Here is a 227,383-nt window from a genome sequence, read left to right as displayed (position 1 = left end):
GTGGCCGTGCAGGTGAGCGCGGCGCCGGTGCCGAGTCGCCGGCCGAGGAAGGAGGCGATGCCCGCGCCGAGCAGACCGCCGGTGGCCTCCGCCGTGAGGAGCAGGCCGAAGCCGAAGGCGTCGATGCCGAGGCGGTCGTGCGCGAAGAGGGCGAGTACGGTCTCCACGGCGAGGAAGGCGATGTTCCCGACCGCCGGGCGCAGCGCGAGCCCGAGCAGCAGCCGTTCCCGGAACACGTACGAGGCGCCGGCCCGCGCCTGCCGCAGCAGCGATTCCCGCGCCTCCGGTACGGGGGGCCGGGGTGCCGCGGGCAGCGACCGTACGAGCAGTGCTGAGACCGCGAACGACACCGCGTCGGCGAGCAGCGGAACCGCCCGCCCGAGTGTGAGCAGGGCGCTGCCCGCGGGCGGCCCCGCGAAGCCGGACGCGGCGGTCTGGGCGCCGCGCAGACGGGAGTTGGCGCGCTCGAGGAGCGAGGGGTCGCGGCCGAGCAGGTCCGGCAGGTAGGCCGTGGCGGCCGTGTCGAAGAAGAGCCCGCCGATGCCGAGCAGGAAGGCGACGGCTGCGAGCAGCGGAATGCTCAGCACGTCGAGCACGGCCGCTGCCGCCGGTATCGCCAGCAGCACGGCGCGCGCCGTGTCCGCGATCCACATCGTGCTCCGCCGGTCCCAGCGGTCCACCAGTGCACCGCCGAGCACTCCGAAGAGCAGCCACGGCAGTGTTCCGGCGGCCGAGACGACGGCGAGCGCCATCGGGTCCCGCGTCAGCGTCAGTGCGAGCAGCGGCAGCGCGGCATGGGTCACGCCGTCACCGAGCGAGGACACCGTCTGGGCGGTCCACAGCCGTCCGAACCCGGTCGGCAACTTCCTTATGTCTGAGGTCACTTGGCGTCCCCTTCGGACTGCTCGCGCGATGCCGGGTGGAACAGTGCGAAGACGAGCGACGCGTCCGGCAGCGACGGATCGGACAGCGCCCGGTACTCGTCCGCCAGGGCCTCCAACCGGGCCCCCAGCTCTGCGAACTGCGCGTCGGTGAGCCGCAGATGCGCCATCCGTACGTGCCGCTCGGCATCCGCCGGCGCGGCCTCCAGGTCCGCGACCGCGTGCCGCATCAGCACGTCCGGCCCTCCTTCGCCCGGATCCGGCAGCACGATCGACCGCGCGGCCATCGCGTAGTACCGCTCGTTGACTCCCCGAACCTTCCGCGTCCGCACCACCTTCACCAGGCCGGCCCGTTCGAGCAGCCGTACGTGATAGCTGGAGCTCCCCTTCGCGAGGCCCACTCGCGCGGCGATCTGCGTGATGGTGGCGGGCTCGAAGCGGAGCACGGCCATGATCCGGTGGCGCGTGAGATTGGAGACGGCGCGCAGCTGCTCGTCAGTGGTGACGTGGAACGTCTCGGGAAGATCGTCGGTCGGCATGCCTCAAATGGTCAACGTTTCTTGACCATTGGGCAAGGGGTTTTCGTCCGGGAGTTCGGAATCGGCTGTCCGGGCGCGCACGCCCTTCGCTCCGGAGGGTGTCCCTGGAGCTGTGGGGGCTGCCCGCGGTGCAGCCATCCGTCGAGGCATTCGGAGCCGACTGAGAGGGTCCGTCCATCAAGCGGCGGCGAAGCCGACGGAACCCGGCGAGCCGGGAAGGCCGCGGGTGATCGTCGGCTCAGTCCTCCCCGACCTGGATCAGGACCGCAAAGTGCTCGCCGCCGCTTCCGGCGACCACGCCGTCGAACGTGCAGGCGGTCACGGGATCCCAGGACCTGCCGTCCCGGTTGGTCCACCAACTCGCCTCGGGCCCGAACCATGTGACGATGCGCGTCACGGTGTCGTGGGCGATCTCCCGGTTCATCAGCTTCGAGCCGGGCCCGTGACCAGAGGTCGGGCCCTCCGGGAACCGGCCGTACCGCACGGAGACGACCGGCCTGTTGGACAGCGATGCCGGCAGCCCGCCGGGCTCGGACAGGTTCGCCGTGCCTTCACTTCCCTCCATCTCGGCATCGTGCCAGGCCATGGACGGGGCGAACACGGCGGTCCCCTTCCGCGCCATGCCCGCGCACACCCTGAGAGACGAGGGCGTCGGTGAACTCGCTGCTCCCGTCGTCGCCGAAGACCAGTTGGCCGCCCGCCTTGCTTCGCACGCGCGGGTCCTCGTCCGTGGCGAGCCTCAGCAGGGCGTCCTCGGCGGGGCCCGGGGGAAGGTGAAAGGCGCGCCAGTCGAACACGAGGTCGGGGACCCTGACCCGGACGTCCGGGCTCGGGTGACCGGCGTGCCGTAGTCCCACGGACTCCAGCTCAGGGTGTTTCAGCCGGCCCAGGGCCTGGAGCACCTCGACCAGGATGGGCGGGTCCTCCTCATCGGCGTCCATGGCCCAGGCCACGAGGACGTCCGCGGTCTCCTTCCCGAACGGGATGCGCTGCCGCAGCCAGATGTTCCGGTAGGGCTGCATCAGGTAGGAAACGGAAGACGTCGAGGACGAACCAGCGAAGGCGTGGGTCCGGATCGTGCCGGTGGGCGGTCACCGCGAGGAACGTCTCGATGTCACGGCGATGGGCGAGGGCCGCCACGGCGAACTCCCACCCGACGTGGCCGTCCTCGTGCGCCATGGCTCTGTCGACCAGCTCATCCACGGGTGTCAGGATGCCGAAGGCACACTCCAGTTCCGTGAGGATCGCCCCGTGCCCGGCACGGACCGTGAGGCCGCCGAGCGTCAGCTGGGCCACCTCGTCGTCCCTGTCGTCGTCGACAGCCTCCTCGCGCACGGGGCCGAACTCCGCTGTCCTGCCACGGAGGACAGGTCCGGGTCCGCACCCCCCTTGACCAACGCTCCCGCGACGGCAGCGTGATGCGCACCGACCGCCAGGCACAGAACGGGCAGCCCGTCGTCCGTGAGCGTGTCCGGATCCGCTCCCGCCTCCAGCAGTGCGCTCACGCCCTCCGCATCCCCCCCGCCGGACCGCCGCCACGAGTTCCCGCCCGGACTCCATCGCAGAACCCCCCGCCCTTGGCGACGCCGGCTGCCGAGACTGATGCCGCATCATCAGCGCCTGGGCGGAAATCAGGAAGACCCGTACCGAACAGACCCGTACCGAAGCCCAGGGTGTCCGACCGGCCGACGACAGTCGTGGGGGAGGACCTGCGGGCCCGCGCTCAGTCCCGCCGTCTGACCGGTTCTCCGAGCAGGTCGGTCAGCCCTCCTTCGACGGCGTTGAGGAGTGCCGGTCCCCACACGGTGAGGGTTTGCTCCCAGGGGTGGCCGAAGGTGCCCAGGCGCAGGTCATGGGTGAGGTGGAGGTAGTAGTCGCCGTCGGGGTACGTGCCGAGGCCGGGGACCGCGGGACGGCCGGGCACGCCGACGCGGCGGGGGTCGTAGCGGTAGCCGTCGTGCTGCCAGTCCAGCCAGTACACGAACTCCCCGGGCTCGGTGGCGGCGAGCAGTCCGCGCTGGACGATCGCATCGAGCTCCGCGGGGAGGTCCGGGACGATCCGGTGGTGGGAGTGCAGGTTCCAGACTGCCGAGGGGGACGGCTCCGTGATGGCGGGCCGATAGGTGGTGCTCGGCTTGAAGTCGAAGTCTGCGTAGAAGCGGTCCCACAGAGGACCGTCGTCGTGGAGCCAGTCGAGGAACTGTGCGGGCCGGGCGGGCTCGGGCGCGCGCGGCGGGCTCCAGTGGTAGGAGCGGACCGAGGTGGCCTCGGTGAAGCCGGCCTTCAGCAGTGACGCGCGCAGGGGGCCGTCCGCCTCGGCGAGGAGCGGGCACCGGAGCCAGTTCAGGCGGCGCCAGCGGTCGGTGCAGGCCCGGACGAAGTCTTCGTCGTCGCTGGTCAGGCCGCCGACGACGGTGAAGGGCTGCTCGTCGCCGTGGGCCCAGGCCACTGCGGTGACCAGTCCGTCCTCGAGCAGGACCTCGATGAACACGTCCCCCTCGTTCGAGGCGCCGTCCGCGGTCATCTCGGCGTACGGCATCGCGTGGGGTCCGGGGGACTCGACGGCGACCTGCCAGGCCCGCTCGGCCTGCTCACGCACGCCGTACAGGCTGTGCACGCCCTGCCGGTGGGGCTCCGGCGCGCGTTCGGGCACCTCGGAGGGCAGCGTCTCGCGTTCCTCGGGGCGCAGGCCTCCGACGATCAGTACGGAACGCTCCGGGCCCCGCGCGAACCCCGCCGCGGTCAGCGCCGGGCCCAGGTCCGGCGAGTCGTGCCCGTACACCTTCCACTCCACCGGCTCGCCGCGCTCCGCGAACGCCTCCTGCTGCCGCCGCACCATCGCGGCGAGATCGGTACCGGGGGCGAGCGGGGCGTGCTCGACGGTGCCGTGCGTCCCGTAGTGACGGCGTACGACCGGCGCGTCGGCCTCGACGACCACACCGACCGGATGCCACGCGGGGACCTTCCCCCGGAGTCCGTTCCATTGCGCCCACTGCTCACCCAAGTCCATGATCAGGACCCTAGGCGGTCGGAAAGACGCCCTGCGAGCGGTTATCCGATCGGCCACGGGGAGCCACGTACAGCTGGATCAGTTCCATCGGGATCGCCAGGACGTCGAACCAGACGGTGGTACGGGCGACGAGGCCCGGCCAGGTCTCCCCGAGCCGGCCTCCGTACCGTCCGCGGAGCCGGCGCACGAGCAGCACGCAGACCGCCACCGCCGCCAGGCCGAGGCACAGCCCGGCCCACCCCGCGACGTACTCCGTCAGCGGAAAGGGCAGGTGCCGGCAGGCTTCGCGCTGCCGGTCGGCCCACCCGTGCTCGATCTCCTGCGTGTGCAGGGACGTGGCCACGCCGGCCACGGTCCCCGTTCCTGTTCGCGATGTGTTCCCGGCTGTCCCGACTCACGTTCGCCAGAACTGACTCAGCAGCAAGGCCATCACGAGTCATCCACGCCGCCGATCGGGAACCCGCGCTCGCTCCCGGCCGTCTCTGCCTCGGGTGGCACGACGAGAGCCGGCCGCCGTCGACCGAACGACAGGAGCCCCCCGTGCCCGCGCTACGCCGCCCGTCCCGCGTGACGGCGATCCACCTCGTCCTGGCCGCCGTACTGTCGGCTGCCGGCGCCTTCGCCGTCCGGCAGGGCCCGGCGGCGGGCCTTCTCCCCGAGGCGACGTGGGGCGGCTGGCGGTCCCAAGAGGTACTGCACTGGTCGGCGTACATCCGCGTCAACACGTGGGCGCGCGCCGCCGAGGCGGAGATCCACATGGGCAAGGCCGAGTCGATCACGCTCAAGGCGTACGGCGAGGACGCCCACGGCACCACGAGCATGGACCCCACAGCCTTCACCCTCACCCCCGACGGGAAGCTCACCGGGCGCGAACTCACCATCCCCTGATGACACTTGGTCCCCTCCAGCGGCCCGTGTCGTCATGCTCCACCGGCGATGGCCGGCGCGCCGGGGTCACCCTGGCAGGGCAGAGCCCTCGCCGAATGCGGCGAGCTGCGGGCGTTTCCTGGAGCTGCTGTCGCACTACGTGGGGTACGGCTTCGATGCCGCCGACTGGCGAGCGGTTGCGTTGGCTGTCGAGGAGACCGACGACGAGCAGGCCGACGGCTGCGGCTACTCCTCGGGCTCCCAGGCGATCAGCTGCTCGAACACCTGCCGATCGCCCTCGAACTTCAGGTCGTTCAGCGTGAGGCGGCCCCAGACGAAGAGGAGCAGCTGCTCGGCCGTGCCCGTGGCCGAAGCGGAGGCGGGCGCGGCGTCGTCCGTGAGGGGTGCGGGCCAGGCGCCGGTGCCGTCCAGCACGAGGAGCCAGGAGCGGCCCTCGGTGGCGTGGTAGTGGATGGTGGCGGCCTCGTGCGGCCAGGCCGCCGGGGTGGAGTTGCACGTGTCGAGGAACTCGGCCACGCCGTCGATCGCGACGTCCGCCGGCATCGGCTGCACGGCGCCCGCGGCGAGCTGGGCGTCGTAGGTGTGCACCAGCACCTCGTGCACCCGGCGCCGGGCAACGCCCCACGCATTCGCCGGCGACACGCCGGCGCTCCACCAGGTCCAGCACTCGCGCTCCGGGCCGGCCTCGCGCAGCGCACTCAGCAGCAGCTCGTTCGACTCGGCGTACCAGGCCAGCAGCGCCTCGAGCTCGCGCGGCGCCTCCGCGGCGTCCTTGGCCGGCGGAGCCTCGGCCGGGCCCGCGGCGACGATCGCGGCCCACCAGCGCTGGCCCGTACCCAGGTGCTGCACGAGATCGAACAACGTCCACTCGGGGCAGGACGGCACCGGCGCGTCAAGGCTGGGCGCGGAGGCAACCGCACTCCGGAACGCGGCCGACCGCTCGTCCATCAGCTGCAGCAGGGCGGAATACTCAAGTCTCTGGGTCACGGCGCTTGCCTATCACCGCAGCTCAGCCGACCGCACCCGATTTTCCACGCCCTCAGCTGCGGGAGGGGCATGGCGGGGGGCGAGCGTCGCCGGTCAGTAGGCCAGTGCGGTCATGTGGCCGGGGTGGTGGGCGGCGACGTCGTGGGCGGCTCGGACGAAAGCCGCGACGGCTGCCGATCGGGAGGTCTCCGGCCAGGCGACCTTGACCTTGCTGGGACTGAGGCCGGTGACCGGCCGGTATGCGATGTCCGGGCGCTGGTGCCGCTCGGTGGTGGAGAGTGCCAGGAACGCCACCGCCTGTCCCAGCGCGACCACCTCCAGGAGTTGCTCGACACTGGCCACGAGCGGCCCCTCGGGAGTGTCGGCCGGCGCCGAGCCCGTGTGGCCATCGCCTGCTTCCGCTCCGTCGCATCCGGTGTAGTAGGCGGTGGTGGAGGGGGCCGCTCCCTTCCAGCGCGGGACCGGTTCGCCCTTGAGGTCGGCCGGCCGCAGGCGCCGGCGTCCGGCCAGGCGGTGCCCGGCGGGGAGGACGGCCAGTCGCGGCTCGACCACGAGCGTCTGGGAATCCAGCCCCTGACCGTCGAACGGGCTGCGCAGCAGCGCTACGTCGGCCCGGCCGTCCCGCAGCATGGCGATCGGCTCTCCGCTGCCGCCGACGACGACTTCGGGCGGCGGCAGATGCGGACCCGTCCCCCTATAGGCGGCGAGGATCTCCCGCAGCAGCCCGGCATCGCCCCCCGGTTTGACCGCCACGACGAGCTGGGGTGCCGGCTGACCAGCACGGCGTGCTCGCCGGGCCGCCGCGTGCACCGCGTCGACCGCGATCCGGGCCTGGTCGAGCAGCACCTGACCGGCGTTGGTCAGCCTGACCTGCCGGGTGGTGCGCTCCAGCAGGCGTACACCGAGCCGGGACTCCATCTGGGCGATCGCCTTCGACAGCGGGGGCTGCGCCATCCCAAGGCGCCCAGCGGCCCGGCTGAAGTTCAGTTCCTCGGCCACCGCGATGAAGTACCTCAGCTCCCGCACTTCCAGCTCATTCATATCCCCGGACTATAGATCCAGAGTCTTCCGGTCTTTCCCCGACGGCCATGGGTGGGGGGAGGCTGGGTGCCATGACGACTTCGCAGAAGACTGCTCTGATCACCGGTGCGAACAAGGGCATCGGCAAGGAAACGGCGCGCAGGCTCGGGGCCCTCGGCATCACCGTGCTGATCGGCGCCCGCGACGCCGAGCGGGGCGAGGCGGCGGCCGGGGAGCTTCGCGCCGACGGCGCCGACGTACGGTTCGTACCGCTGGACGTCACCGACGAGAACTCGCTCCGGACGGCTGCCAAGCACATCGACGCCACGTTCGGCCGCCTCGACATCCTCGTCAACAACGCCGCGATCGCCGCCGGACCGCAAAAGCCGAGTGAATCCACCGCCGCCACCGTCCGGCAGGTCTACGAGACCAACGTGTTCGGCGTCATCGCGGTGACCCACGCCATGCTGCCCCTGCTCCGCCGTTCCGCCGCCGCACGCATCGTCAACATGTCCAGCGAACTCGGCTCCCTCACCCACCAGGCCGACCCGGGCAGCCCGTGGTCCGCCTACACCTCGGTCCTCCTGCCTTACTGCACTTCGAAGAGCGCGCTGAACGCCATCACGGTGCTCTACGCCAATGAACTGCGGGCCGAAGGGATCCTGGTCAATGCGGTGAGTCCCGGTTACTGCGCGACCGACCTCAACCGCCACTCCGGGATTCGCACGGCGGAGGAGGGCGCGGCCGTCGTGGTCGACCTGGCGACCGTGGGAGAGGACGGCCCGACGGGCGCCCTTCTGGCCGAGGACGGGCCGATTCCCTGGTGAGGCCGTGCCGCGCAGTCTCCGCCCGAAGCCTGCTTGCCGGGGCGTTTTCGACCCCCGCCGTCCTCTCCGCCGGGCCGGGACCCCTCAGGTGCGGTTCAGGGTGAGGCCGAGGCGCGCGACAGTCATGGTGCGATCGGTGACGACCACGCCGGTGTCGGTGAAGCGTGCCGACCCGAGGCGGTCCTGGACGAGGCTCCGCAGCTCCGGGTGTTGGGCGTGGAGGGTGTCGACCGGCGTGCGAAGGATCCGGAAGGGACGACGGCCCCAGCACCGTTGCGTTAGGTCTCACGTCCCTGACAGAGGCCGGCTCAGGGTCAGGGGCGGGTGCCGAAGGGGCCGAGGACCTTGTGGTCGAGCCTCAGGGATTCGACCGTGGTCCAGGCGTTGTCGAAGGTGAAGACGTCGGCGCCGCCGAGCCGGCTGGTCCAGGCCTGGGTGACGGCGTCGGCCGTGGTCCGGGTGAGGATGTCGAGGTACTCCTTGAACACGGCCCGAGGGTTGTCGGGGTACTTGGCGAAGAGGGGACCCAGCCGGGGTAGACGATGGACTCGGGCACCTGCTTCAGCAGGTGTGCGGTCTGCTCGTGAGCGATGATCACCAGCTTCGGGAGGGTCGCGTCACGGAGCTTGTCCGCCGCGCCGATGTGGTCCGCGTGGTGGTGGGTGTACACCAGGTGGCTGATACGGGCACCCGGTGCCACTTCCTCGATGGCGCAGAGGATGTCGCCCCCCAGGGGCGGGGGAGCGTCCACGGCGATGACGCGCTGCGTCTTGTGTGTGGGGGGGGGGGTGACGCTTGGTCACCAGGAACATGATCTGGTAGAAGCCGTCCGTCAGCCAGTACAGCCGCTGACCGATCTCCTGGACGAGATAGCCCTTCGCAGGGATTCCCCGCCAGGAGTTGTCGTCATGGCCCCTCCCAGAGGCGTGCGTCCGAAACGACGGGTGCGGCAGCCCTCCTGCCGTCGGATCGGCCCACTGCAAAGACCCGGGGGTGGTCCCGGAGTGAGCGACCGGATGGGCTACTTCGGGCTGACCGTGACCTTGTAGGTGGTTCCGGTCCTTCCGCGGGTGTTGACGGTGACCGTCTGGTCGTGGCCGTCCCACCTGGCGTTGCCGCCTGTGACCGTGACGCGGTAGCCGTGGGGATAGGCGTCCTTGGGCACGGTGATCTGGGTGGGCCCCTCGGCGTTGACGCGTGTGCGGAACGTCAGCGTGTAGGTGCGAGTGGCCGGTTCGTACGCGAAGCCGAGCGGGTCACCCGCGACGGCGCGTGCGTACGGCTGGACGAGCAGCTGGGCGTTGGGCTTCACCGCGCCCGTCTGGTCGAGGAAGCAGTAACCGCCGCCCCGGCACCATTGCCACCACGTCCAGCCACTGGAGAAGCGGTCCAGGGAGGCCGTCATGTCGGTGACGAACTGGCTCGCGTGCTGGACGTACGGGTTGCCGCCCCACTCCCCGACGATCACCGGCATGCGGTTACGGGTCGGGTAGTCGCTGATCGCGGCCTCGTAGGCGGGGATGAAGGTGCCGTTGGGGTCGTAGTCGGCGCCGGTTTCCATCCCGGTCTCGTAGAAGTGCGGCGCGTACCCGGCGTGCGGGTCGTCGATGCGTCCCAGCTGGGTGGGGACGCCGAGGCCGACGATGACGGTGGGTTCGACGAACACCCACGACTTCCGGTCGACCAGGCGGACCGCCCGCGCGAGGCGGTTCCACATTTCTGTGAGCTCGCCGGCCTCGAAGCGGGCCGCGGCGGCGGGGAGGTCTTCGCCCTCGAGGAACTTGGCGAACGGCTCGTTCATCAGGTCGTAGCCGAGCAGCGCCGGGTGCCCGCCCATGGCGGAGGCGACCGTCGTCCACATGCGGGCGTGCGCGGTGCGGAGGTCGGCGTCCTTGTACAGGTGGTCGAAGGCGGTCTGTACGGACGGCTCGAAGTACTCGGAGAACCAGTCCTCGGGTATCGGAGTGAACGGCAGCCCCTCGTCGCGGGTGGCCCAGTCCGGAACGCCGCGGGAGCCGAAGTGGGGGCCGTAGACGTCCTGGTGGGCGTCGAGGATGACCTTGACGTGGTACCGGTCCGCCCAGTCGAGGATGCGGCGCATCTTGGCGAGGTAACCGCGGTCGTAGTGCCCGGGGGTGGGTTCGAGGTCATCCCAGAGGAACGCGAGGCGCGCAAGGTTGAAGCCCCGGGCGGCCATGTCCTTCAGGTCGCTCTCGTGGATGTCGGCGAACGCGTCGGCGCCTCGGCTGCTCTTGTCGGCGAGGTTGAATCCGCGCCACTGCAGTGCGCGGCCCTGGCCGTCGGCGATGAAGGTACGGTCGCCGACCGTGACACGGTCGGGGCCGCGGTCGGGATGGGCCTGGGCCTGCGCCGGGAGGACGCCCACCAGGAGGGCTGCCAGGGCGAGGGCGACGGGGGCGAAGCGGGAGGTCCGGCGCATGCAGGAGACCCTTTCGAGGGTGGCTTCACGGTCGGCGTGTTACCGGCCGGTGGGATGTTACTGATGAGTGACTCAAGTTCCCATCGTTTCGCAGGAGTTGATGAGACCCGCGGCTTCGGGGCCTCCACCCGACTCGATCAGTACGGGCTGCCCGGTTCCTGCGCCGCGCCAGGTCCCCGCCGCGGGGAGTCGCCGGCTGACGCTCACCTCGGAGCGCTTCGGAGCGGCTGCCGGGGGTTGCCGTCCGGCCCTCCGAGGGCGCTTCCGCCTGCAACTTGCGAGCTCGCTCGGCCGGGTCGTAGTCGGGCCCGACACCCTCGATCAGCAGCAAGTCGCCCTCGATGTGACCGGTACGCAAATGCAGGATGGCCCGGTAGGCCGGAGAGTCGTACCAGGCCCGGGCCTCGGTCAGGCCGGGGAACTCGGGCGGTGCGACAACCCCGGACGTAATGGCCAACACGTCGAGGAGACGTCCAAAGCCCCTTCGCGCCAACGGCGTTGGTCAGCCACTGCCCCCGACCGGGACGTTGGGGACCGCCGCTCCCCGCGGGGCACGCACGGCAGGTGAACCGGACCGACTGCGGCTGCCGGTCTCGTGGGCGTTGATCCCGCGGGCACACCCGGCGACCATCAAAGGGTGTTCGACGTGCTGCCCGGACAGGGTCTCGTTCTGCCGCGCCGTGCCGGCGTGCTGCGCTTCGGCATGTCCGAGCAGGAGTGCCAGTGGGCCGTCTCGACGCTGGCGGATGTGCGCGGGACCTGGGTCTGCCAGGCCGGCTGGGCCTTCACCGCCCGTTACGAGGGTGTGGATCTGCTCGCCTACGGTGACTGCCCGGACCGCCTCGGCAGGATCGACCAGGACGTGCCGGGTCTCGCGACCGTACTCCTGTCCCGGTATCAGTCGGGGCCCTCGGGGGCGACAGGGCCGTCCGCCGTACCGGTGGTGCTTCATGACGTCGACCTGTTCGGGTATCCGGTCGGCGAGGTGCTGGCTGCTCTGGAGCCGGGCGCGCCGGCCGGAGTGGAATGGGTGCCCACCCGGTCTCCGAGCGGCTACCTTTCGGAAGTTCGGCTCTCGAGGGGGTGAGAGCCGCCGGCGGCCCGGTGCCGCAGTGGTGCCTCAGTCGGCGTTGTACCGGATCAGCGTACGGGCCAGACGGGCGCGGGCCGGAGCCAGTTCGGCCGCGATCGACTGCGCCCGTGAGGCGTCGCAGACCACCCTGGCCGGCTGCGGGGCGGCCGCGGCCAGGCAACGGCGCCGCAGGTGGGTCGGCGGGTGGGTGTCGTCGACGCTGTGCCCGCGCCGGGCCGAGACCCGGCGCCGCCGCTCGTACTCGGTCTCGGGTATCGAGCCGATCCTCGCGGCCAGTCCTTCCCACAGGTCCCGCTCGATGGCCTCGCGCGTCTCGCGGCCGCGGGGGCCGCCGTCGGCCCGGGTCGCCGCGATCGACTCGCGCCGCAGATGGGCCTCGACCGCGTCGCCGATGAGGAGCCGGTCCAGCATCGTGACGGCCGCCTCGGTCGAACCGGCTCGGGCCGCGCCCGCGTCGGCCAGGTATTCGGCCCGCTGCGAAGCCCGCATCGTCAGGCTGTCGAGCAGGAGGAACAGCCCGTGGACCGCCCAGCGTGGCAGGAACACCAGGACGTTCGTGCACAGGTGCACCATGCTCACGATGGGCTGGGGGAGCAGGAAGGAGTACCAGTGGGCCAGGGAGCGCAGCGCTCCCTGCGTCACGAACGAGGAGCGGACGTCGCCGTTCGCGAAATGCCCGAGCTCGTGGCCCAGCAGGGCCACGCGTTCCTGGGGCGAGAGGATCTCCCACAGCCCGGCGCCCAGGCACATCACCCGCCGGTTGCGGATCCCGTAGGTGTGTACCCAGGCGTTGTGCGCGGTGTCCACCGCCACCGCGTGCACCCCGGTCGTACCGACGGCCGCCGCCACCTCGTCGATCAGCTCGAAGAGCCGGGGCGCGTCGTCGCGGTACAGCACCGGTACGTCCCGCGGCAGCCGGCCCGGCCGGGGGACCAGCCCCGCCACGACGACCAGGAGCACGAGGCCGAGGACCGGCAGGATGCCGGTGTGCCACCCGCCGATGATCAGCAGCCCCGCGGCCAGCAACAGCCCCGCGGTGACCGAGTGCACCAGCAGGGAGACGCCGAAAGCCAGGACGGTCGAACCGTCCGCCCCGACCCTCTTGGCTTCCTGCCCGCTCCGCTCGATCTCCTCCGCGAGCTGCTGCCCGTAACGCCCGGCCAGGCGCCGCCGGAACGCCGCGAGACGACCCCGTTCCGGGTCCGGTGCGCTGGGATCCACGTTCCAGTCGCAGGCCGCGCACCAGCTCACGAACCGCGGGTTCACGGAGATGGTGGCCCCGCACCCCGGGCACTGCCGCACTTGAGGCGCTTCCACTTCGTCGACCGTTTGCATGCCTCTTGATCCCCTCCCTGCCGTGGACCTGCTGTGATCCACGGTCCGCACAGGATAGAAACGGCCGGCGCGGGTTCCGCAGCCGCCCCGGGAGGGCCGGTTTTGGTCAGGAAGGGTGCGCATGGGGATGCCGAAGAGTGAAATTGAACGACTTGTCCCGTGCGGAGCCGCCTTGGTTCAGGGTGTGGTTGTGGGGCTGTCGAGCTGCTTGACGAGTGCCACGTTCTGCCGGTCTTCGGGGTCGGTGCTCGGCTCGGCGGCGAACCAGGCGTCGAGGATCTCCTTGAGGAGCGGTTCCGATGTCAGGCGCAGGCTGAGTGCGAGGACGTTGGCGTCGTTCCAGCGGCGTGCACCGTCTGCCGTGTAGGCGTCCGTGCACAGGGCCGCGCGTACGCCGGGCACCTTGTTCGCGGCGATCGACGCGCCCGTACCGGTCCAGCAGCACACGACGGCCTGGTCGGCGTTTCCGGCGGCGACCTCGCGGGCCGCGGCCTGGGAGCAGGCGGCCCACTGCGGATCGTCGCCGGGGTTCAGCGCTCCGTACGTCACCACATGGTGGCCGCGGTCGCGCAGTTGCCCTATGAGGGCGCGCGCGACGGGTTCGTCCATGTCCGAGGAAACGCAGATCCGCATACCCCGAGACTACTGAGGATTTCGCGTTGCCGACCGGCGAAGGAGGACCTGGCCGCGGGTCGGCGTGAGCCAGGTGCCGATGGCCGGCAGTACCTCGGGTCCGCTGTCGCGGTCGACCGGGCCGACCAGGTCGGCGATGGTGACGCCCTGCAGGGACGCGCGCCAAGCGCCAGGTGGCTGGCGGAGACGTCGTGCAGCAGTGCCAGCCGGGCGGCCGGGACCGGCTCGGACGCAGCGGTCGGCGGCACCGGGCTGATCGGCTCCCGGCTCGTCACCGCGCTCCGCGGCGCCGGGCACGAGGTCGTCGCCGCATCCCTGTCGGGCGGCGTGGACCTGACCACCAGGCTCGGCGACCGCTCGTAGGCGCGGGCAGGTGGACTGCGGCCGTGTCGGCGCTGGTGGCGCGCCGGTGCCCCACACCTCGGTGAGCAAGGTCAGGCCGAACCCGGTGGCTCCGCGGGCCCGAATCCGGCCGATGCCCACTCGGTCCCGGCTGCCCCGCCACCGACCGGGAGGTGGAAGAGGAGGGCGCGGCGCAGTGCTCAAGGCCCCCGCCAGACGTTGGCGAACGCCGCGTTCTCGATGGACTTCCGCTGGCGAACCGCTTCCAGTTCCATCACGGCATCGTTGACGGCAGCCACCACGGTCGTCACGGCTTCGCCGTCCGGGCCAGGACCGTCCTCGGACGGTCCGCGGTGGATGCCGATGGCCACGGCGAGGGCCCGGAGGACGGGTTCGGCGTCCTCCCAGCGCTCCTGCGCCCGCTGCCGAGCAGGCGTGTCGGCGAGTTCCATGCGCTCCGGCCCCAAGGACAGGCGGCCGCGCCGCGCACGCATCAGCAGGCCGTCCTCCTCGAACACCCGCTGGTAGGCCGCTGACAGGTCACGGCCCCTGCGCCACAGCCAGTCCTCGACGCGCTCGTACGGATCCTGCCGGACGAGCACCGACGCTGCTGCCCCGAGGAGTTGGTCGTCCAGTGCCGTCTCGGGGCCCGGCAGGATGAGGTCGTCGTCCAGCGCGACGGCCTCCGCCGCGATGAGGTCGATCAGTTCGGCACCGGCGAGGGCCAGGGACAGGTCGCCCTGTCCCACAGGGCGCTCCGGCGCAGCCCCCAGGGCAATGATGAACAGGTCTTGCGCCGTGGTCATGAAGGGCTCCCTCGTGATGGGCGGACCCGGCCTCCGGTCGCCGGGGCGGGTGCCGGTCAAGTATCGCCTCCGCGCATGTCGAGTCGCCTGCATCGCGGCGGCCGACATCGAGAGGGAGCTCCCTGCCTCCCTTGCCGGGGAGCCGGCCGTCCTGGCCGGGGCGGCCCTGGCGGCCCAAGGAGCGTACGGCGGTTCCCGGCCTCAGGGGACGGTGATGACGACCTTTCCCCGGATGTGCTTTCCGGCGAAGTCGGCGACCGCCTGCACGGCGTCGTCGAACGCGTAGCGGGCACCGATTTCGACGTGCAGACTGCCGTCCGCGGCCCGGCTCGCGAGGCCTTCCAGGTCGCCCGGCTCCGGGTTGAACGAGCCGATGTAGACCGGGGTCACGTCACGGTCCAGCTCACCCGGGCCGAACAGCGGGGACACCAGCCTGCCACCCGGCCTGACCGCCCGTGCGCTGCCGGCCAGGGCCTCACCGCGGTTCACCAGGTCGACGACAACGTCGACCCCGCCCGGCACCAGCTTCAGGGTCTCTTCCACCACGTCGGCCGCCCGGTAGTCGACGGTCCCGGCGGCACCCAGCTCGCGGATGTAGTCCGCGTCCTGCGCTGTGGCCGTGGCGATCACGCGGGCGCCGAGCGTGTGCGCGTGCTGCACGGCGTACAGACCGATCCCGCCGGTGGCTCCGATCACCAGCACGCTCTCGCCCTGCATCAGGCCGACCGCCCGCAGCAGGCACACCGCGGTCATGCCGGACTCGGGGATGGCGGCCGCCTGGACCGCGTCCAGGCCCTGCGGCCGATGGGCCAGCCGCGGACCCGGCGTGGCCACCGTGTACTCCGCCACGGAACCCGCCTGGCCCACGAAGCCCAGCACCTGGTCGCCGGGCGCGTACCCGCTGACTCCGGTGCCGACCTCCGCCACCGTTCCGGCCATGTCCATTCCGATGACCAGCGGGTGCTCGGCCGGAAAGAGGTCCTTCGCCGCCCCCGTGACCAGCATCAGATCGAGCGGGTTGAGTGCGGCTGCTTCGACCTTCACCACGACCTCACCCGGTCCCGGCTCCGGCTTCGGCAGATCGGCGATGGTCAGGCGGTCGAGCGGCTGGTATTCGGTCGCGACGAGGGCTTTCACGGGCGATTCCCTGGGCTGAGGCCATACCGGAGCCGTACCGACGACGCCGAACGGCACGGGGCGGAGGCGGTCACTGTCTGCCGACGCCTCAGGACCGCGGGAGCTGCGGGAGCTGCGGGAACTGCGGGCACCACGGGAACTGCACGCACTGTGGGCCTGGAGGCGGGACGCGCTTCCGTTTCTACGTCACCAGGCCCGCTCGAGGGGTCAGGCTGCCCGCATCACCGCCGTGCACGACACGTTCGGCGCAGTGCTCCAAGACCCGCCGATCGTCCAGAAATCCCTGGGGACGGCGGCACATCGGCTCTGGAGGCTCCGTACCGGGGTCAGCGCCGCCGACCGGGCCGGATTCTGAGCAGACGTCAGCCGCGCGTGCGGTAGCCGGGGTGGACTCCGGGAGTCAGTTCCTGTTCGGCCGCGACGCGTTCGAGAATTCCGAGGAGGTGCGTGCGCTGCTCCGGGTCGAGTGCGGCGAGCAGGGCGTCCTCGTGCGCCGCGGCCGCGCGGGAGACCGCGCCGAGGGTGCGCCTGCCCTCCGCCGTGAGGTGGAGTTCGTAATTGCGGCGGTCCTCGGCGCTGCGCCGCCGTTCGACGAGGTCCTTGCCCTCCAGCCCGTCGATCAGCGCGACGACACGGCTCGGTACGACGCCCAGGTCCTCGGCGAGGGCCCGCTGGCTGCGCCCCGGCTGCCCGGCGACCATGCGCAGCAGTCCGACGTCGGCCGGGGTCAGTCCCAGGTGGCCGATGCGTTCGGCGAAGCGTCCGGCGGCGTGTGCGCCGATCTGGGCGAGGAGGAACGCGGCCCCGCGTGGCCCGGTGGCCGGGGCGGAGCCGGTCGTATGCGGTTGCCGAGGACTGTTCATCGGCCTATCGTAAGCCACGCGAAATGATTCTCCTCGGTGAATGATTAACTTGAGAGAACGGATTCTGCCGTGACCGCCACCCCAGAGACCGCCGCCAGAGAGACGCGCACCCGCCGCGACCCGCAGGCCGGGCCGCCGCCCGGCATCCTCGCCGTGGTCTTCACCGCCCTCTTCCTCGCCGGGCTCGTGCTCAGCACCCTCCTCGCCGGCGGGGACCCCTTCCCCTCACCCTTCGGCTCCACCGACTCGGTGACCTCCTACTTCCGCGACCACACCGATGCCGTCCGCCTCTCCGGAGCCCTGCAGTTCGCGGCTTCGGTACCGCTCGCGATCTACGCCGCGGCCGTCTCGGCGCGGCTGCACAAGCTCGGTGTCCGCGCTCCCGGCGCCACCATCGCCCTCGCCGGAGGGGTCCTCGCCTCGGCCTTCCTCGCCTGCTCCGGACTCGTCACTTGGGTGCTGTCCCGGCCCGAGGTCGCGGGGCACGGCGACGTCGTACGGGCGCTGCAGTACCTGGCCTTCGGACTCGGCGGGCCCGGCCACGTCGTCCTGCTGGGGCTGCTGATCGCCGGGATAGCCGTACCGGGACTGCTCGCAGGCCTGCTCCCGCGTCCCCTCGCCATGGCGGGCCTGGCCGTCGCGGCGGTCGCCGAACTGTCCACGCTGGTCCTCCTGGCCGACGGCTCAGCCCTGCTGCTGCCGGTCGCCCGGTTCGCCGGCCTGCTGTGGCTGATCGCGGCCGGGTTCCTGCTGCCGCGCCGCCGTGTCCGTACGGAGGGCTGACCGCCATGACGAGCACCACCACCGCCTCCACCACCGCCTCCGCCTCCGCCCCGGCCCACGACCCGGCAGAACGGATGCTCCGCTTCCACCAGCCCGAGAAGGTCCTGCGCCACCTCGGCCCGGCCCCCGACGAGGCCACGCTCGCGGCCCTGTTCGGGCTCGACCCGGCCGGCTACCGGTCGTACCTGGGCCGGTTCGAGGACCGGAACCGGGCGGCCGCCGCGGCTCTCGCGGCCACGCCGGGGGCAGCCGCACGCCTGGCCGGACTGCCGTTCCGGCCGGGCGAGCACGTCGTGGCCGTGGGGGAGAGCACCACCGCCGACCGGCTCTCCTGGTTCGAGGTCCTGCGGCACCTGCTCCCGGAAGGCGTCCGCTCCACCAACCTGGCCGTGTCCGGCAGCACGACGACCCAGGCCCTGGCGAACCTCCCGCTGCTCGCGTTCCAACGGCCCGACTGGGTGCTGTGCATGCTGGGCGCGAACGACGTCCAGCGGCTGGACGGGATCCCGCTCGTCACCGCCGCCGAGACCCGTCGCACCCTGCGGGCCCTGCGCGACCTGACGGTCCGGCGGACCGGAGCCCGGTGGGTCTGGCTCACCCCGACCGGCATCGACCCCGGGCGGGTCGCGGAGTACGTGCACTTCCGGCGGGCCGGTCTCGCCTGGGCCGGCGAGGACCTCGACGCCATCGCAGACCTCCTCCTTGCCGAGCCCGAGCCCACGGTCGACACCCGAGCCGCGGCGCACGGCCACTGGGAGGAGGACGGCGTCCACCTCACCCCGGCCGGTCAACAGCGCGTCGCGGCAGCCGTCTTGGACGCACTGATGCCGGAGCCGGAGTCGGAGCCGGATCCGGATCCGACCCCCGCGGAGGACACCCCGGACCCGGCAGGCCCGCGGCCCTGACCGCGTGCTGCCCACGGGGCTGCACAGCGCCCGTATCCCGGCCCCGTTCGGTGGCCGGGATCGCGGCCGTGCGCGATTTCGTGACACGGAGGCCGGCGGATGACGACGATCGGCCGTCCACGAGGCATAGGCTCGTGCCTGCGATTGCCTGACGACGTCGGTGCTGACTGGGGGAAAGATGCAGATCGGCGTGTACCTTGCACATCCGCGGCAGGGAAGCTTCAATCACGCGATGTTCGATGCGGTCGTGGACGAGCTGCGTGGGCGAGGGGCCACGGTGCTGGCGCACGACCTGTGCGCCGAAGGGTTCACACCCCTGCTGTCCGCCGACGAGACGGGGACCGTCGAGGCTGCGGCACGCGCCCACGACGCCCAGGTGGCGCTGCACCGGGCAGAAGTGGCCACGCTCGACGCCATGGTGTTCGTCCACCCGAACTGGTGGGGCATGCCGCCCGCTGTTCTCACGGGCTGGGTGCAACGCGTGTTCGCGCCCGGCGTCGCCTACAAGCTGGGTACCGCGGAGGGCGAACCCGCTGGTCTCCTGAAGGCGGGGAGAGCGCTCGTGCTGAACACCTCCGACACTCCCGCCGACCGGGAAGAGGGCGAGTTCGGCGATCCCCTGCAGAGGATCTGGGCGGCGTGTGTCCTGCCCTACGTGGGGGTTTCCGACGTCCGCCGACTCGTCTTCCGAACCGTCACCGACTCGGCCGATGAACAACGCGCGGCCTGGCTGACCCAGGCGCGCAACGAGGCGGCCGCACTCCTGCCCTGAACGGGTGGCCGGCTCCGTGTACGTTCTCACCCACGCGGGGCCAAGGGGCCGGGGGCGGACGGGCGGTTATGTCGGGACCAGGGGCTTTGCCGCGCCGGATCGCGGTCTCAATGGGCGATGATGCGGGTTCGGATACGACTCGTGCACGGAAGGCTGGGCAATGGAGGCGGTACGGGGCGCGGAACGCCTCACAGTGGGGGAGCTGCTCGCCGCAGCCCAGTCGGACCAGAGCGGCGCGCTGTGGCGACTGGAGGGAGACGACCGGCAGCTGGACGCGAACCTGGTACGCCACCTCCCCGGCACCGGGGGCACCCTCTACACCGAAGACGAGGTCGACGTACTCCTCATCGTCGTCACGGGCAGTGGCACCCTCACCCACGGAAGAACCGAGACCAGCCTGTCTCCCGGATACCTGGGCCTCCTGCCCCGCGGCACGCCGCGCGCCCTCCTCGCCGGCCCTGACGGCCTGGTCGTGCTGACCGCACACCGCAGACGCCCAGGACTGCGCATCGCACCGGCCCCCTCCGCGAACGAGTCACTGCGAACGTGCCTGCTGCACAAGGTGTGCGGTCGCTGCCACCGGCACGCGATAGAAGCGGACGCCCGCTACTGCACGGGTTGCGGCACCCGCCTGGAGCGACAGCCCCCGGCCGGCTGACGGTGCCGCAGGAGGGTCAGCCAGTGGGGGAACACCTGGCCGTCGCCGATCACTGCGCGACCGGCGACGATCCACCTATCGGGAGATGATGAACTGCGCGCACGCGTTCAATGAGGCCACCTGGCAGATCGACGACGTCGACGCGGCGTGGGGCCGCGAGACGGCGACGGCGGTCCCGAGCGGAGACACGACTACGACGCTGCGTACCGGGATTTCCGGGACGCCCATCCCGCGTTCGTCGGCCTCGCGCGCCAGGCGTTGGAGGTCAAGGGCGAAGAAGGCCGGCCCCGCCGCGGCGGCCGTCCGTCGGGCGGCAGGATGAGCGGCTCGGACGACGAGCGAGACGCCACTGCCGGCTTCTCTGTGCGAAATCGGCGCCCCTGAACGGCTGGAACGGCCGCTGCACCACGCCCGCGCCGCGACCGCACCCTCGGTGTCTGCACTCCACAACGCCAGGACCTGAGGCAAGATCAAGTGGTCGTTCTGCGTGCCGAGGGGGAGCAAATGATGAGGCGTCTGGTACCGCTGGCCGCGGCAGTGCTGGTGCTCGGGGCGGCCGGCTGCGGAAGCACGCCGGCCACGAACGGCTCCGGGGCGGCCGGCACCGAGGGAGGCAAGGGGCCGTCCGCCGCCGTGAAGCCGCTGACCGCCGACGAGGCCCGCCGCGTGGCGGCGGACGTCGACAAGCGAGCCGGGCAGGAGAGCCAAGACCCGGAGGTGATCAAGGGATACGCCGAAGGGCCGTGGCTCGACCACCTGCTCGCCGCCGCCGAGAACGGCAGGAAGTACGGGACCGGCGCACCACCCGAGCCCACCAACTCACCCGAGGTCGCACCCGGTGTCCATGCCTGGGCGGGCGCCGGTACGGGTGCCGGCGAGCGGTGGATCCTGGCGGCGGGCGAGGTGAGCAGCCACACGGTCGGTGCCTCGCAGAATGCGGCCGAGATGCGCTGGTCACTCCACCACGAGGGCAAGGACGGTACGTGGCGTGCGGCCTTCAGGGCCCACGCGCCGACCGCCGGAGCACTGCCCGCACCTGCAGTCCGGCCCGACGGACAAGCCGTCACCGGCGGTGACACGTCGAAGCTGGCCGCAGACCCGGCAGAGGTCTGCGGCCGCTACTTCGACTACCGGAACAGCAAGGACGGTACGGACGCCTCGGACGCGGGATGGGGCGCCGACATCGACGCGGCGCGTGTGAAGATGGCCGAAGGTCGCAAGCGGCTGCCCGAGCGGCTCGACAACCCCAAGTCCCTCACGACGGAACAGCAGCCCACGCGTACTCCGTACGGGCCCCTGTGGCGCACCGCGGACGGCGGAGCGCTGGTGGCGTGCCTGTCGGTGAACACGGCCACCGTCGACATGGGGCCGGGCCGGTACCAGACGTTCAGCTCCAGCGGTTGGTCCGGGACGACCGGCATCCGCTGGAGCAGGTACACCCAGACCCAGCTGAGCATGACGATGCTCAAGATCCCGGCCGGGCCGGGTGAGGTGTCCGTCGGCGCCGAGGCGTCCTGGCCCTACACGTTCGACGGCACCCGCTACGACGGCGGCTGAGCCGACGCCGCAGCACCCGATCGCGGGGCAGTCCGTACCGGCGGTTCCCCGCCGCTGCCGCCCCGCCGAGACCGCCCGCGGGCCGGGAACTAGCCCATGCCGAGGCCGTCCGCCGACGTCCGGGCATCCGCCGGCGGGCGGTCATCGGCCGCCGTCCGGGCCAGTGCGCTCGGCCACCAGGCGCGCGGGCCGATGTCGATGACCAGCGCGGGAACCAGCAGGGACCGTACGACGAGGGTGTCCAGCAGGACGCCGAAGGCGACGATGAAGGCGATCTGGACGAGGAACGCCAGCGGAATCACCATCAGCGCGGCGAACGTCGCCGCGAGCACCACGCCCGCGGAGGTGATCACCCCGCCCGTGGTGACCAGGCCCCGCAGCACGCCCCGGCGGGTGCCGAGTGCCAGGGTCTCCTCGCGGACGCGTGACATGAGGAAGATGTTGTAGTCGACGCCGAGGGCGACCAGGAACACGAACCCGTACAGCGGTACGGAGGCGTCCGTGCCGCTGAAGCCCAGCAGGTGCTCGAAGACCAGCGCGGACACGCCCAGCGTCGCCAGGAAGTTGAGGGCGACGGTCGCCACCAGCAGGACCGGTACGACCACGGACCGCAGCAGTGCAACGAGGATCAGCAGGATGATGCCGAGGACGACCGGCACGATCACCGTGCGGTCGCGGGCCGCGGTCTGCTGGGTGTCGAACCGCTGCGCCGTGTACCCGCCGACCAGCGCCTCGGCGCCGGGAACCGCATGGACCCGCTCCCGCAGCCGCTGGAGCGTCTCCTTCGCGGGGTCGCTGTCGGCGGCCGCGTCGAGCGTGGCGTCCAGCCGCACCCTCCCGTCCACCACCAGCGGCGTCCCCGCGCCGGGCCGGCCGCCCGTGGTGACGGGGACGACCGAGGCGACGCCGTCCGTGCCCTCGGCGGCGGCCCGTACCTCCGCAATCTGCCGGGCGTCCGCGATGATCACGGCCGGGTTGCCGGAACCGCCGGGGAAGTGCTGGGCGAGGGTCTGCTGCGCGCCGACCGAAGGGGCGTCGTTGACGAAGATCTCGTCGAGCGGCACGCCCTTCGACGACAGCCCGGGCGCGAAGGCGGCCAGGACCACGAGCAGCAGGGCCGAGGAGGCCCATACGCGCCGCGGTGACCGGTCGATGAGTCCGGCGACGCGCCGCCACACCCGGTGGCCGTCGACCGTGGCGTCGGCGGGCTTGGGGGTGGCGGGCCAGTAGGCGGCCCGGCCGAGCAGGGCGAGCACGGCCGGCAGGAAGGTCAGGGCGCTGAGCGCCGCGCAGACGATGCCGATCGCTCCGACCGGCCCGAGGGCCCGGTTGTTGGTCAGGTCGCTCGCGAGCAGCGCCAGCAGGCCGAGGGCCACGGTCGCCGCGCTGGCGGTGACGGCTCCCGCGGAACGGCGTACGGCGGCCAGTGCTGCCGCCGCGCGGTCGCCGCGTACGGCCAGCTCTTCCCGGAAGCGTGCCGCGATGAGCAGGGCGTAGTCGGTCGCGGCGCCGATGACCAGGATCGACAGGATCCCCTGTACCTGGCCGTCCACGCGGACCGCGCCCTTGTCGGCCAGCACGTAGACCACGGCGCAGGCGAGCCCCAGGGCCAGCACCGCACTGAAGATGATCACCAGGGGCAGCAGCACACTGCGGTACACGAGCAGCAGGATCAGCAGCACCGCCCCGAGCGCGACCCCCAGCAGCAGCCCGTCGATACCGGAGAACGCGTCGAGGAGGTCGGCCTGGGCGGCGGCGGGACCGGCGATCTGCACGGTGGCGCCGGGCACCTGCTGTGCCGTTCGGCGTACGTCGTCCAGGACCGCAGGGAGCCCCTTCCCGAGATCGGGGGCGAGGGGCACGACGGCCTGCATGGCCAGGCCGTCGGCCGAGACGAAGGCGGGCGAGGGCGCGGCGGCGATACCGGTCCGGCCGGCGAGGCTGCCGACCGCCCGGGTGGCCGTCTCCTGCTGGGCGGCGGTCACCGGGCCCCCGTCCGCGGTCCACACGAGGACGGCCGGAACGGACGCCGAGGTCTGGAAGGCCTTCTGGGCGTCGACGACCTGAGTCGACTCGGCGCTGCGCGGCAGGAAGGCCGCCTGGTCATTGGTGGCGACCTCGCCCAGCCTGCCGGCGTAGGGGCCGAGTGTTCCGCCGATCCCCAGCCAGACGAGCAGGAGCACGAGCGGTACGGCCCAGAAGGCCCAGCGCGGTGTCTTCTTCAATGTGGATCCTTGAGACGGAAGATTAAGTCAACGACAAAGAATGTCATTCATCGAGAGATCTTATGCTGATGTCATGCATGCGACCGAGAGCTCTGCACCCGTACTTCCGTCCGACGACCCGATCGGGTTGCAGTCGTTCGCCGTGCTTCTGCGCCGGATGAACGCGGAGTTCAACCGGATCTCGCAGGAGTTCGCCCATGAGCAGGGGCTGCACCTCACCGATGTGCAGGCGCTGATCGCGGTCCTGGACGCGGACAGCGACGAAGAGGGCGGCCCGATGACGCCCGGCCGGCTGCGCAAGCGGATGAACCTCACCTCGGGCGCGATGACGGCGTGCCTGGACCGGCTGGAGAGGGCCGGCCACATCCGCCGCGTCCGCGCGGCCGACGACCGCCGCGTGGTCCACCTGCACTACGAGGAGCGGGCCAAGCAGGTGGCGCGCGCCTACTTCCGCCCGCTGGCCCACAGCACGGACACCGCCCTCGCCCGATTCACCCCGGACGAACTGCGCGTGGCGGCCCGCTTCCTCTCCGAGATGAACCACGAACTGACCCTCATCGGCAGATGAGGGGGCCACCCCACCCACGTTTGGTGGCGGCGGCGCGTTGCGCCACGCCCGTCGCCGCGCATCCGGCGAAGGGAATGCAAGGGCGGGAGCCTTTGGCGGGGTGTCCGGACGCCCGGGTGCAACCCCTCGGGAGTCGAACCAGGCTGTGCAGCGCCTCTCCGGCGCCGCCCGCCGGGACGCGCGCATCCGGCTCATCGGTGCCACGTGAGAGCTGAAGCCGGCCGTGATTGCCTGGCGGACGCCTCGGGACGAGATGACCGTCAGCTCCGGAAGGGTGACGGACACATCGATGATCTGCGCGATCGCTTCCATGCTCCAGGGGCCGGTGACCGCGATCCACACCATCTGTGGGATCGAGCGTCACACGGCCAGCCAGGCATGAGCTCGTAAGGGCGTTGCAGAAAGTCCGTCCGGCAGGGAGTTCGGCGTCCTGGAGGCGGCGCAGTTGCGCGACGATACCTGCTTCTTGAGCGCCGAGGAGCTCCTGCCGGACGGTGGACGTGTGCGGGACGAGGACGCCGGCCCGGGCACCAGGGCCGATACCGCCGGCGGGCCGTGCCGCATGCCCGGCGGTTTCCCGGCCGTCACGACGACGGCCGGGGTCGGGTGCGGCATCGCCGAGGGCGTCAGGCCAGGACCACCGGAAGGTCGAACAGGTCGTTCTGGGTGACCACGGGCTTGTTGCGGAGCTCCTCGCGGGAGACCGCGAGGCGCAGTCCCGGGAAGCGTGCGTACAGCGCCGGCAGGGCCACGCCCGCTTCCAGCCGCGACAGGGCCGCGCCCGGACAGACGTGCGGGCCGTGGCCGAAGGAGATGTGCCGGTTCGGGGTCCGGGTGACGTCGAACGCGTCGGCGTTCTCGCCGAACTGCTCCTCGTCCCGGCCGATCGCGCCGAAGGACACGATCAGGCCCTCGCCCTTGGGCAGCACCCGGTCCCCGACCTCGATGTCCTCGGTGGCGAACCGGATCAGCACGTGCGAGGTGGGGGTCGACCAGCGCAGCGTCTCCTCGATGACGTTCTCCCACGGCACCTCGCCCTTGAGTACCAGGGCCCGCTGCTCGGGGTGGGTCTCCAGGGCGACCACCGCGTTGACGATCAGGCTGATGGTGGTCTCGTGACCGGCCGCGACCATCAGCTGGAGGGTGTTCTGGATCTCCTCGGCGGTGAGCCGGTCGCCGTTCTCCGCGGCCGCCAGCAGTGCGCTGGTCAGGTCGTCGCCGGGCTCGGCGCGCCGCTGCTCGATGATGCGGCCGAACAGGACGCCGAGGTCGCCCAGTACCTGCAGGACCTCGTGGGGCGGCGTCTGCGTGGAGAAGAACTTGTCGAACAGGGCCTTCATCTGCGGCAGGTCGGCCGAGTCGACGCCCATCAGCCCGGCGATCACGTTCATCGGCAGCGGGTACGCGAACTCCGCCTTCAGGTCGACCGTCCCGCCCGCCGGGAGCTCGGCCAGGCGGTCCAGCATCCCCTCCGTCAGCGCCTCGATGTCCGACCGAAGCCGCTCCACCCGACGGGCGGTCAGCGCCTGCGCGACCAGGGTGCGCAGGCGGCGGTGGTCCTCGCCGTCGACGGTCAGCATGGACCGGCCCGGGTTGGCCAGGCCGATCAGCGGCCAGTCCAGGGGTATCTCCCCGCGCTGCCAGGCGCCCCAGACATTGATGTCCTTGACCAGCCGGGGGTCGGTCAGCAGCTTGCGGGCCTCGGCCTGCCGGGTGACGGCGTAGCAGGCGACACCGCCGGGCAGCACCACGCGGGCGAGCGGGCCGGCGGTGCGCAGCCGGGCGCTCTCACCGTCGAGGTCGGTGACGAACGGGTCGAGCACGATCGGGGCGTCGGCAGCGGCCCCGCCGTCGGCGGCGGTGTGGTCGAAGGGGCACGTCATCGGATGGCTCCAAGGGCGGGTGTCGGGGTGTAGGTCACGGGGAGGGCGGTGAGACCGCGCAGCCACGGAGACGGGCGACGGGCGAGGTCCTGCGCGGGCACCGCGAGGTCCATGTCGGGCAGCCGGTCGAGGAGGACCTCGATACCGGTGCGGGCGATGGTCTCGGCGATCTCCTGGGCCGGGAAGGGGCAGCGGTGCTCGCCGTGGCCGAAGGAGAAGAAGGCGTTGTTGCCGCCGGTGAGGGCGCCGCCCTCGGCCCGGACGTGCGGGTCGGCATTGGCGGCGGCCAGGCCCAGCAGCACCAGGTCCCCGGCGGCGATGCCGCGCCCGCCGAGCCGGGTGTCGCGGGAGGCCCAGCGGCCGGCCACGTTCTGGGTCGGGGTGTCCTCCCACAGCACCTCGTTCATGGCCTCGGCGACGCTGTGCCGGCCGCCCGCCAGGGAGGCCGCGAACCGGTCGTCGGTGAGCATCAGCCGCAGCGAGTTGCCGATCCAGTCGGCGGTGGGCTGGTGGCCCGCGGCCAGCATCACCATCAGGTCCTGGGCGACCTCGACGGGGGTGAAGCCCGACCGGTTGGCGAGCATCCGGGACACCACGTCGTCACCGGGAGCCGCCGACTTGGCGGCGAGCAGCGCGCCCATGGCGGCGCTGATGTGGGCCTGCCCCTCCAGGGCCCGCTCCTGGCCGTTGATCATGTCGTTCATGGCGGTGACCAGGCCGGGGCCCTGCTCGTCGGGGAAGCCGAAGATGCTGGCGAGCACGCGCAGCGGCAGGAGCATCGCGTACTCGGCGACGATGTCGCAGGAGCCCTTGCCGCACAGCCCGTCGATGAGCTCGTCGGCGAAGCGCTCGGTACGGGCCTTGAGGCCGAAGGGGTCCATGGCCTCCAGCGCGCCGGAGACCACCGCGGCGCGCTGCCCGTGGCGTTCGCCGACGGTGTAGAGGATCGACGGCTGGTCGCGGCCGATCATGGGCAGCAGCGGCCAGTCGGCGGGGATGTTGTCCCACTGGTTCCAGAGTCCGGAGTCGCGGGAGAAGAGCGCCGGGTCGCTGGTCACCTGGTGCAGCTCCCGGTAGCCGAGGACCAGCCAGGCCGGTATCCCGCCGTCGAGGACGACGGGGGCGACCGGGCCGTGGTCGCGGCGCATCTGCCGGTACAGGTCCTGGGGGTCGGTCTGGAACCGGGGGCCGCTCAGCGGAACGGGCTGCGGCTCGGGGGTGGTCACTGGGCGGGCTCCGGGGTCTTCTGCTGGGTCGGCTGCGGGGGTCGGGCGGCGACGGTCCGCAGGTGTTCGACGAGGGAGATCAGGACCTGCTTGCTGGACTCCCTGGAGCGGGCGTCGCAGAACACCAGCGGTACGTCCTCGGCGAGGTCGAGGGCCTCGCGGACCTCCGCCGGGGTGTGCGCCGGGCCGCCGAAGTCGTTGCAGGCGACCAGGAAGGGCGTGCCGTGGTGCTCCAGGCGGTCGATGGCGTACCAGGAGTCGGCGAGCCGGCGGGTGTCGACGAGGACCACGGCGCCGAGGGTGCCGGCGAACAGCCGGTCCCACAGGAACCAGAACCGCTCCTGGCCGGGTGCTCCGAACAGGTAGAGGACGTTGTGCGCGTCGAGGGAGATCCGGCCGAAGTCGAAGGCGACGGTGGTGGTGGACTTCCCGGCGATGCCCTCGGTCCGGTCGACGGCCTGCCCGGCCTGGGTCATGGTCTCCTCGGTGTTCAGCGGGCGGATCTCGCTGACCGAGCGGACCATGGTGGTCTTGCCGACTCCGAACCCACCCACGATCACGATCTTCAGACCGTTGTCGGCGGTGCTCTGCAGGGTCCGGCGCTGTACGGGCTGTTCAGAGGTTGCGGAGTCCAACGAGCACCTGCTCCAGGATGTCGGGGTCGAGAAGGCTGTGGGCGGTGGCACGCGGGTGCCGGGCACTGATCCGCCCGGTGTCGTGCAGGTCGGCGAGCAGGATCCGGACGATGGACACGGGCAGGCCGAGCTCCGCGGCGACCTCCACGACGGCCGTCGGGAAACGGCACAGGCGCAGGATCGCGGCGTGCTCGGACTGCATGCCGGGCACCGGATCGCACTCGGCGAGCACCAGGGTGACCAGGTCGAACGCGTCCGAGCCGCAGCTGCTGCGGCCACCGGTGAGGGTGTAGAGCCGGTCCGGGGAGTCGTCCCGGCCCGGCCTGCCGCGGCTCATCCCCGGGGCCTCGCGACCAGGTGCTCGCCCAACTGCTCCACCAGCTCGGCCATGTTGTGGCCGACCAGTCCGGCGTCGGCCTCCTCGTCGGCGATGAGCGCGACGTGGGCGCCCTCACCGGCCTCCACGATGAACAGGATGCCGCCGTAGAACTCGGCCATCGCGGAGCGGACGCCGCCGGTGCCGTCGCCGAACTCGATCGAGGCGCCGTGCGAGAGGCTCTGGATGCCCGCGGCGATCGCGGCGAGCTGGTCGGCCTGGTCGACCGACAGCCCCGAGGTCCGGCACAGCTTGAGCCCGTCCCGGGACAGGACCAGGGCGTGCCGGGCGCCGGGGGTGCGCTCCAGGAGGTTCTCCAGGAGCCAGCTGAGCGTCTCGTCGGTGGTGGTGCCGGTCATCGGGGATTGCCTTCCGGGTGGGGAGAGTTCGGGGACGCGGACTCGCGCGGGGGTACGGTCGGCTCGGAGGCGGGTTCGCCGGGGGCGGGCGCTTCGGAGCCGGGCGCTTCGGGGCCGGGCGCTTCGGGGCCGGGCACGACGGGGCCCGTCTGGCCGGTGCCCCGGACCGCCTGGCGGAAGCTGCCGAAGCGGGCCACGGATCCGGCGGCCGCGCCGGACCTCGGGGTCTCCGTGCGGGCCCGCGCGGCGGCGGCCTCGGGACCGTCCGGGTGGGCCGCGGCCATGGTGCTGCCCCGCTTGCGCCGGGGCAGGGCTCCGTCGGCGGGAAGGGCCGCTTCGCCGGGCAGGCCGTTGCCCGCGCCGGGCCCGTCGTGGACGGCCTCCGGCTCGCCGCCGGAGTCGGGGGCCGTCCGGGCAGCCGGGACGCGGGCGGGGGCGCGGTCGAGGAGACGGTCGCTCGTACGGGAGGGCAGCTGCCCGGGGGCCTCACCCGGCGCCGGGACCGCGCGGGCGGGCGCGGGCGGCAGGGCCACCGTGGGCGCGGCCGGCGTCACGGCCGGGGTACGGCTGATCAGGTCCTGCGGGATCAGCATCAGCGCGCCGGTCCCGCCGCGGGCGGAGGGCCGGAAGGACACCGTCAGGCCGTACTTGCGCGCCAGACGGCCCACCACGGCCAGGCCGAGCCTGGTCCCGGACAGGCCGGCCAGGTCCTGCGGGTCCGAGCCGACGGCGGCCTCCGCACGGCGCAGTTGCACGTCGCTCATCACCAGACCGCTGTCCTCCACGGTGATGATGACTCCGGCCGGGACCTCCTCCACGTACACGTGGACCTCGGCGGTCGGCGGGGAGAAGTTCGCCGCGTTGTCCATGAGTTCGGCCAGCGCGTGCATCACGCCCTCGGCGGCGTGCCCCGCGACGGCGGCCTCGCTCGTGGAGTGCAGCCGCACCCGCTGGTAGCCGCCGATCCGGCCCATCGCCCCGCGCAGCACCGACTCCATGACGATGGGCCGGGCCCACCGGCGCCCGGAGCGCGCGCCGGACAGCACGGCCACGGAGTCGGCCAGCCGGCCGGCCTGGGCGGTGCGGTGGTCCAGGTGCAGCAGGTCCGCGAGGACGTCCTCGTCGGCGTGCCGGTGTTCCATGTCGCGCAGGTCGGCGAGCATGCTCGTGGCCAGCGCCTGCATACGACCGGCTGCATTCGCCGCCGCCGCGAGGGCGGCTGCCCGGCCCGACTCGGCGCGGCGCAGGTCGGCCTCCAGCCGGGCCGTGCCGGCCTCGCCGGAGCGGACCAGCTCGGCGGTCCGCTCCGCGTGCTCCCGCGTCAGCCGCTCGACCGCATCGGCACGGGCGGCCTCCAGCGCGGCGGTCTCGGCCGCGTGCTGCTGCTGCCGGGCAGCGGCCTCACGGCCCGCCTCGTGGGTGACGTGGGCGAGGTACGCGTCGCGGGACGCGAGCTCGCGTGCCAGTGCCTCGGCCCGCGACCGGTGCTTGCGCGCGGTGCGGCTGTACCAGGAGACCGCGAACGCGGAGGCGGCCAGCAGGAGCACGCCGAAGCCGGCGAACCAGCCGAGGGGCGCCTGGACTCCGGAGGGCGCCGCGGCCACCGCCGCCGTGGCGAGCGTGCCGCCGCCGACTGCCGTCAGCAGCAGGGCGATCGCGGAAGGGCGGAAGGGGGTGGACGACGCCGACATCAACCAGACTCTCAGTACGGGCCTAAAAGGAAGGGCACGTTCCAGCCGTTAACGAGAGGTCACTATAAGTGAGTTGTCGATCAATTAGGAATACTGTTGATCGAATAGATGCCCACAGATGGCAGAACGGGCCGCCCGCCCCGCCCGCAACCCCACCGTGCGCGTCCCGTCGAGAAGCGGATCCGGCGGCGGCCGGGGCACATCATCGCCGCCCCCGAAGTGCCTGCACGGGCTGTGACGCACCCAGCTACCGGGCGCGGGCAGACTACGCACATGCAGCTCCCCGCCGAAGCCGTAACCACCACCGCGTTGCTGGAGGTCGTAAGGATCTCCGCACTCCCGACGAGGCAGGGCGACCCGTATCCCGGAAGGGCGGGCGCCCAGTGGATCGGGAGCGAGGCAGCCGGCGCCCTGGCCTTGATCGAGAGCCTGCCCGGCAGCGAGCAGCACCGCTGCGGCTTCTCGCCGGGCTGGAGCGTCCGGGCGTACGCAGACACGCTCGACCCGGTGCTGTTCGAGGCGGCGTTCTGCTTCAGCTGCCATGAAGTCCGCATGCATGGAACCGCCGTACCACCCGCACAGGCCACGCAGTTCTTCGACGCGGACTCCCCACAGGCGCGCGCCCTTCTGGCCCTCTTCCGCGCGGCAGCCCCGTAGCAGCCGGTCCGGACTTGGGCTGGCCTCTCGCCCCGAGCTACGAAGAGGACCCTTCCTCACGCCCACGGCCGACGGCGGCGGTTCTCCCACCGGACGAGACTGCTGCGCCCTGGGCCTGGAACCGCTGCGCGGCCCAGGGATCCACCGGCCTGGTACCGAACAGGCTGCGCAGCCGTGCGGATACGGCGGGTCTCAGGGCAGGCGGGCCCGCACCACATCGTGTGCGCCGACTCCAGCAGCTGCGTGCGGCGGGCGAAGCTCCCGCCCCAGGCCTGGCAGCCTGTCCCGCCGACGTTCCCCACCTCTGAGCAATGTGATCGTTTCGCGTCATGGCCAGGACCTACCCGTTCACCGCGCGACTTCCTTCTCGCGCAGCGTGGGCGTGGGGCGGTCACACCCAGTCGTCGGGGCCGGGGTCGCCGCCCTCTGCCCAGATCACCAGGCGTCGGAGGTAGTGGGTCCAGCCCTCGGCGTGGGCGGAGCAGGCGTCGGGGGAGGGGAGGCCGCTGTGCGTCAGCCGCAGCAGGGTGCCGTTCTCGACGGGTTCGAGGGTGATGTCCACCGTGCTGGAGCCGGGAGGTACGGCTGGATCGCCCTGGACCCAGCCCCAGGTGAATACGATCCGCACGGGCGGGTCGATCTCGATGAACCGCCCCGCGGCGACGTCGTCGCCGCGGACATTCGTCCGGTAGGCGCCACCGGGCTCGAAGCTGAACTCGCCGTTCTTGCCCATCCACGCGAGCCACTTGTCGTCTTCGGTGAGGAAGGAGAACACCGTCCGGGGGCGCGCGGCGATGTGCCGTTCGAGCGCGACCACGTCCGCATTCGGGTTCACCGTGTGGTCCTTTCCGACTGGCGCCTCATGCCGTCTGGGCGCAGCGTAGCCAGGCCACGGCTCCGCAGTACCTCCGCCACACCGGCTGCGCAGGCGCCGCCCACGTGCTTCGGGCCAACCTCCCCGGTTTCCATGCCTGGATGGATGGACTTGGCGTGCACCACGGCCGACGCTGTCGTCGGCGCCGCGCTGACCCACTACCTCTCCAGGAACCAGGAGCGTCGGCAGTTGCGGGCAGCGGTCATGGAACAGCTCCTCCGCGTCGCAGCGGTGCGCGACAGCGTCTGCGACGTCGTGCCGGGCTTGAGGGGGAGCCGTCGAGGCATTCGGCGGCGGCGCGACTCCTCGGTCCGACGCGTTTCGGGATCTCGGTGGTCCTGGCGGACGGCCGTGACACCGAGCAGCGTACTGGGAGCGGTGGGTGAGGAACGCTGTCGCGCCGAGGGCGCTGAGGACGACGAAGACGAGCCCGTGCATCCGGTCGCTTCCACGTGGCTGGTTCAACGGGGCATCCGCCCCGCGCACTTGCGGACTCGCAGGCACCGCCCGGCCCGCCTACCATCCCGCACATGCCGATCACTTCTCACATACCCGTTCTCCACGCCGGCAGGGAAACCGTCGTGCTCGTGGAGAACGATGCGCTGCTCGTGCGCCGTCCGCACGAGCAGACGCACATCCCGCTGGAGGCCATCAGCGGTGTACGCGCCGAAGGGCAGTCCGTCACGATCGAGCTGACGGCCGCGCCGACCACGGAGAAGACGCACGTCCACCAGGTCTGGGACGTGGTGGACGCTGCCGCCGCGGTCGCGTTCGCCGACGCCGTGAACGCGGCCCTGCCAGAGCGGACCGAGGAGACGGAAGCGATCGACGGCGCTGACCTCGTCTGGGGCGAGCGCCTTTACCAGCCGAGCTACCGGAACTGGCTTCGCGGGATGAAGCGCGGCGCGCTCGTCGCGACCCTGGTGGCCGTCGGCTCGTCCGTGCTCGTGGGCTTCACGGGTACCCCGGCCGCCCTGGTCTTCGTCATCCCGTTCAGCTTCTTCGGGATACTGGTCCTCGCGTTCGGCGCGTTCCTCGCGTACGCACCGGTCGAGGAGTGGTACCTGCGGAAACACGGCGTCCGGACAGTCGCCATCCGGCTCCAGGACCGGCCCGGCCGGTACGCGTACACGGATCCCGCCGGCCTGGTCCGCACCGTGCGGCATTCCATCCCGACCTGGAGCATCGAGGCGGCGTACGATCCACGCGACCCCGGCCGCGTACTTCCGCTGCGGTCGCGGGGACGTCGGATCCGGGAAGCCATCCTGGTCGTCCTCATCCTCGGTATCGGCCTCCTCTTCGCCGGCGGGGCCGTCGTGGCGGTGGTCGGCGCCTTCCTCGGCAGGTTCGACTACCTGACCAACACGTAGGATCCGTCCGCGGAACCGAAGCAACCTCACTTTGGAAATGAAGTTCAGGGATGCACATCCTGGAGGATCCATCCGATCTCTCGGCGCGCGCACAAGACTTCCTGCGCCGCTCGGCACGGCGTGAGCCTCCCGCTCGGTTCGGGCTGCCGATCGAGCTCTGGCAAGTGCGCGACCGCGCGGGCAAACTCGTCCCCGCTCCCATGGAGCTCGTCATCCGGTGCGAGGGATTCGCGATGAAGTTCGGAGGCCTGCGCTACGAGGTACGCCGTAGCTGGGTGGTGAACGGGGAGCGGTACGAGACTGCCCGCGGATGGGAGTACGACCACCTCGGTCTGCAGACGGCAGCGTGGCAGGACCCGGGAAGAGGGGGCTGGTACTTCGAATGGACCGGCGAGCGTGTGTCCAAGCCGTGCCGGGACTTGCTCCACACCGACGGCAGCGCGGGCACCGACATCGACGGTGGCAGTCCCTACCTCCCCATCGCCCCGTCGCTCCAGCATCTGATCGAATCACATGCCCTCACCGACACCATCGCGACGTGGAAGCCATGGCCCATGGACAGCCTCGTCTCCTCGGCCGTCGAACTCCTCGACGGCCTGGTGGAGGTGCCCGAAGCCTCATGGAGTTCCTCGCGGTGGCGGCTGTCGGACACCGTCGCAGTCATGGACTACGACAGCTGGGACCACGAGAATCCGAGCCGCCGGACGCTGGTCTGGTCTCGCGAAGAGGCCGGTCACCGTCAAGTGCAGGCAGCCCTGGACGGATGGCCCACCACGATCAGAGCGACGCCATGACCCTCGGTGGCACGACCTCGTAGAGGCGCCGGTCCCGGATCAGGCCCACAGGACATTCACCCTGCCGCGGTGATCTCCCGTACCGGTGCCGTACGCCTGGGGCCGGCCGCCCTGCGGCCCGCGGTGGACTCCCCAGCAGCCACCGGGAGCGGCCCGGCCCGCCCCGCCACCCGGCTCGGCCCTACCTCACCATTCGGGGCGGCGACGCAGTCGTGACCTTGTGACCTGCCCCCTGCGAAGCCTGCCCACGTCATTGCGGCTCGCCCCCCGGGGGGATAGCTCCGTTCGAAGTCTCGGCGTAGGGCCAATCTGCTGATAGCGCCACAAGACACTCAAGAAGTGCCCGGGATTGATCCCCAAACGGGTCGGAAGTCGATCACGCTGTCGGTCCTAATCGTTCCTTCGTTTCTGGTTGGCAAGGAGTAGGTGGATGAACGGAAGACGCGAAGCGCGTCTCGGTCCACTCCCTCGACGGCAGAAGTGGCTGAGCGCCGGAGCCGCTGCCGCACTCGCCCTCGTGTGCGTGGGTATGGCGGGGTCGGCGGCGGTTGCAGCTCAGCCTGCGAGCAAGTACGGAAAGACCACCGAGTTCCTGGGCGGCGGTGACTGCAAACCCGGGCCGAAGCCCCCGCGGCCCCACGAGAAGCCCCGAGGCGCTGTGCCCCGCGGGGATCAGGACCGGTGTCCCGAAGGCACGGGGCCCACGGGGCCCACCGGGCCGGCGGGGCCGACGGGCCCACCGGGGTCGACCGGTTCGATCGGCGCCACGGGCCCCAGGGGCCCTGCGGGTGAGCCAGGTCCGACTGGCCCCTCCGGTGTGGTGGGACCCGCGGGCGCCACGGGTCCTGTCGGGCCGTCGGGGCACGTCGGCCCGACAGGACCAACGGGTGGAACAGGCGCGACGGGCCCTCGCGGTGACACCGGCTCCGTCGGCCCGGCGGGCCCCACCGGAGCAACAGGCGTGCCCGGCCCTACCGGCCCGACGGGTCCTGGTGGAGCCACGGGTCCCGTCGGCCCCACAGGCGCGACCGGCTCTTCCGGTCCTGCCGGGGAGATCGGCCCTACAGGAGCGACCGGAGCCACGGGTCCGGCAGGCCCCGCCGGCCCCACGGGCCCCGCCGGCCCCACAGGCCCCGCCGGCCCCACGGGCCCCACTGGCCCTTCCGGCGTAACTGGTGACACTGGAGCCACCGGCGCGACGGGCGCGACTGGCGATGCGGGAGCAACCGGAGCCACTGGAGCAACGGGCAGCACTGGACCCACCGGGGCAACGGGAGCGACTGGGGCGACCGGCGATACGGGGGCCACTGGCGCGACCGGCAACACCGGAGCGACTGGCGCGACCGGCAGTACTGGAGCCGCCGGGGCCACCGGGGCGACGGGAGCCACTGGCAGCACGGGAGCGACCGGAGCCACTGGCGACACTGGGGCAACCGGCGATACGGGAGCGACCGGAGCCACCGGCAGCACCGGAGCGACTGGGGCGACCGGCGATACGGGGGCCACTGGTGCGACCGGCAGCACGGGGGCGACCGGGGCGACCGGGGCGACGGGAGCCACTGGCAGCACCGGGCCAACCGGAGCCACTGGCAACACTGGACCCACTGGCGCAACGGGAGCGACTGGGGCGACCGGCGACACGGGGGCCACTGGCGCGACCGGCAGCACCGGAGCGACCGGCAGCACCGGAGCAACCGGGGCGACTGGAGCAACCGGTAACACGGGAAACACTGGAGCGACTGGCGCCACTGGAGCAACCGGGGCAACCGGGCCCAGCGGATTGGCGACGATCACCGAGGTGCTCGGGCCTGTTGTAACAGTCGGCGACAACGGCGGGACCAACACCAGTACCGCTGTGTGCCCCGGGACGCAACGGGCAGTGTCCGGCGGGCATAGCGCCAACTCGTCATTGATCTTCCCCTATGCAAGCGGCCGGACCGGAACCAGTAGCTGGACGGTCTCATTCCGGAACACCTCGTCCAACGTGGAGGGGACCGCTCGGGCCATCGTCTACTGCGTGCCCTGACGCACCACACCCAGCACCCTCCAGCCGTTGCCTGCTCACCCTGCGCCCGCGGGGCGAGCAGGCAACGGCTGGAGGGCGACGGCCAGGCCGGATCGGAAGGACGCTGAACCGGACAGTGGTACCGGCGACGAGGCTCGGCCGGCTTTCCCCGAGCCAGGCCGCGCCGTCCGCGGGGCCGCCGCACGAGCAGCACGCAGACCGCCGCCACCGCTGAGGCCGTCACGCTCGCCGACAACGCCGCGCACCTGATCGGGGTCCTCGAAAGGGCCAAGCGGAACGGGCCGGTGATCCTCGTCTCCCACAGCCGCGGCGGCATCACGGCCACCGCGGCGGCCAACGCGCGACCGGACCTGATCGACCGCATCGTCTACGTCTCGGCCTGGTGCCCCGTCGACCTCGACCTCGACCTCGACCTCGACGTCGACGACTACTACGCCGAGCCGGAGATGGCCACGGTCGACACTGCTTCCCTGGGCCTGGCGCTGGTCGGCGACCCGGCCGGACTCGGTCTCCTGCGGGTCAACTTCCGCACCGCGAATCCCGAAGCCCTCGCCGCCTTCAAGGCGGCCTTCCTCGCCGACGGCACCGACGAGGAGTTCCTGACCTTCCTCAACACCTTCCAGCCCGACGAGAACCTGGACGTCGGTACCTCCGCCGACCGGGTCCAGGCCGAGACCTGGGGCCGGATACCGAAGACCTACGTCCGCCTGGCCGACGACACGAGCCTGCCGCTCGCCATGCAGGACCGGCTGATCCGCGAAGGTGACGCGCTGAACCCGGACAACCCGGACAACCCGGACAACCCGTACGACGTCCGCACCCTTGCGGGCAGCCACCTGAAGTGGCTGGTGGCCCCGGCGGCAGCGGCCCGGGCCTTGGGTGAACTCGCGGCACTGGCGGGATAGCCGGGGTGCCTCGGCGCCGGATGGGTCCGCCGGGTGCGCGGCTGGTGTAGGCGCTCGCCGCTCGTGACATGTCGATCCTGCGTGACCTGGGCGCTCTGGGCCGTCTTACGGCCTCGTCACCCGTGATCGGTTCCAAATCCGCGGCGCTTCCTCGCGAGGGTGAGGGCCGGAGTCAGACGCCTTGCCCGTGTCGGCCCAGTGCACCACGCTGGCCCCGAGCGCGAGGAGTACCGTCGAGCCCAGATCGCGCACCGATGAGATTCCCGAGCCGCGCTGGTCTGTCCGCCGGACACCTACGTACGGAAGGCTGGGCCATGCGGAAGCTGATCTACGGCATGAACCTGACCCTGGACGGCTACATCGCCGCGGCCGGCGACGACATCGGCTGGGGCGGACCGCCGAGTGACGAGCTGTTCCAGTGCTGGCTCGAGCACGAGCAGGCGAGTGGCCTGTCGCTGTACGGGCGCAAGCTGTGGGAGACGATGAGCTCCTACTGGCCGACCGGCGACCAGCAGCCCGGCGCCACGCCGGCGGAGATCGAGTTCGCGCGGAACTGGCGGGACACGCCGAAGGTGGTGTTCTCCTCGACGATCGACAAGGTCGACTGGAACGCCCGCCTGGTCACCGGCGACGCGATCGCAGAGATCACCCGCCTCAAAGCCGAGGACGGCGGGCCGATGAACATCGGCGGCGCAACCCTCGCCGGGGCGGCCATGCGCGCCGGGCTGATCGACGAGTACGTCATCGCCACCCATCCGGTCCTGGTGGGCGGCGGCACGCCGTTCTTCGCCGCACTGGACAGCTGGGTGAACCTGAACCTGATGGAGACGCGTACGTTTCCCGGGGGCGTGGTCCTGACCAGGTACGAGACGAGGCGCTGAACAGCGTCCCGCTGTCTCAGCGTCGTGTCTGACCTGCCGTGAATCACGGGGAGGGCGAGGAGCACATCCGTGACCCTGAACCGGTTCGTCCGCCATGGGTACGACACGGGGCGCATGGCATCGTCGGCTGTCGGCGGCGAGTTCTGGCTCGCGTTCTACACGAGCCACGCAGCAGCCGAAGCCCGGGAGAGCGGGCTCCCTGAGCTACGGACAGCCGCGGAGTGAGCGATGGCCGACGGGGCCGGACCGGGATGTCGTCCCCGGACGATGGGCGGCGCTGCCGGCACGCCTCAGAAGTGCCACCATTGGTCGGGCATGGAGGGGTCGCAGGTGTACTGGAAGGCCCTGCTGCCGTTGCCGGTGCCCTGGACGACCAGGCACTTGCCACTGTTGACGTTCTTGAGCATGAAGCCGGCTTCGCTCTTGATCCTCTCCCACTTCTGGTCTGCGTAGCTGTCGTGGCACTCGTACTGGAAGGCACCGCTGCCGTTGCTCGTGCCCTGGACGACCAGGCACTTGAGACTGTTCATGTTGCCCAGCATGTAGACACCGGGTGAGTCGGCCCAGAAGGCCCACTTCTGGTCTTTGTAGCCGAGGCAGCTGTACTGGTAAACGCTGCTGCCGTCGCTGTCGCCTTGGGCGACCAGGCACTTGCCGCTGTTCATGTTCGCCAGCCAGATGGCGTCCGCAGACGCGGGAGCCGCAGTACCGACGACGGCCACCGCCGCCATTCCGGCACCTGCCGCCGCGGTACCGATCATGCGGGCCGTCTTCTTCGCCAGCCGTCTCATGCGCTTCCACATCCTCTGTGCAGTCCGTTCAGGGTCTGGGCGTGTCTGCCCACGACCTGGTGAACCCGAAGGTATGCGTCGGCGGCTCGGCGCACTGTGCGTGGAGCGCAGGATGCGTTCGCGCGGAGCGCATGGGAGCCGCCCCCACCGCTCGCGGGCATGGTTGCGGCCGCTGAGAAGGACGAGAGGCGGAAGGAGACTTCGCCTGCATGCGGGAGAGGATCCCGGTCCACCGGCGTGGCAGACAGCCGGCCAGGGCAGCGGAGGCAGTCGGATAATCGCTCGCGCCCGCAGGGGGCGGCATCTTACGGTTGAGGTCGCCGGGTGGAGCAGGTCGGCAGCTCGCTGGGCTCATAACCCAGAGGTCGCGGGTTCAAATCCCGCCCCGGCCACCAAGGGAGGCGGGCCCGTCGTACGTATGCGACGGGCCCGCCCGCTGCGCGTGCAGAGGTGCAGCCATTCTGGGACAGCGCGGATTGCAGGGCGTCTTGGTTCGTGCGATCAAGTGGCTGGGTCGGTCTGCCGACGTGGGTGAGTACCGGTCAGGTCGGCGACTGCAACCTGGCGGTGCGCGATTGGTCAGCACAGCCGGCGAGCACCTTCTCGTATTGGCCGGTCAGCTGTCCGGGCCTCAGGCTGTGCGGGTGTGGGTCCGTGTGGTGAGATACCGGCATGGAGGCTGTGGTAGCCAGCTTGATCGCTGTTCTGGGCACCCTGTTGGGCTCGGTCATCACCCTTGCCGTCCAGCGCCGTACGAGTGCGCAAGCGGAGCTCTTCGCCCGCTCCCAGCAGCTGCGCCAGGAACGTCTGGCGACTTACAGCGCCTACGCAGGAGCTGTTACGGCACTCAAGCAAGCCACCGTCGCCCTCTGGTTGCGGCTCCAGGAAGCCCCCGACAGTCCCGAGACGCGACAGGCCTTCGCAGAGTGCGACCGACTTGGCGCCGCCGCAGAGAACGTCCAGTTCCAAGTCCGTCTCCTCGCCGCCGACTCCACACTCGTCGCCCTTGCCGCCTCGGCCTTCGACGCCATCGCTCCCATACGCGCAGCGCCCACCAGAACCGAACTGGTCAGCCGCGAGCAAGACCTGCAGGAGTCCCTCAACGCCTTCATGGCCGCAGCCACTACCCAAATCCATTGATCCACAAGACCGGAAGGATCCACGGAGCGGTGTCGGCCGTCGCCAACGGGCTGGTCCTCGACGGACCCCCGAGGTGTCCGCCCGGCATGGTCGTGCGGGAGGGAGTGCCGGCGGGGAAAACGGTTCGCGAGGCGAGTGGAGCGGATGGCAGGGTGCGGCGCATGGCACCTCAGTACGAGATCCGCGCCGACTACGATGCCGACACGGTCGTGGTCTACCAGGCGTACCCATCTGCCATCGCCGACGCCGCCCTGCAGGCGGGTCGCTTCGTCGCGCCGTTCTCGTTCCACAGGATGACGTGGATCAAGCCCTCGTTCCTGTGGCTGATGCACCGCAGCAACTGGGCGCGCAAACCCGGCCAGGAGCGTGTTCTCGCAGTGCGGATGACCCGGCTGGGCTGGGAGGAAGCCCTGTCGCAGGCGGTGCTCACGACCGGCGACCCCGCTGCCTTGGCCCGGGCCGCCGTGCATGTCCAGTGGGACCCTGAACGCTCGTTGCGCGGAGCCGCACTGAACCACTACAGCATCCAGATCGGTATCGGCCGCGGCCTGATCGGCACTTTCGCCGAAGACTGGACCGTCAGCCTCACCGACCTCACCCCCCGGGTCCGCAAGGCGGCGGCGCTGATCAAGGCCGGGCAGGCCGCCAAGGCCCAGCGGCTGCTTCCCGCGGAGCGGGTCTATCCGGTGCCGGAGGCATTGGCACGCACCCTTTCCGACGAGCGGCGCGGCGCCGCCGTCCCGGGCCGCTGAGCGGTGCAGTGACGGCTTTTCAAAACACCTGGTGAGGAGGGGTTTCCCGGGGGTTTCCCGTTTCCCGTTGTGTTGGGCGACCCGTGCCTCCTCGACGCGGAGGGGTGACGGGCCGCAGTCTCGGAGTGCCCGGCGAACGGCCGGTGCGAACACGACGAGCACCACGACCCGCGGAACACCGCGACGGAAACGGGGGAACGGACATGGCGATGCGGAGGACGGCGGGGGCTGCGCTGGCGGCGGTGAGTCTCGTGGCCGTGTGGGGAGGTCTTGGCGGTATCCCGGCAGCTGCGGCACCGGCACCGAAGGCGGCGGGGTCGTGCGACGTGCTCGCCACCGGCGCCTCCGCGGTGGCGGAGAGGGCTGTCCGGGCCGCATGCGAACAGATCGGCGTCTGGTACACCTGGGGCGGCGGCCACGGGCCGCAGCCGGGGCCGACGTACGGTCAGGTCGACCCGAGCGACCCGGACAGCGCGCACGACCCGGAGCGGCTGGGCTTCGACTGCTCGGGGCTGGTCCGGTACGCCTATGCCCGCGCGGCCGGCGGCGACCCGCTGGCCGGCAACGCGTACCACCAGTTCAACTCGCCGCAGGTGCAGCGGCGGTTCACGGCCGCCGAGGGAACCGTGCCGCTGCTGCCGGGGGACCTCCTGGCCTGGGGATCAGGGGGCTCCATCCACCACATCGCGATCTACCTGGGCGCGGGGAAGATGGTCGAGGCCCGGGAATCGGGCACCCGGATCACCGTGAGCGACGTGCGGCTGGGTGGGGACTACGCGGGAGCGGTACGCATGGCCGCGGCAGCAGCCCCCGGCACGTTCAGCACGTGGGGAACCGATGTGTGGACCCATGAGGAGCCGTCCACAGGGAGCCCGCGGGTGCACCGGTTCCCCGGCCCGACCACGGTGCGCATCGAGTGCCAGAAGCACGCCGAGCCCGTGACGGCGGAGGGGTACACCAACGACGCCTGGTCCTACCTGCCCGAGTACGGGGCGTGGATCACCAACATCTACATCAAGGGCCCTGCCTGGCTGGACGGCGTACGTACCTGCCCCTGAGTACAGATCGGACCGTTGATCAGGGACACCCACCACCCGGCTCCCGAGGGAGCCCACTCGAGGGGAAGCGTGTCCGTCCGCCCGCAGGGAGATCGCCCTGGGTCTCGCCGCTGCAGCCCTGGCGGGCGGCCTGAGGCTGGGCCACCGCCCATCGCCCATCGGCCATCGGCCATCGGTCATAGGTCGTCGGTCATCGTCCGCCCGTGAGGACGTCGCCCAGCGCGCTCGCGACCGGAAGACCTGTCAGGGCTTCGACCCAGTCCCATTCGCCGTTCGGATTCAGCTCCAGGAACACGTACTCCCCGTCGGGCGTCAGGATGAAATCCAGCGCACCGAACAGCAGGCCGTATCGCCGCAACAGCCGTCGGCAACGCTCGGCGACGTGCTCCGGCAGGTCGTGCACGAGGTGTGGTGCCTGGAAGACATCGCGACGCCAGTCGTCGCGGGTGACCTCCGCCGCCTGCGAGTCGATCGCCGCCGCGAGAACCCGGTCCCCGACGACCGTCACCCGGATCTCCAGCTTCTTGTCGATGCGTTCCTGCAGGATCACCGGGGAGTGCCGGACACCGTCGATGAAGGCGAGGTGCTCCGGGTGGACGTCGCTCGTGAAGACCTGTGCTCTCGGCCGCGCGGTTCGCCTCGGGACGGTTCACCCACAGCGCGTCCGCCGCGAGCGCGAGGAACCCGCGCAGTGCCGCGGCGGACTCGCGCTTGGCGAAGCGGCGGGCGACCGGGTCGGTGACCCGGGGGTCGATCTCCGACGGCTCCGGCCGCCTGTACCAGACCGCGCTCACCTGCTCCGGAACGATCAGGCGGCCAAGGCCGAGATCGAGCTGAGCGCTCCTTCCGTCGGCGCCTGCCCGCCGCCGGAGGCGGATGCGGGTGGGGAAGTCCTCGGTGTTCAGCCGGGCGAAAGAGGCCCCCCCCGGCGGTCGAGTTCGACGACCACCCGGTCGGCGGTCACGTCGTGCTTGTTGGTGACCAGCAGGATCATGCGCTAGTCCCAGGCGGTGTCGAAGTCGCTGTCGCCCTGGTAGTCGAAGCTCGAGTCCGGCATGTAGTCCGAGTCGGTGTCGCTGGAGTTGAAGCGGTAGGTGCCCCGGGTCGTGGACCGGTTGGTCGGCTGGGTGGTGGTCCGGGTGGTGGGACGGGACGTCGACCTGGTGCTCGCGCTCTGCGGCACCTGGTCGGGATGCACCCACTGCTGGCTGCGGGGGTCGTATTGCCCGGTGATGGAGAGCGGCGCCGGACCGGGCTCCTGGAAGCGGAGCAGGAACGGCATCTCGGCGATCGATGAATCGAAGTGTGCACGCATGGGGCAGGCTCCTTGGCGGACGATCGACCGAAGCAGTGCCTCTCGATTCATGGTAGGGCCGACGGTGTCTGACGGACAGCCCGTCGAACGGGCCGTGGAAGTCGGCCGGTGCGGGCACAGCTCATTTCGTCCGACAGGCGCCGACAGGCCGACGGGCCATCGCAACCGGCCCTGGCCGGGCATTACACGTGAGGTGGTGTGGCCCGTGCCGCCGTGTGCGGGGCGGGGGTGAGAGGGGCGCCGTTCAGCTCGGTCTCGCCGGTGAAGGCCCACCACAACTCTCCCTCTGGGGTGAGGTAGGGAGTCTCGCCGTCGATTGCGCCGCCGTGTTCGAGTGCATCGGCCACGGCGGTCAAGTACACGGCCAGGGAGGGCCAGCCGTCGCAGAAGTGGCCGCCGTCGTCGTGTGCCGCATGGCCGAGGCGGCCTCGGCCGGGGCCCTGGTGGGCTGTCGGCCACCACCGCTCACCAACGGCGCGAACGCGCCGCAATCGTCCGGGCCTGCGGGCCATCAGCCCTCCGGGCGCGCTGCTTGGTGAGGGGCGCGACGGGAACCGTCAATCGATGGCCTCCGCGAAGATGCCATGATCACGGGGCGGGAGCCCATCTGCAGCCCGCCCTTTGGTGACGAGGAGCCCGCATGTCGATCGAAAACGACTTCCCGGAATTTCCCTATGAGGATCCCCCCGGCTGGATCACCTGCCGCCAGAAGCCCTGGAATGGCGTCCTCGTCAGGGTGGACCGGCAGTCCTTCAAGGCCGGCGACAAGATCACCTTCGACGTCACAGTCTGCAGCGATGCCGCCGGGCCGAATCCGGCCGCGAAGATCCGTGGAGTGGTGAGCGTCACCGCTGACACCACCTCAGCCGACTACACCATCCCCTGGGCCGGAGTCCTGGATGCGGTCACCGAGGGTTCCATCACGGCCTTCTACACCCTCACCCCCGCCGACGGCGGCGGGCCCTTGACCTCGGAGGCCGCCATCGTCGACTACTCCCGTCACCAGCTTGGCGGCACGTAGCCGGACCAGGTGCCGGTGCGGGGACTGGCCGGTGGACGCGCGAAAGGCCCCGGGTGAAGCGCGAGGGGCTGACACCCGCCACGGCGGCGAGCTCGGTCAGCGAGAGGCGTCCGTCCAGGTAGCCGTTCATGTGGTCGACGACCCGGTTCGGCATCGCAGCGGGGCGGAGTCGATGAGGCCGTGCGAGCGTCCGGTGGCTCGCCTCCGATCCGAGGGCGACCGATGTCCGCGAATCGGTATTCAGCAAGGTATGCATCGATGCATACTCGGAGGCATGGCAGACACAACCGTGAAGATCGACACGGACACCCGGGACCGCTTCGCCGCCGTGGCCGCAGCCCACGGCAAGAGCGTGCGCGCCTACCTGGCCGATCTGGCCGTGGAGCAGGAGAACCAGCTCGCCTTGGGCCGGGCGACCGCCGCGTTCCGTGAAGCCGTCGGCCGGCCGGGCATCGCGGAACAGTTCGACCGGGAGTTCGGCGGCCTGCCCTCGTCCGCGCGCCGGGCGGCCTGACCCTTGGAACTGCACATCGACATCCGCTGGCTCCTGGACCGCCAGGAGGAGCTCCTGGGCAAGGAGCTGGGGGTCCTGGACTACTCCGGGCTCGTCGCCGCGATCGCCCGCCACCGCGTGAACACTCCCGCCTGGGGTTCTGAGGAACCCGACGCGTACTGGCGGGCAGCAGCTCTCCTGGAGCAGATCGTGCTGACGCGGCCGCTGCCGGCCAGGAACGAGTACTTCGGCTACGGCGTCGCCGTGGCCTACATACGGGCATCTGCCGAGCACGTGGACACCGCCTTCGAGCCGTGGCGCGACCTGATCAACGACATCCGCGCGCTGCGCCTGAGCGTGTACGACGTCGCCGACCGCCTGCGCTCGATGGAGCCGAGCCTCTGATCGCACCGGGCCGCAGAGGAACGGGGTATCAGGGCGCGCAGGGTGCGGCATGGGTGAAAACGGCGGGCGAGATCGAATGGCCACCCGGGGCTACTCTGCGGAGCGGCGTAGAAGAGCTGGGCGAGGAACCATGCCCCGACGCGGCAAGCTCACCACCGACGAGCTCACCGCCCTCCGGAAACCGGGCATCGACTGGCCGTGACACATCATCGTGCTCGTCGTTGAGCTGGGAGGTCAGCGAAGTGGGGCCCCGGGATGTCGTGACCCGGGGCCCGCGTCGTACCCTCTGGCGCAGGACGGCGGCGTAGCACGGACCGCAACACAGACCCTGACGACTACGACCGATGCTCGGCCCAGGTCAGGAGCACAACGCACAGGTGTCGCGCCGGCCCCATGCCATCACCGCCACCGCACGCGTCTGGGCCGGCGACGGCCAGTAGTACTCGTACGCCGCCGCACTCACCTTGCAGGATTCCCCTACACGGGCTTCAACGGACTCCTGTCACCCCCCCCATCACGATCTGGCGTGGGCAGGCAACAGGACAGGCGGCTGCGCCCAAGACCCGCCGCTCTGACACAGAGACGCACAGCTCCCACCCGCCAGTCGTCACTCAACGTATCCGCGTTACGGAATGCGATCCAGAACCTGAGTCTTGGCAGCAGTCGGTGGTCTGAGCGTTCGCAGAGGTTCACAGGAATGCCGGCACGGTGGTCAGCGAGGGCGTCCGGGCCGATCGCCAGTGCGATCAGCTTCCCCAGGCAGTCCGGCACGGTAGTCTCAGAGCATGCCGGCGGAGACATCAGTTGCGCACTTTTATGACGAACTGGCCGACGACTACCACCTGATCTACCCAGACTGGGACGCGAGCATCCGTCGGCAGGGGCCTCCACAAGTCCACGAGGGCACCGAGGTCGGTGGCGGAGAGCGAACCGCCACGTTCCAGCTCTGCACTGGCACGACGACGGCGAGCGTTACGACTTGGAGCACTTCCAACTCCTCCCGACCGGCGGAGAATGGCGCGTCCAGGTCCGCCGGACCACTTACTGGGCACTTGGCCCGGACCGACTGGCCGGCCTCGCAGCCGAGGCCGGGTTCGTCGACCCTGAGTCGCGGATGCCACGGGAGACGGGCTTTTTCCAGCCACTGCTCGTGGCCCGAGTCGGCAAGTAGCTGATCCCATCACCCGGCGCGGGACGGCTGATGTCAGCCGGCGTTGGCCCCCTGCGCCGCTCGGGTGTACGAGCTGAGAGGGCAGAACACATGACTGGACCGGATGAAGGCATCTCGATCACGCACCAGTTGCAGCCTTACGACTGGTCGAACGAGGAAACAGCAGCGTACGAGGCTGCGATCGAAGCGGTGAACGGGGCCGTCGGCGTCTACAGCGCGCTGATCGCCGCGGAAGAGGCCAAGCCGAATCCGGACCAGGGCGTCTTGGGCGACGCACATGCTGCCCGGGCCCGGCTTGCTCGCGAACGCGAAGCGCTGCGCTCCGAGGATCGCGAGCAGATTGCTGCTGCGCGTCAGCGCTACACGCGGCTCGCCCGCGAGGTCCGGGAACGTATCGCGTGAGCGACCCGAACGAGGACGAGCGCCACCACCTACCGGTGGCTGACCGGCTGGCTGACCTCCGTGGCACGATCCGTCCGGACCTTGGCCCATCCGTGGGGCCCGTCGGCATACCGGGATTCGGAGATTGGGGCTGAGGGGTCTTCCGGATCTTGCCGGCGCGTCGGCAACGCATGCGACGCCAGATACGGAGGGCCTGGACCGAATTCGGATACGACTCACGTGGAGTCTCGCGGCCGCAGTACGGCTGCACACCGTGGGAGCGGGCGGATTCCCCGCAGCTTCCAGAAGGGCGTCGCCCACGCGTAGGTGCCGCCTAGCCTTATGCGCATGGACCGCCTCCTTCATCTCAACCGCACCCTCGATGAGTTGGACCCGCCCCGCTGGAGAGATCCGGCTGGAGATGCGACCCACCTGGTCAGGAAGGTGCACGCGCTGCGGTGCATACCCTTGGGCGAGCTGCAGCCGGCGGACCTGCGCACACTGATCTCGCAGCGGGTGGGCCTGCCGTACGTACTACCGCTCGCGGTTCAGCTGCTGCTGGACGAGCCGCTGCTGGACGCCTACTTCTACGAGGGTGACCTGCTTCTCGCGGCGGTGGACGCGCCGGCTTCGGCATGGGCGGTGCTGCCGGAGCTCGCAGCGCAGCTGGGGGCTGTGATCGAGGCCCTGCCTGAGGCGGCGGTGACGGACCTGCCGAAGGGCGCCGCGGCGGACCTGACCCGCTTCGCGTCACACGGGTGAGCGAGGCAGAGTTCGTCTTCGCTGCTGGTGATCGTGGCGACCGCGGCCGTTCTTTCGGATCAGGTCGGGCTCTGTCACCTCAGGTGAGGCCACGGACACGCTCGCCGACGTCGGCCTCCAGGAGGAAGCGGGCAGCGGGACGCCCCGAGGAACGCCGACGTCATAACGGACGAGACGCCCCGCAACCGCGTCCCGATCCACCTCCGCCGGTCTGTCGCCCTCCGCACGCAGGGAGGGGGCTGCGGTGATCCGGCACGACGCATCTGGGCATGACTACAGGGACCGTCGACCAGGAGGAGAGACCTTTATGACCGCGGAGACTTGGGACAGGTTCGGCTTACGTTCCCATGGCGGCCCGGCGTGGGACCGGTTCGAGTGGACGCAGTACAACCAGCACGGACCCGGCATCGAGCTGATCACCACCGGACCCGGGACACGAGTGCTGGAGCTGGGGCCCGGCAAGGGCGACAATCTCGCGTTCGTCACCAAGACCGGGTCGACGGCCATCGGGGTGGACGTCTCGGCTGTCCAGGTCGAGCGGGCCAAGGCACGGTTCGGTGGCCTGCTCGACATCCGCGTGGGCCGGGCGGAGGAGTTCCTCGCGGAGAGCGAGGCGGAATTCGACAGCATCTACTCCGTGTTCGGCGCCGTGTGGTTCACGGACCCAGGCGTGCTGCTTCCCCTCGTCCGCCGGGCGCTCAAGCCGGGAGGCCGGTTCGCGTTCTCGCACCTGCCGCCCTCCGGCGAGTGCCCGGGGCCCCATGAGTACGACATGTACGGTCCGGACGACGAACTGTTGCCGATCACCCGCTGGTGCTACCGGCCGTACATGTGGGAGGCGAAGCTGCTGGAGGCCGGCTTCACCTCGGCAAGCGGACAGCGGCTGCCGTGTCCCCCGGAGAAGGAGACCATCGGAACCCTGATCGTCGAGGCCACTGCATGACCATCCACACATCGGCGTCGGCGCACGTCAGCACCGTGATGGAGGACGCTTCACCGTGCTGACGTGGCAGGGCGGCATGGGCCGGCACGCGTCCCCGGAAACGCATCGGGCATGGCTCGTCAGATTGGCCCGCATGGAACCGAGCCCGCGGCGACGGGATGATCCGCAGGACGGGTCCTGAGCACGCGTGTGGCGAGTCCTTCGCTTGCAAGGCGGCTCACGAGCCGGCCGCTCAGAACCCAATAGAACGCCTTGCCGCCTTGAAAGCGCGGCAGGGACCTCAGCGGCGCGACGCCGGACCGGCTGCCGTCCCCGTCCTCCCGGCCCGGACATCGGGCGCTTGATCTCGACCCTCGCGGCGCGGCTCCGCCGTGTCAGGAGTTCTTGGTCCTGAGGGAGTCGTCCTCCAAGGGCATCAGCAGCTTGCGGAGCAGGGAGGCCAGCTGCTGACTCTCCTTGGGGTTGAGGCTCTCGATGAGTTCGCGCTCGTTGGCCAGATGGCCTTCGATCAGGCCCTCGGCGATGCCGCGGCCCTCAGTGGTGAGTTCCGTGCGTACCAGGCGCCGGTTGTCGGGGTCGGTGGCGCGGGTGACCAGGCCCTTGGCGACCAGCCGGTCGATGCGGTGGGTGAGGGTTGCGGGGCTGATCATCGCGGCGCCGGCCAGGTCGCTCATGCGGAGGGTGTTGCCGCCGCCCGCGCGCAGGAGTGTGGCCAGGATGTCGTACTCCCACGTCTCCAGCCCGTGTTCGTCGAAGTAGCCCTTGATCCCCTGCTCAAGGAGCCGGGACGCGCGGAAGATCCGCAGGACGACTCCGATCGGCTCCGTGTCCAGTCCGGGGCGGATCGCGTCCCACCGATCGATGACCTCGTCCACCGTGTCGCGCATGGCGCCAAAGCTACCACCACGCTTCGACATCGAACTGTTTGACTGCGGCGCGATGCCTGGCTACCGTTCACCCGACGAAAGCTTTGATATCAAAGCGTTTGCGATACAACCTTTTGAAGTCAGGCATGTTCCTTCGCGGGACACGCCGCAGCGATCAGGAGAAGCCCATGCACTACGTGCTGTTCGTCCGCACCGACGACACGCCCGACAGCGCCCTCGGCCACTACCTCACCCACGTCGGCCCGACCCTCGACGCCTTCGGTGGACGGCTGCTCGCCTTCGACAGCCCGACCCGGCTGGAGGGCCCGTCCACGTTCACGAAGACCGCCCTGGTGGCCTTCCCCACCGACCGTTCGGCGCGCGACTGGTACGCCTCGCCCGCTTACCAGGAGCTCGTCGCCTGGCGGGTCGGGACGATGGGCCACGAGGTCGACGTCCACCTCATGGCCGGCCTTCCCGGCTGATCCCACCCGCCCTGGAGTCAGCGGCAGATCGCGTACGGCACCGCGAAGGCCCGCGCGCACGGCAGTGAGTTCGTCGAAAGGGGTCCGGTCGGCCGCCACACTCGTCTCCATCGGCGGGATGGCAATCTCCGCACCTGCCCAGGCGGCAGTGCAGTGCGAATGTGCCGTTGCTGGAGACGCCGCTGCCGGCCGGTGACCCGCTTGGTGGCCATGCGTCGGATGCGGACCATCCTGGACCGGAAGGCGAAGGCCGTCGTCGGCAAAGGGGTGGCCGGTCCGTGAGGTGGCTCCAGGAGACCCCGACCGCTGCCCCGGACCGGCTCCGGCGGGAGCCCGCTACGGCCTGAACGACCGGCGGGCGGCCCAGCCGGGTCAGCCGCCAGACCAGACCGTCCGCAGGGCGGGCAGGTGCCGCTTGGCCAACCGGACCCGGTCGCGGGCCGTCGTCCGGTAGTGGACCGCACGCCGGGCCGGGGACGTCTTCGGATGCTGAAGCACCAGCCGAGGCTCGTACGAGATGTCCCAGCAGTGGTCGATTGCCCGCCAGGCCAGGCCGGTCTCCTCGTGTGTGAAGAAGAAGGCGTCCGGCCAGCCGCCGGTCTCCTCCAGCATCGGCATCGCCAGGGCGTGCCCGCCGCCCAGGAACGCCGTCACCACGCTTTCAGGTCCTGTGACCTGGCAGCTCTGCGGATGGCCGCGCTCGGTGTGATCGATACCGGGCATGCGGCGGGCCTCCGGGACATGCTGGTGGTGCAGTGCGGTACGAGCCGAAGGAGAACCGTGAAGCTGTCGTTCGAGAAGCCCCCGGCATACGACCTGGGGCCCGATGCCGACCTCGGCATGTGGCTGGCGGAGTGGGGCGAGTACGCGGACCGGGTCGTCCACCTCGGTCCCGACGACGGCCGCAGCCACGGGCAGCTGTGCTGGGACGTCCTGGCCCCCACGGGACTGCTCGCGCCGGACTGCGGCCATTGCGGCCACGGGCACGGCGGCCCGCGCAGCCCGGACCAGATGGAAGCCGCGCTGGCGAGGCGGATCCCTGCGGACGAGGTGATGCCCTGGACGGCGGCCACGCTGGTCCGCACCCTCGCCTACCGGGGCGGGGGTGCGGACGGGTCGATGCGCCGCCTGGCCGAGGCCGTCGCCGGCGGGCTGGCGGAGCTGTTGGGGCCGGACGCCGACTGGCGTGCCAACGGCTACGCCGCCTACCGCGAGGGCGCCCTCGGCAACGTCACGTGGACACCGGTCACCGAGGCCACCTTCGACGCGGCCGTGGTGGGAATCGGCAACGGGCGTGCCGTGGTCGTCGTCGCCACGGACGAGGACTGAGCCGGCATCCGCGCCGCCCGGAACCGCACCTCGCCGCAATGGCGGGGCACCGAGTACGTCCAGTACGCGGGCTTGTCCAACAAGATCCGAAGGAGACGATCTACCGGCCGGCGATCGGGTCGGGCAGCGGCTTGCCTTCGCACGAGGCGTCCTCGGCCGGCATCCGGCCGTCGACGAGGAAGCCCTCGACGTACGCGTCCACGCAGGGGTTGTGCGACTGGTAGACGCCGTGGTCGCCGCCGCCGACGGTGATCAGCCGGGACCCGGCCGTCCCCCGGTGGGCCCGCAGCGCGCCCTCGTAGTAAGTAGCGGGATCGTGGAGCGAGTTGAGCATCATGATCGGCGGCAGCCCGCGTCCGGTGACCTGCACCCGGGGGGCCTGGGAGCGCGGCCAGGCGGCGCAGACCGAGGCGAAGGTCAGCTCGCGGGCACCGGCCATCGGGTACGCGGAGCCGTCGGCCGCGCTCCGGCGGACCCAGTAGGCGCTGTTGTGGTTCCACGGGGTGTCCTGGCAGATGACGGAGAAGAAGTCCGCCGCGAACTGCGCCCCCAGAGGGTGCTTCAGCTTCTCGGCCAGGGCTTTGCGGGCGGCCGGCGCAGCCGCCTCCGGGTGCTCCAGGACACCGAGCAGCAGCGCCAGGTCGGGGAAGCGGTCGCCGCTGTAGATGATGGAGGTGGCGGCGGCGTCGAGGTGGTTGGGGGTGACCGTCGTCCCCTCCAGGTCCAGCGGGTGCTCGCCCAGCGCGCTCCGCAGCCGCTCGTACGAGGCCTTGGCCTCCTCGGCGGTCCGGCCCCGGTGGTACGTCGCGTCGTTCGCGGCGAGCCAGGGCAGGAAGTCCTGTTCGAACCGGCGCTGGAAGCTCATCGGCTGGCCCGTCAGGAACTCCTGCCAACTGCCCGTGAAACCGATGTTGCTGTCGAGCACCACCCGGTCGACCCGGCGCGGGAACCCGGTCGCGTAGTAGGCGCCGAGGAAGGTGGCGTACGAGGGACCGTAGTAGGACACCTTCGACTCGCCGAGCAGCGCCCGGAACAGGTCCATGTCGTGCACGGCCTGGTCGGTGGTGATGTACGGGAGCAGGTCGCCCGACCGCCGCTCGCAGTCCCGTACGAAGTTCCGCGCCCGGTCCACGGTGGCGTCCACGGCCCGGGGAGAGCGGTCGCGCAGATCGCCGCTGGTGAACAGGGCGTCCACCGCGTCCTGGTCGGAGCAGACCACCTGCGTGCTGGCCCCGACCCCGCGCTGGTCGAAGCCGACGATGTCGTACGAGGCCGCAAGCTTGGGCGAGTACGCCGCCAGCCCCGCCGGCCGGCCCAGCCCCGAGGCGCCCGGCCCGCCGGCCGCCATCATCAGCACGCCCCGCCGCGCGGCGGGGTCCGCGGCCCGGTGCCGGGACACCGCGACGGTCAGGTCCGCCCCCGTGCCCGGGTGGTACCAGTCGCGCGGCACCTTCATGGAGGCGCACTCCAGCGCACCGGACTGGCACGGCTGCCAGTCGAGGCGCTGCTGCGCGTACCGCGCGGGCACGGCCGGCGCGCCGCCCTTCGCCGCGGCGGCGCTCGCCGGCGACGCGGGCAGGGCGGCGAGGGCGAGCAGCCCGCACGCGGCGGCCGTGGCCCACCGCGCGGGCTTCTTGAAGAGGTGCATGTGGGTGGTTCCCCCCGGTCGGAGCGATTCGGTACACCCCGATCCTCCGAGAACCCGGCCCACCGGACGATCCCCCCACTGCCCGTACTGGGGGTGGTGCCAGCACCACCCCTGGCCCGCCCAGGCCGCCTCGGCCCGTCGAGGCCGGAGGCGGCCTCTGAAGTCGGAACACCCGGCCGGCCTGCCTGCCTGGCCGTGCGCCGGGCCCCTCTGACCACACCCGATGGTCGATGGCCGGGGGAGCGCGGCCAGGCCTTTCTCCTTGCGAGGTCTCGCTCGCTGCGCGACGGCAAGGGTGATGGCTGGGGTGGCCTCCCTGGCTGTCAGGCCGGTTGAAGGCGAAGCCGGTGGCGGACAGGTGGGATCGGTCGACGGCGCACCCGATAGCGCAGGTGAAGCACCCGGTTGCTCTGAATCAGCACGTCAGGATCCTCCAACAGGTGCTGCGCGTGGACCGACCCGAAGTAGCGCTTGCCGGACCCGAACACGACGGAGACGACGTCCATGCGCACCTCGTCGATCAGGCCCGCGGCAAGCACCTGGCCACCGACGTCGCCGGCGGCGACCTCGACCATGCGGTCACCCGCAAGCTCCTGTGCCTTGGCCATGGCTGCCTCGACGCCGTTGACGACGTGGAACGGCGCCTCGGCGGCCCAGCCCTCGGGCGCCGGCCGGTGCGACACGACGACCACGTGGTCGATCCCGCCAGGGGGCAGTACGGCCGGGTGCAGTCGTACGACGTCTGCGACACCTTCAGCGCGCCGCTCTCGTCCAACGGGACGTCACCGCTGGACAACCAGTCCGAGGAGCCTGTCTCGCTCGAGGAAGGCCAGTCCTTCGCATTGCGTCACGATGGTCGCGCCGCCGGATCCGCCACCGTGATGCAGCTGGTGCGTTGAGCCTCACTCACGAACCGAGCCGGAGCCGGATCGCCGCGACAGAGCGGGTGTCTCACCGTCCCGGTGCCGGCCTCCTGGTACGTCACGCTCTGGGGCGGGTGAGGCAGTGGAGCCGCCGTGAGTCGACCGGTGTACTGATGCCCGGGTGGGGACTCGTGGGACATGGCCCCGCAACCGGCTCAGGTTCCGGGGAGGATACGGCGCGTTTCGTAGGCCCACATCGCGATCTCGACCCGGTTGCGGGCGCCGAGTTTGGCCATCAGGCTGGCCAGATGCGTCTTCACCGTGCTGAGGCTGATGTGCAGTGCATCGGCGATCTCGGTGTTGGTCAGCCCGCGGGCGACGGCCAGGAGCACCTGCTCCTCGCGGGCGGTGACGGGGGAGACCGGCTGGGCCACGGGCCGGCCGGCGGGCAGGTCCGCGAATGCCTGGAGCAGACGGACGGTGACGCTGGGCGCGATGAGGGCCTCACCGTCGGACGCCGACCGTACGGCCTGGGCCAGCAGGTCGGGTCCCGTGTCCTTGAGGAGGAATCCGCGGGCACCGGCGCGCAGTGAGCCGTACACGTACTCGTCGAGGTCGAACGTGGTGATGACCACCACGGCCAGCGGGTCGGCGACGCCCGGGCCGGCGACCAGCCGGGTGGCCTCGAGCCCGTCGAGTACGGGCATGCGGATGTCGAACAGGCAGACGTCGGGACGCAGTTCGCGGGCCAGACGTACCGCTTCCCGCCCGTCGGCGGCCTCGCCGACCACCTCGATGCCGGGCTGGGCGTTCAGCATGATCCGCAACCCGGTACGGATGATCGCCTGGTCGTCAGCGACGAGGACGCGAATGGACACCGCTCTCGCTCCTCGCTCTCGGCAGTTCGGCGTCGACATGCCAGCCCCGGTCGGTACCCGGGCCGGCTCGTAGTGTGCCGCCGAGCAGGGTCGCGCGCTCGCGCAATCCGGTAAGTCCGTATCCGTCGCGACCCCGGCCGGTGCGCCGGCCGTCGTCGCGCACGCTCACCCGTACCGTGTGCCGTTCCGCGGAGACCCGGACGACGAGCTCGGTCGCGTCGACCGCATGGCGCAGCGCGTTGGTCACCGATTCCTGCACGATCCGGTAGACGGCCGCGTCCACGGCCGGGGGCAGCGCGTCCAGTTCGCCGTCGAGCCCCAGGTCGACCCTGAGGCGAGCACCCGGGGTGCGCACCAGGCGCTCAAGATCCGCGACTCCGGCAGGGGGCGCCAACTCGGCGCCGACCCCGCGGTCGCGCAGCGCGGCGACCATGGCGCGCATTTCCTCCAGCGTGCGCGCCCCTTCCTCTTCGACCCCCTCCAGCGCCTCGACGGCGGCGGACGGGTCGGCGCCCGCGAGCACCCGGCCCGCCTGGGCGATGATCACCATGGCCGACACGTGGTGGGCCACCGTGTCGTGCAGTTCCCGGGCGAGCTGCTCGCGCTCGCGGGAGCGCACCTGGTCCAACTGCCGCTCGCGAGCGGTCCCCCGGAACCGCACGGCAGCCCCGACCACGCCGGGCAGCAGCAGGAAGACCAAGCCCACGACCTTTTCGACGACCGGGGTCTCGTCCAGGACGACACACAGCGTGCCGACCGAGAGGATCACCGCGCCGCCCAGCACGATCTCGCGTCCCGATCCCCACCGGGGCAGCGCGTACACCAGCACGAGCACGAACGCGCCGGCGGTGTACAGGCCGACGGGCTCGCGCGGTGCGGCGACGAGCGAGACCAGCGGAAGCACGGCCACCGAGCCGAACGCCAGCATCACCATCGCCAGCGGGCGGGTCCGGCGCCACAGCGGCAGCAGGCACAGCCATACGGCGAACACCACCGCCACCGGCCGCCACACGACGTTCTCGCGCAGGGTGGCCTCCAGTGCCACACCGGCAAGGCCCGCGGCGAGCAGCGCCCAGTCCCGCCGCACCCGGGCGGGCGCGTCGGGCGGCCGGGGTTCGGTCCACAGGGTTCGCAGGTCGTCTCTCAGCACGTACTCAGCCTAGAGACCGCGCGGCGCCGCGCATCGGCCGAAAGGACGGGTCGTCACTCCGACTTGGGGCCGACGGATCCGCGGCCCGCGGGCCGATGCCGCGGAGCGCCGTGGCGACGAGCCTCGGGATCGGCGGCCGTACAAGGACGGCCGACGAGGTGGTTGGAGGACCCGATGCTCTCGAAAGCCCTGTTGCGCCTGGGCGCAAGCGCCGCCCGCCGTCCCTGGCGGGTGATCGCGGCATGGCTGGTCGCCGCCACGCTTGCTGTCCTCGCCGCCGTCGCCTTCGGCGGGCGGACCGCGGACTCGATGACCGCTCCGGGGCTGGACTCCCAGCGGGCCGCGGAACTGATCGAGCGGGCCGGCACCGGCCAGGAGGGGATGACCGCCCAAGTGGTCGTCACCCCCCTCGACGTCGGTGCGACGTTCTTCGACCACGGCAGCGCGCGCACCGCTCTCACGCGGCTGCAGACCGAGGTGAAGCGGCTGCCGCACGTGCTCGGTACGAGTGACCCGGCGGGGGCACTCGACGCAGGCGGGGCCACCGCCGTGCGCGGCGGCCTCGTCTCGGCCGACGGGCGGATCGCGGTCGTCCGGGTGCAGTACCCCGACCAGAGCCGGCTGTCGGCCGAGGACCTCGACGCCCTCGTCGAACTCGGCGACCGGCTGCGCGCCGAACTGCCCCTGCGCGTCGAGATGGGCGGGAGCCTCTTCTACGCCTTCTCCGACCCCGACGGCGGCGTGAGCGAGTTGATCGGCCTCCTCGCCGCGGCCGCGATCCTGTTCCTGGCGTTCGGGTCGCTCGTCGCCGCCGCGCTGCCGATCGGCATGGCGGTCTTCGGGCTGACCGTCGGAGTTGCCACGATGACGGTACTGGCGGGGGTGACGGACGTCCCCGCCTTCGCCCCCGTCCTGGGCAGCATGGTCGGGCTCGGAGTGGGCATCGACTACGCGCTGTTCGTGCTCGCCAGGCACCGGGAGTACCTCGCGCGCGGGCTCGATCCCCACGAGGCGGCCGGTCGAGCGGTGGCCACTGCGGGGAGGCCCGTGGTCTTCGCCGGTGGCACCGTCGTCGTGTCGATCCTCGGCCTGGCGGTCGCGAACGTGCCGTTCATGACGGTGGGCGGGATCGCCGTCTCGATCGTCGTCCTGACCATGGTGCTCGCGTCGGTGACGCTGCTGCCGGCCTTCCTCGGCGCGGCCGGCCCGCGCCTGGGCCGGGCCGGCCGGATCGCCCGGGCTCTTCGGGAGGGGCGGCTCGGCCGATTCGGCCGATTCGGCCGGCGGCGGGACACGGAGGCGGGCGCCGTCCCCGCCGCCGGGTGGCGGCGCTGGATCGGGCACGTCAGCCGGCACCCGGTGCCGTACGCGGTCGGGGCAGCGGGGCTGCTGCTGACGGCGACGCTGCCGGTGCTCGGCCTGCGCGTCGGCCTGCCCGACGACGGGTCGCTGCCTCAGAGCCGTACGGAGCGCCGCGCGTACGACCTCGTCGCCGAGGGGTTCGGGCCGGGCACCAACGGTCCCCTCGTCATCGCCGCGGACCCCGCCGGTGATCCGGGAGTGCTGGACCGTCTCGTCGGGGCGGTCGCGGCGGATCCGGGCATCGCGTCCGTCGCGCCGACGCACGTCGACCGGGCCACGGGCATCGCGACCCTCGTGGTGTTCCCGACCACCAGCCCTCAGGACAAGGCCACGGCCGAGACCATCGCCCGGCTGCGCACCGACGTGCTGCCCACGGCGATCGGGGACGGCCCGGCCAGGGCCCACGTCGGCGGCGCGGCCGCGAGCCTGTCCGACGTCGGCGGACGCACCAGCCAACGCCTGCCGGGGTTCGTCGCCGCCGTGCTGGCGCTCTCGTTCCTGCTGCTGATGCTGGTCTTCCGCTCGGTCGTCGTACCGCTCAAGGCGGTGCTGCTGAACCTGCTGAGCATCGGCGCGGCCTACGGGGTCATGGTCGCGGTCTTCCAGTGGGGTTGGGGAGGCGCGCTCATCGGGCTGGAAGCGACGGTGCCGGTCGTGTCGTTCATCCCGATGTTCCTTTTCGCCATCCTGTTCGGCCTGTCGATGGACTACGAGGTGTTCCTCCTCTCGCGCGTGCGTGAGGAATACGTGCGCACCGGCGACAACGCCACGGCGATCGTGGAGGGCGTCTCGGGCACCGCCAGGATCATCACGTCGGCCGCCCTCATCATGGTGGCGGTCTTCCTGTCCTTCGCCGTCGCCGAGGACCCCTCCGCCAAGATGTTCGGGCTCGGCCTGGCCACGGCGATCTTCATCGACGCCACGGTCGTCCGCATGGTGCTGGTACCGGCGACCATGACGCTCCTCGGCCCGGCCAACTGGTGGCTGCCGGGGTGGCTGGACCGGATGCTTCCCCGCGGCCCGGTCGGCACCGACGACACCGATGCGGAGTCCACGGGTGAGACCCCTCATCCACGGCCGGTTGCCCGTTGACCCAACTCCTGCCCGCCCTTGGCGTCCGGCACCTCACAGCAGGTGGAGGTTCGCGGTGCTCGGCTCGGCCAACGGTGGCGCCGGTGGTCCAGCCGGTCCGTCAGGGGCTTCGGGGTGGAGCGGTTTCGGCACGGCGTACTCGTATGGTCCGACCTTGATCCGGCGGGTGGGGTGCAGCCAGACAGTGCCTTCCTGCCGAGGGAGGCTGCGCGGGCAGCCGTCGCGCAGGATACGGCTCCAGCGCTCGGCCTCCGTGCGGATGCCGGGCGCTGCTGGAACAACTTCCTCACCATCGGATGGCACACAGGGCATAGCGATTCGACGCCCGGCGGGGATTCTCCCCGCCGGGCGTTGGCGGTGACGAACTGGCCGGGTGACGATCATCCGACCGTGGGACGCCAGAATCCCGTGTTCCGATAGCGCCACCAGTAGAGAACCGTTCGGTCGACCGGCCACACGGCCTGCTGAACGCCCTGGGGTTCGAAGTGGTCGTGCTCGGGATCGACAGGCCGCCAACTCCGATCCTGCGGCTCGTCGTCCCGGGGTAGGCGGACATGCTCCACGGACCGCTCATCGCAGGCCCCGAATGCCTGGTAGTTCTGCTGTGCCTGCACCAGAGAGGTCCGATTGGCGCCCACTGCCCAGTCGGGCCAGCGCAGTTGTAGGGCATCGTCCTCCCAGAAGCACCGGGCAGATCTCGAAGGACTGCTTACGGAGTCACCCTGGTCGAGGCAGGACTGGAGCGGGAGGGGAGCCTGGGCCCCAGCTTGGACGGTGGGCGGGCCAACTGGCAGATCGCCGCGGCGCAGGCGTATCAGGGGAGGGCTCTCAGGGCTTGAGTGAACGTTGTGTGCTCCTTCTGGAACGACTCCCTCCGCAGGGGTTGACGGGGGCATGTGCCAGGCGGATCGTAGGTGTCTCAGCCGAACGAATGCTGGAGGTCCCGTGACCGACGAGTACTGCACCAGAGAACGGACGCTGCCTGTAGGTACCGCCGCGATCTTGGGGGCGGCTGGTATGGACCTGACGGACGCCGAGCTACTTGAGCGGTACCCGCGCGTGGCCGAGATCCTGGCACGTTGGGAGCAAGACGAGCGGGGGTGAGGCCCCCACCAGGAACCACTCCAGGCAGACGGCCTTCCCAGCTCCCCACGGGAGGGCCGTCGAGCTCCTCGCGCGACGTGTGACGGCCCCGATACGTTCGGTGAGGACTTTGAGCGGGTCGGTGGCTTCCGCGCCGGCGCCGGCGCCGGGGGTGAGCCGGCGGATCTCGTCGATCACCACCGGACGGGTGTAGGTGTCACAGCCCGGTGGTGAAGGCGCTTCGCGAGCCGTCGTATCGGCTCCATCGCCCGAATGCGACGTACAGCTCGAACAGGCGCCCTCCGATGATCGGCTCGCCGGGCGCCCTCGAGGTCGCTGCCAGTCGGTGTCAGCACGAATCCGGGCGGGGAGGGGACACGTAGATCGCGGACAGCACCCCGTCGCCGTCCACCTTGACCGGGACGGGGGCGGTGGTGTCCACCAGTTTCAGGTCGTACGGCAGGGCCCGCAGCGGGAGGTCCTCGCCGAGGTAGGCCACCGAGACCGTGCCACGACAGGCCGAGGGCCCCGGCGGCGCGGTGTCGGGCACCCGGCCGTCCTGCGGGCCGGCCGCGTGGGAGGCGATGCCGATCAGGGTGTACGAGTATGCGTAGCGGGCCCCGCTGACGACGTTGGCCTCGTGCGTCTTCTTCAAGTCGACCCAGTAGTGGGCGAGTTTGACCGGGACCGCCTCGCACGGGCGCTTGATGTCCTCAGGGGTGAAGTTCAGACCGGAGGAGTCCAGCGTCAGGCCCTTGGTCTGGTAGTCCCCGCTGGAGCTGCGCAGTTCCTTCAGGTAGCCGGTCAGCTGCTCGACGCTCATTCCAGCGGTCCGCACACACTCCTTGGGCGCGGTGGGCAGCGGGCTCGCGGCCGGGGCGGCGGAGCCGGTGGCGGGCGTGTAGTGCGCGAGCCCGGAGGGCTTGGGTGTCGGGACCTGGGCGGCAGGCTCGCCGCCTCCTGAACATCCCGAGACGGCCAGCAGCGCGGCCACGAGGCTGGCAGGCAGTACAGACAGCGCACGCGCGCGGTGCATGTGTCCCTCCAGGTGCGAATCGAGACGGCTTCCCCGGGCGGATCTTCTCAAGCGCGGATGGACGCGCGCAGGCGTTCGGATCAGGAACCGGGTCGGGGCTTGAGCCGATCTCCGGCCGGACCCGCAGCATCACCCCCCAGAAGAACACGCAGACCTCATCGGCGGGGCCAGCGCAGGGCGTGGCGCAGTCGTCGGCGGCGGGGTTCCGGCCCGGGGGGCGGTGCTTCGTCGGGGCTCGGTGGTGCCGGGCGAAGTCCGGCGACGCCCAAGTCCTCCGCGAGGAGGAGCAGCGCGGCCGGTTCCAGGCGGTGCAGCGCTTTCACGGCCGTCCACAGGTCGATGGCGAGGGCTTGCGCCGTCAGGCGTCGGGCTGTTGCGGGGTCAGCCGCGTTGGCCAGGTGGGCCAGGGTTCTGGCCTTGATCTCCGGGTGGGTGATCCGGTCGGCGAGCTGCTCCCCCCGCTCGGGGTGTCCGGTCTCGGCCGCCGCCCGGGCGAGAGAGGCGAGCAGTTTCCAGTTCCCGTGCGAGTCCGACGCCTCCAGGGCGTCTTCGAGTTCGGCGGCGGCCGCCGCCGCGCGTTCGTGATCCCCGGTCCTGGCGATCGCCTCGATGACCATCGCCAGGATGCCGGTCCGCTCGGACCCTCCGTCGATGGGGGCGGCGAGCCCTCCCGGGTCCCCGAGGACCACGACGACCGACTGCTCGTCTCGGGGCGCGGAGACCGTCTCGACGAGCGCCGCCAGGGTACGAGACCGGTCACCAGGGCCTCCGATGCCGCGGGCCAGTGTTTCGGCCTCGTCGACGAGCGCGGTGGCCCGGCTTGCCTGGCCCCACTCGGCGGCAGCCCGGGCCACCGCCGCCAGCGCCCGGGCCCGCGGCGCGGAGTCCTTGATCATGCGGGCGATGCGCTCGGACTGCTCGAGCCCGCCGGTACCGGCCACCGCCTCGGCCAGCGTGAGCACGATCGCCTCGTCCACCTGGTCGCCGGCTTCGGCGATTTTGCCCACGAGGCCGTCCACCACGGCCGATGCACCACTGCGGTCGCCGGATGCCTCTGCCGCGCCGACCGTCGCGCCGAGGGCCGCCAAGTGCGGGCGCGCGGTCCCGATGGTGGGGATGATCCCTGCGGCCCGCTCCATGTCGCCCGCGCGGGCGGCGACCTCGGCGACGACGGCGAGCGCGGTGTCGCGCTGGCCGATCTCGTCGCCGATGGTGCGGGCGACGGCTTCGGCGCTGTCGTAGTTCCCCGCTTCGGCCGCCGCGCGGACCACCGCGGTCCGGGCGATCACGTCGCGGGCGGGGTCCTGCACCGTCCCGGCGATCGCCATCGCCCAGTCGTGGTCACCCGATCGGGCCACCACGCCGGCCAGGGCGGCGAGTTCCACCTGCTGGTGCACGGGTGACCGGACCGCACGGGCCATCTGCTGGGCCTCCGAGGCCAGCTCGAACCCGCGGCGGTGGTCGCCCGACCGTACGACCGCCTCGGCCACTTCGGACAGGGCCCTCACTCCGGATCCCGGATCCGGGTTGGCCCGGGCGAAGCCCTCGGCACTGGTGTGGTCCCCGGCCCGGGCGATGGCCCCGGTGAGGACGGCGAGATCGTCCCCGACCTGGAAGGCCGAGCGGTCCTCCGAGCCGCCGAGGAGTGCGCCGACGGCCTCGGCCGCGAGCTTCGCCGCGCGCTCGAGCGCACCCGCCGCCGTGAGCGCCTCCAGCACTGCTGCCGTCGGACGCCACAGCGAGGCTCCGGTGATCTCGTCGGTGGCGGCCTCCGCCTCGGTTGCCGACCGAAGTGCCAGGGCCTGGTCCCCGTTGCGGGCCAACGTCTGTGCCACCGCGGCGAGGGCCGTCGCCCGCCGTGCGGGGTCACCGATGGCGCGGGCCACCGCCAGGGCTTCGTCGTGTTCGCCCACGGCGGCCAGCGCTCCGGCCAGTTCGCCCTCGACCAGTCCGGAACCTGCCAGGGCATCCGGGCCGACGGCGAGTGCCTCGAGTTCGCCGAGCCGGTCGGCGGCGCGTTGCCAGTCATCCGCCGCGGCCGCGTCCTTGACCAAGGTCGCCCAGCAGGCGGGCCGCTGGTAGTCCTCCTCGATCCGGCGGGCCGCCTGCTCGGCGGCATCGGCCAGCTCGGCGGCCCGCTGCCCGTCGCCGTCCTCGGCGGCGGCCACGGCTGCCGCGGAAAGAGCCACGGCCCGCTCTCCCGGCCCGGGGACGCTCTGTGCGACGGACTCGGCGGAGGCCCGGTTTCCGGTCTCGGCGAGGGCCCTCGCCACCTCGGCGAGCGCCCTCTTCGAGGCCGACGGTCCCAGCGACTCCGCCAGCGCCCGGGCCCGGTCGACCCGTCCGAGCAGTGCCCAGACGGCGGGCAGGCCCATGGGCAGCGAGGCGTTGCGTTGCGACAGGTTCACCCGGGCCAGGGCGACCCTGGTCAGCTCGCCGAGGTCCGGGCTCGCCCCGGCGAGGATCGCGTCCTGGGAGGCGGTGAGTTCGGCGAGGGCGGTGGCGTCGCCGCCGGTGGTGTCGAGCAGCCAGGTGTGGCGGCCCGGGTCGAGCGCCAGGCGGAGCATCCCGGGAAGGTCGTTGGCCGCACGCAGCATGCGGAAGTAACCGAGCAGCAAGTAACCGGGGGTCTGCTCGTCCCAGCCGCGCTCCCGGTGCCCGGCCACCCAGGTGTGCAGACGCTGTCGGTATTCGGCCAGCCGATCTCCGCCGAGGTCGTCAGCAGCCTTCCGCTGAAGCTCCTCGTGGGCGAGCAGGTAGACGTCCACGGGCGTCTCCGGTCCGGACCGGACCAGGGAGGGGCGGTGCGTGAAGGTCCGCCCGGACACGGTGTGGAGGGTCTCCATGATCTCCCACGGCTCGCGGGTGCCGGTGAGTTCCACCAGGTCCTGGACGGACAGACCGCCGCCCGCCGCCGTGATCAGGCCCAGCAGGTCCTGCTCGGTGGGCGTGCCGCTCAGCAGGCGCATCAGTTCCTGCTTGGCGGCGTGCCGGAGAACCTCGGCGTGCTCGGACGGCGTCAGCAGCCGTACGGTCTCCAACTCGCGCAACGGGTGGTGGTCGGGCACGTCCGACGGCAGCGGCGGTGCGAGGCGTCCGGACACGATGACGCGCATCCCGGCGGGCAGCCGGGCCGGGAGCAGCGCGGCGATGCTGTACGCGTCGGGGCCGACGGTCACCCCCAGGTCCTCGTCGAGGCCGTCCACCACCAGGACGAGCCGTGTCCCCCGTTCCTGGCAGGCGGTGGCCGCGTCGTCGAGCAGCGCGAGCAGGTGCGCGGCGCGGGTCGCCCCCGTCAGGTGGGCGGGCACGGGCCTGCCCAGCAGTTCCGCGAGCTGTTCCATGACGACGTCGATGAACGCCTCGCGGTCGCTCTGCCCGGAGTACCGCGCGGTGATGAAGAACGAGACGACGCGTACGCCCTCCGGCGGGTGGAGCACGAACCAGGACAGCAGCGCCGACTTCCCCGCCCATGCCTTCGCCCGCCACCAGCGGTAGGCACCCTCACCGGGGCGGGTGCAGAACTCGGACAGCTCGGCGAGCTCGGCCTCCCGGCCGAGCAGAAACCCTCTCGGGGCGATGGCTGCAACCTGGTAGAGGTAGGCCGACCGGGCCGGCTGGGGGACCCCGCCCACCACGTTGACCTGCAGGTTCCCGTCTCCGAACTGCAGCCCCGACCCCCAACGGGCGTCGATCCGCGGGGGTGGTTCGTCTCGGCTGTCCACCGGCTGCGGCCGTCAGTTGAAGGTGTTGGTCTGGGTGTTGTGGTCACCGACCTGCACGCCCTTGGCGCCGGACGCGTCGACCCGGTACCCGCCTGACCCTTCTCCCGGGTGGACCAGTGCCCACAGATGCTCGGCCGCCGCCAGCACTTCCCCGTCCTGGTCGGCGCCGGACGCGGTCAACTCCTCACGCAGCCGTCCCTCCCAGACGCCCGGCTCGACCCGCTCGGCGTCCAGCACCTCCCCGGAACGCGCGGGCAGCCGACCGCGCACCGCCTCGCGCAGCGCACCGTACGCGTCCCGCACCGCGCTGCCGGCCGTGTCCGTCAGCCCCGCCGACGCCCCGGCGGCCAGCGCCGCCATCACCAGCTCCACCCCGGTCATCAGATCCCCCTGTCGCAGTCGATGCCAAGCGTTCCACGAAATGGGCATGGGCGGGCAGACAATCGGGATGGTGGCGCCGCATACGGGTCAGGTACCGCATCACCGAACACGGGACTCCATGAAGCGGAGCACATGGAGGCGGCCACGTCCTTGGCGAGGCGGGGTGCGGAGGAAGCCCTCGGCAGCATGACTGGTCACTGGCGGACGGACAGTTCGTCGATCCGGAGCAGACACCACTTGCAGGTCTGCTTCAGCCGGTCCTGTCCGGAATCGGCCGGGGGAGACGTCGTACTTCACCAGGCCCTGAACGACCGTCGCGCAGTAGAAGCAGAAGTTGGTCGGCTGATCGGGCGCCGCCGGAGCGCGTGACAGGTGAGGCGAACAACAGCGCCGCCATCGCCTCCGATGAGCCCTTCCCCGAAGCGCACTTGTTCCGGCGAACCGGTGCACGGCGGTGCCGAAGCCCAACAGGTTCAGGGGACTCGCTCAGGCTTTGCGCTGCCACATGGGGCTGTAGGTCTGGTCGTAGTGCTCGATGACTTCGCGGACCGGGGTCAGTCTTCTCTGGTTTCGCTGGTTCGACGCATAATCCGAGACTCGACAGGACGCGCCAGGTGGCGTCGTCCGGCGCGCTGGGCTCGCCGATGACGGCGCCCCGACAATCAGCCAGCACCTGAACCGGGCAGCAAGCTGATCCGCCACGGGCGCCAGTGCCTCGCTGCACTGGTCGAGGGTCGGCTTCCTCGCGTTGTCAGTGGTGATCGCTAGTGTCGGCGCACTTGATCAGCTGAGGAGCGCGGACCCATGAGATCTCCGGCCGAACTGGACGACGTGCCGTGGCACGACCTGACCCATGCCTACGGTTCGGCCGAGGACGTGCCCCAGCTCATCAGAGCGCTCTATGAGGACGACCAGGAGACGGTCGACGAGGCGATCTACGAGCTCTACGGCAACATCCACCACCAGGGCACGGTCTACCCGGCCTCCGCCCCAGCGGTCCCCTTCCTCGCCCACGCGGCCTGCCATGTCCCGGGCAAACGCGAGGACCTGCTGATGCTGCTCGCCACGCTCGCCGACAACGGCCCAGGGGACAGCGAGTCGCCACACTGGCCGGGCAGCGTGGTTGCCGCGATCTGCGCGGAGCTGGCCCGGGTCTTCCCTGAGCTCCTTCCCCACCTCGATGACACCGATCGCGGCATACGGCGGGCGGTGCTGCGCGTGATCGCCGCAGTGGCCGGGTCGCTCCATGCCGAGTTGAGGGCCGAGGTGCTGGCCCGGGTCGACGTTCTGTACGCCACCGACCCCGTCGCGGCGGTACGGGCGGACGCGATGGTGGTCCGGGTGCTATCGGGCGGCAGTGAGGTGGAGGCCCTCGACAGCCCGCTGCCCGAGGTCCGCCTGGCCGCCGCGGTTCTGGCCGCCGAGCGGTCCGGGCCACCGTACGCACCCCGACTCGTGGAGATCCTCACCGAGGACGGTGCCGACCCCGACCCCGGGGACGACAACTACCCCTGGCCGGGCACCTCCTCACAGGACCAGCACCTCACCGGCCTGCTCAGCCAGGACCCGGACGCCGCTCTCACCATCGCAGCCGGCTGGATCGCGGCCGGAGACATCGGATCCCGCGGATCCTGGATCGCCCGGCAGATCATGGAGACCTGGCGCGGCCGCGAGCCCCAGGCCCTGGACCTGCTGCTCGCCGCCCTGCCCCATCAGGGGGAGGCAGGCGGCCCCGCCCATGGCCTGAGCACCATCGCCCGCTGGGTCCGGCACGTCCCCGAGCCGGGTGCCGCACTCCGGGACGCCCTGTACGAGTACGCACGCACCGAGCAGGGGGAGAGCGCCGAAGCCGCACTCCTCGCCCTGACGCACTCCCGCGATCCCCGCGCTCTGGATCTGGTTCTGGTTCTGGATCTGCACTGCTCCGGCGCTCAGACGCTGCAGGCGGCGGCCCTGTCCTTCCCGGAGGCCGGCGACCGGCTGATACCCGCGATCCGGAGCGCGCTGGCGGCAGGCGCCACGGGCAACGACGCCATCCATCTGGTCGCCGCCCTGGAACGGTTCGGTACGGCTGCCGGGCAGGCCCAGCCCGAACTGGTCGACTGCCTCCGCACCGGCCGCGGTGCCGTCGTCGCAGCCCGCTTGCTCGGGCGCGTCGGCACCCCGAGTACGGAGACCACCAGCGCGCTCCTCGAGGCCGCCCAGAGCACCGACGCCTCGCTCAGCATCGCGGCGGCCGTGGCCCACTACCAACACACCGGCGAGGCCGACCCGGCGCTGCGCACCTTCGAGACCCTGCTCGCGACGGCGAAGGGCCCGACCCACTGGTACCTGGCCGGCCTCACACCTCTCGGCAGCGCTGCCGCCCCACTGCTGCCGACCATCGAGCCGCTCCTGACCGCCCGCTACGACTGGACCCGTATGGCGGCTGCCGAAGCACACCATGCCATCACCGGGTCCCCCGACCGAGCTGTGCCCGTCCTTGCCGAGCTGATCTCCGCTGCGCCGGTCGGGCTCAGCGCCTTGAAGGCTCTTGCCGCCATCGGCGAGGTCCCCGAGCACCTTCGCCCCACACTCCGGGCCTTCGCCTTCTCCCCGCTCCGTTTGCTGAGCGACACGCCCTTCTCGGAGGAAACCCATGCGGATGAGGAACTGCGTGCCCTCGCATGGAGGCTGCTCACCGACGGGTAGGCAGGCCCGGCTTGGTCCGCGGACAGAAGTCGGGCTCATCGCGCATCCCGCCGACTGCGAGGTAAGGGGGGTGGTCTGGGTCGCTATGGCGGGGCCGTGCGGTTGAAGACGCCTTCTCGCAGATCGGCGACACGGTGCGAGGTGACCGCTTCAAAGGCGGGAGCCGGTGGATCAGGGGCAGGTCTCGTCGGTTTTGGCGACGGTGAAGGAGAGGGGCTGACCGGTGAGCGCTGCCCCGGGCTTGGGGTCCTGGCTGCACACCTTCCAGTTCGACTCCTGGAGGACCATGCGGCTCTGCACCGCGTCCTTCACGGTGATGCTCGCGTTCGACGGCAGGGCGCCGCGGACGGCCTTCATGCCCTGACCCACGAAGTTCGGCATGGTGTCGCCGGCAGGCTTGGGAGCGGGTGCGTCGGTGGCCGGACAGGTCTCTTCCAGCTTGACCGCGCCGAAGTCGATGCTCGTGCCGGTGTCGATGCTCGTGCCGGCGGCCGGGGTCTGGGAGCAGACCTTCCAGTTCCGGTCGAGGGCCTGGAGCCTGTCGCGGCCGAGTGCGTCGTGGGACTTGAGGGCGTGGAACCCTGCGGCCTGCGCCTCGTCCTGGGCGGTTTGGAGGCCCTTCCCGACGAAGTTCGGGAGCGTGGCGGTCTTCCCGGCAGACGCGGCGCTGGAGGGCGCGGAAGAGGCTGCAGGGGCCGGTGCGCTCGTCGCTGCGGGCTTTCCGTTATCGGCGGCCTGGGGGTTGCAGGCGGTGAGGGCGAGGGCGGTGGCGGCGGTGAGCAGGGTGATCGTGTGGTGTGAGCGCATCGCGCCATGTTCGCCGGGGCTGGGAGCCTGTGTGATGCCTGTGACCGGTTTGTGATGTGTGGGGCTGCGCGTGGTGATGGGTGCATGAGGGTGTATCTCACCCGCTGCGTCGGCAGTGACAGGTGAACAAACGCCTCCGGAAGTCGGTGCACGGTCACTTGACGCGGGTGGTGGACCAGCGAAGAGCCCCGCCGCACGGGGGACGTTGCGGCGGGGCTCTTCGGTGGTGCGCGCCATTGGGTGGGAGGTTGACGCGCTCCTCCAGGTGGTGCTCACGCTACGCCCGGCGTGGCTGGAATAACACCCTTCGGGGTGGCTGGATTCGCGACTTTGGTGTTTCCGCCTGGACCTGGGTGCAGCCGGGTAGTGGTCGCCGTCCGAAGCGTCGCAGCACATAGCCGTTCCAACGGCCTACAGGGTCGGGACGGCGGTCTTCGGGAAGACCCCGAACGCATCCTTGAAGCGGCGCTCAAGCAAGGGGTGTGAGGACGCAGCCGCCATCCGGAGGGGATGACGGGGCGGAGAGCGGAGGTCAGCGCTGGCGGAGGGACGTCACAGGGGCCGAGCCAACGCCCGGCACCGTTCGGCACGGTCATCCGGCATGCTCTGGCCATGACTGATCTTCAAGAAGCCTGGTCGCAGTGGCTGGCGGAGCTGGATGACGAGGCCCGAGTAGCAGCGATTGCCCTGCGGGACCGCTTCACCGAGGTGCATGCCGAGGATCCCGAGGAATGGGCTATGTCCGAGATCAGCGAAGACATTCCCCAGATGGCCCGCTACCTCTTTCTGAGGCGGCTCTGGGCCGATGCCGTCAACTCCTGGGAGCAGCCGGGCGCTGTGGAGAGCTTCCCGGTTGCCCACAGGATGCTCGGCGCGGGCGCCGAGCGGCCCGACCTGGTCGGTTTCGCCCGGGCCGTCGCTGTGGAGACGATTTCGTTCGTGCTGTACGCCCTGGATGAGGGCTGCGACAGCGTCGACACATCTCACCTGCCTGGCTGGCGCCTTGAGGAAACGGATGCCACTGACGGCCACGCCCTCACCGGACGTCATGTCGCAGGCCTTCAAGAGAGCCTCTTGGAGACCGATCCGTCCGGGGAATGGGGCGAGGGACTCGGGGAATGAGCCGTCCACCTGTTCTCGGCGGCGCGAGCTCGTCGGACGATCCGGTAGGGGGCAGGCGAGTTCCGCCGTGTGAACGCTCCGGACTTCCGGACTTCCGGACTTCTCACGGGCGCCGGTCGACGGCTCCGACATCCGGGCGTTGCGAGGAGGAGCCAAGACCGGGCGACCCTGTCGATCGGGGCAGGACGGGCAGCAGACATCACTTGACCACCGATGCCACGGGCATCCTGCTTGCCGCCACCCTGACCGGCGGCAACCGCAACGACGTCACCCAGCTCATCCAATTCCTCCAGGCCGTACCGCCAGTGCGGGGTAGGCGGGGCATGCCACGGCACCGACCGGACGTCGTGCCTGGTGAACGTGGCTACGACCACGACAGGCACCGCCGACTTGCCCGGGCCCTTGGTGTGTAGCCGCTGATCGCCCGCCGAGGATTCGAGCATGGCTCAGCCCTGGGAAAGCAACGGTGGGTCGTGGAGCGCACATTCCCACCTGCCTTGGCAGGCGTCGGTACCCATCCTCGTGAGGGTCAGCCGGTGAGCGCGGCCGGCTCGTTCAGGTGCGCGGCCGCGGTCCGCCACGCACGGGTCACCGCGGCCCGGGCCCGGGCCGTACGTTCCCGGTGGTCACCGGTCAGGTGGACCGGTGCGCCCACGTGCACGTGCAGGCCGGGGCGGCGCAGCGGTGCGGTGGCCACCCCCGCGAGCTGCTTGGCCACGCTCCCGGACGTGATGCGACGCGCACCGGCCTGGCCCAGCGGGACGACCGGCGCACCGGTCCTCTCGGAGAGGCGGGCGAGCCCGCTGCGGAAGGCCTCGGGGGCGGCCTCGGCTGCGTCACCGCGCCGCGGCAGTCCGCCCTCCGCGTAGATGAGCACCAGCCGGCCCTGTCCGAGGGCCTCCGCGGCCGTGTCGAGAGCCGCCGCCGCCCGCCGGTCCCCGCGGAAGACGGGGATGTGCCCGCCGCGCGCCAGAGCCCGCCCGAGTACGGGCACCCGCCACAGACCGGCGGCCGCCATCACGACCGGCTCGACGCCCAGTCCGCGCAGGGCGGCCAGCACGATGGCGGGATCGGCGAGCGACGTGTGGTTCGCTGCGATGATGCTGCCGGTCCGGAACGCGGTCACGGCATCGGTGTCGCTGGTCACCGACAGCCGCCCGAAGGCGGGCAGCAGGGTGTCGGCGATGGTGCTGAGCATGAAACGGGTCCCTCCCGGTCCGACGGTTCGGCTTCCATCGTCTTCGCGGGCTGCCCCGGACCGCGTGAGTCGCCGTACTCGGGCTGGTACTCATCCCGGGCGCTGCACTGCGGGTGAAAACACCCAGGCCGGCCCCGACCGGGTTGCTACGAGGGACACGCTTCCTGGACGGGACGCGCCGCCACCGCGGCCTACTACGCGGAAACCCTTCGCCAGATCGACGCCGGCTGGAGCACTGAGCAGATCGGACGGGCCTGGGACCAGAATCCCGTCCCCGAGCGCTACACCCTCGACCTCTGGTTCGTCCGCGACTCCGAACCCGGAGAAGACGAGGACGAGGAGCTGTAACGCCGGGCCGTCACCCGCGACCTGCGGGGCCGCGTTTGCATCCGGCGGGGCTTGGCCAGGTACGGTCCCATGGCCAGCGAGGCATCGGGCACAGCGTTCCGGGACCCGACCGACTGTCTACTGGTACCAGTCGTCGCCGCCTTCTGCGAGTGAACGGCCCAGGTAGTCCTTCAGGCCCCCTGCCACCCACCGGCGGCTGTCGGTCTCGTGCTCCCAGACGAAGATGTCCGGGCGCTGGGGTGTCTGCACGAATGCGAACTGGTCCCCGCCCCCGTTGTCCCCGAAGAAGAGGAGAGCGTCGAAGGGCATGTACAGCTGGGCGAAGGAGCCGTCGGAGCGGAAGAGAAGGTTCTGTTCGACGATCTGTTCCACGGGCCACACGGTGTCCACCGCGGTACGTCCGACGATTCCGTTGCTCTCCAGGAGCAGCTGTCCCAGCTCGGCGGGCAGCCCGCGTCCGAGACGGTGCTCGGCGTCAGCGAGGGCTGCCGCCTGCGCAGGACTCCGGAACTCTGCCTCGGGAAAGGCCTCAAGAGCCGCATCTCTCCACATGGTCCGCAGCCTACCCAGCGGCCGGCGGATCCTGGACAGACGGAGTCGACCCCCGCGCCGAGCCGGGACAGAGAACTGCTGGCGCTGCTGCCCCTCTCCACGAGCGCTACCCCCGAGCGATTGGCCACCCGCCGTCCGGGACCGTCTCCTCGCCGGTACACCCGCGCCCCGGAGCCGCACCGGAGTGTCCGAACCGGAGACAGCAGCAAGATGCCGGCTCGCGGCAGATGGCCAGGAGGTGGTCGGCCAAGCCGTACAACACGCTGCGCTTCTTCGCCGAGTTCACCGGCGTCACCAACCTCCGCATGGCAGGCATCATCGCGGAGGCGGAGCGCAGCGTCCGGATCACGGAGGGCGCATCGGACGGCCTCACCGTGGCAGTGGTCGGTGGCGGGAGGGAGATCTCCTTCTGCGCCACCGCTTCCCGGATCACGCACATCCGAGTCGAGCTCCGGGGCGGCTTGCAGCGATCGTCCGAGTCGGCCTTTCCGGGTACTCCCGCGAGCCGTGCTGACATCGTATGAGCCATGACCGCGACAGACGACACATCCGAACCTGACAGCCCCGTCCGCAGCGCCTATCCGCCCCTGGTGGAGGCGGCGTGGCTGTATCGGGCAGATCAGGTGTGTTTGGAGGACCTGCCGATGACCGCTGCCCAGGCACTCGCCGTGGGAATGGACACGCCGGCCCTGTGCGAGCTCGCTGGTCTGCCGCGTCATGCGGACCCCCGGGACATCCGTGACACATTCGAGCGGGCCCTCGAAGACATGGGGATCATTCTGCCCGATCACCACCCGTCCCGACGCTACGCGCTGCGCAGGCTGGCCATGCGATGTGCCGCCGGGGAGGCGGACCTTGCCGAGTTGGTATCGGACGAGTGGTCGGAGATGCAGGTCGAGACCGCTGAAGAGCAGGCATTCGTGGCGCTGCTTCCGCCATGCGGGTGCTGCATCGAGTACACGCTGGGGCTCGACAATGCGGCATGGGAAGCACAACTTCAGGTCGCAGCGTGTGCCTTGGTCTCGCATCCCACGGTCGGGCCGTGTTTCTGACGAGTGCGCCAAGAAGGCATTTCTGGGCGCACATCTGGCGTCCGGATCCTGGAGAGCACTGAAGCAGGATCATCGTGCGGAGGAGCTCGAATCCGGCTCGGCCGTAGGGCTGCCGCTTGATCTTCTTCGTGCTGTTGACGGCGCTTTCGATGCTGCCGGACCCCCCGCCGGCCGGCGGGGGCTCCGTGGCAGGTACTCAGGCTCTGGTCAGCCAGCCTTCTTCAAGACCGCCCAGAACGAACCCGTTCTCGAAGCGCACCCTGTATCTGATCTGAGCGCCGACTCCGGCGCCGGCCCCTCCGGCCTGGATGATCTGCTGACGGAGGTTGTCGATCACGCCGGCCGTGAAGCCGTCGAACTGGACTCCGCGTACTTGCCGTTCGAATTCCGCGAGCCCCTCCTGGGCCAGGCCGCCTGCTTCCTTTGCCGAGCTTGTGACGATGCCCTCCAAGCCCTCGGCCAGGCACAGCGGACCGGGGAAGCCGATCCTGCCCGCCGTGTCGTTCGCGGTGACCTGCACATCCCTGGTCAGCTTCACCTTCGCGCCGGTCTCGTACGGCATGCGAGTACCCCCTCGTTCGATCTTGGCCGTGACCATGGCAAGCGTAGTCGGGACACCATGGAAGGAGTGGGTGTCCGGCGAGATCAAGAGCCCGGGCACCGGGTGCACCACGGCCCTACTCCACCGGTCCTGCACGGACGGGCCTGCCCCGCCTGGCGCAGTCGGTCGCCCACATGGTCTGCCGGACCACCCGGGCGGAAGACTGTCCGGTCGCCCCCACCGGCGGAACGCCCTGTGCGCCGTATGACCCGGCGCCGCCAGGCCGGACGCGACGCAGCTGACCACGGCCGTCAGCGGGACCACAGCAGGGCCGGTTCTCGCATCGTCAATTCGTCCGCCAGTGCGTGGCGACCCGCAGCACCCGGTCCGCCGGCGACGGCTTCCGCGGTCGGCACCGGCCCGGCGAGTCGGCACCTTCGACACGCAGTTCGGTCGCCAACTTGCCGAAGACGCGGGGATTCAGACCGGTGAACGGAGCTGTCCCGGCAGCGCAGCGCAGCGCAGCGCAACGCGACGTCATCGGCTCCCGGCGATCGAGGCCGCCCGTGCCAGTCGACCATTTCCATAAGCTATGAATATAAAAATGCTATGCTTCGGACATGAGTCGTCAAGACGCCGCTCCTGGCGCGTCCGCCGCCATCGGGGCAGCCCTCTACGGCCTGGCCACCAGGGCGGTGAGACGCCTGCCCCGGGACATGAGCCTGACGTCCGCCGCCACCCTGGCCACCCTGGACCGGACCGGCCCGCGGCGCATCACCGATCTGGCCGCGGTCGAGGGCGTCACCCAGCCCGCGATGACCTCCCTGGTCCGGGTGATGGAGGAATCCGGCCTGGTCGAGCGGCGGGGCGACGCGTCCGACAAGCGGGTCACGCTGGTGTGCCTGACCGAGGACGGCGCCTCGTATGTCCGGGCGCGGCGCCAGGCGGGCGTCCACGCGTTCGAGCGGTTGATCGGCGAGCTCACCGGCGACGAGGTCGAGGCGCTGGTGGCGGCCCTTCCGGCGCTGAAGCATCTGGCAGAGCTCGAGAGCCAGGACCGCGGAGGGCCGAAACAGTGACCGGGCAGCCGGCCGACGGGGTCCCGGTGAAGGCGTTACCGGTGGCGCCTTCCGAGGCGCGGTCGCTGGTCCCCGCCCTGATGTTCATCCCTCTGGTCGTGGCGGCGGTCGGCAGCCTCGGGGCGCCGCTCATCACCAGCGTGGCGACCTCGTTCCACGTCACGCTCGGCAGCGCGCAGTGGACGCTGACCGTCGCGCTGCTCAGCGGCGCCGTCGCCACGCCGGTCCTGGGCCGGCTCGGAGCCGGCCCGCACCGGCGGGCCACGATCCTCGCCACGCTGGCGGTCGTCGTCGCCGGCAGCGCGCTCACCGTGCTGCCGCTGCCGTTCGGCTGGCTGCTCGGGGGCAGGGCGGCCCAGGGCCTCGGGCTCGGGCTGACGCCGCTGATGATGGGCGTGGCCCGGGACCACCTCCCCGAGGAGCGCAGTACGGCCGTGATCGCCCTGATCTCGGTGGTCTCGATCATCGGGGCCGGCGTCGGCTACCCGCTGGCCGCACTGTTCGCCGAGCTCGGCGGGGTACGGGCCGCCTACGGCCTCGGCCTGGCCGTCACCGCCGCCGCCCTCCTGACCGCGTGGCGCTCCGTGCCCGAAGCCCCCGAAGGCCGCTCCGCCCACATCGACGTGGCGGGCGCGGTCGTCCTGGCCGCTGCGCTGCTCCTGGTGCTGTTCCTCGCCGGCGACCGGAACCTGTGGAGCCGGCACCTCGCCGTGACGGCGGGCCTCGCCGTCGTCGCGGTGGTGCTGCTCTGCGTCTGGGTCGTCATCGAGCTGCGCAGCACGACGCCCCTGGTCGATGTGCGGGCGGTGCGGCACCCGGCGGTGGCCGGGGCGAACCTCGCCATGTTCGTCGGCGGTATCGGCATGTACCTCCTGCTCACGCTCATCACCCGGTACGCGCAGACGCCGCACGGCGCCGGCTACGGCTTCGGGCTGACGACCTTCGTCGCCGGGCTGGTCCTCGTCCCGTTCTCGGTGCTGGGGTTCGTCGCCGGCAAGCTCACGCCGCGGGTCCGGACGCGGATCGCCGACCCCCTGCTCCTGGCCGGCAGCGCCGTCGTGGTCGGCGGCGGGTTCGCCCTGTTCGCGGCGGCCCGGTCGGACCTGGCCGAACTGTTCGCGGCGATGGGCGTGCTCGGCTTCGGCGTCGGCGGCTTCTCGGCCGCGATGCCCGGCGTCATCCTGGCCGTCACCCCCAAGAGCGAGACGTCGAGCGCCATGAGCTTCAACTACGTCGTCCGCAGCGTCGGGTACTCCCTGGGCAGCGCCATCGGCGGCCTGATCCTCGCCGCGGGCACCGGCCCCGGCCGCCTCTTCCCCGACGACAGCGCCTACACCACCGCGGCGCTGGTCGGAATCGGCGCCATGGCGATCACGACGCTGACAAGCCTCGCTCTCGCCCGCCGACGCCAACCCGTAAGTCAGATGCACTCATCCCCACACTGGAGGTTCCATGCCCAAGGGCTACTGGGTCAGCGTCTACCGCACCATTTCAGACCCCGAGAAGCTGGCTGCTTACGACAAACTGGCCGGTCCGGCCGTCAAGGCCGGGGGCGGTCGGGTCCTCTCCCGTGGCGGTCAGGTCGTGGCGCATGACGCCGGAATCGCCGGGCGCACCATCCTGATCGAGTTCGACAGCTTCGAGCAGGCCGTCGCGGCGCGCGAGAGCGCGGCCTACCAGGAGGCGCTGGTCGCCCTCTCCGACGGTGTAGAGCGCGACTTCCGCATCGTCGAAGGCATCGACTGACCGAGGTCCGGCCGGATCTTCCACCGGCAGCCCGCCCGCGCCGCGCGGCCGGGGCCCGCGCAGCGGACACGAGACGGCAGAGCCGTCCCCACCCCTCCGCGCTCTGCGCCGGCAGCGTCACCCGAAGCGGGGGTTCCACCACGTGCGTGCCGCCCCGTACCGGCGTCCGGGGTCGCGAGGCCGACGGTGGCTTCGCGGCTCAGGGGCGGCGGCGACGTCGACGCCGAAGACGGGACGCACCCCGGTAGCACGGGCGGCCTTCGCGAAGCGGACGGCGCCGGCCACGGTGTCGCGGCGTTCGATCGCCGCACGGTCGCGGACGTCGAGCCCGTCGGTGCCGCCGCCCGCGACGAGCGCGGCCATCGCGCCCCGCTCCGTGAGGAGCGCCAGGACGGCCTCGGCCCGGGCCCGCTCGTCACCGTCGGCGCCGGCCGGGTCCCCGAGGTCACGGAGACCGCCGAGGGTGCCCGGACCGCTGGAGTCCTCCTGCGCGTCCAGGGTGCCCAAGGTCGGGCTTGCGCTTTCCGTTGCGGCAACTTCTACGGTCATGTGTGTGGCCGGAGAGACCGGCCCGGCGAGGGGGGCACCGGCAAATGGCCTGGTCGATCGCGCAGGTGGCGCGGATGTCCAAGGTGACATCGAGGACGCTGCGGCATTACGACGAGATCGGTCTGCTGCCGCCGGCATGGATCGGGAGCAACGGGCACCGCTACTACGAGGAGGCGGATCTGCTGCGGTTGCAGCAGATCCTGCTGATGCGGGAACTGGACCTGGGGCTGCGTGAGATCCACGCGGTCCTGGACAGCCAGCTCGACCAGGTGGCCGTGCTCCGTGAGCACCACCAAAGGCTGCTTGCGGAACGGGACCGGCTGGAGACGCTGGCCCGTACGGTCGGCCGCACCATCGCCGAACTGGAGGAAAGTGAGGACAAGGCCCGTATGACGAAGATCAACAAGCCGGAGAACCTGTTCGAGGGGTTCCAGCCCCCCTCCGAGGCCGAGGCCGAGGTACGGGAGCGGTGGCCGCAGGTGTGGGAGCAGTCCCGGCAGGCCGTCGAGGCGATGACCGCCGAGGACACGGAGCGCCGGCAGCGTGAGGTGACGGCGCAGATGATCCGTATGGCGGAGTTCATGGTGGCCGGCACACCGGTATCCGACCCTGCGGTTCAGGCCGAGGTGGACGCCAACTACCAGGGCATCTGCCGGTTCTGGACCCCGACCGCGGAAGCGTACAAGGGAGTGGGCCAGACCTATGTCGACGACCCGCAGATGCGGGCCGACTTCGACAAGATCGCCGACGGTCTCGCCGTCTACCAGCGCGATGCCATGACCGTCTACGCCGATACACGGCTGAGCCGGGTCTGACCGCACGCGACCAGGGGCTGTTCGGCGGGGCATGAGCGCAGCCTGAGGCGAACGGCTGCGCTCATGCCCCCGAATCCGGACCCGGGACCCGGGCTCCGGCCCGCCTGCAAGGAGATGTGCCTGCTCGGTGGTGCTCGCATTCGGTTGCGATACTGCGATCAGTGAAGTCCCGGGTGTCCGGGTGACGAGGCCGGGAGACCAGGTGGCGATACCGAAGCGTCCGGAGCCCTTGGAGCCGTGGGTCGAGCCGGCTGCCGAGGCCGGCGACGTAGCCGCGATGAAACGGCTCGGACAGTACCTCTGTCAAACCGGGAGCGCAGGCAACGCTCCGGCCGAGAAGTGGCTGTTCGCCGCTGCGGAGGCCGGTGATGCCGAAGCGATGTACTCCCTGACCCGGGTCCACCACGACCGGGCAGTGAACGCGACTCCGCATGGCCAGGACCACCACCTCACGGCTGCGTCCTGGTGCAGGCGGGCCGCCCAGGCAGGATGGATCCCGGCGATCCGGAGCATGCCTGTGTACGCGGCGGATCAGGATGAGCGCGAGTACTGGCTCCGGGAAGCCGTGGAAACCGGCGACCCCTGGGCGCCGTTGAACCTCGCCGGCGTTCTCGACGAGAGGGGACGGACCTCCGAAGCGGAACACTGGTACCGCAGAGCCGCAGATGAACCCGGCGGGATCGGCCTTTCTGCCCGTGACTCCCTGGGCGACTTCCTCTTGAGGCAGGGCCGCCTGGAAGAAGCCGCAGAGTGCTGGAAACAACTCGCAGAAGCAGGCGAACCAGCAGGCGCGTGGCACCGGGCCTACGTTCTCGAGAAGCTCGGTCGGCCAGAGGAAGCCGCAATGTGGCGTCAGCAGGGGGACGCCCTGCAGGCTGCCCAACGCGCCCAGGAACTCGACTGTCCAGAACGGTAGGACGAGACCTCTCCCCGCCCCCCCGGCGGCGTATGAAGGGGCAAGGAGTACGACACCGCAGCTCCAGGTGGCGGGCACTGAGTCCGGCCCGCGATGTCTCCCTTGCCCCCTCCGTCCGCCGACCAGCCGTCACACCGGTCTTCTCATGCACCCCGGCGCAGCGCGGCGGGATCGCCGGTCTTCGATAGAGGTGAAGTGTCCCCTCACGCGATGGCGACCTGCCTTGGTGCCGCCCCGGGCCGCCATACGTGGCACGGGGGCCTGCGGCTCGCCCACGCGACACCGGGTTCGGCACGTGCGTCCGCGGCGCAACTGGACGGGGCGGTCAGCCGGTCGTCCCGGTGCGGCGGGAGCGGACCAGTACCAGTCGGCTGAGGACCGCGGCGATCAGCCCCAGAACCAGGGCCAGGGCGCCACCGATCACTCCGTTGCCGGTGCCGGGGCCGCCATCGGCGACAGCCAGATTCACCGCGCCGACGACCAGGCCGAACAGCCCCGCCACCAGGGCCACGCCAGCCCTTCTCCTCCCGGGGCCGTTGCCGATTCGGCCGGTGGAGCGGGCCAGGGCCAGTGCGCCGATGACCACGCCGGCCAGTGCCACCAGCGCGGCCGTGGTGCCCACAAGCCGCCCGGTGGTCAGCTCATAGGCGTCGGCGGCGATCGGCTGGAGTGAGGCGTGCGCGGCCACCGGTGCGGCAAGCACGTAACGGACGGACATGGGGTGCTCCTTCTCCTCGTACTCCTCGTACGACTTCTGTGGCTGGATGCCGTCCGAATCCTGTCCGCCGGTCCCACCGCGGGTCGTCCCGCAGACGGATGCATTTTGCGCTGCCGCCGACGGCGTACGCGGCTACCGCGAACGCGGCAGGAGCCGCGTGTGTACCGCGGGCGCGGTAGAGGGCCGTTCCTCCGTGAGCGGGACTCGCCCGCACAGCCCTCTGGCTAAGGTGCGCCCATGGGGAAACGACGGTTCGAAGTGCCGGCTGCTGTCGAGGACTGGGCGATCGCCGCGGGCGTGACGACGCTCATGCTGGGCACCGGATGGTCCGCGACGCACCCGGGCACGGCAACCGACCTGCTCGGCTACGTGCTGCTGGCGGTCGGCGGCCTGGCGCTGGTCGCGCGCCGCCGGGCTCCGGTCGTCGTCCTGGCCGTCACCGGATTGTGCGCCGTCGGCTACCAGGCGGCCGGGTTCGACGTCCTGGCCGTCGCATACCTGGTCGCGGTGTACGGGGCGGTGCGGGCCGGGCACCGCACACTCGCGGTGACGGCGTCCGTGATCCTGCTGGTGACCCTCCAGCTCACGGCGCTGGCCCTCCGCGACGGGCCCGCGGGCGCAGTATCGGTGCAGGCCCGCGGCACCCTGGAGCTCGCCTGGCTCATCGCCGCCTTCGCCGCCGGGGAGGCGGTGCGGCAGGCCGAGCGGCGGGCGGACGAGGCCGAACACACCCGGGAGGAAACGGCGCGCCGCCGCGCCGACGAGGAACGGCTGCACATCGCGCGAGAGCTGCACGACTCGCTCACCCACCAGATCTCCGTCGTCAAGGTGCAGTCCGAGGTCGCCGTCCACGTGGCCCGCAGACGCGGCGAACAGGTACCGGAGGCCCTGCTCGCGATCCAGGAGGCCGCACGTGAGGCCAGCCGGGAACTACGCGCGACCCTGTCCGTGCTCCGCGACGACGACACGACCCCGCCGCGCGGGCTCGACCACGTCCCCGACCTGGTGGAACAGGCCCGCGGCATCGGCCTGGAGACGACACTGGCGATCGAAGGACAGCGGCATGGCGTACCGGCCGCGGTCGGCCGGACCGTCTACCGGATCATCCAGGAGTCGCTCACCAACATCGCCCGGCACGCGGACGCCGGCACGGCGTCGGTCCGCATCGACTGCCGTCCCGACGCCGTCACCGCCCGCATCGACGACGACGGCAAAGCCACCCCGGACACCGCCCCGGTGCCCGGCGTCGGGCTGCTCGGCATGCGCGAACGCGTCACCGCCCTCGGAGGCAGTCTGCGGGCGGAACCCCGGGCCGAGGGCGGCTTCACGGTCCTGGCCGAACTCCCCGTGGAGCGCACCCCGTGATCCGTGTCCTGCTGGTCGACGACCAGCCGCTCATCCGCAGCGGATTCCGCGCCCTCCTCGACCTCGAGGACGACATCGAGGTGGTGGCCGAGGCCGCCGACGGCGAGGAGGCCCTGGACCTCGCCCGGCTCCACCTGCCCGACATCGCGCTCATCGACATACAGATGCCCGTCGTCGACGGCATCGAAGCGACCCGGCGCATCGCCGCGGACCCTGCACTCGCCGGGGTGCACGTCGTCATCCTGACCAACTACGGCCTGGACGAGTACGTCTTCGACGCGCTGCGCGCCGGAGCCGCCGGATTCCTCGTCAAGGACATCGTCCCGGACGACTTCCTGCACGCCGTCCGCGTGGCCGCACGCGGCGACGCCCTGCTCGCCCCCTCGATCACCCGCAAGCTGATCGACAGTTACGTCTCCCAGCCCCGCGACACCGGTGCCGAGACGGGGCTGGAAGAGCTGACCAGCCGCGAACGCGAGGCCGTCGCCCTGGTTGCGCGAGGCCTGTCCAACGACGAGATCGCCGACCGCATGGTGATCAGCCCGATGACCGCGAAAACCCACATCAACCGTGCCATGGCCAAGCTCCACGCCCGAGACCGCGCCCAACTCGTCGTCTTCGCCTACGAATCAGGCCTGGTCGCCCCGCGCAGCTCCTGACCCCACGGGCGACAACTACCGTGGACCGACCGGGGATTTGGCTGCCTTGTGGTCCTGAGGTAGACCCGGGTGCCGGCGCAGTGGTGGTCGTTTTCGGGCTGGTGATCTCGGCTGCCGTTCGGCTCCGTCGAGCAGGGTGTCAGCTGGCGGGCAGGACCTCGGGGTCGGCCGGGCCGGCCTCCTGCCGTTGACCATTCCCACGGACCAAACCCACGCCCTAGACTGCGACCGCTCCAGGACCTGGCGATCATCGGGAGGGCGTGCGAGATGAAACGAGCACTGATCAGCGCATTCGCGGCCGTGGCGTTAGTCGTGTCCGGGGGGAGTGTCGCCACCGCCTCCGACGGCACTCCGCCGCGCACCACGCACGGCCCTTGCCAGTACACACAGACCCCGGACGAGCCGCCGGCGCGCTCCGTTCCGCTGCCGCCTGACCCGCGGCGCACCCCCAGCCGTGGCACGGTTGACATGGCTGTTCCGACCAGCCAGGGCCCGCTCCCGCTGCACTTGGACCGGGCGAAGGCGCCGTGCACGGTCCAGAGTTTCCTGCACCTGGCACGGCATGGGTTCTACGACCGCACGGTGTGCCACCGTCTGACGGCATATCCGACCCTCAAGGTCCTGCAGTGCGGCGACCCGACCGGTACCGGTGAGGGCGGGCCCGGGTACAAGTACAAGGACGAGCTGCCGGTGGACCTGCCGCCCGCACCGACCGATCCGACCGGTACGCGCCGCCTCTATGGACGCGGGCTGCTGGCGATGGCCAACGCCGGTCCGGACACGAACGGTTCACAGTTCTTCGTCGTCTACGGCGACTCCGCACTGCGACCGAACTACACGGTGTTCGGCACGGTCGGCCCCGAGGGCCTGGCGACACTCGACAAAACCGCCGCCGGAGGCATCGAGCCGACCACGGAGAACCCGGCACCGGTCGACGGCACACCGGTGCTGCGGACCGAGCTGCTCCGCGTCCGGCTGTCTTGCGAGCATTGACGCAGCGTGACGTGGCCGCGTCCTCGATGGGCGTGCCTGACGCCTGACGCCTGACGCCTGGGGCCGCCTCAGGGGACGGATACGAGGGGGCCCGCCTGCTGCGTGGCGGTCCCCCGTCGTAGTGCAGCGGTCAGCCGCTGCTGTCCTTCAATCCCTTCCAGATCAGACAGCCCGACTTCATCGCGCGCCACTCCGCCCCGGCCCTCCGGCGACGGCTACCGTAGGCGTACGACCTGCATGGAAGAGCCCGTGAGCGCGCAACCCGAGGAATACCCCGCCCCGCCCGCCCCGGCCGCCACCGCCCAACTCCTGGCCCAGCCATGGGACGACCGTCGGGTCGGCGCATGGGTGCCGGCCTTCGAACGGGACTGGGCCAAGGCTCGGGAAGACTCCCGCCATACCTACAGCCTCCCCCCGCTCCACGACATCATCCGCGGCTGGCAGTTGCACGTCACCGCGACCGCAGCCGTCGGCGCATACGTGGACTCCGGCCGCGACGAGCCCGACTTCGTAGACCTGAACGACATCCTCGGCGGACGCCAGTGACGGACCAGCCGTGGGCGGTGCGCCTGTCCCCACAGGCCGTGAAGGTGCTCACCGAGCTCCCAGAGCAGGCGAAGGAGATGGTCCGCGACGTCCTGGACATCGCGGTGCGCTCCCCGTGGGGCTGGCCCCAGTGGAACACCGGCGACCCGGAAGGTGACGACATCCGCGCCGCGTCCGTCGGTCAGCTCGCCGTCGTCTACGTCGTCAACCGGCTCACCCGACACCTGTCCATCCTGGACATCGTCTGGCTCGGGTAGCGCCCTCGACAGGCCTGGCAACCCGGGACTCCCCAGGAGAACCCTTTACACCGGAGGCGTGCCACGGGGGCGATCGTTACGTGTTGAGCTGATGAGTGACGGCGCGCGTCCACCGTTCGGCCTGCGTTGCCGGGGCGGGTTGTCTGACGTCGCGGTTGTGCTCGCCCTGCTGGGTGTCCGGGGCGTCCAGCGACGGTGTTTCGACGGACAGGCTGCCCGCGCTCATCCACCGCTCCTCCGGCTCGTGGCCGCGGCTGATCGCGATCACGTACAGCTGGCCGGTCGTCATGCGGGACGTGTCCTCAGCGCTGTAGACGACATTCACGACGACGGTCTGCGGCGGCCGGCCCTTGAAGACCCGTTGCACCTGCCCCGTGTATCCGACGCGTACCGGGCCGCCGCCGAACAGCCGCTCATGCTCCTCGCGCCCCGTGATGCGCACCCATAGCAGTTCGTCGCAGTGCCCGGCGAGTTCCCGGTCGTCGTTGGCGCTATAACCGACGTCCGCGGAGCTGGTGGGGGCATGGCCGGGCTCCAGCACGACCCCGGCCGCGCCGATGCCTGCGCCGGCCAGCACGAGCGCGGCCAGCGCCAGGACCCACGTTTTCCTCTTCATGTCATCCCCAAAGCGCGGTGCAGTTCTTCTGATAGGGCTCGTTGAATTTTGGCTCTGACCGGAGTTCCGTGAAGCTGGTGGTCAGCGCGTCCTGCTTGGGCAGGTGGATCCACCATCGACAGCAGATGTCCGCACGTGTGACGGACGAGGCAGGGGCGAGCTGCCGAAGGCTGCCGGCTGGTCAAGTGGTGCCCGCGGCCTTCACTCAGTCAGAGTCAAGTAGATCGATTCTTCTTACGACGTTTGCGTGATGCGGTGCATCTATAACGTTCTGGTGGAAATGACGGACGGCATCCATCGTCTTTGCGGAAGGTCGTCATGACACACACCCGCCTGGTTGGTCTGGTCGTCGTTGCGGTTCTCGGCGTCGGCGCAGGAGTCGCGGCCGCACGTCCAGTGGCGTCTGACTCGGCAAGCTCTCGGAAGGCCGTAACGCACGTAGTCGCGGGCGGGGTACGTCTGGCGCCCGGGCAGACCGGCATCGCCAACACCCGTGACTGCCCAGCCGGGGAGCTGATCACCGGGGGCGGCAGTTTCGTCTCCTCGAATACTGGCAACCCGGACAGCACCTTTGTGTTGAGCCGCAGCAGCCCCCGCTTCCCCTATGACAGCCGGCCCCTGCAGTGGTCAGTCGCGGGCAAGAACACGGGCAGCTTCCCGGTGGACATCACTGTCTTTGGTCTGTGCTCGGAAGGCACTCTCGGCTCTGCGGCCATTGACTCGACTGCAAGCCTGCCGGCGGTCCCGCCCGGCCTCCTGCCCGGGAAATCATCCAGCACGCACTGACCGTCGGGGTCATCGCGAGCCATGCGCACCCTGCAACTCGATCACCTGGTTGGAGGTGGTGATGCTCATGGCTGGATGAGGATGCGGGTCCGCAGGAGCTCGAACGAGGCTCGGCCGTACATGGCTCGCTTGAGTGTTTTCACGCGGTTGACGTGGCCTTCGACGACGCCTGAGCTCCAGTGCATGGTGAGTCCGGCGGTGACGGCGTCAAGGTCGCCTCTGAGCCAGGTCGGGCGGGATGGTGTCCTGCGGTCGCATGATCCATCCGGTGATCTTGTGTGGGCTGGGGATGCCGGCTCGGACGGGTTCGGCGTTGCCGGCGCGGAGGGCGGCGAGGTGCTTGCGGACGACCTGGCGGCTGCCTTGGTAGCCGCGTTCGCGGATCTCCAGGAACAGCTGGCTGCCGCTGACCTGGCCGAGGCTCTCGGTGAAGCGGCTTGAACGGCTCCAGCACTCCCACCGGACGGCGTTCGTAAGCAGAGGCCATGAGCTGGTCGAGATCGGTGTCGCGGAACCGCCGGACGGTCTTGCGGTCGGGGTGGAGCCGACGGGCGATTGCGCTGATGGTCCAGCCGGCTGCGACGAGTTTGTGCACGTCGGCGTGGCGATGGCGGGTCCGTTCGATGATCTGCGTTCGCGGCAACTCGTGCAGCGGAAGCTGCATCAGCGGAGGTGCCTCGGGTATGCGGGCTGTCTCTTCGTCGGCTCGTTTGCGCAAGCAGGCGCGGTGTTGGTGGCAGGTCTTCTCGACTGCGGCGGCGAGGTTTTGCAGCAGGTGCCAGCGGTCAGAGACCTCCATCGCGGCGGGTGCGGCTTCCTTGATTGCTCGGGTGTAGGCGGTGGCCCGGTCGCGGCAGATGATTTCGACACCGGGGTGCTCGCGCAGCCAGGCGGCGAAGGTCTCCGAAGTGCGGTCGGGCAGGACGTCCCACGACGCGGCCGGCCTCGACGTCGACCAGGTGGGTTCCGTAGGTGCGGCCCTTGCGGAAGGCGAACTCGTCGACGCCCAAGACCCGCTGGGACCGTTCCGGTGCCGTTGGAGGGTCCAGGAGTTCCAGCGGCCGGGTGCGGCCCGCGACGAGGTGCATGCGGCGGCACAGCCGTTCGCCGGCCCGGCCGCCGAGCTCGACCGCGACCTGGCGCAACCAGAGCTTCAGCCCGAGGCTGGAGCGGCGATACCGCTTGCTCAGCCCGCTGACCTGCTCGACGAAGGTCCGACGCCGACACCTGGCACGGTCGCAAAAGAACCGCCGGACCCGCAGCCTGACCAGCAGTTTCCTCCCGCTCAGAGGCCGCTCGGCCAGGCTTCGCTCATAAGAGGAGTGGACTCTCCGGGCCCGGGCACGGCATCCCGGGCATCTGGGTGGCGGACCGCAGGCGGCCGCCACCACGACCAGGACCTCCGCCGTGAACTCCACGGCCTCCAAGCGAACATCGACGTCCGGGAACAGCACATCATCCAGCGAGCAGACCCCCACCAGCCAGATATGCCATGCCGGAACGTTCTCGCACGCGAGCCCTGACCTGGGAAGTCACGGAACTCCGGTCAGAGCCCCGGTGTTGGCCAAACCTGCTCGGGTGATCTCCCCACCCATCGTGTGATCTCGCCCGGCGTGCCATTGCCCGGCAGCTGGGCCGCGACCGGAAGACGATCCGCGCTTACCTGAACGGCGAGCGGGTGCCTGAGCACCGGCGCCGGGCCCCGGACGCGTTCGCGCCGTTCGTGGACTACTGCCGCCAGCGCCTGGCCGACGACCCGCATCTGTGGGCCTCCACCCCGGGACCGCGCCCGACGTCCGCGACTTCGCCAGGCGCTCGCGGTCCGTCGGCGTTGTTCGTCGACAGGCCTACCGCCACCGCCGGGGGTCCTGGACGATCTCCTGGACCAGCAGCTGGAACTTCCCGCGGTTGAAGGGCACGTCTGCAAAGTTCTTCGGCAGCCGGGTGCCGTTGATCTCCATGACCGGTACGCCGGGAACCCCGGATTCCTCGAATGCCTGTTCCGAGCGGGCCACGAAGTCCGCGTGTTTCATCGTCTTCACAGCGTCTTGGAACTCAGGAGTGACCAGATCGGGAACGAAGTACGCCTGGTCAATGAGGGACTGGTCGGTGAAGCCGTCCTGGCCCTCGGCAGGCTGGTACTGGTAGAGCACACCGAGATACTCCGCGAACCTTCCGGCGTCCACCGCCGCCCGCAGGGCGTTGACGGCCTTCTGTGAACCAGTCCCACCCCGGGAGGCGTCGAGGAACGACGCCATCGTGTACTCCACCTTCACCATGCGCTCGCCGACCAGAACCCCCAGTTCGCGGCCGGCGTTGTCCGCGAAGGTACGGCACACCGTACAACGGGGTTCCAGGTACACACGCACCGTCAGTGGGGCCTGTGGATCCCCGACCACGATGGTCGTACCGTCCGATGCCACCTGTTCCGGATGTGTGCGCCCTTCGTATGCCGGTCCCGCCGCGACGAGCGGCCGCGCCGGCTCCACCCTTGGGCTGGACCCGCACCCCCACAACGACACACCCAGCAGCGCCACCGCAAGGAACGCGGCCGAGCTTCTTCCACCACGTCTCACGCGTGCATACCTCCTGGTCAGCGGGCACAGTAGCTCACGCTTACGACGCGAGTGGAACCGGCCCCTCCAACGAAGGGGCCGAGACGGGGGAGTGTCCGGTTCAGCAGGCAGCGCCGTCGGGGATGACCCGTCCGGATCTGGTGGTCAGGCCGACGCAGGCGGCGGCGCGGGTGACGATGTCGGCGATGCCTTCGGGCCGCATCGGGCCTGATGGGTCGCCGATCCGATGGCCGTTGCGGTACATCGCCGGGGTGATGCCCCCGTGGCGCCCGATCCGGACGACAGCTCCCGGCGCTGTACGGGAACGATGGGCGTCGCCGTCGTGGCTACGGGCCGGGGGAGCGCGCCGGCGGGTCCGTGACGGCTTGGTGCGGACCCGGGTGACGCGTGTCGGTTCGGGTGACCGGCTCGGCGACCTGCGGGCGCTCGGTGTGCGCGGGGGTGGTGTTCGGCACGTTGATCAAGTCCAGACGACACACCCCTGCTGCTCCAGCTGGCCGAGGAGCGGTAGGGAAGGGTTGACCTCGTTCCATCGGAGATCCAGCTTCTCCAGCGATGGCATGCGGGCGAGCCAGTCGGGCAGGTGGCTGAGGCGGTTGCTTCGCAGGTCGATCTGACGCAGTCGCGGGAGGCCGGCCAGCGACTCCGGGACGTCGGTCAGGGCGTTCTCGCGCAAGTCCAGGTGGCGCAGTTCGAGTAGTTCGCCTGCCGACGACGGGAGGTGGTCGATCGTGTTTCCTCGGAGCCACAACTCGCGCAGGCTGCGGAGCTGACCGATGGCGTCGGGCAGGGCGGTGAGACGGTTGTGTTGTGCCCTGAGCTCGATGAGGCCGGTCATCCCGCCGATGGCTTCTGGCAGGACCCTGAGGGAGTTCTCGCCGACGTTGAGGTAGCGCAAGCGGGTCAGGTTTCCCAGGGAGTCGGGAATCCGCGACAGCTGGTTGTCGTGCAGGTAGAGGCAGTCCCTGAGCTCGGTCAGCTTGCCGAGTTCCCCGGGCAGCGACGTCAGCGCGTTGTGGCCCAGGTCCAGAGTGGTCAGCCGGAGGAGTTGCCCGATGTCCCGGGGGAGGACCGTGAGCCCGTTGTCCGCGAGGATCAGCACGCGGAGCTCGGTCTGCTTCCAGACCGAATCGGGTACTTCTCCGAGCTCTTGACGCCACAGGTTCAGTGCATGCCTCACGGCCTTGTCCCCTTCGTCGGCAGTCTTCGGCTTCGATTCTCGGCCCGGACCGCGAGGGGGGCGGACAGGTCGAACGAGATCAGCCGGCCTCGGCTCGGGCTCGGGTGCCGGCGTGGCGGTAGGGGTCGGTGTCGGTTTTGATGATGGCTCCGTTGAAGGTGAGGCAAATGAAGCGTCCGTATGCCGAGCGTTCCGTGGGTGCCCGCGCGGAAGCCCGGCTGGCCGACGTCCTCGCCGGCCTCGCAGAGCATGAGTATGCGACCTTGCGATCCAGCCGTTCCAGCTCACCGCTGAGGGTGTGGTCTTCGGCCTCATCACGGAGCGCCATGCCGAGGACGGCGAGCACGACTGGGCTGCGCTCTACCGGATTGGTTGGGCTTCTCGGCTCCATGGAACGGCGAGTACGACACCTGACAGACCGAGCGGTCAGCTGTGTCGGGAGTTGTCACCGAGAGCGTTGGGTGGCTGTGACGTCCTGGCGGCCGCCTCATCTGGAACCCGGTCCGGGCCTGGGGAGGCCAGGACGCACCTCATCCCCGACGGCGTGGTCCTGGTCGCGGTTGCGCGGGCACCTTCCTCACGGTCGGCGAGGCCGGGTTCGGGTGTGGTCAGTGCCGTCGCTGCCCTCTACGGCACGTGGCTCGCGCCCTTGAACCGGCAAGGGTCTCTTGCCCGCGGGATTCCGGTCTCCGATTTCCGGCCCCCTGCTGCACGTACTGTGTCATGTGTCGAGCAGGCCCAGTTCGCTGTCGGGCCGACACAGCGGGCACGCCACCACGTCGGGGGCCGTCAACAGGATCTCCCGGACGCTCTGCGCGGTCGCCGGGCGGCCGCGGCTGCTCATCGGGCAGTCGCCAGTGTGGACCCGCTCCGGGGTGTGGCGTACGCCGATGCCGTACTCGATCCACCACTGGGGCGGCTCCGGCGCAGGCCGACGCCGGGCCCTCTCGGCGTCTGCCGCGCGGACGGCGGTGATCCTCTCGTCGACGCGGGCCAGGGTCAGCTCCAGCCAGCGGCGTATGACCAGCAGCTGCTCCAGCGCGGGCGGCAGCGGCAGGAGGGGGTCGGTGCCTGACATGTGCCTACGCCGCCCCGGGCGCGGCGGGATCCTCCGCTAGGCGGGCCTGCCGCTTCAGCTCCATCCGCGCGGACACGACCTCATCCCGTGCTTCGGTCGCCCAGTGGGGGTGGTCGACGACCGCGATCGCCAGCTCCCGGATCTCGGCCCACATCCGGTCGACGGTCTCCTTCTCCTCCTCTGACCAGCCGGGGCTGTCAGGGACGTCCCCGCGGTGGGAGAAGCGCTCCCCTCGCACCCACCCCTCCATCGGCTCCACGCTCCACGGCAGCCCGGCCAGGTAGGCGCGGTGCCCGGCCTGGGCACGGTGCAGCTCCTCCTGGAGCTTGAGGAGGTCGTGGGGGAAGGGACTCGCGTCGGATGAGGTCACCTCTCAATCGTAAACCTGTTCGATTTCAGATCGGAACACGCCACTCCGTTTGATCCCCGGGCGAGCCGTTCCGATCCGCCCGCAGGGCGGGTGCGTGATGCCTCTCGTGGCCCGGGAGGGCCGCGCGGAATGCTCCTCGGATGCCGATGGGGCGGGGGTGGCGGCCGCCGTCTTGGCACTACGCTGCACGCGTGGTCGGTTATTCGAACGTGCGTCTCGCCGACCTTCTCGACCGCCGTGCGGACGGGCACGAGCCCGCGCCGGACACGGTGCTCGCCGCACTGTTCGAGGGCGGGGTGTTCGTTCCCGTCACCGACACCGGATCGGTGATGTGGCGGTCGCCCTGCGCGACGCACTGGTTCGGCGGGTCCGCGAGTTCCCCGCCGTCCGCTCGGTGTGGGTGAGGCAGGTCCGGCGGCGGGCCAGCGGCGAGGAACATCTGATGCTGCACGTCGCCGTGGACGAGGACCTGCCCTCGGCCTCCGCCGACCGCCCGATGCAGATCCTGCTCGACGAGGAGGTGAAGCTCGGCCCGAGGCACCCGACGGTCGGGATGCCGGCTCTGAACACCACCACCCACGCCGACACCATCGCCCACCTGGACCGCCAGGGCCTGGACACGGTGCGCCGCGACGTCGAGTCGGGCCAGTTCCAGGTGATCTCCCGCGAGTACGACGACCCGTCGGCGGCCCCGGGGGATGACGCCGCGCCCCCGCCGCGGGCCAAGCGCCGCTGGTTCGACCGCTCCTGACGGGACGTCGCCGATGCGCTCTCTTGCGGTCTTGACGGGAGCCCAACGCGCGCGTCGATCAGACAACCTCCAGCGCGGTACGCATCCGCTGGAGGATGCGGGTGCGTTCCCCGATCAGGGTTCGGTGCGCGCGGGCGACGACCTTGACGGCCTGGCCCTGCTCGCTGTCCCCTGCGATCGGCCGCAGCTGGGCGTGGTCGATTCGGACCATGTTCCTCTGATGACCCAGGAGTTCCGCGCCGCGGTGGCCCGGAGCGGCACCTGTGCGTGTCCGCTTCGCGCGCTCTCGGTGAAGATCGTCGGTGTGAACCACGAGGAGCGCGGCGCCCGGGACTGTTGCCGGTCCTCTCCGGCCAATCGGTGTCCGTCGGTGTGCTCCGTACCGGAGAGCGGGATGAGGCGGCTCCGGCTGTCCCAGGCGGTTGACGAGGCGTGTTCACTGCGCCCGCGGTCCGACCGAAACGAGCCGTCGTGCCTGTCGGGGTGAAATGCGAGCGACACGTGGACGGATACGGTCGGGCCGCCGGCACCCGCCGCGCTGACCATGGAGGCTGTCCAGCGGCATGCACCGGGGAAGGGTGCTGCCACGCACCCCGGTCGTGCAGGCCGCCCCGGCCGCTTCCCTCTACGGACCGCAGTACCGACGGACAAGGAACGAGCCCGCAGATGAAGACGAAGATCCAGTTGGTGCTGGGCACCGCACTGCTGCTCCTGGCCGCCGTGACGGCCACCAGCGGCTCTGCCACCGCCCAGGTGACGGGGGCGGCCGCCCCGGACGCACACGGGGCCCGGCTGACGGGTCAGTGGACGGAGTCCGTCGACAGGAACCGCCCCGGAATCACCCACTACATCCAGAAGCTGACCCTCACCGCGGACGGCCGCTTCGCGCAGATCAACAACGTGATCTGCAACCTGGACAACTGCCCTGTGTTCAAGATCGGCGTCAATACGGGCACCTACCGCACGGAGGGAAGGACCATCCACCTCGACGGGAATCTCTCGGACCTCCACGGCGCCGTCCGAAACAGCAACACCATCGTCCTCGACACGCACGTCCTTCACCGCACGGCCGCCGACCCCTCGGACTGACTGGGTATAGAACTGCCGGACGTTGGTTACACACGGGTCTCCGACCGTGACGGAGATCTGCCGTGCCCCCTTCGCAGCAACAGCAGCAGGACCGCCAGGCCCAGCGGTGTCTGGCGGTCCTGAGACACGCCGAGGAGGAAGGCATCGAGGGGCTGCGCGGCCGCTCCAGCGAGAAGACCGCTGTCCAGTTCGTCGACCACGTCGTGGAGCGGCCGCCGTCCCGCGTCGAAGTCATCCGGACGGACAATGGCGCGGAGTGTCACTCCGCCTTCCACTGGCACGCGCTCGACAAAGGCATCGCCCACAGCTCCATCAAGCCGGCGTCCCCGCACCTCAACGGCAGGGTCGAGCGCGCACGCCTAGCTCCCGATTTCGGCCGTCGGGTCCCAGAGACCGCCGGCTTCGCCGCGGGCGAGGTGGTCGGCGTACACGCCGACCTTCCCTGCGATGACGGATCGGCACTCCTCCAGTGCCCGGATCCGCGCGTCGACGCGCTGCTGGTGGGTTTCGAGCAGCCGCAGGCGTTCCGCTTCGTTGCCCGGTCCCCGACGCACCAGTTCGGCGAAGTACTTGAGGTCGGCGAGCGGCATGTCGGACTCGCGGAGCCTGACGCAGACCAGCAGCCGGTCGACGTCGCCCGCGTCTCCGGTCCCGACGCGCCCATGGACGACGGCGGCGTCCGCGCGTACGCCGTCGACCCCGAGGGTGCCGCCCGGCTCTGGGACCTCTCCGCCGCGGCGACGGGCGCGACGCCGGTCCCGGATGAACCCGCGCGCCGAGATCGGGGGTCTGCGCCTCGGCCGTCCCTTTCGGATCCTGCCGGTCGTCCCAGTACCCCAGTTCGGGCGCCACAGCCCGAGCACCGCTTCCTCGGGCGATGGCGAGCCGGTCCTGGGCGCCGTACCGGTAGGTGACCGTCTCGGCCGGCAGGTGGGGCGTAGCCGGGCAGGCCGGGTTCTCAAGGTCAGCGCCGATCACCCCGCCACTCCGGGCGTATCAAGCTCTTTGCCGGAGTGGTCAGTTGCAGTCGGGGCCGCTGTAGGGGTTGGTGCAGGTGTTGTGACCGGGGCCGCCGTTGTTGGTGTTGGTTCCGGCGCCGCCGTTGAGGGTGTCGTTGCCGTCGTCACCGATGAGGGTGTCGTCGTTGTCCTCGCCGCTGATGACGTCGTTGCCGGTGCCGCCCTCGATGCGGTCGTCGCCGTTGTTGCCCCGGAGGGCGTCGTTGCCCGCGCCGCCGCAGATGAGGTCGTTGCCGCCGGCGCCGTTGACGGTGTCGTTCCCGGCGAGCGCGAAGATCACGTCGTTGCCCGGGGTGCCGTTGATGATGTCGTTGCCGTTCGTGCCGGTGATGGTGGGTGTGGCGGTCGCGCAGTTGGCGGGGGCCGGCTCGTAGGTGATGGTCAGCTGCACCGGCCCTGAGGCGGGTCCGGAAGCACCGCCCGATGGGACGAAGTTCGACCCGCCACCGCCGCCACCGGGCCCGCCGGTGCCGGCCGCGATGATAGTGGAGCAGCCTCCTCCTCCACCGCCCCCGAACCAGCCGCCTCCTCCTCCGCCGGCGCCGAACCCGCCGCCGCCCTGGCCGCCCGCGCCGCCCTGACCCGCAGTGCCGGACGTACCGCCGAGGGGACAGGCGACTCCCGCAGCTCCGCCGGCTGTCTGGGTCCCGCCGCCACCGCCCGTACCGCCGTCCGGTCGGCGCCCGCCCCTCCCACGCCGCCATTGGACCCGTTGCCGCCTGCGGCGCCGGTGGCCGTGACGGACAGCTGGGTGACACCGGCCGGGACGGTGAACGGCTGGTCGGCGCCCGCGGTGAAGGTGTTGGTGATCGGTGCTGCCGTGGCGGGCGCCGCTGTGGGCAGCACCAGCGCCGCGGCCGGGAGCACCGCTGCGGTGAGCAGCAGACCGGCATGCCGCGCCAGAGTCCGTGGCCGTCCCCTCCCTGCACCCCGCCGTTCGATCACCGCGCGCAGCGGAGAGAGTCCCACGATCACCACTCCTCGTCGAACGGCCCGCACCACCCACCCAGAGTGCGCCGCGGGCGTCGGTTGATCCGCCTGGCCCCTCACTCGGGACACCCGGCGATGGAGCCACACCCGTGATGGCATCGGCTGGGAGACACACCGCACCCGGACCTCGATCCACCGATCAGCCGCACCCGCGCCGCGCGCGGAGTGGCACCGGCTGAAGCCGCCCTGGGGCTCTCCCGGCGCGGATCGCAGCTTGGGGTTGCCGCCGTGGACCTCGGCTCCCGCGACCCAGCCCATGCGGTGCCCGGCTTCAAGGAACCGGCCGATGATGCGGGCGGCCGGCTCCGGCTTGGTCGCGAAGACGGTGTCCGCGCAGAGTCCCGCCGCCCGGCAGCGGTCCGGGTCGCACGTCCACGAGCGCGGGATGCACAGCTCGCGGCCGATCGCCGCATGTGCACGGCGGCCAGCACCGCATCGTCGTCGTGCAGATGTTCCAGTACGTACTCGCGCACGTCATCGCGTACCCGGTCGGCATCCCACTTGGCCCGGCCGAGCAGGTGCTGCATGCCGTCCGGGCTGGCCTGCCAGGCCCACTCGGCGATGCTCCAGCAGTTCTGGCGCGGCAGGTCCGACAGCAGCCCCAGCACCAAGTCCCTTACCCGGCGCCGGGGTTCGACCAGCGTGAACCGGATCGCTGTCCAGGACATCAGGACCTCGAACGCCTCCTGCCGGCGAGCAGGGTCTACGCTGTGACCTGCGGCCACCGCATGATCTTCAGTCTTCACACGCCGATGATCAATGGTGGCAGCACCCGTCTTCACCGCCCATCGGTCACGACGTGCGAAGACGGGGCCGCATCACCGCCGTGCCCCACTCCGCGCACCCAGCGTTCGCCCGCAGTCTCAGCCAGGAGGACACATGCAACGCGGCGAAGTCTGGTGGGTCGAATTCGACGAGCGACGCCCGGTCGTGCTGCTCTCGGACGAGGAGCCATCCGGGTTTCAGGCGATGCAGGTCGTTGCGCCGGCGGGCGTCGACATCAGCGGCCTGGGCGTTGAAGTGGCGGTAGGCGCCCCGGAGGGACTGCCCTTCGAAGGAGTGCTGCGGTTCGCGTTCCCGCGTCCAGGCTTTGCTCCGTGCACATGGCTGACCACCGTGGCCCGGGACGACCTGATCGAGCGGGCGGGCGCGTTGTGCTCCGTAAAGCTCAGCGAGGTCGGAGAGGCCCTCCGTGCCGCCGGACAGGGGAGGGAGTGGACCCCGACGACGGCTGCCAGGTTCCACGAGATCAAAGATGCCCGCCGTCTCGAAGGACCCGAGTAGCGGACGCCTCTGCTGCCCAGCTCGATCTCGTCGGCGACCGACGGCGGCTCCCTGTCCACCGCACTCCAGCAACGAGATCACGATCTTCGGCTGGAGTACAAGAACCCGGCCGGAGTCCCGGGGACCTATGTGCAGTCGGGTCCTTCGGCGTACAGGCCGTCCACCGGGAGGTGTTCCGTGGTTGTTTCGGTGCCGCGCTGAACGGTGACCGTGATGGAGCCCTTGCGGCGCTCTGTGAACGCCACGCCGTAGAGGGTCCGCTTGCCGTCTCCGGTGGTCTGGAGCTGTCGCACGGGGAGCGGCGCGCCGTTGCAGGTGGCGGATACGACCTTCTCGTGGTCGGCCGCGAAGTACTCGATCCAGCCCAGCCAGGGGTTGCCTTCACTTCCTGCGCGAGCACGGAGGAGCGCGCTCCCTCGATCGCTGCAGCCTCTTCCTCGGCGCGGGACATGGAAGCCACCGGTGACGGCGGCGAGGAATCAGTGGTCGACGGCGTGGGCGTGGTGCTCTTCACGCCGGCGCCGGCGCCGGCAGTGCATGCGGCCAGTGCTGCGACTCCGACCCCTGCAACCGCGACTCCAAGAACGATTCTTCCAAGTCTTCCCTGCATGTCCGCTCCCCCCGTTCCCCCCGTTCCACCGTTGCGTCGATGCGATCTTTTCAGTGCCGCGCCCGGCCAACAGGGATTCCTGGGCCACTCATTCGGATCACCGCCAGCCCGATGACTCCGCCCACCTGTGGCACGACCGCCGGCGACGCACCCCGAACCTCGGCACCACCACGCCCGTGGCGCGTCGGCAGGGACTGTGGGTTGCTGAGCCAGTCGCCATCGCACGCGCCCCGAGGCCCCCGAACGGCCTCGGAACACGGCCTTCCGCCAGTACTTGCGCAGGTCGTCCACGGCTCATGTCACGTGAACAGGGGACCGGAAACAGGCGACTTCACCCGAATCGATGCTGTTCCTAGGCTGAACGGGCAAGCAAGCGGAGCATGCGTCGCGGGCCGGTCACCGGTGCGGCGCCGAGGGAGTTGTCTTGGCCAGTCACGATCCGATCGAACGCCCTGCGGAGCCGTCGTTCAGCGCGTTCCGCGCGTCCGGAGCGCAGCAGCGGATGTACTTCCTCCAGCAGCTGGAGGAGGGCAGGCCGACCTACCACATGCCCGTCTTCTACGGCCTCGAAGGCCCGGTGGACGAAGCCGCGCTCCGCGCCTGCGCCCAGGGTCTGGTCGACCGGCACGAGGCGCTGCGCACCCGCTTCGTCCTGCGGGACGGCGAACTGTGGCAGCACATCGACACCGAGGCCGCGCTCGTCTGGTCCTCCGCCACGGCCCGCGGAGCCGGGGACGCCGAGGAGTGGATGGCCGCCGAACACCACCGGCCCTTCGACCTGGAGTCCGGACCGCTCTTCCGGGCGGCCCTGCTGCACACCCCCGAGGGAGCGGTCCTCGCGCTCGCCATGCACCACATCGTCGCCGACGGCTGGTCCGTCGGGATCCTCGCCCGCGAGCTCCTCGCCGCGTACGCCCGCTACGGCGACGGGACCGACGGCACCGACCGGTCGAGCTCGGCCGGGATCGCGGCACCGGAGGCCCCCGAGTACCAGTACGCCGACTTCTCCGACTGGCAGGAGGAATGGCTCCGCGGCGCCGCCGCCCAGCGCCAGCTCGCCTACTGGGAGAAGCAGCTGGACGGCGAACTGCCCGACGCGCCCCTGCCCCGCGACGGCAGGCCCGCCGCAGGAGCGGCCCGCGGCGCTGCGGCGCTGCACTCCTTCGAGGTGCCGGCCCCGGTGCTCGCCCGGATGGAGCGCCTGTGCCGTGACACCCGCAGCACCCCGTACACGCTGATGCTGGCGGCCTTCCAGATCGTGCTGGGCCGCTACACGGGCACCGACGACGTACTCGTCGGGACGCCGGTGGCGGGCCGGGGCCGCAAGGAGTTCCAGGACACGGTCGGCCTGTTCGTCAACACGCTGGTGATCCGCGCCGACCTGTCCGACGATCCCTCCTTCCGGGTCCACCTGGAGCGCGTACGGGACACCGTGCTCGACGCCCAGGACCACCAGGACCTGCCCTTCGAACGCGTCGTCGACCGGATCGCCGCCGGACGCACCGGCGAGGAGGCCGTCCCCTTCCAGGTCATGTTCGGCCTGCACGACGAGGACGGCATGACCGACGGCCTGCCCGGCCCGAAGGCCACGCTGCTCGAAGGACCGGCGGGGACCGCCAAGTTCGACCTGACCTTCGACGTCGTACGCACCGGCGGCGCGCTGAGCTGCCGGCTGGAGTACCGGGCGGACCTGTTCGACGCCGCCACCGTCCGACAGTTCGGCCGGCACTTCGCCCGCCTCCTGGACGCCGCCACCGAGAACCCCGAACTGCCGATCGGCGAACTGCCGATGCTGTCGGCCGACGAGCGGACCGGCATCGGCTCGCCGCTCCCGGACCGCGCCGCCCTCCCGCACACCCCGGGCGAGCGAACTTGCGTCCACGAGATCTTCGCCGGACACGCCGCCCGCACTCCCGACGCGGTCGCCCTCGTCCACGAGGGCATCTCCCTCACCTACCGCGAGCTCGACACCCGCGCCAACCGGCTCGCGCACCGGCTGCGCGCCCTCGGCGTGGGCCCCGACACCCTCGTCGGACTGTGCCTGCCCCGCTCCGCCGACCTCGTCGTCGCTCTGCTCGGCATCCTCAAGGCCGGCGGCGCCTACCTGCCGCTCGACCCCGACAACCCGCCCGAGCGGCTGCGCCACATCGTCCAGGACGCCCGCCTGGAGCACGTCGTCGGCACGACCGACACCCGGGCCCTGTGGGACGGCCCCGGCCTGCACACCGTCGACCTGCTCGCCGACGCCCCGCTCCTGGCCGCCGAACCCGACACCGCCCCCGACACCGGCGTGACCCCGGACCACCTGGCCTACGTCATCTACACCTCCGGGTCCACCGGCCTCCCCAAGGGCACCCTGGTGCCCCATGCCAACGTCACCCGGCTGTTCTCCGCCACCGACCACTGGTTCGGCTTCGGCCCCGACGACGTGTGGACCCTCTTCCACTCCATCGCCTTCGACTTCTCCGTCTGGGAGCTGTGGGGAGCCCTCGCCCACGGCGGCCGCCTCGTCGTGGTCCCGTACGGGACCAGCCGCTCGCCCGAGGAGTTCCACCGGCTGCTGCGCGCCGAACGGGTCACCGTCCTCAACCAGACCCCCTCCGCCTTCTACCAGTTGGCCCGTGCCGACGAGGAGCACCAGCGCACCGCCGGTGCGGACGCCCCAGGGCTCGCCCTGCGCCACGTCGTCTTCGGCGGGGAAGCCCTCGACGTCGCCGCCCTCGCCGGGTGGTTCGCCCGGCACGGCGACACCGCACCCCGCCTGGTCAACATGTACGGCATCACCGAGACGACCGTGCACGTCACCTACCGGCCGCTGACCGCCGTCGACGCCGAGGAGGGCCGCGGCAGCGTCATCGGCGTGCCCATCCCCGATCTGCGCCTGCACCTGCTCGACGCGCGCGGCCGGACCGTCCCGCGCGGCGCCGTCGGGGAGCTGTACGTCGCCGGGGCCGGCCTGGCCCGCGGCTACCTGCGCCGGCCCGAACTCACCGCCGAGCGCTTCCCCACCGGACTCGCCGGCCGCGGCGCCGACGGGCCCGCCGGGCTCATGGAGGGCGAGCGGCTGTACCGCACCGGCGACCTGGCGCGCGCCCTGCCCGACGGGGACCTGGAGTACCTCGGCCGCATCGACCACCAGGTCAAACTGCGCGGCTTCCGGATAGAACTCGGCGAGGTCGAGGCGGCGCTGGCCGCCCACCCCCTCGTCGACGCCGCGGTCGCACTCGTCGCACCGGATCCCGCGGGGAACGACGTCCTGGTCGGCTATCTGGCCGTGACCGGGGCCGAGGACGGCGCCGGCCCCACCGTGGAGGAGATGCGCGAGCACCTCGCGCGGCGGCTGCCCGGCTACATGATCCCCGGCGCGTTCGTCACCCTGCCCGCCTTCCCGCTGACCGCCAACGGCAAGACCGACCGGCGCCGGCTGCCCGCCCCCGGCTCGGCCGGCCGCACCCCCACCGCCGCCTACGAGGCACCCCGCGGTCCGGTCGAGACCGCGCTCACCGAGGTCTTCGCCCAGGTCCTCGGGCACGAACGGGTCGGCGCCCTGGACAACTGGTTCGCCCTCGGCGGGGACTCCATCCGCTCCCTCCAGGTGCTCGCCCGGATCCGGGAACGTGGCCTCGACCTCACCGTCGCCGACCTCATGCGCCGTCAGACGGCCCGCGCGCTGGCCCCCGTCGTGACCCGGCGGGAGGAGGAGGCCGGCGCCGAAGCCCCGTACCAGCCGTTCGTCCTGCTCACCCCCGAGGACCGCGCCGCCCTGCCCGAGGGACTGGAGGACGCCTACCCGATGACCCGGCTCCAGGCCGGCATGCTCTACCACAGCGACCTGCCGTCGGCCGGCGGACGCGTCTACCACAACGTGGCCTCCTACCTGGTCGAAGCGCCCTACTCCGAGGACGCCTGGCGGACCACCGTCGAGGTCCTCGCAGCCCGGCACGAGATGCTGCGCACCTCCTTCGACCCGCACGGATTCACCGAGCCCCTCCAGCTCGTCCACCGCGGCGCCCGCCCGGAGATCACCTTCGAGGACCTGTACGGCCTCGACGCCGAGGCACAGCGCACCGCCGTCGCCGCCCGCTACGCCGCCGAGCGCGACCGGCCGTTCACCTGGGACCGGCCCCCGCTGATCCGCTTCCACGTCCAGCGGCTCTCCGACACCCGGCTCCAGCTGTTCGTCGCCGAGCACCACGCGGTCCTCGACGGCTGGAGCGAACGCTCGCTCCTCACGGAACTCGCCTCCTGCTACACCGAGGCGCTCGCCGCCCGGACCCCTGCGGAGGGTCCCTCCCCGGACGCGGGCCCCCGCTCCCGGTTCGCCACCTTCGTCGCCCTGGAACGGGCCGCGCTGGCGGACGCCGGCCAGCGGGCCTTCTGGACCGGCAAGGCCGCCGACGCCCCCGCGACCCGGCTGCCCCGCCCGGCGGCGACCGGCGGGCCCGCCACGATGTCCTGGTACCTCGCGCCGCTCCCGGAAGGGCTGCACGCCCGGCTGACCGCCCTGGCCGCCGAGTGCGGCGCACCGCTGCGCACCGTCCTGCTCGCCGCCCACCTCAGGGCCATGGCCCTGCTGGGCGGCGGCGACGCCGTCACCACCGGAGTGGTCCACAACGGCCGAGCCGAGGAGACCGACGGCGACAAGGTCGTCGGAGTCTTCCTCAACACCCTGCCGCTGAGCGCCGACATCACCGGTCTCAGCTGGCGCGGCCTCGTCGCGCACGTCGCCGAGCTGGAGGCGGAGCTGCACGCGCACCGCCGCTTCCCGCTCGCCGAGATCCAGCGCCTGTCCGGGCGCGGCCCGCTCTTCGAGACCTTCTTCAACTACACCCACTTCCACGTGGAGCGGGACGGGCCGGCCGAGGGCGCGTTCACCGTGCTGGAGGAGACCGGAGAGGCCGGCACCGACTTCGCCTTCGGCGCGGAGTTCTCCCGCAGCCCCGACGGCTCCCTGCTCGAACTCGGCCTGCGCTTCGACGCCGCCCAGTTCTCCGAGGCGCAGATGGAGAGCGCGCACGCCTCCTACACGGCCGCCCTGTGCGACATGGCCGAGGCCCCCGATCGCGACTGCACGACCGCCGACCTGCTGTCGGAGGCCGAACACCGCCGCTACGCCGACTGGAACCGGACCGTCGTCGACTACCCGCAGCCGCACGTCCTGACCCGGCTGATCGACGCGCAGCGCGACCGGACCCCGGACGCCCCGGCGGTGCGTTTCGAGAACGCCGAGCTGACCTACCGTGCCCTGGACGCTGCGGCCGAGCGGCTGTGCGCGGCCCTGCGGGAGCGGGGCGCGGGCCCCGGTACCTTCGTCGGCCTGCTGCTGGAACGTTCTCTCGCCCTGCCCGTCGTCCTGCTCGCCGTCCTGAAGTCGGGCGCCGCCTACGTCCCTCTGGATCCGGAGCACCCGGCGCCGCGCGTGCGGTCCCTGCTCGCCGAGTCCGGCATCGGCCTGGTGGTCACCGAAGGCGCGTGGGCGGAGCGGCTGGAAGGCTCCGGGGTCACCGTCCTGCGGCCGGACGCGGCCGCGTCCGGCACTGCGGGTCCCGCCGGGGCACCCGAGCCCTCCGACCCCGCGTACATGATCTTCACCTCGGGCTCCACCGGCAAGCCCAAGGGCGTCGTGGTCTCGCACCGCGCCATCGCCAACCGGCTGCTGTGGATGCAGGACGAGTACGGGCTGGTCCCGGGGGAGCGGGTGCTGCACAAGACGCCGTACACCTTCGACGTCTCCGTGTGGGAGCTGTTCTGGCCCCTGCTGACGGGCGCCATCCTGGTCCTCGCCCGCCCCGGCGGCCAGCGCGACCCCGGCTACCTCGCCGGGCTCATCCACGACGAGGGCGTCACCACGGTGCACTTCGTCCCCTCCATGCTCAGCGTCTTCCTCGACGACCCCGCGGCCGTGGCCGGCGCGGCCGGTCTCACCCGGGTGGTCTGCAGCGGCGAGGCCCTGCCGTACGAGGTCCAGCGCAGGTTCTTCGAGCGACTGCCCGGCGTCGAGCTGCACAACCTCTACGGGCCCACCGAGGCGGCCGTCGACGTCACGTACTGGCAGTGCCGGCCGGACGGCGGCGACACCGTGCCCATCGGCCGGCCCATCGCCAACATGCGCACCCATGTCCTGGACCGCCGGCTGGCCGAGGTCCCCCTCGGCGTCACCGGTGAGCTCTTCCTCGAAGGCGTCGGCCTCGCCGACGGCTACCACGGACGTCCCGAGCTGACGGCCGAGCGCTTCATCGAGCACACCGGCCCCGACGGCACCACCCGCCGCCTCTACCGGACCGGCGACCTGGCCCGGCACCGCCCCGACGGAGCCCTGGAGTACGCGGGCCGCACCGACCACCAGCTCAAGATCCGCGGCTTCCGCGTCGAGCCCGGGGAGATCGAAGCCGTCCTCGCCGAACACCCCGGCGTGCGCGACTGCGCGGTCCTGCCCCGCGGCGAACGCCTCGTCGGCTACTTCGTCCCCGACGCGGCCGGCCCGGACGCCGCACCCGCCCCCGACCCGGGCGCACTCGCCGCCCACGCCCGGGAGCGGCTCCCCGAGTACATGGTCCCGTCCGCCTGGGTGTGCCTGCCGGCCCTCCCGCTGACCGCCAACGGCAAACTGGACCGCGCCGCCCTGCCCGACCCGGACCCCGCCGACCTGCGCGGCGGCGTCGAACCGACCCCGCCCCGCGACGGCCTCGAATCCCGTCTCGCCGGGATCTGGGAGCGGCTGCTGGACGCCGGCACGGTCGGCGTCCACGACGACTTCTTCGAGTCCGGCGGGCACTCCATCGACGCCCTGCGCCTGATCGGCCGGATCAACCAGGCCTTCGGCGAACGCCTCGGCGTCTCTGCCGTCCTGGAGCACCCGACCGTCGCCCGGCAGGCCGCGCTGCTACGGGACCGCCACGTCGGCGCGGCCCCGGACCCGGTGGTCCGCCTCCAGCCCGAGGGCGCGCTCGACCCGCTCTTCCTCGTCCACCCGATCGGCGGGAACGTCCTCTGCTACCGCACCCTGGCCGCCGAACTGGGCACCGAACGTCCGGTGTTCGGCCTGACGGCGCCCGGGCTGACCGACCCCGCAGCGGCCCAAGACGCCACGGTCGAGGAGCTGGCCGCCGCCCACCTGGAGGCCCTGCGCCGGATCCGCCCCTCCGGCCCCTACCACCTGGCCGGCTGGTCCTTCGGCGGGCTCCTCGCCCACGAGATGGCGGTCCAACTGCGGGCCGCCGGGGAGGAGGTGGCGACCCTCGCGCTGCTGGACACCGGCTACCCGGAGCCCGGCCACGTCCCCGACGACGAGTGCGAGCTGCTGGAGTGGTTCCACGAGGACCTGGCCCGTTCCGCCGGCTTCGATCCCGCCGACGAGAGCGTGTCCGCGCTGCGCAGCGCCCTGCGGAGCCTCGCCGACACCACGGACCGGCTCACCGTCCTCGCCGAGCAGGTGGAACGCGACGGCTTCGCCCCCGGACTGGACCCGCGGGACCTCGCCCGGCACTACGCGGTGTTCCGGACCGGGATCCGCGCCGCCGCCGCGTACGAGCCCCCGGCCGCCCCCTGCACCGTCCTCTTCCTCCAGAGCCGGACCGGGGCCCGGGAGCAGGCCGCCGACCGATGGGCCGGGCGGGCCGGGGCCGGCTTCACCCGCCACGACGCCGCCACCGACCACTACGGGCTGATGCGGCCGCCGCACAGCACCCGGGCCGCCGCCCTCCTGCGCACCGCCCTCGCCGCGGCCGACCACCGCTGAACGGGTACCCCGGCCCGCCCGGGGTACCCGCCCCCTTCCCGCGCCGCGCGTCGATCAGGCATGCCCCGGCACGCCCCCGCGCCCCGCACCAGAACAGGAAACGGAACACACCACGTGACGAGTGACACCCCGGGGCCCGCCCCCGAGCTGAGCGGCCGGATCCGCGGCGGTCCCGCCGAACTCCTCCACGACGAAGTCCTCGCCCCGCAGTTCGGGTTCGAGTCACGCCACCTGCTGCGCCACTACGTCGCCATCGAGAAGACCCTGGCCGCCGAGTACGTCCGCATGGACCTGATCACCGCCGAGGAGGCCCACCGGATCGCCGTCCTGCTGGACGCCGTCGGGCCCGACACCCTCAGCGCGCAGCCCGGCGCCAACATGTCGGACATCGCCTTCGCCCTCGAACGGCACGTAGAGGCGGGCCTGCCCGCCCCGGTCACGCACTGGCACGCCGACCGCAGCCGCAACGACCTCCAGGCCTGCGCCCAGGTGATGTACGGCCGTGACCAGCTCGCCCGATTCGCCGACGCGCTCCTCGAACTCGGCGCGGTCGTACACCAGTTGGCGCAGGAGACCTGTGACCTGCCCATGCCGGGGTACACCCACTTCCAGGCCGCCCAGATCATCACCCCCGGCTTCCACCTCGCCGCGCTCTCCGAACACCTGCTGCACACCCACGCCCGGCTGCTGAACGCCTACGACGGCATCGACGCCTGCCCGCTGGGCGCCGGCGCCATGGCAGGGCAGGAACTGCCCTGGGACCGCGACCGGATGGCCCGGCTGCTCGGCTTCTCCCGGCCGCAGCCCCACGCGCTGACCGCCGTGGCCTCGCGCCGCTGGAGCGCCGAACTGACCGCGGAACTCAGCCTGCTGGGCACCGCCCTGAGCCGCTTCACCACCGACCTGCTCACCTGGGGCGGCAGCGAGTACGGCTTCATCGAACTGCCCGACGAACTGTCCGGCATCTCCTCCGCCATGCCGCAGAAGAAGAACTACCCGGTCCTGGAACGCATCCGCGGGCGCACCGCCCACCTGACCGCCTTCCACTTCGACGTGCTCCTGGGTCAGCGCAACACCCCCTTCTGCAACCTCGTCGAGGTGTCCAAGGAGGCCGGCACCCACCTGCTGAACGCCTTCGACTCGGCCCACGGCACCGTCCGCCTCCTCACCGAGGTGCTGCGCAGGCTCACCTTCCGCGCCGACCGCATGCGCCAGGTGTGCGAGCGCGAGTTCCTCGGCGGCTTCAGCCTCGCCAACGCCCTCTGCCTCACCGAAGGGGTGCCCTGGCGCACCGCCCAGGTCGTCGCCGGGAAGTACGTCGTGCTCGCCGCGACGGCGGGCGCCGCCCCCGCCCCGGGCGAACCCGCCCTGCTGGCCGAGGCGGCCGCCGGACACGGCATCACCCTCGCCGACCCCGCCCGGCTCCTCGCCGAGGCCTTCGACGTCGGCCGGGGCCTGGAGCGCATGGTGTCCACCGGGTCGGCCCGCCCCGACGCCGTCCGCGCGGTCCTGAGCACCCAGCAGGAGACGTACGAGCAGCTGCGCGCCGACTGGCGGACGCGCGCCGCCGCGCTCCGCGCGGGCGCCGAGGAGGGCGACCGCGCCCTGTACGGAGCGCCCGACGACACGACCCATGAGGAGGACGGCGATGGGACCCGCACCCGCGTACAGCACGCCCACTGACACCGTCGCAGGGGCGGCCGCCGTCCCCGTCGGCCCCGGCTCCGGCAGCGCCTTCGGCACCTTCGGCGAACTGCTCCAGGGCGCCCTGCCCCACCCGCAGGGGGATTTCCTGGTCACCTTCCCCCTCGCCCGCTGGGCCACCGCCGTGTTCCGCCCCGAGCCCGGCCGCCGCGGGGTCCGGGTGCGCCCGGCGCACAAGGCCAAGTCCCGCCGTGTCGCCGAGGCCGTCCTCGCCGCCCTCGGCACGGCGGACGGCGGCCTCCTGGAGGTCGCCGGGGACCTGCCCGAGGGCAAGGGCCTCGCCAGCTCCTCCGCCGACCTGGTCGCCACCGTACGGGCCGTCGGGGCCGCCCACGGACGCGCCTTCACCCCGGCCGAGACGGAGGACTTCCTGCGCGGCATCGAACCGGCCGACGGGGTCATGTACGACGAGATCGTCGCCTTCCACCACCGGGAGGTGCGCCTCGGCCGCCGGCTCGGGGTGCTGCCGCCACTCGCCGTGGTCGCCCACGACGAGGGCGGCCAGGTGGACACCGTCGCGCACAACCGGGGCGCCCGGGCCATCGACGCCGCCGACCGGGAGGAGTACGCGCTCCTGCTGGACCGGCTCACCGACGCCGTGGCCCTCGGCGACCTCGCCGAGGTCGGCGCCGTCGCCACCCGCAGCGCCGAGATGAACGCCCACCGTCGCCGGCGCGCCGGATTCACGCAACTGCACGCCCTGTGCCGCGAGGTCGACGGCCTGGGCCTGGTCCTCGCCCACAGCGGCACCATGCTCGGCGTCCTCCTGGAGGCGAACGACCCGGCCCTCGCCGGCAAGACCGAGCACGTCCGGGCCGGCTGCGCCGCCCTCGGCGGCGAGGTGTCCGTACACCGCTCCCTCGGCGCCGACGACAGCTGGAGCCCGACGGCCGCGCCCGCCCACCCCACCGAGCTGGAGATCTGACCATGCTGTTCGACACCGTGACGGACGCGATCGGCGCGACCCCGCTGGTCCGGCTGCGTCTGGGCGAGGCCCGGGGCGTGGAGGTCTACGCCAAGCTGGAACTGCAGAACCTGTTCGCGATGAAGGACCGCGTCGCCCGCAACATCCTGCTGGAGGCCAGGCGGCTGGGCACCCTGAAGCCGGGAGACCCCGTCATCGAGAGCTCCTCGGGGACCATGGCCCTCGGCGTCGCCCTCGTCGGCCGCTCGCTGGGCCACGAGGTGCACATCGTCACCGACCCGCGGATCGACCCCGTCACCCTCGCCAAACTCCGAGCCCTGGGCTGCCGGGTGCACGTCGTCGAGGCGATGACCAGCCACGGCTGGCAGAGCGCCCGCCTGGAGCGGCTCGCGGAGCTGCTCGCCGAACTGCCCGGCGCCTTCTGGCCGCAGCAGTACACCAACCCCGACAACCCCGGCGCCTACCGCACCCTCGCCGGTGAACTCCTCGCAGATCTCGGCCGGTTCGACACCCTCGTCGGGGCCGTCGGCAGCGGCGGCTCCCTGTGCGGCACCGCCCGGGCGCTGCGCGAGAGCCTGCCCGCCCTGCACGTCGTGGGAGTCGACTGCGTGGGCAGCGCCCTCTTCGGCCAGCCCGACGTACCGCAGCGGCTGCAGAGCGGGCTGGGCAACAGCCTGCTGCCCAAGAACCTGGACCGCACCCTCGTCGACGAAGTGCACTGGCTCAACGACCACGAAGCCTTCGCCGCGACCTGGGACCTCGCCCGCGAGCAGCAGATCTTCGGCGGCAACACCTCGGGCTCCGTCTACCGGGTCCTCACCGGCCTCGCCGACCGCGCCGAGCCCGGGAGCCGGATCGTCGGCATCCTGCCCGACCGCGGCGACCGCTACGCCGACACCGTCTACAACGACGAGCACTGGGACGCCCACCGGCTCCGCGAGGTGCCCACCGCCACCGCGCCGGCTCCGCTCGGCCCCGAGGGGACCGCCCGCACCTGGTCCACCCTCGCCTACAGCCCGCCCGCCGGGATCCGGCGGCACCTGCTGTTCGTGGAGTCCAACACCACCGGCACCGGCATGCTCGCCCTGGACCGGGCGCGCGAACTGGGCACCGTACCCGTCCTGCTGACCGGCGACCCCGACCGCTACCGGGGACTCGCGGACACCGGCGCCGAGGTGGTGCGCTGCGACACCAACTCCGACGCCGCCCTGCGCGCCGCCGTACAGGAGCGGTTCCGCCGCGAGGAGATCGCGGGCGTCACCACCACCAGCGACTTCTACGTACCGGCCGCAGCCCGGATCGCCCAGTGGCTGGGCCTGCCCGGCAACCCGCCCGACGCCGTGGCCGTCTGCCGCGACAAGGCCGCCCTGCGCGAGAGGCTGGAGGCCGCGGGCGTCCGCCAGCCGCGGTACGCCCTCGTGCGCGAACCGGCCGGGGCGGCGGAGGCCGTCGCCCGCACCGGACTGCCCTGCGTGGTCAAGCCGGCCGACGACTCGGGTTCCACCAACGTCCTGCTCTGCGCCGACGCGTCGGAGGTCCGCGCCCAGATCGAGAAGATCCTCGCGATCGACACCAACGTACGGGGCATGCCCACCGCCCGCACCGTCCTCGTCGAGGAGTACCTGGACGGGCCGGAGTACAGCGTCGAGATGTTCAGCGGGGAGGGGCGGACCGTGTGCGTCGGCATCACCGCCAAGTCCGTGACCGCCGGCCCGCACTTCGTCGAGCACCGCCACCTCTTCCCCGCCCCGCTGCCCGCCGCGACCGCCCAGCAGATCACCGAGACGGTGACGGCGGCCCTGGACGCGGCCGGGATCCGCCTGGGAGCCACCCACACCGAGGTCAAACTGACCGCCGAAGGGCCCGCCCTCATCGAGATCAACCCGCGCCCGGCCGGCGGCATGATCCCCGAACTGATCCGGCTCGCCACCGGCGTCGACCTCCTCGACGCGCAGCTGCGCACCGCCCTCGGCCTGCCCCCGCACCTCAAGGCCGAGGGGGCCGGCCACGCCGGGATCCAGTTCGTCCTCGCCGACGCCGACGGCACCCTCGCGGCCGCCCACGGCACCCGGGAGGCCGCCGCCGTCGAAGGGGTCGAGTCGGTGCTGGTCACCGCCGCCCCGGGCACGCCCGTACGCAAGCCCCGCAGCGCCTCCGACCGCCTCGGGCACGTGATCGCCCGCCATCCGGAGCCCGAGGGCGTGCACGCCGCCCTCGACGCGGCGCGGGCCCTGCTCCGCCTCGACATCGAGGCCGAACCCCGCTCCTGATCCTCCGCCGTACCTGTTCCGACGACGCGCCGTACGACCCCGTACGACCGCACCCGACCCGAAAGGCGAACCGCCATGAGCAACCCCTTCGAGAACGACAACGCCACCTACGTCGTGGTCCGCAACGACGAGCTCCAGCACTCCCTGTGGCCCGCGGCCAACCCCGTCCCGGCCGGCTGGACCGTGGTGCACGGCCCCGACGGCCGGCAGGCCTGCCTGGACCACGTCGAGCGGGTCTGGACCGACATGCGCCCCGCCTCCCTGGTGGCCGCCCTCGCCGGGTACGCGCCCCGTGGCTGAGCCCGTCCACCCCACCGGGCAGTCGGCCGGCACCGGAAGCGACACCGACACGGGCGCCGACCCCGTACGGACCCTGCGCACCCTCTTCGCCCAGGTCCTCGGCCGCACCGAGGTCGACGCGGGCCACAGCTTCACCGGGCTCGGCGGCGACAGCATCCAGGCGATCCAGGTCGTCAGCCGCGCCCGCGCGGCCGGCCTCGTCGTCAGCACCCGCGACGTGCTCCGAGCCGAGAGCGTGAGCGCGCTCGCCGCCACCGCCCGGGCCCACGGCCGGGCGGGGGAGAGCGCCGGCCCCGCCGTGCCCCCGCGCCGGCTGGGCCCGCTGGCCCCCACCCCCATCATGGGCTGGCTCGCCGAACTCGGCGGTCCCGTCGACACCTACAACCAGTCGCTCGTCCTGCGCACCCCGCCGGGCTTCGGGGCGGCCGCCGCCGAACGCACCGTCCAGGCCCTCCTGGACACCCACGAGATGCTCCGCCTGCGGCTGCCCGACGGGATCGGGGCCACCGGCGCCGAACCGGTCGTCCCACCCGCGGGCTCCGTCGCCGCGGCGGACCTGACCGAGCACGTGGACGCCCGCGGGACCGGCGAGGCGGAACTCCCCGCCCTGACCCGGGAGCGGATGCGGGCCGCGCGGCGGCTGCTCTCCCCCCGCGACGGCCACATGCTGCGCGCCGTACTCCTCGACCGGGGAGCCGGACAGCAGGGACGCCTCGCGCTCGTCGTCCACCACCTCGTGGTCGACGGCGTCTCGTGGCGGATCCTCCAGGACGACCTGCGGACCTGCGCGGCGGCCCTCGCCGAGGGCCGCGAGCCCGTCCTGGAACCGGCGCACACCCCCTTCGCGCACTGGGCCGACCTGCTGCGCGCGGAGGCCACCTCCGGCCGCCGGACCGCCGAGGCCGACCGCTGGGCCGCCGCCCTGCGCGAGGCCCCGCAGCCCCTCGCCGGGGTCCGCCCGGCCGGCGGCCTCGCCCCCGAGACCCCGGACAACACCCTCACCCTGACCCTCGGGCCGGACGTGACGGGCCCCCTGCTCACCACCGCGCCCGGACTCGTCAACGGCACCGTCAACGACGTCCTGCTGACCGCCCTGGCCCTCGCCGTGCTCGGCCGGCGCAACGCCGACGGCGAGGACGGGGCGGACGAGGAGGGTGCCGTCCTCGTCGACGTCGAGGGCCACGGCCGGGAGGACGTCGCCGACGGCACGGACCTGTCCCGCACCGTCGGCTGGTTCACCACCGTGTTCCCCGTCCGCCTCGCGCTGGGCCGGCCCGACCTCGACGAGGCCCGCGCCGGCGGACCCGCCGTCGGCGCCGCCCTGCGCCTGGTCAAGGAGGAGCTGCGCGCCGTACCGGACAAGGGCATCGGCTTCGGGCTGCTGCGCCACCTCAACTCCCGTACCGGGCCGGACCTCGCCGCACGCGGCATCCCCCAGATCGGCTTCAACTACCTCGGCCGGTTCCCGATGGGCGGCGACGCCCCCTGGGACGCCGCGCCCGGGCACGCCTTCGCCCTGGACGACGCCGAAGAAGGCCTGCCGATGGCCCACGCCGTGGAGGTCAACGCGGCCGCCCACGAGGGCCCGGACGGCCTCACCCTCAGCGCCACCTGGACCTGGGCGGGCAACGTCTTCCCGCGGAACCGGGTTCACGACCTCGCGCAGGAGTGGTTCACCATGCTGCGCGCCGTCGTCACCCACGCCGCCCGCCCGGACGCCGGCGGGCTGACCCCCTCCGACGTCTCCCTCGCCCAGGTCAGCCAAGCCGACCTCGACTCCTTCGAATCCCAGCTCGGAGCCCTGCTGTGATCCCTCTGTCCCACGCCCAGCAGCGGCTGTGGTTCCACGCCCGGGACGGCGCCGACGGCGCGCTGTACCACATCCCGATCGGGCTGCGGCTGCGCGGAGCCCTCGACCGCCCGGCCCTGCACGGCGCGCTCGCGGACGTGACCGACCGCCACGAGGCCCTGCGCACCGTGTTCCCCGACGAGGCGGGCCGACCCCACCAGCGGGTCCTGGACCCCGCGGACGCGGCTGCGGTACTCACGGTCACCGTCTGCCCGCCCGCCGAGCGCGCCCGGCAGGCCGCGGAAGCCTCGTCGCGGCCGTTCGACCTCGCCGCCGAACCGCCCCTGCGCGCCCACCTGTTCACCGACGGGGCCGAGGACCACTACCTGCTCCTGGTCCTGCACCACATCGCGGGCGACGGCCACTCGGTGAACGTCCTCGTCCGCGACCTGGCCGCCGCCTACACCGCGCGGTGCTCCGGCCGCCCGCCCGAATGGCCCGAACTGCCCGTCCAGTACCCGGACTACGCCCTGTGGCAGCGCGAACTCCTCGGCCCGGCCCAGGACCCCGCCTCCCTACACGCCCGGCTGCTCACCCACTGGGCGGCCGCCCTGGACGGCCTGCCCGAGGAACTGGCCCTGCCCGCCGACCGGCCGCGTCCGGCCGTGGCCGGCCACCGGGGCGCACTGGTGGAGGCACGGACCGACGCCGCGGTCCACGCGGGGCTGGCCGCGCTGGCCCGGGACGGCCGCGCCACGCCGTTCATGGCCGTCCAGGCGGCCTTCGCGGTCCTGCTCACCCGCCTCGGAGCCGGCACCGACCTGCCGCTCGGCTGCCCCGTCGACGGCCGCGACGACGAAGCCCTCACCGACCTCGTGGGCCTCTTCGTCAACACCCTGATCGTGCGCGCCGACACCTCCGGCGACCCCGCCTTCACGGAGGTGCTGGGCCGGGTGCGGTCCGCCGCCCTGGAGACGTACGCCCACCAGGAACTGCCCTTCGAATCGCTCGTCGAACGCCTCAACCCGGCCCGCTCGCCCGCCCGTCACCCGCTCTTCCAGGTCGCGGTCTCCGCCCAGCGCACCGAGCCGCAGGTCCCCGCCTTCGCGGGGCTGGCCGCGCAGGTCGAGGCGGTCCGCACCGACACCGCCAAGTTCGACCTCACCCTGGAGGTCGAGGAGCTCCACGACCCGGCCACCGGAGAACCCCGGGGCCTGGCCCTCGGCCTGGAGTACGCGAGCGACCTGTTCGACGAGGCGACGGCCCGGCGCCTGCTGGACCGGCTCGTCCACCTCATCGGAGCCGTCGTCCGCGCACCCGGGACACCGCTCTCCGCACTCGACGTCCTGCTGCCCGGGGAGCGCGCCGACCTCCTCGAGCACTGGCAGGGCGCACCCGTCGCCGCCGACGCCCGCACCGTCCACGGGGCCTTCGAGGAGCGGGCCGCCGCCCATCCCGGACGCGCCGCCGTGCTCTGCGCGGGCCGGGAGACGACGTACGGCGAACTCGACGCCTCGGCCGACCGGATCGCCGGGCGGCTGCGCGCCCTCGGCGTCCGCCCGGGCGAGTCGGTCGCCGTACTGATGGACCGCTCGGCCGACCTCGTCGCCGCCTGCCTCGGCATCCTCAAGGCGGGCGCCGCCTACCTGCCGCTGGACGCGCGGGCCCCGCGCGCCCGTACCGAGGCCGTGATCACGGCGGCCGCGGCCGCCGTCCTCGTCACCGACCTCCCGGGCGGCGAGCCCGTACCGGCGGGTCCACGCCACGTACTGCGCCCGGACGGGGCCGTTGCCGACGCGGCCGCGGACGCCGCGACGGCCGGGCCCCCCGGGCATCCCGACGCGCTCGCCTACCTGATGTACACCTCCGGCTCCACGGGCACCCCCAAGGGCGTGGCCGTCTCCCACCGCGAGGTCGTCGCCCTCGCCACCGACGGGCGCTGGCGCGGCGGCGCGCACGAACGGGTCCTGTTCCGCTCCCCGCACGCCTTCGACGCCTCCACCTACGAAATGTGGGTGCCGCTCCTGAACGGCGGCCTGGTCGTCGTCGCGCCGCCCGGCGACCTCGACGTCGACGCGCTGGCCCGGCTGATGACCGAGGAGGAGGTCACCGGGACCTTCCTCACCGCCACCCTCTTCAACGTCCTCGCCGACCGCTGCCTGCCCGCACTCGGCACGCTGCGCGAGGTGATGACCGGGGGCGAGGCCGCCTCGCCGTCCATGGTCCGCCGGGTCCGCGAGGCCTGCCCCCGCACTACCGTCACCAATGCCTACGGCCCCACGGAGACCACCACCTTCGCCGCGACCTTCGCCGTCGGCCCGGGCCAGGAGGCCCCAGACGGCCAGGTCCCCATCGGCCGGCCGCTCGACGGTACGCAGCTCCACGTCCTGGACGAGCGGCTCGGCCTCGTGGCACCCGGCGTCATCGGCGAGCTCTACATCGCCGGCGCCGGACTGGCCCAGGGCTACCTCGGCCGGGCGGCGCTGACCGCCGAACGCTTCGTCGCCTGCCCCTACGGCCCCCCGGGCGCCCGCATGTACCGCACCGGCGACCTGGCCCGCTGGAACACCGACGGCCAGGTCGAGTACCTCGGCCGCGCCGACCGGCAGGTCAAGATCCGCGGACTGCGCATCGAACCCGGTGAGATCGAGCATGCCCTGGCCGCCCACCCGGCAGTGGGACAGGCAGCGGTCACCGTCGTGGAAACGGCCGCCGGACCCGCGCTCGCGGGCTACGCGGTCCCCGCCGAAGGAACCCCCGCACCCGACCCGCGGGAACTGCGCGAACACCTGCGCGCCCGGCTCCCCGACTACATGGTGCCCGCCACCCTCACGCTGCTGGACGCCTTCCCCGTGACGGCCAACGGCAAGACCGACCTGACCGCCCTGCCCGCGCCGGACCCGGCCACGGCCGGCGCCGCCGGGGCCCATCAGGAACCGCGCACCGACGACGAGCGCGCCCTGTGCGCGATCTGGGAACAGGTCCTCGGCCTGCCGAGGATCGGCGTCCACGACAGCTTCTTCGACCTCGGCGGGCACTCCCTGCTCGCCACCCGACTGCTCGCCGAGGTCACGGCGCGGTTCGGAGCCGCCGTCGGCATCCGCCAGTTCTTCACCGGCCCCACCGTCGCCGAACTGGCGGCCGCCCTGCCCGCCGCCGCAGCCGCCGGCGCCACCGCGCAGGACCCGCCGATCGTCCGCCGGGCCCGCCGCACCCAGACCGCCTGACCACAGAAGGAACACCACCGTGAACCACCCGCCGTCCACCCCCGACCCGGCCGCCGCACCTGCGGCACCCGCCGCACGGTCCGTGGTCGAGGACGTCCTGCCGCTCTCCCCGCTCCAGGACGGCATCCTCTTCCACGCCCTCTTCGACGAGGACGAACGCGACGTCTACGTCGCCCAGCTGCTCCTCGACCTCGACGGCCCCCTCGACGCGGACCGGCTGCGCGCCGCCGCCGACACCGTCCTGGAACGGCACGCCAACCTCCGCGCCGGCTTCCTGCGCCGCGCCACGGGCGAGCCCGCCCAGGTCGTCCAGCGGGGCGTACGGGCCCCCTGGCAGGAGACGGACCTCTCCGGACTCGGCACGGCCGAGCGCGCCGCCGCCGTCGACACCCTCCTCGCCGAGGACCGGGCCACCCGCTTCGACCTCGCCCGGCCGCCGCTGCTGCGCTTCACCCTCATCCGCACCGGCCCGCTGTCCCACCGGCTGCTGCTGACCTACCACCACATCCTGATGGACGGCTGGTCCTGGCCGGTCCTGGTGCGCGAACTCCTCGCCCTGCACCACGCCGACGACGCGCCCCTGGGCCCGGTCACCCCGTACTCCGCCTTCCTGGGCCGGCTCCACAGCCGCGACACGGCCGCCGCCCAGGACGCCTGGACCCGCGCCCTGGACGGCCTCGCGGGCGGGACCCGCACCGCGCCCGTGTCCCCGCCGCCCGGCTCGGTCCTGCCCGACCGCGTGGAGACGTACCTCCCCGAGTCCCTGACCGAGCGGCTCGGCGCGCTCGCGCGCGGCCACCGGATCACCTCCGGAACCCTGCTCCAGGGCGCGTGGGCGCTCCTGCTCGGCCGACAGATCCGCTCCGAGGACGTGGTCTTCGGCGCCATCGTCAGCGGCCGCGACCCCGAACTGCCCGGCGTCGCCGACATCGTGGGCCTGTGCATCAACACCGTGCCGGTCCGCGTGCGGATCGACCCCGCGGAGTCCCTCGTCGCCCTGTTCGAACGGCTCCAGGACGAGCAGGCGCGCCTCATCGACCACCACCACCTGGGTCTGGTCGAGATCCAGCGGCTCGCCGGAGCGGGGGAGCTCTTCGACTCCTGCGTCGCCTTCCAGAACTACCCGGTCGACGAGGCCGGCCTCGCCGCCCTCGGAGCGGGCGGGCTCCGGGTCACCGGAGTGGATCCGTACGACGCCGCCCACTACCCGCTCTCGCTGACCGCCATCCCCGGTGACCGGCTGCGCCTGCAGATCGACTACCGGCCGGACGTGTTCGAACGGGACACCGCCCAGGCCCTGCTCGAACGGCTCGCCCGGCTCCTGGAAGCCGTCGCCGACGACCCGTCGTGCCCGGTGGGCACCGTGGACCTGCTCTCGCCCGCCGAACGCCACCGCGTCCTGGTCGAATGGAACGACACCGCGCGCGACGAGCAGTACGCGGAGGCAGTCGAGCGCGTACGGCAGCAGGCCCAGCGCCGGCCCGACGCCGTCGCCACCACCGACGAGGCCGGGCGCGAGCTGCGCTACGCGGCCCTCGTCGCCCGCGCCGACGCCCTCGCGCTGGCCCTCCTCGCCGACGGCGTGCGCCCCGGCGACCTCGTCGCGGTGCTGAGCGAGCCCACCGCCCGGGTCCCCGTCGCGCTGCTCGGCATCCTCGGCGCCGGAGCGGCCTACGTCCCCCTCGACCCCGAAGGCCCCGTCACCCGTACCGCCGACCTCCTCGCGAGCGGCGGGATCGCCCGCCTGCTGGCCGCCCCCGAACAGCGGGCCCGCGCCGAGGAGATCGCCGCCGCCGTCCCCGGCGGCCTGCCCGTCCTGGTCATCGACGACGCGGCCGCCGCCGCCGCCGTCGGCGAGCGGCCGGCCCCGGCCGGCGGACCCGACGCCCTCGCCTACGTCTGCTTCACCTCGGGCTCCACCGGCAAGCCCAAGGGCGCCATGGTCCACCGCCGGGGCATGAACAACCACCTCCTGGCCAAGGTCGAGGACCTCGGCCTCGGCGACGGCGACCGCGTGGTGATGAACGCCCCGCTCACCTTCGACATCTCCGTGTGGCAGATGCTCGCCCCGCTGATCACCGGCGGACAGGTCCACCTGGTCACCCGCGACACCGCCCGCGACCCGGCCGCCCTCTTCGACGACGCCGCCCGCCGCGGGATCACCGTCCTGGAGACCGTGCCCTCCTTCGTCCGCGCCGCCGTGGACCTCTGGGACACCGGCGTGCTGCCGCCGGCCCTGCCCGAGCTGCGCTGGTTCATCGTCAACGGCGAGGTGCTGCCGCCCGAACTGTGCACCCGCTGGTACGCGCGCCACCCGAAGGCCGCGATCGTCAACGCCTACGGCCTGACCGAGTGCTCCGACGACAACACCCACGCCTTCATCGGCCCCGACGTGCACGCCCAGCTGGAGCACGGCCGGCTTCCCGTCGGCCGCCCGCTGCGCAACAACACCCTCTACCTGCTGGACGCCGCGCTCGCCCCCGTACCGCCCGGCGTGCCCGGCGAACTCTTCATCGGCGGCACCGGAGTGGGCCCCGGATACCTGCGCGACCCGCGCCGCTCCAGCGAGCGCTACGTCCCCGACCCGTTCTCCGCCGTCCCCGGCAGCCGCATGTACCGCACCGGCGACCTCGCCCGGATGCGGGCCGACGGCCAGCTCGACTTCCTCGGCCGCCAGGACCACCAGGTCAAGGTCCGCGGCAACCGCATCGAACTGGGCGAGGTGGAGACCGCGCTGCGCGCCGTGCCGGGCGTCGGCGAGGCCGTCGTCGCCGTCGACCGGGACCAGGCGGGCCAGCAGCGGCTCATCTGCTACTTCACCGGCACGCCCACCGCCGAGGAGGTCCGTACCGAACTGGGCAGGAACCTGCCCAACTACATGGTCCCGTCGCTGTTCCTGCACCTGCCGCGGTTCCCGCTCACCGTCAACGGCAAGCTGGACCGCAAGGCGCTGCCCGACCCGGCCACCGTGCACCGGCCGGCCGGCCGGCTGCCCGCCACGCCCGCCGAAAGGACGGTCTGCGAGATCTTCGCGTCCGTCCTCGGCCTCCAGGAGGCCGGCATGGACGACGACTTCTTCGCCCACGGCGGCCACTCGCTGCTCGCCACCCGGCTCGCCGGCCGCATCGGCACGGAGCTGGGCGTACGACTGTGCATCCGCGACCTCTTCGAGACGCCCACCCCGGCGGGCATCGCCGCCCGCCTGGCCGAGGCCGCCACCGCACCCGCCCGCCCGGCCCTGCGCCCCCGCTCCCGTGATCAGGACTGACCAGACGTGACCGCGCGGCCGGGCGCCTTCGGGCCCCTGGCCGCGCGGTCACAGGCCGCAGCCCCCGCGAAGACCCCGCCCGTACCCCCAGGAGACACCACCACCATGAGTCCCACCGATACCACCCCCGTGCCCCAGCGCATCGCGCACCGGGCCGGGCTCACGCCCGAGGCCACCGCGGTCCGCGCACCCGAAGGGGAGCTGACGTACCGGCAGTTCGACCGGCGGGCGCGCGCGGTGGCCGAGGAACTGCGCGCCGCCGGCGCCGGGCCGGAGGACACCGTGCTCCTGGGGGTGCGCCGGGGCGCCCACTGGGCGGTGGGGCTGCTGGGGATCTGGTACGCGGGCGCGGCCCCCCTCCTGGTGGACCTCGATGCCCCCGACGAGCGGCTGCGCACCCTGCTGCGGGCGGCGGGGACACGGCACGCGGTCGCGCAGGACACCCACGCGGCGGCGATCCTGCAACGCCGCACCGGGAGCGAGCTGCTGTGGGCCTCCACCTCGACCGCGGCCCCCGCGTCGCAGGCCCCGCCCGCCGACGTCGCCGCCGGCTCCCTCGCCTACGTCCTCTTCACCTCCGGCTCCACCGGGCAGCCCAAGCCCGTGGCGGTCGGCCACGCCGGACTCGCCGCACAGGTCGGCACCCTGGCCGAACGCTACGGGCTGACCGCCGAAGACGCGGTCCTGCAGTTCGCGGCCCCCGCCTTCGACGTCAGCCTGGAAGAGGCCCTGCCCACCTGGTGCACGGGCGGCACGGCCGTCTTCGTCAAGGACAACGTCCTCTCGCCCGCCGAGCTGGAGCCGTTCCTCGGCGAGGAGCGGATCAGCGTCGTCAACCTGCCCACCCCGTACTGGTCGCAGTGGGCCAAGGACCTGGAGCGCTCCCCGCGGCCGCTGCCGTCCGCACTGCGCCGCGTGGTGATCGGCAGCGACGCGGGCCGTACCGCGGACCTGGCACGCTGGACGGCCGCCGGCCGCCCCCCGGTGATCAGCTGCTACGGCCTCACCGAGTCCACCATCACGGCCACGTCCTACGAGCCGGGACCGGCCGAACCGGCCGCCTTCGCGGGCGACGAGCTGATCCCGCTCGGCGAACCGCTGGCGGGCGTACGCGCCTACGTCCTCGACGAGGAGCTGCAGGAGGCACCCCCCGGCGCCGCGGGCGAGCTGTACCTGGCGGGTTCCTGCCTGGCGCGCGGCTACCACGGCCGGCCGGGCCTGACCTCCGAGCGGTTCGTCGCCGACCCCTTCGCCGAAGCCCCGGGCGAGCGCATGTACCGCACGGGCGACCGCGTCACCCGCGCGCCCGGCGGCCCGATCGTCTTCCTCGGGCGCGCCGACGATCAGGTCAAGATCCGCGGCCACCGGGTCGAACTCAAGGAGGTGGAAGCGGCCGTGGCCGGCCACCCCGATGTCGTCGACGTGGTCGCCCGCGCCACCCGGGGGGCCGACGGCCCGCAGCTGGCCGCCTGGGCCGCCGTCACCCCCGGCAGCACCCTCACCCCGGACGCCCTGCGCCGTCACCTTCTGGCCAAGGTGCCCGGGTACCTCGTACCGGCCGTGGTGACTCTGATGGACAGGCTGCCGCGGACCCCGGGCGGCAAGCTCGACCCCAGGGCGCTCCCCGCGCCCGACGCCCGATGAACCAGCAGCCCGCGGACCCGGTCCGCGACCAGACAAGGAACGCACCCGTGTCCGTCACCACCGACGAGTCCGCCGAGCCGACAGAGTCCGCCCAGTCCGTGCAGGCAGTGCAGGCAGTGCAACGCCGGTGGCGCAGGGACTTCCGGCTCTTCATGTCCTCGCACATCTGCAACGAGCTGGGCGGCAGCATCACGTACGTGGCCCTGCCGCTGATGGCGGTGCTCACCCTCGACGCCTCGGCGTGGCAGGCCGGTCTGCTGTCCGCCGCGGAACACGCGGCGTTCCTGCTGCTGGGACTGCCCGCCGGGGCCTGGGTGGACCGGATGCGCAAGCGCCGCGTGATGATGGCCGCCGATCTGGCGCGCGCCGTCCTGCTGACGGCGCTGCCGGTGGCCTACCTGCTGGACCTGCACTCGATGCCGCTGCTGTACGCGGTCGCCCTGCTGCTCGGCTGCGCCCGGCTCTTCGGTGACGTGGCCGATCAGAGCTACTTGCCGACCCTCATCGGCAAGGACACCCTGATCGCGGGGAACTCGAAGCTGGAGACGGTGCGTTCGGGAGCCGAGTTCGCGGGCCCCGGCATCGCCGGCTTCCTGGTGCAACTGCTGGGCGCGGCCGGGACGCTGGCCGGGCAGGCGGTCACCTCGATGGTGTCCGTGGTCCTGCTGGGGCGGATCGGGGCCCGGGAGGAGCAGCCGGAGCCCGGCCCGCGCCGGCACCTGCTCCGTGACATCCGGGAGGGGCTGGGGTACGTCCTGGGCCACCGGATCCTGCGGCTCATCGCCCTGAACACGGCTGCCGTGAACCTGTTCCTCAGCGCGGTGATGGCGATCGAGGTGCTCTTCCTGACCCGGACGGTGGGGCTGCCGCCCGCGGCCATCGGCTGGGTGCTGACGACGGCCACGATCGGCTCGGTGCTCGCGGCCACCGCCGCGGACCGGGTGACCCGGGCCGTCGGCGCGGCCCGGCTCACGTGGCTGTCCCTGCTGGTGACCATGCCCTTCGGGCTGCTGCTCCCGCTCGCCGACCACGATTGGCGGATCGGCCTGTTCGTGCTCGGGTCACTCGTCCAGTCGGCCGGCGTCACCCTGTACAACATCTGCCAGGTCACCTACCGGCAGACGGTCTGCCCGCCGCACCTGCTCGGTCGGATGACCGCCACCATGCGCTTCCTGGTGTGGGGCGTGCTGCCCCTGAGCGGCCTGCTGGCGGGACTCCTCGGCGAACTGCTGGGCGTGCGGAACGCGCTGTGGCTGTGCGCCGCCGCCCTGTCGGCGGCCCCGCTGGTCCTGCTCTGCTCCCCGTTGCGGCGGATGCGCGAGTTCGAGGACGACGCCCCGAAGGCCGGGGCCGGGGCCAGTGCCGGGGGCCCGCGGCCGGCTCAGTAGCCCAGCCGGAAGGCGATGTGGGTGAGCTGGGTCCGGTTCACCGCGCCGGTCTTGCTGCGCAGCCGGCGCAGGTAGGTGTCGACGGTGTGCGGGCTCAGCCCCATCCGGCAGGCGATCATCCGGTACGTGTCCCCCTGCGCGAGGTAGGCGAGCACCTCCAGCTCGCGGGGGGTCAGGGCGGGCAGCTCCGGTGCGCGGGCGGTGAGCGTGGTGTGCAGCATGTGGGGCTCCGGATTCCGGATCGAAGGTGGAGGGGAGTGGCGAGCGGCGGGGCTCGGCGCCCCCGGTGACGGTGCGATCACGCTGGTTGTGATCGCACCGTTTCGGACGTCCGGGGCCTGAAGTGGCCGGACACCCGCTGCTGTTCGTCGGGTACAGACTTTCGCCCTGCATATCCTGGCGCCAGGGGGCGGGCACCTCACCAAAGTGCCTGGCAGTAAAGCGACCAGGGGTAAAAAGAGCAGGGTGGGGCAATGTGGACATCTGACGTGGTGCTGGATCCGAACAACTCTGATGTTGACATCGATGTCTACGGCTGGGTGCTCGAGCACCGCACGGTGGACGTGGACGCGGTGGCCGCCGGTACGGGGCACGACGCGGACGAGGTCCGGCGCAGCGTGGCACGCCTGCGCGCCTCACGCCTGCTGCACGTGAGCCCGATCGACCCGGCGGTGGCCTTCGCGGTGGCCCCGGACACGGCCGCCGAGCAGCTCGTCGCGCCCCTGGAGGCGCAGATCCGCGAGCAGCAGCGGGAGATCAGCGGGATCCGCGAGGACCTGGGGCGCTTCCTGCCCCACTATCTGGGCCGCCGCTCCACGGGGGAGTCGCTGGAGGTCCTGGAGAGCCTGGAGGACGTGCGCGGGGCACTCAACCGGGCGTCCCTCAACTGCACGACCGAGATGGTCAGTTCGCAGCCAGGTGGCGGCAGCAGGGTGCCGGAGGCGATGCAGGAGGCGCTGCGGCGGGACGAGACGATGCTCCAGCGGGGGATCTCGATCCGGACCCTCTACCACCACACGGCCCGCTTCAACGGGCCGAGTCAGGCCTACGTCGCGGCCGCGTCCGCCCTGGGGGCGCAGTACCGCACCGCACACGAACTGTTCGGCCGGCTCATCGCCTTCGACCGGGAACTGGCCTTCATACCCGTCTCGGACGGCAGTTGGGGCGCCGTGGTCATACGTGAGCCCTCGACCGTCGCGTACCTGTGCGACATCTTCGACCAGACCTGGGACCTCGCCTCGCCGTTCTCGGCCGCGGCGGGCCAGGGGCTCGAAGAGGTGGCCCGCGAGATCCACGAGACCATCATCCGGCTGCTCGCGGCCGGGCTGAAGGACGAGGCCATAGCGCGGCGCCTGGGCATGTCGCTGCGCACGGCCCGGCGCCACATCGCCGACATCATGCAGGAGCTGGGTGCGGGCAGCCGCTTCCAGGCCGGTGTGGCCGCCGCCGCGCGCGGCCTGCTGGACCTGGGGGCGGATGTGGACGGCGAGCCGGTACCGCCTTCCTGACCTGGTGTCACGCGTTCTCGTGTCTGTCGCGGGCGGCGGGCGTGTCGCATGCTGCTGGGATGGGAGCTGCGGAGCAGCCGAACAAGAGGGGCACACGTGATGGACATGCCGGATGAAGCCTGTGAACGGGAGGCCCTGCACCTGCGGGAGATCGTCCTGTTCCTCTCGGTCCACCTGGACCGGGCGCCGGGTGTGCTGTGGCCCGAGTACGACAACCCGGCGTTCGGCGACGCCGATGACGTCGATGAAGCAGATGAAGCAGATGAAGCCGACGGCACCCGTGGCGTCGGCGGTGCCGGGGTGCGCCCGGCGCAGGTGGACCGGTTCACCGCCGAACTGGCCTCCCTGACGGGCCTGTCGGTCCGGTTGGACCGGGTCGAGACGGCCGGGTCCGCCCCGGGCGTCGGGGTGGACTCCGTCTGGACCGGGCAGCCCGGGGTCCGGGAGCACCTGCTGATCCACCAGATCGCCGGCGCCGTGACCTGGCAGCTGACCGGGACCGGCGAGAGCGGCCGGCCGGAGTCCTTCCAGTGCCGGCTGCTGCCCGGCGAGCTGCTGTACGTACCGGCCCGGTGGTCGCGCAGGTGCGTCGCGGCACCGGAGGCGCAGTACGCCGTCATCTCCCTCAACGGTGCGGGTGACTGACGGCTCGGTGTACGAAAGGGGGGAGGGAGGATCGCGCCGCGATCCTCCCTCCCCCCTTTCGTACCGTCGGCCCCTACGGGCCGGGGTGATCAGCCGCCCCAGGAGCTGTCGTTCGTGTCGCGCAGCCGCCCGTTCGTCGTGGCGCCGACCGTCACCACGTGGCCGCCCGGCGTGACGATCTGATGCGGAGTCTGGGGGGTGGCCGTGCTGCCGTCGCCCCCGGTGGTGGTCGTCACGGTGGTCGCGGCCGAGGTGTCGTCGGCGGCCTGAGCGGCGCCGGCGGGCAGCAGCAGAGCGGCCGCGGTCACGGACAGGGCGATGACGTAACGCTTGAGCATGGGTTCCCCAGGAGTACGAGCGGTCTGGTCTCGGCGCGAACCGCTTTGTGGGCCGTCCGCGCCGGTCGGTGCATGACCAACCTTGCCGTGCCCCGGGCACTTCGGTGATCGATCAGACTGTTCATCAAGCTGCCTGGCGCGATGGTGAGGGGCCGCAAATCCTCTCATGTCTCACTTATTCGGTCAGGATTCCTGCCCCTACCGCGGCCGGCGGGCCCACCTCGCGCCCGACCGGCGCCTCCGCGGCCTCCCCGGCCTCCGCGGGGACCCGGGCGTCGAGCTCCCGCCACACCGGGAAGACCAGCGGCGCGAGCGTGACCGCGAGGTACAGCGCCCCCGTGCCCAGCAGCGCCGTCACCAGACCCCGGACGTCCAGGGCCAGCCCCGCACCGAGCATCCCCAGCGGGGTCGCCGCCAGCGCGGCGGCCACCAGCAGACCGAACACCCGCCCGCGGACCTGCTCGGGCACCCGCTCGTAGGCGACCGACATCATCAGCGGACCCACGACCCCCGATCCGATGCCGGACAGGGCCAGTACCGTCAGCAGCACCGGCACCGGGGGCCCGGCGGCGAGTGCGGCACACCGCAGCGCCCCGACGAGGACGAAGGCCCCGACGAAGACCGCGCGCCGTGGCATCCGGTGGCCCGCCCAGCCGTACAGGGTCGCCCCGATCAGCGCTCCGGCGCCCATGGCGGTCACCATCGCCCCGAACAGGGCGCTGCTGCGCAGCACCTGGGTCCCGTACGCCGGATAGAGCACGCCGTTCAGCGCTCCGTCCAGGGCGTTGGTCAGCATCAGGACCCCCACCATCGCCCCCAGGAGCCGGTCCCTGCGCAACTGCCCCAGCCCGAAGCGCAGTTCCTGCGCGTAGGAGCCGTGCGACGGTACGCCGTCGGCCGCCCGGGCGCGGGCCGACGCCGGCACCGAGGTCGCCACGAGGAGGGCGACCAGCACCATCGCCGCCACGTCCGCGTACAAGGTGCGCACCGGGCCGACCGTCGCGATGAGCAGCCCGGCCAGCGGCGCCCCCGCCATCATGCCGATCCGGCGGGCTCCCTCGACGGCGCCCGTGGCCCGCTCCGCCGTGACCCCCGCACGTGCCATCGCCCCCGGCAGGAGCAACTGCTTGGAGGTGTCGGAAGGCCCGCGCGCGGCCCCCATCAGGAAGACCAGGACGATCAGGACGGGCAGGGGCAGGGCGTCCCAGGCGTGCAGGAGCGGGATCAGGCTGATCGCCGCGGCCGTCGCCAGGTCCGCTCCGATGCTCGTCGCGCGCACGGGCAGCCGGTCGACCACCGGACCCGCGAACACGGCGGAACAGAGCAGGCCCAGCACCTCGGCGGTGGCGACGAGACCCGTCCGGGTGCCGCTGCCGGTGCTGTGCAGGACGAACCAGGGCACGGCGACCAGGGTCGCCGCCATGCCGAGCGAGGAGATCCCGGAGGCGGCCACCAGGGCGGCCAGCGGGGTGCGGCGGCGCGGTGACGCGGAGCCGCCGGGGTACGAGCTGGTCATACGGGGTTCCTTCCGGCACCGCCGCGCCGCCCGGCAGCCCGCGGTGGGGTCTGCCGGGCGGCGTGGTGCCCGGGGGTCGTCGGGTCAGCCGGCCATGCTCACGCGGAGGCTGAGCGGGCGCATGTCGGTCCACACCCGCTCGATGTGCGCGAGGCACTCCTCCTTGGTGCCGCGCACGCCCCGGTCGTGCCAGCCGAGCGGGACCGGCCGGCCGGCCTCCCAGAGGGAGTACTGCTCCTCGTCGTTGGCGACGACCAGGTACTGCTGCGGGGACGACTCGTTCACGGTGTTCTCCTCGAGGGATCAGGAATGCGGAAGGGTCTTCGGGGTACGGCGCTTCAGAAGGGTCAGAAGGGTCAGAAGGGTCAGAAGGGTCAGGAGGGCAGGGCCGCGGCCAGCAGATCCGCCAGCGCGGCGCAGTGCGGCGGGTCCACCAGGTCGTGGTGGTTGCCCGGGACCGCGGCCCGTACGACGGCGCCCGCGGTGCGCGGCCGCCAGGCCGCCGGGTCCACCAGTGGGGTCGCGAGCTCCGGGTGGCGCTCGTCGACCGTGAAGAGGTGCAGGTCCACGGCGAGTACGGCGTCGGTGCGGTAGGCGGCGGAGGCCGTCCCGTTCGCCTCGGCGACCCGCAGCAGTCTGCGCAGGGCCTCCGTGGGGGAGGTGCGGGGGAGCGTGCCCTCCTCACGGCCCCGGCGCACCAGGACGTCGAGCAGCTCCTCCTCGTCCAGTTCGCGCGCCGAGCCGGCGTCGATCCCGGCGGCGATGCCGTACCGCAGCAGGTCCGGATCGCCTGCCCCGCCGGCCGCACCGGCACGGCTCCCGGGAGCCGTGCCCGGCGCCGCCGCGTCGATCAGGCCGAGGAAGGCGACCTCCTCACCGGCGGCCTCCAGCCGGGCCGCCATCTCGTAGGCCACCGTCCCGCCGAACGACCAGCCGGACAGCAGGTACGGGCCGTGGGGCTGCTCCTCGCGGAGTGCGGACAGGTAGCGCTCGGCCATCTCGGGCACCCGCTCCAGCGGGGTCTCGCCGGTGTTGTAGCCCACCGACTCCAGGCCCAGGATCCGCCGGTCGCCCCCGGGGCGGGCGGACAGGTCCCGCACCAGGTCCCGGTAGCAGACGACGTCGCCGCCCCGCGGGTGGACGAGGACCAGCGGCGGCCGGGACGGGTCCCCGTCGGCCAGCGGGACCAGCAGCCTGGCGGCGGCCGCCCCCGCGTCCGGCAGCGCCTCGCAGAGCAGCTCCACGGTGCGCCGGCGGAACACCAGATTCAGCGGCAGTTCCACGCCGAACTCCCGGCGCACGGCCGCCATCAGGGCGAAGGCCTTGAGCGAATGCCCGCCGAGCGCGAAGAAGTCGTCGCGGACCCCGATCGGGGCCGTCCCCAGGGTCTGCTCCCACAGCCGCGCCATCCGCAGCTCGGTCGTGCCGCGCGGGGCGATCCGCCCCGCGCCGTCGCCGCGCGCCGCGTCCGCCGAGGGGGCGGGCAGCGCCTTGCGGTCGAGCTTGCCGTTCGGGGTGAGCGGGAGCCGCTCCAGGGCGGTCAGGACCGCCGGGACCATGTACTCGGGGAGGTCCTGGCGCAGGAAGTCGCCGAGCTCCCGCACGTCGCCCTCCTCGTCCCGCCAGGTCACGTAGCCGGCCAGCACCGCGTCCACCCCCGTGCCGTGGACGGCCACGGCCGCCGCCAGCACCCGCGGGTGGCGGGCGAGCGCGGACTCGATCTCGCCGAGCTCCATCCGGTGGCCGCGCACCTTCACCTGGCCGTCGGCCCTGCCCCGGTACTCCAGGGCGCCGTCCGCGAGCCGTCGTACGAGGTCACCGGTGCGGTAGAGCCGTTCGCCCGCCGCGTACGGGTCGGGCACGAACCGGTCGGCGGTCAGCGCCGGCCGCCCGTGGTAGCCGCGGGCCACGCCGTCGCCGCCGATGTACAGCTCGCCGAACACCCCGACCGGCACCGGTCGCAGGCCCGCGTCCAGCACGTGCAGCCGGGTGTTGGCGAGCGCCGAGCCGATCGGCACCGGCCCGTCGCCCACGGGACCGGACAGCCGGTGCGCCGTGGACCAGACGGTGGTCTCGGTCGGCCCGTACACGTTCCAGACGGTGCCCAGCGCCGTACGCATCCGCTCGGCCAGGGCCGACGGCAGCGCCTCGCCGCCGCACAGCGCCCGTACGTGGGGCGCCTGCCAGCCGGACTCCATCAGCTGGTGCCAGGTGGCGGGAGTGGCCTGGACGACCGTGACCGCTGCCGAGTCGAGCTCCTTCGCAAGGAGGGTGCCGTCCCGCGCGGTCTCCCGGTCGACGACCCGTAGGGTGGCTCCGCACACGAGCGGGACCAGCAGCTCCAGCACGGCGATGTCGAACGAGGCCGTGGTGACGGCCGCGACCGTGTCACCGGCCGTCAGCTCCAGCCTGCGCACCATGTCCCGGGTGAAGTTGGCCAGCGCCCGGTGCGGCACGGTGACCCCCTTCGGGCGTCCCGTCGAGCCCGAGGTGTACAGGGCGTACGCCAGCTGCTCCGGCTCCAGCCGCACGGGTGCGAAGTCGGCCCGCGCGCTGCCGTCACCGGCCAGGGCGTCGAGGTCCACCACGGCGACCCCCGCCGGCGCCTGCGCGGCGCCGGACAGCCCCGACACCACCAGCACCCGGGCGCCGCTGTCCGCGAGCATGTAGCCGATCCGGTCGGCCGGATAGCCGGGGTCGACGGGCACGTACAGGCCGCCGGAGCGCAGGACGCCCAGCAGCGCCGCCGGCAGCAGCACGGAGCGCTCCGCGCAGACGGCCACCGCCGTGTCCGGACCCACCCCCAGCCGGGCGAGCTCCCGGGCGAGGCGGCCCGAGACCTCCCACAACCCGGCGTACGACAGGCTCCGTTCCCCGTCGTCCACGGCCACGGCCTGCGGCGTACGGGAGGCCTGCTCGCCGACGAGCACGGGCAGCGGCCGGCCGGCGGGCGGTTCGAGGGACCCGCCGCCCGCACGCAGGATCCGGCGCTCCTCGGCCGGGCCCATCAGCGGCAGGGCGCCGAGCGGCGTCGCGGGATCGGCCACCGCGGCCGTGAGCAGTTCGGTCAGCGCCGAGGTCATGCGCTCGACGGTCGCCCGGTCGAAGAGGTCGGTCGCGAACACGGCCTCGCCGCGCAGCGCGCCCTCCTCCTCGACGAAGTACAGCGAGAGGTCGAACTTCGAGGCCCCGCTGGCCAGCGAGAGCGGTTCGACGTCCAGCCCCGGCAGTGCGGGCGGCGCGGCGGCCTCCTCGTCGAGCACCAGCATCACCTGGAACAGCGGGTTGCGGCTCAGGTCGCGCTCCGGCCGCACCTCCTCCACCAGACGCTCGAACGGCACCTCCTGGTGGGCGTAGGCCCCCAGGGCGGTCTCCCGGGCCCGGTCCAGCAGTTCGCCGAAGGCCGGGTCGCCGGACAGGTCGGTGCGGAGCACCAGGTTGTTGACGAAGAAGCCGATGAGCGGCTCCAGTTCGGTGCGGTCGCGGCCGGCGATGGGGGAGCCCACCGCCACGTCCTCGCTGCCCGACCAGCGGGCCAGCAGGGCCTGGAAGCCGGCCAGCAGCACCATGAACAGGGTGGCGTCGTGCCGGCGGCCCAGCTCGCGCAGCCCGTTCAGCAGCGGCTCGGGCAGGAAGAAGGGGAACTGCTCGCCGCGCCCGGACGGGGCGGCCGGCCGGGGCCGGTCGGTGGGCAGGTCCAGCGGGGCGAGCCCGGCGAGCCGCTCCCGCCAGTGGTCCAGGGTGCCGGCGAGCGCGTCACCGCTCAGCCGGTCGCGCTGCCACGACGCGAAATCTCGGTAGGAGACGGCGAGTTCCGGCAGCGGCTCGGCCCCTTCGAGGGTGCGGGCACGGTAGGCGGCGAAGAACTCCCGCCAGAACACTCCCACCGACCAGCCGTCGAAGGCGATGTGATGCGCGACGATCACCAGCAGGTGCTCCCGCGCCGCGATCCGCACCAGGCGGGCCCGCAGCGGGCCCGCGGCCGCCAGGTCGAAGGGCAGCGCGGCGTCGTGCGCCGCCAGCTCCCGCGCCCGCTCCCGGGCCGCCGTCGCGCCCAGCTCCGAAAGGTCGGTGAAGGACGGGGTGAACACCGAGGCCGGACAGGGTACGACGCGGGCCGCGAAGGCGCCCTCGCCGCCGTCCTTCCCGGATTCCCCGGACTCCTCGATCCGCGAGCGCAGCACTTCGTGGCGGGCGACGACGTCCGTCAGGGCCGCCAGGGCCGCGGCGGTGTCGAGCTCCCCCGTCAGCCGTACGGCACAGGGCATGTTGTAGTCGGGCCGGCCCGGCTGGAGCCGGTCCAGCAGCCACAGCCGCTGCTGTCCGAAGGACAGCGGGCCGGGCCCCTCGGGCAGCGCGGGGATCGCCGGTCCCTTCGCCCCCGCCGCGCCCAGCGAGGCCAGCGCCCGGGCGAGGTCCTCGGCCACCGGGTGGCGGAAGAGCAGCTGCATCGGAATGTCCAGCTCCAGCAGGGCGCGCAGCCGGGAGATGACCCGGGTGGCGCGCAGGGAGTGCCCGCCGCGCTCGAAGAAGTGGTCGCGGACCCCGATCGGGCCCTCGCCGAGCACCTCCTCCCAGACCTCGGTGACCGTCCGCTCCAGCGGCGTGCGCGGGGCGACGTGCGCCCGGTGCCCACCGGCCGGGCCGGATTCCGGCGCGGGCAGCGCCCGGCGGTCGGTCTTCCCGTTCGGGGTCAGCGGCAGCGCGTCCAGCACCACCAGCGCGGAGGGCACCATCGCGGCCGGCAGGGCCGCGCGCACGAAGTCCAGCACGGCGGCCGGATCACCGCTCCCGTCCCGCCACACCACGTACGCGGCGAGCAGCCGGTCGGCGCCCTCGCCGTGCGCGGCGGCCACGGCCCGGGCCACGTCGGGGTGGCGCAGCAGGGCGGCCTCGACCTCGCCGAGTTCGATCCGGTGGCCGCGGACCTTGACCTGGTTGTCGCGCCGGCCGTGGAACTCCAGCACGCCGTCGGAGCGCAGCCGCGCCAGGTCACCGGTGCGGTACATACGCGCGCCGGGCGGCCCGTACGGGTCCGGCGGATAGGCCTCGGCGGTGCGCGCCGGATCGCCCAGGTAGCCGCGGGCCACCCCGCGTCCGGCGATGAACAGCTCACCGATCGCACCCCGGGGGAGCGGTTCGAGGTGCTCGCCGAGCACGAGCACCCGGGCGCCGGGCAGCGGCCGCCCGATGGGGATGCGGCCCGCCTCGATGTCGGCGTCCGTCACCACGTGGTAGGTGGTGGTGTTGGTGCACTCCGTCGGACCGTACTGGTTGACCAGCCGCAGCCGGCCGGGCACGCCCAGGGTGTGCGCGGCGCGAGCCAGTCCGGCGGTCAGCGCCTCACCGGTGGTCATCACCAGCCGCAGCGCAGCCGTGGGCTCGCCGACGGCGGCGACCAGCGGCTCCAGCATCGACGGGACGATCGACAGCAGCGCCGTCACGCCCTCGGCGTGCAGCAGCCGCGCCAGTGCGTCCGGGTCCCCGGCCTCGTCCTGCGAGGCCAGCACGATCCGCCCGCCGGTGGTCAGCGGCGCGAACAGGTCGCGTACCGACGGGTCGAAGGTCAGCGCGGTGCGGGCGAGCACGGCGTCCTCGGGGCCGAGGCCGAAGGTGGAGGTCAACGCCGCCAGATAGCCGGTGATCGCGGCGTGGGTGACGGCCACGCCCTTGGGGCGGCCGGTGGATCCGGAGGTGTACAGCAGGTAGGCGAGGTGCGCGGGGGAGGCGGCGGCGGCCGGCTCCGTCGCGGGCAGCGCGTCGAGCAGCTGCTGCTCGGCGTCCAGGTCCAGGACCGTCAGGCCGCCGGTCAGGTCCGCGGGCAGCCCGTCCGGCAGGCCCGCCGTCAGCACCAGGTGGGCGCCGCTGTCGGCCAGCACCGTGCGGATCCGCTCGGCCGGATGGCCCGCGTCGAGGGGGACGTAGGCGCCGCCCGCCTTCAGTACGGCGAGGACGCAGACCAGCATGCGCGGGTCGCGCCCGGCCAGTACGGCCACCCGGGTCTCGGGGCCGGTCCCGAGCTCCCGCAGGCGGTGGGCCAGCCGGTTGGCGGCCGCGTCGAGCTCGCCGTAGCCGGTGGTGCGGCCCTCACAGGTCACGGCCGGGGCGTCCGGCCGCAGCCGGGCCTGCTCCGCAACCAGGGAGTGCAGGGTCCGCGCCGCCGGCGGGTCCGTGCGCGGCGCGGACTCCTCGCCGAGCAGGGCGGCGTGCTCCTGCGGGGACAGCACGTCCAGCCGCGACAGCGGTGCGTCGGGGGTCTCGGCCGCCCCGGCCAGCAGCCGCAGGTAGTGCGCGCCGAACCGCTCGACCGTGTCCCGGTCGAAGAGGTCCGTCGCGTAACTCACGGTGCCGGTCAGTCCGCCGGGGTGCTCGGTCATCGCGAGGCTGAGGTCGAACTTGGCCGTCCCGTTGGAGGTGTCCAGGCTCTCGACCTCCACCCCCTCCAGCGGCAGCGCGTCGAGCTGCTCGGGATGCAGCTGGAACAGGACGTCGAAGAGCGGGTTGCGGCTGAGGTCGCGCTCCGGCCTCAGTTCCTCCACCAGCCGGTCGAAGGGGACGTCCTGGTGCTCGTACGCGGCGAGCGCCGTCCGGCGCACCCGGCCCAGCAGTTCGCCGAACGCCGGGTCGCCGGACAGGTCGGTGCGCAGCACGAGGGTGTTGACGAAGAAGCCGACGAGCGGCTCCAGTTCGGTGCGGTCGCGGCCCGCGATGGGAGAGCCCACAGCGATGTCCGCCTGGCCCGTGTAGCGGGCCAGCAGCGCCTGGAAGCCGGCGAGCAGCACCATGAACAGGGTGGCGCCGCGCTCCCGGGCCAGCGCGCCGAGCCGATCGGCGAGCTCGGCCGGGACGTCGAAGGCGAAGGCGCCGCCCGCTCCCGAGCGCACCTGGGGCCGCGGCCGGTCGGTGGGCAGGTCCAGGGCCGGGAGGCCGCTCAGGGCCGCCCGCCAGTGGGCGATGCCCGCGTCGGCGTCGCCGTCCGCCAGCCGGCGCTGCTGCCAGTACGCGAAGTCCCCGTACTGGACCGGAAGTTCCGGCAGTGCGGGACGCTCGCCGCGGCGCAGCGCCGCGTAGGCCCCGGACAGTTCCCGCCACAGCACCGGCATCGACCAGCCGTCGCCGACGGTGTGGTGCAGGACCAGGACGAGGAGGTGCTCGTCGTCCGCGACCCGCACCACGCGGGCCCGCAGCAAGGGAGCGGAGCCCAGGTCGAAGGGGGCGGCGGCGTCCGCGTGGGCGAGGCCCAGCGCCCGCGAGCGGGCCTCCTCGCGGGGCAGGTCCCCCAGGTCGGTGCGAACCGGGGCGAAGACCTCCGGCGCCTCCACGGTCTGTACGGGGCCCCGCGGGCCCTCGGTGATCCGCGAGCGCAGCACCTCGTGCCGGGTCACCACCGCGCACAGCGCGGCGGCCAGCGCGTCGGCGTCGAGCGGGCCGCGCAGCCGGGTCGCGACCGGGATGTTGTAGTCGGGCCGGCCGGGCTGGAGCTGGTCCAGGAACCACAGCCGCTGCTGTGCGAACGACAGCGGCGCCGGCTCCCCGGCGGGCCGGGGGCCGATCGCGGTGACGGCGGGCGCGGCCGCGGCGGGACCGTCGCCGCGCAGGGCGTCCAGTGCCGACGCGAACCGCTCCAGCGTCGGGTGCTCGAACAGCAGCCGCAGCGGTACGCCGGTGCCCAGCCGGGCGCCGAGCCGCGACACGGCGCGGGTGGCCCGCAGGGAGTGGCCGCCGAGCGCGAAGAAGTCGTCGTGGCGGCCGATCCGCCCGGTGCCCAGCACCTCGCCCCACACGGCCGCGGCGAGTTCCTCGGTCGCGGTCGCCGGCGCCGCGAACTCGGCCCGGCGCACCCCCTCTTCGGGGGGCGCGGGCAGCGCGCGCCGGTCCAGCTTGCCGTTCGGGGTCACCGGCAGGGCCGCGAGCGGCACGATCGCCGAGGGCAGCATGTACGCGGGCAGCCGCGCGGCGAGGGCCCGGTGCAGCTCGGCCGGCTCGGCCGACTGCCCCTGCGAGGGCACCACGTAGGCGACGAGGCGCTGCTCGCCGGGGGTGTCCTCGCGGACCACCACCGCGGCGTGCCCGACCTGCGGGCAGCGGGTCAGCTCGGCCTCGACCTCGCCCGGCTCGATCCGGTGGCCGCGGATCTTGACCTGCTGGTCGCGGCGGCCCAGGTAGTCGACGGTGCCGTCGGGGCGCCGCCGGGCGAGGTCGCCCGTCCGGTACATCCGGGCGCCCGGGGCGCCGTACGGGTCCGGGGTGAACTGCCGTGCGGTCAGGCCGGGCCGGCCCAGGTAGCCGCGGGCCACGCCGGTGCCGCCGATGCACAGCTCGCCGACGGCGCCCTGCGGTACCGGGCGGCCGCGCTCGTCCAGGACGTACAGGCGCGTGTCGTCCAGGGCCGTGCCGATGGGGATCCGGCCGTCCACGACGGCACCGGCGCGGGGGTCCAGCCGGTGGCCCGTGGCGAAGGTGGTGGTCTCGGTGGGCCCGTACACGTTGACCAGGACGGTGTCCGGAGCCTGCGCCAGGGCCCGGGCGAAGGAGTGCGGGGAGGCGGCCTCGCCGCCCGTCCACACCTCCCGCACCCGCGTCAGGAGCTCCACGCACTCCTCGACCACCAGGTTGAACAGGGCGGCCGTGAGGAACATCGAGGTGATCCGGTGCTCCTCCACCAGCGCGGCCAGGGCCGCGGTGTCCACCCGGCCGGGCGGCGCCATGACCACCTGGCCGCCGGACAGCAGCGGCACCCACAGTTCGTACGTCGAGGCGTCGAACGACAGCGGGGAGTGGGCCAGCACCCGCCGGTGCGCGGCGCCGAAGGCGGTGTCGCGGGCGAGCGCCGCGACGTTGGCGTGCGTGACGCCGATGCCCTTCGGCTCTCCCGTGGATCCGGAGGTGTACATCACGTACGCCAGCTGGTCCGGTGCGCAGGGCGGGTACGGGACCGGTCCGGCCGGGACCGCGTCCGCCGGGGCGCTCACGTCGAGCACCGGCACGGGCGACGTACGGACCGCCTCGTGGCCGGCCGTCGCCGGATCGGCGAGCAGCAGGCGGGCGCCGGTCCGCTCCAGCATCCAGTGCAGTCGGGCGACGGGGAACCCCTCGCCGAGCGGGACGTAGACCCCGCCGGCCTTCAGGACGGCCAGGATCGCCACCGGGAGCTGGACCGAGCGCTCCATGAGCAGGGCCACGGGGGTCTCGCGCCCCACCCCGGCGGCGGTCAGCCGGGCCGCCAGCCGGTCGGAGCGGGAGTCGAGTTCGGCGTAGCTGAGGCGGTCCGTGCCGCAGACCACGGCGTCGGCGCCGGGGGCGCGCCGGACCTGCTCGGCGAACAGCTCCACCAGGCCGGCGGGGGCGAGGTCCCGGCGGACCGCGCCGTGGCCCTCGGCCGCGAGCCGGGCCGCGGTCGGGGCGGAGGGCAGCAGCTCGGCCACGGGGCGGTCGGGCTCCTCGGCGGCGGACGCCAGCAGCTCCAGGTAGTGGCCGAGGACGAGTTCGGCCGTGGCCCGGTCGAACAGGTCGCTGTCGAAGACGAGCGAGCCGGAGCAGGTCTCGGCGCCCTCGGAGACGAAGACGCTCAGGTCGAAGAGCGATCCGCCGAAGTCGGTCCGCACGGCCTGCGCGTCCAGGCCCGGCAGCCGCAGCCCGGCCGTCTCGTCCGGGGCCGACGCGAACATCACCTGCACCAGCGGGTTGCGGTCGCCGACGCGCTCGGGGCTCAGGTGCTCCACCAGCCGGTCGAAGGGCACCTCCTGGTGGTCGTACGCGTCCACCGTCGCCCGGCGGACCCGGCCGAGCAGTTCGCGGAACCCGGCATCGCCCGACAGGTCGGCGCGCAGCACCACGGTGTTGACGAAGAACCCGACGAGGGGCTCCAGTTCCACCCGGTCGCGCCCGGCCACCGGAGTGCCGACGGCGATGTCGGTGCGGCCGGCGTAGCGGGCCAGGGCCGCCTGGAAGCCGGCCAGCAGGGTCATGAAGAGGGTGGCGCCGGAGCTCTCGGCGATCCCGCGCAGCCGTGCGGTGAGCGACGCGTCGAGAGTGAAGTCCAGGCTCGCGCCGTCGCCGCTGCGGCGGGTGGGCCGGGGCCGGTCAGCGGGCAGTTCGAGAGGCTCCAGCCCGGCGAGGCACTCCTCCCACCAGCGCAGCTGCCCGTTCATCGCGCCGCTCGCGAACCGGTCGCGCTGGGTACGGGCGTACGCCTGGTAGTCGAGGGGGAGCGGCGCCTGCGGGAGGGGCCGCTCGGCGAGCAGGGCCGCGTAGCCCTCGGAGAACTCCTGCCAGAGCAGGCCCATGGACCAGCCGTCGGTGGCGATGTGGTGGACCACCAGCACCAGCAGGTGGTCCTCCGCGCCCAGCCGGATCAGCAGGGCGCGCAGCAGCGGGCCCGCCGCGAGGTCGAAGGGCCTGCGGACCTCCTCCCGGGCCAGGGCGTGCGCCCGCTCCTCCAGCTCGGCGAGGGGGGCGCTGCCCAGGTCCAGCACCGGCAGCGGGACGGCCGCCGGCGCGGGCAGGACCACCGGGTGCGGGGCGCCGTCGCGCTCCTCGAAGACGGTGCGCAGCGGTGCATGGCGGGCCACGACGGCCGTCAGGCTCCGGCGCAGCAGGTCCGGGCGGACGGGGCCGCGCAGCCGCACGACCTCGGGGATCGCGTAGCCTGGGGTGCCGTCCGTCATCCGGTCCACCAGCCACATCCGCTCCTGGGCGAACGAGGCGACGGGCTCGGCGCCCGGACCGGCAGGGCCGGCGGTGGGGGCCGGAGCCGTCGTGGCGGCCGCGCCGGCCGCCGAGTCGTCCAGCGCGGCGCGCACCCGGCGGCGCAGCAGTTCTCGGGCGGCGGCCAGGCGGCTGTCCGTGCCGGCGGCCGGCAGGCTCTCCTGGGTGGTCACGAGGTCTCTCCCTGAAGTACGAGTGAAGGAACGGCGTCGGCGGTGGCTGCGGCGAACGGGGCCGTTCCGGCCTCCAGTTCGGCCAGCAGCACCGTCTCGACGGCGATGGCGAGGGCGGCGACGGTCCGCTGTTCGAAGAGGGTGTGCAGGGGCAGGTCCAGGCCGAGGGACTGGCGCAGTCGGGCCGCCACCCGGGTGGCGCTCAGCGAGTGCCCCCCGAGGGCGAAGAAGTCGTCGTGGCGGCCGATCCGCGGCGCGTCCAGTACGGAGGCCCACACCATGGCGACCAGTTCCTCGGTCTCCCCGGCGGGCGGCTCGTACCCGGTGGCGGCAGCCGCGGCGGGCGCCGGCAGCGCCCGGCGGTCGAGCTTGCCGTTCGCCGTGACGGGCAGCCCGTCCACGACCACCAGCACCGGAACCATGTACTCCGGGAGGGAGCGGGCCAGTTCGGCGCGCATCGGCTCGGGGTCCAGGGCCGGAGCCGGGTCGGCCCCGCCCTCCGGGACGACGTACCCGACGAGCCTGCGCTCGCCCGGGACGTCCTCGCGGACCACGACCGCGGCCCGCCCGACACCGGGGAGGCGCCCCAGCGCCGTTTCGATCTCGCCGAGTTCGATCCGGAAGCCGTGGATCTTCACCTGGTCGTCGGTGCGGCCCAGGTATTCCACCGAGCCGTCGGCCCGGTGGCGGGCCAGGTCACCGGTGCGGTACATGCGCGAGCCCGGCGGGCCGAACGGGTCCAGCGGGAACCGCTCCGCGGTGAGCGCCGGGCGGCGCAGGTACCCGCGGGCGAGGCCCGCGCCCGCAAGGAAGAGCTCGCCCGCGACGCCCACCGGGACGGGCCGCCCCCGCGGGTCGAGCACGTACAGCGAGGTGTTCCAGATGGGGCGGCCGATCGGCACGGGCCCGGCGTCCTCGCGGCGGCAGTCCCAGTGCGTGACGTCCACGGCCGCCTCGGTGGGCCCGTACAGGTTGTGCAGGGGCACGTCGAGCACGTCGAGGAAGCGGTTCTTCAGCTCCTCAGGCAGCGCCTCGCCACTGCACACGACCCGGCGCAGCGACCGGCAGCCGCCCGCCTGCGGGTCCTCGGCGAACGCGGCCAGCATGGAGGGGACGAAGTGGACGGTGGTGACCGCCTCCTCCTGGATCACCCGGCTGAGGTAGGCGGGGTCCTTGTGCCCGCCGGGCTCGGCGACCACCAGGGCCGCGCCGGTGATCAGCGGCCAGAAGAACTCCCACACCGACACGTCGAAGCCGAACGGGGTCTTCTGGAGCACCCGGTCGTCCGCGCCCAGCCGGTAGCGGTCCTGCATCCACAGCAGCCGGTTGACGATGGCCGAGTGCTCCACGACGACGGCCTTGGGCCGCCCCGTCGACCCGGACGTGTAGATCACGTACGCGGGGTGCGCGGGCAGGGGGACCTGCCGTACCGCACCGGTGGCGCCCCCGTCGCGCACGGCCCCCGGATCCAGCCGGGGCAGGTCCGACGCGGCCGGCAGCGCCGCCGCCACCGCGTCGTCCGCGAGCAGCAGCACCGGCTCGGCGTCGGACAGCAGGTACGCGATCCGGTCCGCCGGCAGCGAGGGGTCCACCGGAAGGTAGGCCGCCCCCGACTTCAGCACGGCCAGCAGTGAGACGACCATCTCGGTGGAGCGGTGCAGGGCGACCGCGACGATCCGCTCCGGACCGGCGCCCCGGGCGCACAGCTCGCCGGCCAGCAGTTCGGCGCGGGCGTCGAGTTCGGCGTACGAGAGGCGCTCGCCGCGGAAGACGGTCGCCGGGGCGCCGGGGGTCCGGGCCACCTGCTGCTCGAACAGCTCCACCAGCGTGGTGTCGGGGACGGGCACGGCCGTCCCGTTCCATTCCCGGATCAGCCGGTGCTGCTCCGCGGAGAGCAGGTCCACCTCCCCGACCGGGGTGGAGGGGGCGTCGGCGACGGTCGCCAGCAGCCGCTCCAGTGCCTCGCCCAGGCTGCGCGCCGTCCGTGCGTCGAGGACGTCCGTGCGGTGGTCGAGGTGCAGCCGCAGCCGCTCCCCGGGCAGCACGATGAGGTTGACGGTGTAGTGGGTGGCGTCCGATCCCTCCACCCCGGTCAGTCGCGGTCCGCCGGCCAGGTCCCGCATCGACTCCAGGTCGAGCGGATAGTTCTCGACGACGACCGTGGTGTCGAAGAGGGCACCCAGCCCGGCCGCCCGCTGGATTCCGGCGAGCCCGACGTGCTGGTGGTCCATCAGCTCCGCCTGCTCGTCCTGGAACCGGGCGAGCGCCGCCAGCAGCGGCTCGTCCTCCCGGATCCGGAACCGCACGGGCAGGGTGTTGATCAGCAGGCCGACCATGTCCTCGATGCCCGCGACGTCCGCGGTCCGTCCCGAGACCGTTCCGCCGAACACCACGTCGTCCCGCCCGGTCACCCGGCCCAGCAGGACCGCCCAGACGCCCTGGACGACGCTGTTGAGGGTCACGCCGGCGGCACGGGCCTGCGCGGTGAGCCGGGCCGTCAGCTCGGCCGACAGCTCCACCTGGAGCCGCTCGGGCAGCGCGTCGATCCGGTTCGGGTCGGCCGCGCCCAGCAGGGTCGGCTCCTCCAGCCCGGCCAGCGCGGTGCTCCACGCGGTCTCGGCGGCGCCGTCGTCCTGGCGGGCCAGCCAGTCCAGGTGCGCGCGGTACGGGACCGCTTCCGCGACCGCACCGGGCTCGGCGCCCGAGGTCTGTTCGGCGTATCCGGTGAGCAGTTCGCGCAGCAGGACCGCCGACGACCAGCCGTCCCAGACGATGTGGTGGTTCGTCATGACGAGGCGGTGCTCGGCCGCGCCGAACCGGACCAGGGTGAAGCGCACCAGCGGCGGCCGCTCCAGGTCGAAGCGGCGGGCGCGGTCGGCCGCGAGCAGCCGCTGCCACTCCCGCTCCCGGTCCGCGGAGCCGAGTCCGCCCAGGTCCACGGCCTCCCACGGCACCTCGACGGACTCGACGACGATCTGCGCCGGCCCGTCCAGACCCTGGTCGGTGAAGGCGGAGCGCAGCGCGGTGTGGCGGCGCAGCAGCCGGTCGCAGGACGCCCGCAGGGTGTCCTCGTCCAGGGCGCCGTCCAGGGTGAGGACGATCTGGCCGGTGTAGGCGTCCATCGCGCCCGTGTCGAAGGCGGAGTGGAAGAAGAGCCCCTCCTGGAGCGGCGAGAGCGGCAGCACGTCGCAGAGCCCGGCGTAGCGCGCCGCCAGGGCGTCCGTCTCCGGCTGCGTCAGCCGCACCAGCGGCAGGTCACGGGGGGTGAGACGGCGCGGTCGGGGGGCTCCCGACCAGCCGGCCAGCAGGCGCAGGGCCTCGTCCCAGGCCGCCACCAGGGCGTCCGCCTCGGCCTCGGTCAGCAGGTCCGCGGGATGGGTGACGACCGCGGTGAAGGCGGGACCGCCGTCGCCGTCCACGGCCATGGCGTCGATCTGCAGGGCGTGCTCGACGGGCATCGCCGGATCCACCTCGGCCCGCAGGCCGCCGGCCTCGGGGGCGGGGCTCCAGGGCGCCCCGTCCCCGCCGGAGAACCGGCCCAGGTAGTTGAACAGGACCCGGGGGCGCGGGAGTCCGGACAGTTCCGCGACGCCCCGCGGGTCGAGCCGGCTCAGCAGACCGAAACCCGTGCCGTGGTCCGGTACGGAGGCGACCGTCGAGTGGATCCGCGCGACCAGTTCGGCGAGCGCGTCGCCGCCCCGGGCCGCCGCGTCCAGGTCGAGGCCGTCCAGGTCGAACCGGACCGGGTACTGGGTGGTGAACCAGCCGACCGTGCGCGCCAGGTCGTGGCGGCCGGTGCGGTCGACGCGGCCGTGGCCCTCCAGGTCGACCAGCAGCGACCCCGGGGCGCTGCCGGGGGAGCGCAGCCGGTGGCCCGCGAGGACCAGCCCCGCGAGCAGCACCTCGGCCGGACCGGTGCGCAGCGCGCCGGGCACCCGGGCCAGCAGCGGGCCGGCGACCTCGGCGGGCAGGCGGAGCGTCAGCGTGCGGGTGGCGCCGGCGGTGTCCCGCACCGGGTCGGGGACCCGATGCCAGGGCTCCTGCGGGTCCGGGCCGGCCCCGGGGGTCTCCAGCATCGAGCGCCAGAAGGGGAGCTCGGCCTGCACCTCCGGGGAACCTGCCTGGAGTTCGAGGTGGTGGGCCCACGCGCGGAACGAGACCTCCCCGTCCGTGGCCGGCAGCGGAAGCCCGGCGACGGCGGCCTCCCAGGCCGTGGCGAGGTCCTCCGTCAGGATCCGCCAGGACACCCCGTCCACGGCCAGGTGGTGCACGCACAGCAGCAGCCGGTCCGGCGCCGCCCCACCGGTGTCGAAGCGTACGGCCCGGAGCATCACCGAGGCCGCGGGGTCCAGTTGTCCGGCCGCCTCCCGGGCCGCCTCCGCCATGACCGCGGCGCGGGCGGATTCGTCCGACCCGGCCACGTCGACGGTGCGGTACAGCCGGGACACGTCGACCGAGCCGGGCTCGCCGACCGTGCACAGCGGGCCCTCCGGGCCGGCGGTGACGCCGAGGCGCAGCGCCCCGTGCCGGTCCACGACCGACTCCAGGACCTGAACGAGCGTCGCGTCGTCCGCGCCCTCGGGCAGGGTCAGCACCATGGACTGGCTGAACCGGCCGATGGGACCCGGCCCGTCGAGGAGCCAGCGCATGACCGGGGTAGCGGGGAGCGGACCGTGCTCGGGAACCGTCGGACCGGCGGCCTGGGAGGAACCCTGGCCCGGCTCGCCGACGGCCGCGGCGAGGGCGGCCGGGGTCTTGTGCGCGAACACCTCGCGCAGGGTGAAGGAGAAGCCCCGCGCCCGCGCCCGGCTGGTCAGGCCGAGGGCGGTGATGCTGTCGCCGCCGAGCTCGAAGAAGTTGTCGTCGGGGGTGGCGTCGGTGCCGAGGGCCTCGGAGAACAGCTCCGCGAGCGCCAGCTCGGTGGCGTCGTACGCACGTTCGGGGCGCTCCGGACGGTCCACGGCCTCGGGGACGTGCAGCCGCGCGCGGTCCACCTTGCCGCTCGCGGTGAGGGGCAGCCGGTCCACCGCCACGAAGGTGCGGGGCACCATGTAGCCCGGCAGGACCCGACCCAACTCCGCTGCCAGCGCATCCGGTTCGGGCGCCGGGCCGCCGTCGGCCGGCGGTGCCACGAAGGCGACGAGCCGGCGGGCTCCGCCCGCGGGGGCGTGCACGACGACCGCGGCCTGCCCCACCGAGGGCTGCCGGCCGAGGACCGCCTCGATCTCGCCCAGTTCGATCCGGTGGCCATTGATCTTGACTTGGCGGTCCACCCGTCCCAGGAACTCCAGTTCGCCCCGTGCCGTCCAGCGCACGAGGTCGCCCGTCCGGTACATCCGGGCACCGGGCACACCGGAGAACGGGTCCGGCACGAAGCGGTCGGCGGTCATGGCCGCGCGCCCCGCGTACCCCTGGGCGAGACCCGCACCGGCCACGCAGAGCTCGCCGGTCGCTCCCGGCGGCAGCAGCCGCAGTCCCCGGTCGACCACGTACGCACGGTGGTTGACCATCGGGCGCCCGATCGGCGGGATTCGGCCGTGCGAGGGCGGAACCACCCGGTGCATGGTCACGGACACGGCCGCCTCGGTGGGCCCGTACGCGTTCCAGACCTCGCGGCCGTCCGTCGCCCAGCGGTCCACGGCGTCCCCGGACGGGGCCTCACCGCCCGTGGACAGGAACCGCAGTGCCGGCAGTCCCGACGGGTCCAGCAGCGGCAGCAGCGCCGGCGGAAGGTCGGCGACCGTCACCGCGTGCTCGGCGAGCAACGCCTGGAGCCGGTCGACGTCGACCCGCTCGGCGTCGGTGGCCAGGACCAGGGTGGAACCGCTCAACAGGGAACCGAACACGTCCAGGACCGACACGTCGAACGACAGCGAGGCGAACCCGAGGAACCGTTCCGTGCGCCCGTTTGCGGATGCTTCGGTGACGCCCGCGCCGCACAGCGCGAGGTGGCCGCGTACGAAGTCGACGGCCGCCGCGTGCGGGACGACGACGCCCTTCGGCTCACCCGTACTGCCCGATGTGTACAGCAGGTACGCGGCGGACGCGGCCGGCACCGGTACGGACCTCCGGCCGGAGCGGGACCCGTCGGCCGGCGCGCTCGCGTCGACCACGCTCGGCAGGTCGTGCGGCAGCCGGTCGCGGCTGCCCGGCCCGGCGACGACCGTGCGCAGCCCGGCGTCGCGCACGATGTACGCGATGCGCTCGGACGGCAGGCCGGGGTCGAGCGGTACGTAGCAGCCGCCCGCCTTCAGGACGCCGAGCAGGGCCGCGACCATCGACGGGGAGCGCTCCACGCAGACGCCGACCGGGGTGCCCGGTTCGACGGCCGTCCGCAGCCGGTCCGCGATCTCCTCGGCCCAGGCGTCGAGCTCCCGGTAGGTGACCTCCTGGCCGGCGCAGATCACGGCGGCCTGCTCGGGGGTGCGCGCCGCCACCGCCTCGAAGAGCGTGTGCAGCGACGCGTCCCCTGCCACGGGGCCGACGCCGCCCTCGGCGAAGGCGGCGAGGCGCTCCTCGTCCTCGGCGGTCAGGAAGGGCAGCGAGCCGACCGGAGCCTCGTCCTCGGCCGAGGCGAGGGCGACCAGGAAGCGGGTGAACCGCACCCGCAGCGCGTCGAGTCCAACCCGGTCGAGGTCGGCGGCGTCACCCTCGGCCTGCACGGTCAGCGGGCTGTCGCCGCCGCGGTCGTAGACGTTGAGGGAGACGTGCTCCACCGGGCCGACCGAGAGGTTGTGCGCGGAGGCGGGAGCACCGGCGAAGGACAGCTCGTAGTCGAAGGACATGAGGTTGACGGCGGCGTCCCACAGCCGGGGTCCGCTCCCGGTGAACTCCTCGATGCGGTACCGCTGGTGGCGCAGGGCCTCCTTGATGCCGGCCGAGGTGCCGCGCAGCAGTTCGCCGACCGGCATGTCCGCGGTGACCGTCAGCCGCAGCGGCAGCACCTTGGAGAACATGCCGGGCGTCCGGCGGGCGTCCGGGGTGGTGCGGCCGGTGACCGGCAGACCCAGGACCACGTCCTCGGTGCCGCCCGCGCGGTGCAGGTGGGCGGCGGCCGCGGCCATCACCAGCACCGACCAGCGCGTGCCGTGCCGGCGCGCCGCCTCGCGCAGGGTGCGGGCGTCGGCGGGGTCGAGGTCGCCGCTCACCCGCACCGTCGTACCCGAGGCGGGTGCCGGGACGCTGCCGGTGAAGGAGACGGGCTCGGGGGCCCCGTCCAGGTGCGCGCGCCAGAACTCCCGGTCTTCCGCGCACCGTTCGGAGCGGGCGTACTCCTCCTCCCCGGCCACGATCCGCTCCCACGGCGTGCTCTCGGTGGCCGGTACGGGCTCTCCCGCGACCAGCGCCGAGTACACCTCGGCGGTCCGCCGGGCGAGGAGCGAGCCGGTGACCCCGTCCGCGACGAGGTGGTGGTAGCCCTGCATCCAGCGGTAGGTCGCCGGCCCGGTCCGCACCAGGAGGTGCCGGCACACGTCCCCGGACGCCAGGTCCGTCGGCCGGGCCAGCTCGGCGCGCATCAGCCGCTCGGACTCGGCGTCCGGGTCCGGGTGGCCGCTGACGTCGACCGTCTCCATCCGCAGCGGCGGCGGCCCGGCGGGTATCTGGTGCACCACTCCGTCCACCTCGGCGAAGCGGACGCACAGCGTCTCGGTGCCGGCCACCGTCGTGCGCACCGCCTCGGCGAGCAGCTCCGGATCCACCGCCCCGCGGATCTCCAGGTACTCGGCGATGGTGTAGTCGAGGCGGGTGGGGTCGAGCTGCTGTGCGAACCAGACGCCGTTCTGCGGCGGGGTCAGGGGCAGCGGCCCGCGGTCGTGAGTGGCCATGCGGTGGTCAGTCTCCTCAGTCGGATCGGTCGATCAACGACGACGTGAGGCCACTGTCCGCGACGGCCGGACGGTCCCGAAAGTCCCACTAATACGCCTCTTGACGAGGCCCGATCCACCCGGAGAAATCCCCGGTACCGCGACCCCGTGACAGGTGGATCCAGGCGCTCCGGCCGGCGGCGCACCCCGCGGACCCGGGAGGTGCCAGTTCGCTGTCGGGCCGGAGTAGCGGGCACGCCACTGCGTCGTCGCACCTTGGCGTTGTGCTCGAATGGCCAACGCTGGATTGCCGCTCCGGTGCAGGGGTGAGGTACTTGTGTCGCCGAGCTGCGCGAACAGGGAAGGGTCACTCCTATGTCTGACGACCCAGTGAATGTCGAGACCGCGACAGGTCCGGCGGTCAGAGGCGTGGCGGGTGACGGAATCGCCGTCGAAGGGATCTCCGGCGCAGGCGGGCCTCCCGATGCGTTCGACGGCGGAGCACCTGGTGTGTTCGGTAGAAGCTCATCGGGAGCAGGGGGCGTATTCGAAGGCGGATCCTTGGGCCCTGGGCTGACTGCCACTGCCAGCTCGCCCATTGGAGCGGGCGGGGTATTCGTGAGCCTCCAAGGCCACGGCCTCACCGCGACCACGAAAGCCGCTAAGGCGAGTGCTGCTGTATTCGACTCGAAGAAGGCCGGGCAGATTCGACTGATTCCGCATAAAGTGGAATTCCGAGAAGGCAATTCCTCCCCGAAGCTTCCGAGCTTGGGAAAAACGGGGGAGATCAAAGCCCTTGTGGACAAGAACGGCAACTGTTCTCTCTGGCTCTGCGTGAAGCGCTCCGAAACTTCGGGTGATCCCCCGCAGCCGCGATCGGCACAGTGGTGCGAGATCCAGCTTGGCCCGGCCATCGGAGGGACGGAGTGACGCTGCTCCCGAGCTGGCGAGGCTCCGCCCCGGTCGTGCCCGGGGTGTCGGCGCACTCTCAGCGGCGCAGGTAGGCGAGGACGGCGAGGACCCGCCGGTTGTCCTCGGCCGAGGGAGCGATGCCGAGCTTCGCGAAGATGCTCGCGGTGTGCTTGGCGACGGCGCTCTCGCTGAAGTGGAGGGTTCCCGCGATGGCGGCGTTGGAGCGGCCCTCGGCCATGAGTTCCAGCACGTCGCGCTCGCGCGGGGTGAGGGAGGACACGGTGCCGCGGGCCTCGCCGCGCGCCAGCAGCCGCCCGATCACCTGCGGGTCCAGGACGGTGCCGCCCGCGGCGACGCGGCGTACGGCGTCGATGAACTGACCGGTGTCGGTGACCCGGTCCTTGAGCAGGTAGCCGACGCCGCCGTCCCCGCTCGCCAGGAGTTCGTTCGCGTAGAGCTGGTCGACGTACTGCGACAGTACGAGTACCGGCAGACCGCGTATGCGGCGCCGGGCTTCGAGGGCGGCCTGCAGGCCCTCGTCCGTGTGGGTGGGCGGCAGGCGTACGTCTACGACCGCCACGTCCGGCCGCTCCTCCAGCAGGGCGCGCAGGAGACCGGGACCGTTGTCCACGGCGGAGACTACGTCGAAGCCGTGCTCGGTGAGCGTACGGACCAGGCCGTCCCTCAACAGGAAGAGGTCTTCGGCAAGGACGACGCGCACGGGATCTCCAGGGTGACTGTGGTCGGGCCGCCCTGCGGGCTGTGCAGGACGATGCTCCCGTCGAAGGTAGCCAACCGCCCTCGGAGGCCGAGCAGCCCGGTTCCCCGGGAGGGATCCGCGCCGCCGCGGCCGTCGTCCGCGACGGTGACGAGCAGCCTCGGGCCGCGGGCGCCCGCGGCCTCGTGCGCGAGGGCGATGTCCACGCGGCCGGCGCCGGAATGCTTCGCCGCGTTGGCCAGCAGCTCGCTGACGGCGAAGTAGGCGGCCGACTCCACGGCGGCCGGCAGCCGGCCGGCCAGCCGGACTTCGACCTTCACGTCGAGGAAGCTGTCGAGGGCGAGGGAGCGCACCGCGTCGCCGAGGCCGCGGTCGATGAGGACCGGCGGCTGGATGCCCCGGACCAGGCCGCGCAGGTCCTCAAGGGCCCGCCCGGACAGCTCGCGCACCTCCAGCAGCGCGGCCCGAGCGGCCGGTGGATCCTCCTCCAGCAGCCGCGTCGCGCTGTCCAGACGCATCCCGAGGGCGACGAGCCGTGCCTGGGCCCCGTCGTGCAGATCCCGTTCGATCCGCCGCAGCTCGGCCGCCCGGCCGTTCAGTACTTCGGCCCGACTGTCCGCCAACTGACCGATACGGCGCTGGAGTTCGGCCTTGCGGGGAGCGGCGAGCAGCCGCCGGCCCCACCGCGCGTGCAGGCTCAGGACGGGCGGTGCGAGGAACAGCCCGGCCGCAGTGAAGCCGAGGCCCAGCACCGCCGCCGCGAGCATCAGGGCGGTGCTGTGCACGGGAATGAAGGCGTACCAGTTGCCGTCGTCCAGGAGCTGCCACACGAAGGGCTGCACGAGCGTCCCGAACAGCCCGTACACGACCAGAGACGGCGGTACGGCGACCAGCAGGCCGCCCACCACGGGCTCCAGCCATGCCCACGACAGGTCACGCCAGAATCCCGCGTCGGCCAGGACCGCGCGCGCCCCCGCGCTCCGCGGGAGCGGATCCGGTGCGGTGATCTGCACCCCCGACCACTGTGCCGCCCGCCGCCGGGCGAGGTCACCGCACCGGCGCAACGCGCCCGCCGCGGGCGGCAGCACGCGCAGGCCCAGCCCGACGGGCAGCAACAGCAGGGCTCCCACGACGCCCGCTCCGACGGCCGCCACCCGCAGCGCCAGCAGGCCGGCGAGCTGGCACCGTCCGACAGCGGCCAGGCGGCGGGACGGTGCCGAACGGAGCGGGCGGGACTTCGCACTCATGTCCCGTGCAGGGTAGCCGGTCCGAGCGCCCGCCGGCCCGCCCGCAGCCGGGCCGCCAAGACCGCCGGCACGGCCACCACCAGGCAGGACAGCCCGAAGCAGACCATGGGCGGGACCGCGCCCGACTCCTCGTCCAGGAACAGGAGCAGCCCGAGGTTGACCAGGGCGTGGAAGCCGCCCGCGAACAGCAGCCGCCGCCACCCGCCCACCTCTTCGAGCGCGACACCGAGAACCACCGACATGGACACGGTGGCCACGAGGAATCCGGCGGCGTAGGCGGGCGCCTGCCCCAGCACCTGGACGTGCCAGACCCCCCACAGCACCCCCACGGTCACCGAGGAGGCGACCGTCCCCAGACGAGTGCGCAGCAACGGCTGCAGGAAGCAGCGCCAGCCCACTTCCTCCCCGCACGCCCCCACCAGCTGGGCCACGGCGATCAGCGCGAAGGAGTGGTGCAGCGACCCCGGCGGCGTGAAGCGCGCCTCGCCGCCGACCGCCCCGTCACCGAGCACGGCGAGCGCGACGATCAGGCCGGCGGCACCGAGGAGCACCGCGCCGCCGGGCGACCGGGTGCCTGCTCCCGTCTCCGTACCCCGGAGAAGGTCGTGCGTCCGCCGGCGCCGCCACAGCGCGGCCGCACCCACCGCGAGGGCCGGGCCGAACTGGGTCAGCTGCAGGACCTCCTGCGGTACCCCGGTCCTCGGCTGCACCGCCCCCAGCACCCCGGCCGCCACGAAGGCCATGACTGTGAACACGCCCACCGTGCCCCACACCCCGACGCGCTCCGCCCGCCCTGCGGAGCCCCCGTCCTTGCGCCCCATGAGCACCTTCCCCGTCCATCGATGGATCCTTGGAATCCCTACGCGGACCACGATGCCGCCCGGCGCCCGGCGGGCCACTGCACCTGGCAACCGGGTGGGGGTACAGCTGGATACACCCGTGGGCCGTGCCGTCGCGACGGTGAGGAACGCCGGGACATGCCGGACCACCCGGACGGGCGGGGAGCCGTGTCGTTCCGCCCGAGTGGCCGTGTGTCTTCCTTCGGGCAACCGTCAGGGCCCGCCCCGACTCCGGCACGCGAAGTGCGGAACGACCACTAGGCGGTCCTTCATGCACGTGAGGTCGGGTTCACTGTGCTCCAGTCCTCCCCAGCCCGACCGTCGGCAAGCGCGGCGGCGAAGAGCGAGAGCACCCCGTCGAGGAGCGGGTGGCCGTCCTGCCCGGCCTCGTCGGCCATGCGGGCCGCGTAGGTGAGGTCCTTGTGGGCCCATGCGGCGGAGAAGTTCAGCGGCTCGGGCGGGGTCAGGTAGCTGTCCCAGGCCTGCTGGGTGACGACGCCTCCGGGGCGGTCGAGCAGGGCCTCTCCGACCTGGCGAGGGTCCAGCCCCGCCGCTCGCGCGATCCGGAGTGCCTCACCGAAGCCTGCCAGGTGCACGGCCTGCAAGGCATTGAGGACCAGCTTGAAGCGGGTCCCCGCCCCGGCGGGGCCGAAGTGCCGGACGTCCCGGGCGATCGAGTCGAACACGGACCGCAGCGCCCCCAGGCCGCTCGCGTCGCCGCCCGCGAGCAGTACCGGGTTCCCGCCCCTGGCGCCTGCGGCTCCGCCGGTGAGCGAGGCACACGAGATCGCCCGCACGGATGGCCACCGTTTGATCGTCTACCAGGCCGAGCCCGGCAGCTGGACCATCAGGCGATGGTCCGGCTGGGACAGACGTCCCCGGAGAAGGTCAGCGACCGGACCCGTCGGCCGACGGAACGGTGAAGTGGGCGCGGGCGTATGGACGCTGGTCGCGGGCATGCGCGGCATCCGCCTGCCCGGGCGGTCGCCGACTGGCGGGCGGCGTCACGCGCAGTAGCCTGGCGTGCGCGCTCTCCCTCTCGAGGCCTGGCCGGGCAAGGCGCGGCTTCCCTCCTGCGTGGCCGGTTCGCCGACCCAGGACGGCCTCGGCGCGCCCGTACTCCGCGGCGCCCGGACCGAGCGGGCGCACTCGACCCGCGGGCGAACATCTGGACGCGATGCCCTGTGACAAGTAGCGGCACCGCAATTCCGCTCGCGGCCGTGTCAGGGTTCGCGGTCCATGATGCGACGGGCTGCCTCGGCCTCCGCCGCGGGTGGAGACAGCTCATCGAGCGTGTCGAGCTCGTCGTCCGACTCCAACTCCTGCTCCCAGGCTGCCACGAGCCGCTCCTGATCCTCGCGGGGTCTGCTCGTGAAGGCCTCCCGGTGATGCGGGCCCAAGGCCGTGAGGAATCGTCCGACCGCGTCCGTCGGCATGCGGTACTCCTTCTCGCCGTGGGGGAGGAACGGCACCAAGCGTGATGCGGCGCCCGGCCCAGGATGACGAACCAGGCCGACGCCCACAGCCCGACACGGCACGCCATCACCCGATTGCCAGCGCAACGGGTCGAGCCAAGGTACTGCTGAAACCGTGGACCGGTACCGAGCCGGCGACCGACATCGAACAACACCTGCGGACCTGCGGGCCTCCTCGCCCCGTACGGAACGCGGGAGGCTCCACCGCCACGGAGGGTCCTGGCCGCGGCTGAGGGCGGCGGGCCGCGGGGCCCCGCCGACGTCCGACGCAGATCCGCCGCGGACGACGGTGAACAGCCGAGTACGCCGTTCCTCACCGACGGCAAGGCCAGCGTGCGCGACGCGGCCCCACCGCACGCTCGGCCACCAAGACCGTCACCGAGGTGTTCGCGTTCTGTGGGCCCTGGAGGTCTGCCGGCCGGTCTTACGGATCAGGCCGAGCGGGAGGCTTCGACACCCGCGAGGGCCGCAGGGTCCGTACCCCGACGGGCGGCGCGAGGGTTGCCCACCGGGGCCGCGGGAGCCGGATACGCACCGACCGAGTCGTCCGCTCGTGCATTGTGGGCATCGGCCAGAGCAGCCGCCACTGCGTCCGCGAGCTGATCGGGGGTGTCCGCGCGGCGGGCCAGTACGACACGGCTCCGGGGTGGCGCGGCGAGCGGGTCGTCCGCGGGCAGCGCCGCCACCAGGGGCTCCACCCGAGCTGCCGTACGGTCAGTCCCGAGGTATCGAAGGGGAGTCGGGTCAGCGCCAGGTCGGGCCGACGCTCGCGCAGCCCGCCCGTCGGATCCGTCTCGGGCGCCTCGTGCAGACGGACCCGCAGCCCAGGGGTTGCGCAGTACGGCGAGGGCCGTGGGACCGGCGTCCGGACCCGCGTCGGCGACGGTGCCCCGCGCCTCGCGGTAGAAGCCAGTCGGCTCGGACCGAGGCCAGCCACTCGTCGTCCTTGGCGCGGCCTCAGCCTTGGCTACGGCGGCGGAGATGTCCTCGGACACAACCGGCGCCGCACGCTCTCTGCCGGATCGTCGCCCGACATCGAGACGATTTCCCCGGTCTCGAGGACGAAGTACTCCGCCTGCTGCTTCTCGAGGTGGGCTGTGGTCCTGGCAACGCATTCGGCGAACTCGGCGTCGTGCTCCAGTCCCTTGCCGACCGCGTGCAGGAGATCGAGGAGCAGGGCCGCCCCGCTGACGTGGTCCGCGGCGACGCCGATCGGCGTGACCGCTGAGGTCGTGTCAAGAGTATTGACAGAAGTTGAACACAATCAGACGCTGAGAGCGCTCTCACGCTTCAATACCTCGACCCCTGCCGTCGCCATTTCCCATCGGCAGGCCCCCCACACAAGGAGGATGAGAGTGTCCCGCTTGTCGAAAGCGCTGGCGTTCGGCGTCTCGGCGCTGTCCGTCGGTGCCGGTGTGCTGTTCCTCGGTCCGCCGCCTTCCGCCGAGGCTGTACCGGCGACCATCCCGCTCACCATCAAGAACAACTCCGGACGTAACGAGCCCGTCTACATCTACAACCTGGGCACCCTGCTCACGACGGGCAGGCAGGGCTGGGCCGACGCGAACGGAGCGTTCCACCCCTGGCCCGCCGGAGGCAATCCGCCCACCCCCGCACCCGACGCCGCGATCGCCGGCCCGGCCAACGGGCAGACCAAGACGATCCGGATGCCCAAGTTCTCCGGGCGCGTCTACTTCTCGATCGGGCAGAAGCTCGTCTTCAAGCTCACCAGTGGCGGCCTGGTGCAGCCCGCCGTGCAGAACCCCGCGGACCCCAACCACGACATCCTGTTCAACTGGTCCGAGTACACCCTGGGCGACGGCGGCCTGTGGATCAACAGCACGCAGGTCGACATGTTCTCCGCCCCGTACGCGGTGGGTGCGAAGGCGCCGGGCGGCACCGTCAAGAGCACCGGCCACCTCAAGGCCGGCGGCTACAACGCCGTCTTCGGCGGGCTGCGTTCGGCCGGCTGGGGCGGCCTGATCCTGAACCGCCCGGACGGCACGCCCCTGCGCGCGCTCTCGCCCGGCCACGGCATCGAGGCGGGCGGAATCCCGTCCGGCGCGATGAGCGACTACATCGACCGCGTCTGGAACAAGTACAGCTCCTCCACCCTCACGGTGACGCCGTTCGCGAACGAACCGAACACCAAGTACTACGGGCGCGTCTCGGGCAACGTCATGAACTTCACCAACGCGTCGGGGGCGGTGGTCACCAGCTTCCAGAAGCCCGACTCGGACAGCGTCTTCGGCTGCTACAAGCTCCTGGACGCCCCCAACGACACCGTCCGCGGCCCGATCTCCCGCACCCTGTGCGCGGGCTACAACCGCTCGACGCTCCTGACCAACCCCGACCAGCCCGACGCCGGCGGTGCCGGCTTCTACCGCGACGCCGTCACCAACCACTACTCCCGCCTCATCCACGCCCAGATGGCGGACGGCAAGGCGTACGGCTTCGCCTTCGACGACGTGGGCGCCCACGAGTCACTGGTCCACGAAGCGGACCCGCAGGAGGCCTTCATGACGCTTGATCCGCTCAACTGAGTGCTGCCCCGTAGGCGGCTGCGGCTGCCGGTCGGGCAGGCTCCCGCAGAGACCCCGCTTGCCCGATGGCCAGTACGCTCCGGCACCAGCGGTCCGCGCGCCGTTGACGGGGCCTAGCGTATTTCCGTCCGGGGCGCCACTTCGCGACCGGGCGGTGCGGCCCGTGCCGACGGGGTTCAGGGGGCGCAGGCCCGTGCCGCCCGTGCGCCGACGGGCCGTCGACCTCCCCTTTCGCCGCCCGCCGCCGAGGACCTCCCGGCGCAGCGGCCGAAAATCGTCGCAAGAGATGGCGCGTAGCGGTTCCTTCGGTCCGATGAACTCCGACGAAAGCGTCCGTGCGGGCAGTTGGGCGTAGTTATGCTCCCGCCCACCGGTCAGAAGGTGACCCTTTTCCGATAATTCGAGGACGCCGATGGAGCATAGAGACATTCCACCCGAAACGGTCCACCCGGAGGTGGGAGCGAGCCGGGCGCTGCCCGCGATCGCGTCCCTGGCCGCCGTCTGCCTGGTCGGGGCGCTTGTTTCCTCCTCCGAGCCGGTCGGCACCATCCTGATCGCCGCCGGCGCGCTGTGCGGCGCCGCGGTGTTCGTGGAAGCCTTACGGCGCGGCCGCGCGCTCGCCGCCTGCGGCGCCCAGATCGCCGAACTCCGGCACACCCTGGCCCGCCAGGAGACCGAGGCGACCCGCCTGTCCGCCGTCGTACTCCCCGAGGCCATCGAGCGACTGCGCCGGGGCGAGGTGGCCGAGGAGGTGCTCATCTCCCTGGGAGGCCGCGCCGGCCACGGCAACCGCTGGGGCAACGACGCCGCCCTCACCCCCCGCTTCAGGGCCGCCCTCCAGGCCGTACTGGCCCACGTCGTCGACGCCGTCGACAACGAGGAGAGCCTGCGCGACTCGGCGCAGCGGGCCTTCGTGAACGTCGCCCGCCGCGTGCAGGCGATCGTCCACCAGCAGGCCCACGAGATGCGCGAGATGGAGGACCGGCACGGCCGCAACCCGGACGTGTTCGGCGACCTTCTGCGGCTCGACCACGGCACCGCCCTCATCGGCAGGCTCGCCGACTCCATCTCGGTCCTCGGCGGTGCGCGCCCCGGCCGGCAGTGGAGCAGGGCCGTCACCCTCTACAGCGTGATGCGCGGCGCGATGTCGCGGATCATCGACTACCAACGCGTGGAACTCCACTCGGTCACCGAGGTCGCCGTCGTCGGCCCCGTCGTCGAACCGCTGATCCACACCCTCGCGGAGCTGCTGGACAACGCCACCCGCTACTCCCCGCCGCACACCCGGGTCCACCTCACCGCCGTCGAGGTGCAGTCGGGCATCGCCGTGGAGATCGAGGACGGCGGCCTCAGCATGAGCGAGGAGGCCCGGGCGCGCGCCGAGAAGATGCTCGCGCAGGCACAGTCCGGCATCGACCTCAACGACCTGGGTGAGACGCCGCGGCTGGGTCTGGCCGTGGTCGGCCGCCTGGCACAGGCGTACGGGTTCCAGGTGTCGCTGCGCTCCTCCGCGTACGGCGGCGTCCGCGCCGTGGTCATCGTGCCGCAGCACCTGATCACCACCGCGTCCGCGGCGACCGGCCTCGCCCACGGCATCGGCTCCTCCTCCGGGCCCAGGGCGGTGTCCGCCACACCGCGCGAACACCCCGTCGACGCCACGTCGGCCGGCGTGTACGTGCCCCGGCCCGCGCCGGCTCCGGCAGCCGGGCCGATGCCCGCCGCCGGCGGGCCGACCACCGAACGTACCGCGACCGGCCTGCCGCAGCGGCGCCGGAAGGACCGTGTCACCACCTCCGACGTCCGGCCGGCCGTGAAGCCGCAGCCGGCGGACGACAACGGCCCCGGAATGTGGCTGGAGGCGTTCCACAGCGGCCTGTCGGGTGAGCCCGGCAAGGACGCGCCGGGCGCCCAGGGCGCGTCGGATTCAGCGACCAAAGGGGCGTGAACAGTGATGACTCAGCGAAGCAGCATGGACTGGATGCTCAAGGACCTGGCCGCCGGAGTGCCGCAGACGCGGCACGTGATCGTACTGTCCGCGGACGGGCTCTGCGTGGCGCAGTACGGGGCCGAGACGGACACGGCCGACCGCCTGGCGGCCGCCTGCGCGGGCCTGCAGAGCCTCGCCGGCGCGGTCGCCGCCGAACTGCCCGACTCCGAGGGCCGAATGCGGCTGGTCGTGATCGAGATGGACGGCGGGTTCTTCTATCTCATGGCCGCCGGAGACGGCTCCTACCTCGCGGTCCTCGCCGACGAGGGCGTCGACGCGGGCCTGATGGGAGCGCAGATGCGCAACCTGGTGACCCGAATGGGGGACCACCTGAGCAGCCCGCCGCGGCATGACGGGCAGCCCGCGTGAAAGAGCCGCCCGCAAGCTGGGAGGAGAGCAGTCCCGAACGGCTGTACGTCATCACCGGCGGACGCAGCGGACCCTCCACCTCCGTCCGGTTGGACCTCGTGACCTTAGTGGTGGCCAAAGGGCCTCCCCGGCCCGAGATGCAACCCGAGCAGGTCTCCATCCTGCGGATGTGCCAGTCACCGTTGTCGGTGGCCGAGATCGCCGCGTACGTGCGCCTGCCCGTGAGCGTCGTCACCGTGCTGGTCGGAGACCTGGTGGCCGCCCAGCGCGTGCACGTCCGCCCGCCCGTTCCCGCCGCGCAGCTACCCGACCTTGCTCTGATCGAGGCAGTGATCGATGGACTTCAGAAGCTCTGACCCGCCCGCCGGGCCGCGCGAGGCGGACGTACTGCCGCACACGGCCGCGGCGGCCGTGAAGGTCGTCATCGTGGGCGGCTTCGGCGTGGGCAAGACGACGATGGTAGGTGCGGTCAGCGAGATCAAGCCGCTGACCACCGAGGAGACGATGACCAGGGCCGGCGTCGGCGTCGACGACACCTGGGGCGTCGCCCGCAAGATCACCACCACCGTGGCCATGGACTTCGGCCGCATCAGCATCAACGACGAACTCGTGCTGTACCTGTTCGGGACACCCGGCCAGGAGCGCTTCTGGTTCCTGTGGCGCGGGCTGTTCGAAGGCGCGCTCGGAGCCGTCGTACTCCTCGACACCCGTCGGCTGGAGATCAGCTTCGACGTCATCGGACGGCTGGAGGAGCGCGGCGTCCCCTTCGTCGTGGCCGTCAACTCCTTCCCCGGGGCCCCCGAGCATCCGCTGGAGGAGCTGCGCGAGGCCCTCGATCTGCCGCCCGCCGTCCCGATCCTCGTCTGCGACGCCAGAAGGCGGGAATCGTCCCGCGACGTACTGCTGACCCTCATGCGCTACCTGTACTCCCAGGCAGCCACCCAGGAGGCAATGTGAGCACCACCCCCACCCCACCGCCCGAGTGCCCCGCCCACGCCGCGGCGACCGCCGGCGGCCTGCACCGGCTGCACGGAGCGGAAGCCCAGGCGGACCCCCTCGCCCTGTACGAGAAGCTGCGGGCCGAACACGGCCCGGTGGCCCCGGTCCTGGTGAGCGGTGACCTTCCGGCCTGGCTGGTCCTCGGCCACCGGGAGAACCTGGACGTCGCCCGCACGTCGTCGCGCTTCGCGCGCGACCCCCGCGGCTGGCGCGACCTGAGAGAGGGCCGGGTGCCGGCCGACACCCCGCTCGGCCCCATGGTCTCCTGGGTGCCGGTGTGCAACTTCACCGACGGCCCCGTCCACGAACGGCTCCGCGGGGCCGTGGTGGAGTCCCTGGAACGCTTCGACAAGCGCGGCATCCGCCGCTACGTGACACGCTTCGCCAACCAGCTCGTCGACCAGATCGCGTCCGAGGGGTACGCCGACCTGGTGTCCGCCTTCTCCGACCAGCTCCCCATGCTGGTCATGACGCAGCTCATCGGGGCACCCGAGGAACACGGGCCGCTCCTGGTCAACGCGGCGCGGGACATGCTCCAGGGGACGGAGACGGCCCTCCAGAGCGATCGCTACGTCACCACCACGCTGCAGAACCTGGTCGTGGCGCGCAAGGCCAAGCCCGCCCGCGACCTCGCCTCCTGGCTGATCGAGCACCCGGCGGACCTCACCGACACCGAAGTGCTCATGCACCTGCGCGTCGTGCTGATCGCGGCCTACGAGACCACCGCCAACCTGATCGCCAACACGCTGCGCACCGTACTGACCGACCCGCGGTTCCGGGCGAGCCTCTCCGGCGGCCACATGACCCTGCCGGACGCCCTGGAGCAGGTCCTCTGGGACGACCCGCCGATCAACACGATCATCGGTCGCTGGGCCACCGGCGACACCGTGCTCGGCGGCCAGCAGGTGAAGGCCGGGGACATGATCCTGCTCGGCCTGGCCGCGGGCAACGCCGATCCGCAGATCCGGCCCGATCCGGCCGTGTCCGTCCACGGCAACCGCTCCCACCTGGCCTTCAGCAGCGGCCCGCACGAGTGCCCGGGGCAGGACATCGGGCGCGCCATCGCGGACACCGGTATCGAGGTCCTGCTGGACCGGCTGCCCGACCTTCAGCTCGCGGTCGACGCGAGCGAACTCCAGTGGCGGGGCACCCTGATGTCACGTCACCTGCTGTCCCTGCCGGTCCGGTTCGCTCCGCGCACGGTGGCCACCCCGGCTCCGCAGCTCTCGATGGAGCGGCCGGCGGGGCACCCCGTCCACCCGGTGATCCCGCCGCAGCCGACGGGGCCGCCCGCGGCCGCCGTCGGCGGCCGACGCCGTGGTGTCAGCTGGTGGCGCCGGCTGTTCGGCCGCCGCTGAGCCTGAGCCTCGTACCGAGGGCCCCGGCCAGCGGCCGGGGCCCTCGGTTGTTCACCGCTCAGTCGCGGAGGTGCCGCCACCAGGCCGCCAGGGCCGGCAGATCCGGCGGCTCGGTCCCGTCGGAGCTGGGGCCGTCGGCGAACCGGACCGTGAACGCGGCGTCCACGACCGGCAGTTCGTAGCGGTTGCGCGGGCTGGCGTACCGGGGTGCACGGGTCTGCCACGCGATGGAGCCGGCGATGTAGTGGCCCAGCGCCGCGAGATGACGGCGCAGTGCGTGGTCCGCGTCGTGCTCCAGGCGCTCCCGTAGCAGGAGGAAGAAGACCATCACCCGGTCACGCAGCGCCACGGCGAGCGGTACCGCGTCGGCCGGAGAGCAGCCCTCCTGATGGGCGTAGACGTTGACGAGGTTCACCTCGCGCGGTTCCAGGTGGTCGTCCTTGTCGTAGGAGAACAGGTCGTTGTCCGCACTGACGACGAAACCGGCTGCGTCCGTCAGTGCCGTCAGGGCGGGGGAGCAGAGGACGTCCGCCGGCAGCCGGTCCCGGCGCGCGACGTCCGACCAGGTCAGTGAGAACCGTGTGCCGTTGGCGAGCGGCCCCATCGCGACGAAGTCGTTCAGCCCCGGCATCACCCCCTCCTCCGCCCGGGCGGCGCGCCAGGCCGCCCCGAGCAGCCAGTCCCGTGTCCCCTCGGCGAACCTGCGCAGCTCGTAGGGGGCGAGCAGGGCGTGGGTACGGCCGACCAGGTCCAGCAGCGCCCGGGTCATGGGCCCCTCGGGCAGCAGGGACGCCCCGGGCTCCTCGACGGTGCGCAGCAGCCGCGCCCCGTGCTCGACGACGGCCGCCGTCCCCACCTCGTCGGAACCGGAATCCTGCCAGTCGTCGACGGCGTTGGCCCAGTAGTTCCACTCGGTGAACAGCAGGACCGCTTCCGTGTCCCCGTCGGGGATGATGCGGCAGGAGAAGTCGGCGCTGTGGGTGGCGAGCCCCCACGCGCGCTCGACCGGATCGGGGTACAGGCCGAAGGCGTCGAGCCACTCGACCGCCCGGGCCTCCACCTCCTTGGCGTCAGGGTGGACGAGGTCGCGCGGCAGGGGGCAGTAGAAGGGCGGCAGGCCCGTACCGAGGCGGGAGGGCCGGGGCGGCGCGGTCATCGGCCACCGCCGATCCGGAAGCGCAGCAGCCGCGTCTCCACCGCGTGGTCGCGCCACAGCCGGAAGAACTTGCTGTGCGCGATCGTCGACTGCTCGAGCCGGTCGGCGGTCCAGGCTCCGGGCTCGGCTCCCGGGTCCGCTCTCAGCCGGTCGAGTTCGGCGGTGTTCCAGGCCATGGACTGCACCCAGAACTCCGCCACCGAGTCCGTCACGTCCTCGTCCTGTACCAGTTCGAAGCCGGCCGCCTCCGCCGCGACCAGGTACTCGGCGCGCCGGCCGAGCCGTGTTCTGTAGTAGCCGTCCATGAACTCCCGCCACTCGGACGCGCCCACGAAGTGCTCCTGGATCCCGAACCAGCCTCCGGGTACGAGGGCCTTGGCGACGACCTCGAACAACCGTGCCCGGTCGGTGTATCCGCTGCTCTCGTTGGCGTAGACGGCGTCGTACGCGCACGTCTCGTCCAGGTCGTGGACGTCCGCCAGTACCGGCTCCACGCGCTGTGCGACCCCGGTGTTCCGGGCGAAGCGCCGCACGATCGGGAGGTGTTCCGGTGCGACGGTGAGGCCGGTGACCGACGCCCCGTGCTTCTGCGCCCAGTAGAGCGAGGTGCCGCCCAGGCCGCAGCCGATGTCGAGCAGCCGCCGGGGAGGCGCCTCGTACGCGCCCCAGGATCGGGCCGCGTGGTCGACTATCCGCTCCTGCGCGTCGAACAGGCTCCGCTTCAGCGTGCCCTGGGCGACGGTGGTGTCCGGTGGGCCGTCGGGGTACAGCCCCACGTGGAAGTGGACGCGTGGGCCCGGACCGTACTTCTGCAGGATCTCCTGTGTCTTGCGGCTGTAGTAGAGCCGCACCGCGTCGTCGGCGGTCGAGCCGCGGCCGCTGCCTAAGGTCCATACGAGGGGTATGACGCGCATGGGGTGTCCGCCCTTTCGTGGGGTAGGGCCGCCCCCCGGGGAAACGCCGGTGCCGCTCTCGTAGCGTCCCGAAGGGCACACTGTTGAAGCACGGACCATCGTGGCACTTCGGAGGCACCGCGTCAGCCCGCTGGAGCAGCACGGTACCGTCAAGATCAGTGGGTTGTGGGCTGGTTGACGCTGTTCACGAGCGTGCCCCTGACGTGGCCGGCGGTCGACGCGGTGTGCCCGTCGGCGATCTGTGTCAGGGGGTAGGCGGTGATCTCCGCGAGGCGCGGTTCGCGCGCGGCGACGAGACCGGGAGGGGTGTCTCCCGCCACCGTCCCTGCCTCCGCGACCTTCACCGCATCGGAATGGGGTAGCGGTTGCGCGAGCGCGCTGGCCGTGAGGGAGCAACCCTGGCCTTGCGCGGCGCCCCTGCCCGGGCGCGGCGACTCCTGGAGCTCACCGGTGCCACCGGCGTCCCCCGCACCGTCCGGTGCCCGCCGCGCCCGGCAAGATCCGACGCCGGGGGGTCGGGGTCCAGTGGCGAAAGGCCGAGGGCGAGGGCCGCCGCGCTTGTGGGGACCTTGGAGGGCAGCTCCGGTTCGTTCATGTCGGCCGCTTGCCCCTGTTCGGGTCCGGACACGTGCCGGGTGCGTCAGGCTGTCCGGGGGGCGAGCATCTGCCGGGGCGGCAGTCGGAGCGGGGTGGCGACCGCCGAGCAGAAATCGGCCAGCCCCGCCGCCAAGGCCTCCCGCGAGGCCGGTGACATCGTCGCCATCGCCTTCGCCAGGGCCTCCTGCCTGCGTGCGCGCAGGCCGTCGAGGTACGCCCGGCCGGCCGGCGTCAGGTGGACCAGGACTTCGCGCCGGTCGTCCGGTCCGGGGTGTCGTTCGAGGAAGCCGACGGCCTGGAGCCGGTCGCACAACCGGGTGACCGAGGGCGGGGCCGCCTCCAGCAGCCGGCCCAGTTCCCGCAGGTTCATCTCGTGCCCGTCGACGAGGAACAGCACCCGGGCCTGGGCGGAGGAGACGGGCGGCTCGCTGACCGTGTCGCGCCCCCGCTCCCAGACCACCTCCAGCAGCTCGATCAGCTCGCTCATCTCCGCCACCGCCGAGATGACCGGGCCGTGGGAGCCGCTCGGCGGCTGACTCATGTGACACTCCCTACCGGGCGTACGAGCCGCCTTTCCCGGCGAACCGGCGGCTTCGTGGTCCCCCATTTTGACAGTCGCGAGAGAGGCGGGTATCGAACCGGTGGCTGGAGGCGACGGAGTGGCGCGCATCCTGCGGGACGCGGCACCGCACGAGCTGTTCGAGAAGGTCCGTGAGGCCCTGGTCCGCGACCACGGAGCATCGAGCGCGGAACTGCTGATGGCGGACTACGCCTCGGCCCGCCTCCAGCCCGTGACGGCCCAGCCGTACACCGCCGAGTCCGTGTCGGCGTACAACGGCCCGGAGGGCCGGGCCTTCGGCGCCCAGGAGCCGCACGTCGTCGTCCGGGAGAGCGGGGTCACCGCTCACCTTCCGGTGAGCGTGCGCGGCGACCGGCTGGGTGTCCTGAGCGTCCAGTACGCCGCCGGCGCGTACGCGCCCGCGGCGCTCGGCCCGCTGAGGGACGTGGCGGACGCGCTGGCCCACGAGATCCTCGTCGCCGACCGGGACACCGACTACTTCCTCCAGGCCCGTCGGGCCAAGCGGCTCACCCTGGCCGCCGAGATGCAGTGGCAGCTGCTGCCCGGACGTTCCTGCTCGCGTCCGGAGTACGACCTCGGAGCGCAGTTGGAGCCCGCCTACGCCATCTACGGCGACTGCTTCGACTGGTCGGCCTCCGCCGACCACCTGACGCTGACCGTCAACAACGGCATGGGTGAGGGCATCGACGCCGCCCTGCTGACCAGCCTCGCCGTGAGCGCCATGCGCAACGCCCGCCGGGCCGGCCTCGGGATCGCCGACCAGGCGTCGCTGGCCGACCAGGCCCTGTACGGCCAGTACCGGGGCCGGATGCACCTGGCGGTGCTGCTGCTCCGCATCAGCCTGGACACCGGCGAGGCCGAGATCGTCGACGCGGGATCGCCCCGTCTCTGGCGACTGCGCGAGGGAACGGTGGAGCAGATCGAGCTGGAGGCCCAGCTGCCGCTCGGGATGTTCGAGGACACCGTCTACACCTGTCAGCGCCTGCGCCTGCTGCCCGGGGACCGGCTGTTCTTCCTGAGCGACGGGGTGTACGACGTCCTGTCCCCGGCCGGGGAGCGCTACAGCCTGAACGCCCTGGGCCGGGCCGTCCTGAACACCCGCCTGCTGCCGCCCTCGCAGGTGCCCCGGGCGTTCCTGGAGGAGCTGGCCGGACACCGCGGTGGCGTCGAGGCCGCCGACGACGCCATGGTCCTCTGCCTCGACTGGCACGGACGGCCCGGTGAGGGGCCGGGCGAACCGTAGGGCGCCCGGGACGGTGGGATGCCACAGTGGTGGCATGTCCCGTCCCGGCCCGACCGGAGCGCACGAGGATCCGGCCGCGGTGCTCGGCGCCGCCGCGGAACTCCTCGCAGCCCTGTACGCCCGGGGCCAGGACGGCGGAACACCGGCCGTGTCCCCCTCGCAATGGAGGGCGCTGCTGGCGGTCGAGGCGGCCGAAGGCATCAACCTGCGGGCCCTGGGCTCCCTGCTCGATTCCCGCCCGCCGTCCGTCACCCGGCTCTGCGACCGGCTGGAGGCCATGGGCCTGCTCACGCGCGCTCCGCACCCGAGCAGCCGGCGCGAGGTGGAGCTGCGTCTCACGCCCCGGGCGCGGGCCCTGCTGGACGAGCGGCGGACGGCCCGGGAGCGCGCCTTGACGGCGGTCCTCGCCCGGATGACAGCGCAGGACGTGGACGCGCTCGTGACGGGTCTTGCTGCGTTCCGGGAAGCGGCCGCCGGGCTCCTCCCGGCCGAGGCCGCCGCGAGCACCCCGGGTCCGGCGGCCGCGGCGACTCCCGACGCGGACGTGCCGTCGGCCGCCCAGGCCGCGGCCACCCCGCCGACGGCTCCTCGCGCCAGTCGGATTCCGGACACCGCCTGAGGGTGGGTCGGGTCCCTTGCGGGGGCTGGTACGACCTCCGGCGCGCACCCGGCATAATCATTGAGTTCGTAAAACATTGCCCTACGGCAAATGATCGCTCTACGCTGATCCGGCACGACCAGGCGTCCGTCGGACGTCCGCTTCCGGCGGCGAGAAGGGACAGACGCGACGCGATGGCGAGCACTCTTGGGCTCGGGGACCTGCATCTGGCTGCCCGTACGCCACCGCGGCAGGCGGTGAACCGGGCCCGGCAGGCCGCCTCCGTCGAGGGGGACGACTCCCTGGCCCTGTGGGACGGGGCGCCGCCGTACGTCCTGCTCATCGAGGACGACGAGGGCGACGCCCTGCTCGTCGAGGAACTCGTCGAGGACAGCGGCATCGACGTCCGCCTCGGCCGCGCCTCCTCCCTCGCCGACGCCCTGCGCCTCCTGGAGGACGAGGCACCCGCCTGCGTGCTGCTCGACCTCCACCTCCCCGACGCCCAGGGGCTCGACGGACTGAAGAAGGTCCTGGCCGTCTCCGCCGAGGTCGCCGTCGTCGTCCTCACCGGTCTCTCCGAGGAACGTGCGGGACTGACCGCCGTCGCGGCCGGTGCCCAGGACTACCTGATCAAGGGGCGCGTGGAGCCGGACGTCTTCATGCGGGCCATCCGGTACGCGATCCAGCGCAAGCGGACCGAGCTGGCGGCGGTCGCCCTCGAAGCGGGTCGCCTCCGCGCCGAGGAGAACGCCCGCCTCGAACGTGGTCTGCTGCCGACCCCGCTGCTCCTCGACGACCCGGCCGACGCCGTCAGCGTCTGCGCCCGCTATCACCCGGGACGGGCCCAGACACTGCTGGGCGGTGACTTCTACGACGTCGTCCAGACCCCCGACGGGGCCACCCACGCCGTCGTCGGCGACGTCTCCGGGCACGGCCCGAGCGAAGCGGCGCTCGGCGTGTGCCTGCGCGTGGCCTGGCGGTCCTTCGTGATGGCCGGCGCGCGCGACGCCGAGCTGCTCGGACTGCTGGAGCGCATCCTCCTCGCGGAGCGCTCCGGCCCCGAGATCTTCGCCACCCTGGTCTCCGTCACCCGCACGCCCGGCACCGCCGCCGTGTCCGTGCAGCGGGCCGGCCATCCCGGATTCCTGGTCCGCTCCACGGCCGGCGTGGAACTGCGGACCGTCCCGGGAGGGCCCGCGCTCGGCATCATGCCCGGCTGGGGCGCCGGCTGGCCCGTCACCGAGGTCCCGCTGGAGAAGGACGGCGCCGTGATGCTCTTCACCGACGGGCTGATCGAGGGACGCATCGGCCCGGGGTCCGAACGGCTCGACGAAGCCGGTCTCCTGGAAATCGCCCGCCGCCACGCCGGCCTGCCCGCCGAACGGTTCGTCGACTCCCTCATCCAGGCGGCGCAGGGCCTGGCCGCGGACTGGGGCGGCCTGGCCGACGACGTCGCCGTGCTGCACCTCGAATGGAACACCCCCACGTGACCCCCACCACTCAGCCGCTGCAAGAGCGCCGGGGACTGGCCGCCGACCGGCACGGGCCCAGCCTGCGGACCTGGCTGACCACCGTGCTCGTCGTCCTGGCCCTCATGGTCGTCGGCACCGGCGCCCTCGGAGCCACCCTGCTCTCCCGCACGACCACGGCCGGAAACCGGCTCGTCGACGGGATCCTGCCCGCCCAGCGGGACGCGCTGCGGCTGGAGACCGCCCTCCTGGACCAGGAGACCGGCATCCGGGGCTACCTGCTGGCCGACGAACCCGCGCTCCTGGAACCGTACGAACGCGGCCTGGCCAACGAGGCCACCGCCGCACAGCGCCTGTCGACCGTCCTCGAAGGAGACGCACGGGTACGCGGCGACCTGGCGGCCGTGCAGGAGGCCGCCCGCGCCTGGCGCCAGGAGTTCGCGGTGCCCGCCATCGCCTCCGTGGAAGACGGCGGCCCCCGGCCCTCGCTCCAGACCGGCAAGGACCGTTTCGACGAGGTCCGCCGGCGGATCGCCGCGCAGCAGGCGCACCTGGACCGCATCCAGGCCGAGGCCCGCACCACCTTCGGAGAGGCGCGTACGCAGCGCGACCGGATCCTCCTGGCGATCGTCGCCGCATTCCTGCTGGCCGGCGCCGCTCTCGCGGTGCTCCTGCACATCGGTGTGCTCCGGCCCCTCGCCCTGGTGCGCACGGCCTCCCGACGCGTCGCGAACGGGGCCTTCGACGAGCAGATCCCGCTGCGGGGCCCGGCCGAGCTGCGGGACCTGGCCGCTGCCGTGGAAGCCATGCGGCACCGCACCGTCGCCGAACTGAACGAGTCGCGGCGCAACGCCGAGCGGCTCGACCGCACGGCCGCGGAACTCGACGCCCAGGCGGTCGAGCTGCGCCGTTCCAACGCGGAGCTGGAGCAGTTCGCCTACGTCGCCTCGCACGACCTCCAGGAGCCGCTGCGCAAGGTGGCCTCGTTCTGCCAGCTCCTCGAGAAGCGTTACGGGGACCAGCTCGACGCGCGCGGCACCCAGTACATCGCCTTCGCCGTCGACGGCGCCAAACGGATGCAGGTGCTGATCAACGATCTGCTGGCCTTCTCGCGGGTGGGCCGGATCCAGGACGCCCGCGAGACGGTCGCCCTGGACGGTCCCCTGGACCGGGCGCTGCGCAACCTGGCCGCCGCCGTCGAGGAGAGTGACGCGCAGATCACGCGGCCCGAGCGGCTGCCGGACGTGGTGGGCGACCCCACGCTCCTGACCATGCTGTGGCAGAACCTGCTCGGCAACGCCGTCAAGTTCCGCTCGCCCGACCGCACCGCGCGGGTGGAGGTCGCGGTGGCCGACGAGCCCGCAGCGGACCCGGGTTTCGCGGCCTTCTCGGTCACGGACAACGGCATCGGAGTCCCGGCCGAGTTCGCCGAGAAGGTGTTCGTCATCTTCCAGCGGCTGCACGGCCGCGAGACGTACGGAGGGACCGGCATCGGCCTCGCGCTGTGCAAGAAGATCGTCGAACACGCGGGCGGCCAGATCCGGATCGACACGGCCCACCAGGAGGGCACTCGGATCGTCTTCACCCTGCCCGTCGCCCCAGATGCCGGTGCCGTACCGGACCCCGTACTGACCGAAGGAACCCCCTCATGAGCACCGCCGACGACCACCCCCGGGCAGCCCCCGCCGAAGTCCTGCTGGTCGAGGACGACGCGGGCGACGAACTGATGACCCGTGAGGCCTTCGCCGACAACAAGATCGGGAACGTCCTGCACGTGGTACGGGACGGCCTGGAGGCGCTGGACTTCCTCTACCGGCGGGGCGAGCACGTGGACGCGCCCCGCCCCGACCTCATCCTCCTCGATCTGAACCTGCCCAAGTACGACGGCCGGCAGGTGCTCGAGCAGATCAAGACGGATCCGGAGCTGAGCCACATCCCCGTGGTCGTGCTCACCACCTCGGCCGCCGAGGAGGACATCCTGCGCAGCTACAAGCTGCACGCCAACGCCTACGTGACGAAGCCGGTCGATCTCGACCAGTTCATGCGGGCCATCCAGCAGATCGACGATTTCTTCATCACAGTCGTCAAACTGCCCCGCGCCGGCCGGTGAGGGCCGGACGGGAACGGGGCGCAGCGCGAACCGGCGCGACAACACGGAGAGGACGGCCATGAACAGGGACACGCAAGACACGGACGAACGCAGCCACGTCGAGACGCGGTCCGAAGGGGACGTACGGATCGTGGTGATGGCGGGGGAGTTCGACATGGACAACGTGGCCGCGCTGCGGGTCGCGATGGACCCCGCGGCGCCGGGTGTCGCCCGGTACGTACTGGACGTCGCCGCGGTGACGTTCGTCGACTCGACCGCACTGAGCGTCCTGCTGATGCCGGCCCTGGAACGGCCGGTGGTCCTGGCCGGGAGCGTACCCGCCCGCCTGGCCCGGCTCCTGGAACTCACCGGCGCCGACACCGCGTTCGCCACCGCGCCCGATGTGGCGGAGGCCACGACCATGACCGTCGCGCCCCGGCGGGTGTGACGGGGTCCGAGGCGCTTCCCCGGTTTGAGAACCGCAATCGCGGCCATACGGGCGTCCGACAGTGTTCGACGTCCGTCGAGGTCCCCGGTCCGACACGGATCGGGGACCTCGACGCGCGAAGGGGAGGGGACCTCGTATGACGACACCGGACGAGGACGTGCCGGCATCCGTGAGGGGCACGGGCCTCGGGCGTGACGTGGTGCTCGTGGTCGGGCTTGTCGGCATCGGCATCGGCGGCCTGGTCGCGTTCGTGAAGGCCGCGCCGGAGAGCGGGGCCGGACTCCCGGTGTCGCCGATCGCCGCCCTGGTCGTGCTGCTGCTCGGAGCGGTACTGGTGAAGTGGACGGTCGCCCCCGGCCGGCGCCGCGTCCCCCGACGGCGCGGCTCCCGAGGGCGGCGCCCGGCAGCTGCGCTCGACGGGAGCGCGGCACCCGGGACCGCGGCACCCGGGACCGCGGCACCGACGACGGAGCTCCCCGATGTGGGGAGCGGGGCCCTGGACCATGCCGGGGCGGACGCGGACGGCTTCGAGCACACGGTCGCCGCGTTGTGCGCCCGGGACGGCTGCACCTCGGTGGAGGTCGTCGGCGGCGCGGGTGACCTGGGTGCCGACGTCCTGGCGACGACGGCGGACGGGAGGCGGGTGGTGTTGCAGTGCAAGCACTACTCCGAGGACAACCGGGTCGGTTCGCAGGACCTCCAGCGCTTCGGCGGGACCTGTTTCGCGGTCCACCAGGCGGATGTCGCGGTCCTCGTCACGACCGGTTCCCTCACCGCTCCCGCTGTCGAGTACGCCGAGACCTGCGGGATCGTCTGCGTCGACGGCGAAGTCCTGGCGGCGTGGACGGAGATGGAGGCACCGCCTCCGTGGGAGGCGGGCGGGCCGTAGCCCGGAGCGAATGCCTCCGCCTGACCCGCCCTCCCGCCTTCCCGCCCTGCCGTCCCGACCGAGGAGCACCACCATGACCGACACGGGCACCACCCGCGCCACCGTCACCGACACCCCTGCCGCCCGCACCGCGCCGCTGCCCGGAGCCGGGCCCGCCACCCCCGGCGCGGACTTGGAGCAGGAGCGCATCCACCGCATCCGCCGCCGGCTGGAGAGACTGATCGGCATCGCGGCGACCGAGGGGAACTCCGTACGCCCCCTGCGCAACGGGGACGAGATCTTCACCGCGATGCTGGACGCCATCGGCTCCGCCCGCCACACCGTCGACATGATGACGTTCGTCTACTGGAAGGGCACCATCGCCCGCCGGTTCGCCGAGGCCCTGGCCGAACGCGCCCGCGCCGGAGTCCGGGTACGGCTGCTCCTGGACGGCTTCGGCAGCCGCCTGATCGAGCAGGACCTCCTGGACCACATGGACGCCGCCGGAGTGGACGTCGCCTGGTTCCGCAAGCCCGCCTACCTCTCCCCGCTCAAGCAGAACCACCGCTGCCACCGCAAGGTCCTCGTCGTCGACGAACGGACGGCCTTCACCGGGGGAGTGGGCATCGCCGAGGAATGGTGCGGTGACGCCCGCAACCCGGGCGAGTGGCGCGACACGCACGCCGAGGTCCGCGGACCCGCCGTCGACGGGATCGCCGCGGCGTTCGCGCAGAACTGGGCGGAGTGCCATCCGGAGCTCTTCGACGAGCGCGACCGCTTCGTGTCCCACGAGCCGGCCGGCTCCGCCATCGTCCAAGTGGTGCGCGGCTCGGCCGCCTTCGGCTGGCAGGACATGCAGACGCTGATGCGCGTGATCCTCGAATCGGCGCAGGAGCGCGTGCGCCTGGCGACCGCGTACTTCGCCCCCGACGACCACTTCGTCGGCCTGCTCGCGGACGCCGCCCGCCGGGGCGTCACGGTCGAGATCCTGCTGCCCGGCCCGCACACGGACCAGCGCGTGTGCCAACTGGCCGGACAGCACCACTACGAGGCGCTCACCACCGCGGGCGTGCGCATCCACCAGTACCAGCCGACGATGATGCACGCGAAGGTCATCACCATGGACGGTGTCGTCTCCCTCATCGGCTCGTCCAACTTCAACCGCCGCTCCCTCGACCACGACGAGGAGGTCATGCTGGCGGTGATGGACCCGGACCTCACCCGGACCCTGGACGAGCACTACGACCAGGACCTGGAGGTCAGCACCCGGATCGTCGGGCACCGCTGGAAGCGCCGCTCCCTGCTCCAGCGCGCCCGCGAGCTGTCGGTCCGCCCGCTGCGCCGCTATCTGTGAGGGGCCGGGCGGTCAGGACAGGCGCAGGACGGTGCTGATCGTCTTGCCGTCGGAGTGCGTCCGGCACTCCACGCGCTCCGCGAGGCGCTGTACGAGCGGCCACCCGTACCCGCCCGGACGCTCGACCGTACCGGTCCGGGCGGCGGGGAACAGGGGGCTTGCGTCGCCGATGGACAGGTTCAGGAGGTCCTCGGTGACGTCGGCACGGAAGGCGGTGACCCCGCCGCCGTGGCGGATCGCGTTGGTGACGAGTTCCGACGTGACGAGGAGTGCGTCCGCAGCGGTGGCCGTGTCGAGCTCCACCCCGGCCCGCAGCAGCACCTCGCTGACACGGGCGCGGGCGGCCGCCGCGGAGGCCGGCGGGCGGGCGGACCGCGGCTCGTCCTCCCGCGTCAGCCCGTTGTCCAGTACGTCGCCCGAATCGGGTGTGGTGGTCATGACGTCAGCGCTGCCTCCAGACTGTCCGCCATCGTGAAGGCGGATGCGGTCCCGGTGACCTCGAACAACCGCTGCACCGCAGTCTGCAGAGGACCGGCGAGCACGAGGATCGCTCCGGCACCGCGGTGGGCCCGTTGGGCGTCCAGGAGCGCGTGCAGGACAGAGGAGTCCGCGAAGCGCGTACCGGAGAGGTCGACCACCGTACGGGTGCGACCGCCCGCAGGGGTGGCCGCGAGGGCCCGGTTCAGGGCAGGCGCCCGTTCCCCGTCGATGTCGCCGCGCAGGCTGACGACTGCGACGCCCTGCTCGGTGGTCGTCGTGACGACCGCTTCGTCTCCGGTCACTCCGACATCCTCCTACAGGGGAGGCCGGGGGAGGCAAGGAGTCCTTGGGAGGAGGGCGCCCCCACCCGCGCGGGTGACGGTTCGTCATGATGTCGGAAGGGTGCCCGGTTGCGGCCGACGTGCTCCGTGGAGGATGGTTGCCGTAAGGCAACAATGTCTCCGACGTGAAGAAGAAGAGGTGAGGGGTTCGCGCAGCGGGCCTTGGATGTGTGGTTCCCTTCCCGCAGATGACGTCCGGTTCACCGGCAGCGGGCCTCCCGTGGAGTGAGGCCCCGTACCCCGTTTTCGCCGCCGATCCCCAGGCCAGGGTGGTCTTCGCCAACGAGGCGGCCCGGCTGGTCTTCCCGCAGGCGCGCCCCGGCGCGGCCCTGGCCGACGTGGTGCCCGCGTGGCTGGCCGCGGCGCACGCGCGGCACCGGGCCGACTCCGCCCCCGCGAACCCGCCGGTGCCCGGCGCGGCCCGGTTCGTCCAGGGCCCGGTGGGCGAGGGGTCGTTCGAGGCGCACCCCACCCGCAGGGACGACGGAAGCGTGGTGTGGTGGCTCGTGGACGACACGGACCACCGGCTGGCCCGGGAAGCCCTGCGGACGGAACAGGAACGCACGGCGTTCCTCGTCCGCTCGTCCAACCTGCTGCTGTCCTCGCTGAACCTGGACCGCTGCATGAACGTCACGGCGCAGCTGGCCGCCGAGCACCTCACCGACGCCGCCCTGGTGATCGCACCCGCGCGCGACACCGGCCTGCCGGTGGTGGCCTGCGTGCGCGGCGGCACGCCCTCCGTGTCGCTGCGGGCCGTCGACCCCGAGGAGGTCCCGGGCCTGGCGGAGGCGCTCCAGGGTTTCCCGCCCGTGCCGTCCCGCTGGATCGATCCCGCGGCCGCGCCCGACTGGCTGCTCCCCGAGGGTCTGGACGGTGTCGGGTCGATCGTCGTCACCCCGCTGCCCGGCCACGGGGTGCCCGCCGGCGCACTCGTCCTGTTGCGCGGCACCGGAGCCCCCGCCTTCACGGAGGGCGAAGAGGTCTTCGCGAGACTGTTCGCGGCCCGCGCCGGCGCGGCGATGTCGGCGGCACGCCTCTACGCGGAGCAGGCGTCGGTCACCGAGACCCTGATGCGCGAGCTGCTGCCGCCCCGGCTGGGCCAGGTGGCCGGCGTCGAGTACGCGGGGGGCTACCGCCCCTCCAAGGACCACGAGCGGGTCGGCGGCGACTTCTACGACGTCCACCCGGCGGTCGACGGGGGCGACGCGTCGCTGGTCGTGCTCGGAGATGTCTGCGGCAAGGGCCTGGAAGCCGCCGTCATGACCGGGAAGATCCGCAACACGCTGCACGCGCTGCTCCCCATGGCCGACGACCACCACCGCATGCTCAGCCTCCTCAACTCCGCGCTGCTCAACTCCGAGAGCACCCGCTTCGCCACCATGGTGCTGGCCTCCGCGACGCGCGAAGGCAACAGCGTGCGGCTGCGGCTGACCAGCGCCGGCCACCCCGCCCCGCTGCTCCTGCGCTCCGACGGCCGGATCGAGGCGGCGGCCACGCAGGGCACCCTGGTGGGGGTGCTCCCCGCCGTCTCCGCCGAGACGGCCTCGGTCACGCTGGCACCCGGCGACGCCTGCGTCCTGTACACGGACGGGATCAGCGAGGCCCGCGGCGGTCCGCTGGGCGGGGCGATGTTCGGCGAGGAGCGGCTGCGGCGAGCTCTGTCCGATTGCGCGGCGATGCCCGCCCAGGCCGTCGTCGAACACGTGCAGATGCTCACCGCCCAGTGGGTGGGCCGAGGCCGTCACGACGACATGGCCATCGTGGTCATCTCCGCGCCCCGCACCAACCACCTCAGCGCGGTGGACGGCCACACCCGGGGCAGGTTCACCGCATGAGTTCGCAGAGCACCTCCCCGGTCCTGAGCACGGACGCCCTCGCCGAAGAGGTCTGGGGATCCGTCATGGCCCTCGACGAACCCGCCGCGGTGGGGTCGGTCCTGCGGGCACTCGACGACGGCGTCGGCCCGGAGTCCGTCCTGCTGGAGGTGATCGGCCGGGTCCAGGGGCGGGTGGGCGAGGAGTGGGCCGCCAACCGCATCAGCGTGGCCCAGGAGCACGCCGCCACCGCCATGAACGAGCGGGCCGTAGCGGCGCTCGCCCTGCATCCCGCGGCACGAACGGAACCCCGTCGCGGCCGGATCACGGTCGCCTGTGTGGACGGTGAATGGCACGCCCTGCCGGCCCGCCTGCTCGCGGAGGTCCTGCGGGTCCGCGGCTGGCACGTCGACTACCTCGGCGCCCAGGTACCCACCCCGCACCTCATCGCGCACGTGCACCGCACCGGCCCCGACGTGGTGGCCCTCTCCAGCTCCATCCCCACGCGCCTGCCCGTCGCACACGCCACGATCACCGCCTGCCAGGCCGTCGGCACCCCAGTGGTCGTCGGCGGCGCCGCCTTCGGACCCGGCGGCCGCTACGCCCGCCTCCTGGGCGCGGACGGATGGGCGCCCGACGCCCGCACCGCCGCGGACGACCTCGCCCGTCGGCCGCTGCCCCGGCCCCGGCCCGGCCACCAGGCCATCGACGACCTCCCCCACCTGAAGGACCAGGAGTACACGCTCATCGCGCGCGGCCGGCCCCGCCTGGTCCGCGAGGTGCTCGCCGAACTGGAGGACGCGTACCCCGCGGTGCGCGACTACACCGAGGAGCAGCGCGAACGCACGGCCGAAGACCTCTCCCACATCGTGGAGTTCCTCGCCACCGCCTTGTACACCGACGATGAGGAACTCTTCGGCGGCTTCCTGCTCTGGACCGCCGACGTCCTGCACGCCCGAGGGGTCCCGGCCGCGTCCCTGCTGCCCGCCCTGACACTGCTGCGCCGCCGCGTCGGGGACTTCCCCCGGGCCGTCGCCGTGCTCCACGCCGGTGCGGACCGCCTCACCCGTACCCTCCTTACCGCCGCCGGGAACGCCGAATGACCAGCTCGCCCTCCACTCCGCTCCGCCTGTCGTGCCGCCGGGCCGACGACGCCCTCCGCATCGAGCTGCGGGGCGACCTCGACCACCGGTACGCCGACCTGCTGGTCCACGACGTCAGCCGTGCGCTGGGGGAGTGCGGCACGCCGCTCGAGGTACGACTGGACTGCTCGGGCGTGACCATGGTCGACCCGAGCGGCCTTTCGGCATTGCTGATGGTCCGCCGCCGTACCGACGCGGCCGGTGCGGCGCTGCACCTCGACGGTCGGCCCCGGCAGCTGGAGCGGCTACTGGAACAGACCGGCACCCTCGCGCACTTCACTGGGGGCGCCGGTGTGCGCGCTCCGCTGACCGGGCCGGCCGAGGCCCCCGCTCCCTCGCCCTCGACCGCCCCGAACCCCACGGCCTGACCTCACCGAGTCGCCGGCATGGCTTGCGACGGACGGGGGAACCGGCGCCCCATTCGGCGGCCGCCCCGCATCACCGTCGCGCGCGACGTCCCGGCCCCGCCCCGGCACTCACCCGAAGTGCCGGGGCAGGGCCGCGCCGAAAGCCGGGCCGGGCCGCCACGCCGGTCCTCGGCCTCCTGGAGCCCGACCCCGGCAGCAAGCCGGGCGATCCGGCCGACGTCACCCTGCCCGGCCAGGTCGCGTTCGACGACGGGGCCCGCCTCACCCCTCGGCGGCGAAGCACACCCCGCGCATCGTCTCCGCGCCCAGACCACGGGTGGACGCGCATGAGTCGGCCGGCACGGGTAACACGGGGTCAAATGAGACCTGAAAACGGCACAGTCGGACGGGGACCCGGCAGGCTGACCGTCCTGTTGTGCCTGCCGGCACAGGCGGCCTTCATGATCGGGGTGGGGCTGATGGTCACCGGCCCGCTGGCGGACCACTGGCCGGTGGCGGCAGAGGACGCCGTCGACCGAGGCCTGGCCGCGCACCGAGGCGTCCTCGCCGTCTCGCTCTCGGACTGGGTGTCCCTGCTGGCCGGAACCTGGAGCATCATCGGCCTGACCGTCGTCGCCGTCGCCGCGATGCTGGGGTTCTCCCGCGGGCGGTGGCTGCCGGAGGCGCTGTTCCTGGCCGGGGCCGTGGCCGCGCAGTCGGCCGTCTTCCTGCTGGTCACCCTCGTTGTCGAGCGGCCGCGTCCGGACGTTCCCCAGCTGGATGCCGCGCCGCCGACCTCCAGCTTCCCCTCCGGGCACGTCGGGGCGTCGGTGGCATTGTTCGGCGGCCTCGCCCTGATCGCGGCGCTCCGCCTGCGCGGCAGCCGCCGCTGGGTGCGGTGCCTGGTGATCGTCCCCCTGCTCCTCGTTCCGGCGGCCGTGGCGTTCTCCCGGCTCCACCGGGGGATGCACCACCCGTCCGACGTGATGGGCGGCCTGCTCAACGGGGTCTGCACCCTGCTCGTCGTCGCGCACGTGTTCCTGCTGCCGCGGCCCCGGCCGTCCTCGGCTCAGTTCTTCGGTGCGGTCGCCGCGGACCGGCTTCCGGCCGCCCGCACCACCCCTGCCACCGGCGACGAAGCCCCGGCGGCCCGGCGGGCCGTGGTGGTGCGTCACCCGCACGGCTGCGGGGCGGAACTCGCCGGCCGCGTGAGGGACGTCCTGCGCCGCCGCGGCTACACCGGTCAGACGTGGACGGAGACCTCCGCGGAGCATGCCTCCGGCGCTCTCGCCGAGCTGATGGCAGACGGGGGCGCCGCGCTCGTCGTGGTCTGCGGCGGGGACGGTACCGTGCGGGCCTGCGCCGAGCTGCTGGCCGGCACCGGGACCCCGCTCGCGGTGGTCCCGTGCGGCACCGGTAACCTGCTGGCCCGCAACCTGCGGCTGCCCGCCGATCCGGCCGCTGCGCTGGAGTCGGCCCTGTCCGGGGAGACGGCTCGGATCGACATGGGCAGGGTGGCGGGCGACGGGCTGCGGACCGCCCGGTTCACCGTCATGGCGGGAGCGGGTTTCGACGCCGCCATGGTCGGCGACGCCTCGGAGCGGGTGAAGGAGCGCGCCGGCTGGGTCGCGTACGTCCTGTCGGCCGTGCGCCACCTCGCGGACCCCAGGATGCGTCTGTCGATCCGGCTCGACGAGGGCCCTGTACGGGAGCGCCGTGCCCGCATGGTCGTCATCGGCAACGTCGGCACCCTGCAGGGAGGCGTGCCGCTGCTGCCCGACGCCCGGCCCGACAGCGGCCGGCTGGAGATCGTGCTGCTCGATCCGCAGGGCGCCCGCGGCTGGCTCGCGGCCGCAGGACACCTCGGGGCGCGCATGCTGCCCGGCCGGGCGGCGGCCGGGCCCCCAAGCGGGTACGGCAGGGTGGCCGGCGGCGCGCTGGAGTACTTCAGTGCCGCACGCGTCGACATCCGCTTCGCCCGGCCCCAACCCCGCGAACTCGACGGTGACGTCATCGGCTCCGGCACCCGCCTGAGCGCGCAGGTGGAGCCCGGCGTGCTGTGCGTCTGGCTGCCGCCACGTGCGCTGGAGGAGCGGGAACGCACGCCCGCGGTCCGGACGATGGAGGCGACTGCGGGAGCGGGGCGCGCCGACGAGCCGCGTACGACCTCCGTGACCGGAATGGCTGGCCGGACACACGACGTGGACGGGGGATGACTGCCGTGGGAACCGCGACCCGGGTACCGCAGCGCTGTGACGTGGCTGCGGTGGCAGCAATACCGGAGGTGGAGGGCGAGGAACTGTCCGCGGAGGAGGCCGTGGCCGCACTGTCGCGCCATGGAGGCTGGAGCCTCGTACGGGACTCCTTCATCCGTTTCCGTTACGCCGACGGCTTCAGCCACTCCAGGGCACTCGCTCTGCAGACGGTGCTGTCGATCGTACCGATGGCCATCGCCGTCATCGGACTGTCCGGCGCATTGCACACCGAGGACATCGGCCGGGTCGCGGAACTGACGATCCGCAGGCTGGTGAGCGGGCCCAGCCGGGAGCTGGTGGACGACGCGCTCGCGCAGAGCAGGCGCCGGACTGGGGACGGCAGCCAGTTCGCCCTCTGGCTCGGCCTGCTGTTCGCCGTCATGAACGTGACCACCGCCCTGTGCCAGGTGGAGCGCGGCGCCAATCGCATCTACGGCACGGAACGCGACCGGCCGTTCCTGTACAAGTACACACGTGGCCTGGTCATGTCCGTGCTGGCGGGCCTGCCCCTCGGCCTCAGCTTCGCGGTCACCGTCCTCGGCGCCCACCTGGGCCACGCCGTGGCGGAGGTGTACGACCTCGGCCCGGGCACCCTCCGCGCGTGGGACGTGCTGCGCTGGCCCGTGGGGGTGGTGCTGGCGCTCCTCGCCACCAGTGCCATCTTCAAGCTCTCCCCCCGCCGCGCCCAGCCCGGTTACACCTGGCTGGCCTTCGGAGCGCTGGTGTACCTGGGGTTGTGGCTGCTGGCGACGTGGGGGCTGAGCCTGTACGTCGGGGCCGGCGGCTCCTTCGACACCGTGTACGGCCCCCTCAGCGCCTTCGTCTCGCTGCTGCTGTGGTCCTACCTGACCTCGTTGGCCCTTTTCCTGGGGCTGGCCTTCGCCGCCCAGCTGGAAGCCGTGCGGGCCGGGGTGACGGAGCCGGTCAGGGAGGATCCCGGCGTCTGAACGCGAAATGCGCGGCAGGGGAAACCAAGAGAGGAGCACGGCGACCATGGCACGACTCTCCACCCGCCGACGACGTCCCACCCGCCCACGGCATCTGCTCGCCCGGCTCGTCTCCGGCTGCTCGGTACCGGACGCCCGCTTCGGCGCACGGCTGCTGACGACGGTGGCCGCGGCCACCCTCGCCTCCGTGCCCTTCACGCTCGCCCTGATGCTGGTCGAATCGCGATGGCCGCCCCTGCGCCGACTTGACCAGGGGGCGGCCGAGCGGCTGCACGCGGCCGCACTGGAGCATCCCTCGTGGGTGCGGGTACTCGAGTTCCTGACCGGCGTGGTCTGGGATCCCCTGACCATGAGGCTGCTGGTGGCGGCGCTGGTGGTGTGGCTCCTCGTTCGTGGTGCGGTGCGGCTGGCGCTGTGGGCGGCCGTCACCGTGACGGCCGGCGGCCTCCTCGGCCTGCTGCTGAAGAACGTGGTCGCACGGGCCAGGCCCCACCTGCCCGACCCGGTTGCCCACGCGCCCGGGTTCTCCTTCCCCTCCGGGCACGCCATGACGGCCACCACGTCCTGTGCGGTGCTGCTGCTTGCGCTGCTGCCGCTGGCACCCCGGTCGTGGCGTCCGCTGCCGTGGGCGCTCGCGGCGGTCTCGGTGGTGGGCGTCGGCTATACGCGGGTGGCGCTCGGCGTGCACTGGGTGAGCGATGTGCTGGGTGGCTGGCTGCTCGGTCTGGCCGTGGTGACGGCGACGACGCTGGCCTTCGAAGCCTGGCGGGCGGACATCGGGCGGCGCCGCACCACCCCCGCGCAGGGCCTGGAACCGGAGATCCGCTCCGGACGCCCGGAGCCGCCCGTGGGTGTCGGTGAGCGTCGATGAACGGGCGGATCAACGGAGTCACGAAGCGCGGCGGTGCCACCAGTGCCTGCGCCGCGGGTGCACGGCGCGGCCCAGCCGCAGGCCGATCAGGAGGTAACCGAGCAGCGCCCCGGTGGTGTTGAGGATGACGTCGTCGATGTCGAAGACGCGTCCGGTGACGAGGGCGCCTTGGATCAGTTCCACCAGCGTCATCAGGCACACGGTCACCGCGGCGACCCTCAGCAGTCCGCGGGCGGGCGGCAGCAGGACGGGCAGGAGCACGCCGAACGGAACGCCCAGCAGCAGGTTGCCGCCCACCTGGCGGGCCGCTTCGACCGTCGACGCCCCCTCCAGGTAGGCGCCGATCGAGCTGCCGGGCCGGAGGTTGGCGTGCACGAGGTCCGCCGAGGCGGCGGAGGGTTCCAGGGTCAGCCGGGCCAGGACCACGCTGAACAGGACGGTTCCGGCGAAGGCGGCCAGCATGGCGAGGGCCCGTACGGCCGGGTGGGCCGGGCTGCTCTTCGTACCGGTGTCCTGTGGGACCGGTTCCTGCGGCTTTTCGTCGCGCCGTCGCGCGTAGCTCCATCTCATGCGGGCGCGTCTACCCGGCGGGCGGACCGGTACGCGGGGCCGCGCGGGCGCATGGGCGCATCGGGAGGGCACGCGCACGAGGTGACCGACATCCCCCGCACCACTGTACGGCGAGGCGCTCCGCCCGCCACCGATTCCACCGCCCGCGGCCTCGCGGCGCGCACCCGCGCCGAGTTGCGGCGCACGGCCGTCCGCGTGTGGACGGACAACCTGGCCGACCACGCTGCCGCCCTCACCTACTACGCGCTGCTGGCGCTGCTGCCGGCGCTCGTCATCGCCGTCTCCGTCGTGGGGCTGCTGGGCGGGGCGCGGCGGGACCGGCTCATCGCCGACCTGACCGCCTACGCGCCCCCGCAGTCGGCGCAGGTGCTCCGCGAGGCGCTGGGCACCATCCCCGAGGGGCATTCCTCGATGTGGGCCCTGCTGCTCGGCGGAGTGGTGAGCGCCCTGTGGTCGGCGTGCAGTTACCTGGCGGTGTTCCGCCGCGCCCTGCACACGATGCACCGGGTGCCGGACACGCGGCGGCCGCTGCGTGCCGCGCACACCCTCCTCGTCCACGCCGCGCTGCTGCTGGTGCTGCTCGTCGTCGGCGCCGTGGGTCTGGTCGTCTCCGGGCCGCCCGCCCGGTGGGCCGCGCGGGCCGTGGGGGCGGGCGGTGCGGAGGCCGTCGCGTTCCTGCGCTGGCCGCTGCTCCTGGTGGTGGTGACCCTGCTGGTCCTGGTCCTGTTCCGGACCGGGCCGGCCCAGAGCCGGGGCGCCCGGCGGGGGCTGCCCGGCGGGGTGCTGGCGGCGCTGCTGTGGCTGGCTGCCTCGGGTCTCTTCACGCTGTACACGCAACTGGACACGTACGGCCGGCTGTACGGGTCGCTGGCCGGGATCGTGGTCTTCGTGATCTGGCTCTGGTTCGCCAATCTCGCGCTGGTCACCGGCGCCCAGTTCAACGCGGAACGGGCGCGGCGGCCGGCGGCCGGGCCGCGGCGCGGCCGGCCCAGGCCTTGGCCTTGGCGACCGCGAAGCCCGGGCCGGGCCGACGGTCGGCTTCGCGGGAACGGCGACCTCGTCGGGGTTGGTCAGTGCCGGGGGTCGTAGCGCCGGGCTGACGGCGGTCTACTGCGGACGGTGTCCGTCTCGCATGCCCTTCTCCGGGATGGAGGGACCGGTATTCCGGAGAAGGGTGAGGGGCGGGGCAGATGGTTGGGCGGTCGGTCAGGCGGTCTTGGTGAACGTGTGGAGATGTTCACGGAGGAAGGTGTGCAGTGTCCTGGCGGGGCGGCCGAGGATGGTTTCGATGGTGTCGTTGGGCGATTCCGGGCGGGCGATGGCCAGTTGCTGGATCTCCACCACGTGGCTGGCGAGCCAGGGCGGCATGTGTGCGGTGGACAGGAGGTGGCTGTGGAACTCGCTCGGTGGCAGGTCGATGTAGCGAACGGGGCGGCAGGTCAGCTCGCCGAGTAGACGGGCGAGCTCGGGGTGGCTGAAGGCCCGCGGGCCGGTCAGGGTGTAGGTGGCGCCGGCAAGGCCGGGGTGCAGGAGGGTCTCGGCGGCGACGTCGGCGATGTCTCGGACGTCGATGTAGTTGCAGGGTGCCTCGCGCATGGCCCCGATGAGTACGCCCTCGGCGATCGCCGGGGCGTTCAGGAGCAGCTTTTGCATGAATGCGTAGGGGCGGAGCAGCGTAGCCGTCATTTCGGTTGTCGCCAGGTGTTCCTCGATCCGCCAGTGGCTGCGCGAGATGGCCACCGGTGAGGCGGGCTTGGTTGCTGGGGCGGAGAGTTTGACCAGGTGCCGTACCCCGCAGTGGGCTGCGGCATCTATCACGTTGGTCTCCAGCTCGGCTTGACGCGGGCTGTTGGCCATGCCGAGGAACAGTTGCGTGCATCCCCCGAACGCGTCGCGGAGCGTCTGAGGATCTGAGGCGTCCGCACCGACGATCTCGACTGGCGCGTTCGTACCGATGGCGGCGCGCAGATTGTCGGGCGTACGGCTGACGGCGCGGCAGGGGACTTCGAGTTCGATGAGCCGCCGGAGCAGGGCGCTGCCGGTGGCGCCGGTGGCGCCGATGATGGTGATCACGGTGTGCCTTTCGTGGGTGGGGCCTGGAGAATCGGGGTGAGGGGGCTGGGTCAGGCCTGTTGCCGGGATGTCGTGCCGCGCCACCGCCAGGTGACGATGGCGGCGGCCAGGCCGGCCGACAGCGGCAGGTCGATCCGCAGCCGATCCAGCCATCCGGCATCGGGCACCGGTGTGTGCGACGGCAGCCAGTCGGATCCGAACCATCCGGCCAGGCCGGCGATTCCGGCCGCTGCAATGGCGAGTCCGAGGGCGAGTACCGGTCGCGCAGCCGAGGCGGTCCAGCGGCGGGGTCGGCCACGGCGGTGCAGCCATGCGCCGACGGTGCAGGCCACCACGGCCGAAGTCGCCCCGATGGAGGTGAAGGCGGCCCTGGTCAGTTCGGGCTGCCCGCTGAGGAATCCGCCGAGCCCGGCGGTGAGCGCGGGGGCCAGGTAGGCGGTCGCGACTTCCTTCCACAGGGTGAACGCCCGCGTGGCGATACCGCGCTGGGCGGTTCTGGGAGGGGAACTCATGTGACTCCTCGAAAATAATTAGCTGGCTAACTACTTGCTTAGGCGCCTAACTACTGGGGCGTGGGAAAGGGTGCCGCGCGGCCGAGACAGTCGCCCCCGCGCGGAAGTGATGCCGCAGCTACTCGGCAGTCAATGCGCCGATCCGCTGAGTGATCCGCTCCAGGAGGTCGAGGAACAGCCCGCGTTCGTCGTCGGCCAGTCCGCCGACCAGTGCCTCAAGCCGTGCGAAGTGGTCCGCGGCCATGTCGTGCAACCGCCGGCTGCCGCGCGCCGTGAGTACGACTACTGCGCCCCGCCCGTCCTCCGTTGAGGCGCGGCGCGCCACCAGGCCCTCTCGCTCCAGGCCGACGACCAGGCCGGTCACTGTGGCGCGCGAGACGCCAAGACTCTTTGCGAGCTGCGACGGTGACTTCTCCCCGTCGCCGTCCTCGAGATCCACCAGGAGGCGGTAGCGCCCGGTCGACAGCCCGGAACGCGCAAAGTGAACTTCGGACGCCCGGTCCAGGCGCGCCCCGGCAGCCATCAGGCGCACCGCGACGAGCACCGCCTGCGGGTCGGCCTCAAGCCCGTACCGTGCGATCTGCTTCCGCGCCTGTTCGAGCGTGGGTGCAGCGCCGGGGTTCGCGTCCTCGTCACTCATGAGAAGTAATATGGCGGCTAACTACATGCCGGTCAAGTCGCCGAGAGCCTCGCAGCCGCAGCCGCGGGACGGCTCCGCCCCCGACCGCAGCCCGCCGAGCCCGGGGGCACCACCGCAGACCTGGTCACCGCTGCCCCGAACGAGCGTGACGTGCCCGCGCACCAGCGTGGACTGGAGCCGGCGCAGGGCGAGCACGGAGACCTCGTGGGACTCCTTTTCGGAGCGTTGATCTGGCGGCGCAGCCCGGCGTCGGCGCAAGGACGTCCGGGCGCCGGTCAGCGGTCCCAGGCCCTCGGGCGTTCCAGTGCCTCCCACTCCGCACGGAGCAGGGACAGGACGGCGACGTCGAAGCGGCTCCCGCGGTGCAGACACGCCGAGCGGCGCACACCTTCGGATACGAATCCGGCCTTGGCCAATACTGCGAGCGCGGCCGTGTTGGTGGTGTGGGTGACGGCTTGGACGCGCTGCATCGGCAGTTCCCCGAAGGCGAGGTCGGTCAACGCGTCCAGCGCGTCGGTTCCGTGGCTCTGCCCCCGGTGCCGGGGATCCATCATCAGGTGGACCTCCGCCGTGCCCTCGACCACGTCCTGGTCCACCAGCGCGATGTGGCCGATCGGGGTGCCGTCAGGGAGGAGCACCAGGAAGTCGTCCCGGTCGTGAGCGTCGCTGTCGCGCTCCATGCGCTCGCGGAGTGAGGCGAGGGAGCGCGGCCAGAAACCGATCTCGTGAGCGGCCACCGGATCGGACCGCCAGGCGTGCATCAACTCTGCGTCTTCGGCGTCGAGCGGTGCGAGGCTGACCGTCCTGCCCCGCCAGCACGGCACCCGGCCCGTCGCCGTGGCCGCTGTTTCGAACTCGTTCTCAATCACGGGCGGATGCTACGGCCCCCGAAGCCGGGCAACCATCGAATTCGCGCACCGCCTGCAAGGAACGATGCCGGTCGCTCCGGTCAGGGCGCGCGCGAACAGGTGCACGAGACCTTTGGTCAGGTCATCGAAGAACCCCGCCGCGTCCGCCCCCGCCGCGAGCCGCCCCTGGTGGGGCACTCCTTGAGGGCGAGCGACGGGGCGCATCGTTGGCGGGAGCGGTGGCGGGCAGGGCGGTGACGGCGAACGCGGCCGTCACCGCGGAGTCGACTCGCTCCATGACCGTGATCGTGCGCTGCCCGGCTGATCCCATGTCAGCGGGGAGGGCAGGCCTTGTGCGGGCGGGGGCCGGTTCGCCGTGGTCGGCGTGCGGTCCGGCCCGGTGGGATGGGGTGCCGGGTGTCAGCGGGGGTGGTCTGACGGGCCCGGGGCGATGGAAGCGGGTGCGGTCAGGGACGCGAGTTCGAGGGCCCTCAGGATCGCTTCCCGGTCAGCCGGTACGTACCCCGCTGCGGCGGCCGCCGCGTCCAGTACCTCCTGGACCTCAGAGGCCGTGAGGCTGTACGCCTCGGCCGCGGCGAGCAGGTGGTCTGCCCGATCCCGGGGCAGGCCGCGTTCCGAGGCGATCAGGTCCTTCAGGGCTTCCTCACGTACGGCGAATCGGCTCATCCCGCAGTCGAGGCCGTCGTCGTCCAACTCCTCGGGGTAGGGTGCGCGGGCCCAGGCGCCATGCTCGGACCAGTACACGCAGCCCAGTTCCCAGCCCTCCAGCAATTCCCGCAGGCGCTCGTACGGGAGCCAGTCCGGCGCCTGCGCCAGCATGTCGATCGCGGGTTCGTGCCATTTCACGGCACTGGACTCGTCCTCGCCGTACAACAGGTACCGGCCCTCTCCCACCTGCTGGAACGTCCACCAGGTGCAGCCGCGGTCGTCCAGGTGCAGACCCTGTCCGTCGATCCACGTGCCGCCCCGGTGGACGCCCAGGGCTTCCGCCTGGGCCGTGGCCTCCAGTACGGCGGCCAGGGCCCAGCGCGCCCACAGCACTTCGGCCGCCGGCAGGTCCTCGGGCCGGCCAGGCCTGTCGATCGCCATTTCCGCTCCCGGTCCGCTCAGTCCTCGTACGGCGTCCCTCATGATCGCCGAACCGTGATCCTAGATCAGGGCCGGGACGGATCCGGAGGTGGTGGAGGTCGGCCCTCGTCTCGCTTGGCCGCGCCCCAGGCGGACGAAGCAGCGGCGTCCACCGGCACATGGCCCTTCGACCCCGATCACGGCAGCTCCCAGAAGCAGCACAGCCCCACCCCGCCGTCCTGCCGTAACCGGGCGGAACGGGTGGACGAAGCGCAAGTCTTGCACTGGCAGGCAGCGTGTGTGTCGGTTCAGGCGGGTTGCGGAGTGAGGCGCTTGAGTCCCTTGCGGTCGTAGTAGGCCGTCATGGCGAAGCCGAAGAGCAGTGCGAGGAGGATACCGATCCCGATCATGATCCACGAGCGGGTGAGTCCGGCGTCCCCGCGGGCGTCGAAGTAGAGGATCGCCCGTACGCCGTCGCTGAGCTGCCGCATCGGTTCGAAATGGGAGAGGAACCGGTAGAAATCGGGGACCGCGTGGAGAGGGACGGTGGCGCCGGACGAAGGCAGGCCGAGGACGATGAAGACGAACATGGAGACCAGCTGGCCGATCCCGCCGAAGGCCGCGTTGATGGCTTGGACCCCCAGGCCGACCGCGAGCGCCGCGCAGTAGGAGTAGAGCGCCAGGAGCGGCACGTGGGAGGCGTCCATTCCCAGGATCGCGATGCAGGCCAGCATCACCAGGGCGGTGCTGAGGAGCGTGATGCCTGCGGTCATGGCCATCTTCAGCAGAAGTGTCTGGGTGCGGCTGATGGGTACGGTCGGTCGGCGGGTGTGCCAGGGGCCGATCTCGTTGTCGGCGTAGCCGAGGGCGGTGTCGACGCCGTTGCTGATCACGTTGCCGCCCATGAACCCGGCCAGGACCAGCAGCAGGGTGTAGTAGAAGGCCGACAGGCCGAGACCGCTGTGGGTGCCGATGGGGTGGCCGGACTGCGTGACGACCTCGACCGGGTCGGCGAGCAGCACCTTGGCTGTGGGGCTCGCCTGGGTGCCCGCTGCCTGCGTGAGCTGGCGGCCGAGGGAGCGCGAGGCGCCGTGCGCCGCCTTGGTGCTGATCTGGCTGGCCAGCGAGGAACCCAGGCTCCCCTTGCCGGGGTTGGTCAGCACGGTCATCGTCGGCCGTCGGGTGGCCGCGGACGTGGTCAGCGCGGTGGCCGCTTCCGAGAAGCCGGCCGGGATCAGCAGAGCGCCGTAGACCTTCCCCGAGTCGAGCTGGTCCTGGGCCTCCGCGCGGGTCAGCACGCGCCAGTCGACCGTGCCGCCCGCGCTGTCGGCGGCGATGGCGGCGGTGATCCGCCCGCCCAGGTCCTGCCCGCCGGTGTCGTCGTCGACGAGTGCGATGGGCAGGTCGCGGAGGTCTCCGTTCGGATTGACGATGCCCCCCATGTAGAGGAGGGAGAGCAGCAGGGCCAGCAGTCCCGTGAGGACGGTGGGAACCACCCAGAGCTGAGGGCGTCGCAGCAGGGCCGCGGCGGTGGCTTCTGGGGCGGCGGGCGCGGACATGGGTCTCCGTAGCTTGCCGGTGGGCGGGGGCGAGGGACCGGCGGTCGGCCGCCGACCGGTCGCCCCCGACGGCGGGATCTCGTGGGGGTCGGCCGACGACACCTCAGCATGCCCTCCTCCGCCCCCGGCGCCCGCGCCCCGCTCCGCCCGCCTCCCCCCGATGCACTAAGGCGTGGCGGATGCCATCCCGCGGTGCCGCGATCTTGCTTCTCTGCACTGGTCGAGGCGAGCCGACGGTCTCGGCCTCGGTCACCTTCTCGCTGGTCATCGGTGCATCCTCCTGATCGGGGGTTACACCGAACGATGTGGAGTCCCGACTCACGCAAGACCGCTTAGCGCCGCGCAGGACGAATGAACCACCGCCAGGGCAGGTGGTAGCAGCGGATCTGTTGGCGCACTGCCCTGGCCTCCTCCTTCGCGCCCGTCTCCTCGTGGAACCGCGCCAGGAGCCCGAGGGTGCGGACCACGTCGTCCCGGTAGGAGCCGGGGTCGCCGGCTGCCGCCATCAGGTCCTCGTACACCCCGACCGCACGGCGCAGCCGCTCTTCGACCTCCGTGTGATGCGACATGCCCCAACGATGGAGAGCAAGCTCGACGAGCGCCTCCGCGTGATCGAGGCGGTCCCTCGTCAAGCCGCCCTCGGCCAGGCGCCGGTACGCGTCGGCGATCTCCGTGCGCGCGGCCAGCCCGGTGGCGCCTTCTCGTGCCGCCACCGGGAGGAGCAGGGCGACGAGGCGCCGGGTATAGACCGGTGCCTTGATCCGAGCCATGTACCGGTAGACGGCGGTCTCCAAGGCGTCGATCGCCTCGATCGTCTCGAGGGCCTGCCGCGGGTGGTAGTGCGCTCGGGGCACGCCGCTCACGTCAGGCGGTGGTCGCATGCGGTTGCGCAGCTCGTCGGCCTCGGTGCGGATCACACGTGCTTCGGCAGCGCGGCCCTTCGCCTTCAGGGCGTCGGCGTGGGCCCGCAGGGACTGTTCCAGCGAGGGGGTCAGCGCGTCCGGGTTCGCCTCGGCACGATGCCGGTTGATCTTGACCGCCCGGGTGCTTGCGTCGAGGGCCCGCTTGCGCCAGTCGGTGCCGACGGGGAGGGCGTGGTGCCAGGTGAGCAGGAAGATGGCGAGGTTGGACAGGGCCAGTGCGTAGGTCCCGGGGTGGTCGGGCGGGTCACCGGCCCTCCGGGGCCCGAGGAGGTGCACCGCTCCCTCCGTCGCCGCGACCGCGGCGCCGCCGCGCCCTGCATCGGAGAGGTCGGCGCCGATGTTGAGAAGGCTCTGGCCGAGGTCGTTGCCGTGCTGCTCGGCGTCCTGCTCGCCGAGCAGGACAAGCACGTCGAGCGCCGCGGCATGGGCGCGATACCCGTCCGCCTGCCGCCCGGCGGTGACGAGGGCCTGCCCGTAGACACAAAGGGCGATCGCCCACCGGGCCTGTCGGCCGGCGGGGCCGAGCCCGGCGAACCGACCGTCGGGTTCGAGCCCGACGAATCGGCCCGCGGGACCGAGCCCAGCGAACCGGGCCTCGGGGTCCGCCTCGGCCAGGAGGCGCGCGAAGTGTGCGGCCCGTTCTGCGGCTTCGAGGGCCTCGTGCGGCCGGCCCAGCCTGGTGTGGCTGATGAACAGGTCGCCGTATGCCCCGGCCAGGTGCGGGGTCTGCGAGCCGGGCCGCTCGGCCTCCAGCCGCTCCAGGAGCTCGACGACCCGCACCCTTGAGTGGTACGCCTCCTCGTACCGTCCGGCGCCGTCCAAGGCGTCTGCCAGCTTGTTGTGGACGACGGCGTGCTGGTCCGGGACGTCGGTGTGCGCCAGCCAGTGCCGGGCGAGCCGTTCCACCAGGACCGCGCGGCCCGGGTCGAGGTCGGGGTGCTCGTGCCGGGGCAGACGGGCCTCGATCGCCTCCAGGAGTTCCATGTCGATGTCGTCGAGCGCGGAGACCGCGCCGAGTGCCCGTCCGCCAGCGGCGACGGCCAGCCATGGTGCCCGCCGCAGCAGCGGGTACAGGTGGTCATGGCGCATGTGCCGCCAACGTTCGGCGGAGGCGGCCAGGAAGATCAGCGCGCGGGGTGTCCACGACTCCGGCCGCCTCTCGCCGCCGTGCGTCAGGAGGCGGCCGAGCACCTCCGGGGCCCAGGAGGACGGCGGGTAGGCGCTCTGCGCGCAGTGGCCGGGAAGTGTGAGGGCGAGGAAGTCCTCGGCGAGCCGGTCGGGCAGCAGTGGTTCGAGGACGACGCCGGGCGCGGATCCGGAGGGCGGGTAGCAGACGCTGTGGTCGGCGAGGACCCGCTCGGCGGGGTGCGGTGCGGCGGGCGGGGTTCCGGTCACCCGGTCGACGACGATCCGGCCGATCCCCCGGTGCATGGTCCCCGTCAGCGCGGCCGTGAATACGGCGCGGTTCATCACCTGCGGCGGAGTCGTGTACGTCCGCCCCGCGGCGGCCGTCGCGCGGCCCGCGTCCTGGGTGTGGAGCCGCGCCCAGTGGGCCTGTTCGCGGTTGAGGAGGTACGTGACCAGGCCGGCAGCGTCGGTGGGCGGACGACGGCCGTGAAGGTGGGCGTCAACGGAGACCAGGGCCGCCATGTGGACGGCCAGCGTCAGCCCGAAGTCCGGCCCGTCCAGGGGTACCGGCGAGGGCACCCGCACAGGCGTGGTACCGGGCGCGCCCGGGGTGGCTCCGAGGCAGGCGGCGAATTCGTCCCGGGCGGCCTCGAACATCTCTGCCCGTTCGCCGCCGCGCTCCCGCAGGGGCTCCAGGGTCTGGAGGGAAGTGGCCGCCTGGGAGTCGTGGAGGGCGGCCTGCACAGCCGGCCACTGATCCGTACTGCGGGCCAGCAGCAGCACCCGGGTCGGCAGGTCGGGACGGTAAAGCAGCCGGTTGCTCAGCAACCAGGTGAGGTGGGGCAGCGGCCAGTGGTCGGCGTAGTCGACGACCAGCAGCACCCCGGCGGCGCCCACGGCCCGCAGGTCGCCGCCGGCGCCGCCCGGGAGCACGTTGCCCGGGGCGTGCACGGCCCTGACGACCTTCCACCCTTCGGCGACGCTGTCCCGGGCGAATGCCGCCGCGAGGCGGCTCTTGCCCTGGCCGCCGGGCCCGTGCAGCCAGCGGACGGCGAGCCTCCGGCCGACGGCGCCGCGCCACGTTCGGAGCTCGGCGAGCTCATCCGCGCGGCCGGTGAAGGGGACGATCTCGTGCCGGGCGCTGAGCAGGCGGCTGGGCAGCTCCCGTAGCCATTCCGGGTCCGACTCGGGCGGGGGGACCCATTCCTCCAGGACGTAGGAGGGCGGCCCGTCCACGTACACATGGAGGTCGGCACCCACCACGCCGTACGCGAACCCCCCTTCCGCGGTGACGTGCTGACGCGCCGACGGGTCCGGCTCGCTCATGCCGGGGATTCGCCGACGGCCGGCCGGTGATGGTGCACATGCACGCTGCTGCCAGGTCCCTGGGCGCCGAAGGCGGCGCCGCCGGCGTGCGCGGTGATGTGCTGTGACCACTCCCGGGCGGCCGGGGGCACAGAGACCTCCTCGATCAGGGCGCGCAACTCGTCCGCGGTCTCCGGGTGTTCACGCAGCAGGGCGCCGATCCGGCGCGCCCAGGGGCGTACGAGGTCGTCGCGTACGCCGTCGGTGTCGTCGCCCTCGCCCGCGACCAGTTCCGCATCGCCGTCCAACTGGGCCCGCAGCGCGGTGGACCGCTCGCCGCCACGGCGGCGGAAGAGCTCGACGACGCGCTCCCGGGTGCCCTCCCAGGCACTGGTGGCCATGGCCGCCACGACGGTCGTCGCCCCCGTCATGGCCAGCACGGTCATCGGATCCGACATGGAACCCCTTTCCTGGCGCCGGGTGACGTCATGCCGGCGAGGGTACCGACGCCGTCGCGTTCCCGCCGGTGTGACCGGGGGACGCAGCCCGAACGAGTGGCGCGGACCGCTCTGCGCCACGTCGGCCGTGCCAGGCGTGAAAGCCCCACGTGTTCGCGGTGCGGGACCTGATGCACCGCGAGGCTGTACAGACGCGCGGCAGGCCGGCCGTCGCGGGGACAACGGGGCCGACGCCAAAGCAACCGACCTCTTTGGGCGCCGCTGGGTCATCCGGTGCAAGCACGGGAAGCACGGCTGGTTTCGGCGAAGCGCAGGCGGGCGGCGTGGGTGCCGGCGCCCGGTACCGCGCGTTCGGCGGCCAGGACGGACAGGTCCGGGATGAGGACGCGGCCGGTGCCCCGGGAGGATTCGATGTACAGGCCGGTGAAGAACGGGTCGGCCTGGTGGAGTGCGACGAGCGCGGTGTGGTCGAAGACTGCGGTCAGGCTCACGCGGCGGCGCCGCCCCGATGGGCCCGGATCCTGTCCCAGGCGGACTGCCCGGCCTGCTGGAGCTGGTCGGTGTACTCCAGCCCTAGCTCGGCCGCCGCCTCGAGTGCCCGCTGCTCCTGCTCGGCCCGGGTCGGCCGGCTCTGGGCGAGCTCCTCCAGGGGCTCGGTGATCGTCGTACCGCGCTCCTGCGCGAGGAGGCGAAGCCGGTCACGGGTCGCCTCGGTCGCCTTGATGCTCGTGGGCTTGCTGCTCATAGAGCGATTCCACCGCCGGTAGAACCCTATTGCCGTCGGGTGTCGGCGGGTGTCGTCGGGCTTCGTGAAGTTCGCCCGCAGCACAGGAGCAGGAGCCGGTTTACGCACGCCGGGGCGCTGATGGTCAGGTGCGTGGCGCAGTCGGGGCATGTCCCCGTGGCGGGGGACGGGGGACGGGCCGTACGTATGGGGGATGAGGCGCACGGCATGCCGTGGAGTCGCTGGTCCCGGCGGGACGGGCTCGCCGGCTGCCATGAGGTGGCATGGCCGATCTTGGAGCCGAGCGTTGCTGCCCGGCCCCGCTCGAAGTGCATCGGAGGGCCCGGGTGCGCTGGGATTGCGTTGCGGGCAGTCGGATCATCGCCGCTCAGGGTGCACTTCTGCGTTCCGGTATCAAGATCGGGACTTACTCGGTGAGACTGGTCGAGATCGAGCAGGCCCCGCCTGACCGCGCCGCTGATCCGCCCGGCCCTGCTGCGCGATCGGCCAGGTGTTGAAAACCGGATGAGGCGCAAGAAGCAGGGGCGTTAGCGTGCGCGCATGGATCTTGAAACTGGAAAGACCGCGCCCGCCGTTCCCGTTCCTCTCGATGCCGAACTTCAGGTCGCTTATGACGCCTACCTGGCGGAGGAACCGGACTTGGCGCCGATGAGCCTCGAGAAGCTGTCGGTGCTCCGCGCGGAGGCCGACGCCGCAGTGGCGGCGTCCGAGGACCTCAGCCATGGCGGGCGCTTCACCGTCTTCCAGCCTTCGGTGCCCGGCCTGGACGGCGCCCCCGAGATCCCGCTGCTGGTGTGCACACCCTCCGGCGCGCCCGCATCGCGGCCGGCGCTCTACTCCATACACGGCGGCGGCTTCTACGGCAGCGATCACCGCACCGGGCTCGACCAGATGCTCGAGACGGCCGAGCAGTTCGGGGCCACGCTGATCTCGGTCGGCTACCGGCTCGCGCCCGAGCACCCCTACCCCGCCCAGATCAACGACGCTTACGCCGGTCTGCTGTGGGTCGCCGACCACGCGGACGAGCTCGGCATCGACTCGGAGCGCATCGTCGTCACGGGCTTCAGCGCCGGCGGCACCCTGAGCGCCGCGCTCGCTCTGACCGTGCGTGACAAGGGCGGTCCCCGCCTGCTCGGCCAGCTGCTGAATGCCCCGCTGCTCGACGACCGCAACGACAGCGCCTCGGCCCTGCAGATGGACGACGTCGAACTCTTCGACCGCGGCCGCAACGGGTTCGCCTGGAACTCGCTGCTCGGCGACGCCCAGGGCGGAGCCGACGTGCCGCAGTACGCTGCGCCCGCCCGCGCCACCGACCTGGCAGGCCTGCCGCCCACCTTCCTCGACGTCGGCTCCGCCGAGTGCCTGCGCGATGAGGTCCTCGCCTACGCCGACCGGATCTGGCAGGCCGGCGGCGAAGCCGAGCTGCACGTGTGGCCCGGCGGAATCCACGGTTTCGACCGGAAAGCCCCCGAGGCGCGGATCAGCAAGGCCGCTGTCGCGGCACGCCGCAACTGGCTCGAGCACCTTCTGGCCCCCAACTGACGTTCTCCTCCGGCGGTACTCGGTCGCGGGATGGACAACGTCCCGGCGCCCGCCCCCGGGAGGACTGGCGGGCGGTGCGCGAGACCCGTCCGGGCCGCCGCTCCCCGCTCGCCGCCCTGACCGCGGTCACCCCGGACACCGACCGGGTCCTGCTCGCCGGGGTAGGCCGGATCGCGAGTGCGTGCCGGACGGCCTGGGTGGGGCGGGCAGCGGTGGTCAATTGACGCCACCCCCATCCCGACTTCCCGGTCCAGACCGGCGGGACGGAGACGCATCCGGAGTTCGACCGGGCCGACGTCGTCGCACGGCTGCTCGCCCACGACAAGATCATCACCGGGCGCGGGCCCGCTCGCGGTGCTCGGGGACGTCCGGGTGACCGACCGGGTCCGCTCCGGGTCCCGGGGGCCTGCGGATCACGCTGGAATGGCCGGCCCCCTGCGCGGCACCGCAGCGCTAACCGGCAACGGGGGTGTGGTCCGCCACGGCGTCCCGCGGGCGAGGCCGGCCGCAAGAACCGTGCCAATGCCGGCTACAGCTACATCCACACCGCCGTCGACGACCACTCCCGCCTCGCCTACAGCGAGATCCACACCGACGAGAAGAAGGAAACCGCCACCGCCTTCTGGCAGCGGGCACACGCCCACCTCACCAGCGTCGGAATCACCGTCGAACGCGTGCTGGCCGACAACGGCGCCTGCTACCGCTCCCGCGACTGGCGCGAAGCCCTGGCAGCAGCCGGAATCGCCCACAAGCGAACCCGGCCCTACCGGCCCCGGACAAACGGCAAGGTCGAACGGCTCAACCGCACCCTGCTGGACGACTGGGCCTACGCCCGCCCCTGCCGCTCAGAGCAGGAATGACGCGACGCGTTCCCGCAGTGGCTGCACTCCTACAATCACCACCGCGGACACACCGCGCTCGCAGGCAACCTCCCCCGCCAGCCGCGTCCCCAAGCTCACCGGGCAATACAACTGGGCCTACCGAGCAGGGGTTCCGTGAAACGCCTTGCCAGGGTAAAACCGCAGCTCACCGACACCTTGTGGGACGCGAAGGGCCCCCGCGCTGCGCGCGCGGGAGCCCTTGACGGTGGCTCGGTCCTTGTCGGGCCGGCTCGGAGGGATCATGAGCTCCGCTGGGTCGGACAGCCCCGTGTTGTGCTCGGTTCGGCTCCACCCGTGCTGGTGGCGGCCGGTGCGGTCAGCCGATGAGTTCGGCGAGGATCCACTCGGCGAGGCTCTCGGTCACCAGGCTGTGCTCGGAATTGGTGTCGTCGCAGTGGAAGGCGTCCAGCTCACTATGGCCGGGGGGGAGGTCGTTGAGGTGGGTGGTGAGGTCGACGTCCCAAGTGACGGGGTCGTACTTGAGGGCGACGGCGCTGACCGAGGGCACGAAGCAGCCGGAGCGGTGGCGCTCGTCGATCGTGGCGCCGAGCGCGTCGGCGAGCATGCCGTAGGAGGCAAGAGTGCCACCGGGCGCGCCGTCGAGCGGGGGGATCTCGCTGGTCCGGCTCGTACGGTAACCGAGGATCAGGGCCGACATCCGTACGACTTCCTGGAGCTGGCCGAAGGCCGGCTGCGTGCGCAGTACCGCGCGGGCGATTCCCGGGGACCTCCAGTCGAAGACCAGCTCGTCGGGCAGCAGCGGGCCCGAGGTGCCGTCACCGGTGCCGTTGGCGACGCCGATCCTGCGCAGGCCCGGCTTGGACGGGAACCACCCGATGTCCTTCAGGTCCTGGAGGAACCGGACACGCTTCTCGCTCCAGGTCGCAACGGCGCCGGAGTCCTTGGCGTTCGGCACCCAGGCCCACAGGAGCTGCTGGGCGGCGGCGCTCCTGATCAGCTCGGCCTGCTTCGGCTTGCCGGAGGGGTCTGGGACGGACTCGAAGAAGTACGCCAGCTGCTGCAGTGCGACCGGGATCCAGGCACCGTTGTGCGGGGAGTCGTAGGACAGGTAGATGCGGCTCTCGTGATCCTCGCCCTCGTTCTCCATCCAGGCCAGCGCGTACCGGGTGATGAGTCCGCCCATGCTGACGCCGCCCACGATCAGAGGGCTGCCGCCCTCCTGCCGGTCGGCGATGGCCCTGCGGATGGCACTGACCGCGACGGCGGCGTTGGCCTGGATGTGGGTGTGGCGCTCCTTGAAGCCCAGCAGGATGACGTCCACGCCCGCGGCAAGCAGCTGGCTGAGCAGGCGCTTGCCGTCGGCGTTGTAGGGCGCGTCAAGGTGGGCGTAGAGATCGCCGAGTTCGCTCTCGCCGTAGTTGAACCCGTCTGCGAAGATCATCGGGTTGACCAGGCCCTCGTGGGGCGTGCCGTCGGCGTCGAGACCGTAGTAGACGGCGGCGGTGCCGGTGGCCACCTCCCCCTCGTACGCGAACGCGCCGGTGAGCTGCCATACCGTATTCGGCTTGGTCACCTTGCGGGCCGTGTCCCCCCGCAGTGCAGGCGTGAACAGCACTCCCTGCCGGAGCGGTTCCGGCGCACCGCCCTGTGCCTTCCCGGCGCCCTCCGCGTCCGTCCACGGATCGGTACTGACGTCGACCTTCGGTTCGCCGCTGCGCATAGCCATGTACTGCCGCCTTGCCTTGTTAGTGGGATGAGTCACTGCAGGGACCGCCTTCGGCCGGGTGGTGCCGCGACCCGGTGGCGGTTCTGGCTGCCCGGGTACGCCCGGCCCTGCGCCGGCTTCGGTGTTCGCACGACCGATGGCTTGTGCGGTCCTGCCAAAAACGGAAGGTATGTGCACTGATCGGGTCCGGGTGGCAGCCACACCGGGCGCGTGTACGGCGCCAAGGGGCACTGGCCCATCGGGCCTCGCGCCCTCGTGCGCCTCCGGCAGCGCCTCCCTGATCCGGCCGTGATGGGCGCGGTGTTCGCCGTCCTCGGCGACCCGGCCCTGGACCCGACCGAAGCCCGTCGGCGGGTGGGCCGCATCGCCCTGGAGACGGTTGACGCCGGATGTTGCCTTGCGGCCTGCGCAGGCCCGCTCGGCGTCTCGCCGAGGCCCGGATGGCCGGATGGCCGGATGGCCGCGGGACCGGCGGAGGGGCGGGCCGTCCCCGTGGACGGTCCGCCCCTCGCGTGCGGTGCGGTCACTGCTGCCGGCGGCGTACCGTGTCGCCCCAGTAGCCGCCGACCTCATGGTGGTAGGCGGCGTCACCGAGGTGTTCCTCCCGGACGAAGTCCGGGGCATCCTTGATCTGTTGCCTGGTCCGGTCGACGTAGACCTTCTCCTCGGTGGTGTCGACACGGGTGATCGTGCCGGCAGGCAGGAGTACTTCCCTGCCGAAGATCCAGGGGCCGGTGTCGACGACGATCCAGGAGGCGTCGGTTTCGTACGAATGCTTGTCGACCTTGCCGATGGTGCCGTCGAGGGCTTCCACCTTGTAGCCGGTGAGGTCCCTGTCCTCGAAGTGGGCGACGGTCAGGTGGTAGGCCCAGATGTTGTCGTTCACGGATGCGGGTTCCCTTCTCGGTGGTGGTCAGTGTGCGGACGCCCAGTGAGTGGCTTGCGGCCGGGAGGTGGGTCGCCATGCGGCTCGCCTGCCCCGGATCGGCGGATCGACGCACGCCGCTTCCCGGGGGCCGCGGGCGGCAGGGGGGTGAGGCAGGCGGGCACGGCGATCTCGTGGTCCGTCCGGGTGCCGAACCGGTCCACGTCCTACGGGCCCGAAACACCTCAGGAATCACCATCGACACCAGTGATCGCCGGAGGCCCCAGAGGCGCGACCTTTTCCGGCAGACCCAGCTCTTCAAGGGTCCTGGCCAGCAGGCCGACGGCATTGGCTCAGGTCGGTGTGGTGCGAAGCCAGCCTTCGGGCGAGCTCGGAGCGTGCTGTGTCGTCGACGTCCGTCAGGAACGTGCCGGGCACGGTAATGACGTAGGTGGTCACTTGCTGTCTCCTTTTCGCCGGCATGGACCGAATCGGCGCGGCGTTACCCATGCCTGCTCGGCACGACCTTCGGCCGTCACCCGGCCTCGCTGCCGACGGCGTGGCCTGGGTCCGGTCCGCTCGGCGTGAGTCTTGCTCTTCTCCAGCCAATCCCATACGGCATGGCCCTCGCGGGATGTCCCCCCGAACCTCATCGTCTGCGGCCCCACCCACGGGCAGGTCGCGCACCCCCTACGCCGGCTACGTGCAGTGCGAGGGCGGCGAGACCGATCAGCATGACGTTCGTCGAACTCAGGACGTCGTTGGTGGCGATACCGGCGGCGTTGAGGAGGAACGCGATGAAGAACAGGACTGCGGCGGCGATGCCCAGCATGGACGAGCTCCTTTCGCTGAATGCCGACCGCGTACCCCGTTCCGGCCGGGTCATGAGCGTGCGCAGCCTCGCGTCCCGGCCCCGTGGGCTTGTCGCCGATCCGGGCACGCTGATGGCCTCGGGCACGGATTCCGTGAGCCGAGTCAGCCAGAGGTACGGTGACGGGGCCTGGACCCAGCGCTACGAACACGGCGTCCCCGTCACCGATCTCGTGCCCGTCGAGAGCGACGGCACGACCGGGACGCTGGTCCTGTTCACACCGGACAGGTCGTCGGGTCCGGTGACCGTGCCGGAGGCCGGCGCTCTTTTGCGCCTGGCCACGGCCTGGCCGCATCTGGAGGTCCAGGTCGATGACCGGCGCCGGCCACCGGCCACCGACTGAGCCGTCCGGCACCCCCACCGCCCGCGGGACGGGCTGCGGTTCCCGCGGGCGGTGTGCTGCCGGGGCCGGCCGCGTCGGTCCGTCACTCGAAGGCGGCGGCCGCCTCCCGCAGTGCGCGCGCCACGAGCGCCGGGTCGTAGGGCGCCTGATCACCAGGGGTGTACGTCACCGAACGCAGGCGGCCGGTGTAGCGGAAGCTGCGGTGGCGCTCGTACACCGGCCAGGAGACCGGGGACTTGCGGTCCACGCCCACACTGATGCCCTGGAGCGGCGCCATGCCGATCAGCTGGTGGACGCTCCGCGAACGGCCGGTCTCCACGCCGTCGACCAGGACGCGGAACTCCCAGCGCAGGCCCTCCACCGCGGCGGCCGACAGTGTGACCGTCCGTCGGCCGGCGGGCAGCGGGCCTCCGTCGGTCTCGTGCAGCTCCCCGTACTCGTTGTACGCGAAGCGCAGCCGCCCGTCCTCCACGTACAGGCTGTAGCCGCCGCCCTGGTCGCCGTGCGAGACCAGTACGCCCTGGTCCGAGGTGGCGTGCTCGTCGAGTTCGACGGTGACGTCGAAGGAGCGGAACGAGATCAGCCGGGAGGAGCGGTAGCGCTCCAGCTCGGGAGTGCCCGCCAACAGGGTGAGGGGGCGGTGGAACCGCTCCTCGGCGGGGTTGCGCCGGCCCAATGCGCCGCTGCCGTCGGCGAGGGGGAAGACGCCGTTGCGCCAGGCCGCCGCTTCCCACGCCGCGGCCAGCTCCTTCACCACCTGGGGGTGTTCCTCGGCGACGTCGGTGGTTTCGGTGGGGTCGGTGCGCAGGTCGTACAGCGCCCACTCGCCGTCGTCGTACGGTGCGCCCGGGCGGTGCAGCGTGACCAGCTTCCAGCCGTCGCGGTAGTAGCTGCGGTTGCCGGACATTTCGCAGTACTGCTCGGTGTGGGCGCCGGCCGTCCGCCCGTCGTGGAGGACGGGGGCGAAGCTGACGCCGTCGAGCTCCTGGGCGGGCCGCGAGCGCCACAGCTCCGGGCGGCGCACGCCGGCGAGTTCCAGGAGGGTGGGGGTGATGTCGGTGACGTACTGGTACTGCTGCCGGATCCCGGGGTCGCCCGCGGCGCGCCGCAGTCCCTCGGGCCAGGAGATGACGAACGGCACGCGCACGCCGCCCGCGTAGGTCTGGCCCTTGTAGAGCCGGAACGGGGTGTTGGAGGCCATGCCCCAGCCGCGCGGGTAGTGCACCAGGCTCTGCGGACCGCCGATGAGGTCGCTGTCCCGGTCCACGTCCTCGTTCCAGTCGTCCGGGACGGGCTGGTGGACGAAGCGGCTGAAGTAGCTGCGCGTTCCCTCGGCGCCGCCCTCGCCGGTGCCGCCGTTGTCGGAGGTGAAGACGATGATGGTGTTGTCGAGTTCGCCGAGTGCGCGCAGGGTGTCGGTGAGCCGGCCGAGGTTCTGGTCGATGTTGTCGACCATGGCCGCGTAGACCTCCATGTAGCGGGCGTAGCGGCGCTGCTGTTCGGGCGTCAGCTCGTCCCAGGGGCCTACGTCGAAGCCCGCCTCGGAGTTGCGTTCCGGCAGGGCGGTCCCCTCGGGGAACAGGCCGTCGGCGATCTGCCGGGCGAAGCGGGTGCGGCGCAGGGCGTCCCAGCCTCCGTCGTAGCGTCCGCGATGGCGTTCGACGTCTTCGGGCTTGGCCTGGAGGGGGCCGTGCACGGCGTTGTGGGCGACGTACAGGAAGAACGGCTTGTCGGGGTCGTGTGCTCGCAGCGACTTGACCATGGAGACGGCCTGGTCGGTGATGTCGTCGGTGTAGTAGTAGCCGTCGGGCAGTTCGTCGATGTCCAGCGGGCTGTTGTCGCGGACCAGCTGGTGCGGGTGGAACAGGCTGGTCAGGCCTTCCAGTACGCCGTAGTACCGGTCGAAGCCCTTCTGCAGCGGCCAGTTGCGCCGGTCGTCGGCGGCGTTGGACGCCGAGTCGCGGGTCAGGTGCCACTTGCCGACGGCGTAGGTGGCGTAGCCCGCGTCGTGCAGGACCTCGGCCAGGGTGGGGATGTCCTCCCCGACTTCCATGCCGTACCCCGGGAAGCCGGGGTCGAAGTTGGCCACCGTCGAGTATCCGACGCGGTGCGGGTTGAGACCCGTGAGCAGGGCGGCACGGGCGGGGGAGCACAGCGGCATGGTGTGGTAGTTGGCCAGGCGCACGCCGTCCGCGGCCAGTCTGTCGAGTACGGGGGTGGGGACCTCCGAGCCGAACGGGCCGATGTCGCTGTAGCCCATGTCGTCGACGAGCACCACGACGACGTTCGGGGCACGGCCTCCGGGCCGGCGCGGCGGCTGCCAGGAGGGCTCGGACTCGGCGAAGGTGCGACCCACCCGGCCGGGGAAGCCGGCGTAGGGATCGCGGCGGTTCGGCGTATCCGTAGTGGCCGGGGTGTCGGGGGTGTCGGGGGCGTTGGTGGTGGTCACGGGCGGAGCTCCTTGGGAAAGGACGGGGGAGAGGACGGGGCGGTCCTGGGTACGGACCCGAGCAGGGTGCGGGTATAGGGGTGTGCAGGGCGGGTGCAGACCTCGTCGGCGGGGCCTGTCTCGACCAGCTGTCCGCGGTGCATCACGGCGATGCGATGGCTGATCTGCCGTACCACCGCGAGATCGTGGGCGATGAACAGCAGGGCGAGTCCGAGGTCGCGTTGCAGGTCCGTGAGGAGGTTGACGACCTGTGCCTGGACGGAGACGTCGAGTGCGGAGACGGGCTCGTCGCAGATGATGACCGACGGCTCGGGGGCCAGTGCCCGGGCGATGCCGATGCGCTGGCGCTGGCCGCCGGAGAACGCGCGCGGGTTGCGCCCGGCGGCACGCGCACCCCCGGGTGGGGGCGGCGGGGTCGGGCGGGCTGCCGGGAATGCTCCGCAGCCGGGTTCCCGAGGGGGATTGCAGCCGGGGCACGGCCGCCAGCAGTCCGGCGGTGTAGGGGTGCCGGGGGTCCGCGAGGACCCGGTCGGTGGGCCCGTCCTCGACGACCGTGCCTCCGTACATGACCAGCACGCGACGGCAAGAGCGGGCGACGACGCCGATGTCGTGCGTGATCAGCACGAGAGCGGTGCCCGTCTCCCGGTTCAGCCGTTCGAGCAGGGTCAGGATCTGGTCCTGGACCGTGGCGTCGAGCGCCGTCGTCGGTTCGTCGGCGAGCAGGACGTCGGGTTCGTCGGCGAGCGCGAGGGCGATCATGACGCGTTGGCGCATACCGCCGGAGAACTGGTGCGGGTGGTCGTCGATGCGCCGCGCGGGGTCGGGAATGCCCACCAGGTCCAGCAGTTCCAGCGTGCGGCCGCGGCGCGAGCGCCGGTCGCCGCGGCCGTGCGCGCGCATCGCCTCGTCCAGGTGCTGCCCGATGGCAAGCACCGGGTTGAGGGAGGCCATGGGGTCCTGGAAGATCATCCCGATTCGTCCGCCGCGGACCCGGCGCAGCGCCCCGTCGGGAGCGGTGGCGAGATCCTGGCCGTCGAGCAGCACGGAGCCGTCCGTGATGCGGCCGCTGCCCGGGAGCATGCACGTGAGGGCGAGGGCCAGGGTCGACTTGCCCGAGCCGGACTCGCCCACGATTCCCAGCGTGTCCCCGGCGGCGAGGGAGAGGTCGACACCCCGGAGCGCGTGCGCGGTCCGGCCGCCGAGCGGGAACTCGACGTGCAGGCCGCGCACGTCCAGCACGGGGCGGGCGGACTGGCCGGAAGCGCTGGTGTCGGCGGTTCCCAGACCAGCCCCGTCGCGAGCAGTTCGGCCGAGTGCCGCGACACGGCGGCCGCGCTGAGCCCCGTCTCCCCGATGATCGCGGTGCGCGCCAGCGGGCCCCCGTGCAGTACGGCCCCCAGGACGGCGGTCGCACCGTCGGACTGGTCGGCGGCGGTCTTCCCGCCCGGCGTCGCGATGAGGGCTGGTCGCATCGATGATCCTCGGTCCGGGGTCGGTCACACGGCGGCACGGCGGCCCCGGAAACCGGGGGCTACCGGTGCTGGGGACAGTTCGACAACCTCATGCCCCGATGCTCGCAAGTGCGTGGAGGCCGGTCAACGATCCGGCGTTACGGGGCAATGACGGTTGTGCGAAGCCGACGGCCGTCCCCTCTCGGCGCCGGTTCTCTCGCCGAGCCGCAGGTCGGAGACGACATCCAGGCCGCCCGCCCGGCCGCGACCGAGGCTCGTGCCGGCCGGAGACTCCATGGGCCGGGGGGCGGGTCCGCGACGGGTGTTTCGCGGGCCGGCCTGCCCAGTGAGTTCCTGCCGCTGCGGGTCACGTAGACGACCAGGTCATGGCCGACCGGCGGGGCGGACGCCTCACCGTCCGATCCTCGTGATCTCGCCCTTGGTATCCGGGCCACATCACGTTGCACCATTGCCCTGAGTCGGGTCTTGTCAACTTTATTGCTGCGCGCTATATAGGTGGTGTTGCCATGTGCATCTGTGATGAGAGCGAGAGGAGTGAATGAAGATGCTCATGCGAACCGATCCATTCCGTGACCTGGACCGTCTGACGCAGCAGGTCCTGGGGACCACGGCCTGGCCTGCGGCCATGCCCATGGATGCCTTCCGCGAGGGCGATGCCTTCGTCGTCGAGCTGGACCTGCCCGGAGTCGACCCCGAGTCCATCGACCTGGACGTCCAGCAGGACGTCGTGAACGTCCGGGCGGAGCGGCGGACCACCGCCTCCGGAGACAACGGCGAGGTGCTGATCGCGGAGCGCCCCTCCGGCAGCTTCAGCCGCCGGCTGTTCCTCGGCGAGACGCTGGACGCCGACCGGATCGAGGCCTCCTACGAGGCCGGTGTGCTGCGGCTGAGCATTCCGGTGACCGAGAAGGCGAAGCCCCGGAAGATCGAGATCAGGGCCGGAGACGGCTCACGCAAGGAGATCAACGCCTGACGGACGCCGGCAGGACGGGTGGGCGGCCGCCTTCCCCCGGACCGCCCGCCGTCCTCGGATCCGCAGCTGCCGAAGTCAGCCGGGACGAAAGCGAGGTTGCGGTCATGGCCGAGACACCGCCTCTCACGGCCGCGATCCGACAGCGCGCCGACGGGCACCTCAAGGTCGCCGTCTCGGGAGAGATCGACATCCTGAGCGCGCCGCAGCTCCGAGTCACCCTGGATGAGGCGTTGTCGGACGGCGCACGTCTGGTGGAGGTCGACTTCAGCGGAGTCGAGTTCTGCGACTGCTACGGACTCGGCATCCTGCTGGAAGCCCGCCGCCGGGCATCCGAGCGAGGCACCGCGCTGAGGTTGGTGAGCGTCACGTCCCCCCTGGTGCGGCAGCTGCTGCGGCGGACCGGTACGGCGGCGGCCCTGCTCGGGCCGCCTCGCGAAGTCATCAGTCGAAAGGTTCATGGATCTGAGAGGAGCGGATGATGGCACGCGCAGTCGGGATCGACCTGGGCACGACCAACTCCGTCGTCGCAGTCCTGGAGGGCGGCGAGCCCACGGTCATCACCAACACCGAAGGAAACAGGACCACCCCTTCCGTGGTGGCCTTCGGCAAGGGCGGAGAGGTCCTGGTCGGAGAGATCGCCAAGCGGCAGGCGGTGACGAACGTCGACCGCACCGCGCGGTCCGTCAAGCGCCACATCGGCGAGGCGGCCTGGCGATTTCCGGATGCCGCCGACATCGACGGCAAGCGGTACACGGCCCAGGAAATCTCGGCACGCGTCCTGCAGAAGCTGAAGCGTGACGCCGAGGCCTATCTCGGCGAGGACGTCACGGACTCCGTGATCACCGTTCCGGCGTACTTCAACGACTCCCAGCGCACCGCGACGAAGGAAGCGGGCGAGATCGCGGGCCTGAAGGTGCTGCGGATCATCAACGAGCCCACGTCCGCGGCCCTGGCGTACGGACTGGACAAGGAGAACGACCAGACGATCCTCGTCTTCGACCTCGGTGGCGGCACCTTCGACGTGTCGCTCCTGGAGATCGGCGAGGGCCTGGTGGAGGTCAAGTCCACCAACGGCGACACCCACCTCGGCGGCGACGACTGGGACCAGAAGATCGTCGACCACCTCGTGAAGCAGTTCCAGAACAACTACGGCGTCGACCTGTCCAAGGACAAGATGGCGCTCCAGCGCCTGCGCGAGGCCGCGGAGAAAGCGAAGATCGAACTCTCCGTGGCTACCGAGACCAACATCAACCTGCCCTACATCTCCGCGTCCGCCGAGGGCCCCCTGCACCTGGACGAGAAGCTCACGCGCTCCCAGTTCGAACAACTGACCGCCGACCTGCTGGAGCGCTGCAAGGCCCCGTTCCACAACGCGGTCAAGGACGCGAAGATCAAGGTTTCGGACATCGACCACGTCATCCTGGTCGGCGGGTCGACCCGCATGCCCGCCGTGACGGAGCTGGTCAGGGAGCTGACCGGCAAGGATCCGCACAAGGGCGTCAATCCGGACGAGGTCGTCGCCATCGGCGCCACCCTCCAGGCCGGTGTCCTCAAGGGTGAGGTCAAGGACGTCCTGCTCCTCGACGTGACCCCGCTGTCCCTCGGCATCGAGACCAAGGGCGGCATCATGACCAAGCTCATCGAGCGCAACACCACGATCCCGACCAAGCGGTCCGAGATCTTCACGACGGCCGAGGACAACCAGCCGTCGGTGCAGATCCAGGTCTACCAGGGCGAGCGCGAGATCGCGGCGTACAACAAGAAGCTCGGCGTGTTCGAGCTGACCGGCCTGCCGCCGGCCCCGCGTGGCGTCCCGCAGATCGAGGTCTCCTTCGACATCGACGCGAACGGCATCATGCACGTGACCGCGAAGGACCTCGGCACGGGCAAGGAGCAGAAGATGACCGTCACCGGCGGCTCCTCGCTGCCTCGCCAGGACATCGACCGCATGGTCCGCGAGGCCGAGCAGCACGCCGAGGAGGACCGCCGCCGCAAAGAGGAGGCGGAGACCCGCAACAGCGCGGAACAGCTCGTCTACCAGACCGAGAAGCTGCTCCGCGACAACGAGGCCAAGATTCCGGCCGACCTCAGGGCGGAGACCGAATCCGCGATCACGGACCTCAAGGAGAAGCTCAAGGGCCAGGACACGACAGCCATCCGCACGGCGACGGAGCGCGCCGGCAACGCCGCGCAGAAGATCGGCACCGCCCTCTACGAGGCCCAGGGCGCCGCAGCAGCCGACAGCGGACCGGCACCGGGCGCGGGGCCGTCCGGCACGGATGAGGAAGTCGTCGACGCAGAGATCGTCGACGACGAGAGCCAGGAGGGAGACGCCCGATGAGCCCACCGAAGTCCGCCGACGGACCGCGAAAGCAGCCGCCCCCCATCGTGATCAGGGACAAACGACGCATCGACCCCGTCACCCTCGAACTCAGGCCGGGCGACCGGCCTCCTCAGCACGCGGAGACCGGGGGCGGTGGATCAGGAAGGCCCGGCGGCGCCCCTGCCGCCGGGGCCGCAGCCGTGCACGAACGGCTCGCCGAACGGACCGCCGATGTGCAGCGCATCAAGGCGGAGTACGACAACTACCGCAAGCGGGTGCAGCGTGACCGCCTCGCGATACGGGAAATCGCTGTCGCCAATGTCCTGGGCGGGCTGCTGCCCGTCCTGGACGCCATCGACCAGGCCCGCGAGCACGGCCCCGTCGATCCGGCCCTGCGAGCGGTCGCCGATCTGCTGGAAACCCAGCTGGCCGTGCTCGGCCTTCAGGAGATCGGGACCCCAGGAGAACCCTTCGACCCCACCCGCCACGAAGCGATCTCCTGTCAACGGTCCGACAAGGTCGACCAGCCGACATGCACCACCGTGCACCGACCCGGCTACACCGTCGGACAGCACCTGCTGCGCCCGGCCCAGGTCACGGTGAGCGAACCGCCCGACCGGGAGGAACCCGGCTGAGCATGACACCGGCGGCGGCGGGGGAGGACGGGCAAGGCGACCTCCGGCACCCGTCCTACGCCCCGCCGCCGACGTCAGCTGCGAGGGGACGCCCTCCCCGAGCGCACGGGGCGTTCAGCCGGACGTACCTCCGGAAGCCCGCTCACGCAGCTGCTCGGGCCTTCCGTGCTGCTCCGGCTGGGTGTGCGCTGTGGAGCCGAGCAGGGGCGCGCCCCGCCGCTCGGGCCGGTGGCCGATCGTGTCGGCGACCTTCGCGCGGGGGGTGTCGGCTGCTCCGGGTGCTGCGGGAATCAGCCTGCGAGCCAGAAGCCGGCCAATCCAGCGGCGACGGCACAACGGGCACGCCGAGGCGCCGGCAGGCGTGTACGGGGAGGCAACGGGGATGCCGTCGCGGGAGAAGTACTCCCAGACACCGCCCTCTTCGTCGCTGTACTGCTGGACGTCGTAGTCGATGCTCCATTCGTACCCGCATCGGCCGCACGCAAATTCCACTCGCTCCAATGCCATCTCGGTGATCACATCCGCCTCCCTTCGGCTGCGCGCATTCCCCCCGTCGTCGATATACCCGTACCGGATTGCCTTGACAACATCCCCCGGAGGTTCTAAGACGGGTGGCAAAGAGGGGTCGCTTTCGGCTGTTCCCGGAGGTGAGAGAAATGAGCGGCTCGCGGCCGTCGCGCGACCACTACACCGTCCTCGGACTCCGCGCCGAGGCGTCGCCGGAGCAGATCACCAGCGCCTACCGCACCTTGATCCGCGCCCTCCACCCTGACGCCCGCCCGGACGGGCCGCAGGCAGGCGCGGAACTCGCCGAAGTCATCGACGCCTACAAGACCCTGCACGATCCACTCCGACGGTCCGCATACGATGCCGAACGCGATCAGGAGCGGCCCGTCGGCCACCCGGTACGGATACCCGTACGAGTGAGGTCCGCGGGCGGCGTCGCGGCACAGCAGTTTCCCCCCGATGCGCATCGCCCGTATGAAGACCCATTCGACCGACTCATGGCCTGGCTGCTTCACGGCATATGGTTCCCGTAATGACCGGTAACGCTTTGGCGAAGTCGTCGCCGGAATTCAGGGCGTCGACGCACTCCGCGCCGGCCTGAAGAGGCGGAGAAGAAGCGCGGCCGAGGTCACATCTCGTGGCCTTCGCCCGTGGACCCGCCGCCGCGGACCAGGTCCCGCTCCTCGTAGTGCGCCAGAGCCAGACCCAGGCCGAAGAACGTGGGGGCCCATTCCCCGACGAAGATGCCCCACCGATCGGCGCGCTCGAGGCTCTCGTTCCTGCTGGAGGTGAGCCAGGACGCGAGGGACAGCCCGATCGACGCGGCGGCGGCCAGGTAGGCGTGCTCGCTCGTGACCCCGACCTCGTGCAGCTTCTTGACGATCATGATTACTCCTCTGAGAGGGAGAGTCGCATCCCCATGAGCTCACGAAGCCGCATGGGAGATGTCATGCAATGACCTCTTCGCTCCTGGTACCGGGTTCGGATGCGCTCGTGGGTTCGGATTGCGCGGAACGCGGCGTCCGGTCTCCTTCGGGAAGTGCTTCGCCGGCCGGGCGGTTGGCGCAGAGCATGATCCGCACAGCGTCCCTCAGCCCGTGCGGCCGCAGGAGTTCCGGGTCCGGACGCAGTCCCCATCCCGGGCCGCACAGCAGGACGTGGCTGCGGGTCCGGGCGCCGTGCATCCCCCAGCGAAGTGCCGAGAGGTGACGCGCCATCGGAAGGTCGGCGGTGTTCCGGGACTGCGACCACAGGCCGACGGCCGCCGGAGCGACTCGGCGCACGGTGGCCTCCAGGGCTTCGACCGGAACCGATCCGCCCAGCATCAGGACGCGTTGGCCGCGGTCCCTCAAAGCGGCGGTGAGCGCCTCCAGGGGAAGGGTGTGCTGCTCGCCCGGCAGGCACGCCAGCAGGACCGGGCGTGCGTCCGCCGGTCTGCCGCGCGTCATGGAGTCTGCGTATGCGTATCGGAGGGCTGCGGAGATGTGCCAGGACAGCATGTGTTCCACCTCCACGTACCGGTCCTCGGACGACTCCCATTTGCGCCCCACAAATCGCAGGGTCGGCATCAGCACGTCGTCCCACGCGGCGATCAGGCCGTACGCCTCGATGGAGGCCATGATCTGCCTGTGCACGGCCTCGGCGTCCATGCGTACCGCGGCCCGGGCGAGCCCCCGGCCGCGCCGCCGCGGGTCCCCCGGCGGCGGGGCCTTTCCGAGAGGATCGTCCCCACCGGTCGACGGCTCGATCCGTGCCCGATGGCGGGACGCCGTGACCGGGCCCGGTCCGGACGCGCGGACCTCTGCGGCGTGAGCCTTCGCGGCGCGGGCCGCCTCGGCCGGGGGCACGCCTTCAGCCGTCAGACGGCACATTTCCCGGACCATCGCGACGTCCGGGGCCGTCCATCGCCGGTGACGTCCCTCGACCCTCGTCGCAGGTCCCAATCCGTAGCGACGGTCCCAGGAACGCAACGTGGTGGGGGAGATGCCGAGCTCCCGCGCGAGGCCCCCGGTCGTCACGCCGGCCCCGGGGCCGCGGCCCCCGTTCCCTTCCATCTTCGCCTCCACTGGTGCAGGACACGTGTCCGACACGTGTCACGTCGACGTGTTCTCCGTAGGTGCGGGGTACGGATGCGCCCCGACGGGGACGCGACTCCAACGCCGTGCTGATACCGCGCACCGGGAGCGGGCGGCTGTATAGGTAGGGCGTGGGTTCGTCGAGCCCGGTGAGGGGATGCGATGACCGGGTGGCACTGGCTGTTCGGGGACCAGCTCGGTCCTCACTTCCTGACCGCGGGCGAGCCGGGGCCGGCGGCGGGCGCGCCGGTGGTGATGATCGAGGCCCGTTCGGTGTTCCGCCGCCGCCGTTTCCATCGCGCCAAGGCCCACCTGGTGCTCTCCGCCATGCGCCACCGTGCCGCCGAACTCGGCGACCGTGCCCGCTACGTGCGCGCCGAGACCTACACGGAGGGGCTGCGCCAGGCCGTCGGCGGTGCTCCGGTCACCGTCCACCACCCCACGTCACGTGCCGCGTACGACCTGGTCGCCTCGATGGACGGGGTACGGGTGCTGCCCGCCCGCGGCTTCCTCCTGCCGGGAGCGGCCTTCCGTTCCTGGGCCGGCGGGCGCGAGCGGCTGAGGCACGAGGACTTCTACCGCTGGATGCGCCGCGAACTCGGCCTCCTGATGGACGCAGACCGGCCCGCCGGCGGGCGGTGGAACCACGACCCGGCGAACCAGGAGCCGCCTCCCACGGGCGTGCGCACCCTCGGCGCTCCCGCACCGTACCGGCCCCGCGAGAGCGACATCGACGAGGAGGTGCGGGCCGACCTCGACCGGTGGGAGCGGGACGAGGGCATCCGCTTCGTCGGCCGCGACGGGCCGCGCACCTTCCCCGCCTCGCGCCGCGAGGCACTGGCCGCGCTGCACCGGTTCGTCGACCACCGGCTGGCCGGCTTCGGTCCGCACGAGGACGCCGTGCTCGCCGGCGACCCCGTGATGAGCCACAGCCTGCTGTCCTCCTCCCTCAACCTGGGACTGCTCGATCCGGCCGAGGTGGTCGCCGCCGCCGAGGACGCCTGGCGTGCCGGCCGGGTACCCGTGGAGAGCGCGGAGGGCTTCGTACGGCAGGTCGCGGGCTGGCGCGAGTACGTGTGGCACGCGTACTGGTACTTCGGCGAGGAGTACCGCCACCGCAACGCCCTGCGGCACCGTGCACCCCTGCCCGAGTGGTTCCTCGAACTCGACGCCGACGCCGTGGCCGCACGCTGCCTCTCCACGGTCCTCGCACAGGTCCGCGACACGGGGTGGACCCACCACATCCCCCGGCTCATGCTCCTGGGCAGCTACGCGCTCCAGCGCGGCTGGGACCCGCGCGCCGTGACCGACTGGTTCCACCGCTGCTTCGTCGACGGCTACGACTGGGTGATGCTCCCCAACGTCATCGGCATGTCCCAGTACGCCGACGGCGGCATGATGACCACCAAGCCCTACACCAGCGCGGGGGCCTACATCCACCGCATGAGCGACCTGTGCGAAGGGTGCGCCTACCGGCCCGCGGACCGTACGGGCGACCGGGCCTGCCCCTACACCACCGGCTACTGGTCCTTCGTCCACCGCCACCGCACCCGGCTGGCCGCCAACCCCCGCACCGCAAGGGCCGTAACGGGGCTGGACCGCCTCCCTGACATCGAACAGGTGCTGCGCGCCGACCGGTGTCAGGGCGGGAGCCCACCCTGACACCGGAAGGGACACCGGTATGCGTCAGCGGGCCCCGCACATGGCCTCCGACCGGAATCTCCGCGCGAACCGGGTGGTCCTCAGGGGAAGGCGTCGGCTGCAGACCAGCCGGCACCGCCGCCGCCCTGGAGGGCATCGACGTCGCGCACTACCTCGTCCACTCCCTCGACACCGGACCGCGCTTCGAAGAACCCGACCGTGACGCGGCGCGCACCGCTCCCCGGAACCGGCCCTTCAACGGGTCCGCGAGGCCAACGTCACGACCCGCCGGTCCAACGCTGGCGGGTGGAGGGGATCGAACCGGGCCGCCTGCTGCGGCTGCGCGCGGAGATGCGCCTGCCCGGTCTCGCCTGGCTCGACATGTATGTCGACCCGGACGGCACGGGTTCCCGCTACCGCCGGCGACTTGTCATGGCGGGAGAATCGGTGCAAGAACATTGCGAGTTTTCTCCTCCGGTGGCGCTGGTCATCCTGGGTTCCTCGGGACGTGACGACGTGATCCTCCTGGAGTACCCATGCGCCTGACAGACGAACTGCCCGTGGACCACCCCCTCAGCCGTGTCTACCGGTTCGGCGCCGGCCTGTGCGGGCTCATCCTCCTCGTCTTCGGCAGTCTCGGCTTCGCCGGCGGCCTGGACGCGTTCAGTACGGACGGACAGCGCATCGCCGGCCTGTCCACCAACGGACTGCTGAGCACGATCTCGGTGCTCTTCGGACTCCTCCTGATGGCCGGCGCGGCGATCGGGGGAAACCTCGCCTCGACGGTCAACACCGTAGTCGGAGTGATCTTCGTGGCCAGCGGCTTCGTCCACTTGTTCCTCATCGGCCGTCGCGGCAACATCCTGGACTTCGGTTTGTCCAACGTCATGTTCAGCTTCCTGATGGGGCTCCTGGTCATGACGTTCGGGATGTACGGCCGTGTCAGCGGCGGACTGCCTCACGACAACCCCTACTGGCGTCGGCGCCACCCCGAGCAGGCCGCACGCGAGCCGGCTGCCTCCTACCCCCAGGCCGGTGCCGCGGACCGCCCGCCGGCCGGGTTGCCGGAGCGCTGAGGCCGCCATGGCCGACAAGGCGGCACGGGCGCTGGTGGTGGGGGCGACCGGTGACCTGCTCGGGCATCTCGACGGCCCCGCCCCGGGACGGACGGCACCCGCGCGTCAGCGCCGGTCCCGTGGCACCTGCCACACGGCCGCCATGCTGCGGCAACAACGGGCGGCGAGAATCGGCCCGGGGCCAGGCCGTCCAAGTGCCCCCGCACCCGTCTCATCCCACCCCGGCATTCCTTGACGCCGTTGACGGCCTGGCCGGAGAGCGGTCCCGAGACCGTCGTACGCCGCACTTCCGAGCCTGCCGACATCGCCGCGGCCCTGGCGCCGATCGGGGTCCGCTACGAGCGGTGGCCGGTACGCGAGGACCTGGCGCCCGACGCCGACAGCGATGCCGTCTTCAGCGCCTACCGGGCCGAGATGGACCGGCTGACCGCGGCGTAGGGCTTCACCACCGTCGACGTAGTCGCCCTGCACCCCGCTGATGACGGCCCCGACTTCGCCGAGAAGGCGAAGGCCGCGCGGGCGAAGTTCCTGGAGGAACACGCGCACGACGACGAAGTGCGCTTCTTCGTCGCCGGCTCCGGCATCTTCTACCTGCACGTGGGAGGTGAAGTGCACGCGGTGCTGTGCGAGCGGGCCGACCTCCTCGGCGTGCCGAAGGGCACCACGCACTGGTTCGACATGGGCACCCGGCCCGCCTTCACCGCGATCAGCTTCTTCCACGAGGAGGCCGGCTGGATCGGCACCTTCACCGGCAGTGGGACCTCGCGGCGCTTCCCCGACTTCGACTCCCCGACTTCGACACGATCACGGCGCAGGGCGCGGAGTGAGCCGAGAGGCGGACGCCGTGGTGCTGGACGTCGAGGGCACCACGAGCGCCACCGGCTTCGTCGTCGACGTGCTCTATCCGCACGCGCGCGAGCGGTTCGGAGCCCTGCTCGCCGAGCGCTCGGACGAGCAGGAGGTGGCGCGCGCACTGGCACAGGTGCGCACGGAGCCGGGTGAGCCGGACGCGGGCCCGGCACGGATCGGACAGGCGTTGAAAGCCTGGCTCGACGAGGACCGGAAGGTGACGCCGCTGAAGACCCTTCAGGGACTGCTGTGGGCGGAGGGGTTCGCGCGTGGCGAGCTCGTCTCCCATCTCTACGCGGACGTGGTGCCCGCTCTGAGACGCTGGCGTGCGGAGGGCCTGCGCCTGTACGTGTACTCGTCCGGATCGGTGGCGGCACAACGGGCCTGTGAACGTGGCTGTCATCCGGCTGACATCGTCGGTGTTCGACACGGAAACGGACTCGCGATGGGGCGAGTGCCGGGAGGTCCGCGTGCCGAAGTGCAGGGGTGCGTCGTCCGCACCCACCGCGCCTTCCACCGGATGGCCGATCCGTGTGTGGCGTAGTGCCGGTCCGGTGTTCACGAGGGCGACGTTGCGTGATCGAACTGACTGCCACAACAACCCGGCGGCCGGGCGCAGTTGGCTGCTCAGGCCGTCCCCGGCGGTGGGTCGGCGTGCAGCCGGCTAGACCATCCCTGTGCGGTGGGCGACTTCCTCGTTGTGGCGCAGCTGCTGGTGTGCATCGGGACCGAGGGTGTTGATGACACCGGCGATGAGGACCTCGATGACGGCGAGGGTGGGAACGAGGCTGTCGTAGGGGGCGGTGGTACCCACCTGGCTGGGCAGGACGACGTCTGCATGGGCGGTGGCGGGGGAGAGCCAGGGGTCGGTGAACACGATGGTCTTGCCCGCGGCCTCGCGGGTGAGCTGGGCGATGGCCGTCTTGTCGTCCTCGTAGCGCCGGTAGTCGAAGAGTACGACGACGTCCCGGCGGGTGAGCTGGGCCAGTGCCGCGGTGCGTTCGACGGGCCGGTCGGGCAGGAAGCGGACGTCTTCGCGCAGCTGCATCAGGTGGAGGCCGAGGTACTGGGCCAGGAGGTGGGTGAAGCGGCCTCCGGCAAGGATGACGTGGCGCTTGCGGTCGGCGAGGAGTTCGACCGCGCGTCGGAAGTCGTGCGGGGGGATTTCGGCGAGCGTCTGGGCGAGTGCGGGGGCGAAGGTCGCGTTGCCGTGTTCGAGGAGGCCCGCAGTGCTGGTCGTCTCCTGGGAGTGATCCAGGCCTGCGGCTTCGTACAGGGCGACGGGGGAGGCGTTGCGGACGTCGAGTTCGCTGCGCACTGCCGCCTGGAGGTCGGGGAAGCCGTGGTAACCCATCCGTGCTGCGAAGCGCAGGACGGTGGGGGTGGAGACCGAGGCGCGTTCGGCGATGACGGCGACGGTTTCGAAGACCGCGGACGGGTATCCGGCCAGCAGTGTGCGGGCGACCTTGCGTTCAGCGGGGCTGAGTGCGCCGAGGTTGGCGCGAATGCTGTCGGCGATGGTGCCGGTCATCGTCGGGTGGTTTCCTTCCGGAGAGGTCGTGCCGTGTCCGCCGAGCCTAGTGCCGGCTCGGCGAACACGGATGTGCGGGCTTGCCGTTGCCTCGGGGTCAGTTCGGGGTGACGGTGCTGATGGTGAGGGCGAGCGAGGTCAGCGTCGTCGGGTCCGAGGAGCTGTGGGCCCATGCGGTGGCGGGCTGCGTGCGGGTGAGCGTCACGGTGTAGCGCGGATCGGACTCGAAGGTGGAAGCCGTCGCGGTGCGCTGGGTGCGGCTGGCGGCGAGGGCACGAGCGGTGCCCAGGAGGGAATACGGCCGGCCGCTGCTGTTGGCCCGGGAGTAGAAGACGTCCGTGTTGGGGGGAACCGGGGCATCGCCTGCCGAGATGATGGGGTGCTTGCCGGGGGCGGGGAGGGCCTGCCAGGTCCGGGGCAGGTAACGGTCGCCGTCGGTGAGGTAGGTGTAGCGTGTTCCGGTCAACGACCAGCCGCCGGTCGTGGTGTGTGCGCGGGCCTGGCGGAGGTCGAGCACGGTCAGGCCGCGGGTGCCCTTGACGGTGGCGGTCTCGGCGGGTGTGCCGGGGTTGTCGACGATGAGGGCGGTGTTCTCTTCGAGGCCGTAGACGCGTGTGTGGCCGGTGTCGGCGGCCAGGCGCAGAGCACGTCCCTCGCGGCCGGCGGCGCCGGTGTGGGTGTCGATGAGGCCGGAGCGGAGGAACCCGAAGCCGCCTGCCGGCAGGTAGCCCAGGCGCGTCGGGTCGTCGAAGTAACCGGGGCTGCTGCCGTCGCGCAGGGCTTGGTAGGAGTCGCCTCCGGTGACCATGTCGTCCCCGGCCATGATCTGCGCGCCGGCAGAGGAGCCGGCGATGACGGCGCCGGCGGCGAGCTTGGCGCGGATCGCGGCCAGGACCTTGCTGTCGGTGTGCGCGTTGCCGTGGAGGAGGGTGGTGACGTAGCGGTACTGGTCGCCTCCGCCGAAGAAGAAGCCGGTCATGGAGTTGACCTGGGCGACGACCGCGTCGGAGTCCGCGTCGGTGATGTGATCGAGGTCGACGGGTATCCATTGTGCGTCGGCGGCTCCGTGCTGCTTGAACAGGGAGGCGTAGTAGGCACCGTTGCAGGCCGAGTTGCCGCACCGGGCGGGGTCGTCGGCGTACGGGTCCTGGCTGGCGGGAATGGAGGCGGCGGTCAGGACGCCCACGCGGGCGGCGGGGCCGCCGGCGCGGCTGATGATCTCGCCGTAGACGGCCTTGTTGTCCTCCTTGAGGCCGCCGCCGACCAGGACCAGCGAGCCGCCGCGGGCGGGGCCGGGTGCGGGGGAGGGGGAGGGGGAGGCGTGGGCGGCGGTGACGGCGAGGGCGGCCAGCAGCATGGCCGCGGTGGCGGCCAGGAGGCCGCGTCGTGAGCGGGTGCCGGGCATGTGGGCTCCGTTCAGGTGGCGGTGGTGTCGGTGTGGCACAGGCGGGCGATCAGCAGGGTGAGGAGGGTGATGCGGTCGGTGATGGTGGTGGTGTCGAGCCATTCCTGGGGGGTGTGGTCGGCGCCGCCGACCGGGCCGAGGCCGTCCAGGACCGGTGTGCCGGTGGCGGCGATGGTGTTGGCGTCGCCGACGCCTCCGGTGCTCGCCGCCCCGAAGGCGAGCCCCAGTTCGCGGCCGGCACCCTGGGCGAGGGCCAGCATCCGCCGGTTGCCGCCTGTCGCCTCCATCGGCGGGCACAGGTCCAGCTGTCGCACCGTGGCGGTCGTGCCGAGTACGGGAAGGCGCGCCGCGGTCGCCTCGATGGCGCGGCCGATACGGTCCAGGCAGGCGGTGGTGGTCGCCCGGACCTCGATGTGGAGTTCGGCCCGCTCGGGGACGATGTTCGGGCGGCTGCCGGACCGGACGACCCCGACGTTGATCGTCGCGTCGTCCTCCTGCCCGTTGAGGGACTGCAGGGCGATGGTCAGATGGGCCGCCGCGAGAGCGGCGTGGGCGCCGCGCTCGGGCTCTATGCCCGCGTGCGCCGCCTTACCCGTGACGGTGATGAGGTACTCGGCAACTCCCTTTCGCGCGATGACCACATCGCCGTTCTCGCGTGCGCATTCCAGGGCCAGCGCGAAGTCGGCTTCGGCAGCGAGGCTCCGTGTGAGGGGGGCGCTGCCGGGGGAGCCGATCTCCTCGTCGGGCGTGGCGAGGAAGACGATCTCGTCGTAGTCGTCGAATCCTTCCTCGGCGAGGATCTCCAGCGCGCTCAGTCCGGCCAGGAGACCACCCTTGTCGTCGCTGACACCAGGACCGTGGGCCAAGGACCCGCTCAGGGTGAAGGGGCGGTCGGCTGCGGTGCCGTCGTCGAAGACGGTGTCCATGTGACCGGCGAGGAGAATGCGCAGACCTCCGTCGGCTGCCCTCCTGGCACCCTTCTTCCGGGCGACGAGCGCGCTGCCCAGAGCCCGCCCCCGGTGGCGTCCGGCCGGCACGGTGAGGGTGGTGGCGCCGTAGCGTTCCAGCCGGTCCGCGAACCAGGCGGCGACGCGGTTGATCCCGTCGGGGCTGTAGGAGCCGGAGTCGATGGCCACCAGGGCGCCGAGGTCGGCCAGGTACTCGCTGTGCCGGGCGGCGGCGCGGGCCCGCAGCGTCCGGGTGGACGGCCGCGGGCTGACCGGGGCGGTCACAGGACCTTGGACAGGAACGCGCGGGTCCGCTCCTGCACCGGGTCGGTCAGGACCTTGCGCGGGTCGCCCGCTTCGACGACGACGCCTTCGTCCATGAAGACGGCCGTGTCGGCGACCTCTCGGGCGAAGCCGATCTCGTGGGTGACCACGACCATGGTCATCCCGTCGGCGGCGAGGCGCCGCATCACGTCCAGTACGTCACCCACCAGCTCCGGGTCGAGGGCCGAGGTCGGCTCGTCGAAGAGCATCAGCTTCGGCTTCATCGCCAGCGCGCGGGCGATGGCCACGCGCTGCTGCTGCCCGCCGGACAGCTGCGCGGGGTAGTGGCCGGCCCGGTCCGCGAGCCCTACCTGCTCCAGGAGCCGGTGCGCTTCGGCCTCGGCGTCGGGCTTCGAGACGCCCGCGACCTTCACAGGCGCCTCGCAGACGTTCTCCAGAGCGGTCATGTGGGGGAAGAGGTTGAAACGCTGGAACACCATGCCGATGTCGCGGCGGCGTTCGGCGACCTCCCGCTCGCGCAGTTCGTGCAGCTTGCCGCGATGGCGGCGGTAGCCCACGAGGTCGCCGTCGACGGTCAGCGTGCCGCCGTCCACGGTCTCGAGGTGGTTGATGCACCGCAGGAAGGTCGACTTGCCCGAGCCCGAGGGCCCCAGCAGGCAGCAGACTTGGCCGCGCTCGACCGTCAGGTCGATGCCCCGCAACACCTGGAGGCTGCCGTAGTTCTTGTGGACGCCACGCGCCTGGACCATGGGCTTGCTCATCGCCCGGACTCCTTCCTCGTACGGCGGGCCCCGGCGGTGCCCGCGCCGCCGAGCAGTCGCCGGAACGTCGGGGTGCTGTGGCCGCGGGCCGCGCCGCGTCCGTAACGGCGCTCCAGCCAGGCCTGCGGAATGCTCAGCAGGGATACGAGCGCCAGGTACCAGCAGCTGGCGACGACCAGCAGGGGGATGACCTGGTAGTTCTGGGCGTACACCTCCTGGATGTTCGACATCAGGTCGTGGGCGGCGATCACCGAGACCAGAGCGGTCATCTTGAGCATGTTGATGGTCTCGTTGCCCATGGGCGGGATGATGACCCTCATGGCCTGCGGCAGGACGATCCGCCGCATGGTCAAGGCCGGGCGCATCCCCAGCGAGTGCGCGGCCTCGGCCTGGCCCGGGTCGACGGACTGGATCCCCGCGCGGACGATCTCGGATGTGTAGGCGGCCTCGTTCAGGCCGAGGGCCAGGAGGGCGGCCACCGCGGGGGTGAGGACGGCGTTGGTGTCCCAGGAGACGAAGGTGATGCCCGTGAACGGGATCCCGATCTTGATCTGGGAGTACAGGGCTGCGGCGTACCCCCAGAAGATGATCTGCACGAGCAACGGTGTGCCGCGGAAGGCCCACACGAACAGGGACGACAGGCCGTACAGCACGGGGCTGGACGACAGGCGCATGACGGCGACGACCGTGCCCAGGACCAGCCCCAGGGCCATGGAGGCGGCGGTCAGCCACAAGGTGGTGGCCATCCCGTCGAAGATCAGACCGGCGAAGAGGTAGTCGCCGACGATGTCCCAGTGGAGGTTGGCGTTCTTGGCGAGCGACCCGGCCAGGCCGGCGAGTGCGGCCACGGCCGCGACCGTCGCGACCCAGCGCCCGTAGTGGCGTACCGGCACCACATCGAGCGCCCCGTCCTGGAATGCGGCGGTGCTCGAGTGAGGTGTGCCGGTTGCCGTGGTGGTGTCGGTCACTGGGCGCCCGCGTTCTTCGTGGCTTCCTTGACCGCGATCGACGCGACGCCGTACTTGTCGCAGATCCTCGTCAGGGTGCCGTCGGCGACGAGTTGCTGCAGTGCCTTGTGGATCGCCTCGGTCAGCTGCGGCTGCTTCTTGGACACCGCGATGCCGTTGGGAGAGGCCTTGTAGCCGCCCTGGGCCGCGGGGTCTTCGACGGAGTCGAAGGCTCCGCCGTTCTCGGCGGTCTTGGCGGTCCACCCGGCGGCCGGCTTGGTCAGGACATCGGCGACGACCTTGCCCGCGCGCAGGGCGAGCTGGGCGTCGGAGTCCTTGGGGAAGGTCTGGATGTCGATCGGCTGCCTGCCCAGCTCGGCGCAGCGGGACTGGTGGGCCTTGAGGAGGTCGGCCTGGTTGGTGGCGGCCTGGACACCGGCCGGGTGCCCGCACAGGTCGTCCAAGGTGGTGATCCCGGTCGGATTGCCGTCGGCGACCAGCAGGCCTGAGCCGGACTGGGAGTAGTCGACGAAGTCGACGACCTGCTGGCGCTCCTTGGTGTCGGTGATGGCGGAGATCGCCACGTCGTACTTGCCGGCCTGGAGCGCGGGGATGATGCCGTCGAACTTCTGGGGCGAGAAGGCGAACTTCACCCCGAGCTTGGCGCCCAGGGCCTGGCCGAGGTCGTAGTCCAGGCCGGTCAGCTCGCTCTGCCCCTCTTTGACGAACATCTCGAACGGCGCGTAGGGCACGTCGGTCGCCACCCGGACGGTGCCGGACTTCTTGATCGCCTCGGGCAGCGCGTCGTGCAGGTCCTGGTCGGGCTGGACCCGCACCCCGGCCACGTCGGCGCCGGAGGGGGCGGGGGCTGCTGCGGTGGCGGGGTCACTGCTGCCGCACGCCGACAGAGCAGCGGTCGCGGCGAGCGCGGTGAGCGCCGCAGTCAGGGAGCGGACGACGGGTGTGCGTGCGTGCATGACTCTCGGACCTCGTTCACAAGGGGGAGGGAAGACGGGAGGACGGCTGCCGCTGGCGAGCCACATCGGAAGTTACAGATGAACCCAAGAAATGGCTAGATGTATCGCACGTTACGTAGAGGTAAGGTCTGGACTTCAGGCGGTGGATCGACCATTTCGTCGCTGGACATCCGGTTTGTGACCCCATGTGCTCGTCGGCAACCGATCTCGGCGTTACATCTGTTCACGGGCGTGGCTGACTTGTATCTTCCGCTACTACCCCTGACGCGATGGATTTCGCGTCGCAATCCCCACCCACCGATCGAGGGCGCCGCCATGCAACGGACCACCCGCCGACCCCGACTCGCCGCAGCCGCGGCAGCCCTGCTGGTGCTGCCCGGCCTCCTCATCGCCGCCGCACCCGCACACGCCGCCGCAGCCCGCCTCCGCCTGGGCAGCGCGACAGACGTCTCCCGCCCCTCCTGGCAAGGCCCCGCGTACACCATGAACGGCGCCGGCGCGATCGTGCCCGGCTCCATGAGCCGCGCGATCGACGACATCCGCGGCGGCGCCGGCAGCCTCGACGTGGTCGTCCTGGCCGGATCGGCCCCCACCAGCGGCAGCAAGACGCCCGAATGCGACACCGTCATGACCCTGCCCGGCGTCAACTCCTGCACCACCTGGACACTGACCGCCACCTCCGACGCGAGCAACGCCCAGGTCAACGCAGACGTACGGAACGCCGAGTTCGTGTACTTCGCCGGGGGCGACCAGTGCCGCTACACGGCCTGGAAGGGGACCGCCCTCGAAGCATCGGTCGAATCGGTCGTGGCCAAAGGCGGAGGGTCGGGCGGCGGCAGCGCCGGCCACCACGTCAACAGTCCGATCGTCTACGACGCCTGCAACGGCAGCGTCACCAGCGCCGAAGCCCTCGCCAACCCCTATGACCGCTCCATCACCTTCACCACCGGCCTGTTCACCTGGAACCACTACGACAACGTCGTCAACGACTCCCACTTCGTCGCCCGCGACCGGATGGGCCGCCTCATGGCCTTCGTCGCCCGCTCCATCAAGGACGGCCTGACCTCCGCGGGCTCCGCCTGGGGCGTCGGCGTCGAGGAGGGCGGCGGTTCACTCCACATCGACAAGAACGGGCTGGCCACCGCCTACGGCAAGAACAGCTACGTCGTCCTCGGCGACCACCAAGGCGAACAGGTGGCAGCCCGCCGGCCCCTGACCTACACCGGCTACAAGATCTGGAAGCTCACCCCGGGCACCACCTTCGACTTCGCCAACCGCCCCACCTGCGGCTACTACCTGCGCAGCGTCACCGCCGGCGCCCCCGACCCCGATCTCTACGACGGAACCCCGCAGACCACTTGCACGGCCCCCCACGCCCTCACCGAGTCCGAACCCAACGACACCCGCGACCGAGCCGACGATGCCACCACCCTGACCACGCCCGCCGCGCTCACCGGCAGCCTGGCCACCAGCGGCGACCGCGACTACTTCGCGATCCACCTGGCAGCGGGTCAGCGCGCAGACGTCCAGTGCGACGTACCCGACGACTACGACGCCGACGTCTACCTGCTCGACGCGGGCGGCGGCAACCTCACACGGTCCGTCAACGACGGCGCGGGCACCGACGAAACCCTCACCCATGCCGCAACGACCACCGGCACCTACTACCTCGAAGTCGCCGCCTACGCAGGCTCAGGCCCCGCCGGCTACACCTGCAACGTCACGACCGCCTGACGCCCGCCAGACCCCGTCCAGGAGTTCACCAACCAACCCACTCGCGCAGCGGCCTGGCCATCGGCCCGGCCGCCTGCCTCAGCCAAGGGAAGGCGGTCAGCAGAAGCACACCGGGCGCGGGGCGTTTCTCCGCTGCGGTCGCTGCCGAAGACCGAGCCCACCGGCTGCCACGGCGGGCCTCCGGCCCTTGGGCCGGGTCAGGCGGCCTGGGGCTGGCGCAGTTCTGCCTGGCCGAAGAGGAGGGCGTGGCCGCTGCAGGTCCCCATGCAGGGAGATCCCCATCCGCTCTTCGGCTGCCGCGAGCATCTGCTCCGTAATCGGGCCGTCAAGCTGGATGTGTGCCCGCACCAGCACGTCGCGGTAGTCCTTCCAGGAGAAGCGTGACAGCCATGAGTCTGGCTGTCACCACACCTCATCGTCGTCTGCGAACGGGGACGAAGGGGAGGGGTTCGATTTACGGATCGTTTTGTGCCAGGGAATGGCTGCAGCCAGTCGTTTGGGGCTGAACGCATCCAGCGGCTGCACGTTGTCGTCGGCCAGGAACTTCTGGAGCACGCCGTGGTCGGCGTCTGCACCCAGGGGGACGGCCACGCGCACCGCGCGCCTGCCCAACGGGGTGGCGTCCAACTCGCGCAGCCCGGACCGCCAGTCGTCCGTCGGACGTCCGTCGGACACCAGGGCCAGCACCGGTCGCCACGCCGACTGCGGCATGGGCGGGACGTGCAGGGCACGGGCGGCCAGCCGGAAGGCCGCGCCCATGTCCCTGTCGCCGTAGGCGTCTGCATCCTTCCAGGTGAGGTGGTGGATGTCCGTTGGCTCCGCGATGTGCCACCGGGCACCGCCGCCGAACGTGATCGCCCGCACCATCAGCGCCTTGCCGGGGTTGTCAGAGGCCTGCGAGCGCATCTCGGGGATGGTCTCCCTGACGGCGTAGTTCAACGCGGTGATCTTGCCGCTTGTGAGCATGGAGCGCGAGCAGTCGAGCAGCCAGATGAAGTGCAGCGGAATGCTCCTCATCGGACCGCCGGGTATGTCGTTGTTCGCGGTCGTCCGAACGTCGTCAGGCATCGGGGCGGCCCGGATCCGGCTGGCGAGAGCGCGGAGTTGGGCGGGGATGGTGTGGGCGGGCGGCCTGGCAGAGGGTTCCTTGGCCAGGAGAGTGAGCAGGTAGGCGTCGAGCGCTTGCGGGATGGTGGGCCGCAGGCTGCTGGGTGGTGGCGGATCCTGGAACACGGCGGCGTAGGGAATCTCGCCGAAGAACAGCCGGCGTCCGGTGAGCAGGTGGAACAGGGTCGCGCCCAGGGCGTAGACGTCCGCGGCGGGAGTCACAGGCCGGCCGCGCAGCTGCTCGGGTGCCATGTAGACGAGGGTGCCGGGGAGCTGGCTGTCCAGCGTCAGACCGGCGGTGGCGTCGTCCAACCGGGCGACGCCGAAGTCGCAGACCTTCACCGCGGCGCTGCCGTCAATCATCAGGTTGTGCGGTTTGACGTCGCGGTGGATGACCCCTGCTGCGTGGGCCGCTGCCAGGCCTTCGGCAGCCTGCGCCCCGTACTCCAGCGCCGTACCCACCGCCAGCCCGAGCGGGTGGTCCAGGAGGTGGGTGGCCAGATCCGGGCCCGTCAGCAGCTCCAGTACCAGGAACGGCGGATCCTGGTGCTCGACGAGATCGTGAATGGCGGCGACGTGGGGGTGGTTGAGACGTGCGACGGCCTTGGCCTCCCGGCGGAACCGAGCCAGCGCCTGGTGCCACTGGTCGTCGGCCCGGTCGGCCAGCAGAGTCTTCACAGCCACCGGCCGGTCCAGCGTCAGGTCCAGTGCCTGCCAGACCTCGCCCATCCCGCCGTGGCCCAGCCGACGCTGAAGCCGGTACCGGCCGGCCAGCTCGTAGCCCGCTTCAAACGTTGTGCTCCGGTCTGGGCTCATCCGGCAGTCTCACTGGTGGGACAGCGGTGCGGCTCCGCGTTCCAGACCGGGCCGAGAACAGTGGTAGACGGTTCGTCCCGGTACTTCGCGGTCGTGGCCGTGCGGTGCTGCCCTACGGCGAGCACGCACAGTCGCACCCCCTGGCCGACGTGATGCTGAAGTGCCTCGCGCGCGCCGCCCCCGCGCGGCGGGATCCCGGCGGTCTCTCGTACGGCACGTCCGGAGCCCTTGGTGGACGGATGAGCGGGATCTGTCGCCACCGTCATCGAACCCGTCGGCTCGCGCAACAGACCGTAGAAGACCCGGTTCCAGGTCTCGTGGTCGTAACCGCCATCCACGTAGTACTCGTTGACGGGGCCTATGCCGTCGAGGGAGGTCTTCACCCGCTCCCACTCGGTGGAGATCAGTGTCTGGATCTGGCCGTCGGTCTGATCGGGCAGTGACAGCGGGTCGGTACTGTGCATGGCCATGACGTTACCGGCCCACCCCGTACAGCGGGGTGGCCTTGCCCGGGCTCAGCTCGGATCAGGGGGGTGCCCTTTCGGAGGTGGAGCGGACAGACACATGCGGTCAACCGGCCAACCGATCAAAGGGACGCGCTCCATCAGATCCGTCGTATAGCGGCTCTCTGCAAAGTCGCCCTCGTGATCAAGAAGGGAATCCTCGCGGCCCTGCTCATCGGGGGCCTCCTGGCCGTGGGACTCCGGCAGCCTCCCCTGAGGACACGACGACGTACGTGGCCACCGGCCCCGTCTTCAACAAGCCCCAGGGGGACGGCCGCCGAGCGGGGCGCAACCCTCAGCCGGCTCGGCCGCCTCGTCAACGGCGCCCAGAGCGGGTCGGACATCCGGATATCGCTCCACCTGTTCGGATCGAGCTGGCTCGCGGACCAGCTCGTGGCGGCGCACCACCGGAACGTGAACGTGACCGTTCTCGTCGACGATGACAGCATCACGGCCGCCTGGACGTCCGGCTCCGGTGCAGCGGTGAGGGACAAGCTGAGCGCAGCCCTCTCGGCGATCCCACCCGCAGGCGAGACGTACGGCAAGTCCTGGTTCAAGGTGTGCGCCGCGAACCAGCCGTGCCTGGCCAAGGGCACGGGCGGCGTCAACCACAACAAGTTCCTTCTCTTCTCCCAGACCACCGGCAGTGGCCTCCCCGACAAGGGCAAGCCGGTCGACAGCGTCGTCGTACAGTCCTCGGGCAACCTCACCACGTGGGACCGCGAGTCCGCCTGGAACGACGCCATGACCGTCGCCGACAACGCAGAGCTGCACGCCGGCTACACCCGCTACTTCGACCGGACGGCCGCCTCGCAGGCGCTGCCGGACGGATCCGGGCGGGTCGACAACCTGGCGATCGACGTGGAGGCGGGGCCGGCCAAGGGCCCCGTGACCCTGCTGGCGCACGCCGCGCCCAAGTGGGGCGACGCGGTGCAGGCCGGGTTCACCCCCGCGCAGTGGCTGCTCGTGCTCGCGTTCGCCGAGTGGAGCCGGCTGCGCCGCTAGCCCTCCGGCCGGTCCGACTGCGGCCCGGTGCATGTGGGCCCGTCGCCGTTCGGCGGCGGGCCCGCTCGTGTCCTCCGCAGGGGTGAATCCGGCCCTCGCGTACGCGTAGGCGGTTTGTGCGGTGTGCTCCCAACTCGCCCTGAAAACCTGCCCTTTGACACATTCTGGAATCTTTCGGCATCTTCCCGGCGCGGCTCGACGGTCGGGCCGCACGGTGTGCGTTTGGGGTGTGTTTCGGCATGGGTGAACGGCGTGAGGTGTACGGCGTGGTGCAGGCTGCGGGGCGGCTGCGAGTCCCGGTGGCGGCCTGGCGGTGGGCGGCCGGTACGGGTTTGGTCCCGGCGGCGGACGTCGGCCCGGGGCTGTGGTCGCGGGCGGTGGTCGAGGCCGTCGACCCCGAGGCGGTGAGGGCCGCGCTGCGGGGTCCGATCGGGGCGGGGGTGGCGGCGGACCGGCTGACGCAGGCCCTGGGGGTCCCGCTGCCGCCGATGCGGCCGAGGGTGACGGCGGCGGCCATCGGGCATCTCGTCCGCGCCAGCCTGCTGGTCTATCTGGGAGGGGAGGCGGAGTTCCCCGAGGTGCACCCGGAGCAGGTGGCGGCGCTGGCCCGCCGCCGGGACCTGCCCGCGCTCCTGGACCAGCACGTACCCCTTGGCCCGGACCAGGCAGCGGTCCGTCTCGGGGTGCGGGGCCGGGACTTCGACGAGGTGGTCGGCCTCGGTTTCGTCGCCCCGGTGGGCACGGTGGAGATCGATTTCAAGCGGCAGGGCGGCGTGACCTCCGTCCCGCTCTACAGCGCCCGCGACATCGCCCTGTTGGACGTGGTCCGGCCGTGGGTGGACTGGCGGGCGGTGCGCGAGGCCCGTCCGGGCCGCCGCTCCCCGCTCGCCTGCCTCACCCCGGTCACCCCGGACACGGACCGGGTGCTGCTCGCGGAGGTGGCCGGGATGGCGCGTGTAGGGCGGGCGGCGGTGGTCCACTGGCGCCGCTGCCACGCCGACTTCCCCACCCCGACCGCCGGTACCGAGACGCGTCCGGAGTTCGAGCGGGCCGACGTCGTCGCGTGGCTGCTCGCCAACGACAAGATCACCCTTCCCGCCGGGGCGTGGCAGGCCTCGCTGCTGGTGCGCGGCACCGGGGGAGCTACGGGCCGGTTCCGGCTGGATGCTCCGTGGTTGGGCCTCGCCGACGACGTCGAGGGAACCGACCAGTTGTCGGGCTGGGTCGCCGACGACTCGGATGCCGACGCGCTGGCCGCCATGGCGGCCGGGTATGCCGGGGCCACGCTGACCCGGCTCACCGCACCGGGTGCGGGCCCGCTCGCGGTGCTCGGCGACGTCCGGCTGACCGACCGGTTCCGGTCCGGATCCGGGGCCTTGCGCATCATGCTGGAATGGCCGGCCCGCCTGCGCGGCACCACCACGAGGACCGGCCGCGGCGGCGTGGTCCGCCACGGCGTCCCGCAGACGAGGACCGGCGAGGACTGCGTGTGCGAGCGGCGCGACTGCGGCGGCCTGGACCCGGTCCTGAGGTGCCCCGAGCACGGGGCCGAGATCGCCCCGGTACTGGAGTGGCATGCGGGCGGCGGCCTGCGCTGCGCGCAGCTCACGCGAGGCCGGGCGGCGAGCGCGTAGGGGCTCGTCGGCTGCGGAGGCTCCCGGCGCGCCCTCGGAAGCGCCGGGAGCCCGGTCAGGCCCGGATCTCACCGCCAGGGGCGCTGGCGGCGCGCTGGTACCAGGACTGTGCCTCGGCCACCCGCCCGGCGTTCTTCAGCAGCAGTGCGAGGTTGTTCATAGCGAGGGTGTGTCCGGCGTCGCTGGCTTGCCGGTACCAGCGTTCTGCTTCGGCCGTGCGCCCGGTGTTCTGCAGTAACGCTCCGAGGTTGTTCATGGCGTCGGCGTGTCCGGTATCAGCGGCGCGCTGCTACCAGGTTTCCGCTTCGTCGAAGCGGTCGGCGTCTTCCAACAGGACCCCGAGGCCGAACATGGCGTCGGGGTCTCCGGCTTCGGCGGCCCGTCTGTGGCGCTGTTCGTCGGTTTCCGATGCCTCGGCTGGCGGGCCGGGGGCGGGCGCGGGTGCGAGAAGGGCGGAGCGCAGGCGTGCGGCGACGTCTTTCGCGGTGGAGGGACGGCCGACAGGGTCTTTGGCGAGAAGGGAAGTGATGAGGTCGTCGATGCCGGGCGGGATGGCGGGCTGGTGGGTGCTGGGCGGTTCGGGAGTGGTGGACAGATGCATGGCGATGACGGCGTACGCGGAGTCCGCAGTGAACACGGGGCGCCCGGTGAGGAGCTCGTAAAGGCTGACGCCCAAGGCGTACAGGTCGGATGAGTGCGTCGGCGTTCCTCCGCTGAGCTGCTCGGGAGCCATGTACAGGGGGCTGCCGAGCAGCATGAGGTTGGACGGCTTGATGTCGCGGTGGACGATGTTTCGCGCGTGGGCGGCGGCCAGCCCGTCGCACACCTGGGCGCCGTACTCCAGTACCTGCTCCAGGGGAAGCCCGCCGGGGTGGTCCTCGCACAGGACCGTCGCGAGATCACGCCCTTGCAGGAACTCCATGACGAGGAACGGGGAGACTTCCACCTGCCCATCGGGGCTTGTCTCCTGGTGCTCGCCCAAGTCGTGGACGACGGCGATGTTGCGGTGGTTCAGCCGGGCGGCTGCTTCGCCCTCACGGCGGAAACGGGCCAGGACCTGGGCGGCGAGCTGGTCGTCACGCAGATGGGATGTGAGGACCATCTTGATCGCGACGGTACGGCGCAGCCTCAGATCGGACGCCGCCCACACCTCGCCCATGCCGCCGTGCCCCAACCGGCTACCGAGCCGGTAGCGGCCCGCTAACTCCATCCCCCTGTACATGCCCGTCAACGTATGCAACTCGCCCGCGACGCGCCAGGAATTCTCCGCACCCGCTCGGGGTCTTCCGGCCGCATCCGCCGGCCGGAATTTCCCCCCGCCAGCCCCCGCCGGACTGTGCCCGCTGTACGGACCATGCGCAGCGCCGAGACACCGCAACCCGCTTGGTTCCTGGGTGGGCTGCGGGTGTGCCGGGCCGGTCAGGTCCGGATTTCGTTGACGAGCATGCGCAGGGTGAGGCTGTGCTTTTCGGGTGGCAGGGCATCCATCGCGGCGGTAGCGTGCGCGACACCGCCCGCCCGGTCGCCGGAGCGGGCGAGCATCAGCCCTCGGTGGAGTTCGAGGTGGGTGGCGAAGCGGGGCAGGGTGGTGGGGAGTTCGGCGAGCGCCTGGTCCTGCGCCTCGGTCGCGCCCCTCTCGTCGCCGAGGCGCGCGAGCAGCAGTGAGCGGAAGACGTTGAGTCTCCACCGCGGCACCGCGTAGTCGGAGGTCTGCTCGTACGAGCCGGCTGCGTCGAAGACTCGCCGCCCCCGCTCGTCGAGGGCGCGGGCGGTGGCGTGGTCGCCGCGGAGGGCGGCAGCGTGGGCCTTGCCGTAGATGGCGTTGAGCAGCCCGAGGGACGGCCGGGCGCCGAGGGCCAGGGCCTGGTCCGCGAGGACATCGGCGACGTCGAGGGAAGCCCCCTCGTACCCGAGGGCGATGGCGGCCCGCCCCCGCACCCACACCCGCGCGGCCGGATCCCCGGACTCATCCGCAGCGCTCGCCGCCATCCGGTACCAGCGCACGGCCGCGGCCCCGTCGGATCCTGGAAACGTCTTCGCGTACAGGGTCATCAGGCGGGCGGCGACCGACCACAGGCGCGGTTGGTCGAGTTGCTGCTGTACGACGACGAGTTCGCCGGAGACGCGGCGCTGCATGTCGGCCGCGCCCATCGACATGTAGTCCGTCCCGTACGCGGCCAGCTTGGCCTCCCACGCCTCCGCAGACGGCCCGCCGGACAACCGGGCGGCGAACCCGCGCGCGAGGAGGTCGGAGGCGACCACCGGGGCTATGGCCGTACCGGCCACATCGGTCAGGAACTCACGTCGCAGCATGGGGTCCTCCAGGACGGCTAACGCCACATCCAGCACCCGGGACAGCGCCGCGAGATAGAACCCGCGCGGCGCGCACTTCCCGCGCTCCCACCGGGCCACGTACTCACGCGTCAGAGCCGTTCCCTCGGCACGGTTGGTCTCATCGGCCAGACGGGCTTGCGACCAGCCCTGCGCGGTGCGCAAGTCGCGGATCAACTCCCCGATGTCCATGCGCCCATCTCGCCCCCGGAAATGCCCCTCCCCGGAGTTCTTTTCACGGGCCGAAAGTAAAGGCACCAGCCCGACCCGCGAACGGGGCACACCATGACAACGACCGACCACACCCACGCCCACACCGAGGCGTTGAAGCTGTTCCCCCCCCGGCCGCCCTCACCGCCCCGCCCGACTGCACCCGCTGCCAGGACTACGCCCGCCGGCCCCCTGCGCGGCACGCTCGTCACCGACATGCAGGTGCTCATGAAGCGGTGCGCGCAGGCAGGCGACCGGTGACGGGCCGCCGGTTCACGGTCGGGGACGCGGAGGGCTCAGAAGCAGGCGCTCAGCAGTACGTCCGGGCCTTCTTGACTGCGGGTTCGGCCTGCTTGGGGTCGGAAGTCACGTTGAGCAGCTCGTGCGCCTTGTCCAGGGCGTCGGCGAGCGGCTGGTACTTGTCGTCCGCCATGGCAGCCGCCCTGGCCAGATCCTCGGCGCCGACGAGGCGCGCCACCAGGATGTCGAAGTCCTTCCCGCCGGCGGTGCCCGGCAGCGGTTCCGGCAGTCGCCTCACGGCCGCGCAGGCCAACTCGGCGTCGGTGCCCTGGACCTTGCCGGACACCGCCCCCGACTCGCAGGCCGTCAGAGCCAGCAACAGACCGACCGCGGCCGCAGCAGTTGCAGGACGCCTCATCAGTTCCCCCCGCTCGAAGACTTCCGGCCATCCTCGGGGGCTTCATTAAGGGGGGCACAGTCCAATCCCGGCCAGCTTGCACGGCTACCAGCCCCGCACAGTCCCAGGGTTCAGAAACAGGCACTCAGCTTGTTCTTTATGGTCTGAGGTCGATCTTCAACGTCTACACGGTCAGGTGGTGGCGTCCAGACCGGCCAGGAGAGAGGCGACATCGAGGCCTGTGGTGAGGTACTCCTCGAACATCTGATTGTTCAAGGCCCAGGGTGACCGCCTTTCCCGGATGAGCCGGATCGCCGTCATTGCGGGCTGGCCCAGCTCGATGAGGGTTTGCGCCACTACCAGGCCGGAGCGGTTGTAGCCGGCGTTGCAGCGGACCAGAGCCGTACGCCCGCGCCGCATCGCATGTGCTGCGGTATTTGCCAGCTGCTGGACGGTCTGGATCTGCTCGGCAGTGAGTGGGCCATCGGGGATCTCGGCGATCAGATGGTCAACGCCCGGCTCAGGGCCATGGCCGGGGCGGGTGAACAGGCTGATGACCAGGTCAAACTCGGTGCCGACGACTGCAGCATGGCTCTGCCCAAGAGAGTCGGTCCACTGATGGCCGCCCATCCACAGTCTCGGCGTAAGCTCGCTCCAGGGAGTCGACGGCTCAGGTGTGCCCCCGCGTTTCTGGCGCGTCTTCATTCGAGATCCTCCGTCGACCAGGCGTGCGGGACAGGCCACAGTCCCCAGCTCGAATGGTCCCTCGAACACGCTCCCTCGCGTGAGGATTCCCCGGACAGCAGGCCGGCCTCCGCCCGATTCTGTGCTCCGGCCAAGGAATGCACCGAACCAGAACGAAGGCCGTGGGGATGAGCCTGCCGCACCTTGACGCGCCAGAGGAAGCGTTCGCCGAAGCGTCACGCTTCCGGGGCGACTTCTACACGTGCCTGAACGCGCACCGCGACGAACTGTTCGAGCTCACGGATGCCCTGCTCTGCTCCGACGGACGGGTGATGACGCCAGTGGACCTGACGCTGCTGCCCGAACACCGGCGTGGGCACGGCGCGTTGTACGCCGCCCTGAACGATGGCCGTATCGACACTGCACGGCTGCGGCGGGTCCTGGCCGCTCTGCCGCAGCCCCCGGCCGCGGACCATCGGCTCGTCCTGGCCGTGGACGTAAGCAACTGGCTGCGGCCCGACGCGGAGTGCAGCCCGGACAGGTTCTGCCCTACCTTCGGCCGAGGCCGGGACCAGCACCTGATGATCCCTGGCTGGCCGTATTCGTTTGTCGCCGCGCTTGAGTCGGGGCGCACGTCGTGGTGCCAGCTGTTGGACGCGGTCCGGCTCGGACCCCAGGACGATGTCGCCGAGGTCACCGCTGCCCAGGTCCGCCGCGTGGTCGAGGACCTGATCGCTGGCGGCCTGTGGCGCCAGGGCGACGCCGACATCGTGGTCGTCTTCGACGCCGGCTATGACGCCCCGCGCCTGGCTCATCTCCTTGACGGTCTGCCCGTGGAGGTGCTGGGCCAGCTGCGGTCGGACCGCGTGATGCGCAAGCCAGTGCCCCGTCCCTGGATCTGTCCGCCCCAGGGCGGGCGGCCCCCGAAGCACGGCAAGGAGTCCGCTTTGCCAAGCCGGAGACCTGGGGCGCGCCGGATACGGCGACCGTGCAGGTCACCGACCGATACGGCACCGCTCAAGCCATGGCCTGGGACCGGATCCACCCCCGCCTTACGACCCGCTCGGCCTGGATCGACCACGACGGCGAACTGCCCCTCATCGAAGGCACCCTGATCCGCCTGGAGGTCGACCACCTGCCCGGCGGCGGAGAACCCCTGCCGGTCTGGCTGTGGTCCTCGGGGACAGGCATGACCGGCGCCGACGTGGACCTGCGGTGGCAGGCGTTCCAGGTCAGGGCTCGCGTGCGGAAACGTTCCGGCGGGGCATGCCTTGCTGGTGGGGGTCTGCTCGCTGGATGATGTGCTGTTCCCGGACGTCGATGTTCGCTTGGAAGCCGTGGAGTTCACGGCAGGGGCATCGATCGTGGTGGCCACTGCGTGTGGTCCGCCGCCGAGGTGCCCGGGGTGTCGTGTTCGCGCCTGGAGGGTCCACTCCTCCTATACGCGCAGCCTGGCCGAGCGATCCTTGTCCGGGAGGAAACTGCTGGTCAGACTGCGAGTCCGGCGGTTTTTCTGTGATCGGTCCCAGTGTCGGCGTCGCACGTTCGTCGAGCAGGTCGGCGGGCTGGGCGAGAGCCATCGCCGCTCCAGCCTCGGACTGAAGACCTGGCTGCGGCAGGTTGCGGTCGAGCTCGGCGGCCGGGCTGGCTAACGACTGTGCCGCCGGATGCACCTCGTCGCAGGACGAACCCGACTGCTGGAACTCCTGGACCCTCCGGCATCGCCGGAACGGTCACCGCGAGTCCTCGGCGTGGACGAATTCGCCTTCCGCAAGGGCCGTACCTACGGACCCCTCCTGGCCGATGTCGAGGCAGGCCGCGTCGTGGACGTCCTGCCCGACCGCACCTCCGAAACCTTCGTTGCCTGGCTGCGCGAGCACCCCGGTGCCGAGATCATCTGCCGCGACCGGGCCACCTCCTACACCCGTGCGATCAAGGAAGCCTCCCCCAACACGACGGAGGTGGCCGACCGCTGGCACTTGCTGCAGAACCTTGCCGCCGCGGTGGAGAAGACCTGCCACCAGCATCGCGCCTGCCTGCGTAAACACGCCGATGAGGAGACCGCCCGCATAGCCGAGGCACCCCCGCTGATGCAGCTCCCGCTGCACGAACTGCCGCGGACACAGATCATCGAACGGACCCGCCACCGCCACGCCGACGTGCACAAACTAGTCGCGGCAGGCTGGATGATCAGCGCCATCGCCCGCTGGCTCCACCTCGACCGCAAGACCGTCCGGCGGTTCCGTGACACCGACCTCGACCAGCTCCTGGCTTCGGCTACCGAACGCCGACCGGCCGGAGTGCTGGAACCGTTCAAGCCGTACTTGAACACCCCCTTCACCGAGAGTCTCGGCCAGGTCAGCGGCAACCGCCTCTTCCTGGAGATCCGCGAACGCGGCTACCGCGGCAGCCGCCAGGTCGTCCGCAGACACCTCGCCGCCCTCCTCGCCGGCAACGCGGAACCCGTCCGAGCCGACATCCCCGGCCCTCGCCAGATCACCGGCTGGATCATGCGGCCGCAGACACCCTCCCGCCCGACCTTGCCCGCCGTTTGCTGGACGTGCGGATCGCCTGCACGGACATCGCCCGGGCCTTCGCTGAACTCCTTCGAAACTGGCGCGGCTTCCTGCTGAACGAGTGGATCCGGCAGGCCGAGCAGGACGCACCCAAGCCCATCAGCGGCTTCGCCGGCTTCTTCCGCGGCGACCTCAACGCCGTCACCGCGGGCTTGACCTTGCACTGGAGCTCAGGAGTTGTCGAAGGCCACGTCAACAGGGTCAAAACGATCAAGCGAGCCATGTATGGCCGAGCGTCGTTCCGGCTCCTGAGGATTCGACCGGCCGTTCACCACCCATCGAGCGACGAAGAAATCCCCTTGAGCGAGCTGACCGGCAACCGCATCCGCACCACGGCCGGCAAGCTCGGCCTGGCCCACCTCGCCGAAACCATCAACGAGTTCACCCACCGGGCGGACGAGGCAAAGATGGGCTACCTCGACTTCCTCGACCTGGTGTTGTCCGAGGAACTGGCCGTCCGCGACAGGGCCTGCGGCTCTCCCGGCTGCCGCACCACAAGACGCTCGATGAGTACGACTTCTCGTTCCAGCCCGACCTCGACCCGCGCAAGGTCAAAGACCTGGCCACCCTCTCGTTCATCGAGGCCAAGGCGAACGCCGCTCTCCTGGGGCCGCCCGGGGTCGGCAAGACACACATCGCCGTCGCTCTGGCCGTCGCGGCCTGCCGGCCCGGCTACTCGGTCTACTTCACCAGCCTCGACGACATGGTCCGCAACCTCAAAGCCGCCGAATCCGCCGGGCGCCTTGCCAACAAGCTGGGCACCTACCTGCGGCCCGGCGTCCTCGTGGTCGACGAGGTGGGTTACGAGATCCTCGAACGCGGAGAAGCGAACCTGGTCTTCCAGGTCATCTCAAAGCGGTATGAAAAGGGCTCGATCATCCTGACCCCAAACAAGACCCTCAGCGAATGGGGACAGGTGTGGCGACGAAGTCCTCGCCACAGCCATCCTCGACCGCCTCCTGCACCACTGCGACGTGATCTCCATCAACGGCCCCAGCTACCGGCTCAAGAACCGACTCAAGGCCATCGAGCGCGACACCGACGTGGCCTGATCCGGGCCGGCTATCCGACGAGGAGATGTTCCTCGCCGACTTGGAAGCTAAATCACACCCCGCGATCGGTGACACTAGGTGATCACACGGCTTGATTCGAGCGCTCGCAGGACGAGGACCGTCTGTCGCGCAATGGCCTGCTGGCACATTGGGTCCTGCTTCTCGTCTTCAGCCGTGACTCGCCCAGTCAACTGGGATACCAGGATTGCCTCGTAGCAGCTGGACAGACACTCCAGCGCTTCGTCGGCCGACAGAAAGCCGCCAGGAGCTTCGAAGAGTCGAACCAGTGCCATCAGGAAGGGACCGACCGCTGCTCTGGTGGGAACATCCGGCAGAAGGTCGTATTGAGTCAGGAAGTCTCCCGCGAAGGCCATGTCGTCCCACCAGCTCGCTGGAGCTTGAGCACGCAGGGTCAGTACGGACTTGACCAGCTCGCGGTGCGGTTCCGGGAAGAAGTCGTCGAATGGTGGCTCGAAAACGAGAACCGTCGATGCCACCACGTCCAGCACGAGGTCGGCCCGCCTGCTGTTGCTCAGCGCCTCCAGCTCCTCTCCGTAAGGCGCGACGTTCTGGTCCCACAGCTCCAAACCAGTCCTCCAACTCTCTGCTACCCCTGAACCGTAGACGGGGACGTTCATCCGTACACAACTGGGGAGCCGAGGGGCCCTGGCAAGATTTTCGTGAAGCTGGGGTGTGCCACCGTGCGCCGGTGACGCTCCGTCATGGGTAGTGGCGTCGGAGTGTGGCCATGTGGATGACGCGGTGGCGGAGGAGTGGGACTCCGGCGCGGCCGGCCATGATCCGTTTTTGGAGTTTGAGGTCGGCTATGCGGCCTTCGTTGACGCCGGAGCTGAACGGGGTGGTGATGCCCTGCACGACCGCGCCCTGGTCCTCCCGGATGGCGCAGGCCAGGCTGGC

At 71.9% G+C, this 227,383-nt stretch carries 200 protein-coding genes, 1 tRNA gene and 18 pseudogenes (1 of these 219 cut by a window edge); 105 read left to right on the top strand and 114 right to left on the bottom strand.

All coding sequences use genetic code 11. The features are described 5' to 3' along the window. The 7 genes from ACIGFK_RS19485 to ACIGFK_RS19455 all read right to left on the bottom strand — a co-directional run. Window positions 1–884 carry the 5' portion of an MFS transporter gene (locus ACIGFK_RS19485; RefSeq protein WP_376657324.1) on the bottom strand. The gene continues 436 nt to the left of window position 1, outside the view, so only the first 884 of its 1,320 coding nucleotides appear in the window; its start codon is at window positions 882–884; its stop codon lies off the left edge, out of view. Beyond that, entirely contained in the window at window positions 881–1,420 is a 540-nt protein-coding gene (locus tag ACIGFK_RS19480) for an ArsR/SmtB family transcription factor (protein WP_376657323.1), read from the bottom strand. The genes ACIGFK_RS19485 and ACIGFK_RS19480 overlap by 4 nt, the downstream gene beginning before the upstream one ends. A gap of 238 nt (window positions 1,421–1,658) precedes the next feature. After that, a complete protein-coding gene (locus tag ACIGFK_RS19475) occupies window positions 1,659–1,985 on the bottom strand; it encodes a hypothetical protein (protein WP_376657322.1) in 327 nt (108 codons plus the stop codon). Beyond that, window positions 1,972–2,442: a hypothetical protein gene (locus ACIGFK_RS19470; RefSeq protein WP_400052825.1), complete on the bottom strand. Its 471-nt coding sequence runs from the start codon at window positions 2,440–2,442 to the stop codon at window positions 1,972–1,974. The genes ACIGFK_RS19475 and ACIGFK_RS19470 overlap by 14 nt, the downstream gene beginning before the upstream one ends. Continuing rightward, on the bottom strand, window positions 2,348–2,755 hold the full coding sequence (locus ACIGFK_RS19465; protein WP_400052823.1) for a hypothetical protein: 408 nt from the start codon (window positions 2,753–2,755) through the stop codon (window positions 2,348–2,350). Before ACIGFK_RS19465 ends, ACIGFK_RS19470 begins: the two co-directional genes overlap by 95 nt. A gap of 388 nt (window positions 2,756–3,143) precedes the next feature. After that, on the bottom strand, window positions 3,144–4,430 hold the full coding sequence (locus tag ACIGFK_RS19460; protein ID WP_400052822.1) for a DUF2716 domain-containing protein: 1,287 nt from the start codon (window positions 4,428–4,430) through the stop codon (window positions 3,144–3,146). Between the two features lie 10 nt (window positions 4,431–4,440). Further along, complete coding sequence (locus ACIGFK_RS19455; protein WP_376657318.1) at window positions 4,441–4,773, bottom strand: hypothetical protein; 333 nt, start codon at window positions 4,771–4,773, stop codon at window positions 4,441–4,443. Between the two features lie 197 nt (window positions 4,774–4,970). Here ACIGFK_RS19455 and ACIGFK_RS19450 point away from each other — a divergent pair, with 197 nt between their 5' ends. Continuing rightward, window positions 4,971–5,318, top strand: a complete 348-nt coding sequence (locus ACIGFK_RS19450) for a hypothetical protein (protein ID WP_400052820.1) — start codon at window positions 4,971–4,973, stop codon at window positions 5,316–5,318. 225 nt (window positions 5,319–5,543) lie between these two features. On the opposite strand, the gene ACIGFK_RS19445 is transcribed toward ACIGFK_RS19450, so the two are convergent. Both ACIGFK_RS19445 and ACIGFK_RS19440 read right to left on the bottom strand, forming a co-directional pair. Next, on the bottom strand, window positions 5,544–6,305 hold the full coding sequence (locus ACIGFK_RS19445; protein ID WP_376657316.1) for a maleylpyruvate isomerase family mycothiol-dependent enzyme: 762 nt from the start codon (window positions 6,303–6,305) through the stop codon (window positions 5,544–5,546). A 93-nt stretch (window positions 6,306–6,398) separates the two neighbouring features. Next, window positions 6,399–7,346, bottom strand: coding sequence for a LysR substrate-binding domain-containing protein (locus tag ACIGFK_RS19440; protein ID WP_400052818.1), 948 nt, complete (start codon window positions 7,344–7,346; stop codon window positions 6,399–6,401). 71 nt (window positions 7,347–7,417) lie between these two features. Between ACIGFK_RS19440 and ACIGFK_RS19435 the strand changes: the two genes are divergently transcribed. After that, window positions 7,418–8,152, top strand: coding sequence for an SDR family oxidoreductase (locus ACIGFK_RS19435; protein ID WP_376657314.1), 735 nt, complete (start codon window positions 7,418–7,420; stop codon window positions 8,150–8,152). A gap of 314 nt (window positions 8,153–8,466) precedes the next feature. Here the strand turns inward: ACIGFK_RS19435 and ACIGFK_RS19430 are convergent, their stop codons facing one another. The 4 genes and pseudogenes from ACIGFK_RS19430 to ACIGFK_RS19415 all read right to left on the bottom strand — a co-directional run bounded on the left by ACIGFK_RS19430 (window position 8,467) and on the right by ACIGFK_RS19415 (window position 11,052). Continuing rightward, complete coding sequence (locus ACIGFK_RS19430) at window positions 8,467–8,640, bottom strand: hypothetical protein (protein ID WP_400052887.1); 174 nt, start codon at window positions 8,638–8,640, stop codon at window positions 8,467–8,469. A 26-nt stretch (window positions 8,641–8,666) separates the two neighbouring features. Beyond that, window positions 8,667–8,852, bottom strand: a pseudogene (locus ACIGFK_RS19425) (MBL fold metallo-hydrolase); the annotation flags it as partial. A 321-nt stretch (window positions 8,853–9,173) separates the two neighbouring features. Further along, entirely contained in the window at window positions 9,174–10,592 is a 1,419-nt protein-coding gene (locus ACIGFK_RS19420; protein WP_400052816.1) for a cellulase family glycosylhydrolase, read from the bottom strand. Between the two features lie 25 nt (window positions 10,593–10,617). Further along, window positions 10,618–11,052 (bottom strand): DUF1330 domain-containing protein, encoded by a 435-nt coding sequence (locus tag ACIGFK_RS19415; RefSeq protein ID WP_376657312.1) that lies wholly within the window; start codon window positions 11,050–11,052, stop codon window positions 10,618–10,620. A 177-nt stretch (window positions 11,053–11,229) separates the two neighbouring features. Between ACIGFK_RS19415 and ACIGFK_RS19410 the strand changes: the two genes are divergently transcribed. Further along, window positions 11,230–11,679, top strand: a complete 450-nt coding sequence (locus tag ACIGFK_RS19410; RefSeq protein ID WP_400052814.1) for a hypothetical protein — start codon at window positions 11,230–11,232, stop codon at window positions 11,677–11,679. A gap of 33 nt (window positions 11,680–11,712) precedes the next feature. On the opposite strand, the gene ACIGFK_RS19405 is transcribed toward ACIGFK_RS19410, so the two are convergent. Continuing rightward, window positions 11,713–13,020, bottom strand: a complete 1,308-nt coding sequence (locus tag ACIGFK_RS19405) for a M48 family metalloprotease (RefSeq protein ID WP_386465804.1) — start codon at window positions 13,018–13,020, stop codon at window positions 11,713–11,715. Window positions 13,021–13,197: 177 nt separating this feature from the next. Further along, window positions 13,198–13,653 (bottom strand): RpiB/LacA/LacB family sugar-phosphate isomerase, encoded by a 456-nt coding sequence (locus tag ACIGFK_RS19400; RefSeq protein ID WP_376657309.1) that lies wholly within the window; start codon window positions 13,651–13,653, stop codon window positions 13,198–13,200. 177 nt (window positions 13,654–13,830) lie between these two features. Here ACIGFK_RS19400 and ACIGFK_RS19395 point away from each other — a divergent pair. Beyond that, a pseudogene (locus ACIGFK_RS19395) lies at window positions 13,831–14,004 on the top strand (LysR family transcriptional regulator); the annotation flags it as partial. A 191-nt stretch (window positions 14,005–14,195) separates the two neighbouring features. Here the strand turns inward: ACIGFK_RS19395 and ACIGFK_RS19390 are convergent. From ACIGFK_RS19390 to ACIGFK_RS19380, 3 genes are all read right to left on the bottom strand, one after another. Then, window positions 14,196–14,801 (bottom strand): GPP34 family phosphoprotein, encoded by a 606-nt coding sequence (locus ACIGFK_RS19390; protein ID WP_376657308.1) that lies wholly within the window; start codon window positions 14,799–14,801, stop codon window positions 14,196–14,198. A gap of 201 nt (window positions 14,802–15,002) precedes the next feature. Beyond that, window positions 15,003–15,938, bottom strand: coding sequence for an NADP-dependent oxidoreductase (locus tag ACIGFK_RS19385; RefSeq protein ID WP_400052811.1), 936 nt, complete (start codon window positions 15,936–15,938; stop codon window positions 15,003–15,005). A 362-nt stretch (window positions 15,939–16,300) separates the two neighbouring features. After that, window positions 16,301–16,801, bottom strand: a complete 501-nt coding sequence (locus ACIGFK_RS19380; protein ID WP_400052809.1) for a MarR family winged helix-turn-helix transcriptional regulator — start codon at window positions 16,799–16,801, stop codon at window positions 16,301–16,303. 69 nt (window positions 16,802–16,870) lie between these two features. Here ACIGFK_RS19380 and ACIGFK_RS19375 point away from each other — a divergent pair, with 69 nt between their 5' ends. The 5 genes from ACIGFK_RS19375 to ACIGFK_RS19355 all read left to right on the top strand — a co-directional run bounded on the left by ACIGFK_RS19375 (window position 16,871) and on the right by ACIGFK_RS19355 (window position 21,476). Next, complete coding sequence (locus ACIGFK_RS19375) at window positions 16,871–17,584, top strand: hypothetical protein (RefSeq protein ID WP_400052808.1); 714 nt, start codon at window positions 16,871–16,873, stop codon at window positions 17,582–17,584. A gap of 5 nt (window positions 17,585–17,589) precedes the next feature. Continuing rightward, window positions 17,590–18,489 carry an SGNH/GDSL hydrolase family protein gene (locus ACIGFK_RS19370; RefSeq protein ID WP_400052806.1) on the top strand — a complete coding sequence of 300 codons (900 nt, stop codon included), beginning with the start codon at window positions 17,590–17,592 and terminating at the stop codon, window positions 18,487–18,489. 178 nt (window positions 18,490–18,667) lie between these two features. Next, window positions 18,668–19,261, top strand: coding sequence for an NAD(P)H-dependent oxidoreductase (locus ACIGFK_RS19365; protein WP_400052804.1), 594 nt, complete (start codon window positions 18,668–18,670; stop codon window positions 19,259–19,261). A 160-nt stretch (window positions 19,262–19,421) separates the two neighbouring features. Next, window positions 19,422–19,919, top strand: a complete 498-nt coding sequence (locus tag ACIGFK_RS19360; protein ID WP_376657302.1) for a hypothetical protein — start codon at window positions 19,422–19,424, stop codon at window positions 19,917–19,919. A 504-nt stretch (window positions 19,920–20,423) separates the two neighbouring features. Next, complete coding sequence (locus tag ACIGFK_RS19355) at window positions 20,424–21,476, top strand: hypothetical protein (RefSeq protein ID WP_400052801.1); 1,053 nt, start codon at window positions 20,424–20,426, stop codon at window positions 21,474–21,476. Window positions 21,477–21,565: 89 nt separating this feature from the next. On the opposite strand, the gene ACIGFK_RS19350 is transcribed toward ACIGFK_RS19355, so the two are convergent. Continuing rightward, entirely contained in the window at window positions 21,566–23,701 is a 2,136-nt protein-coding gene (locus ACIGFK_RS19350) for an MMPL family transporter (RefSeq protein WP_400052800.1), read from the bottom strand. Between the two features lie 73 nt (window positions 23,702–23,774). Between ACIGFK_RS19350 and ACIGFK_RS19345 the strand changes: the two genes are divergently transcribed. Then, on the top strand, window positions 23,775–24,269 hold the full coding sequence (locus tag ACIGFK_RS19345; RefSeq protein WP_376657298.1) for a MarR family winged helix-turn-helix transcriptional regulator: 495 nt from the start codon (window positions 23,775–23,777) through the stop codon (window positions 24,267–24,269). Window positions 24,270–24,895: 626 nt separating this feature from the next. On the opposite strand, the gene ACIGFK_RS19340 is transcribed toward ACIGFK_RS19345, so the two are convergent. From ACIGFK_RS19340 to ACIGFK_RS19315, 6 genes are read right to left on the bottom strand one after another with little or no spacing between them, the layout of a single operon-like run. Beyond that, window positions 24,896–26,152, bottom strand: a complete 1,257-nt coding sequence (locus ACIGFK_RS19340) for a cytochrome P450 (protein WP_386465820.1) — start codon at window positions 26,150–26,152, stop codon at window positions 24,896–24,898. Beyond that, entirely contained in the window at window positions 26,149–27,378 is a 1,230-nt protein-coding gene (locus tag ACIGFK_RS19335; RefSeq protein ID WP_376657296.1) for a cytochrome P450, read from the bottom strand. Before ACIGFK_RS19335 ends, ACIGFK_RS19340 begins: the two co-directional genes overlap by 4 nt. Continuing rightward, window positions 27,375–28,013: an ATP/GTP-binding protein gene (locus ACIGFK_RS19330; RefSeq protein WP_376657295.1), complete on the bottom strand. Its 639-nt coding sequence runs from the start codon at window positions 28,011–28,013 to the stop codon at window positions 27,375–27,377. Before ACIGFK_RS19330 ends, ACIGFK_RS19335 begins: the two co-directional genes overlap by 4 nt. Further along, on the bottom strand, window positions 27,994–28,350 hold the full coding sequence (locus ACIGFK_RS19325) for a DUF742 domain-containing protein (protein ID WP_376657294.1): 357 nt from the start codon (window positions 28,348–28,350) through the stop codon (window positions 27,994–27,996). Before ACIGFK_RS19325 ends, ACIGFK_RS19330 begins: the two co-directional genes overlap by 20 nt. Next, window positions 28,347–28,748, bottom strand: coding sequence for a roadblock/LC7 domain-containing protein (locus ACIGFK_RS19320; RefSeq protein ID WP_376657293.1), 402 nt, complete (start codon window positions 28,746–28,748; stop codon window positions 28,347–28,349). The genes ACIGFK_RS19325 and ACIGFK_RS19320 overlap by 4 nt, the downstream gene beginning before the upstream one ends. Continuing rightward, window positions 28,745–30,439, bottom strand: coding sequence for an ATP-binding protein (locus ACIGFK_RS19315; protein ID WP_400052796.1), 1,695 nt, complete (start codon window positions 30,437–30,439; stop codon window positions 28,745–28,747). The genes ACIGFK_RS19320 and ACIGFK_RS19315 overlap by 4 nt, the downstream gene beginning before the upstream one ends. 273 nt (window positions 30,440–30,712) lie before the next feature. Here ACIGFK_RS19315 and ACIGFK_RS19310 point away from each other — a divergent pair, with 273 nt between their 5' ends. Continuing rightward, window positions 30,713–31,096, top strand: coding sequence for a hypothetical protein (locus ACIGFK_RS19310; protein ID WP_400052794.1), 384 nt, complete (start codon window positions 30,713–30,715; stop codon window positions 31,094–31,096). A gap of 391 nt (window positions 31,097–31,487) precedes the next feature. Here ACIGFK_RS19310 and ACIGFK_RS19305 read toward each other — a convergent pair whose 3' ends face one another. Further along, complete coding sequence (locus tag ACIGFK_RS19305; protein ID WP_400052792.1) at window positions 31,488–31,931, bottom strand: SRPBCC domain-containing protein; 444 nt, start codon at window positions 31,929–31,931, stop codon at window positions 31,488–31,490. 569 nt (window positions 31,932–32,500) lie between these two features. Here ACIGFK_RS19305 and ACIGFK_RS19300 point away from each other — a divergent pair. The 4 genes and pseudogenes from ACIGFK_RS19300 (at window position 32,501) to ACIGFK_RS19285 (ending at window position 37,946) form a co-directional block, all read left to right on the top strand. After that, window positions 32,501–33,340 carry a hypothetical protein gene (locus ACIGFK_RS19300; protein WP_376657289.1) on the top strand — a complete coding sequence of 280 codons (840 nt, stop codon included), beginning with the start codon at window positions 32,501–32,503 and terminating at the stop codon, window positions 33,338–33,340. 50 nt (window positions 33,341–33,390) lie between these two features. After that, window positions 33,391–34,134, top strand: coding sequence for a hypothetical protein (locus ACIGFK_RS19295; protein ID WP_400052789.1), 744 nt, complete (start codon window positions 33,391–33,393; stop codon window positions 34,132–34,134). Window positions 34,135–36,297: 2,163 nt separating this feature from the next. Continuing rightward, window positions 36,298–37,065: pseudogene (locus ACIGFK_RS19290) on the top strand (alpha/beta hydrolase); the annotation flags it as partial. A gap of 314 nt (window positions 37,066–37,379) precedes the next feature. Beyond that, the gene (locus ACIGFK_RS19285; RefSeq protein WP_386465836.1) at window positions 37,380–37,946 is read left to right on the top strand and encodes a dihydrofolate reductase family protein; all 567 of its coding nucleotides are present in this window, start codon (window positions 37,380–37,382) and stop codon (window positions 37,944–37,946) included. Window positions 37,947–38,236: 290 nt separating this feature from the next. On the opposite strand, the gene ACIGFK_RS19280 is transcribed toward ACIGFK_RS19285, so the two are convergent. After that, complete coding sequence (locus ACIGFK_RS19280; protein ID WP_386465839.1) at window positions 38,237–38,737, bottom strand: RICIN domain-containing protein; 501 nt, start codon at window positions 38,735–38,737, stop codon at window positions 38,237–38,239. A 318-nt stretch (window positions 38,738–39,055) separates the two neighbouring features. Here ACIGFK_RS19280 and ACIGFK_RS19275 point away from each other — a divergent pair. The 4 genes from ACIGFK_RS19275 (at window position 39,056) to ACIGFK_RS19260 (ending at window position 41,687) form a co-directional block, all read left to right on the top strand. After that, window positions 39,056–39,132, top strand: a tRNA-Met gene (locus ACIGFK_RS19275). A 277-nt stretch (window positions 39,133–39,409) separates the two neighbouring features. Continuing rightward, the gene (locus tag ACIGFK_RS19270) at window positions 39,410–39,877 is read left to right on the top strand and encodes a hypothetical protein (protein WP_400052787.1); all 468 of its coding nucleotides are present in this window, start codon (window positions 39,410–39,412) and stop codon (window positions 39,875–39,877) included. A 161-nt stretch (window positions 39,878–40,038) separates the two neighbouring features. Then, on the top strand, window positions 40,039–40,629 hold the full coding sequence (locus ACIGFK_RS19265; protein WP_376655742.1) for a DUF4291 domain-containing protein: 591 nt from the start codon (window positions 40,039–40,041) through the stop codon (window positions 40,627–40,629). Between the two features lie 326 nt (window positions 40,630–40,955). After that, complete coding sequence (locus ACIGFK_RS19260; protein WP_386465845.1) at window positions 40,956–41,687, top strand: NlpC/P60 family protein; 732 nt, start codon at window positions 40,956–40,958, stop codon at window positions 41,685–41,687. Window positions 41,688–41,877: 190 nt separating this feature from the next. Here the strand turns inward: ACIGFK_RS19260 and ACIGFK_RS19255 are convergent, their stop codons facing one another. The 3 genes and pseudogenes from ACIGFK_RS19255 to ACIGFK_RS19245 form a co-directional block, all read right to left on the bottom strand. Next, window positions 41,878–42,237: a hypothetical protein gene (locus ACIGFK_RS19255; RefSeq protein WP_400052785.1), complete on the bottom strand. Its 360-nt coding sequence runs from the start codon at window positions 42,235–42,237 to the stop codon at window positions 41,878–41,880. A 148-nt stretch (window positions 42,238–42,385) separates the two neighbouring features. Beyond that, window positions 42,386–42,565 (bottom strand): annotated as a pseudogene (locus ACIGFK_RS19250) (hypothetical protein); the annotation flags it as partial. Between the two features lie 119 nt (window positions 42,566–42,684). Further along, window positions 42,685–43,002 (bottom strand): hypothetical protein, encoded by a 318-nt coding sequence (locus ACIGFK_RS19245; protein WP_400052783.1) that lies wholly within the window; start codon window positions 43,000–43,002, stop codon window positions 42,685–42,687. 640 nt (window positions 43,003–43,642) lie between these two features. Here ACIGFK_RS19245 and ACIGFK_RS19240 point away from each other — a divergent pair. The 6 genes from ACIGFK_RS19240 to ACIGFK_RS19215 all read left to right on the top strand — a co-directional run bounded on the left by ACIGFK_RS19240 (window position 43,643) and on the right by ACIGFK_RS19215 (window position 48,178). Then, the gene (locus ACIGFK_RS19240) at window positions 43,643–44,023 is read left to right on the top strand and encodes a hypothetical protein (RefSeq protein WP_400052782.1); all 381 of its coding nucleotides are present in this window, start codon (window positions 43,643–43,645) and stop codon (window positions 44,021–44,023) included. Between the two features lie 274 nt (window positions 44,024–44,297). After that, a complete protein-coding gene (locus ACIGFK_RS19235; protein ID WP_376655747.1) occupies window positions 44,298–44,537 on the top strand; it encodes an antitoxin MazE7 in 240 nt (79 codons plus the stop codon). A gap of 3 nt (window positions 44,538–44,540) precedes the next feature. Next, a complete protein-coding gene (locus ACIGFK_RS19230; RefSeq protein WP_376655748.1) occupies window positions 44,541–44,921 on the top strand; it encodes a toxin Doc in 381 nt (126 codons plus the stop codon). Between the two features lie 1,261 nt (window positions 44,922–46,182). Further along, complete coding sequence (locus ACIGFK_RS19225) at window positions 46,183–46,494, top strand: hypothetical protein (RefSeq protein WP_386465855.1); 312 nt, start codon at window positions 46,183–46,185, stop codon at window positions 46,492–46,494. A 327-nt stretch (window positions 46,495–46,821) separates the two neighbouring features. Further along, window positions 46,822–47,235, top strand: coding sequence for a contact-dependent growth inhibition system immunity protein (locus ACIGFK_RS19220; RefSeq protein ID WP_400052779.1), 414 nt, complete (start codon window positions 46,822–46,824; stop codon window positions 47,233–47,235). Between the two features lie 307 nt (window positions 47,236–47,542). After that, window positions 47,543–48,178: a class I SAM-dependent methyltransferase gene (locus ACIGFK_RS19215; RefSeq protein WP_376655751.1), complete on the top strand. Its 636-nt coding sequence runs from the start codon at window positions 47,543–47,545 to the stop codon at window positions 48,176–48,178. Between the two features lie 374 nt (window positions 48,179–48,552). Here ACIGFK_RS19215 and ACIGFK_RS19210 read toward each other — a convergent pair whose 3' ends face one another. Next, window positions 48,553–49,065, bottom strand: coding sequence for a MarR family winged helix-turn-helix transcriptional regulator (locus ACIGFK_RS19210; RefSeq protein ID WP_376655752.1), 513 nt, complete (start codon window positions 49,063–49,065; stop codon window positions 48,553–48,555). 167 nt (window positions 49,066–49,232) lie between these two features. Here ACIGFK_RS19210 and ACIGFK_RS19205 point away from each other — a divergent pair, with 167 nt between their 5' ends. Continuing rightward, window positions 49,233–49,529 (top strand): DUF1330 domain-containing protein, encoded by a 297-nt coding sequence (locus ACIGFK_RS19205; protein ID WP_376655753.1) that lies wholly within the window; start codon window positions 49,233–49,235, stop codon window positions 49,527–49,529. Between the two features lie 399 nt (window positions 49,530–49,928). Here the strand turns inward: ACIGFK_RS19205 and ACIGFK_RS19200 are convergent. Then, a pseudogene (locus tag ACIGFK_RS19200) lies at window positions 49,929–50,183 on the bottom strand (glycosyltransferase family 2 protein); the annotation flags it as partial. 126 nt (window positions 50,184–50,309) lie between these two features. Between ACIGFK_RS19200 and ACIGFK_RS19195 the strand changes: the two are divergent. Next, entirely contained in the window at window positions 50,310–50,858 is a 549-nt protein-coding gene (locus tag ACIGFK_RS19195) for a hypothetical protein (protein WP_400052777.1), read from the top strand. A gap of 100 nt (window positions 50,859–50,958) precedes the next feature. On the opposite strand, the gene ACIGFK_RS19190 is transcribed toward ACIGFK_RS19195, so the two are convergent. The 4 genes and pseudogenes from ACIGFK_RS19190 to ACIGFK_RS19175 form a co-directional block, all read right to left on the bottom strand. After that, entirely contained in the window at window positions 50,959–52,506 is a 1,548-nt protein-coding gene (locus ACIGFK_RS19190) for an alpha/beta hydrolase (protein WP_376655755.1), read from the bottom strand. Between the two features lie 323 nt (window positions 52,507–52,829). Next, window positions 52,830–53,308, bottom strand: a pseudogene (locus ACIGFK_RS19185) (dihydrofolate reductase family protein); the annotation flags it as partial. A 276-nt stretch (window positions 53,309–53,584) separates the two neighbouring features. Next, window positions 53,585–54,247 (bottom strand): response regulator transcription factor, encoded by a 663-nt coding sequence (locus tag ACIGFK_RS19180; protein WP_030956390.1) that lies wholly within the window; start codon window positions 54,245–54,247, stop codon window positions 53,585–53,587. Beyond that, the gene (locus ACIGFK_RS19175; protein ID WP_400052774.1) at window positions 54,222–55,397 is read right to left on the bottom strand and encodes a sensor histidine kinase; all 1,176 of its coding nucleotides are present in this window, start codon (window positions 55,395–55,397) and stop codon (window positions 54,222–54,224) included. Before ACIGFK_RS19175 ends, ACIGFK_RS19180 begins: the two co-directional genes overlap by 26 nt. Before the next feature lie 174 nt (window positions 55,398–55,571). Here ACIGFK_RS19175 and ACIGFK_RS19170 point away from each other — a divergent pair, with 174 nt between their 5' ends. Beyond that, on the top strand, window positions 55,572–57,851 hold the full coding sequence (locus tag ACIGFK_RS19170; RefSeq protein ID WP_386465873.1) for an MMPL family transporter: 2,280 nt from the start codon (window positions 55,572–55,574) through the stop codon (window positions 57,849–57,851). A 380-nt stretch (window positions 57,852–58,231) separates the two neighbouring features. On the opposite strand, the gene ACIGFK_RS19165 is transcribed toward ACIGFK_RS19170, so the two are convergent. From ACIGFK_RS19165 to ACIGFK_RS19150, 4 genes are all read right to left on the bottom strand, one after another. Then, window positions 58,232–58,747 (bottom strand): CPCC family cysteine-rich protein, encoded by a 516-nt coding sequence (locus tag ACIGFK_RS19165; protein ID WP_400052772.1) that lies wholly within the window; start codon window positions 58,745–58,747, stop codon window positions 58,232–58,234. A gap of 536 nt (window positions 58,748–59,283) precedes the next feature. Continuing rightward, the gene (locus ACIGFK_RS19160) at window positions 59,284–59,970 is read right to left on the bottom strand and encodes a hypothetical protein (RefSeq protein WP_400052770.1); all 687 of its coding nucleotides are present in this window, start codon (window positions 59,968–59,970) and stop codon (window positions 59,284–59,286) included. 155 nt (window positions 59,971–60,125) lie between these two features. Further along, window positions 60,126–63,695: a hypothetical protein gene (locus ACIGFK_RS19155; protein WP_400052768.1), complete on the bottom strand. Its 3,570-nt coding sequence runs from the start codon at window positions 63,693–63,695 to the stop codon at window positions 60,126–60,128. A 12-nt stretch (window positions 63,696–63,707) separates the two neighbouring features. Beyond that, window positions 63,708–64,076 (bottom strand): hypothetical protein, encoded by a 369-nt coding sequence (locus tag ACIGFK_RS19150; protein ID WP_376655761.1) that lies wholly within the window; start codon window positions 64,074–64,076, stop codon window positions 63,708–63,710. Window positions 64,077–64,880: 804 nt separating this feature from the next. Here ACIGFK_RS19150 and ACIGFK_RS19145 point away from each other — a divergent pair. Beyond that, complete coding sequence (locus ACIGFK_RS19145; protein WP_400052766.1) at window positions 64,881–66,767, top strand: hypothetical protein; 1,887 nt, start codon at window positions 64,881–64,883, stop codon at window positions 66,765–66,767. A 171-nt stretch (window positions 66,768–66,938) separates the two neighbouring features. Here the strand turns inward: ACIGFK_RS19145 and ACIGFK_RS19140 are convergent, their stop codons facing one another. After that, complete coding sequence (locus ACIGFK_RS19140) at window positions 66,939–67,574, bottom strand: PASTA domain-containing protein (RefSeq protein WP_376655763.1); 636 nt, start codon at window positions 67,572–67,574, stop codon at window positions 66,939–66,941. A 612-nt stretch (window positions 67,575–68,186) separates the two neighbouring features. On the opposite strand from ACIGFK_RS19140, the gene ACIGFK_RS19135 reads away from it, so the two are divergent. Next, on the top strand, window positions 68,187–68,696 hold the full coding sequence (locus tag ACIGFK_RS19135; protein WP_386465889.1) for a hypothetical protein: 510 nt from the start codon (window positions 68,187–68,189) through the stop codon (window positions 68,694–68,696). A 76-nt stretch (window positions 68,697–68,772) separates the two neighbouring features. Beyond that, window positions 68,773–69,184, top strand: a pseudogene (locus ACIGFK_RS19130) (transposase); the annotation flags it as partial. 41 nt (window positions 69,185–69,225) lie between these two features. Here ACIGFK_RS19130 and ACIGFK_RS19125 read toward each other — a convergent pair. Continuing rightward, a complete protein-coding gene (locus ACIGFK_RS19125) occupies window positions 69,226–69,894 on the bottom strand; it encodes a lysophospholipid acyltransferase family protein (RefSeq protein ID WP_386465892.1) in 669 nt (222 codons plus the stop codon). Window positions 69,895–70,359: 465 nt separating this feature from the next. Next, entirely contained in the window at window positions 70,360–70,794 is a 435-nt protein-coding gene (locus tag ACIGFK_RS19120; protein WP_386465898.1) for an SMI1/KNR4 family protein, read from the bottom strand. 227 nt (window positions 70,795–71,021) lie between these two features. Between ACIGFK_RS19120 and ACIGFK_RS19115 the strand changes: the two genes are divergently transcribed. Then, window positions 71,022–71,318: a hypothetical protein gene (locus ACIGFK_RS19115; protein ID WP_386465901.1), complete on the top strand. Its 297-nt coding sequence runs from the start codon at window positions 71,022–71,024 to the stop codon at window positions 71,316–71,318. Between the two features lie 3 nt (window positions 71,319–71,321). Continuing rightward, complete coding sequence (locus ACIGFK_RS19110; protein WP_400052762.1) at window positions 71,322–71,846, top strand: hypothetical protein; 525 nt, start codon at window positions 71,322–71,324, stop codon at window positions 71,844–71,846. A 196-nt stretch (window positions 71,847–72,042) separates the two neighbouring features. Here the strand turns inward: ACIGFK_RS19110 and ACIGFK_RS19105 are convergent, their stop codons facing one another. Next, window positions 72,043–72,408: a hypothetical protein gene (locus ACIGFK_RS19105; protein WP_386465906.1), complete on the bottom strand. Its 366-nt coding sequence runs from the start codon at window positions 72,406–72,408 to the stop codon at window positions 72,043–72,045. Window positions 72,409–73,103: 695 nt separating this feature from the next. On the opposite strand from ACIGFK_RS19105, the gene ACIGFK_RS19100 reads away from it, so the two are divergent. The 3 genes from ACIGFK_RS19100 to ACIGFK_RS19090 are packed head-to-tail and all read left to right on the top strand — an operon-like array spanning window position 73,104 to window position 75,212. Beyond that, a complete protein-coding gene (locus ACIGFK_RS19100; RefSeq protein ID WP_386466120.1) occupies window positions 73,104–73,466 on the top strand; it encodes a MarR family winged helix-turn-helix transcriptional regulator in 363 nt (120 codons plus the stop codon). Next, the gene (locus ACIGFK_RS19095; RefSeq protein ID WP_400052760.1) at window positions 73,463–75,061 is read left to right on the top strand and encodes an MFS transporter; all 1,599 of its coding nucleotides are present in this window, start codon (window positions 73,463–73,465) and stop codon (window positions 75,059–75,061) included. The genes ACIGFK_RS19100 and ACIGFK_RS19095 overlap by 4 nt, the downstream gene beginning before the upstream one ends. Next, window positions 74,955–75,212: a DUF1330 domain-containing protein gene (locus tag ACIGFK_RS19090; protein ID WP_400052878.1), complete on the top strand. Its 258-nt coding sequence runs from the start codon at window positions 74,955–74,957 to the stop codon at window positions 75,210–75,212. Before ACIGFK_RS19095 ends, ACIGFK_RS19090 begins: the two co-directional genes overlap by 107 nt. A gap of 117 nt (window positions 75,213–75,329) precedes the next feature. Here the strand turns inward: ACIGFK_RS19090 and ACIGFK_RS19085 are convergent, their stop codons facing one another. Beyond that, window positions 75,330–75,719, bottom strand: coding sequence for a hypothetical protein (locus ACIGFK_RS19085; protein ID WP_400052758.1), 390 nt, complete (start codon window positions 75,717–75,719; stop codon window positions 75,330–75,332). A gap of 86 nt (window positions 75,720–75,805) precedes the next feature. Between ACIGFK_RS19085 and ACIGFK_RS19080 the strand changes: the two genes are divergently transcribed. Both ACIGFK_RS19080 and ACIGFK_RS19075 read left to right on the top strand, forming a co-directional pair. Continuing rightward, window positions 75,806–76,576 (top strand): MerR family transcriptional regulator, encoded by a 771-nt coding sequence (locus tag ACIGFK_RS19080; RefSeq protein WP_400052756.1) that lies wholly within the window; start codon window positions 75,806–75,808, stop codon window positions 76,574–76,576. Window positions 76,577–76,778: 202 nt separating this feature from the next. Then, window positions 76,779–77,492 carry a hypothetical protein gene (locus ACIGFK_RS19075; protein WP_400052754.1) on the top strand — a complete coding sequence of 238 codons (714 nt, stop codon included), beginning with the start codon at window positions 76,779–76,781 and terminating at the stop codon, window positions 77,490–77,492. A gap of 325 nt (window positions 77,493–77,817) precedes the next feature. Here the strand turns inward: ACIGFK_RS19075 and ACIGFK_RS19070 are convergent, their stop codons facing one another. Beyond that, window positions 77,818–78,210: a DUF6223 family protein gene (locus ACIGFK_RS19070; RefSeq protein ID WP_400052752.1), complete on the bottom strand. Its 393-nt coding sequence runs from the start codon at window positions 78,208–78,210 to the stop codon at window positions 77,818–77,820. 237 nt (window positions 78,211–78,447) lie between these two features. Between ACIGFK_RS19070 and ACIGFK_RS19065 the strand changes: the two genes are divergently transcribed. The 5 genes from ACIGFK_RS19065 (at window position 78,448) to ACIGFK_RS19045 (ending at window position 82,030) form a co-directional block, all read left to right on the top strand. Next, on the top strand, window positions 78,448–79,575 hold the full coding sequence (locus ACIGFK_RS19065) for a histidine kinase (RefSeq protein ID WP_400052750.1): 1,128 nt from the start codon (window positions 78,448–78,450) through the stop codon (window positions 79,573–79,575). After that, window positions 79,572–80,234, top strand: a complete 663-nt coding sequence (locus tag ACIGFK_RS19060) for a response regulator (protein ID WP_386465927.1) — start codon at window positions 79,572–79,574, stop codon at window positions 80,232–80,234. The genes ACIGFK_RS19065 and ACIGFK_RS19060 overlap by 4 nt, the downstream gene beginning before the upstream one ends. 468 nt (window positions 80,235–80,702) lie before the next feature. Beyond that, window positions 80,703–81,227 (top strand): peptidylprolyl isomerase, encoded by a 525-nt coding sequence (locus ACIGFK_RS19055; protein WP_400052747.1) that lies wholly within the window; start codon window positions 80,703–80,705, stop codon window positions 81,225–81,227. Window positions 81,228–81,476: 249 nt separating this feature from the next. Further along, entirely contained in the window at window positions 81,477–81,773 is a 297-nt protein-coding gene (locus ACIGFK_RS19050) for a DUF6247 family protein (protein WP_400052745.1), read from the top strand. Beyond that, window positions 81,770–82,030, top strand: coding sequence for a hypothetical protein (locus ACIGFK_RS19045; protein ID WP_376655779.1), 261 nt, complete (start codon window positions 81,770–81,772; stop codon window positions 82,028–82,030). The genes ACIGFK_RS19050 and ACIGFK_RS19045 overlap by 4 nt, the downstream gene beginning before the upstream one ends. 76 nt (window positions 82,031–82,106) lie before the next feature. Here the strand turns inward: ACIGFK_RS19045 and ACIGFK_RS19040 are convergent, their stop codons facing one another. Next, entirely contained in the window at window positions 82,107–82,646 is a 540-nt protein-coding gene (locus tag ACIGFK_RS19040; protein ID WP_400052743.1) for a hypothetical protein, read from the bottom strand. 318 nt (window positions 82,647–82,964) lie between these two features. On the opposite strand from ACIGFK_RS19040, the gene ACIGFK_RS19035 reads away from it, so the two are divergent. Next, the gene (locus tag ACIGFK_RS19035) at window positions 82,965–83,432 is read left to right on the top strand and encodes a hypothetical protein (RefSeq protein ID WP_400052741.1); all 468 of its coding nucleotides are present in this window, start codon (window positions 82,965–82,967) and stop codon (window positions 83,430–83,432) included. Window positions 83,433–83,571: 139 nt separating this feature from the next. On the opposite strand, the gene ACIGFK_RS19030 is transcribed toward ACIGFK_RS19035, so the two are convergent. Together ACIGFK_RS19030 and ACIGFK_RS19025 are read right to left on the bottom strand one after the other, a co-directional pair. Further along, complete coding sequence (locus ACIGFK_RS19030; RefSeq protein ID WP_400052876.1) at window positions 83,572–84,354, bottom strand: transposase; 783 nt, start codon at window positions 84,352–84,354, stop codon at window positions 83,572–83,574. 325 nt (window positions 84,355–84,679) lie between these two features. Next, window positions 84,680–84,820: pseudogene (locus tag ACIGFK_RS19025) on the bottom strand (transposase family protein); the annotation flags it as partial. Between the two features lie 215 nt (window positions 84,821–85,035). On the opposite strand from ACIGFK_RS19025, the pseudogene ACIGFK_RS19020 reads away from it, so the two are divergent. Continuing rightward, a pseudogene (locus tag ACIGFK_RS19020) lies at window positions 85,036–85,203 on the top strand (IS21 family transposase); the annotation flags it as partial. 76 nt (window positions 85,204–85,279) lie between these two features. On the opposite strand, the gene ACIGFK_RS19015 reads toward ACIGFK_RS19020, so the two are convergent. The 5 genes from ACIGFK_RS19015 to ACIGFK_RS18995 all read right to left on the bottom strand — a co-directional run bounded on the left by ACIGFK_RS19015 (window position 85,280) and on the right by ACIGFK_RS18995 (window position 88,636). After that, entirely contained in the window at window positions 85,280–85,855 is a 576-nt protein-coding gene (locus ACIGFK_RS19015; RefSeq protein ID WP_400052739.1) for a DsbA family protein, read from the bottom strand. Between the two features lie 253 nt (window positions 85,856–86,108). Then, a complete protein-coding gene (locus ACIGFK_RS19010) occupies window positions 86,109–86,252 on the bottom strand; it encodes a hypothetical protein (protein WP_386465947.1) in 144 nt (47 codons plus the stop codon). A gap of 216 nt (window positions 86,253–86,468) precedes the next feature. Beyond that, on the bottom strand, window positions 86,469–87,188 hold the full coding sequence (locus ACIGFK_RS19005) for a leucine-rich repeat domain-containing protein (RefSeq protein ID WP_400052737.1): 720 nt from the start codon (window positions 87,186–87,188) through the stop codon (window positions 86,469–86,471). Window positions 87,189–87,909: 721 nt separating this feature from the next. Next, window positions 87,910–88,266: a DUF6233 domain-containing protein gene (locus tag ACIGFK_RS19000; protein WP_400052735.1), complete on the bottom strand. Its 357-nt coding sequence runs from the start codon at window positions 88,264–88,266 to the stop codon at window positions 87,910–87,912. Window positions 88,267–88,270: 4 nt separating this feature from the next. Further along, the gene (locus ACIGFK_RS18995) at window positions 88,271–88,636 is read right to left on the bottom strand and encodes a hypothetical protein (protein ID WP_386465956.1); all 366 of its coding nucleotides are present in this window, start codon (window positions 88,634–88,636) and stop codon (window positions 88,271–88,273) included. A gap of 191 nt (window positions 88,637–88,827) precedes the next feature. Here ACIGFK_RS18995 and ACIGFK_RS18990 point away from each other — a divergent pair, with 191 nt between their 5' ends. Continuing rightward, a complete protein-coding gene (locus ACIGFK_RS18990; protein WP_400052733.1) occupies window positions 88,828–89,040 on the top strand; it encodes a hypothetical protein in 213 nt (70 codons plus the stop codon). Window positions 89,041–89,078: 38 nt separating this feature from the next. Continuing rightward, window positions 89,079–89,387, top strand: coding sequence for a hypothetical protein (locus tag ACIGFK_RS18985; RefSeq protein ID WP_400052731.1), 309 nt, complete (start codon window positions 89,079–89,081; stop codon window positions 89,385–89,387). A 58-nt stretch (window positions 89,388–89,445) separates the two neighbouring features. On the opposite strand, the gene ACIGFK_RS18980 is transcribed toward ACIGFK_RS18985, so the two are convergent. Then, the gene (locus ACIGFK_RS18980) at window positions 89,446–89,598 is read right to left on the bottom strand and encodes a hypothetical protein (RefSeq protein ID WP_400052729.1); all 153 of its coding nucleotides are present in this window, start codon (window positions 89,596–89,598) and stop codon (window positions 89,446–89,448) included. Window positions 89,599–90,053: 455 nt separating this feature from the next. On the opposite strand from ACIGFK_RS18980, the gene ACIGFK_RS18975 reads away from it, so the two are divergent. Continuing rightward, a complete protein-coding gene (locus ACIGFK_RS18975; protein ID WP_386465985.1) occupies window positions 90,054–90,476 on the top strand; it encodes a hypothetical protein in 423 nt (140 codons plus the stop codon). Between the two features lie 359 nt (window positions 90,477–90,835). Here the strand turns inward: ACIGFK_RS18975 and ACIGFK_RS18970 are convergent, their stop codons facing one another. From ACIGFK_RS18970 to ACIGFK_RS18960, 3 genes are all read right to left on the bottom strand, one after another. Then, a complete protein-coding gene (locus tag ACIGFK_RS18970) occupies window positions 90,836–91,339 on the bottom strand; it encodes a MerR family DNA-binding protein (RefSeq protein WP_400052726.1) in 504 nt (167 codons plus the stop codon). Window positions 91,340–91,493: 154 nt separating this feature from the next. Next, window positions 91,494–91,886 (bottom strand): calcium-binding protein, encoded by a 393-nt coding sequence (locus tag ACIGFK_RS18965; protein ID WP_400052724.1) that lies wholly within the window; start codon window positions 91,884–91,886, stop codon window positions 91,494–91,496. 655 nt (window positions 91,887–92,541) lie between these two features. Further along, window positions 92,542–93,153: a transposase gene (locus tag ACIGFK_RS18960; protein ID WP_400052875.1), complete on the bottom strand. Its 612-nt coding sequence runs from the start codon at window positions 93,151–93,153 to the stop codon at window positions 92,542–92,544. 211 nt (window positions 93,154–93,364) lie between these two features. On the opposite strand from ACIGFK_RS18960, the gene ACIGFK_RS18955 reads away from it, so the two are divergent. Further along, entirely contained in the window at window positions 93,365–93,769 is a 405-nt protein-coding gene (locus ACIGFK_RS18955; protein ID WP_386465991.1) for a type II toxin-antitoxin system PemK/MazF family toxin, read from the top strand. Window positions 93,770–93,894: 125 nt separating this feature from the next. Here ACIGFK_RS18955 and ACIGFK_RS18950 read toward each other — a convergent pair whose 3' ends face one another. Continuing rightward, window positions 93,895–94,062, bottom strand: a complete 168-nt coding sequence (locus tag ACIGFK_RS18950; RefSeq protein WP_376655784.1) for a hypothetical protein — start codon at window positions 94,060–94,062, stop codon at window positions 93,895–93,897. Window positions 94,063–94,803: 741 nt separating this feature from the next. Here ACIGFK_RS18950 and ACIGFK_RS18945 point away from each other — a divergent pair. The 10 genes from ACIGFK_RS18945 to ACIGFK_RS18900 all read left to right on the top strand — a co-directional run bounded on the left by ACIGFK_RS18945 (window position 94,804) and on the right by ACIGFK_RS18900 (window position 118,632). After that, window positions 94,804–102,117, top strand: a complete 7,314-nt coding sequence (locus ACIGFK_RS18945) for an amino acid adenylation domain-containing protein (protein ID WP_400052722.1) — start codon at window positions 94,804–94,806, stop codon at window positions 102,115–102,117. A 114-nt stretch (window positions 102,118–102,231) separates the two neighbouring features. Next, the gene (locus tag ACIGFK_RS18940) at window positions 102,232–103,800 is read left to right on the top strand and encodes an argininosuccinate lyase (protein WP_400052720.1); all 1,569 of its coding nucleotides are present in this window, start codon (window positions 102,232–102,234) and stop codon (window positions 103,798–103,800) included. Then, the gene (locus ACIGFK_RS18935; protein ID WP_400052718.1) at window positions 103,766–104,746 is read left to right on the top strand and encodes a kinase; all 981 of its coding nucleotides are present in this window, start codon (window positions 103,766–103,768) and stop codon (window positions 104,744–104,746) included. The genes ACIGFK_RS18940 and ACIGFK_RS18935 overlap by 35 nt, the downstream gene beginning before the upstream one ends. A 2-nt stretch (window positions 104,747–104,748) precedes the next feature. After that, on the top strand, window positions 104,749–107,016 hold the full coding sequence (locus ACIGFK_RS18930; RefSeq protein ID WP_400052716.1) for a pyridoxal-phosphate dependent enzyme: 2,268 nt from the start codon (window positions 104,749–104,751) through the stop codon (window positions 107,014–107,016). Between the two features lie 75 nt (window positions 107,017–107,091). Further along, entirely contained in the window at window positions 107,092–107,316 is a 225-nt protein-coding gene (locus ACIGFK_RS18925; protein WP_400052714.1) for an MbtH family protein, read from the top strand. Beyond that, window positions 107,309–109,126 carry a condensation domain-containing protein gene (locus tag ACIGFK_RS18920; RefSeq protein WP_400052712.1) on the top strand — a complete coding sequence of 606 codons (1,818 nt, stop codon included), beginning with the start codon at window positions 107,309–107,311 and terminating at the stop codon, window positions 109,124–109,126. The genes ACIGFK_RS18925 and ACIGFK_RS18920 overlap by 8 nt, the downstream gene beginning before the upstream one ends. Further along, window positions 109,123–112,332, top strand: a complete 3,210-nt coding sequence (locus ACIGFK_RS18915) for an amino acid adenylation domain-containing protein (RefSeq protein WP_400052710.1) — start codon at window positions 109,123–109,125, stop codon at window positions 112,330–112,332. Before ACIGFK_RS18920 ends, ACIGFK_RS18915 begins: the two co-directional genes overlap by 4 nt. A 19-nt stretch (window positions 112,333–112,351) precedes the next feature. Next, entirely contained in the window at window positions 112,352–115,600 is a 3,249-nt protein-coding gene (locus tag ACIGFK_RS18910) for an amino acid adenylation domain-containing protein (RefSeq protein ID WP_400052708.1), read from the top strand. Between the two features lie 105 nt (window positions 115,601–115,705). After that, window positions 115,706–117,244 (top strand): amino acid adenylation domain-containing protein, encoded by a 1,539-nt coding sequence (locus tag ACIGFK_RS18905; protein WP_376662226.1) that lies wholly within the window; start codon window positions 115,706–115,708, stop codon window positions 117,242–117,244. 47 nt (window positions 117,245–117,291) lie between these two features. Further along, complete coding sequence (locus ACIGFK_RS18900; protein WP_400052706.1) at window positions 117,292–118,632, top strand: MFS transporter; 1,341 nt, start codon at window positions 117,292–117,294, stop codon at window positions 118,630–118,632. Here ACIGFK_RS18900 and ACIGFK_RS18895 read toward each other — a convergent pair. Further along, complete coding sequence (locus ACIGFK_RS18895) at window positions 118,626–118,853, bottom strand: response regulator transcription factor (RefSeq protein WP_376662224.1); 228 nt, start codon at window positions 118,851–118,853, stop codon at window positions 118,626–118,628. The genes ACIGFK_RS18900 and ACIGFK_RS18895 overlap by 7 nt on opposite strands. 252 nt (window positions 118,854–119,105) lie before the next feature. On the opposite strand from ACIGFK_RS18895, the gene ACIGFK_RS18890 reads away from it, so the two are divergent. Together ACIGFK_RS18890 and ACIGFK_RS18885 are read left to right on the top strand one after the other, a co-directional pair. Next, window positions 119,106–120,140, top strand: coding sequence for a response regulator transcription factor (locus tag ACIGFK_RS18890; RefSeq protein ID WP_376662223.1), 1,035 nt, complete (start codon window positions 119,106–119,108; stop codon window positions 120,138–120,140). 99 nt (window positions 120,141–120,239) lie between these two features. Then, the gene (locus ACIGFK_RS18885) at window positions 120,240–120,785 is read left to right on the top strand and encodes a hypothetical protein (RefSeq protein WP_386466024.1); all 546 of its coding nucleotides are present in this window, start codon (window positions 120,240–120,242) and stop codon (window positions 120,783–120,785) included. A gap of 89 nt (window positions 120,786–120,874) precedes the next feature. Here the strand turns inward: ACIGFK_RS18885 and ACIGFK_RS18880 are convergent, their stop codons facing one another. From ACIGFK_RS18880 to ACIGFK_RS18825, 12 genes are all read right to left on the bottom strand, one after another. Next, window positions 120,875–121,123: a hypothetical protein gene (locus ACIGFK_RS18880; RefSeq protein WP_376658993.1), complete on the bottom strand. Its 249-nt coding sequence runs from the start codon at window positions 121,121–121,123 to the stop codon at window positions 120,875–120,877. Between the two features lie 175 nt (window positions 121,124–121,298). Then, on the bottom strand, window positions 121,299–122,639 hold the full coding sequence (locus ACIGFK_RS18875) for an MFS transporter (RefSeq protein ID WP_400052703.1): 1,341 nt from the start codon (window positions 122,637–122,639) through the stop codon (window positions 121,299–121,301). Between the two features lie 84 nt (window positions 122,640–122,723). Continuing rightward, window positions 122,724–122,924 (bottom strand): MbtH family protein, encoded by a 201-nt coding sequence (locus tag ACIGFK_RS18870; RefSeq protein WP_400052701.1) that lies wholly within the window; start codon window positions 122,922–122,924, stop codon window positions 122,724–122,726. A gap of 89 nt (window positions 122,925–123,013) precedes the next feature. After that, window positions 123,014–133,519 carry an amino acid adenylation domain-containing protein gene (locus ACIGFK_RS18865; protein WP_400052699.1) on the bottom strand — a complete coding sequence of 3,502 codons (10,506 nt, stop codon included), beginning with the start codon at window positions 133,517–133,519 and terminating at the stop codon, window positions 123,014–123,016. After that, complete coding sequence (locus ACIGFK_RS18860; protein WP_400052697.1) at window positions 133,516–141,345, bottom strand: amino acid adenylation domain-containing protein; 7,830 nt, start codon at window positions 141,343–141,345, stop codon at window positions 133,516–133,518. The genes ACIGFK_RS18865 and ACIGFK_RS18860 overlap by 4 nt, the downstream gene beginning before the upstream one ends. Before the next feature lie 967 nt (window positions 141,346–142,312). Continuing rightward, window positions 142,313–142,957: a LuxR C-terminal-related transcriptional regulator gene (locus ACIGFK_RS18855; protein WP_400052695.1), complete on the bottom strand. Its 645-nt coding sequence runs from the start codon at window positions 142,955–142,957 to the stop codon at window positions 142,313–142,315. Then, window positions 142,921–144,201, bottom strand: coding sequence for a sensor histidine kinase (locus tag ACIGFK_RS18850; protein ID WP_386466044.1), 1,281 nt, complete (start codon window positions 144,199–144,201; stop codon window positions 142,921–142,923). The genes ACIGFK_RS18855 and ACIGFK_RS18850 overlap by 37 nt, the downstream gene beginning before the upstream one ends. Beyond that, window positions 144,198–145,022 (bottom strand): CPBP family intramembrane glutamic endopeptidase, encoded by an 825-nt coding sequence (locus ACIGFK_RS18845; RefSeq protein WP_376658986.1) that lies wholly within the window; start codon window positions 145,020–145,022, stop codon window positions 144,198–144,200. The genes ACIGFK_RS18850 and ACIGFK_RS18845 overlap by 4 nt, the downstream gene beginning before the upstream one ends. Window positions 145,023–145,309: 287 nt before the next feature. Beyond that, on the bottom strand, window positions 145,310–145,837 hold the full coding sequence (locus ACIGFK_RS18840) for an NAD-binding protein (RefSeq protein ID WP_400052692.1): 528 nt from the start codon (window positions 145,835–145,837) through the stop codon (window positions 145,310–145,312). A gap of 426 nt (window positions 145,838–146,263) precedes the next feature. Next, window positions 146,264–146,476, bottom strand: a complete 213-nt coding sequence (locus ACIGFK_RS18835; protein ID WP_376658984.1) for a hypothetical protein — start codon at window positions 146,474–146,476, stop codon at window positions 146,264–146,266. 470 nt (window positions 146,477–146,946) lie between these two features. Then, complete coding sequence (locus ACIGFK_RS18830; RefSeq protein WP_400052690.1) at window positions 146,947–147,213, bottom strand: hypothetical protein; 267 nt, start codon at window positions 147,211–147,213, stop codon at window positions 146,947–146,949. 269 nt (window positions 147,214–147,482) lie between these two features. Further along, the gene (locus ACIGFK_RS18825; protein WP_376658983.1) at window positions 147,483–147,779 is read right to left on the bottom strand and encodes a hypothetical protein; all 297 of its coding nucleotides are present in this window, start codon (window positions 147,777–147,779) and stop codon (window positions 147,483–147,485) included. A gap of 85 nt (window positions 147,780–147,864) precedes the next feature. Here ACIGFK_RS18825 and ACIGFK_RS18820 point away from each other — a divergent pair, with 85 nt between their 5' ends. The 6 genes from ACIGFK_RS18820 (at window position 147,865) to ACIGFK_RS18795 (ending at window position 153,771) form a co-directional block, all read left to right on the top strand. After that, window positions 147,865–149,058 (top strand): glycoside hydrolase family 64 protein, encoded by a 1,194-nt coding sequence (locus tag ACIGFK_RS18820; protein ID WP_400052688.1) that lies wholly within the window; start codon window positions 147,865–147,867, stop codon window positions 149,056–149,058. 412 nt (window positions 149,059–149,470) lie between these two features. Next, entirely contained in the window at window positions 149,471–151,003 is a 1,533-nt protein-coding gene (locus tag ACIGFK_RS18815) for a sensor histidine kinase (RefSeq protein ID WP_400052686.1), read from the top strand. A 6-nt stretch (window positions 151,004–151,009) separates the two neighbouring features. Beyond that, complete coding sequence (locus ACIGFK_RS18810; RefSeq protein WP_356811528.1) at window positions 151,010–151,414, top strand: roadblock/LC7 domain-containing protein; 405 nt, start codon at window positions 151,010–151,012, stop codon at window positions 151,412–151,414. Continuing rightward, window positions 151,411–151,770: a DUF742 domain-containing protein gene (locus ACIGFK_RS18805; protein ID WP_376662271.1), complete on the top strand. Its 360-nt coding sequence runs from the start codon at window positions 151,411–151,413 to the stop codon at window positions 151,768–151,770. Before ACIGFK_RS18810 ends, ACIGFK_RS18805 begins: the two co-directional genes overlap by 4 nt. Then, window positions 151,751–152,371, top strand: coding sequence for an ATP/GTP-binding protein (locus ACIGFK_RS18800; RefSeq protein WP_376662270.1), 621 nt, complete (start codon window positions 151,751–151,753; stop codon window positions 152,369–152,371). The genes ACIGFK_RS18805 and ACIGFK_RS18800 overlap by 20 nt, the downstream gene beginning before the upstream one ends. Then, window positions 152,368–153,771, top strand: a complete 1,404-nt coding sequence (locus ACIGFK_RS18795; protein WP_386466060.1) for a cytochrome P450 — start codon at window positions 152,368–152,370, stop codon at window positions 153,769–153,771. Before ACIGFK_RS18800 ends, ACIGFK_RS18795 begins: the two co-directional genes overlap by 4 nt. A 58-nt stretch (window positions 153,772–153,829) precedes the next feature. Here the strand turns inward: ACIGFK_RS18795 and ACIGFK_RS18790 are convergent, their stop codons facing one another. The 4 genes from ACIGFK_RS18790 to ACIGFK_RS18775 form a co-directional block, all read right to left on the bottom strand. After that, entirely contained in the window at window positions 153,830–154,927 is a 1,098-nt protein-coding gene (locus tag ACIGFK_RS18790) for a hypothetical protein (protein WP_376655510.1), read from the bottom strand. Further along, window positions 154,924–155,841: a methyltransferase domain-containing protein gene (locus ACIGFK_RS18785; protein WP_386466063.1), complete on the bottom strand. Its 918-nt coding sequence runs from the start codon at window positions 155,839–155,841 to the stop codon at window positions 154,924–154,926. The genes ACIGFK_RS18790 and ACIGFK_RS18785 overlap by 4 nt, the downstream gene beginning before the upstream one ends. 155 nt (window positions 155,842–155,996) lie before the next feature. After that, window positions 155,997–156,161, bottom strand: a complete 165-nt coding sequence (locus ACIGFK_RS18780; protein ID WP_376655508.1) for a hypothetical protein — start codon at window positions 156,159–156,161, stop codon at window positions 155,997–155,999. Window positions 156,162–156,481: 320 nt separating this feature from the next. Next, on the bottom strand, window positions 156,482–156,979 hold the full coding sequence (locus ACIGFK_RS18775; protein WP_400052682.1) for a MarR family winged helix-turn-helix transcriptional regulator: 498 nt from the start codon (window positions 156,977–156,979) through the stop codon (window positions 156,482–156,484). A 118-nt stretch (window positions 156,980–157,097) separates the two neighbouring features. Here ACIGFK_RS18775 and ACIGFK_RS18770 point away from each other — a divergent pair, with 118 nt between their 5' ends. The 8 genes from ACIGFK_RS18770 to ACIGFK_RS18735 all read left to right on the top strand — a co-directional run bounded on the left by ACIGFK_RS18770 (window position 157,098) and on the right by ACIGFK_RS18735 (window position 165,087). Then, complete coding sequence (locus tag ACIGFK_RS18770) at window positions 157,098–158,261, top strand: PP2C family protein-serine/threonine phosphatase (protein WP_376655506.1); 1,164 nt, start codon at window positions 157,098–157,100, stop codon at window positions 158,259–158,261. Between the two features lie 34 nt (window positions 158,262–158,295). Beyond that, window positions 158,296–158,880, top strand: a complete 585-nt coding sequence (locus ACIGFK_RS18765) for a MarR family transcriptional regulator (RefSeq protein WP_400052680.1) — start codon at window positions 158,296–158,298, stop codon at window positions 158,878–158,880. A 173-nt stretch (window positions 158,881–159,053) separates the two neighbouring features. After that, entirely contained in the window at window positions 159,054–160,349 is a 1,296-nt protein-coding gene (locus tag ACIGFK_RS18760) for a PP2C family protein-serine/threonine phosphatase (RefSeq protein ID WP_376655504.1), read from the top strand. Beyond that, the gene (locus tag ACIGFK_RS18755) at window positions 160,346–161,980 is read left to right on the top strand and encodes an ATP-binding protein (protein WP_400052678.1); all 1,635 of its coding nucleotides are present in this window, start codon (window positions 160,346–160,348) and stop codon (window positions 161,978–161,980) included. Before ACIGFK_RS18760 ends, ACIGFK_RS18755 begins: the two co-directional genes overlap by 4 nt. Continuing rightward, a complete protein-coding gene (locus tag ACIGFK_RS18750) occupies window positions 161,977–162,438 on the top strand; it encodes a response regulator (protein ID WP_376655503.1) in 462 nt (153 codons plus the stop codon). Before ACIGFK_RS18755 ends, ACIGFK_RS18750 begins: the two co-directional genes overlap by 4 nt. Window positions 162,439–162,496: 58 nt before the next feature. Beyond that, window positions 162,497–162,865, top strand: coding sequence for an STAS domain-containing protein (locus tag ACIGFK_RS18745; RefSeq protein ID WP_386466074.1), 369 nt, complete (start codon window positions 162,497–162,499; stop codon window positions 162,863–162,865). Between the two features lie 136 nt (window positions 162,866–163,001). Continuing rightward, a complete protein-coding gene (locus tag ACIGFK_RS18740) occupies window positions 163,002–163,754 on the top strand; it encodes a restriction endonuclease (protein WP_386466077.1) in 753 nt (250 codons plus the stop codon). Window positions 163,755–163,827: 73 nt separating this feature from the next. Then, complete coding sequence (locus tag ACIGFK_RS18735; RefSeq protein WP_376655500.1) at window positions 163,828–165,087, top strand: phosphatidylserine/phosphatidylglycerophosphate/cardiolipin synthase family protein; 1,260 nt, start codon at window positions 163,828–163,830, stop codon at window positions 165,085–165,087. 12 nt (window positions 165,088–165,099) lie between these two features. Here ACIGFK_RS18735 and ACIGFK_RS18730 read toward each other — a convergent pair whose 3' ends face one another. Further along, window positions 165,100–165,525, bottom strand: coding sequence for an ATP-binding protein (locus ACIGFK_RS18730; RefSeq protein ID WP_376655499.1), 426 nt, complete (start codon window positions 165,523–165,525; stop codon window positions 165,100–165,102). Beyond that, window positions 165,522–165,869 carry an STAS domain-containing protein gene (locus ACIGFK_RS18725; RefSeq protein ID WP_376655498.1) on the bottom strand — a complete coding sequence of 116 codons (348 nt, stop codon included), beginning with the start codon at window positions 165,867–165,869 and terminating at the stop codon, window positions 165,522–165,524. Before ACIGFK_RS18725 ends, ACIGFK_RS18730 begins: the two co-directional genes overlap by 4 nt. Window positions 165,870–166,096: 227 nt before the next feature. Between ACIGFK_RS18725 and ACIGFK_RS18720 the strand changes: the two genes are divergently transcribed. From ACIGFK_RS18720 to ACIGFK_RS18695, 6 genes are all read left to right on the top strand, one after another. Continuing rightward, on the top strand, window positions 166,097–167,743 hold the full coding sequence (locus tag ACIGFK_RS18720) for a PP2C family protein-serine/threonine phosphatase (RefSeq protein ID WP_376655497.1): 1,647 nt from the start codon (window positions 166,097–166,099) through the stop codon (window positions 167,741–167,743). After that, a complete protein-coding gene (locus tag ACIGFK_RS18715; RefSeq protein ID WP_386466082.1) occupies window positions 167,740–168,825 on the top strand; it encodes a B12-binding domain-containing protein in 1,086 nt (361 codons plus the stop codon). Before ACIGFK_RS18720 ends, ACIGFK_RS18715 begins: the two co-directional genes overlap by 4 nt. Continuing rightward, window positions 168,822–169,232, top strand: coding sequence for an STAS domain-containing protein (locus ACIGFK_RS18710; RefSeq protein WP_386466085.1), 411 nt, complete (start codon window positions 168,822–168,824; stop codon window positions 169,230–169,232). The genes ACIGFK_RS18715 and ACIGFK_RS18710 overlap by 4 nt, the downstream gene beginning before the upstream one ends. Before the next feature lie 440 nt (window positions 169,233–169,672). After that, on the top strand, window positions 169,673–171,427 hold the full coding sequence (locus ACIGFK_RS18705; protein WP_400052673.1) for a diacylglycerol kinase family protein: 1,755 nt from the start codon (window positions 169,673–169,675) through the stop codon (window positions 171,425–171,427). A gap of 5 nt (window positions 171,428–171,432) precedes the next feature. After that, window positions 171,433–172,413: a YihY/virulence factor BrkB family protein gene (locus ACIGFK_RS18700; protein ID WP_400052671.1), complete on the top strand. Its 981-nt coding sequence runs from the start codon at window positions 171,433–171,435 to the stop codon at window positions 172,411–172,413. 46 nt (window positions 172,414–172,459) lie between these two features. Then, complete coding sequence (locus tag ACIGFK_RS18695; protein ID WP_376655492.1) at window positions 172,460–173,284, top strand: phosphatase PAP2 family protein; 825 nt, start codon at window positions 172,460–172,462, stop codon at window positions 173,282–173,284. 18 nt (window positions 173,285–173,302) lie between these two features. Here ACIGFK_RS18695 and ACIGFK_RS18690 read toward each other — a convergent pair whose 3' ends face one another. Continuing rightward, window positions 173,303–173,854, bottom strand: a complete 552-nt coding sequence (locus tag ACIGFK_RS18690; protein ID WP_386466094.1) for a VanZ family protein — start codon at window positions 173,852–173,854, stop codon at window positions 173,303–173,305. Between the two features lie 51 nt (window positions 173,855–173,905). Here ACIGFK_RS18690 and ACIGFK_RS18685 point away from each other — a divergent pair, with 51 nt between their 5' ends. Then, window positions 173,906–174,943: a YihY/virulence factor BrkB family protein gene (locus tag ACIGFK_RS18685; RefSeq protein WP_400052669.1), complete on the top strand. Its 1,038-nt coding sequence runs from the start codon at window positions 173,906–173,908 to the stop codon at window positions 174,941–174,943. 117 nt (window positions 174,944–175,060) lie between these two features. On the opposite strand, the gene ACIGFK_RS18680 is transcribed toward ACIGFK_RS18685, so the two are convergent. The 11 genes from ACIGFK_RS18680 to ACIGFK_RS18630 form a co-directional block, all read right to left on the bottom strand. After that, window positions 175,061–175,927, bottom strand: a complete 867-nt coding sequence (locus ACIGFK_RS18680) for an NmrA family NAD(P)-binding protein (RefSeq protein ID WP_400052667.1) — start codon at window positions 175,925–175,927, stop codon at window positions 175,061–175,063. A gap of 50 nt (window positions 175,928–175,977) precedes the next feature. Beyond that, window positions 175,978–176,439 carry a hypothetical protein gene (locus ACIGFK_RS18675; RefSeq protein ID WP_400052665.1) on the bottom strand — a complete coding sequence of 154 codons (462 nt, stop codon included), beginning with the start codon at window positions 176,437–176,439 and terminating at the stop codon, window positions 175,978–175,980. Between the two features lie 118 nt (window positions 176,440–176,557). Then, the gene (locus ACIGFK_RS18670; protein ID WP_386466101.1) at window positions 176,558–177,079 is read right to left on the bottom strand and encodes a MarR family winged helix-turn-helix transcriptional regulator; all 522 of its coding nucleotides are present in this window, start codon (window positions 177,077–177,079) and stop codon (window positions 176,558–176,560) included. 21 nt (window positions 177,080–177,100) lie between these two features. Further along, the gene (locus ACIGFK_RS18665) at window positions 177,101–177,274 is read right to left on the bottom strand and encodes a hypothetical protein (RefSeq protein WP_400052663.1); all 174 of its coding nucleotides are present in this window, start codon (window positions 177,272–177,274) and stop codon (window positions 177,101–177,103) included. An 80-nt stretch (window positions 177,275–177,354) separates the two neighbouring features. Further along, entirely contained in the window at window positions 177,355–177,948 is a 594-nt protein-coding gene (locus ACIGFK_RS18660; protein WP_386466107.1) for a GNAT family N-acetyltransferase, read from the bottom strand. 399 nt (window positions 177,949–178,347) lie between these two features. After that, window positions 178,348–179,037, bottom strand: a complete 690-nt coding sequence (locus tag ACIGFK_RS18655; RefSeq protein ID WP_376655485.1) for a hypothetical protein — start codon at window positions 179,035–179,037, stop codon at window positions 178,348–178,350. A 287-nt stretch (window positions 179,038–179,324) separates the two neighbouring features. Continuing rightward, a complete protein-coding gene (locus tag ACIGFK_RS18650; RefSeq protein ID WP_376655484.1) occupies window positions 179,325–180,575 on the bottom strand; it encodes a DUF3533 domain-containing protein in 1,251 nt (416 codons plus the stop codon). A gap of 332 nt (window positions 180,576–180,907) precedes the next feature. Then, window positions 180,908–183,952, bottom strand: a complete 3,045-nt coding sequence (locus tag ACIGFK_RS18645; protein WP_400052660.1) for a hypothetical protein — start codon at window positions 183,950–183,952, stop codon at window positions 180,908–180,910. Next, on the bottom strand, window positions 183,949–184,389 hold the full coding sequence (locus ACIGFK_RS18640) for a hypothetical protein (protein WP_400052658.1): 441 nt from the start codon (window positions 184,387–184,389) through the stop codon (window positions 183,949–183,951). Before ACIGFK_RS18640 ends, ACIGFK_RS18645 begins: the two co-directional genes overlap by 4 nt. 266 nt (window positions 184,390–184,655) lie before the next feature. Next, on the bottom strand, window positions 184,656–184,880 hold the full coding sequence (locus tag ACIGFK_RS18635) for a hypothetical protein (protein WP_400052656.1): 225 nt from the start codon (window positions 184,878–184,880) through the stop codon (window positions 184,656–184,658). Beyond that, complete coding sequence (locus tag ACIGFK_RS18630; RefSeq protein WP_400052655.1) at window positions 184,877–185,134, bottom strand: hypothetical protein; 258 nt, start codon at window positions 185,132–185,134, stop codon at window positions 184,877–184,879. The genes ACIGFK_RS18635 and ACIGFK_RS18630 overlap by 4 nt, the downstream gene beginning before the upstream one ends. Window positions 185,135–185,674: 540 nt before the next feature. Here ACIGFK_RS18630 and ACIGFK_RS18625 point away from each other — a divergent pair. The 3 genes and pseudogenes from ACIGFK_RS18625 to ACIGFK_RS18615 all read left to right on the top strand — a co-directional run. After that, window positions 185,675–186,676, top strand: a complete 1,002-nt coding sequence (locus tag ACIGFK_RS18625) for an alpha/beta hydrolase (protein ID WP_400052653.1) — start codon at window positions 185,675–185,677, stop codon at window positions 186,674–186,676. 74 nt (window positions 186,677–186,750) lie between these two features. Further along, window positions 186,751–186,900: a hypothetical protein gene (locus tag ACIGFK_RS18620; protein ID WP_376655479.1), complete on the top strand. Its 150-nt coding sequence runs from the start codon at window positions 186,751–186,753 to the stop codon at window positions 186,898–186,900. 276 nt (window positions 186,901–187,176) lie between these two features. Then, window positions 187,177–187,675, top strand: a pseudogene (locus ACIGFK_RS18615) (DDE-type integrase/transposase/recombinase); the annotation flags it as partial. Between the two features lie 198 nt (window positions 187,676–187,873). Here ACIGFK_RS18615 and ACIGFK_RS18610 read toward each other — a convergent pair. The 3 genes from ACIGFK_RS18610 to ACIGFK_RS18600 all read right to left on the bottom strand — a co-directional run bounded on the left by ACIGFK_RS18610 (window position 187,874) and on the right by ACIGFK_RS18600 (window position 190,568). Further along, window positions 187,874–189,244: a hypothetical protein gene (locus ACIGFK_RS18610; protein WP_386473588.1), complete on the bottom strand. Its 1,371-nt coding sequence runs from the start codon at window positions 189,242–189,244 to the stop codon at window positions 187,874–187,876. A gap of 523 nt (window positions 189,245–189,767) precedes the next feature. Then, window positions 189,768–190,130: a PRC-barrel domain containing protein gene (locus tag ACIGFK_RS18605; protein ID WP_386473591.1), complete on the bottom strand. Its 363-nt coding sequence runs from the start codon at window positions 190,128–190,130 to the stop codon at window positions 189,768–189,770. Between the two features lie 297 nt (window positions 190,131–190,427). Further along, the gene (locus ACIGFK_RS18600) at window positions 190,428–190,568 is read right to left on the bottom strand and encodes a hypothetical protein (protein ID WP_400052650.1); all 141 of its coding nucleotides are present in this window, start codon (window positions 190,566–190,568) and stop codon (window positions 190,428–190,430) included. A gap of 275 nt (window positions 190,569–190,843) precedes the next feature. Between ACIGFK_RS18600 and ACIGFK_RS18595 the strand changes: the two genes are divergently transcribed. Beyond that, window positions 190,844–191,323 (top strand): hypothetical protein, encoded by a 480-nt coding sequence (locus ACIGFK_RS18595; RefSeq protein ID WP_400052885.1) that lies wholly within the window; start codon window positions 190,844–190,846, stop codon window positions 191,321–191,323. Between the two features lie 82 nt (window positions 191,324–191,405). Here the strand turns inward: ACIGFK_RS18595 and ACIGFK_RS18590 are convergent, their stop codons facing one another. Both ACIGFK_RS18590 and ACIGFK_RS18585 read right to left on the bottom strand, forming a co-directional pair. Further along, window positions 191,406–193,772: an arylsulfatase gene (locus tag ACIGFK_RS18590; RefSeq protein WP_400052648.1), complete on the bottom strand. Its 2,367-nt coding sequence runs from the start codon at window positions 193,770–193,772 to the stop codon at window positions 191,406–191,408. Next, window positions 193,769–195,056 (bottom strand): annotated as a pseudogene (locus ACIGFK_RS18585) (oligopeptide/dipeptide ABC transporter ATP-binding protein). Before ACIGFK_RS18585 ends, ACIGFK_RS18590 begins: the two are co-directional and overlap by 4 nt. Before the next feature lie 732 nt (window positions 195,057–195,788). Between ACIGFK_RS18585 and ACIGFK_RS18580 the strand changes: the two are divergent. From ACIGFK_RS18580 to grpE, 4 genes are all read left to right on the top strand, one after another. After that, the gene (locus tag ACIGFK_RS18580) at window positions 195,789–196,217 is read left to right on the top strand and encodes an Hsp20/alpha crystallin family protein (RefSeq protein ID WP_376655474.1); all 429 of its coding nucleotides are present in this window, start codon (window positions 195,789–195,791) and stop codon (window positions 196,215–196,217) included. A gap of 104 nt (window positions 196,218–196,321) precedes the next feature. Continuing rightward, entirely contained in the window at window positions 196,322–196,696 is a 375-nt protein-coding gene (locus tag ACIGFK_RS18575) for an STAS domain-containing protein (RefSeq protein WP_376655473.1), read from the top strand. Further along, window positions 196,696–198,558 (top strand): molecular chaperone DnaK, encoded by a 1,863-nt coding sequence (gene dnaK, locus ACIGFK_RS18570; protein ID WP_400052646.1) that lies wholly within the window; start codon window positions 196,696–196,698, stop codon window positions 198,556–198,558. The genes ACIGFK_RS18575 and dnaK overlap by 1 nt, the downstream gene beginning before the upstream one ends. Then, window positions 198,555–199,175, top strand: a complete 621-nt coding sequence (grpE, locus tag ACIGFK_RS18565) for a nucleotide exchange factor GrpE (RefSeq protein WP_400052644.1) — start codon at window positions 198,555–198,557, stop codon at window positions 199,173–199,175. The genes dnaK and grpE overlap by 4 nt, the downstream gene beginning before the upstream one ends. Window positions 199,176–199,289: 114 nt before the next feature. On the opposite strand, the gene ACIGFK_RS18560 is transcribed toward grpE, so the two are convergent. Further along, on the bottom strand, window positions 199,290–199,694 hold the full coding sequence (locus ACIGFK_RS18560; protein WP_376655470.1) for a hypothetical protein: 405 nt from the start codon (window positions 199,692–199,694) through the stop codon (window positions 199,290–199,292). A gap of 137 nt (window positions 199,695–199,831) precedes the next feature. On the opposite strand from ACIGFK_RS18560, the gene ACIGFK_RS18555 reads away from it, so the two are divergent. After that, on the top strand, window positions 199,832–200,215 hold the full coding sequence (locus tag ACIGFK_RS18555) for a J domain-containing protein (protein ID WP_400052642.1): 384 nt from the start codon (window positions 199,832–199,834) through the stop codon (window positions 200,213–200,215). 95 nt (window positions 200,216–200,310) lie between these two features. Here ACIGFK_RS18555 and ACIGFK_RS18550 read toward each other — a convergent pair whose 3' ends face one another. Together ACIGFK_RS18550 and ACIGFK_RS18545 are read right to left on the bottom strand one after the other, a co-directional pair. After that, window positions 200,311–200,568 carry a hypothetical protein gene (locus ACIGFK_RS18550; protein ID WP_376655468.1) on the bottom strand — a complete coding sequence of 86 codons (258 nt, stop codon included), beginning with the start codon at window positions 200,566–200,568 and terminating at the stop codon, window positions 200,311–200,313. A 61-nt stretch (window positions 200,569–200,629) separates the two neighbouring features. Next, window positions 200,630–201,736, bottom strand: coding sequence for a MerR family transcriptional regulator (locus tag ACIGFK_RS18545; RefSeq protein WP_376655467.1), 1,107 nt, complete (start codon window positions 201,734–201,736; stop codon window positions 200,630–200,632). A gap of 183 nt (window positions 201,737–201,919) precedes the next feature. Here ACIGFK_RS18545 and ACIGFK_RS18540 point away from each other — a divergent pair, with 183 nt between their 5' ends. The 5 genes and pseudogenes from ACIGFK_RS18540 to mtnC form a co-directional block, all read left to right on the top strand. Continuing rightward, complete coding sequence (locus ACIGFK_RS18540; protein WP_400052641.1) at window positions 201,920–203,419, top strand: cryptochrome/photolyase family protein; 1,500 nt, start codon at window positions 201,920–201,922, stop codon at window positions 203,417–203,419. A gap of 279 nt (window positions 203,420–203,698) precedes the next feature. Continuing rightward, window positions 203,699–203,944, top strand: a pseudogene (locus tag ACIGFK_RS18535) (hypothetical protein); the annotation flags it as partial. Further along, complete coding sequence (locus ACIGFK_RS18530; RefSeq protein WP_386472068.1) at window positions 203,935–204,474, top strand: DUF4383 domain-containing protein; 540 nt, start codon at window positions 203,935–203,937, stop codon at window positions 204,472–204,474. The pseudogene ACIGFK_RS18535 and the gene ACIGFK_RS18530, both read left to right, overlap by 10 nt. A gap of 231 nt (window positions 204,475–204,705) precedes the next feature. Continuing rightward, window positions 204,706–205,263 (top strand): annotated as a pseudogene (locus ACIGFK_RS18525) (1,2-dihydroxy-3-keto-5-methylthiopentene dioxygenase); the annotation flags it as partial. A gap of 34 nt (window positions 205,264–205,297) precedes the next feature. Continuing rightward, window positions 205,298–205,712: pseudogene (gene mtnC, locus ACIGFK_RS18520) on the top strand (acireductone synthase); the annotation flags it as partial. Between the two features lie 275 nt (window positions 205,713–205,987). On the opposite strand, the gene ACIGFK_RS18515 reads toward mtnC, so the two are convergent. The 6 genes from ACIGFK_RS18515 to ACIGFK_RS18490 form a co-directional block, all read right to left on the bottom strand. Further along, complete coding sequence (locus tag ACIGFK_RS18515) at window positions 205,988–206,854, bottom strand: MurR/RpiR family transcriptional regulator (RefSeq protein WP_400052640.1); 867 nt, start codon at window positions 206,852–206,854, stop codon at window positions 205,988–205,990. Between the two features lie 97 nt (window positions 206,855–206,951). Then, a complete protein-coding gene (locus tag ACIGFK_RS18510) occupies window positions 206,952–208,259 on the bottom strand; it encodes a cyanophycinase (protein WP_400052639.1) in 1,308 nt (435 codons plus the stop codon). Window positions 208,260–208,270: 11 nt separating this feature from the next. Beyond that, window positions 208,271–209,491, bottom strand: a complete 1,221-nt coding sequence (locus ACIGFK_RS18505) for a M20 family metallopeptidase (protein WP_386472074.1) — start codon at window positions 209,489–209,491, stop codon at window positions 208,271–208,273. Then, window positions 209,488–210,240 (bottom strand): amino acid ABC transporter ATP-binding protein, encoded by a 753-nt coding sequence (locus ACIGFK_RS18500; protein ID WP_376655515.1) that lies wholly within the window; start codon window positions 210,238–210,240, stop codon window positions 209,488–209,490. The genes ACIGFK_RS18505 and ACIGFK_RS18500 overlap by 4 nt, the downstream gene beginning before the upstream one ends. 8 nt (window positions 210,241–210,248) lie before the next feature. Then, window positions 210,249–211,220, bottom strand: coding sequence for an amino acid ABC transporter permease (locus ACIGFK_RS18495; protein ID WP_400052638.1), 972 nt, complete (start codon window positions 211,218–211,220; stop codon window positions 210,249–210,251). Continuing rightward, window positions 211,217–212,176 carry an ABC transporter substrate-binding protein gene (locus ACIGFK_RS18490; RefSeq protein ID WP_386472077.1) on the bottom strand — a complete coding sequence of 320 codons (960 nt, stop codon included), beginning with the start codon at window positions 212,174–212,176 and terminating at the stop codon, window positions 211,217–211,219. Before ACIGFK_RS18490 ends, ACIGFK_RS18495 begins: the two co-directional genes overlap by 4 nt. A 315-nt stretch (window positions 212,177–212,491) precedes the next feature. Between ACIGFK_RS18490 and ACIGFK_RS18485 the strand changes: the two genes are divergently transcribed. Beyond that, window positions 212,492–213,910, top strand: a complete 1,419-nt coding sequence (locus ACIGFK_RS18485) for a pre-peptidase C-terminal domain-containing protein (protein ID WP_400052637.1) — start codon at window positions 212,492–212,494, stop codon at window positions 213,908–213,910. A gap of 402 nt (window positions 213,911–214,312) precedes the next feature. On the opposite strand, the gene ACIGFK_RS18480 is transcribed toward ACIGFK_RS18485, so the two are convergent. Beyond that, window positions 214,313–215,833 (bottom strand): protein kinase, encoded by a 1,521-nt coding sequence (locus ACIGFK_RS18480; RefSeq protein ID WP_400052636.1) that lies wholly within the window; start codon window positions 215,831–215,833, stop codon window positions 214,313–214,315. Next, entirely contained in the window at window positions 215,830–216,297 is a 468-nt protein-coding gene (locus ACIGFK_RS18475) for a hypothetical protein (RefSeq protein WP_376655458.1), read from the bottom strand. The genes ACIGFK_RS18480 and ACIGFK_RS18475 overlap by 4 nt, the downstream gene beginning before the upstream one ends. Before the next feature lie 180 nt (window positions 216,298–216,477). On the opposite strand from ACIGFK_RS18475, the gene ACIGFK_RS18470 reads away from it, so the two are divergent. Next, on the top strand, window positions 216,478–217,341 hold the full coding sequence (locus ACIGFK_RS18470) for a phospholipase D-like domain-containing protein (RefSeq protein WP_400052635.1): 864 nt from the start codon (window positions 216,478–216,480) through the stop codon (window positions 217,339–217,341). Window positions 217,342–217,580: 239 nt separating this feature from the next. Then, window positions 217,581–218,975 (top strand): hypothetical protein, encoded by a 1,395-nt coding sequence (locus ACIGFK_RS18465; RefSeq protein WP_400052634.1) that lies wholly within the window; start codon window positions 217,581–217,583, stop codon window positions 218,973–218,975. Between the two features lie 55 nt (window positions 218,976–219,030). Here ACIGFK_RS18465 and ACIGFK_RS18460 read toward each other — a convergent pair whose 3' ends face one another. The 3 genes from ACIGFK_RS18460 to ACIGFK_RS18450 form a co-directional block, all read right to left on the bottom strand. Next, a complete protein-coding gene (locus ACIGFK_RS18460) occupies window positions 219,031–219,231 on the bottom strand; it encodes a tetratricopeptide repeat protein (protein ID WP_400052632.1) in 201 nt (66 codons plus the stop codon). A gap of 33 nt (window positions 219,232–219,264) precedes the next feature. Further along, window positions 219,265–220,197, bottom strand: a complete 933-nt coding sequence (locus ACIGFK_RS18455) for a serine/threonine-protein kinase (RefSeq protein WP_400052630.1) — start codon at window positions 220,195–220,197, stop codon at window positions 219,265–219,267. Between the two features lie 197 nt (window positions 220,198–220,394). Further along, window positions 220,395–221,498: a multiprotein-bridging factor 1 family protein gene (locus ACIGFK_RS18450; RefSeq protein WP_400052628.1), complete on the bottom strand. Its 1,104-nt coding sequence runs from the start codon at window positions 221,496–221,498 to the stop codon at window positions 220,395–220,397. A 93-nt stretch (window positions 221,499–221,591) separates the two neighbouring features. Between ACIGFK_RS18450 and ACIGFK_RS18445 the strand changes: the two genes are divergently transcribed. Continuing rightward, window positions 221,592–221,777, top strand: a complete 186-nt coding sequence (locus tag ACIGFK_RS18445) for a hypothetical protein (RefSeq protein WP_400052627.1) — start codon at window positions 221,592–221,594, stop codon at window positions 221,775–221,777. 49 nt (window positions 221,778–221,826) lie between these two features. Here ACIGFK_RS18445 and ACIGFK_RS18440 read toward each other — a convergent pair whose 3' ends face one another. Beyond that, on the bottom strand, window positions 221,827–222,174 hold the full coding sequence (locus ACIGFK_RS18440) for a hypothetical protein (RefSeq protein WP_376655451.1): 348 nt from the start codon (window positions 222,172–222,174) through the stop codon (window positions 221,827–221,829). A gap of 171 nt (window positions 222,175–222,345) precedes the next feature. Next, entirely contained in the window at window positions 222,346–222,858 is a 513-nt protein-coding gene (locus ACIGFK_RS18435; RefSeq protein ID WP_400052625.1) for a protein phosphatase, read from the bottom strand. Window positions 222,859–223,025: 167 nt separating this feature from the next. On the opposite strand from ACIGFK_RS18435, the pseudogene ACIGFK_RS18430 reads away from it, so the two are divergent. The 4 genes and pseudogenes from ACIGFK_RS18430 to ACIGFK_RS18415 all read left to right on the top strand — a co-directional run. Next, window positions 223,026–224,065: pseudogene (locus ACIGFK_RS18430) on the top strand (transposase); the annotation flags it as partial. Window positions 224,066–224,114: 49 nt separating this feature from the next. After that, on the top strand, window positions 224,115–224,489 hold the full coding sequence (locus tag ACIGFK_RS18425) for a transposase family protein (RefSeq protein WP_400052872.1): 375 nt from the start codon (window positions 224,115–224,117) through the stop codon (window positions 224,487–224,489). A 99-nt stretch (window positions 224,490–224,588) separates the two neighbouring features. Continuing rightward, entirely contained in the window at window positions 224,589–225,470 is an 882-nt protein-coding gene (locus tag ACIGFK_RS18420) for a transposase (protein ID WP_400052623.1), read from the top strand. After that, a pseudogene (locus ACIGFK_RS18415) lies at window positions 225,398–225,673 on the top strand (transposase); the annotation flags it as partial. The gene ACIGFK_RS18420 and the pseudogene ACIGFK_RS18415, both read left to right, overlap by 73 nt. On the opposite strand, the gene ACIGFK_RS18410 reads toward ACIGFK_RS18415, so the two are convergent. Further along, window positions 225,584–225,802, bottom strand: a complete 219-nt coding sequence (locus tag ACIGFK_RS18410; protein WP_400052883.1) for a hypothetical protein — start codon at window positions 225,800–225,802, stop codon at window positions 225,584–225,586. The pseudogene ACIGFK_RS18415 and the gene ACIGFK_RS18410 overlap by 90 nt on opposite strands. On the opposite strand from ACIGFK_RS18410, the pseudogene istB reads away from it, so the two are divergent. Next, window positions 225,713–226,465, top strand: a pseudogene (gene istB / locus ACIGFK_RS18405) (IS21-like element helper ATPase IstB). The gene ACIGFK_RS18410 and the pseudogene istB sit on opposite strands and share 90 nt — an antisense overlap. Before the next feature lie 74 nt (window positions 226,466–226,539). Here istB and ACIGFK_RS18400 read toward each other — a convergent pair. Continuing rightward, the gene (locus tag ACIGFK_RS18400) at window positions 226,540–227,052 is read right to left on the bottom strand and encodes a hypothetical protein (protein WP_400052621.1); all 513 of its coding nucleotides are present in this window, start codon (window positions 227,050–227,052) and stop codon (window positions 226,540–226,542) included. A gap of 133 nt (window positions 227,053–227,185) precedes the next feature. Continuing rightward, window positions 227,186–227,383: pseudogene (locus tag ACIGFK_RS18395) on the bottom strand (ISL3 family transposase); the annotation flags it as partial.

It is taken from the genome of Streptomyces sp. NPDC085524 (assembly GCF_044541755.1).
GTDB lineage: Bacteria > Actinomycetota > Actinomycetes > Streptomycetales > Streptomycetaceae > Streptomyces.
This window is presented reverse-complemented; position numbering and strand designations above follow the sequence as displayed.

Excerpts from the sequence above, each read along its gene's own strand:
- ACIGFK_RS19480 (WP_376657323.1), bottom strand. The coding sequence starts at position 1,420 with ATGCCGACCGACGATCTTCCCGAGACGTTCCACGTCACCACTGACGAG.
- ACIGFK_RS19475 (WP_376657322.1), bottom strand. The coding sequence starts at position 1,985 with ATGGAGGGAAGTGAAGGCACGGCGAACCTGTCCGAGCCCGGCGGGCTG.
- ACIGFK_RS19470 (WP_400052825.1), bottom strand. The coding sequence starts at position 2,442 with ATGCAGCCCTACCGGAACATCTGGCTGCGGCAGCGCATCCCGTTCGGG.
- ACIGFK_RS19460 (WP_400052822.1), bottom strand. The coding sequence starts at position 4,430 with ATGGACTTGGGTGAGCAGTGGGCGCAATGGAACGGACTCCGGGGGAAG.
- ACIGFK_RS19440 (WP_400052818.1), bottom strand. The coding sequence starts at position 7,346 with ATGAATGAGCTGGAAGTGCGGGAGCTGAGGTACTTCATCGCGGTGGCC.
- ACIGFK_RS19435 (WP_376657314.1), top strand. The coding sequence starts at position 7,418 with ATGACGACTTCGCAGAAGACTGCTCTGATCACCGGTGCGAACAAGGGC.
- ACIGFK_RS19420 (WP_400052816.1), bottom strand. The coding sequence starts at position 10,592 with ATGCGCCGGACCTCCCGCTTCGCCCCCGTCGCCCTCGCCCTGGCAGCC.
- ACIGFK_RS19405 (WP_386465804.1), bottom strand. The coding sequence starts at position 13,020 with ATGCAAACGGTCGACGAAGTGGAAGCGCCTCAAGTGCGGCAGTGCCCG.
- ACIGFK_RS19400 (WP_376657309.1), bottom strand. The coding sequence starts at position 13,653 with ATGCGGATCTGCGTTTCCTCGGACATGGACGAACCCGTCGCGCGCGCC.
- ACIGFK_RS19390 (WP_376657308.1), bottom strand. The coding sequence starts at position 14,801 with ATGACCACGGCGCAAGACCTGTTCATCATTGCCCTGGGGGCTGCGCCG.
- ACIGFK_RS19380 (WP_400052809.1), bottom strand. The coding sequence starts at position 16,801 with ATGAACAGTCCTCGGCAACCGCATACGACCGGCTCCGCCCCGGCCACC.
- ACIGFK_RS19370 (WP_400052806.1), top strand. The coding sequence starts at position 17,590 with ATGACGAGCACCACCACCGCCTCCACCACCGCCTCCGCCTCCGCCCCG.
- ACIGFK_RS19365 (WP_400052804.1), top strand. The coding sequence starts at position 18,668 with ATGCAGATCGGCGTGTACCTTGCACATCCGCGGCAGGGAAGCTTCAAT.
- ACIGFK_RS19360 (WP_376657302.1), top strand. The coding sequence starts at position 19,422 with ATGGAGGCGGTACGGGGCGCGGAACGCCTCACAGTGGGGGAGCTGCTC.
- ACIGFK_RS19355 (WP_400052801.1), top strand. The coding sequence starts at position 20,424 with ATGATGAGGCGTCTGGTACCGCTGGCCGCGGCAGTGCTGGTGCTCGGG.
- ACIGFK_RS19345 (WP_376657298.1), top strand. The coding sequence starts at position 23,775 with ATGCATGCGACCGAGAGCTCTGCACCCGTACTTCCGTCCGACGACCCG.
- ACIGFK_RS19340 (WP_386465820.1), bottom strand. The coding sequence starts at position 26,152 with ATGACGTGCCCCTTCGACCACACCGCCGCCGACGGCGGGGCCGCTGCC.
- ACIGFK_RS19325 (WP_376657294.1), bottom strand. The coding sequence starts at position 28,350 with ATGAGCCGCGGCAGGCCGGGCCGGGACGACTCCCCGGACCGGCTCTAC.
- ACIGFK_RS19320 (WP_376657293.1), bottom strand. The coding sequence starts at position 28,748 with ATGACCGGCACCACCACCGACGAGACGCTCAGCTGGCTCCTGGAGAAC.
- ACIGFK_RS19315 (WP_400052796.1), bottom strand. The coding sequence starts at position 30,439 with ATGTCGGCGTCGTCCACCCCCTTCCGCCCTTCCGCGATCGCCCTGCTG.
- ACIGFK_RS19310 (WP_400052794.1), top strand. The coding sequence starts at position 30,713 with ATGCAGCTCCCCGCCGAAGCCGTAACCACCACCGCGTTGCTGGAGGTC.
- ACIGFK_RS19300 (WP_376657289.1), top strand. The coding sequence starts at position 32,501 with ATGCCGATCACTTCTCACATACCCGTTCTCCACGCCGGCAGGGAAACC.
- ACIGFK_RS19295 (WP_400052789.1), top strand. The coding sequence starts at position 33,391 with ATGCACATCCTGGAGGATCCATCCGATCTCTCGGCGCGCGCACAAGAC.
- ACIGFK_RS19285 (WP_386465836.1), top strand. The coding sequence starts at position 37,380 with ATGCGGAAGCTGATCTACGGCATGAACCTGACCCTGGACGGCTACATC.
- ACIGFK_RS19280 (WP_386465839.1), bottom strand. The coding sequence starts at position 38,737 with ATGAGACGGCTGGCGAAGAAGACGGCCCGCATGATCGGTACCGCGGCG.
- ACIGFK_RS19270 (WP_400052787.1), top strand. The coding sequence starts at position 39,410 with ATGGAGGCTGTGGTAGCCAGCTTGATCGCTGTTCTGGGCACCCTGTTG.
- ACIGFK_RS19265 (WP_376655742.1), top strand. The coding sequence starts at position 40,039 with ATGGCACCTCAGTACGAGATCCGCGCCGACTACGATGCCGACACGGTC.
- ACIGFK_RS19245 (WP_400052783.1), bottom strand. The coding sequence starts at position 43,002 with ATGCGTGCACACTTCGATTCATCGATCGCCGAGATGCCGTTCCTGCTC.
- ACIGFK_RS19240 (WP_400052782.1), top strand. The coding sequence starts at position 43,643 with ATGTCGATCGAAAACGACTTCCCGGAATTTCCCTATGAGGATCCCCCC.
- ACIGFK_RS19235 (WP_376655747.1), top strand. The coding sequence starts at position 44,298 with ATGGCAGACACAACCGTGAAGATCGACACGGACACCCGGGACCGCTTC.
- ACIGFK_RS19225 (WP_386465855.1), top strand. The coding sequence starts at position 46,183 with ATGACTGGACCGGATGAAGGCATCTCGATCACGCACCAGTTGCAGCCT.
- ACIGFK_RS19220 (WP_400052779.1), top strand. The coding sequence starts at position 46,822 with ATGGACCGCCTCCTTCATCTCAACCGCACCCTCGATGAGTTGGACCCG.
- ACIGFK_RS19215 (WP_376655751.1), top strand. The coding sequence starts at position 47,543 with ATGACCGCGGAGACTTGGGACAGGTTCGGCTTACGTTCCCATGGCGGC.
- ACIGFK_RS19210 (WP_376655752.1), bottom strand. The coding sequence starts at position 49,065 with ATGCGCGACACGGTGGACGAGGTCATCGATCGGTGGGACGCGATCCGC.
- ACIGFK_RS19205 (WP_376655753.1), top strand. The coding sequence starts at position 49,233 with ATGCACTACGTGCTGTTCGTCCGCACCGACGACACGCCCGACAGCGCC.
- ACIGFK_RS19190 (WP_376655755.1), bottom strand. The coding sequence starts at position 52,506 with ATGCACCTCTTCAAGAAGCCCGCGCGGTGGGCCACGGCCGCCGCGTGC.
- ACIGFK_RS19170 (WP_386465873.1), top strand. The coding sequence starts at position 55,572 with ATGCTCTCGAAAGCCCTGTTGCGCCTGGGCGCAAGCGCCGCCCGCCGT.
- ACIGFK_RS19165 (WP_400052772.1), bottom strand. The coding sequence starts at position 58,747 with ATGCCCCCGTCAACCCCTGCGGAGGGAGTCGTTCCAGAAGGAGCACAC.
- ACIGFK_RS19160 (WP_400052770.1), bottom strand. The coding sequence starts at position 59,970 with ATGCACCGCGCGCGTGCGCTGTCTGTACTGCCTGCCAGCCTCGTGGCC.
- ACIGFK_RS19150 (WP_376655761.1), bottom strand. The coding sequence starts at position 64,076 with ATGACCGGGGTGGAGCTGGTGATGGCGGCGCTGGCCGCCGGGGCGTCG.
- ACIGFK_RS19145 (WP_400052766.1), top strand. The coding sequence starts at position 64,881 with ATGAGATCTCCGGCCGAACTGGACGACGTGCCGTGGCACGACCTGACC.
- ACIGFK_RS19140 (WP_376655763.1), bottom strand. The coding sequence starts at position 67,574 with ATGCGCTCACACCACACGATCACCCTGCTCACCGCCGCCACCGCCCTC.
- ACIGFK_RS19135 (WP_386465889.1), top strand. The coding sequence starts at position 68,187 with ATGACTGATCTTCAAGAAGCCTGGTCGCAGTGGCTGGCGGAGCTGGAT.
- ACIGFK_RS19125 (WP_386465892.1), bottom strand. The coding sequence starts at position 69,894 with ATGCTCAGCACCATCGCCGACACCCTGCTGCCCGCCTTCGGGCGGCTG.
- ACIGFK_RS19120 (WP_386465898.1), bottom strand. The coding sequence starts at position 70,794 with ATGTGGAGAGATGCGGCTCTTGAGGCCTTTCCCGAGGCAGAGTTCCGG.
- ACIGFK_RS19115 (WP_386465901.1), top strand. The coding sequence starts at position 71,022 with ATGGCCAGGAGGTGGTCGGCCAAGCCGTACAACACGCTGCGCTTCTTC.
- ACIGFK_RS19110 (WP_400052762.1), top strand. The coding sequence starts at position 71,322 with ATGACCGCGACAGACGACACATCCGAACCTGACAGCCCCGTCCGCAGC.
- ACIGFK_RS19105 (WP_386465906.1), bottom strand. The coding sequence starts at position 72,408 with ATGCCGTACGAGACCGGCGCGAAGGTGAAGCTGACCAGGGATGTGCAG.
- ACIGFK_RS19100 (WP_386466120.1), top strand. The coding sequence starts at position 73,104 with ATGAGCCTGACGTCCGCCGCCACCCTGGCCACCCTGGACCGGACCGGC.
- ACIGFK_RS19080 (WP_400052756.1), top strand. The coding sequence starts at position 75,806 with ATGGCCTGGTCGATCGCGCAGGTGGCGCGGATGTCCAAGGTGACATCG.
- ACIGFK_RS19070 (WP_400052752.1), bottom strand. The coding sequence starts at position 78,210 with ATGTCCGTCCGTTACGTGCTTGCCGCACCGGTGGCCGCGCACGCCTCA.
- ACIGFK_RS19065 (WP_400052750.1), top strand. The coding sequence starts at position 78,448 with ATGGGGAAACGACGGTTCGAAGTGCCGGCTGCTGTCGAGGACTGGGCG.
- ACIGFK_RS19055 (WP_400052747.1), top strand. The coding sequence starts at position 80,703 with ATGGCTGTTCCGACCAGCCAGGGCCCGCTCCCGCTGCACTTGGACCGG.
- ACIGFK_RS19040 (WP_400052743.1), bottom strand. The coding sequence starts at position 82,646 with ATGAAGAGGAAAACGTGGGTCCTGGCGCTGGCCGCGCTCGTGCTGGCC.
- ACIGFK_RS19035 (WP_400052741.1), top strand. The coding sequence starts at position 82,965 with ATGACACACACCCGCCTGGTTGGTCTGGTCGTCGTTGCGGTTCTCGGC.
- ACIGFK_RS19010 (WP_386465947.1), bottom strand. The coding sequence starts at position 86,252 with ATGTACCGCAACGGCCATCGGATCGGCGACCCATCAGGCCCGATGCGG.
- ACIGFK_RS19000 (WP_400052735.1), bottom strand. The coding sequence starts at position 88,266 with ATGTCAGGCACCGACCCCCTCCTGCCGCTGCCGCCCGCGCTGGAGCAG.
- ACIGFK_RS18985 (WP_400052731.1), top strand. The coding sequence starts at position 89,079 with ATGCTGCACGTCGCCGTGGACGAGGACCTGCCCTCGGCCTCCGCCGAC.
- ACIGFK_RS18980 (WP_400052729.1), bottom strand. The coding sequence starts at position 89,598 with ATGGTCCGAATCGACCACGCCCAGCTGCGGCCGATCGCAGGGGACAGC.
- ACIGFK_RS18975 (WP_386465985.1), top strand. The coding sequence starts at position 90,054 with ATGAAGACGAAGATCCAGTTGGTGCTGGGCACCGCACTGCTGCTCCTG.
- ACIGFK_RS18960 (WP_400052875.1), bottom strand. The coding sequence starts at position 93,153 with ATGTCCTGGACAGCGATCCGGTTCACGCTGGTCGAACCCCGGCGCCGG.
- ACIGFK_RS18955 (WP_386465991.1), top strand. The coding sequence starts at position 93,365 with ATGCAACGCGGCGAAGTCTGGTGGGTCGAATTCGACGAGCGACGCCCG.
- ACIGFK_RS18935 (WP_400052718.1), top strand. The coding sequence starts at position 103,766 with ATGGGACCCGCACCCGCGTACAGCACGCCCACTGACACCGTCGCAGGG.
- ACIGFK_RS18930 (WP_400052716.1), top strand. The coding sequence starts at position 104,749 with ATGCTGTTCGACACCGTGACGGACGCGATCGGCGCGACCCCGCTGGTC.
- ACIGFK_RS18925 (WP_400052714.1), top strand. The coding sequence starts at position 107,092 with ATGAGCAACCCCTTCGAGAACGACAACGCCACCTACGTCGTGGTCCGC.
- ACIGFK_RS18905 (WP_376662226.1), top strand. The coding sequence starts at position 115,706 with ATGAGTCCCACCGATACCACCCCCGTGCCCCAGCGCATCGCGCACCGG.
- ACIGFK_RS18895 (WP_376662224.1), bottom strand. The coding sequence starts at position 118,853 with ATGCTGCACACCACGCTCACCGCCCGCGCACCGGAGCTGCCCGCCCTG.
- ACIGFK_RS18890 (WP_376662223.1), top strand. The coding sequence starts at position 119,106 with ATGTGGACATCTGACGTGGTGCTGGATCCGAACAACTCTGATGTTGAC.
- ACIGFK_RS18885 (WP_386466024.1), top strand. The coding sequence starts at position 120,240 with ATGGACATGCCGGATGAAGCCTGTGAACGGGAGGCCCTGCACCTGCGG.
- ACIGFK_RS18880 (WP_376658993.1), bottom strand. The coding sequence starts at position 121,123 with ATGCTCAAGCGTTACGTCATCGCCCTGTCCGTGACCGCGGCCGCTCTG.
- ACIGFK_RS18875 (WP_400052703.1), bottom strand. The coding sequence starts at position 122,639 with ATGACCAGCTCGTACCCCGGCGGCTCCGCGTCACCGCGCCGCCGCACC.
- ACIGFK_RS18860 (WP_400052697.1), bottom strand. The coding sequence starts at position 141,345 with ATGGCCACTCACGACCGCGGGCCGCTGCCCCTGACCCCGCCGCAGAAC.
- ACIGFK_RS18850 (WP_386466044.1), bottom strand. The coding sequence starts at position 144,201 with ATGAGTGCGAAGTCCCGCCCGCTCCGTTCGGCACCGTCCCGCCGCCTG.
- ACIGFK_RS18845 (WP_376658986.1), bottom strand. The coding sequence starts at position 145,022 with ATGGGGCGCAAGGACGGGGGCTCCGCAGGGCGGGCGGAGCGCGTCGGG.
- ACIGFK_RS18835 (WP_376658984.1), bottom strand. The coding sequence starts at position 146,476 with ATGCCGACGGACGCGGTCGGACGATTCCTCACGGCCTTGGGCCCGCAT.
- ACIGFK_RS18820 (WP_400052688.1), top strand. The coding sequence starts at position 147,865 with ATGAGAGTGTCCCGCTTGTCGAAAGCGCTGGCGTTCGGCGTCTCGGCG.
- ACIGFK_RS18815 (WP_400052686.1), top strand. The coding sequence starts at position 149,471 with ATGGAGCATAGAGACATTCCACCCGAAACGGTCCACCCGGAGGTGGGA.
- ACIGFK_RS18810 (WP_356811528.1), top strand. The coding sequence starts at position 151,010 with ATGACTCAGCGAAGCAGCATGGACTGGATGCTCAAGGACCTGGCCGCC.
- ACIGFK_RS18800 (WP_376662270.1), top strand. The coding sequence starts at position 151,751 with ATGGACTTCAGAAGCTCTGACCCGCCCGCCGGGCCGCGCGAGGCGGAC.
- ACIGFK_RS18790 (WP_376655510.1), bottom strand. The coding sequence starts at position 154,927 with ATGACCGCGCCGCCCCGGCCCTCCCGCCTCGGTACGGGCCTGCCGCCC.
- ACIGFK_RS18785 (WP_386466063.1), bottom strand. The coding sequence starts at position 155,841 with ATGCGCGTCATACCCCTCGTATGGACCTTAGGCAGCGGCCGCGGCTCG.
- ACIGFK_RS18775 (WP_400052682.1), bottom strand. The coding sequence starts at position 156,979 with ATGAGTCAGCCGCCGAGCGGCTCCCACGGCCCGGTCATCTCGGCGGTG.
- ACIGFK_RS18765 (WP_400052680.1), top strand. The coding sequence starts at position 158,296 with ATGTCCCGTCCCGGCCCGACCGGAGCGCACGAGGATCCGGCCGCGGTG.
- ACIGFK_RS18760 (WP_376655504.1), top strand. The coding sequence starts at position 159,054 with ATGGCGAGCACTCTTGGGCTCGGGGACCTGCATCTGGCTGCCCGTACG.
- ACIGFK_RS18750 (WP_376655503.1), top strand. The coding sequence starts at position 161,977 with ATGAGCACCGCCGACGACCACCCCCGGGCAGCCCCCGCCGAAGTCCTG.
- ACIGFK_RS18745 (WP_386466074.1), top strand. The coding sequence starts at position 162,497 with ATGAACAGGGACACGCAAGACACGGACGAACGCAGCCACGTCGAGACG.
- ACIGFK_RS18740 (WP_386466077.1), top strand. The coding sequence starts at position 163,002 with ATGACGACACCGGACGAGGACGTGCCGGCATCCGTGAGGGGCACGGGC.
- ACIGFK_RS18735 (WP_376655500.1), top strand. The coding sequence starts at position 163,828 with ATGACCGACACGGGCACCACCCGCGCCACCGTCACCGACACCCCTGCC.
- ACIGFK_RS18730 (WP_376655499.1), bottom strand. The coding sequence starts at position 165,525 with ATGACCACCACACCCGATTCGGGCGACGTACTGGACAACGGGCTGACG.
- ACIGFK_RS18720 (WP_376655497.1), top strand. The coding sequence starts at position 166,097 with ATGACGTCCGGTTCACCGGCAGCGGGCCTCCCGTGGAGTGAGGCCCCG.
- ACIGFK_RS18715 (WP_386466082.1), top strand. The coding sequence starts at position 167,740 with ATGAGTTCGCAGAGCACCTCCCCGGTCCTGAGCACGGACGCCCTCGCC.
- ACIGFK_RS18710 (WP_386466085.1), top strand. The coding sequence starts at position 168,822 with ATGACCAGCTCGCCCTCCACTCCGCTCCGCCTGTCGTGCCGCCGGGCC.
- ACIGFK_RS18705 (WP_400052673.1), top strand. The coding sequence starts at position 169,673 with ATGATCGGGGTGGGGCTGATGGTCACCGGCCCGCTGGCGGACCACTGG.
- ACIGFK_RS18695 (WP_376655492.1), top strand. The coding sequence starts at position 172,460 with ATGGCACGACTCTCCACCCGCCGACGACGTCCCACCCGCCCACGGCAT.
- ACIGFK_RS18690 (WP_386466094.1), bottom strand. The coding sequence starts at position 173,854 with ATGAGATGGAGCTACGCGCGACGGCGCGACGAAAAGCCGCAGGAACCG.
- ACIGFK_RS18685 (WP_400052669.1), top strand. The coding sequence starts at position 173,906 with ATGGGCGCATCGGGAGGGCACGCGCACGAGGTGACCGACATCCCCCGC.
- ACIGFK_RS18675 (WP_400052665.1), bottom strand. The coding sequence starts at position 176,439 with ATGAGTTCCCCTCCCAGAACCGCCCAGCGCGGTATCGCCACGCGGGCG.
- ACIGFK_RS18670 (WP_386466101.1), bottom strand. The coding sequence starts at position 177,079 with ATGAGTGACGAGGACGCGAACCCCGGCGCTGCACCCACGCTCGAACAG.
- ACIGFK_RS18655 (WP_376655485.1), bottom strand. The coding sequence starts at position 179,037 with ATGGCGATCGACAGGCCTGGCCGGCCCGAGGACCTGCCGGCGGCCGAA.
- ACIGFK_RS18650 (WP_376655484.1), bottom strand. The coding sequence starts at position 180,575 with ATGTCCGCGCCCGCCGCCCCAGAAGCCACCGCCGCGGCCCTGCTGCGA.
- ACIGFK_RS18645 (WP_400052660.1), bottom strand. The coding sequence starts at position 183,952 with ATGAGCGAGCCGGACCCGTCGGCGCGTCAGCACGTCACCGCGGAAGGG.
- ACIGFK_RS18640 (WP_400052658.1), bottom strand. The coding sequence starts at position 184,389 with ATGTCGGATCCGATGACCGTGCTGGCCATGACGGGGGCGACGACCGTC.
- ACIGFK_RS18630 (WP_400052655.1), bottom strand. The coding sequence starts at position 185,134 with ATGAGCAGCAAGCCCACGAGCATCAAGGCGACCGAGGCGACCCGTGAC.
- ACIGFK_RS18625 (WP_400052653.1), top strand. The coding sequence starts at position 185,675 with ATGGATCTTGAAACTGGAAAGACCGCGCCCGCCGTTCCCGTTCCTCTC.
- ACIGFK_RS18610 (WP_386473588.1), bottom strand. The coding sequence starts at position 189,244 with ATGGCTATGCGCAGCGGCGAACCGAAGGTCGACGTCAGTACCGATCCG.
- ACIGFK_RS18595 (WP_400052885.1), top strand. The coding sequence starts at position 190,844 with ATGACGTTCGTCGAACTCAGGACGTCGTTGGTGGCGATACCGGCGGCG.
- ACIGFK_RS18580 (WP_376655474.1), top strand. The coding sequence starts at position 195,789 with ATGCTCATGCGAACCGATCCATTCCGTGACCTGGACCGTCTGACGCAG.
- ACIGFK_RS18575 (WP_376655473.1), top strand. The coding sequence starts at position 196,322 with ATGGCCGAGACACCGCCTCTCACGGCCGCGATCCGACAGCGCGCCGAC.
- dnaK (WP_400052646.1), top strand. The coding sequence starts at position 196,696 with ATGGCACGCGCAGTCGGGATCGACCTGGGCACGACCAACTCCGTCGTC.
- grpE (WP_400052644.1), top strand. The coding sequence starts at position 198,555 with ATGAGCCCACCGAAGTCCGCCGACGGACCGCGAAAGCAGCCGCCCCCC.
- ACIGFK_RS18555 (WP_400052642.1), top strand. The coding sequence starts at position 199,832 with ATGAGCGGCTCGCGGCCGTCGCGCGACCACTACACCGTCCTCGGACTC.
- ACIGFK_RS18550 (WP_376655468.1), bottom strand. The coding sequence starts at position 200,568 with ATGATCGTCAAGAAGCTGCACGAGGTCGGGGTCACGAGCGAGCACGCC.
- ACIGFK_RS18545 (WP_376655467.1), bottom strand. The coding sequence starts at position 201,736 with ATGGAAGGGAACGGGGGCCGCGGCCCCGGGGCCGGCGTGACGACCGGG.
- ACIGFK_RS18540 (WP_400052641.1), top strand. The coding sequence starts at position 201,920 with ATGACCGGGTGGCACTGGCTGTTCGGGGACCAGCTCGGTCCTCACTTC.
- ACIGFK_RS18530 (WP_386472068.1), top strand. The coding sequence starts at position 203,935 with ATGCGCCTGACAGACGAACTGCCCGTGGACCACCCCCTCAGCCGTGTC.
- ACIGFK_RS18515 (WP_400052640.1), bottom strand. The coding sequence starts at position 206,854 with ATGACCGGCACCATCGCCGACAGCATTCGCGCCAACCTCGGCGCACTC.
- ACIGFK_RS18510 (WP_400052639.1), bottom strand. The coding sequence starts at position 208,259 with ATGCCCGGCACCCGCTCACGACGCGGCCTCCTGGCCGCCACCGCGGCC.
- ACIGFK_RS18500 (WP_376655515.1), bottom strand. The coding sequence starts at position 210,240 with ATGGTCCAGGCGCGTGGCGTCCACAAGAACTACGGCAGCCTCCAGGTG.
- ACIGFK_RS18490 (WP_386472077.1), bottom strand. The coding sequence starts at position 212,176 with ATGCACGCACGCACACCCGTCGTCCGCTCCCTGACTGCGGCGCTCACC.
- ACIGFK_RS18485 (WP_400052637.1), top strand. The coding sequence starts at position 212,492 with ATGCAACGGACCACCCGCCGACCCCGACTCGCCGCAGCCGCGGCAGCC.
- ACIGFK_RS18480 (WP_400052636.1), bottom strand. The coding sequence starts at position 215,833 with ATGAGCCCAGACCGGAGCACAACGTTTGAAGCGGGCTACGAGCTGGCC.
- ACIGFK_RS18475 (WP_376655458.1), bottom strand. The coding sequence starts at position 216,297 with ATGCACAGTACCGACCCGCTGTCACTGCCCGATCAGACCGACGGCCAG.
- ACIGFK_RS18465 (WP_400052634.1), top strand. The coding sequence starts at position 217,581 with ATGGGTGAACGGCGTGAGGTGTACGGCGTGGTGCAGGCTGCGGGGCGG.
- ACIGFK_RS18460 (WP_400052632.1), bottom strand. The coding sequence starts at position 219,231 with ATGAACAACCTCGGAGCGTTACTGCAGAACACCGGGCGCACGGCCGAA.
- ACIGFK_RS18455 (WP_400052630.1), bottom strand. The coding sequence starts at position 220,197 with ATGTACAGGGGGATGGAGTTAGCGGGCCGCTACCGGCTCGGTAGCCGG.
- ACIGFK_RS18450 (WP_400052628.1), bottom strand. The coding sequence starts at position 221,498 with ATGGACATCGGGGAGTTGATCCGCGACTTGCGCACCGCGCAGGGCTGG.
- ACIGFK_RS18445 (WP_400052627.1), top strand. The coding sequence starts at position 221,592 with ATGACAACGACCGACCACACCCACGCCCACACCGAGGCGTTGAAGCTG.
- ACIGFK_RS18440 (WP_376655451.1), bottom strand. The coding sequence starts at position 222,174 with ATGAGGCGTCCTGCAACTGCTGCGGCCGCGGTCGGTCTGTTGCTGGCT.
- ACIGFK_RS18435 (WP_400052625.1), bottom strand. The coding sequence starts at position 222,858 with ATGAAGACGCGCCAGAAACGCGGGGGCACACCTGAGCCGTCGACTCCC.